Here is a 186676-nt window from a genome sequence, read left to right on the forward strand (position 1 = left end):
GCTCACCGGGCCGCCGCGCGCTCCTGCTCCGTGCCTCCCGGGTCCCTCAACCCGGGAGCCGTACCACCGGGTCCCTCGTCAGCCCCGGTCGTAGGTGTGGAAGCCGCGGCCGCTCTTGCGGCCCAGCAGACCGGCCTGGACCATGCGCCGGAGCAGCGGTGGCGGGGCGTGGAGCGGCTCCTTGAACTCGGCGTAGAGGGACTCCGCGATGGCCTCGACGGTGTCCAGGCCGATGAGGTCGGCGAGCTTCAGGGGTCCCATGGGGTGGGCGCAGCCCAGCTCCATGCCCGCGTCGACGTCCTCGGCGCTGGCGAAGCCCGATTCGGCCATCCGAATGGCCGAGAGCAGGTAGGGGACGAGGAGCGCGTTGACCACGAAACCGGCCCGGTCCTGCGAGCGGACCACCGTCTTGCCGAGCGCGTCGCGCGCGAACTCCTCCACCGTCCGCACGGTCTCGCGGGTGGTGTGCAGCGAGGAGACGATCTCCACGAGGGGCAGGACGGGCACCGGGTTGAAGAAGTGCAGGCCCACGACGCGGTCGGCGCGGCCGGTGGCCATGGCCAGTCGCATGACGGGAAGGGCGGAGGTGTTGGTGGCCAAGATGGCTTCCGGGTCCTCGACGATCTTGTCGAGGGCGGCGAAGGTCTCGGTCTTCACGGCCGCGTCCTCCACCACCGCCTCGATCACGAGCTGCCGGTCGGCGAGGTCGTCCGGGCTGCCGGAGAAGACGAGCCGGGCCAGGGCGTCCTCAGCACTGAGCCGGTCCAGTTTGCCACGCTGGACGGCGCGTTCGAGGGAGACGGCCACGCGTTCACGGGCGGCCAGGGCGGCTGCGGCGTCCGTCTCGCACACCACGGTGTCCAGGCCCGCGCGGGCGCAGACCTCGGCGATGCCCGCGCCCATCTGGCCGCCGCCGACGACGCCGACCCTGCGGATCGCGGCGCCCGCGCCGGTGGGGGTGGCGGTGGCGGTGGTGGCGGTGCCGGTGGTGCTCATGCGCGGGCCTCCGGGCGGCGGACGAGGTGGCGGGCGTAGGCGTCGGGGGTGAAGAAGGCCGGCAGGTCCCGCTGCAGCGCCGTCCGCTCCAGGACGGCGCGCGCCTCGGTGACCAGGGCGTCCGGATCCTCCCGCGCGAGCGCGGCGCACTGCGCGTCGAGGACCTCCCGCACGCCCGCGCGGTCGGCCGTGCCGTGGCGCAGCCACTGCCAGAGCTGGACCCGCGCGATCTCCGCGGTCGCCGCGTCCTCCATCAGCCCGCCCAGGGCGACGGCGCCGCTGCCGCGCAGCCACGCGTCGAAGTACCGCAGGGCGACGGCGACATTGGCCCGGATGCCTTCGGCCGTGGGCGGGCCCGCGACCCGCCGGACCGACAAGAGGTCGGCCGCGGTGACCCGGACGTCCTCGCGCGTACGGTCGAGCTGGTGCGGCCGGTCGGCGAGCACGCCGTCGAAGACCGTGCGGCAGACGGGCACCAGGGCGGGGTGGGCGACCCAGGAGCCGTCGAACCCGTCCTCGGCCTCGCGCTCCTTGTCGAGCCGGACCTTGGCGAGCGCCGCCTCGTTCGCGGCCGCGTCCTTCCCGGGGACGTGGGCGGACATGCCGCCGACGGCGTGGGCGCCGCGCCGGTGGCAGGTGCGGACGAGGAGTTCGGCGTAGGCCCGCATGAAGGGTGCGGTCATGGTGACCGCGGCCCGGTCGGGCAGTTGGAAGTCGGTGCGGTGGCCGAAGGTCTTGATGATGCTGAAGAGGTAGTCCCAGCGGCCCGCGTTGAGCCCGGAGCTGTGCTCGCGCAGTTCGTAGAGGATCTCCTCCATCTCGAACGCCGCGGTGACCGTCTCGATGAGCACGGTGGCGCGGACCGTGCCGCGGGGGATCCCGAGCAGTTCCTGGGCCAGCACGAACACGTCGTTCCACAGCCGCGCCTCGCCCCGGTTCTCCAGCTTGGGGAGGTAGAAGTACGGGCCGTGCCCGGCGTCGATCTGCCGCTGGGCGCAGTGGAAGAAGTACAGGCCGAAGTCGACCAGGGAGGCCGGGACGGACCGGCCGTCGATCGCCAGGTGCTCCTCGGTGAGGTGCCAGCCGCGGGGGCGCACCACGATGGTCGCCAGGTCCGTGCCGAGGCGGTACTCCTTGCCCTCCGGGGTGGTGAAGTCGATGCGGCGTTCGATGGCGTCGAGCAGGTTCAGCTGCCCGCCGATGACGTTGTCCCAGGTGGGCGAGGTGGCGTCCTCGAAGTCGGCCATCCACACCTGGGCGCCGGAGTTGAGGGCGTGCACCGTCATGCGCCGCTCGGGCGGGCCGGTGATCTCCACCCGCCGGTCGATCAGACCGGGCGCGGGGGGCGCGACCCGCCAGTCGGGGTCGGCGCGGACGGCCGCGCCGGCGCGGGAGAAGTCCAGGGGCGTGCCGGCGGCCAGGTTGGCCGAGCGGCGCTCGCGCTCCTTGAAGAGCCTGGGCCGCCGCTCCGCGAAGGCCTCGTCGAGCCGGGCGAGGAAGTCGAGCGCCTCGGGCGTCAGGATCTCGTCGTGGCGCTCGCCCGGAGCCGCGAGGACCTCGACGCGGCGCGTGATCGCGTGGACGGACATACGGGTCTCCTCTAGGGGGGAAGGGGAGCGGAGGAAGAGGTGAAGGGGAGGTCCCGGGGCTCCGGTACGGGGCCCCGGGGGCGGTGCGGTGCGGGTCCTAGTGGAACTGCTCTTCCTCGGTGGAGCCCGCGAGCGCGGTGGTCGAGGAGGCCGGGTTGACGGCGGTGGAGACCAGGTCGAAGTAGCCCGTGCCGACCTCGCGCTGGTGCTTGACGGCGGTGAAGCCCTGCGCCTGGGCGGCGAACTCGCGCTCCTGGAGGTCGACGTACGCGGTCATGCCGTGCTCGGCGTAGCCGCGGGCGAGGTCGAACATGCCGTGGTTGAGGGAGTGGAAGCCGGCCAGGGTGATGAACTGGAAGCGGTAGCCCATCGCGCCCAGTTCCCGCTGGAACTTCGCGATCTGGTCGTCGTCCAGCGCCGCCTTCCAGTTGAAGGACGGCGAGCAGTTGTAGGCCAGCATCTGGTCCGGGTACCGCGCGTGGATCGCCTCGGCGAACTCGCGGGCCTGCGCCAGGTCCGGGGTGCCCGTCTCCACCCAGATCAGGTCCGCGTACGGGGCGTAGGCGAGGCCGCGGGCGATGACCGGGGCCATGCCGCCCCGGACGCGGTAGAAGCCCTCGGCGGTGCGCTCGCCCGTGCAGAACTCGGCGTCGCGCTCGTCGACGTCGCTGGTCAGCAGGGTGGCCGCGAGGGCGTCGGTACGGGCGATGATCAGGGTCGGGGTGTCCGCGATGTCGGCGGCCAGGCGGGCCGCGTTCAGGGTGCGGACGTGCTGGGCGGTGGGGACGAGCACCTTGCCGCCGAGGTGGCCGCACTTCTTCTCGGAGGCCAGCTGGTCCTCGTAGTGGATGCCCGCCGCGCCCGCCGCGATCATGGCCTTGGTCAGCTCGAAGGCGTTGAGGGGGCCACCGAAACCGGCTTCCGCGTCCGCCACGATCGGGGCCAGCCAGTCGGTGGTGTCCGCGCCGCCCTCGGCGGTGGCGATCTGGTCGGCGCGCAGCAGGGCGTTGTTGATCCGACGGACCACCTGGGGCACCGAGTTGACCGGGTACAGGCTCTGGTCGGGGTAGGTGTGGCCGGCCTGGTTGGCATCGGCCGCGACCTGCCAGCCGGACAGGTAGATCGCCTGGAGTCCGGCCCGGACCTGCTGGACGGCCTGGCCGCCGGTGAGGGCGCCCAGGGCGTGGATGTAGTCCTGCTCGTGCAGCTGGCGCCACAGCCGCTCGGCGCCGCGCCGGGCCAGGGTGTGCTCCTCGCGGACGCTGCCGGAGAGTCGGACGACGTCCTCGGCGGAGTGGGTCCGCTCGATGCCCGCCCAGCGGGGGTCGTCGGCCCACCGCCGCGCCAGTTCCCGGGCCGCCGCCGTCGTCGTTCCCGCCTGAGCCCGAGCCTGATCCTGAGCCTGCTGCGCGGCCATGGCCGTCTCCCCTTGAGTTCACGTCAAAAAGTGGACATGTGAAAGGTGCGAATGAGACATCGACGCGTCACCGGGTGACACTCGGTGCACCCTGCACACCGTGCGGCGCGGTCCGCCTTCCCCGCCCATCGGGCGCATCGGCGGGCTTTCCTGGCCGCAGTCCGACTCTGACAGTGGCACCGAGTGCCATCAACCGTGGCCGCATGCCAGGTTCTGCGCATCTTCTCCGCCGCGATTGCCAAGGTTGCGAAGGGTGCGCGGTCCGCGGCGGCGCCTACACTCACCTTCCTACTCACTGGTAGGTGCGACGGGGGGCACGATGGGCAAGACCTACGCGGGGGCGCGGCTGCGGCGGCTGCGCGAGGAGCGGCGGCTCAGCCAGGCCGAGTTGGCGCGCCGACTGGAGATCTCCCCCAGCTACCTGAACCAGATGGAGCACGACTCCCGCCCGCTCACGGTGCCCGTGCTGCTCCGGCTCACGGAGGCCTTCGGCGTCGATCCGGGCTTCTTCGCGGAGCGGGACGGCGCGCGCACCCTCGCGGACCTGCGCGAGGCCCTGGCCGACGACATCACGGCCGCCCGGGTCTCGGCCTCCGAACTGGCCGAGCTGGTCCAGCGGTTGCCGGCCCTCGCCGGGGTCCTGCTCGACCTGGGGCGGCGCAACGTGGCCCTGACGGAGCGGCTCGCGGACGCCGCGGACGGCAGGGCCGGGGGGACCGTCGGCGGACCCCGGCCGCCGCACGAGGAGATCCGCGAGTTCTTCTACCGCCGCCAGAACTACCTCCACGACACCGATCTCGCGGCCGAGGCCCTGGCGAAGGCGATCGGCATCCGCCCCGGCGGCGTACTGCCCGCCCTCGCGGACCGGCTGGCCGAGCGGCACGGCGTACGCCTGGCCCCGGACGCCGACCGGCTGCACCGCTACGACCCCGCGCGGCGGACCCTGCACCTGTCGCCGCGCCTGCTCCCCGGGCAGCAGGCGTTCCGCATGGCCACCCAGCTCGCGCTCCTCGAACACGGGGCGGGTCTGTCCGCCCTCGCCTCGGAGGACTTCGAGGCGGGCTCGGCCGCTTGGTCGCTGGCCCGCATCGGCATCGCGAACTACTTCGCCGCGGCGCTGGTGCTCCCGTACCCGGCCTTCCACGCGGCGGCCGAGGAGGAGCGCTACGACATCGAGAAGCTCACCGTGCGCTTCGGCCTGGGTTACGAGACGGTCTGCCACCGCCTCAGCACCCTCCAGCGGCCGCGCCTGCGGGGCGTCCCGTTCTCCTTCGTCCGCGTCGACCGGGCCGGGAACATGTCCAAGCGGCAGTCCGCCACCGGCTTCCACTTCTCCCGGGCGGGCGGCACCTGCCCGCTGTGGAACGTCTACGAGGCCTTCGCCGCCCCCGGCCGCATCCACGTCCAGATCGCCGCCATGCCCGACGGCGCGCGCCACCTGTGGACCGCCCGGGCCGTCACCCGGCACCGCGGCGGTTGGGGCGAGCCCGGCAAGACCTTCGCGATCGGCCTCGGGTGCGAGATCCGGCACGCCTCCCGCCTGGTCTACTCCGACGGGCTCGACCTCGCCAACGCCTCGGCCGCCACGCCGATCGGCATGGGCTGCCGCCTCTGCGAACGCCTCGAATGCCCCCAGCGCGCCGCTCCCCCGCTCGGGCGAACGCTCGCGGTGGACGAGAACAGCAGCACCTTCGTGCCCTACCCGGTCGTCACCGAGGGCGATTGAGCGGGCCGGTCGCCCGCCCGGGCCGGTGGGCGTGGCGGGGGCGGCGGGGGTGGACTTACTAGGACGTCCAACTATATGTTCGTGGCACAAGGTCCGCGGTGCAGGGAAGCCGGTGTGAATCCGGCACGGTCCCGCCACTGTGACCGGGGAGTGTGCTGCCCTCCACACGCCACTGACGCTGTCACGTCGGCGAGGCGGACGGCACGCGGTGATCCGGGAGTCAGGTTACCGGCCGCGGAACGTTCCGTGTTGTCCACGAGGATGGAGCAGACACGCATGGCACCGGTCCGTACCCACGACCCTGGTGATCCGGCGGAGCGAGCGGCGACCCCCGCGCTCTAGCTCTCGGGCCGCCCCCGGCAGCCCTGTCCCACGGCACCCCACGCGACGGACCCGAACCGGGTCCGGTCGCCGGTGCGCCGTGCCGTCCCCGGATCCTCACCTGACGAGAGCAGGCTCCCATGGTCCGCGAACTCACCCATTTCATCGGCGGAAAGCACACCACCGGCACGTCCGGCCTCTTCGCCGACGTCCACGACCCCAACACCGGCGCCGTCCAGGCCCGGGTCCCGCTCGCCGGACGCGCCGACACCGAGGCCGCCATCGCCGACGCCGAGGCGGCGCAGCGCGAGTGGGGCGAGTGGAACCCGCAGCGCCGCGCCCGTGTACTGCTGCGCTTCCTGCAACTGATCGCGGGCGAAAGGGAGTCACTGGCCCGACTGCTGTCGGCCGAACACGGCAAGACCGTCGCCGACGCCCACGGCGACATCCAACGCGGCCTGGAGGTGGTCGAGTTCGCCGCGGGCATCCCCCACCTCCTCAAGGGCGAGTTCACCGACAACGCCGGGAGCGGCATCGACGTGCACTCCCTGCGCTCACCGCTCGGCGTCGTCGCGGGCATCACCCCCTTCAACTTCCCCGCGATGATCCCGCTGTGGAAGGCCGCCCCCGCGCTCGCCTGCGGCAACGCCTTCGTCCTCAAGCCCTCGGAGCGGGACCCCTCCGTACCCCTGCGCCTCGCCGAGCTGTTCCTCGAAGCGGGGCTGCCGCCCGGCGTGTTCAACGTGGTCAACGGCGGCAAGGAGGCGGTCGACACGCTGCTGACGGACCCCCGGGTGCAGGCGCTGGGCTTCGTCGGCTCCACGCCGATCGCCGCGCACATCTACGCCACCGCCGCCGCCCACGGCAAGCGCGCCCAGTGCTTCGGCGGCGCCAAGAACCACATGATCGTGATGCCGGACGCCGATCTCGACCAGGCCGTCGACGCCCTCATCGGGGCGGGCTACGGCTCGGCCGGTGAGCGCTGCATGGCGATCGCCGTCGCCGTCCCCGTCGGCGAGGAGACCGCCGACGCGCTGGTCGCCCGCCTGGGGGAGCGCATCGCCACCCTGCGGATCGGCCGCTCCGACGACGCCGACGCCGACTTCGGCCCGCTGGTCAGCCGGGACGCGCTGGACCGGGTCCGGCGCTACGTCGACATCGGGGTCAACGAGGGCGCCGAACTCGTCGTCGACGGGCGCGGGTTCACCCTGCCCGGGCACGAGAACGGCTTCTTCGCCGGGGCCTCCCTCTTCGACCGCGTCACCCCGCGGATGCGGATCTACCGCGAGGAGATCTTCGGCCCGGTGCTGTGCGTCGCCCGTGCGGCGGACTACGAGGAGGCACTGCGGCTGCCCACCGAGCACCCGTACGGCAACGGCGTCGCGATCTTCACCCGCGACGGGGACACCGCCCGCGACTTCACCCGCCGCGTCGGCGCCGGCATGGTCGGCGTCAACGTGCCCATCCCGGTCCCCGTCGCCTACCACACCTTCGGCGGCTGGAAGCGGTCCGGCTTCGGCGACCTGGGCCAGCACGGCCCCGACTCGATCCGCTTCTACACCCGTACCAAGACCGTCACCTCGCGCTGGCCCTCCGGGGCCAAGGAGGGCGCGAGCTTCACCATCCCGACGATGGGCTGAGCCGGTGACCACCACACTGACCCCCGATCAGCTCGCCCTCGCCGAGGTCACGCTCGACTTCGCGCAGGAGCAGCTCGGTCCGTACGCCGTCGGCTGGGACCAGGACAAGCACTTCCCGGTGGACGTGCTCCGCAAGGCGGCCGACCTCGGACTCGGCGGCGTCTACGTCCGCGAGGAGCACGGCGGTTCGGGCCTGAGCCGCGCCGACGGCGTCCTCGTCTTCGAGGCCCTCGCCACCGGGTGCCCCTCCATCGCCGGATACCTGTCCATCCACAACATGGTCGCCTGGATGATCGACCGCTACGGCGACCGCGTCCAGCGCGACCGGTGGCTCCCCGCCCTGTGCTCGGCCCGCTCGCTCGGCAGCTACTGCCTGACCGAACCGGGCGCCGGGTCGGACGCCGCCGCGCTGCGCACCCGGGCCGAACGGGTGGGCGACGACTACGTCCTGAGCGGGGTCAAGCAGTTCATCTCGGGTGCGGGCGCCGCCGAGGTGTACGTCGTCATGGCGCGCACCGGCGGTGAGGGTCCGGGCGGGATCTCCGCCTTCGTGGTCGAACGCGACGACCCCGGCGTCTCCTTCGGCCCCAACGAGCGCAAGATGGGCTGGAACGCCCAGCCCACCCGGCAGGTGGTCCTCGACGCCGTCCGCGTGCCCGCCGACCGACGGCTCGGCGCCGAGGGCGACGGTTTCCGCATCGCCATGAACGGCCTGAACGGCGGCCGTCTGGGCATCGCCGCCTGCTCGTTGGGCGGTGCGCAGAGCGCACTGGACCGCAGCCTGGCGTACCTGGCCGACCGGGAGGCCTTCGGGGCCCGGCTGTTGGACGCGCAGGCGCTGCAGTTCCGGCTCGCCGACATGGCCACCGAGCTGGCCGCGGCGCGCGCGCTGGTCCGCCAGGCGGCCGCCTCGCTGGACCAGGGTGATCCGTTGGCCCCCCAACTGTGCGCGATGGCCAAGCGGTTCGCCACCGACACCGGCTACTCCGTCGTGGACCGGGCCCTGCAACTGCACGGCGGGTACGGCTACCTCAGCGAGTACGGGATCGAGAAGATCCTCCGCGACCTGCGGGTGCACCAGATCCTGGAAGGAACGAACGAGGTCATGCGCATCATCGTCGCCCGCGGACTCACGGAGGCCCTGCGATGAGCCCCACCGCCGCCGAAGGCGCCGATCACGTCCTCCTGCACACCGAGGGGCGGGCCGGGTACGTGACCTTGAACCGTCCCCGGGCCCTGAACGCGCTCACCCACGCCATGGCCCTGCGCATCGACGCGGCGCTGACCGCGTGGGAGCACGATCCGGCCGTCGCGGCCGTCGTGCTGCGCGGCGCCGGCGAGCGCGGCCTGTGCGCGGGCGGCGACATCCGCTCCATCCACGAGGACGCCCGCAGCGGCTCCACCGCCTCGGCGGACTTCTGGCGCGACGAGTACCGGCTCAACGCCCGGATCGCCCGCTACCCCAAGCCGTACGTCGCCCTGATGGACGGCATCGTGATGGGCGGCGGCGTCGGGATCTCCGCCCACGGCAGCGTCCGCATCGTCACCGAACGCTCCCGCGTGGCCATGCCCGAGACCGGCATCGGCTTCGTCCCCGACGTCGGCGGCACCTACCTCCTGACGCTGGCGCCCGGCGAGCTGGGCACCCACCTCGCCCTCACCGGCACGCCGGTCGACGCGGCCGACGCGCTGCTGTGCGGGCTCGCCGACCACTTCGTCCCCGCGGCGCTGCTGCCGCAGCTGGCCACGGACCTCGCCCACACCGACGTGCACGAGGTGCTGGAGCGGTACGTCGTGCCCGCGCCCGGCGGAGTGCTCCGCGCCCGGCGGGAGTGGATCGACCACTGCTACGCGGCGGACACCGTGGAGGAGATCCTGGACCGGCTGCGCGCCAGCGGCGCACCGGAGGCGAAGGAAGCGGCCGACCTGCTCCTGACGAAGTCGCCCACGGCGTTGAAGGTGACCCTGGCCGCGCTGCGCCGCGCCCGGACGCTGGGCCCGCTGGAACGGGTCCTGGAACAGGAGTACCGGGTCTCCTGCGCGGCCCTGAGCAGCCCCGATCTGGTGGAGGGCATCCGCGCGCAGGTGATCGACAAGGACCGCGCGCCGCGCTGGAGCCCTGCCTCGCTCGCCGAGGTCGGTGCCGCCGACGTGGCCCGGTTCTTCGCCCCGCTCGGCGAGCGCGAACTGCGCCTCGCCGTGACCGACTCCCCTCAGGAGGTGCCGTGGTGAGCACGACCGTCGCATTCATCGGGCTCGGGCACATGGGCGGCCCGATGGCCGCCCAGCTGGTCGGGGCGGGACACCGGGTCATCGGATTCGACCTGGTGCCCGAGTCCCTGGCCGCCGCGGCGGCGGCGGGGGTGGAGGCCGCGCCCTCGGCGGTCCGGGCCGCGGCCGAGGCGGACGTCGTCATCACGATGCTCCCCGCGGGCCGCCACGTCCTCTCCCTCTACCGGGAGGAGGGCCTCCTCGCGGCGGCCCGGCCCGGCACCCTGTTCGTCGACTGCTCCACGATCGACGTCGCCGACGCCCGGGCCGCGCACGCGGCGGCCGTCGCGGCCGGTCACCGCGCGCTGGACGCACCGGTCTCCGGCGGGGTGACGGGCGCGCGGGCCGCGACCCTCACCTTCATGGCGGGCGGCGGCGACGAGGAGTTCGCCCGCGCCGAGCCGCTGCTGGCCGTCATGGGCAAGAAGACCGTGCACTGCGGCGCGCCGGGCGCCGGGCAGGCGGCGAAGATCTGCAACAACATGATCCTCGGCATCTCCATGATCGCCGTCAGCGAGGCGTTCGTCCTGGCCGAGCGGCTCGGCCTGGATCACCAGGCGCTGTACGACGTCGCCTCCACGGCGTCGGGTCAGTGCTGGGCGCTGACCGTCAACTGCCCCGTGCCCGGGCCCGTACCGGGCAGCCCCGCCAACCGGGACTACCGGCCCGGCTTCGCGGCTCCTCTGATGGCCAAGGACCTGGGACTGGCGGCGAACGCCCTGCGGGCCGGGAACGTGGACGCGCCCCTGGGCCTCAAGGCCGCCGAGCTGTACGCCGACTTCGCCGCGGGCGAGGGGCGCGAGCTGGACTTCTCGGCGATCGTACGGACGCTGCGTCCCGGGGCCGAAGCCGCGCTCGAAGCCGACACCCGCACCCGGACCCGCACCCACACCGAACAGAACGGAACGACCGCCCCGTGACGCAGACGTACGAGACCATCCTGGTCCAGCGCAAGGGCCGGGTCGCCCTGGTCACCCTGAACCGCCCCCGGGCCCTGAACGCCCTGAACCTCCAGGTCATGACCGAGGTGGTCGCGGCCACCGAGGCCCTGGACCGGGATCCGGAGGTCGGCTGCATCGTCCTGACGGGCTCGGCGAAGGCCTTCGCCGCCGGGGCGGACATCAAGGAGATGCGGCCGCGGAGCTACATGGACATGTACCTCTCCGACTGGTTCACGGCCTGGGACCGGCTCGGCCAGCTCCGCACCCCCACCGTCGCCGCCGTGTCCGGCTACGCCCTGGGCGGCGGCTGCGAACTCGCCATGCTCTGCGACGTCCTGCTCGCCGCCGACACCGCCGTCTTCGGCCAGCCGGAGATCAAGCTGGGCGTCATCCCGGGCATCGGCGGCTCCCAACGGCTCACCCGTGCCGTCGGCAAGGCCAAGGCCATGGAGCTGTGTCTGACCGGGCGCACGATGGACGCCGACGAGGCGGAGCGGGCCGGGCTGGTCTCCCGCGTCGTCCCCGCCGACGCGCTGCTCGCCGAGGCCCACGCGGTGGCGGAGACGATCGCGGGCATGTCCAAGCCCGTGGCGATGATGGCGAAGGAGGCCGTGAACCGCGCCTTCGAGACCACCCTCACCGAGGGCGTCCGCTTCGAACGCCGCCTCTTCCACGCGGTGTTCGCCACCGCCGACCAGAAGGAGGGCATGACGGCGTTCGTGGACAAGCGCCCGCCGGAGTTCGTCCACGGCTGACCGGTCCGGGACCGCCGACGCACGGACGGCGGTCCCGCTGTCGGCAAGATCACAGGGCGCGCGGCGGCTTCGGCGGGAGGGATCGGGCGCGGACGTCCACAATGGGCCCGGAAAGAGGGGGGATCCCCCGTGTCCACATAGGGGAGTTGACCGTGCCCACCACGAAACCGAGCCGTCGCGTCCTGGCCGTCGCGGCGCTCGCGTCCGCCGCGGCCGTTCTGACCGGCTGCAGCAGCGAGCCGCCGGCGCTGAAGTTCGAGTCAGCGAAGCCCTCCGGTGCGAAGCTGGAGGCGCGTCCCGCCGCCGGGGGTTCGCTGCCGCTGGCGCAGTGGCCCAACGCGTGCGAGGTCCTCGGCGACGAGGAGATCCGCGCGATCCTGCCGCAGGCCGAGGACTTCCGGCGGACGCCGATCAAGGTGACCGTCATCAACTTCAACCCGCTCGCCAAGTCCGATCCGGGTACCACGGGCGACGTACCGGCCGGGGGTTGCAAGACCGAGTTCGGGCTGCCGGCCAAGTACGAGGGCAAGCACAACAGCAGCGTCCGCATCGTCTTCAAGACCGTCGCCGATCCCGCACTCGTGGCGAGCGCCTACGCCGAGGACCGCGACAACGAGGCGAAGCGCGCCGGGACGGACCCCAAGAAGTTCCGTGACCTGGGGAACTCGCTCGGTACGGCGGGCTGTTACACCCGGGGCACGTCCGCCACGATGATCTGCCACCAGGGCCCGTACCAGTTCGAAGTGAGCGGTTCCTCGACCGCCGACGGCGTCGGGAAGTACCCCGAGACCGAGGAGAACTGGCGCGAGAAGGTCCTGACCCAGGTGGTGCGCACCTTGGGCGCCCGCATGGCGTGACACCGGCGGCCCGGCCCGCGGGACCGGCGCCCTACGGCCTCTCGCCGGGCACGGAGAGGTAGGCCTCGCGGAGCCGGTCCAGTACGGGGTGCTCGGCCAGCAGTGCGGTGTCGTCGATGGCGGCGATCGCCCGGACGCCGATGCTGGTGTTCGTCGCGAAGGCGGCCGCCATGCCCTTCGCCTCCTCGAGGGTCACGGGGGCGACCCGGTGTGCGGCGCGCTGCTGGAGCAGCGCCCTGGTGACCCCGGGCAGCACCGGAGCCTGCGGCCACACGACGCCGCCGTCGGCGTCGACGAATCCGACGTTCCAGGTGGGGCCCTCGCTGACGCGTCCGTCGCGTCCGACGAACAGGGCGTCGTCGAAACCGGCGAGCTGGGCGCCGCGCCGGGTGTGCAGGGCCCCGAAGAGGCCGACGTGCTTCACCTCGGGCAGCTCCCGCTCGTACGGCACGCTCCGTGCGCGCAGCGGAGCCGGCGCGCGCAATGCGCCGGCTCCGCGCACGGTGACCAGGACCTGCGGCTCCCCCGGCGCCGCGAGGTGCCCCATGTCGACCGCGGGGTCGTAGACGGTCACGCGGACGACGCAGGGCTGCGACCGCCCGTGCAGCGCCTCCCGGACGAACGCGCGCACGCGCCCGGTGTCCAGGTCGGCGCCCCACACGACCGCGCAGTCCTTCGCGAGCCGCGCCATGTGCAGCTCCAGCCCGCGCACGGCGCCCTCGTCGACGCGCATGGACGTGAAGTGCCCGACGTCGACCAGGGCCAGGGGCAGCAGGTCGTCGATGGAAACGGGCTTCCCGTTGAGTGTCGCCATACCTCACAGGATGTCAGGACATCCCTTGCCGACGATCAACGGGCGGTGGGTGGCGTCAGCGGTTCTGGAGGGATTTGACGTTGTCGCCGAAGCTCCAGCCCTTCGAGCCGTCCCAGTTGATCGACCAGGTCATGAGCCCCTTGAGCGAACCGCCGAAGGCGTTCCACGACTGGCCGACCAGGCTCGGCGCCATGTAGCCGCCGCCGGCGCCGGGCTGGGCGGGCAGGCCGGGCACCTGCTTGTCGTAGGGCACCTTGATGGTGGTGCCCTGGATGGTCAGGCCGTTGTTGAGGCAGGTGGTCTGCGCGGTGAAGCCCTGGACGGTGCCCGCCTGGTAGGAGTCGGCGGAGCAGCCGTACATGCTGCCGTTGTAGTACTGCATGTTCAGCCACCACAGGCGGCCGTTGTCGACGTACTTCTTGATGATCGGCAGGTACGAGCCCCAGATCGAGCCGTAGGTGACGCTGCCGCCGGTGACGTAGGCGGTCTCGGGGGCCATGGTGAGGCCGAAGCCGGCCGGCATCTGCGCGAGGACGCCGTCGATGATGCGGATCAGGTTGGACTGGGAGGCGGACAGCGTGTTGATGTTGCCGCTCCCGGACAGGCCGGTCTCGATGTCGATGTCTATGCCGTCGAAGTTGTACTTCTTCAGGATCGGGACGACGGTCGCCACGAACTTGTCGGCGACGGCGGCGGAGCTCAGGTCGATGCCGGCGGCGGCGCCGCCGATCGACATCAGGAGCGTCGCCCCGGCCGCCTTGGCCTGGCACATCTCGGCGGGGGTGGAGACCTTGACGCCCGCGTCCATGCCGTCCTGCCACAGCACGGTGCCGTCCGAGAGGATCACCGGGAAGGCGGCGTTGATGACGTTGTAGCCGTGCGCGGCGATCCGGCTGTCCGTGATGGGTACCCATCCCATGCCGGGGTGGACCCCGTTGGAGGCGCCGTCCCAGTTCTCCCAGTAGCCCTGCAGGACCTTGCCCGACGGCTTGGGCTTGGTGGGACAGGTGTCGCCCGGCGGCGTGGTCGGCGGGGCCGTGGTGGGGGGCGCGGTGCTCGGCGGCGGCGTGGTCGGCGGGGCGGTCGTGGGGGGCGCGGTGGTCGGCGGGACCGTGGTGGGCGCGGTGGCGGTCGGGGTGGGGTTGGTGCCGCCGGGACCGGCGAGGGCCACGTCGTCCGCGTAGTAGGCGGGCTGCCCGTACCAACCGTGCAGGTAGACGGTCACCGAGGTGGTGTTGGCGCCGGTGGCGAAGGTGACGCTGAGCTGGCCGTAGGACGGGCTGCTGGGCGTCCAGGTGGACGTGGTGCCGGTGATTCCGGTGCCGGTGGCGCCCAGGTAGACGTAGCTGCCCTGGACGAAGGCGCTCAGCGTGTACTGGGAGTTGGGCTGCACGCTGACGGTCTGGGTGCACTGGGCGTTGTCCGAGCCGGCGGGGGTCGCCTTGAGCGCGGAGGCACCGGAGTGGACCGGGCTCCCGACCGCCGCGCCGGAGCCGCCGGAACAGGTCCAGTCGGACAACCCGCTCTCGAAACCGGAGTTGGCGACGAGGTTGGGGGTGGCGGCCCCGGCCGAGACGGATCCGGCCGCGGCCAGCCCGGCGGCGACGACGGCGATCGCGCTGAGCCCGGCGAGGGTCCTCCTGGAGGCGGTGGTGCGGTGGCGGCCGGGGTCCGTCCGGTGGTGGGGGTCGGCGGACGGGCCTGCGGTGCGCGGCTTGCGACGGAACACGCGGTGCTCCCTTCCCGCCGGGCGACGTGGTCATGGACCGGCGCGTGGGGGCGTGACGCCCGGCTCTGGGTGACGTGGACATGTGGGGCTGTGCCGACCGGATCGTAAGAGGGCTGGAATCGACCGTCAATAGGTCTGGACCAATCCCCCTCGGATCCGCTTCGCCCGCACAGCGGTCCGTACCACCCACCGCGGCCGAGCCGGACCCCGCCGGGGCCCGAGCCCGGCCCGCCTACCGCTCGCTCGACCCGGGCACCCTCGTCCTCGACGACCTGCCGGACGCCTCCGGCGTGCTGCTCGTCCCCGATGCCGACCGGCCGCGCCTGCTGCGGCAGCTGCTGGACCGCACCGCCGTGGTCGGCCCGGCCCGGCCGTGGACGCGCGCGTCCGCCTCGTACGCACGGGCCGTCCGCGCGCGCTCGCTCTCCCCCGACATCCGCGACACCGAGGACCATCTGCCCGAGCTGGTGCTGAGCGCCGACGCGGACGCCTTCGCGGACCTGCGCGCCCGGGCCCTCGCACCGCTGCGGACCTTGTCCGCCGCGACCGCGCGGCGGCTGGAGGAGACGTTGCGGGCGTGGCTGCTGTACCAGGGCAGGCGGGACGAGGTGGCGGCGGCGCTGTTCGTCCACCCCCAGACGGTCCGCTACCGGATGTCACAGCTGCGGGAGCTGTTCCCCGACCTCGGGTCGCCGCACCGGGTCCTCGAACTGACGCTGGCGGTCGGAGTCCGGGCGGCCTGACCCCCTCATCGACACCGTCGCCGTCACCGTCACCGAGCCGGGATCGCCTGGGTGAGGTTCACCGCGTTGCCGTCGGGATCCTGGATGTGGGCGACGCGCTGGCCCCACGGCATGTCGTTGGGCCCGCCGTGGAGCGAGCCGCCCAGCGCCGTCACCCGGCCGAGCATCGCGTCGACGTCGTCGACGGCGATGCTGAGCAGGATCCGCGGCGCCGCCCCCGTCCCCGGGTCCGCCTTGGCCACCAGCCCGAGGTCGGTGTCGCCGATGCGCAGGCCGAGGTAGAAGGCCGGACCTTCCGCCGGCACCCGGAAGACCTCCTCGGCGCCGAACAGCTTCGTATAGAAGCCGACCAGAACCTCCTGGTGGGCGGTGATGATCACGGGCTGGATGGTGGACATGGCACTCCTGTCGAGAACGGCCGTATAGCCGGGTAGACCGTTCTCGGCGCCTGAACTCATCGGCCGACCACCGACGCACTCCCCCACCGCCCGCAGGCACGGTGGCGGGCCCGACGCTCCCCGGCCTCGGCGAGCACCGCGGTTCTGCCCTCCTCTCCGGCGTCGAACGCCGCCGGGGAGAAGCGGTCGGCGGCTCTGACGTGCCGTTCCCACTCGTCCTGCCAGAACTCCACGGTCCAGCCCGGCCACACATCCGGTACTCGGTACGCCCGCGGCACGGAGGAGAGGGACCACCAGCCCAGACGGCGGCGTTCCGGATCGAGGTGGATACCGGCGTTGACGTGCAGGCGGCAGCTTCCGTGCCCGGGGGCGTCTGCCAGGCGGTCGAGCAGGGCGGCGCCCTCGCGGACGGGGTGGTCGAAGGCGTCGGAGGCGACGTGACAGCGGCCGGCGCCGACCGTGATCACCACACCGCCCGGGTCGGGCCCGGCCAACTCCTCGTCATCGGGGGCGAGGAACGGTGCCGCGCAAGGGCCCGCGTCGCGGGAGCGGACGCATTCCGGGTCCAGCCCGACGTACTCGCGCAGTTCGGCCTGGCCATCGAAGAGCCAGCGGACCGTCCAGCCCGGCCACGCGGCGCGGATCAACTCGAACACGGCCGCGCGGTGGCGGAGCTCGGTGCTGGGCCCCTCCCAGGCGAAGAACAGGAGCACCTGACGACCGAGGTCGAGCAGTATCCCGCCCTGGGCCACCGTGTCGTCCAACCACCAGCCGTCCTGGCGAAGATCGGGAAGCATGGCGAGAACCGCCGTCGGCCCGTCCAGCAGATCCAGGTCGATCCCGACCGCCCAGCCGCTCCGGTACAGCTCGTGTGCGCCGTTCTCCCGGACCACGACGACGTTGGCTCTGTCTCCCATCGGGTCAGGATGGCCGGGCGGAAGGCCGTCGGCCATCCGTTTTCGGCGGCTCGAGATGGCCCTGGACCGGTCTCCGAACCCGGTGCGCATGGCCGTACGGCAGTACCTCCACGACATGCCCGTTCTGGAGCTCGGAGCGTTCACACCGTACGGGCCGGTCGGCATCGTCCGGGAAGCCGTCTACTTCGGCCGTATCTACGATGAGCTCGAGGAGTACCTGGACAGCGCCCCCGGTGCGCGGCGCTCTCGCGGTGGCGGAAGCCGCGAGCGGGGAAGGGCGCTGGGTCAGGATCCACACGCTTCTGCACGGTGATCGCGACGCGCCCATCCCGCTACGGGAAGCGGACGAGTAGGCGGCCCCGACACCGGCGGGGCCCGGTCCGGGTCCCGGCGGGCGCGCCTGCCGGGGCCTGGGCCGGGGCCGGGCCGGGCGGGCGGCCGTGGCTCGGTGCGGGAGGTCGGTGTCTCGTGCCTGTCGGGGCCGGGTCCGCGGGTGCCGGGTGTGACCAGGATTGCTACTTGGCATCAGGCAACGTTCCTGACCTGTACTGATGCCAAGTAGCGTCAGCAGTCGGAGGGACAGAATCAGAAAGTTAGTTGGCACTTTGGTACACCGCAGGTCACGAGGCGTGTCACCGCAACGAGTGTCGCATCCGACTGTAGATTCTCGGCGGTACGAGAACAGGCACGCGGGTGCCGGGGTGGCGGCCCTGTTCGACGCATGCATCTACATAGTCGGCGGAGTACGACGTCTGCAACCGCGTAGCCGTGACGGGCGGCAAAGGCGGTTCCCGGCGTGCTGCCGCTCAGACCCGCTCCCCTCATACTCAAGCATCCCGCTCCCAAACCTAAGGGCTGTCCCGCAAATGATCTACGAGTCGCCTCGGGCATGGTTGGCCGCAGTGTGACCCGCTGATCTATCCGGCGAGGGCAAGGTTGTGCATCCGTGCGATGCCGAGCATGGCGTGGTGGACGCCGTCGCCTTTGAGGCGGCAGTCGCGGAGGATGTTCCAGGTCTTCATGCGGGCGAAGGCGTGCTCAACGCGAGCCCGGACCTGCTTGTGGGACTTGTTGTGTTCCTCCTTCCAATCCGTGAGTTCACTCTGGCCGCGCTTGCGGCGGTGCGGGATGACCAGGCCGGTGCCCGGGTAGCCGCCGTCGGCGATTGTGGTCGTTCCGCTGACGGCGGCTTTGGCCCGGACTCCTCCCATGCCTTGGAGTCGTTGCGGTTCCCGGCGAGCGGCCGGCCGACCACGACGACCAGGCGGGTGTCGGCATCGATGACGACCTGGTGGTTGGTGGAGTACCGGTAGTTCTTCGACCGCTCGGCGACGGTGTGGTCCCGGGCGAGACCAAGGTGCCGTCCACGACGAGCACGGTGTCCTTCGTGAACCGCTTGCGGGGCTGGAGCGCGAGCATCGGCCCAAGGTTGTCGATGATCTGGTCCGCTGCCGACTTCGAGATCCCGAACAGCGGGGCGAGCTGCCGCATTGTCAGGTTGGTTCGCCAGTACGCGGTGATCAGCAGGGTACGGTCTTCCAGCGGAAGGCTCCACGGCCGGGCCTTGCGGGCCGTGTCCGCACCTGCGCGACGCAGCACTGTTACCAGCTTCCCGAAGGCGCGCGGGCTCAGCCCAGAGAACGGGGCTATCCAGGACGGCTCCGACGCCGTGATCGCACCAGTCACATCGAGATCATCTCGCCCATGCGAGCACTTCTGCTCAGGCCCGTGGTCGAGAATCCTGCCATGAGCGTAGGTGACCGCCACGAGGCATCCACACGTACATTCCTTGCATGCGCAGCCGAAGTGACTCGCCTGCTGGACCTTGAGGCTGCGGCCGACGTGCCTGAAGACCGACGTGCGCGGCACCTGGCCGGAGCTGCACGAAGGCCACTGTTGGAACGCGCCACCCTGTCTGAGGAGTTCTTCGATCCGCTGATGGCTGCTGCTGTCTACGACCCGGACCCGAGCTTCTGCCGCTGGTTCGTCGAGCCTGCGCTCTACGCATTCGGGCGCCGCAGGGTCATGACAGCGTTGCTCGGCTATCTCCGCACGGGCACGACCGCAGAGATAGCCGGTGCCCGGCGAGCCTGGTACTGCGCACATCTGTCACTACGCGTTGACCGGTCACCGGCCTACGCGCCCAGCGGAAGGCGCGATCCGGCCCTGGATGAAGTGGACGACGTGGTGGACCAGTGGCGGGAGTTGTCAAGCGCCCAGCAGTGGGATCGCAATGCCTCAGGGAGCCACAACCAAGCCTGAGACCCGCGTGGCCAGAGGCCCGTGGCGCAACTCCTCGGGGTTACGGGACAACCCTTAACTGCTCGCCTTTACCGTCGATCACTCACACGTGTGACTTTGACTTTCATATGGCCGGGACCCAGGGCGGGGGTGCCAGCCGTGCCGTCGCCAAGACGGTACGGATCAGACATCGTCTCCTGAATCGTGGCCCCTCTGCGGCGGCGCTCAACAGAAGCTGCGCCGTTTCAAGCGTGTCCTCATCGGCTGCGTCGTCCTATACGCCTGGCAACACCCATATGAGGGACGGTTGGAGAGAGGAGCATCCGACTCCAAGTTGATCGTCGTATCGTGATCGCGCTCTTACATTTCGGCCCGATGTGCATGGGGGTAAGCGGCGTGGACAACGTGTACCAGAGCAGGGCTTGGACAGACTCGGAGTCCCTGGATTCCGTGGGCATCCCGTGGTCCGATGCCTGCAGGCTGGAGGATCTGGCACGTTTGGACGACGGACACGCCCGCACTCACTTGGACCTTGGTGACCGCTGGCCGGCTAGGTGGACGACGAAGTGGAAGTACGGGCAGAAGGACTCCATGACCTGCCCTGTGCAGGAACTCAACACCGTGGATCTCTCCCGCACCCTCCCCGTACGACGCTTCACCTGGCGAACCGATCAGGAACACCGCCCGGGACTTGAGTACCTGACCACGACTAATCGACATCACGGATTCGAGAGCTTTGAAGAGGAGTGTCTCCTTGTAGTCGCTGACTTTGCGGCCGACCTGCTAGAAGCACTTTCCCAACCATTCCGGCTTCGCTTCTTCGCCGACGGCAACAAGGTCGACCACACGCCGGACTACCTCTTGCTGACACGCCAGGGGCCAGTCGTCGTGGACGTACGACCTGCTGGTCGCATCCGCCCCAGTGATCATCTGAAGTTCGCGGCGACGGCCGAGGTCGCGCTGTCGGCTGGCTGGCGCTTTATGGTCGTCACGGGGTGGCGCACGCACGTATGGGGCGCAGTGGACGCGATGTCCGCGGAGCGGCGTCCCCTGGACGAGATACTCGGAATTCAAAGCCAGCTGCGGCGCGCTGCCGCTCAAGGCCCTTTGCCGTACGGCGATCTTGTGGAGAGTTGTTCGATCCCCGCTGTGGCGAGGGCACATGCTTTGCACCTGCTGTGGCGGCGAGAGCTGGGCGTGGATCTGTCCGGCCCATACGGGGACGATCGTCTGATCCGGCTGACGCCGCAGAAGTTCTTTGAGGGTACGCGGTGACGACCGCGACGGCGACGACGTGGGATCTGTCGCCCGGAGTGGAACTGATTATTGACGGTGAGGAGTGGCGGGTCGAATCGTTCCTACCGCAGCTGGGCAGGGTGACGCTGATCGACGGCGAGGGTGCGCAGTGGAAGGTGGCGCTCAGTGAGCTGATCCACCGTCCAGACTGCCGTCCATCCACTCGGACCCGTACAGATCTGCCCGCCGCCAGCCGGGGACGGCAACCCAAAACGATGGAGGACCTCCAACCGGAGCAGCGCAGGAATGTCATGCGCCGACTGGACCATATCCGTGAGGTGGAGACGGGATTTCGCAGCGGGGATCCGTTGGCCGCGTTGCCCCACGAACCACTTCCACAGTATGACCCCGAGACGACCACACTCACTCAGCGCCGCGAAGCCAAGGTAGAAGAGCTCCGCGGGGCCGCCACCGAGGACCCCGACCTGGCAAGGGAGCGCTGTCTGCACCAAGTGAGCCTTCGCACGCTGGTGCGCTGGGACCAGGGCCGGCGAAAGTACGGGCCGGTCGGTCTCGCGGACGACCGGTGGCTGCGGGAGGCGTCGGGGCGCCGGATCTCGCCGGAGATCCGGGAGGCACTGTTCGCGGTGCGCCCCGAGACTCTGCGCCGATCAAAGCTGACGGCGAAGGACCACGAGTTCCTCATCCATCAGTACGTGCGGGAGACGTTCGGCAAGGACGTCAAGATTCCCTGCTACGACACCCTGAGGACGGTGTGGCGGGAGTGGTTTGGCTCCGGCGGAGGACGGCAGCGGTACGCACGTTCGGCTGCCAAGGCACAGCAGTTGACGACGGGGCGGCACGTGGTAGTGCACCGGCCAGGTCAGGTGGTGGCTCTGGATACCACTGTGCTCCCGGTGAAGGTGCTGGAAGAGGTGTTCGGCGACCCGGTCTCTGTTCACCTGACTGTCGCACTCGACGTCTACACCCACTCGATCGTCGCGTTCCGGCTCAGCCTGGTCTCCGATGCCTCGATCGACGTGGCGATGGTCCTACGGGACGTGATGATGCCGCTGCCTATGCGCCCGGACTGGGGCGAGGACATGGAATGGGCCTACCCAGGCGTACCTGGGACAGTGGTCGCCGACTTCGCCGGACACAAGGTCGCTGGGCTGCCATTCTTCGCCCCAGAGACGGTCACCACCGACCACGGCTCCGTCTACCGCAACCACCACCTGGTCGAAGTCCAGCGGGTCATCAAGGCGAACATTAAGCCGAGCCGGGTGCTCCGCCCCCAGGACAAACATGCTGTGGAGAGGGCCTTCGGCGCTATCCAATCATTGCTTTTCGCAAAACTGCTCGGCTACCAGGGCGTGGACACGGCTGACCGCGGAGAGAATCCGGAAGCGGACGCCTGCCTGACCGTGGCGGAGATGGAGCATCTCATCGCCACCTGGATCGTAAAGGTCTGGCAGAACCGCCGGTTCGACTCCTACGCCCCGAGCTGGGACCCAAGCGGCGATCACAGCCCCAACAGCCTCTTCGCCGCATCGATGCACCAAGGCGGCTTCGCACTGCGCATCCCGACCCCCGAGCTCTATTACCAGCTCCTGCCAACACACCGGGTCATGATCCATGGCAAGCGCGGCGTCAAGATCAAAAGTCTCTGGTACGACGGTCCGGCCCTGGATCCGTACCGCGGGGAACTGTCCCGACGCGGGGGCAAGGACAAGAACAAGTACGTCATCCACCGCGACCCACGCGATCCGTGCTTCGTGTTCTTCCAGGATGAGCGCACGCACGACTGGCACACCCTGCGCTGGGTGGGCCTCCCCGACAAGGGCGAAATGCCGGCCTTCAGCGACGCCCGGGTACGCGAAGCCATGCGCGAGCTGCGCAGGCGAGGCCGCGCCCCCAAGGCGGATACCGAACTACTGCCGGTGCTCTTGGAATTGATCGGGAGCCGCGTGCCGGTAGAACAGTGGCCGACGCAGCTATCCAAGAAGCAGCGCACGGAGCACGCCCGCGAAGTCACCCAGGCGGCCGCTGCGGCAGCCGACCGCCCCGCAGACGCCGCGGAGAAAAGGGGCGATGGGAAGCCCCCGGTAGCACCTGTCGTCGCCGTGCCGGCCGCGCGTGTCAGGTCCGCCGACAGCAAGGTCATTCCCCTGCACTGGAAAGAGCGCGCCCAACAGGGCGAGGACGCGGTATCCGGGGAACGCCGCCGCCGCAGAGAAGCCGCCGTCCCCGAACCGCCCGCCCCGCCCCCGGACCTTTCCTCACGGCTCCGCGCCACAAGCCTCATGGCCCTGCCCGACGACGACTTCGACGATGAAGAACCTGACACGACGGCTGCCGCGGCCGAGGAAGAGACCGTCCAGTGAGCCTTGAGAACAACACCCCGTCGTTTCTGCCAGGCCCACCGGTGGACCGCACCACCTGGGAGGGCTGGCAGCGCTGGTGCCAGACCCGCAAGGACTTCATCCCCGCCCCCGTGCTCTCTGCGGAGGAATTCGACCGCAAGTCGCGTCGACAGAAGCGCATCCACAACCTGTACCGGCTCGCCACTCACAGCAGCCTGCCGATCGAAGCCACCCCGATGAGCGAGCGGGTAGCCCACGCGGTGCTGGCCCGGGTCGAGGAGGGTGCCTTCAGCCACAAGGCGGGCACACGCGGCGGCATCATGGTCAATGGGGATGGCGCCCAGGGCAAGACGGAGACCGTTTGCGAGGCGATGGCGGTCTTCATGGAGGAGTGGCTGAACCTGCACAACTACATGAACCCGGACGCGATGGCCGGCACCCGCGACCTGGTCGCACCGGTCGCCTACGTGCGCTGCCCGGTCAAGGCCACCCCCATCTCCACCTGCCAGCGCATCCTCGACTTCTACGGCGAGGTGTACAAAGGCATGCGGCTCGAGGACCTGATCCGCACCGTCAAGACCGCAATCATCGAGCACGCCACGAAGGCGCTCGTGATCGATGACATCACGCGTCTCAAGCTCCACCGTGAGGCCGACCAAGACGTCCTCGACCTGATCCGCGAGATGATGAGCATGCCCGTCGCGCTCGTCCTCGTCGGCGTCGGTATCCCAGCCTCCGGTCTGCTGCGTGAAGGCAGGCGTGACCCGAGGACAGGCGAATGGATCTACCCGCCGATCAAAGACCGCAGCCGCAGCCCCAACGACCACGCCGCCAGCCAGCACGAACGACGCTTCCAAGTGGTCGACATGGACCCCTTTCGGTACAGCACTGCCGAGGAAATGGAAGCTTGGGTCACCCACCTGCGCGGACTGGAAGGCCACATGCGCCTCCTGACCGACACCAAGGGCATGCTCACCGGCGGCGACATGCCGGAGTACCTATTCCACCGCACCGGCGGCATCGTCGGCATCCTGGAGAAGCTCGTCCAGCGCGGCCTGCGTATCGCCATCGAAGACGGCAGCGAGCGGCTGACGAAAGAGCTCCTGGGCCACATCACCGTAACCCCTGGAGACATGCCCGACTTGGACGCCGAAGCCGGCGAGCAACCAAACATCCCGCCGCACAATCCTGCGCCAAAGAAGAAGCCCCGAGGGCGCAACACAGTGTTCGATGACGACGGCCCGCAGGCCGCAGGGTCGGCGGGGTGAACCGTCTGACACACCGGATGCTAGCCCGCAGTCTGGCCCCGCTGCCTGAAGAGTCGCTGCCCGGATTTCTACTCAGGCTCGCTTACCGCCTCAACCAGGCCCCCGCCCGCATCGGCTTCCTGTGCGGACTCAGCGGCATGCACCACCGACTGCCCGCCAAATACCTGCTCGCCCTGCCCCCTCTGCTCGCCGACGCACTCGCCCATGCCGCACGGCTCTCGGACTCCGAGGTCCGATCGCTGACGCTCACCGGGTCCGGGCTCGCCACCGCATACACGCCATTGACCACCACTCACCTAGACCGTGGCTCTAACCACGCCTCGGCGCACCGCCGTTGGGCCATCAACCCGTCCAGTCGATTCTGCCCCAGCTGCCTGGCCGGCGACGGCACTCCCGTACAAGTCTCGCTCGGCGGCGCCTGGAGGCTGCGCTGGCACCTCCCGGTCGTCTTTGCCTGCCTCCAGCACGCACGCCTGCTGTCCATCTCCTGTTCGCAGTGCGGCAATCCGCCGAACCGGCCGCCCGGAACCGAACGCGCTGGTCTACTCATACAGCGAGCCACAGTCGGCCTTCATCCCTCGCAGTGCCGTCAAACGGTGCTGGATACTCTGCCGTCTTCAGCTGGCACGAAGCACATCTGCGGAGCGCGCCTCGATCAGCCCTCCAAGAACTCCCCGCCGATGGCCTGCGGTGACCTCGACCACCTGCTCGAACTGCAACAACGCATCGACCAGCGCCTGCTACCCGATGCGTTAACGTCCGACACAGGAGGCACGGCCCCAGGGCACCACCTCTTCCCCGACCTCATCGCGACCGCGCAACTGATCAAGTTCAGCTGGCCCCGCGGAGCGGACTTGCTCCGCTCCGCGGCTTTGGCCTCGCACATCGACAAGCACGCTGCCACAATCACCCAACGGATCCAACAGTCGCTTGGCCCAGGTTCACACTCATTCAACCTGTGGTCCTCGCCTGAAGATCCCGCCGAGTGCGGAGCCCTCCTCCTGGCCGCAGACACGCTCCTCAGCCAACATTCCGGATCCGATGCCGAACTGAGGGACCGGATCCAGCCACTGGCCCGTGCTGCCTTCGCCGCCCTTCCCGCAAATACGGCTGCGGCCTTCCGGCGGATGGACTTCTCACCAGCCCTCGCCCGCGCCCTGGCCAGCAAGGTCAACGGCTTCTACCGGGCAGGCGGCCACCGGCAGCCCAAACTTCGGGCGCCGTCACGGATGTGCCACTTCACGGCCGCCCACGTTCCCGCCTTGCTGCCCTCGCCGTGGCTCGACATTCACTTCGCCAAGCTCCTGACTCACCTGGGACCCATCACCGACTGGAACAGACGCCACCTGCGCCGGGCAGCGTCACTCAAACTCGTCGAGATGGCTGCTGGGGGAACCTGGTCCGAATGCGCCGAAGCCCTCGGAACCCCTTGGAACACGGCGCAGCAGAGCCTAAAGATGCTCAAACGCATGCTGGCATCCGCTGCGTCCCGGGAAGCCTTTGAGTACGCCGTCGAGCAAGTCGCGCAATATCTGGACTCCGACCCTGTCCGCATCGACTACGCCCGGCGGCGCCGCGCCCTTGCAACCTGGCAGCTACCCGATCCCGACTGGGCCGAACTATGCGACGGGTTGCGCCAGTTCGCTGGAGGACGCACATCACCGAACCCTGATGCCGCCACCGCACTTGTCTGGGCTCAAGTGACGAATGGCGACTACCTCAACAGCCCCGCTATCAACACACTGCGCCAGCTCAGGCAGGACACCAAACACATCGTCGCCTCGGTGAACCAACTTCGCGCCTCCGCCGGCCGCAACGGCGGCAAAGCCCGACTGCTCCGCCGACTCGACTGCTATGCCGGCCGTCTCGGCCTCGCCTGCGATCGACTACAGCATCTCGCCGCCATTGCGCTCCTCGTCCCTCCAGCGCATAGCAGGGCCGGGCAGCATTCTGCTTGGCGCCTCACCCCCGACGAGTGAACAGAGCGGCGGCCTGTGACCGGGGAGAGTTCTCAACCGCCCCGATAGACGTCAGAGGGCAACAGTGGACATCGTCGGCAACCACCTCACCTGCTGCCTGTCCCCGGTGATCGACCACGATGTCGCCAAACCCTTTCTGTGAAGTGAGCCCAGCACGTGCGGGAATGAGGCCCCAGGAAGCGCGCAGCTTCGGGCCACTTGGTCGAGCTCCGCCTCCCCCTCCGTCGCGGTCGGCGGCGGCTCGTGAGCTGACAGGACGAGCAGGAGCAGTTCCTCCAGAGCAGTGCCGCCGTGCCGTCGCGCCGCAGTGGTCGTGCGCAAAGCCCAGTCAGCCGCACGCGCACGGTCGATGCGCCCCGGGCTCTGCATGAGCGCCACACTGTCCAGGACTTGTGCGTCCACGATGAAGGCACCGCTCACCGACTTCCCCGGACGCCAGGACAGCCACCCCTCAAATTCGAGCTCCCGGAATGGGCTGACCCTCCGATACATGCACAGGCTCCGTAGGAGACCTCCGGAAAGTCGGGCACTGCCTACTTTCGAAGCCCGCAATGCGCACTGGACGGCAAGCAGCCGGGCCTGCGCACCCACCGCAGGGTCGAGGCCCGAGGCCAGATAGTTGAGCAGGTACGCCACCCGGCGCCGCTGCGTGTGGCCGTGGCTATAGCCGGCCGGAACCGTCTCGGCCGTGCCAAGCATTCCCCGGCCCGCCGTTACGGTGGCAGGAATGACCGCAGCCTGCTCCGTCGCGCCCGCACACGCCAGACAGGCTTCGGCGAGTGTCCAGCGACGCCCTCCTTCGCTCCTGACCAGGACCCACTCGAGCCTCCCCTGACAACCGCGGCGGCTGCGGTGCCATCGGCAGCCCTGCTCGGAGCAGCGACAGACCCGTAGATGCGGCGGCAGAGTCTCGCGGCGAGCATGCTCCGCCAGATGCGCAAAGACTTTGGACCGCGCGTCCCGGCTCGCGCTCCCCACAAGGCCGCACGTCTGGCAGCTGAGGACCGACCCGTGGTCGCCAGGCTGGATGGCCACGGACCAGACCTGCTTCATTACGCATCTCCTCCTTCCCGTCCGACACCGGCGTCAGTGACGGCAGGCGGTCCGCAGCGACATCACGGCTGCGCGGATTCTGTCAAATAGGGCAGAGGTCTGCACTGACATAACCCGGGTCGGGACCGTGCGATAGCCGGGTGACGATCTTTCCGCCCGACCCGAATCTCGAGGCCCTCCGCGTGGAGCTGTCTCGCCTTCGGGCTGCGCGCGGGTGGTCGTACGACCAGCTGGCCGAGCGTAGCGGCCTGGCCCGTCGCACCCTGATCGAAATCGAGCAAGGACGGACCATCGGCAGCCTGAATACGTGGCATGCCATCGCACACGCCCTCGGTACGCCCGTTGGTGAAATCCTTGGCCTGATGTGCCGTGGGCACGAACCCCCTGCACCCCCGAAGCCTTGAGCGGTTCGGATCTCACATCCGTTGCCACCCTCTCGGGTGACGACATATGCACACGACTTCGCACACCGCATAAATTATCGAACGAAGTCGCCGGGACGGGTGCCCAGCGTTGAGCGTGCGGGCATGAGCGACTCGCCGGCTGCCAGGGTCGCGCCATGCACACGCACACCTCTGCACCCTCCCGACCGACGGCCCGACCGGCCTGGCACCTCTCCTCCACCGATGTCCGGTCAGTCGCCTGCCCCACGTGTGGGGCAACCCAGGGCCAGCCGTGCCTTAGCCTGCGCGACCGCCCCTTGACCGTGCTCCATCGTGGCCGCTCGCACCGGTATCTCAACCTGCGCTTCGGCCTCAGGGCAACAAAACCACGGCGCGGTGAGGTTGATCCGGCTCCGCGACTGGCAGGTCCGGGCCTGCGAGCCGTTCCTCTGCCGCACGCCGAACCGTGGCGCCTTCCGATGAGCGAAATCGCCGATCTCATCGACTTCAGCTTCATCGACCACGCCAAGGTGGTGGTCGCCGAAGCATGTGACATCGGGCGCGCCGGACTGACCGAGCTGCTCTACGACGGCGACCGACTGTCCGCCTCCATCGACGCACTGACCTACGCCTCGCACGACCTACAACTCCGCGGTGAAGAACGGTGTCTCGTGACCGGCTGGCGGGACGAGGAGGCGGAGCACCTCCACTGGCAGCACACCGCAGTCGCACAGCGGTTGGGCGAGGCCCGGAAGGAATTCCAGCGGCGACGCAGGGAGGAGCTCACCGCTGCCGGGATCCTGCCCGTTCCCCTCCCCACGGATGATCCACGCGAGCAAGCTCTGCTCTGGCTGGCCCAGTACCTCGAGCCTCAGTTCCGTCAACTGTTCAATGAGCAGTCGGAGACCGCAGGACTGTCACCCGAGGCATCAGCGGCCATCCGGACAAGGCATGCTGCCATCGAGCGTGCCGCGGCACGCGGTCTGCTTCAAGCTCCCCTCCACGGCAGGGCCTTGAGCATGCACATGATGAGCGAAGGCGAGTTCCGACTCCACGTCCTCGACGACGCCAGCCGCCAGTCCGACCGCGACGATGCTCTGTGCCACCCTCTCCTCTTGCATCGCTGGCAGCGCCACCTGAAGTCTCTCCAGGCCGAGGTAGCTTCCGGGGCGCTCAGCACCTCCACTCAGGGCCTCCTGCCGCTGGCCTGGGAGAAATTGAGGCTGCAGTCGCTTCGCGAGGTCAGAGAGCTGATGGGCCGACGCCGTTTGCTGGGGAACCTGTTCCAGAGGTACAGCGAGAACCGACGCCTGCGGTATGCCGTTCATGACGCGATCAGCATCGCGGAGCATAACCATCCCGAGAAAGCACTTCTCACCGCAGCCGCGCGTGATGCCCGTGAGGAACTCGGGCGTCGCCATCCCGATCTCTACCGACTCGTACGGAACCTCTTGGATCCACACCTGACCCGTTATGGCCGGCTGCGGTTGCGCACCGATCAGGACAGGAGGCAATTGCGCGGCAGGGTGATGGACGCGCTCACCGACTGGGCTCAGCAGACACTGTCCGCCCCCCATGTAGAACATGGCCAGCAGCGGCAGCCGATGCACACGCTGGAAGAGTGGCGCACCCGGGCAAACGGTGCACCGCCGCCCCCGTAACTCCAGGACAGAAACGTGTGTGACTACGCACGCCCTCGATTGGACTGCCGCCGTCTGCGGTCTCCGCGCTTGCTGGGCACCCCCACGCTGGCCGGGCGTCGTGGCGGGACAACATCGGCACGTCGCTAAAGGAGAGGCAGCAGGCAGGATGTTCAGAAGAGGGCGGCCACGAACCCAGTGGAAGGTGCTGGTCAGCGTCCCTACGCCAGTGGGTTCGTGGCCGCGGGGTCGGCCGGTGACGTGGGTAGGCCAGCGGCTAGGTCCCCTCCGGCTTGATTGTGGAGGGGTGTTCGCTGGCGGAGCCTTCCCGGGTGCGCCGGCGCCCCGGTGTCCGGCCGCCTGGTAGTCCGCTTCGTCTGGGTGGAGTCGTACGCGTGTCTGGCGCCAGGCCACGTCGAAGGACAGGTCCCCGCCGGAGGCCCGTACCGCGAGTCGGGCGTTCCAGCTTGTCCTGGGCGAGAGGAGCCAGCGCCATATCCTCTGGCTGACTGGCGCCGCCTTGCGTGGTCCGGTGAGAACGGTCCCCTCATGGACCACCTGCCGGTACCGGTTCAAAGCCATCCGCCAGTGCCTCGACCAGGTCTGCGTGGGCATCGCGGTACACAGCACGCATGCCTCCGGCCGGATGGCGTGGAGCATCCTTTTCTAAGACGCCTTGGGGAAGGTGCTGAGGAACTGGCGGACGACATCGACCAGTGCGTACTCCACGCCAAGGTGTTCGACGGGCCGGTACTGGGCGAGGCGCTGTGCGATCACTGCGGCCTTGCTGTCGTCGGGCGCTTTGGACCACTCGCTGTATTCCAGAGCCACCCCATGGTCACGACTCCGCAGGTCCGGCATCGGCGTCGCGCCACGGCCGGAGCTGGGAGGGGATCCGAAGCGCCTTGCGCAGCGAGACGACTGCCGCGTCGTAGGCGACTCCGGGCTCGCCGAACAACAGGTCGGAGATGGGCGAGCTGGCCAGGTGCCGTTGTGACCTGGTCGAGGATGTCCTTGACCGTCTCCAGCTCGACATGCCCGTCGTCATAGGCGTGTGCCCAGCTGTAGAGGACTCGGTGTCGACTCGGGCGTCCCCCAGGGCTGCACTCCACCTATTGACGAGTGCGTCCTTGACGTCGGGGTGCTGCTCGGCCGAGGACAGCATGACCTGCACGATCCAAGGGTCATCCTGTGGGTCGAGGAGCGCGAGGAAGGCCCGGTGGGCGGCCAGATGTCGGCCTTCCGCAGACCATTTGCCCGGTGCCGCCCAGAACCGGGCCAACTGGTTGGGGCCTCTGGCGGTGCTGCACAGGGCCGCTTCAGCGGCCAGGACAGCCTCGTCGCGGTCCTCGCGGCTCAGGACATGCTTGACTCGGACCAGGGCCTGACTGGGGTAGTGCTCGGCGAACTCCCCGTGACAAACCCAGGCCACGACCCAGGCCACGGATTCGGAGGCTTCCTGGGGCCAGTCGAGGAGTTTGGAGCGGACTTGAGGTCCCGGACCGGGAGCCTCGGCGGCCCGTGTCGGGACAGTGGCGATCAGGTCCAGGTGCTCGACCCGGCTGTCCTTCCCGATCCACTCCTTGATGGTGGTGATCGCCCTGAAGTCATTCTCGGCAATCGCGAGTTCGACCAGCAGATCGCTGATCTTCTTCAGCCGGCCCGGCCCGGTCTCGGCGGTGATGAGCTGATCGAGCCAGGCCAGCAGCGGCTGGTGGATGTCGGCACGCTGGTGCCACAGGATCACCAGAACCGCGCGGGCGTAGCCCGCCTTGTGCTCAAGGGAGATGTTACGGCCCATGACCTCGACCCCGACGTCGGACAGCCGGCTCGTCAGGTCAGGCCCGGTGAGGATCTCCCGGACACTCTCGGCTGTGTTGTCGGCGAGCAGGGCACGCGCCGCTTCCTGGACGGTCAGTGCGTCCTCACCGTCGAGGAACAGGGCGGCGATCAGCAGCGCCCGGTCGTCAGGGTTCTCCCGGGTCTTGTCGAACACGTTCTTGACGTCGGTGCGCCATTCCTGGAAGGCCGCCTTTGCACCCTCCAGTCCCTTCGGTGATTCCTCGACCTCTGCCAGCCTCGCGGCCAGCGCGCCGCGTCGGCGGGGGTAGAACTGGCCGTCAGAAGCATCGCCGCGGGACCGGGGGTTGCCCACGTTGGGCCGCTGCAACCAGTCGGCACATCCCGGCTTCTCGTACAGGTTCCTCAGGTGCGCGCCAGCGACTTCATAGGCGGACAGCCGGAGCTTGGCTGTGACCACGACGCGGCCGAGCGCACCGGACTGATCACCGGGCACCGACGACCAGCATGAGAACCCCAGGATCTGGTCACACCAGCCCTCTCACCTGCGACTTCAAGTTGGCGAAGGCTCGGTGGGGGTCACCGTCAACGTCCGGATGGTGACCGCCTCGCCGAGAGCCACTGGACCAGGACGTTAGGCCGGTCGGCGACGCCCATTGCGACCTCTACCGTCGGCCGTACCCCCACCAAGTTCGAAGCCCCACTAGAGCCTGTCTCCTTGATGAGTCGATCCACTGATCGGCGCCCCCTGAATGCTTGCGACATCGCGCATGGAAGCCTGTCCACATGGACACATTCGAGGACCGACTCGACGGCGGGTGGAAGTGGTGGGAAGCCGCCATCGAAGAAGCGCAGGAAGGGCGTTGGGTCCGCGACGCCGTGGAACGGCAGGTCATCAAGGACATCGCTGCCGCCACCAACCCTCTCCATGGTGGGCGGATGGCCCCGTTCACCGAGGACTCGTGGCACGTACGCATCGGGAGGATCGCGAACTGGGCCGGAGTGCTGCGGCTCGCGGCCCGGTCAGGCGGCTGGGTTCTCCAACCGGTCGCCGGACGCATCCCGTCAAACCCTGCCGGCATGGCCGAGCTGCTGTCTGGCATCTACGCGGTCGGCGAGCAGGGAGAAATCTGGATGCAGCGGCTACTGAAGGGCGAACTGCCAGCAGAAGACGAGATCGCGAAGGCTGAAGGCTTCCTCACCGGGCCGGGGTCGATCGAGGACCTTGAGCTCTTTTTTTACGACTGACAGGCCGACCCTTCATCGTCACCGCCGTGCCCAGATGAGGATGGCGGCGAGGTGGAGTGCGGCCTGGTAGGCGATGGCAAGCTTGTCCGTTCGCATGGCCAGGCCGCGCCACTGTTTCAGCCGGTTGATGCGTCGCTCGACCGCGTTGCGTTGCCTATATGTCTCGGCGTCGAAAGCCGGTGGGCGACCGCCGGCGCGGCCTCGCCTCAGACGGTGGCTGATCTGGTCGGACGGCTGGGGAATGACAGCGCGGATTCCGCGTCTGCGGAGGTGATTTCGGATCGCGCGGGATGAGTACGCGCGGTCCGCCAGCACGGCGTCGGGTCGGGTCCTCGGTCTTCCCGGGCCGCTTCGCAGAACCCGGATGCCGGCCATGACGGTCTCGAAGGCTGGGGCGTCGCCCGCCTGGCCTGCGGTGATGCGGAGGGCCAGGGGCCGCGCATGGCCGTCGCTGGCGAGGTGGACCTTCGTGCTCAGGCCGCCGCGGGAGCGGCCGAGCGCGTGATCGTCGGGTTCGGCCCGGCCTGGATCCCCTTTTTCCTGGCTCCGGCGGCGTGCTGGTGAGCCCGGCAGACGGTGGAGTCCACCGACACGGTCCAGCTGATGTCGTCAGCACCCTCGGCCGCTGCCAGGACCGCGAAAAGGATGCGTTCCCAGGTGCCGTCCACGGCCCACCTGATCAGCCGTTTGTGGGCGGTCTGAAATGAGCCGAGCTCGTCGGGCAAGTCCCGCCAGGGCGATCAGGTTCGGTACTTCCACGCGATGGCCTCCACGGTTCGGCGGTGATCGGCCCACCGCCGACCACGGACCGGATCGGCCGGCATCAGCGGCTCGATCCGGTCCCACATCGCATCAGTGATCACTAACCGGACGGACACATCCGATCAACTGACCAACCGACCAAAGAGACACGCTCTAGTCCTTACGGGCGCCACGAATAGATTTGAGCCTCACGGAAGATGGCGTCGACCTCGGCCGACTCCGAGGGGCTGAAACACAGATTTCTGCATGCCTTGACGTTCTCCCGGAGCTGATCGACTGACGACACTCCCACGACCGCAGAGGTGACACGCGAGTCTCTCAGCGCCCAAGAGATGGCGAGCTGAGCCAGCGTCTGCCCGCGCCTCGACGCGAGGCCGCTTAGCCGCCTTACTCGGCTTAGCAACTCCGGGGTGATCAAACGCCTTTTTGGGTGCTTCCCTTGAGCCGCGCGTGAATCAGCCGGCATGCCACTCAGGTAGCGATTCGACAACAACCCCTGAGCCATGGTGCCGAAGACAACACAGCCCATCCTTTCTTCTCCAACAAGATCGAGCAGGCCATCCTCCTCTATCCATCGATTCATCATCGAATAAGACGGTTGATGCAGCAGTACATTCACTCCTAGACTTCGCAGGATCTCAAGACTCCGGTAAGAGTCATTACGGCTATACGAAGAAATTCCCACATATCTGGCTTTCCCTGACTTGACGGCAAAAGCCAAAGCATCCATGGTTTCTTCGAGAGGAGTGTCGGCACAGTACCGATGCGAATAGAAGATGTCCACGTGATCCAGACCCATACGTGCGAGCGACTGATCCAAGGCCGCAACAATATGCTTACGTGATCCACCTTCACCATAGGGCCCTGGCCACATTGGGTAACCCGCCTTGGTAGAGATCACGATCTCATCTCTCCGCCTCGCCAAATCTGATCCCAGCACACGCCCAAAGAACATTTCCGCCTGGCCGTTTGGCGGACCATAATTGTTAGCCAGGTCGAAATGCGTCACTCCGATGTCCAGAGCAGAGAGGATCACTCTACGTCGGTCGGAATAGTCCCCATCTGATCCAAAGCCCTGCCAAAGTCCGCAAGACACTGCCGGCAGCACCAGCTCACTGTTGCCGACGCGCCGGTATATCATCCGTCCCCCTAGGGTGGCCATCAGTACAACCCGAGGCTGCTCTCTCGTCATTCCAGCGGGCAGCTTAAGGCACTCCTTCTACTTTTTGATCTTTCGGGTGTCCAGATGACCAACCGAAGCCGAATAGGGTGTCATTCCGATCAATTCCATCAGACGTCGCGCAGCGTCATGCGGCGACTGGCCCCGCCCATTGGAGATGATGGGCCAACGCTTCTCCTCAGCCACCACCCGCAATTCCTTCGCGATTCTGGAGGTGAATTTTCCGTAATCGCGTGCGTCATGACTGACCACACCGCTATCGTCGAATACTGGTTCGTAACGGTTAGCATCGGAATACCATCGGACCCTGTCACTCTCAGGGGTTTCCACGAGTACCGTCAGATCAGGCGTCGGGACATACGGAGACGGTGGGAAGATTGGGCGTTGCCACTCCCAGAACTCATGAAGTTGGGCATCATCGAGCTTGAGACACAACTGGGCTTCGATACCGAGTCTAATCCAGGTCTTGTCCCACCAGCTTTCGGCGATGACGATCTCCCCAGCCGCCAAGGAAGGAGACACCTGGCTGTGATAGATAGCCGCGTACTGCGTAGCGGAAGCCAGCGTCAGCAGATCGAAAGAAACTGCCGCCTCATCCCCGACTCGAAACAGATTTCGCACGGCCTCGACTAGGTTCGCATATTCCTCGCTATAGTGCTCTTCTGATTTCTCACGGTGAATTCGGCGAACTACACGACCCTCCTGGCGAAGGATTTCGATGATACTGTCTGTGAGCGTACTCTTACCTGAACCGTCAGCACCCTCCAGTACTACGAACACCCCACTCTGGGGAACCTCTACCGAAGACGTCATCAACACTCCATCGCTCTGTCGGGAATGGTTCAGCTGCTGGCTACATGGGAATTTCGAAGTTAGTGGGGGTCATGGTCGACGTCCGGATGGTCCCCCTTCGCCGGGGGCCACTCGACCATGGCGTTCGGTCGGTTGGCGATGCCCGTTGCGACCTCTACTGTCGGCCGTACCCCCACCACGTTCGAAGACTCGCGATAGGTCAATCCATGGATTAAGACACAAACGTCATCAATGCCGCATCCACGAGACGATCCAAGGAAGATGCTATTTCCGGCCTCGCTTGTCTCGGCCCACGTTCGACAAGGGAGTCAGCAATCGCCATCCCGACAGATGCAGCCACTCCTCTGTAACGGGCGACAGTGAACAGCGCGCTCGCCTCCATGTCAGCCGCGGCCAGACCGCATCGCTGATAAGCCACCACCTCGGCTTCTGTCTCACGGTAAGGCGCGTCAGTTGTCCAACTGGTAGCCCGTGTGAACGGGAGTCCGGTTGCCGTCATGGAATGTGCGTAGGCACTCGTCAGGTTGGGATCCGCATACGCGTAGAGAGTCGGTGGCGCGTAGTGATGCGACGTACCCTCGTCTCTCAAGGCTTGATCGCACAGAACGACGGAGCCGGCACCCAGTTCAGGCGTCAGTGCGGCAGCGGTGCCGACCGCGATGACGGCAGATGCTCCCAGCGAAGCCAACTGCTCCAGAACCAGAGCTGCGGCGGGAGCGCCCAGGCCAAACCGTCCGCAAAGTGCGACACGTACGCCTTCATGCTCCGTAAGCCACAGCTCCCCCCTGCACCAGCCTTCCCGCAGGGTCGGCTGGTATCGCGCCACAGCCCGCCGCAGCACCGAGTCCTGATACAGCAGAACCACTCCCTGACACGTTTCTAGTTCCGCGCCGGGGTGTCGGGACCGAACGTATTCTGCGTGCTCTGTCGGCGCGATCAGCGACGGAAGTTTGTGCTTCGCCCGCGTCCTGGGCACCTCGTAAGACGAGGCCGGCAGCGTCACCGGGCCGTGCCCTCACACACGTCGTCTTGCACGACCTCTCGCTCGTCCAGAGACTTGAGGAGTTCGCGCTCGTGCGCTGAGTCCACCACGTCGACGATGTCCCAGGGAAGGACGTCGTCATCCATCCGGCGCAAAAATTCTTCCTGCCGCAACCCCTGCCGCGCGAGCGCCTCATGAAGCTGCTCGGGAGAAATGGCGCTCAAATCCACACCGCTGTCGTGCAGGTCTTCCAGTACCGTACCGACCCGGCGGTCACCGCGGATGCATACGCTTTCCAGGTGCATGCGCGCGGATTCTCCCCACATGACACGGAAACTACGTGCGAAGCGGTCTGGACCGACCAACCCCCTCAGGCGTTCCTCGACTTCCGCCACCTTTTCATCCGTATAGATCGGATTGGCCATACTGGTGCGCTGGCTGACTGTACCTGGCTTCGGCATGTATTGGGTAAACTTCACTATCACCGTGCCATCCTCGCGAGCGAGGCGGTCAAACACATCGACAGCATAGTCAGCGATGGCGAGACGGTCTTCTTTACTCTCGCCGGGGGCGCCGACGATGAAGTAGAGCATCACGGTGTTGAACTCAGGATGCTTACCACACATCTCAATTGCACGGTTCACACGTTCTTTGGTGAGAGTCTTGTTGAAAATACGCACAAGCTCCGCGTTGGCGAACTCCGGAGCTACGGTAATCACCCCCCTGACCTCGTTCTCCAGGGCCAGCTCCGTCAGCATGTGCCCGAAGTCACCCAGGTCGTTCACCGCGTCCAGATAGCTGTTCGACACCTCATCAGCTCGCACGGAGCCAATGATCGTCGTCACCTTTCCGCCGACCCTCTGCGAGTAGTCACTCAACTTACCCAAGAGATCGAAGCGTTTTCCATACTGCGTAAAGGTTGGTGAGCTGATCACGAACTTACGAATGCCTAGCTCTTCACACTTGTCCAGGTATGCAGAGAGCAACGAGTATGGAGCCTGCCGGAATGGGGGCACACCCAGAGTGCAGAAGTGGCAGTCCCAGCGGCACCCCAGCGTCGGCACCATCATCGCGATCTCACCGTCCGAAATCGGAGCTGTGAAGTGCGTCGCGGGAAGCTCACTGAGCGAAAGGTATTGCGGTCGCACCTTCGCAGGAACGCGCGGGTTACACGGCTGTATCGACAGCACTCCGCCGCCGTCACGGTAGGTGACCTCATACAAATGCGGGACATACAGGCCGGGAATCTGAGCGATGCTTTCTAGCATTGCTTCGCGCCGGCCTGTCCCCCGCGCCTCGGAAAATTTCTGGACCAGCTCTCGCATGCTGACCTCGGCCTCGCCGAGCGCCACGACATCCACGTAGTCACCCAGGACCTCAGGATTCGCGAATCCAGCGCTGCCACCAACGATCAGAGGATGGCGCGCGGGGTCGCGGTCGCTTGCTCGGCGAGGGATTCCCGCTAAATCAAGCATCTTGAAAATGGTCGCAAGATTTCCTGCGTTCGTGATACTAAGAGCAAGGATATCCGCATCAGCGACCGAGGCTTGATTTTCTATCGTTCGGTAGACGTTTTCTCCCTCCGGGAGAAGAATTCGATTCCCTTCCTGCCTCAGTGAGTCGAAGACCAGAGCTCGCTCCGCCACTGCCCCCAGGCTTCGATCTCGGTTGATCATGTCGTAGAGCGACATGGTTCCCAGTGATAGGAGAGAGTATTCATGCCCATAGGGCATGAGGAACACAACTCGCAGAGAGTCATTCGGCTTATCCGACAACGGATAGGGGCCACCAAAATTGACCTCTCGTCGAGTGATCTCTTCAATTTCGCGACTAAGTGCAGACATGAGCAGGCCCCTAGTTATTTTCGTCGGCGACGGATCGCATCACATTAATGATCGCCGCACAGATGAAGTCATTCTCTGACGAACTCATCGACGGATGCAGTGGAGGACAGAAAAGCCTCGCGGCTGTTGATTCGGATACTGGGAACGAAGGCTTCCCCAGGTGTTCGCGAATTCCTGGATGAGTTAGATAGGTTGGCGGGTCGGCCACCACGCTTCCGATGCCATGCTCTTCCCGTAATCGCTGCCTCACTCGGTCACGCAGCTGCCCGGCCCAGTCCTCGGGGACGAGTAGGTTGTACCGGTAATAGACGTGGCGCCGCCCCGGCAACTCGGGAGGAACTGTCAGCTCGTGGACCGCCCGCAGGAGTTCAGACCTTCGACGAGCGAGCCGGATACGGGCATCGTTCATCGAGCCGAGTCGGCCAAGCTGCACGAGCCCTACCGCAGCCTGGAGTTTCGTCATCTTGTAGTTGGAACCCCAGTGCTGGTTCTTGCCGAACGATCGTAAGCGGCGAAGATTGGCGGCCAGTCCGGCATCCTGTGTGGTGACCATGCCACCTTCACCAAGCGTCGTCATCAGCTTCTTCGACTGAAACGAGAAAACTGAGGCCCAGCCGCGAGCTCCGACCGGGCCTGCACCGTCGTCGGCACCGCAAGCCCGCGCAGCATCCACAATCAGCTTGGCCGGCCCGTGCACCGGATTCAGATTGCGCGACACAATATCTTCCAGCACGTCCATGTCGGCCGGTAGGCCGTTCATGTGGGTAACCAATATGGCGCGGGTGCGGTCAGTGATACGACTTTCCACATCCGCCGGGTCAAGATTCAGCGTATTCGGATCGATCTCGCTCAGCACGAGTTTCCCGCCTTGCCCCGTCACTGCCAGGTGGGTTCCGACGAAGTTGAGAGCTCCGGAGATCACTTCATCCCCTGGTTGCAGGTTCAGACATCGAAGGACCATGTCGAGTGCAGTGCCGGCACCGTTGTAGGCGACCGCGAACCGAGCTTCACAGCTTGCCGCAAATGCATCTTCGAAAGCCATCTCGTGCTTTTTTGCCCGAAAACCCACGTGCGGATCGATCGACTCCTGCAATGCCTCGATGACGGCGTTGATTTCTTCTTGAGTGTAAGTCGCGCCGAGTGCTGGCTCGTCAGCCCATGCACGACCTTGCCCTCCATCCCGAGAAGACCTCATATCTCGCCCTTTCCGGCGGGCAACGTCATTCGGGTGCGCCAACGCGCGAAGTCTATCTCCGAATGTCTCGACCCCATCGATTCTTGATAGGCACTCACTTGTCCATCAAGGACATCGCTGACCAGAATGGTCGTTTGAGTCAGAGCGGATTCATAGAAGGCCAGAGAAGTCGCGAGGGTTCGCAAGGCGGAATCAGAATCTATTTCCACGTCAGACCCGTCACGGATAGCGATCAAGAATTCAGCGCACTCCACAGCAAAGCCATCTTGCAGCCCGAACGGGAAAAATCGTTCGCGCTGGTTAGTGGAGAGTCCGTCCATATAAGGATCGTGGAAGTCTCGCAGCGTCTGCTGCCGTCCATCGGACAAGAGCACGCGGGCACCGGGCAGCGGAGCATGGAACAGTTGACCTCCGTCGTCCACTATCGCTCCCTTCGTCCCTCTGATAGCGAAACAGAAGTCATCGGCACCGGGCAGGCTACTCACGCAGGAGAAGATCCCGGTCGTACCGTTCTCAAAGACCAACAGGGCCGTGAGGAAATCTTCCCTCTCGTCGAAGCCGATCTGATCGTCACTGTGAATCACCTCGGCATCTTGGATACGTTTCCCTGTGGCGGTGACACTTCTCACGGGGCCAAGGACGTAAGCGAGTGCGTCCAGCAGGTGGGCGCCGTTGTCGATGGCCCAACCGCCCCCGCCCGAGGCTCTTCTGGCTCTCCAACCTGCTCTGGGAGGCGCCGGTTGGTGTCGGACCCGCTGCGCCTGAACCATTTCCGGGCTCCCCAGTAGACCTACCTCCTGGACCAGCCACCGGAGTGTCCGGATGGTCGGCGTCCGGCGATGATTTTCAGCTAACGACAAGGTACGGCCGGCACTCAACGCGGATTGACGCATCCGCTCTCCCGCAGCAACGGTCGTCGCCAGCGGTTTCTCGACCATCACAGAAATGCCCGCCGCCAGGGCAGCGCAGACAATCTCCTCATGAAGGTGAGTGGGCAGGCACACATCCAGGCCGTCGAGATTCTCACCGAGCAAATCTTCGTATCGGGTGTGCACGGTGACGTTCGCCCGTTGCCAGCGAGCTATCTCCCTGGCAGCGCGTTCCGCCAGTTCTCGCTCTGAATCGCAGACCGCTATAACCTCGAAAGGCATGTCGGCCACCCGGGCCACCGCCTCCCACGCCCTTATGTGCTCTGCCCCGATCAGTCCGCAGCCGATCAGTGCTAGCTTGATCGTCCCAGTGCTCACGCCGTCTCCGATTGCCGAGGCGTCTGCATGTCAGTCAGTACGCGCATGCCGGCTCGATAAGCTTCTTCAGCCGCCGATTCAGGGGCCATGGCATGGAGGCTCGGATGTTTCAACTCGATCGACACCGGCCCCTGGTATCCGATGTCAGAGAGCGCGCCGAGGAACCCCAGAAGGTCGATGACGCCGGAACCCGGCAGTTCACGCATCGTGTCGTCGAGCCTGCGCGGGTCACCGGCAGGAGCATCATTGAGATGCACGAAGAGAGGGGTATCCCTTGAGATGAGTGCAATATCTCCTATTGCGCCATCCGAGGTATACCAGTGGTAACTGTCCAGGAGAACGCCCACATTCGAACGGCCAACAAGGCGCACGACCCGAAGTGCCCCTGCGAGCGTTCCATAAGCCATCGCTTTCGGCTGCGCTTCGCCGATCCCTATGTACTCCAGGACCAACGCCAACCCGTTCCGTCGTGCGACGTCCGCAGTCCGCCCAATGCGGTCCAGTAAATCCTCTTCACTGATTCCGTCGGGTGCACCGGAGAAGCTCTGAGGTAAAATCAGGGCACCGCTGCGACTGCCCCACTGAGCGGCAAAAGCCATCTCGCCCTCGGCCGCAGCCAGACCCTCCGTGAACCGCTTCCTCTCCCAATTCAGCCGCAGCGACCAGCCGCCATGGACGGGGAGGATCTCGCCACTCCGCAGGAGACTCCTCGCCTCTCTGTTCTCGGTGGCTTGCTTCAATCGGTGGGCCGACATCTCTATGTACCTGAAACCGGCCCCGTGCGCCGAACGCACCACACGCGCCGCGGAGGCCTGCGGGTTCAGGACTGCACGATTTAAACTTAATTCCACGAACTTGCCTTCCATCATCCAGGCACCGCAATAGCGACTAGTGCTGTCGCGACGACTATGCAGGAGCCTTACTGTCGGGAGCGGCCGGTTCCACGGTCACAATCGGCTCGCCTGGCCGAGTAAGAGCTGCGACAAACGCGAGGATGGCCTCGACGGCGCCTAAGGGCATGCCAAATTATGCGGGCAGGCGGGTTCGGTACAGCACCAGCGTGACTTACGCCAGTGGACGTTCACTGCGCGTACACCCCAAGGCAGGTGCCGCGGCCGGGTGGTGCGGTAGTCCCTCAGCCGAGTGGAGAAGACCCCGCAGCCGCGGCAGGCCCTGGCGGAGTCCTCGCTTGCCACCATGTTCACCAACGAGCCCCTCCCGTAGTCGTCGCCCTGCACCACACTCACCCCCTCCAGCCCCAGCAGTCGCGTCGCGGCAGTGTTGATCTCGGTATCGTAAGCACTCGAGCCCGTGGGGTTTCTTGATCGGTTGCCTAGAGACCAGCCGTGATCAAGAAGACCCGAGGGCTCCTTGTGTCCGGAGTGCCCCATACCCCTGATCTCTTACACACAGTGACCGACCGTCAGGTCATCACCCACGCACCCCCATCAAGTCCACAGACCTGGGTTAATGGGTCCTGGGGCAAGCACGGTAACGTCCTCGCCCATGTCCTGCGATACCGCATTGATCTTTGGGAGGCTAACAGGCTATGACGTGAGCTGGCTATGGGTTCATTGGGATCGTTCGGGACAAAGACAGTAACTGGGTGTCAAGTGGCCGTGGTGCTGGTCAGAGTATGTGCATGCACTGGCGAGGCTTCAACGGGCCGACGGGTCTGGTTTCTAACGGGGCGCCGGGATAATGCGGATCCGACATAGAACGGTTCTGGGCATCCACGATCCCCTACAGCCTGTGATGCCTTGCCGTATACCGCCCCTATCGAGGGCGCTGCGGCGACCGTGCTACGCAGCCGGTCAGTCGCTAGGGGCTGGAAAGTCTTATCCGCCTCGAATACTCGGCAGGGCTGGTCATGACGCGCACACCGAGCCCCAAGGCGAGGCTCTCCACCGGCTGGGCAAAGCCTGTCCCATCCAATCTGGCCGCGATGGCATGCCCAGTGTTGATGGCCTTGCCAGACTGATCCTCGGGCGCAGAACGGAGCGCCCGAGTCCCCTTCTTGCGGCGACCAGATCCGGTGATATCACCCAATCACCCTGGATCGGGAACTTCCGCTCTCCACACCACCGGAACCAGGCGAAACGGCCGCTTCAGCACAGAACTTGGCGATGATGTCCGCTGTTTGCTCAGGCTGTTCGAGCCAGAACAGATGACCGGCGTCCAGAATGGTCAACCGGGCATCACGGATGCCGCGAGCGACCGCGATCCCGTCCTCCGGGTGCACCATCCGGTCTGCTTCGCCGTGGATCACGAGAGTGGGGACTCTGAGCTCCTGCAGGCGGTCGGCTGTCGTGTGTCGCGCAAGCGCGCCGGTCTGTAGCACGGTAGCGCGAGGATCCACAGGGAGCGTCAGCACTGAGTCCTGGTACTCCAGCCATGCTTCCGGAGGGAGCGCGTCCTCGTCCTTGACCCCCAGGCGGAACATGTTGCGGGCCGTCGCAATGCGGTTGCCGCGCACGACTGCGGCAGCGACCTCAGCTTCGCACGCGGCACGCGTGGTCGATGCGGCGGCGCCACCGGCATGTGTGCAACCGAGCACGAGCCGGCGGACCCGGTCCGGATGACGAAGCGCGAGCTCCTGGGCGATGACGCCGCCCATGGATACACCGACGATGTCCGCCCTGGTCCAGCCGACTCGGTCGAGCACCCTTGCGGCGTCGTCAGCAAGCTCCTCGATGGTGAACGGGCCGCTCACAGGCGCCGAGTGTCCGACACCGCGGTGATCGTAGGCGACGACGTCGAACGCCCGTGCAAGCAGCGACAGTAGCCTCTGGCCCCAGTGCAGATGGCTGGCCGCGGCTCCTTGAATGAGCAGCAGTGGCGCCCCCACGCCCCTGCGGACGTAGTGAAGCGAGTCATGTCCGCTGAAGTCTAACGACGGCATACGCACCTACCCTACGTCCGCAGATCGCATGGAGAATTCGGATCCGACGGGATGCCCGAACTTCGCCACAGCGAGCCGCACTTCTTCGGCCAGCTTCGTCCAGGCGTCACCGCTGAACAGATGGTCGGCATCCTCGATACGGCGGCAGACAAGGCCGCCGGTGGTCTCGTCCGCCCACCTCACAAGGTCGTCTTCCGTGACGCCGTCGGCACCACCGATCGCGGTTATCGGAATGTCCAGGCGCTCGCCCGGCACATACTCATAGCGACGGATCATCTGCATGTCCGCTTCCATGACCGCGACCAGAAGGTCCATCAACTCCGGATCGACGCTCGCACCCTCGGGAATGTAACGACGTGGGTCGTCTTCCTCTGACAGCGAGTCCGCGAGCAGGCCCGGAGCCACTTGATTGACAACGACGAGACCGCCGAGTGCAGGTGCATCCATCATGCGCAGCGCTCGGGCGACTTCGAAGGCGATAATGGCGCCCGAGCAGTGGCCGACGAGATGCACCCGCTTCTCGCGCAGCTGCGCAATCGCCTGGGCGAGCTCGGCGGCGACTCCTGCGATGCTCGCTGGAGGGGGTTCGTTGAAACGCGCTTCGCGCCCTGAAAGCCTTGCGCCGTATAGGCGTGCAGTGCCGTCGATCGTCGACGCCCATGCCCGGAATGGGCGGGCACCGGCCCCCGCCCACGGGATGCACACCACCGCGTCGTCGTGCGGGGACGACTCGTTCCAGCAGATCAGGCTCTTCGCAGGTACGGCGGCCGCTTTCGGGGCGGCCGGCCCGTGTGCCTCGTTACGCGCGGAGATCTCCAGCCCGGTCAGCTCGCTCACCGTGCCGTCCTCGAATCGCAGCGAGAGAACGATCTCCGGCAGCAGGCGTTCGAGCGTCGCCAGCATGGCCTCGTGATCGTCGGCGACAGCCTGAAGGAGGTCGAGTTCCTGCGTCGCCACTCCTCGGCTGAGTTCCGTTCCGGCCGAGACGAGGAGCCGGTAGAAATCGACGTCGGCGAGGCCGCCCAAAGCACTCGCCGTCGGAGCGGCGACGAACTCGACCGCACCGGGCGGAGCCAACGTGCTGTGTTGGAACCGGACCCGATGCGGGCCCGAGGGCTGACTCTCGTCGAGCACCGTCGGAATCTGCGCACCGAGCGCTGCCTGCGCCGCGAGCGCCACCATGTCGACCGCGGCGCCAGCGTTCAGAAGCTCGGGGATGAACCCGCCGAGGCGGCCGTTGATCTCGATGATGTGAGGGCCGTCTTCGCAAACCTTGACCTCGACGTGCAGGGCGCCGACCGTGATGTCGAACGAGCGGACAGCCCGGAGGACGAAGTCGCATATCTCCGAGCGCTCGGATGCGGACAGGTGCGACGGCCAGAACTGACCGGGCTCGCGGAACGGCTGGATGAGCGGGAGCTTTCCCGTCACGGCGAGCACCACCGGCTCCCCGGCGGCCATCAGGACTTCGACGGAGACGTAGTCCCCGAACGGATGCATGTCACGGCCCTGCAGGAGCCGCTCGACGATGTACCCGCCCTGCTCGTCGGCCGTCACCATCGCGGCGGCGGCCTCCAGGTCCGCCGGCGTGGCGACCTTCCGAGTGTCCCGGCTGCCCGTCCCCCGGTCCGGTTTGACCACGACGGGCATGCCGAGGCGGCTGACCGCCGAGCGGACCTCGTCGGCCGTCGCGGCGGCGAGGAACGGCACATCATCGCATCCCGCGCCGGCCAGTCTCTCCCGCTGCGCCAGCTTCGACCTGAGCGCTTCGGCGGTCCGGCGCGGCATGCCGGGAAGCCCCCACCGCTCTGCGGTGTCTGCGGCTGCCACGACGCAGAGCTCGCTATAGGTGACGATGCCATCGATCGTGCCGAACTCCGCCCTGGCCGCCTCGGGGGTGTCGAAGACCGGTACGTCGAGCGTCTCGAAGATGTGTCTGCCCTGCTGCGCGTGCCGGTCATCCGAGCTGATCACGACGACCAGGTCGGCGATGGGCTCGACGGCCCGGACGATGTCCCACGGCCTGGCCGATCCGTAGGCGTAGAAGCAGAGCAGCCGCGGGGTCATTTCTGCCTCAAAATGACGGGGGAAACGAGGCCGCTGCCGAGGAATACGGCCCCGAGCACGACCCAGCCGGGCAGTCCGGCGACGACGACGGCCGAGGCCAGGAGCGGACCCAGGATCACGACGGACTGGCTCAGCAACCCAAAGCTGGCGAGGTACTTGCCCTGTTCGGCCGGGGGCGCAAGCCCGTAGGACAGGCCCCAGGAACCGGCCGAGCTGTAGAGCTCCCCTGCTGTCAGCAGGAGTGTGACCACGATCAGCACCACGATCGCGACGGCCGCCGGGAGATGTGGCACCAGCGGGAAGAGCAGACAGCAGACGAAGAGCGCGATGCCGGCGAGACGGTTGGCCTGGGCCGCGCCGCTCACCGTCTCGGATCCCCTGCTCACGCGCACCTGCAAAGTCACGGCCAACACCGTGTTAATCATCAACAGGACCGAAATGATCCAGCGCGGCGCCTGCGAGTGCAGGGCGACCTGGAGCGGCAGGGCGACATCGAGGATAGCGGCGCTGAGGTAGAGGGTGCCGCAGATGACGGAGGCCGCGGCGAATCGCGGCTGGCGCAGCGGATGCCGGGATTCTGCGACCTCTACCTCCGCATTCGCATCTGGTACCGACTCGGCCTCCGCTTCCGGGGCCGCCGCCTTGGCCAGAGGGGGCACGCGGACGCGGCTCAGGAGTGCGCCGGCACCCACCAACGATGCCGCGTTTCCCCAAAGCAGCATGTTGTAGGCGAGCTGGCTGTCGGCCGCCAGGGCCACAGCCGCGAGGAGCGCGCCGACACTCATGCCGACGTTGAGGATCATGCGGTTGTAGGCCGCTGCTGCGACAACGCGCGAGCGGCCCCCCGCAAGATCGGACAGCAGCACCCCACGGACCGGTATCGCGGCGTTTTGGGCCAGCGCAATGCCCACGATGACCGCGACGAATGCGACCTGGCCGCGGACGAGGGGGAACAGCGCGAAGAAGACCGCCTGCACGCCGAAGAGGAAGACCAGTGCCTGCTTTGCGGACCGGGACCGGCGGTCCACGAACCGCCCTGCAGGCAGGGAGGAGAGAAGGCCCACGGCTGCCGCGACCGTGAGGCTCGCGCCGACGAAACCCGCACTGAGATGTAGGGACCGAACAAAGAAGACAATCGCGCCGGTCGTGTAGAGACCGGTGCCGAGTGACGTCACGAGACTCGCGAGTGCGTACGTGCGCAGAGCGGGAGTGGGTGGGGTTAATGCTATCGCCAGGCGGGTGACTACGCCTTGAAATCCGGCGCTGAATACTTGCTGATCTGCACCGTCCGGGTCTCCGGCGCGCGCCGGCGGAACGCTGGGATCGACATCGCCAAGAGTGTCGGGACTGTCATGATTCGCGACGATTACGTCAGGGTCGCCCGACTTACTTAAATCTGCTTCGCCCATGCCCTTGTTCATTGGCATCACGGTTCCTCAATGGAGCGGAATCTTGCAAGTTTGCGGGATCATAGCGGATCATGTTCGGGGCTTTACAGGCATCGCACCTCGCATGCGGCGGCCTGGCCACCGGCTCGATGTGGCAGCACACCGGCGGAATCCGGCCGAAGACTTCGTCTTGGTCCCGCAGTTCGCCGAACCGCAATTGGGAGACGACACCGAGGTCATGAGGCATCGCGACGACGTTCTGCGCTCGTGGTTCGATCCCCAGCACCGGCTGGTCCGAACATTTCCGGTCGCCGAGACCGGCGCGCAGGCCGAAGTGGCTGGGAATGGCCTCCCAAAGGCCGACGTCGAAGGATACGAGCTCTCGGTGCTCGAAGGCTTGCGGGATGTGAGCGTTCAGCACGCCGTCATCGAGGTCGCCAGTAGGCGATCCTCTCCGCCCCCATCAGAGCGGCCCCGAGCCCCGGGGCCTCGAGGTGGTCGATTCCCGTTCGGGGAGTCGGCCTCTCCCCTGTCATTCCTGTTCGCACACGGCGAGTAGCACGATTGGATCCTGACGATGACTCAGAACCGCATACGCCACGAGTTACAGTCCATTTGGATCGCAGTCCTAGGCGTGCCGCAGGTCGGCGGCACGGACGACTTTTTCGACCTGGGCGGCGACTCGCTCGCCGCGGCCCGGATGACCTCGCTTGCACAGAGTGCGGACATCCCCCTGCGTGCCATGGACGTGCTGAAGAACCCGCGCTTCGCCGACCTGGTGACGGCGGTCGAGGGAAAGGTCGTGGATGCACCTCGGTAGCCCGGCGGCCACGCAGTCCGAGTCGGCCGAGACAGCGCGGCTCACGATTCTCTCCCGGACGGCCACGCTCACCGAAGCACTTGCAGAGTGGGCCCGGTTCACACCGACCGCGGTCGCGGTCACCCATGGCGACCACCGGTTGACATACGCCGAGTTATGGGCCGCCATCGAGCGGCTCGCGGGCACGCTCCGCTCGTCCGGTGCCGGCCCCGGGTCGGTCATCGCGCTCCGCCTGGCCCGCGGTTGGCGCCAGATCGTGGCGATCGGCGCGGTGCTCGAGGTCGGAGCAGCGTTCGTCCCAGTCGACCCCGCCTATCCCCCATCCCGCCAGGAGTATGTCCTCGGTGACTCGGCGGCAACGATGGTCATCGAAGACCAAGGCGACGATTTCGCCGTGCGCCACGTCGAGCTGACCGAGGCAGCCCCCGCCCCACCCGGAACGGCGTACATCCTTTACACCTCGGGCTCCACGGGGCAGCCGAAGGGCGTCGTCGTCGGGCAAGCCCACGTGCTCTCCCTTCTACGCTCCTGTTTTGCGCTCCTCGACATCGACCACCGCGACGTGTGGACGCTCTTCCACTCCTACAGTTTCGATTTCAGCGTCTGGGAGATGTGGGGCTGCCTCCTCAGTGGCGGTCGGCTCATCGTGGTGGACCTGGAGACAGCCATCGAGCCCGCGGCGTTCTCATCGCTGTTGACTGAGCAGGGCGTCACGATCCTCAACCTCGTGCCGAGCGTGTTCAGCGTGCTGGCCGAGTACGCGGTTTCAGGCGCCGTCGAGTTCCCGCGTCTGCGGTACGTCGTCTTCGGCGGAGAAGCGATCAAGGTGGAGGCGATCAACCGTTGGGCTGAGGCCGGTGTCGCGCCAGCCGCCTCGATGGTCAACATGTACGGGATCACCGAGACCACCGTCCACGTGACCTTTGCCCCTCTCACGGTCCCGGCCCGACGCCGCGATGGGTTCACCCCGATCGGCAAACCGCTGCCGCACCTCGACGTGGTGATCGCCGACGAGGATCTGCGCCGGGTGCCGCCACTCTGCGTGGGAGAGATCCTTGTCGCGGGCGAGTCGCTCGCATACGGGTACTGGCGTCGTCCCGAGTTGACGGCGGAGCGCTTCACGACCCGCGATGGCGTGCGGTACTACCGTTCCGGCGACAGCGCGTACGCTGACGAGGAGGGGTTCCTCTATTACGTGGGCCGCATCGACGAGCAAGTCAAGGTCCGTGGGCACCGGATCGAGCTCGCTGAGGTGGAGGCGGCGCTTCGCGAACCCGCCTACGTCACTGACGGAGCCTGCGTCGTCAAGCGCGGCCCGGCGGGACACGAGGTGCTCGTCGCGTACGTCGTCGCGCTATCACGCGGCGACGCGTCCGACTCAGAGCTGCGCACATCCCTCCGGTCGCATCTTCGCACCAGGCTCCCTGCGCATGAGGTGCCAGGAATGGTTAGGTTCTGCGACCGGCTTCCGCTGACACCGTCGGGCAAGGTCGATCGGGCACGGTTGGCGGCCGCAGAGTCGTGAACAGCGAAGCTCCCACGGACTCCGCGGGAGCTTCGCTGACGATCAGCGGACAATGTCTACGTCAGGCTGTCACACCGCAGGTTTGCCCTCGAGGAACTCCGCAAGGCTGTTCACTGTCGGATACAGGAAGAGATCGACGGACCTAAGACCCGGCCAGCGGACGCGGAGCCGCTCCACAACCTGAAGGACGTGCATCGACGAGCCGCCGAGGTCGAAGAAGCCGACTTCCCGGTCGACCGTGCCCTCCCCGAGCACTTCCGCCCAGACGGCGCCCACGACCTCGTTCGCCGGGCCGCTGAGGTCGATGTGCGCAGAGTGTGCAGAGTGTGCAGACTCAGTCATCGAAGCCCTTTCGCAGAGTCTCACCGACGCGTCGAACGTAGTCGACGTCTCCCGAGTCGAGGACAGTTACGATCACGCCATCCACACCGACGGACCGATAATTCGCCAGCTGTTCCAGCACGTCGGCTTCGGTTCCGCAGAGCGCGAAGCCGCGGGTGGCGCGAGGAGACAGGTGGTACAACCGCGCGAGTCGATCGACGGCGATCTGCAGCTCCTGCTCGTTGTCCGAGATGAGTACGTGCCCCAGCCAGGTCTTCGTGATCTCGTCCGGGTCGCGCCCCACCGACTCGCAGGCGCGAGTGAGCACCTCGATCTTGTGTCGCACGGTGGCCGGCGCGCCGAAGAAGTTACATGCGTCGCCGAACTTCGCGACCGTGGGGATCAGCACCCGTTCGCCGCCTCCCCCGATAAGGATGGGCGGACCCGATCTGCTGATCGGACTCGGGCTGTTCAGCGGCTGCGCTATCCGATGATGCCGACCCGCAAACTCCGGTGCGCACTCGGTAAACATTGCGCGGCAGATCTGAACCGCTTCGGCGAGCTGCTGCATACGGTCGCGCGTCGATGGGAAAGGCATGCCGTAGGCGTGGTACTCCTCCTCGTGCCATCCGCCTCCGATGCCGAGGATGGCGCGGCCACCGCTGATGACGTCGATCGAGGTGACCATCTTCGCGAGCAGCGCCGGATTACGGAACCCGCAAGCCGTGACGAGTACGCCGAGCTTCGCTGATCTCGTTACGGCGGCCAGCGCTGCCAGCGTCGTATACGCCTCCAGAATTGGCTCTTCACGATCCCCCACAGCGTCGATCTGCTGGAGGTGGTCCATCGTCCATAAGCTGTCGAAGCCGGAGTTCTCCGCCGCCACCGCCACCTCGGCGACTCGGGTGAAGATCCCGGCGTCGGGGACGCCGGGGAACGAGTAGCCGGCGAACTGCAGACCTAGACGCGTGACAGGCGCGCTCATCAGCGGACCTGCTCTCGGTCGCCAGCCGTCGCGCCCACGAGCGCTTCCTCCACGTACTGCGCTGAGCTCGCGACCGTGGGCGCGATGAATGGCAGGTCGAGCGGCAGGTCGAGCTGGAAGATCTCGGTGAGCCGGGCACCGATCTCCACGGCGTACATGGAATCGCCGGCGAGGTCGTGGATGAAGTGCGCGTCACGATCGACGGCATCCAGTCCCAGAACGCTTCGCCAGACCGTCTCGATGGCGCCGAACACGTCGTCGGCTCCGACCCCGGCAGCCGGGCCCACCGTCTCCTGCCTCGGTTCGGGCAGTTCGCGGACCACGCGCGGAAGCCAGTACCTACGGCGATTGAACGGATAGGTCGGGAGCGGGATCCGGCCGCGCGATTCCGCCGCGAAATACCGGCGCCAGTCGATCCGTGCCCCGTGCGCCCAGGCCCGACCGGCTGCTGCGGCTACTTCGAACTCCGGACCGATGAGAAGGCAGCCCGTGCCCTCACGGGCCACGCCCGTGTCGTGATGTGCCATACAGGCGTCCAGGGCCTGATTCAGGGTCCCGGGATCACCGCCACCGCTCAGCCAGTCCACCGCGGGGCCCATCCACTGCGGCGCGTCGATGCGGCCGAAGCTCATACCGAGCCGCTTGAGCAGCTGTGCTGCAGTCAACGCCGATACGGCTGCGGCCTGCAACACCGGCAGGTGGTCGAGCTCTGGCTCACCGATCAGCTCGGCGAGCGCCGTGCGGAACAGAGGCTCCTCCGCCAACAGGCGTCGGCCCATCTCGGCCTGCTGCTCATGAGTGCCGTGGATGCTCAACGACCAACGGAGAGCAGGCCGCGCGGGCTCGGCCGGAGCATTCAGCTCCGCGACGAGAGCCGTGGAGTCCGAGACACAGGTCGCCCACCGATATTCGAACTGTGGGCGCCCGACGGCCAGAGTGAATGCGGCGTCTGCCAGGTCGGCGGCGGTGAACGAAGGCTGCCCCTGAATCCGGGCCGCGAGAGCCGACCGCAGCTGCTGCAGCTCGGCCTCGGAGCGCGCCGACAGCCCGACCACCTGGCGCGGACGCTCCGACCCGCCGGTCGGCAGGGCAGCCGGCTCCTGGACTAAGACGTGGGCGTTGTTGCCTCCGAGGCCGAAGGCGCTGACGCCAGCAATCCGCGGCCCGCCGCCCGGCCAAGGCAGGGTCTCGGAGCTTAGGGCGAAGGGGGAGCCCGGCAGGTCGATCGCGGCGTTCGGCGCCCGGAAGTGCAGCGTCGCCGGGATTGTCCCTCGCTCGACGGCCAACACAGCCTTGATCAGGCCCGCGATGCCGGCTGCGGCGTCGGCGTGGCCGATGTTGGTCTTGACCGCGCCAAGCACACACGGCTGATGGGCCCGTTTGCCGGTCTCGAAGACCCGCCGCAATGCCTCGAGCTCCACCGGATCCCCGATCGGGGTCGCCGTGCCGTGGGTCTCGATGTACCCGACTTCGTCCGGAGAGATGCCGGCCCGCGTCAACGCGGCCTGGATGACAGCCTGCTGGCCCGACGCGCTCGGGGCGGTGAACCCCGCCCCCGAGCCACCGTCGTTGTTGACGGCCCACCCGCGAATGACGCCACGTCTCCGGTCGTGCGCCACCTTCGCGTCGTCATCGCGCCTGAGCACCACCAAAGCCGCGCCCGATCCCGGGACCGTTCCCGAGGCCTCAGCATCGAAGGAGCGGCAGCGGCCGTCGCGGGAGAAGATCCCGCCGGGCGCATACACGTAGCCGTCCATGTCCGGCATCAGCAAGCTGACACCGCCGGCCAGAGCGATGTCGCAATCGCCCGCTGCAAGGGCCGAACAGGCCAGGGCGACGGCGCTGAGACTCGTTGAGCACGCGGACTGGACCGTGATGCTCGGACCATCAAGTCCCAGTTTGAAGGCTATCCGCGAGGCGAGGAAGTCCTTCTCGTTCGCTGTCAGGACGCGAGTGTCGGTTCCGTTGGCTAACGTGCGCGGGTTATCGGGAGCCGGTACCGCATGCTGTTCGTGGGGTGTGACGAAGTCGCGGAGATAGTAGTTCTCGCCGCATCCGACGAAGACACCGACGACCGCGTCGTGCGCACCGTGGTAGCCAGCGTCCTGCATGGCGGCCACGGCCACTTCGAGCAAGACGCGATGCTGCGGGTCCATCAAGGCGGCCTCGGCCGGAGGTATACGAAAGTATTCCGCGTCGAAAAGTTCGACGTCGCCCACCTTTGCCACGGCTCGAACGAATCGTTCATGGCCGGACTGCAGATCGGGCCCCTCCACGGCTTCCGGGCCGCGATGGATGCTCTCGACAGCTTCGACTAAGTTCGTCCAATATTGTTCGACATCGTCTGCGCCGGGAAACCGGGCGGCCATACCGATTACGGCGATCGGTGGAACTGCTTTGGATATTGCCATGTGCTCATCCTGTCATGTCGCCGTGGTACTCAGGCTGAACTCGTAGAGCCTGTCGATGCGATCACCAGGGTCCGATGATCAGGCCGGTCTCGGCAAGGCGGCCATCGCGGAGGCGGGGCCGGTACTGGACCTTATTGCGCTTGCGCTGGCTGATCCAGATGAGGCCGTACAGGTCGGTGGCCACGAGACTGGCCACGCTGGAGCAGTGGCCCAGACGCCTCCAGCGGTGTTGGGCTCGGGAGCATAGGCAGGCATCTGGAACACCCGCAGTCACTCCTTGTGCTCGACGGTGAAGTCCCGTAACTCCTGCGCCAGATGAACGCTCCGGTCGCCCAGCACCACACCCGAGGGGCGTTCAGCTGCTGGCGAATGATGACGATGAGATCGCGGTACTCGTGCCAGGCGCAGGTCTTGGGCTCGCCCTTGCGGCCGTGGTAGATGTGCAGCCGGTACACCAAGTGCGCTCACCCTTCGGGTAGTGGTACGCCTCACCGGCACGGAGCCTGCCTGGACGGGCGTCTGCAGGGGCCGCGCCAGGAGCGGATGGCGGGTACGCCGCGGACCAGCGGCAACAGCGCCTGGCTGTCGTGGACGTTCCCGCCGGAGACACCGAGCGTGAGCGGTAACCCCTGCGCATCGGACGGGATGTGCAACTTGCTGCCCTGCTTGCCCCAGTCGACCGGATTGCCCCCGGTCAGCGATGCCTCCTTTTCGACGGATGGAGGCGGCGCCTACGAGCGCTGAGGGAGTGCAGCCGCCCGCCACAACCCGTACCTGGTCCATGCGGAGAACAGGCGGGTGCGCTGTCGTCGGCGAGACACCGAACGTCCTCGGCAGGTGTCGCCAGGTACACCCGCTGGTCAGCACGTACACCATGGCCGTGAACACCGCCCGCTCATCAACCAGGGCCGTACCTCCACCCGGCGGACGGGAAGCACGCAAAGGCAGCAACAACGCGACGAGCCACCAGAGTTCGTCAGGGACACAACCGCTGCGACAACCTAACACCCATGACACGGCATCATGCCGCATCAGCCTCAAACCATGCGAGACAAGCTCAAACTACAAACAACTACCTTGAAAGGGCCAGGCGCCATGAAAGGTGACATTGAGACTCCTGCATGGTCGCTGCGATCACCCAAATGATATTGTCGCGACCGATCTGCCGTTTCGCCGCGTGGTGAGGCTCGCACTCAGGGGGCGTTCACCACATTGCACTAGCACGAGAGGCAACGTCATGAGCCCCGTCGAGTTAGCAGTTCTTGTCCGTCGGATGGACGTCACAACCCGAGTGTCCGACCAGGTCGCCGACATGTCCGAGCATTCGGAGGGGGGCCTGCTCCTCGAAACTTTCATCGGACGCTATGTGCTGGACAGCGATGCGCGTGCTGTATGGCGCCTGATTGACGGAACCCGCACTGTCACGCAGATACACGAGGATTTGGCGGCGTCGTCCGGCCTCTCGGAAGAAGAAGTTCGGGCACCCGTCCTCGCCCTTTGCGAGAAACTGCTCGATCTCAGACTCGTCGAGTATCTCCGCTAGTGGCTCCGGTCAACAGGCGCAACAATCCAGGACGGATGAACATGTTCAACCCGACAATCGAAGTCATCGTCACCCAGCCCTCCACCCCGAATCCGCCCAATCTGGCGTTCGACGCGGTCCTCCAGCGCTTCCCTAGCCTCGCCGAAGCAGACGCGGTGTGCATGACAGGCTCGATCGCTGCGGGCTGGGGCAACAGCTACAGCGACATCGACCTCTTTGTCTTCTCCGACCGCGAGCTCGACCTTCCGGTGGACGAGACGATGGAGACCTGGCCCGGGGAGGACGCCACCAGCGGAATCCGCTGGGTCAACTGGATGGGTCAATACGAGGAATCCCTCGTCGACCTCCAGGTCTGGCCGACCGACACCCTCCCCAAGGTACTCAAGCCGTTCCTGGGCGACACCGAGCCGGAATTCGGAAATCCCGGTTTGTGGATCGAGGACCTCATCTATCGGATCTCCATCGCGACCCCGCTCAAGAACCCGGCCTTCATCGAAAACATGAAGCAGCTGATCGCGAACTCATCCTACAACCGGGCGCTCGCGCGCTATCTCAAGGCACGGATCGAGAGCAGGCTCACAGACGTGGCCGGCCAGCTCGAGGCGGGCGACATCCTCGGCGCCAGGATGGCCGCCCTCCTAGCCGCCGAGCAGGTCGTAGACCAGAGTCTCTTGCTCGCCGGCGACCTCTGCCGAGCGCGGAAGTGGATCCTTCGCCGACTGGAACAGACGCCGCAGTGCGGCATCACAGTGGACGAGTACAGGTCGGTGGTGCTGGACGGTAAGCGACCCGACGAGTCAGACCGCGAATGCGCAGTGCGCGTCGCACGTTGGGCCCAGTCTCAGCTGGTCCGCACGGAAGACGCGGCCTTGACGCGACGCTAAGAGGTGTGACTGGAGCGGACCCGAGGAGGGAAGCGGGGCCCGTCGCTGCGTCAATCGCGAGGTGTTCGGCCTCCAGTCGAGCAGGGCCGGGAGTTCCCTCACAGGTCAACCTACAGAGGGCCTTCGCCTACGCCGTCTCCGTCGCCGCGTCGCACCCGCATACGTGCTCCTTCCACCCACGCTGTACGGGGCCACCGCACCGCTGACGATAGGTCATGGCAGAGCACGCCGACCGCATCGCCTGGAGGCGGGCCGGCGGTTGCACGGAACCGGCCTGCATGTCAGACGGAAGCCTCGGCCACAGCCCGGAATGCTTCGGCGATTTCACGCAGCACCTCGACAATGCCATGCGGCACATGGCCTCCCACCGGCAGCGGCCCATCGTCGACAACCGCTCCCTCTCCGGGATCGCCCACCCGAACTCGCCAAAACCCTGACCGCCCTCATCGTTGAGCACCTCAACGCACAAGACCCCAGCCCATACAACCCACCTCGCTGCCCCCCCCCCAGCACGAAGGAACGCCATGCGCAAGCCCAGCGTGGACGTCGTCATCCTCACCATGAACGACCGCCCCGAGGAAGAATCCAAAGCCCTCGATTCCCTCATGGCTCAAAAGGGTGTAGACCTCACCATCGGCGTTGTCGGGAACGGCTGCATCCCGGACATCGTTCCCCAGGGGGCACTGCAGATCAGCCTTCCAGAAAATCTCGGTATCCCCGAGGGCCGAAACGTTGGAGCCAAGCTCTTCAAAGAGCCAGGACCGCCCGCAGAGTTCATTTTCTTCCTCGACAACGACGCGATCTTCCCCACCGACGACGTCCTGATCGGGCTCGTCGCCGAGGCCCGTGCACACCCGGAAGCTGCCTACATCCAGCCCCGCCTGACCGGCCCAGACGACGAAACGACACCCCGCCGCTGGGTGCCGCGCCTTCGCGCATCCGAACCGGCGAAGCCAGGGACCATCACGACCATGACGGAAGGTGTTGTCATGGTGCGCCGGAAGGAATTTGATGCAGTGGGAGGCTGGGCCGGTGAATTCTTCCTGTACCACGAAGGCATTGACCTGGCATGGAAACTCTGGTCACTTGGATGCAACGGATGGTATGCCGCTGGTATCCGAATGCATCATCCGATCACCAGTCCCGCTCGCCACGCTCGCTTCTACCACTTGGCAGCCAGGAATCGAGTGTGGGTCGCATACCGAAACCTGCCCCGCCCATTGATCCCCCTTTATCTTGGCCTCTGGATCGCCGTCACCGCCCTGCGCTCCCGGAGCGGCGGTGGCCGCGAATCACTCAAAGGTCTACGCGAGGGATGGGCCGGCCGACGCCGCCAGCAGCGTCGCCCTATGAGCTGGCGCACGGTGTTGCGCCTCACGAAGGCCGGCAGGCCCCCCATCATCTGAGCGTCTTCCTGTAGCGCGAGTCAGGCCTGTCAACCGGCGTAACGGCTTGAGCCTCCACCAAGTTGAAACCGCAGTTCGAAGGGCTGGTATGACCGGTTCTCTGGATGCTCACGATGGTGTCGGCGCCAGTCTACGTACTAGATTATCCGTCAAGCTATGTTTTCGGCGGCAATCAGACCCGGTGCTCACAGCGGCAGGTGGGCCTCGTCCGTCCGGCCGAAGATGTCTCCGCACGCGGGTGGACGGCACCGGCCCGCGGGCGGTGGGGACGGCCAGCATATGACGCACTTCCGTGCCCAGACGAAAGAGCTGGAGACTGGTCTGACCGCCCTTACAGGCGTACAAGCGGAAAACCTTAACTGCAACGTCGTCGCGGTCGTCGGCGAAGGTATCTGGGAGGCCAGCAAGTAGTTCGAAGTCTTACTTGCCGGTCGCCGCGTCGGCCACGGCGCTGAGGGACAGGGTCTCGAACTCTGAAGCGGACAAGGATGGCTTCAACACTCTGCGGCGGCCTCAGTGCTCCGGCTTCCGTCGGCTCCACCCAAAACGGGCTCACGTGGTTCCGGCTCGAGGCGGCTCCACCGCTCACCAGGGCCAACAGCCGCGTATGGAGCGACGCCAAGCCGAAATCGAACGGACTCTTCGGTCCAAGGGCCGGGTTGGTGGGGCCAAGTGCACCGTTAGGTCGTGTATCGAAAATGGATCTTGCGCGATGAATGATCGTGGTCATGGGGCGGGGAGATCTCACGGATGAGCAGTGGGCGTTGCTGGAGCCGTTGTTGCCGAAGGCCAAGGCAGGGCGACCGCCCGCCTGGCCTCGGCGTCAGCTGATCGACGGCATACGGTTCCGGGTCCGGACCGGTGTTCCATGGCGAGACGTGCCGGTCGAGTACGGACCGTGGAACCGGGTCTACGACCTGTTTCGCCGGTGGCAGCGCAACAGCACCTGGCACCGGCTCCTCACCCGACTCCAGTCACTGGCCGATGCGAGGGGTGCGATCACGTGGGAGCTGAGTGTCGACTCCACGGTCTGCCGCGCGCATCAGCACGCAGGCGGGGCGCGCAAGCAAGGCAACCTGCAGAAGGAACCACCTGGCGGCATCTTCACCGAACCCCCTGATCACGGACTGGGAAGGTCGCGTGGCGGGTTCACCACCAAGCTCCACCTGGCCGTCGAGCAGGGCCAAAAGCCCATGTCGATCGTGGTCACGGCAGGACAGCGCGGGGGCTCGCCGCAGTTCGAACCCGTGCTGGCAAAGGTCCGCGTGCCCCGCATCGGACCGGGCCGGCCGCGTGTCCGCCCTGATCGGGTGCGGGCTGACAAGGCGTACGCCTCCCGCAAGAACCGCGCCTACCTGCGCCGCCGCGGGATCCCCTGCACCATTCCCAACAAGGCCGACCAGGCACGCAACCGTCAGAAGCTCGGCTCCCAGGGTGGCCGGCCACCGCGCTTCGACCCGGTCGACTACCGAGAGCGCCACGCGGTCGAGTGCGGGATCAACCGTCTCAAGAGGCACCGTGCCGTCGCCACCAGGTACGACAAGCTCGCGGTCCGATACGAAGCGACGGTTTTGATTGCAGCGATCAACGAGTGGTTGTGACTTCCTGGTCTGGCCGTGGCGCGATGCGGGTGGGGAGCAGTCCTCGAAGGAGTTCCACGATGAGGTCAGGCTGCCCCACAAACGGGGAGTGGCCTGTCTGCCATTCGCGCATGTCGGTGCAGCGCGAGGCCATGGTTCGCTGGAGACCGGGGTCGATGGCCCGGTCCTGAGCGCACACGACGTAGGTGGAGGGCGTTTCCTTCCAGCTGTGGTGCTGGGGGACTCCTCGTCCGCAGCCCGGGGCTTGCGAACGCAGCAGGCCGACCGCCCGCGCGGCGAGGGGGCCAGGGCAGTCGCCGTAGAGGGTGCCGATGGCCAGCCCGGGGTGCAGGGTGGTCGAGCCGTCCGGCTCGGCGACGATGGCGTCCTTGAGCTGTTGGGACGCACCGCCCAGACTGGCCGCGCTCTCGTCGGCGTCGAGCACGAACGCTGCCAGGTAGACCAGGTGTGACGCTCCGCGGACCCCTGTGATCACCGATCCTCCGTAGGAATGGCCGAGGACGACCGGGGGCTCGGGCAACGCATCGATGACGCCCTGGACGGCGGCAGTGTCAGCAGCCAACGATCCGCGGTGGAGCTCGGGCACAGCAACCTCGGTTCCGTCGGTCCGCAACCGTTCCGCCAACACCGCAAAGTGCTCGGGAAGGTGATACAGGCCGTGAACGAGCACCACAGCAGCCAACTGGTCCGTCTCCTCAGATCGACACCAGACCGGTGAGCCTAGCCCCGAAGCACGGCCACCCCATCACCTTGATCCACTTTCGATACACGGCCTAAAGCCACGAGGAAGTGTCCATCGCGACAGCGTGAGCGGCCAAGGACGCGAAGACCTCCATGGGTCGTTCCCCAACCGCCACGTCAATGCCCCAAGAGAGCAGCCGCTCTCGGCGGCGATCCTGACGCCATAGCTCCTGGTCCAGCAGTGGCAGCAGGACGCGACCCAAGTGCGCGCAGCGACTCCACAGCATGTCGTGGTCCGAGGTCGTGATCGATCCTCTCTGCAGCAGTTGGAGGGCTTGCCGCCCGAGTGGCGCAGGTCCTCCAACCTCCCATTACACGCAGGCTGGGTACATGACAGGGCTGGACGTTGTCTCAGCGGTTGACTTCGAGGTTCGTCAGGACGAGCAGGGCGCGCAGGAAGTGGGTGGCGCGGGCGGGGTCAGGGCGGAGCTTGGTGAGGATCCGCCAGTTCTCGAGATGAGCGAAGCCGTGTTCGACGAGGGCGAGAACGCGGTTGGCGGTCTTCTCGCCGGGGGTGAGTTTGTGAGTGCGACTGGTGTGGAAGCCGGTGACGATCACGGGGTCGAGTACGCCGTTGTCCAGGCCGCGGAAGCCGAGGTCCGCCAGCGCCCCGAGGCCGGCGGCGCGCAGGTGGGCCAGGACGTGGTCGTGTCGGGCGGCGGTGTTATCCCCCGGCGCTCGCCGTCTTGTGCAGTTACCTGTCGAAGTTGAACGTGGCCGTACTCTGTCGGCTGCTTGCTGGCGACCGTGACAAGCAGGGTGTCCTCAGCAAGCGCCGCGTCTGGCTATTCCTGTTCAGGATTCCGCTGGGTCCATCCACGAGGAGGGCACGAGCGCTGAGTCGTTGCCGTAGCGCCAGCGCTCGACGACGTGCTGGCTGAAGGCGGGATCGTCCAGGTCGGCGTGCTCCATGACGATGATCTGCATTCTTCCGTCGAGCTGCTGCAGGGTCCGGTGAAGGGTCTCGAAGATGTTCAGCAGATGCGTGCGGTCGTTGGTCTGGAGGTCTTCCTCCCCTGTCGCCTCTGCGGGGAAGTAGACCTGCGAGGGCTGGTCGAGAAGCAGTACGCGGGGTACGGGGCTCTGGTGTCTGGTGAACCACTCGTGGAGGCTCAGGAGGGTGGAGACGTGGTAGCCCAGGTGGTTTTCGGCGCTGCCCATGTTCTTGAGCTGGACCGGGCCGTCGAGGGTGTCGGCGACCACCGTGAGCCGGATGGTGTCCAGGCGGATGGGCGAGTCGGCGAAGTCGAGGTCGAGGGCTTGAGCCTTCTCTTTGATCTCCTGGTTGATCAAGGACAGGAAGCTGGTGAGGCGCTCGTCTTGAGTGCTTCCGCTGAGCTGCCCCTCCAGCTGGGCGATCTGCTCACGCAGTTCCTCACGGCGGTCCAGGACTCGTGGCGCGGCTGTGTGCTGGGCGGCCGTGTCGAGGTAGAGGCTGATGCGTCCTTGGACGATGGCGGATCGGCGCAGGTCGTCGGGCTCTTGCTGGATGGTGCGCATCGCCGTGGTGAGTTCTTGGATCTGGTCCTGGTTGCGGGCGAGCTCGGAGCGCAGTTCTTGTAGCCGGCTTTCGTGGTGGACGAGCAGCCGCCGGATGGCGGGGGTGTCGCTTCCGATGGCCTGCAGATCGCTGTCGAGGTGGGCAAGGTCCCGTGTGAGGCCAGCGATGGTGTCGTTGGCAGAGGGGACGGTGCTGTCGCAGACCGGGCAGCGGTTGTGGCCGGAGGCGTCTTCGTCTCGGTTGAGGAGGCCGAGGGAGGTGAGGCGGGCGCGCTGCTCGATGGCCTGGTCGTTGAACTCGTTGTTCTCGGCCAGGGCCATCTTCAGGTCCGCGATCTGTGCGCGGCTCTGCGAGAAGAGCCGGCGCAGCTCGGTCCGGCGCGTGTTGAGGGCGGCAAGGGGGTCGGTGTCTGGCAGGTTGGGCCGCAGTTCGCCGTGCACCATGGCGTTGCGGAGGTGCCGGAGGATGAGATCTGCGGTCAGTTCGCCGGTCTGTGGGGGCAGGAGGCCGACTTCGACTGCTTCGCTCAGCAGTGCTTGGGCCTGGCCGCTGGCGGGGGTGAGGTCCGCGGAGACGGCGATCACGGCTTCGTTGTCGGCCAGGTCGCGGCGCAGGTTTCGAAGCTTGTTCTGGAGGAGGGCCTGCTCGCGGTCGACCGCTCCGAGGAAGTAGGGAAGGACTCCTCGGATGGTGTTCGGCCGCCAGTCTTCGCCTTGTGAGTGGAAGAGAACGTCCGGGTTGGCGACTTCGTTCTGGGCTTGGAAGCAGAAGAACAGGGCGTGGCGGATCGAGGGTGCTATGAGCGCGTTCTTGCCGACGGCCGGGACCCGGACGGTGCTGTCGATGCCGCAGAAGCTGCTGAGGAGATCCTTGGCAACGTCCCCGGGCGTGGTGAAGCGAAGGTCCTCAAGGGCTGGAGGCGGGGTACCTGGGGCCTGGGTGAGGACACACATCACGGTGCTGACGGCTTTGTCCTCAGGGGCGCGGCGTGCGACGAAGAGCTGCTGGCCGGGCTTGGTGAGGGTGACGGCATAGGTACTGACGTAGTCGCGTACCTTGCCTGCTTTGACTGGGTAGTCGGAGCTGGCGAGGCAGTAGTCGATGATCGTCAGCAGCGCGCTCTTCCCGCGCCGGGAGTCGCCTGTGACGATGTTGAGGGCCCCTGTTTTGAAGGGGACGGTGCGCATCTGTCCGGGCTGTTTGCCGTAGATGGTGACCGCTTGGATCTGGAACGTCACGGTTTGACTCCGAGGAGGGTCAGGACGGTGCTGAGGCTGCCCGTGCTGGGCAGCCAACGCCCGAGAAGCAGGGCTGCCTTCTGGGTCGCGAGGGTCTGTTCGGTGGCTGCCTTGACCGCGGCGGTGGCGGGGCCGACTGCCAGGGTGAGCCCCTCGTTCGTGGCCTGGAGCACGCCGGTCTGGAGGGCGAATAGGACGCCGGGGCGCACCACAGCGGACAGCGAAGCGGCGTTGCGGGTCATGAGGATGCGTACGTCCTCGTGTGCATCGAGCCACTTCATCAGGCCGGGCTTTGTCGTGCTGGGAAGTGCGGCCCTGATGGCGGGTTGCAGGGCCATGATCGCGGCGACGACGGCTACGGGCAGGGGGCAGGGGGCGCCGTACTGCTGCTCATGGCCTTGGACGGCGCGGGTGCACAGCAGTGCGGTGAAGGCCGGGTTGTACAGGGCGCGCTCTTCGCGGCTCAGGTTCATCCGTGAGCCTCGGCGGGCTCAAGGAGCTGCATCAGCCGGGCGGCGAAGTCCGGGTGCCATCCAACTCTGCGCTCGTCAGCAAGCATGTGGAACGAGCCCTTGGTGACGAACACTTCGTCACATCCACTGCGGATCTGGAAGCGGGCCTCCTTGTCGACCCACCCGTAGATCAGCCGGGCCTCGGCCTTCTTCTGCTCCTCGGTGGCCTCAGAGCCAAGCTCCTCCTCCATCTCCGCGAAGCGGGCCTCCCACTCCTCCACCAGTCGCCGCTCGTACTCACCGATCTCACCGGCGCGCAGCAGGTTCTCGTTCAGCCAGCGGGAGCGCTGCGCGAAGGCGCGGACGTAGTCCCGCACTGCGTAGCCGATCCGGGTGGAGCCGACTCCGATGATGCCCAGCTGCTGGACGAAGACCTTGTCGGCCTGGTCGCTGACGTCCCCAGACATGACGGTGATGTCGCGGTCGATCGGCAGGTTGTCGTACTGGAACTGCCGTTGCAGGCCCGTGAAGACCTCGTCGAACTCGACGCCTGTGACCGGGCTGCCGCCCGGGGTGCGCATCTGTTCGATCACACGGTCGTAGAACCAGCCCTCCAACCGGTTCAGGAAGGACTTGGCGGCGGTGTGGCCAGCGGCCACCGCGGCGATGCGAAGCATGGTGGCGCGGACATCAGCGATGTCCTGGGTACCGCCGATGACCTGGATCCGTGCGAGCAGTGATTTCTGCAGAGGCTTCGGCAGGCTCGTCAGCGCGGCGAACGATTTCAGCAGGTCCTTGCTCGTGGTCTTCGAGGCCGCGGCCGCAGCGCCAAGCAGTGTCAGGGCTTGCTCTTCATCGCGGTCCCCGGTGTCCCGGTGCTGGAGAAAAGAGCCGACGCTGCCCCTGGGGAGATCTGCCGTGGTGAGCAGGTACAGATTCGTCTCGTCCAGGTCAACGCGTCCCGCCGCAGCCGCCTCCGCCCAGATCCTCAGGGTCTTCCAGAGGTCCTTGGAGGTGTTGGTCAGATGCACACCCTCGGCGCGCTGCTTGAGCTGAAGGAGATCAGTCATGGAGCCCACGTGCTGCTCGATGTCATCAGCAGCCTCGACGGCAATACTCCAGTCCGGGCCGGCGCTCATCCACTGTTCCATACACATGTGGAGGGCCTTGGCGAACTGGAAGAGGTAGCCCAGGGCCGACGCCGATGCTTCGTACTGCTCACCCCCGTCTGCCATCACACCTCCCAAACCCAGACCGGTCCGGCGATCATTTCATGAGGTTGCCGACGCGCATAAGGGCAGGCGGCGAGCTCGAAGGTTCCGTACAAAGAAACGATGCACGCAGCAGGCCACCGGCGAGGCTTGAGTGCCGATAAGGGACACGGCACTCTTTGGGATGCGCCGCAGCCTCCAAAGAGACAGGGCCAGCGAGTGGGGACTGCGTCACTGCGGGGAGGACGGTTCAACTCCGACGGTCACACCGCCCTTCGGTTGCGGCTTGCGAGCCGCCCGTAGCGCGACGGCATCTGCGGACAGCCTCCTTAGCGTTCATCGGGGCCGCGGGTTGAATAGGCTCTCGATGTTCAGCTGGTGCGCTCGAGGAGGCGTGCCATGGAGAGGTAGTACGCCGTGCCATTCGCTCGTCCATCGATCTCACCACCACCTGGGGTTCCAGCTGGTGCTGCTTCCTCCAGTGAACGTCCAACGACCTCCTGCAGCCTGCCGGGCACGGCTTGGCGCATACCCGAGGGTGCGCCAGCTCGTAGAACCGCTCCCCGGCAGGCCCCCTCCTCGGCCGCGAGCACCCCTCCCGACGCCACACCAACCGTCCTGGGGGGTAACAGCCCGACCCTCTGTTCGCCATGAGACTTCTCAATGCCAGTGTCAAGCCGTTGCGGGTGCTGTCCGGACGGGGTTATGTCGCTGGTTCAACGCTCACCGCGACGGATCGTCTCCGAAGGTGAACCGCCAGAATCTCCATCTCGACGAGCGTGCCGATGAGACCGGTCTCGGCAAGTTGCGTGGCCAGCACTCGTGCTTCACCCAGGGACAGTTCTCGCGCCTTGCGGAGGGCCTGCAGCGCGGGAGCAAGGCTCAGCAACTCTCCAGACAGGCGAAGCCTTGCCGCCCCGTGCACTTGCAGCAGAGCTTGTCGAATGTTCTCGGGTGTGACGGGTCCGCTGTCTTCCTCGCACCACCCGTTCAGGCAGTCTGCACATCGTCCTTCGGTGCCCCAGCAGAGCATGCCGTTGTCGAAGAACTGTCCGACATCGCAGGTCGTGGTGCCTCCGCAGACACTGCACCGGCTTGTGACCCGTACTCCTTGCGTAATCACAGGGGCTCCTCAGCGTCATCGGTCCATGCTGATGGGATCCTGTCTGAGAGGTCGGCTCTCGTCGATCAGGTTTGCGATTGAGGAGAAGCCCTATGGGGCGGTTGCCGCCGGTGGCGTGAGTTCGTAGTGCCGCTGATCTCGGAGAAGTGCCCACAGCACGTTGACCCGTCGCCGGGCCAGCGCCAGGACTGCCTGGGAATGGCTCTTGCCCTCGGCCCGTTTGCGGTCGTAGTACCGACGGGATTCCGAGCAGCAGGTGATGCTGCTCATGGCCGCAAGAAAAAGGGCCCGTTGCAGACGTCGGTGGTATCGCTTCGGCCGGTGCCGGTTGCCGCTGACCTTGCCTGAGTCCCTGGGAGCCGGTGCCAGGCCGGCGTAGGTCGCCAGGCAATCAGGGTTGCCGAAGAGACCCATGTCGCCACCAATGGCGGCCAGTATCTCGGATCCGAGCAGGGTACCGATCCCGGGCATGCTGGCAATGATGGCGGCTTGCTCGTGGGCGCGGAAGGAAGCCTCGATCTGCCGGTCGATCTCACTGATCTTCTCGTTGAGCGCGATCACCTCCCGGGCAAGCGTGGCCACCATGGCTGCGACCGTCTTCTCCCCGGCGACGCTGGTGTGCTGCCGCTCGGCGGCCTCCATGGCGGTGCGGGCCAGAGCTCCGCACCAGCGGAGCTTCCGGTTCCGGAGCCACTGTTCGAGCCGGCTGGCGCCGAGCCGGCGGATGGCCGCTGGTGTCTGGTAGCCGGTGAGGAGGACCAGGGGCCCGTGGTTGCCCAGGTTAAGGGCGCGCTCAAACGCGGGGAAGATGCCGGTCAGGAGACCACGGAGGCGGTTGACGGCTCGGGTGCCGTCACAGACCAGGTCGGCGCGGCGGCCGGCGAGCAGACGCAGCTCGATGATGGCTTCGTCGCCGGGCCTGATCGGCTGCAGATCGCGGCGCATGCGGGCCTGATCTACGATGACGTGGGCGTAAGCGGGCATCGGTCTTGCCCTCGCCGCGGTAGCCGGCCGTGGCCCGGTTCACGGTCCGGCCGGGAATGTAGAGCACCTGCTGGTCATGGTTGAGCAGGAGCGCGATGACGAGAGCAGCCCCGCCGTCGGCGAGGTCGATGGCCCAGACCACCTCGTCGCCCAGGGCGAGAACATCGGTGATCAGCTGCAGGAGGTCGGGCTCGTCGTTGGCCACCCGCCTCGATAACAGCTTGGTGCCCTCTGCGTCGATGACGAAGCAGTGGTGGTGGCCCTTGCCGGCATCGATGCCGGCCCAGATGCGATTCATCTTTATCCCGAGTCAGTCGTACTGATCTTCTGCAGACGACCTCGCCGGCGTTGTCCTACTCAGCGATCTACTCGCACCTCTCAATGAGCGGCCCGGTCGTCGGTGGGGTCCCAGGCGGCCAAGTCTGTTCAGCCACGAGCGGCGACACCTCAGTAGCCCCTCCCAGAACCCCCAGGCGACAGGACCCTACGAATGGCCCGATCAACCCGCCTAGAAGGTAGGACACCTCAGCGCCCTGGCACAGGTCCGCGCCGGATGGTTCCGGGTAGCCTTCCTGCGCTACGAGGGCGTCTCCCCCTACCTCCGTCAGCTCCGTCCAGAACGGGTCCACGCGGAGTTGCGGGCCGCGGATCCCGCGCTGACCTCAGTGCGGGACGTCGCCTACCACTGGGCCCTTCTGCGCCGGTTCGCCCACTGCTACCGCCAGCGATGTGGCCACGCCAGCCAGCAATGCAGCCATTGGGGGCTCGACGTGACGCGGCTGCGCCGCTAGTTGGCTCGCCGCCCGTCGTGCACGCTTCTTCGCCAGTCGTACGGTTCGCATGTTCTGCGGAAGGCAGCGTCAACGTTCGCTGCCGGCTCCAGACGCATGGCGATCCCAATCGCTGATGTCACAACAGGCTTCGCGTGGCTTCGGCTTCACCCAAAGAATCTGCGAACTCGGTCAAGGTGTCCGCGAGGATACGACTCCGCCTCCCTGTAGGCCGCATGATCAGCCCGAGCATCGCTCGCTGGTCCCCGGTGAGAAGACGCTCGCCTTGGGTTTCCGGTGAGGTCACGGAAGGAGCTAGGCGCCACTCACTTCCTGTCAGGCGTGCCCAGATGTACGTGGATGCAATGTCGCGCATGGATTCGTCCAGTGAAATCCGAGATGCTCGGGCAGACTGAATTGAAGCTTCTCGCGTCAGCACCCGGTCGGTGATCAGATCCCAATCCGGCAATCCGAGAGTCCATTGTGTGTAGCGCAGGCGGCGAGAGCGGTAGTCTGTGCGCCCCGACGCCTGAGACAATGAGGATGCCAGACTGGCAAGTATTGCTCGCAGTTCTTGCGACGAATAGGCGTAGTACCAAGGGGTGAGCAACTTCCCCTTTCCGGTACTGACATCATGCCAGATTGAAGGAATGCCAAGATAGTTGGCAGATTCAGTCATATCCATGCCTGTCACGGCGTTGATAAGCACCACGGCTGCAGAGCGTCGAATGGAGTGCGCAAGAGCAGCTCGTCGTGGGCAACCTAGGGCGGAAGTCATCCACGCGTCTGGAAGCCGTTGCGGAACATCCTCCGGTGAATACTTTGCTCGGCGGGCTGACGGAGCAAGAAGTGAGACTCGATACAACGGGTGGCGCGTTGACCCGCCACTCTCTCGCGGCTCTCTAATGCCTGATTCCTTGATTATCGCGCGAAACTTTGGTGAACAATCGCGGCGGACCAGCTTCCACGAATTGCCCCATCCATGGCTTGAAGGTGCAGGCGCTCCACTCATGAGCAGCGACAACGCCTGACCTAAAGCAGCAGTCGGCAATTCCAGCATCCTAGAAGCGATGTCGAGTAGTGCTGCCGTGGCTGGCGCGCCTGGGGGAGGCCCCGCCCAGAGATAGCCTGACTCGGAAGGTGTACGCTCCCCCTTCGCCCTGTTTTGCTCCCACTCGATATGACGATTAAGCAACCTGGCTGGATCGCGTTCAGGCGTGACAGTTGCGGCAGCAGGCCACGTCGCGCGAACGATGGAAGCTGCAACATGCAGATCACTGAGAGTCTCTCGCGCAGAGATTGCAGGGTCTCCAGCGTCCAGGTACCGGATAATTTTATCTTGCAGTTCAAGCAACTGACTCGACGGGCGCCTCCCGCCAGCCGAAGTAAGCCTTAGCGGGCCGATGTCAAGGCGCTTTCCGCAAATCTGGCCACGCCTCCACATCACCTTGTTACGACATTGCATCGGCTGAAGCCCTCGCACGCTTGGGGCCACGATTAGGGAACGTGGATGGCCTGGATATCCGCTATGAACGGGTAAGCGACACGCCTGACAGAAATCAGACAGAAACACTTCATGCTGCAGACAGGCGAACACTGCCGCGAATCGCCACCGGATATCCCAGGCCCCGCCGAGCACATTTTGAATTTTACTGCCGTCGCCATGCAGGCAATACGGACAGTAGCGCGTTCGCGACCCTAGCACCCAAGGCGGAAATGGCCCCCTTGGGGTCCAATTACTAACACCCGCCCTGCTTACGCAATCCTTTAGTGGCGGATAGCGGTGCACGTACGGGAGGAATGTAAGCCTGTCCGCCGCCCCCATAGACAAGCCGGTGGCCCTTGCCAAGTTTTCACGGGATTCAGCATCGAGCATGATCAAGTGGCGTGCTGATACCGCGTTTGCCTTTCGGCAGAGCCCCACCCTCACGGCGACTTCTCCCGGGCTCTGGTCGAGACGGTGAGCCAGCCTAAGCAAGAAGCCCGACAGGCTCTCACTGGGCAGAGGAACGAGGCTGCGCGGTAGTGAACGCATGGCCGCACCACTCACTCCCTGTTCACGTGACCTTCTGGCATGGAGGAGACTGCGCTCTTCAGTCGTGCTTCAACCGATCTGTCCACGGGCCAGGACCGTGTTGGCTAGCGAAGTCGGCGAGTGCAGGCAGGGCCCAGGCGAGCTGAGTTGGCGACAGCCAGGGGGTCCCAGATAGGGGGCCGGTGGTCTCGTTCTGGATGGGCCTGAGAGCGATGGGCAGATGGCGGAGTTGGTTAGGCCGGGTCAACATCCTGCCCCCGGGGACGGGTGCGGCGGTGTTCCCGACGGACACCCACGGCGGTCTAGTCGAACTCGATGATCTCCAGAGTCTTGCGGTTGATGACCTCACTGCCGTTGATGATGGCCTCAAGAGCGGCGCCGCGGACGAGTTGGGAGAGGCGGCCGATCACGCCGTCGGTGCGTTCGTGGAGGTAGCTGTTGAGATCGGCCAGGGTCCCGGGCTTGTGCCGGTGGAGTCGCAGCGCGTCCTCGAATGAGGCAATCAGGCTCCGCCAGTTCTGCCGCTGCGCGGTTGTGACATAGGCGCACGGTTTCGTGCCGGTGACGGTGTACCGGAAGTGAGGCTGCTGGCCTCGGGCACCGCTGAACAAGCTGCCCGAGGCGACGTCGATGCCAGCTAGAACGAAGGTAGCGGGGATCCGCTCAGACAGGTACATGAGCTCGTCAGAGGCTCCGACCCCGACCTGGGTCGCGAGGTTGAGGTTGTGGACATCGTCGATGAGAGCGAGTTCGACGCGCATTTTGATCAGCAGGTCACAGACGGCATTGGTGATGGAGGTCTGGGGCTCCTCCCTGACGAACCTGAGGCCGAGGAACCGGGCAAACTCGATGAATAGCATCTTCGGGGTAGCACGGGGCGGCAATCTGACGTAGACAACAGGCAGCCGCCTCGCGGCGGCCCGGCCCAGTCGCTCGCGGACCAGGCGTTCATAGTTACGGCCGAGTTGCGCAATAGCAGTCGTCTTCCCGGTCCCCGCTTTGCCGGTGACGATCAGCCCACGACGGCCGGAGAGCCGGTGCCGGTTCAAGACAACCAGGCTCTGTCCGGTGGTGAACACGTCGTGGGCTGTCGGGGTGTCCACGATCACGAGCCGGGAGTGGTAGTCCAGCCGGGGCTCGTTGTAAGCGAGCCGCTTCTCCTCAGTCAGAGCCTTGAAGGCTCGCAGCGAGAGCATGGACGGGTAGAACGGGGCATCATCGACGAACTCTCGCCAACCGTCCTTGGTGGTAAGCGGATTGTTCCTGTCGTCATGAGCGCCAGGCAGAGTCGCCACAGCTGATTACCTTCATCTTGGGGATGGTTGAAAAAGCCGAACGGGGCGGCTGGGATCTCCACCGGCCCTCCGCTCTCACTGCCAGGCCCATGACTCACCGCCACGGCCATCACAGGACCGTCTCCCAGCGGCTCCGACAGGTCAAAGCACAGGTCACCGCACCAGAGCAGTTGGTCGGGCATAGACAGGATGGACACTGGGTTCTTGCTACCTCGGCACCCTCCAGGGCTGAGGGCTATCAAACGCGTCCGTGGGCCGCTTCGCGATGTCGCCAGCCCGGCTGCGTAGATGTCGCTAGCCAGCGGACATTGACCATCTCCGCCGGATCGGGCTCATGCACCAGCAGTACATCCTCTGACACGTCGCGTCGGTCACCGAGAACTTCACCTCGTCCTCCGACCACCTCTGCCCGATATTGACGACCAGACCCAAGCAGCCCTCCAGCCGTGCGAAGAGTCCGGAGCAAGACCCGATGCTTCTCCCCTTGCCATGGTCACCCGGAACGGCTGCGGTGCCAGCCCGACCACCCTCCGGTCGTGATCGAGGAGCGCGGCCCGGTCCTGCTCCAGTTGCGACTCGAACCCCACAGCGAGCCCGTCGTTGCCGCCCAATACCAGCCCGTGAGGCGCCGCTGCCCAGGTAGGACGTGAACCGCCGCACCGCAAACACCGACTCGAAGCGAACCCGGGATACCGGCTCCAGCAGGACTGTCGCAGTCCGCCGCCCTCACTGTCAGCCCACTCGACACCGACCAGACCCAGATCCATCGCCGCCTCCGGCTCCGCGTACCTGCCAAAACGACCGTGACAGGTGCCGCGTTAACCGGACCAGGGAACTGCGATCAAACCCCACGTACGGGTCAAACGCTGCCACTCAGCGCACAACGCAGTGAGAGTCCGACAGGCCCACCGCGACAGGACAGTGATGCACCGCCACCTCTGACAGGAGGTTGATCTTGGTGCCAACTAGAAATCTTAAGTGCCAACTAAAAATCCTTGTCACACGGGGGTCAGCGGCGGACGCGGGGCATGCCCAGGCCGATCCAGGAGATGATCTCGCGCTGGATCTCGTTGTTGCCGCCGCCGAAGGTGAAGATGACCGCGCTGCGGTAGCCGCGTTCCAGTTCGCCGTGCAGGACCGCGCCCGTCGAGCCGTCCTTGAGGGCGCCCGCCGCGCCGACGATCTCCATCAGCCAGGCGTACGCGTCCCGGCGCGCCTCGGAGCCGTAGACCTTGACTGCGGAGGCGTCCTGCGGGGTGAGGGTGCCGCTCTGGACCGCGTTGACCATCTGCCAGTTGAGCAGCTTCATGGCGTCGAGCCGGGCGTGCGTCCGGGCGAGGCGGCCCCGCACCCAGCCGAGGTCGATGACCCGGCGGCCGTCGGCGAGCTTGGTGTCGGCGGCCCAGCGCTGTACGTCGTGCAGGGCGCGGATGGCCATGGTGCCGTGCGCGGCGAGGGTGACGCGCTCGTGGTTGAGCTGGTTCGTGATCAGGCGCCAGCCCTTGTTCTCCTGGCCGACCCGGCGGTTCGCGGGGACCCGGATGTTCTCGTAGTAGCTCGCGGTGGTGTCGTGCGAGGCGAGGGTGTTGATGAGGGTGCAGGAGTACCCCGGGTCGGCGGTGGGGACCAGGAGCATGGTGATGCCCTTGTGGGCCGGGGCGTCCGGGTCGGTGCGCACGGCGAGCCAGACCCAGTCGGCGGTGTCGCCGTTGGTCGTCCAGATCTTCTGCCCGTTGACGACGTAGGTGCCGCTCTCCTCGTCGCCCTCGCGGACGGCCTTGCACTTGAGGGCCGCGAGGTCGGTGCCCGCGTCCGGTTCGCTGTAGCCGATGGCGAAGTCGATCTCCCCGGCGAGGATCTTGGGGAGGAAGTAGGCCTTCTGCTCGTCCGTGCCGAACTGCATGATGGTCGGCCCCACGGTGTTGAGGGCCATCAGCGGCAGCGGGACCACGGCCTGCGCGGCCTCGTCGAAGAAGATGAACTGGTCCATGGGCGACATCCCGCGCCCGCCGTACTCCTTCGGCCAGCCGACGCCGAGCCAGCCGTCGGCGCCGAGCCGGCGGATCGTCTCGCGGTAGAAGCGCTTCTGCGCGGCGGCGTCCTGGTAGCGCCCGTAGACGTCCTCCGGGACCAGCTCTGCGAAGTAGGCGCGCAGCTCGGTGCGCAACTGCTGCTGCTCAGGCGTGTATTCGAGGTGCACGGCCCCTCCGGGAGTCTCACGGTCCGTCCGTCGCTGGCGGGCGTAGAGTAGAACGTGTTCCAAGAATCCGGAAGGGGCCTGCGCCGTGCGGTCAGCGGGAGGCGTCCAGCGCCGTGATCATGGCCGTCGTGGTGGCCGTCATCGCCGTGCGGGCCGCCGTCAGGTACGGGCGTGGGTCGGCCTTGGTCAGGTGGGCGCGGATGGCCTCGGTCATCGCCACGTTCAGGGCGGTGCCGATGTTGACCTTGCGGATCCCGCCCAGTACCGCCGCCGCGAGTTCCGCGTCCGGCAGCCCGGAGGAGCCGTGCAGGACCAGCGGCACCTCGACCGTCTTGGCCAGCCGGGCGAGCAGCGCGTGGTCCAGGGAGGCGGTCCGCGAGGTCATCGCGTGGCTGCTGCCGATCGCCACGGCGAGCGCGTCCACGCCCGAGTCCGCGACGAAGCGCCGGGCCTCGTCCGGGTCCGTCCGCGCGCCCGGAGCGTGCGGGTCCAGCGGGGCGGCGCCGTTCTTCCCGCCGACCTCGCCCAACTCGGCCTCGATCCAGAGGCCGTTGGCGTGCGCCCAGTCGGCGGCCGAGCGGGTGGCCTCCAGGTTCTCCCCGTAGGGCAGGTGCGCGGCGTCGTACATGACCGAACCGAATCCGGCGTCGACCGCCTGCCGCAGCAGGTCCACGCTCTTGACGTGGTCCAGGTGCAGGCCGATCGGCACCCCGGCGGCCTCGGCGCAGGCCACAGCGGCCCGGGCGATGGGCAGCAACCGGCCGTCCCGGAAGCGGACCGCGTTCTCGCTGAGCTGGATGATGACCGGCGCGGCGGCGCGCTCGGCCCCGGCGACGACGGCCTCGGCGTGTTCGAGGGTGATGATGTTGAAGGCGGCCACGGCCCGACCGGTGGCGGCCGCCTCCCGGACGAGGTCGCCCGCCTGTACGAGGCTCATCGGACGGCCTCCTCTTCGCTGCTGAGGATCACCGAGCGGGTGAGGTTGCGCGGCCGGTCGGGGTCCAGCTCCTGGTGCGCGGCCACCGCGATCGCGAGGCGGTGCACCCGTACCAGCTCGGCCAGCGGGTCGTGCCGGGCCTCCACCCACTGCGCCCCGGTGTCGCGGACCTGGTCGGCCAGGCCGTCCGGGGCCTCGTCCAGGGCCCAGGTGACGGTGCCGGGACCGCTGATGCTGATCGGGCCGTGCCGGTACTCCATCGCCGGGTAGGACTCGGACCAGGAGAGCGCGGCCTCGCGCATCTTGAGGGCGGCCTCGTGGGCGAGCCCGACGCTCCAGCCCCGCCCCAGGAAGGTGAACTGGCCCCGGCCCGCGAGCTGTTCGGGCAGCGGTTCGGCGAGCGCGGCGCGCGCGTCGGCCACCACCGACGGGCTGTGCAGGCCGACGTGGGCGCGCAGCAGGGTGAGCGCCGTGGTCGCGAAGCGGGTCTGCACGACCGAGCGCTCGTCGGCGAAGTCCAGGACGACCAGGTCGTCGGCGAGGGTCATCACCGGCGTGTCGGGGTCGCCGATGACGGCGGTGGTGGCGATCCCCGCGTCGCGCAGCTGCGCGAGCAGGTCCAGGACCTCGGTGGTGGTGCCGGAGCGGGTCAGGGCCACGACCCGGTCGTAGCGCCGATGGCGCGGGAACTCCGAGGCGGGGAAGGCGTCGGTCTCCCCCGCGCCCGACTCCTCGCGCAGCGCGGCCGCGGCCTGCGCCATGTAGTACGAGGTCCCGCACCCGACGATCGCGGTGCGCTCCCCCGGTTGCGGGAGGACCGCCCGCTGCGCCGGGGCCATCTCGGCGGCCCGTTCCCAGCAGTCGGGTTGCGTCGTCAGCTCGTACGCGACATGGCTCATGTCGGCTCCCTGTGCAATGGAGTGCGTGTGATGCATTTTTCTGCAAGATAGCCGGTGGTTTCGCGCAACTTCAAGCATCGGCAGGGTGGTGGCCTGAGTTAATGTCGACGGATAGCCCGAACGCACAGACGTGAACACGAACGAACGAACACGAACGCACACAAGGGGGTACGCCGCCGTGGGGTCCATGTCCCGGGAGGTGCGCTGGCAAACGTTGCTGGATCTACTGGTGGAACGCGGCCGCCTGGAGGTCGAGCCGGCCGCCGAGGCCCTCGGCGTCTCCGCCGCCACCATCCGGCGCGACTTCGACGAGCTGGCCCAGCAGCAGTTGCTGGTGCGCACGCGCGGCGGGGCGGTGCTGCACGGCGTGTCCTACGAACTCCCCCTGCGCTACCGCACCACGCGGCGCGCGGCGGAGAAGCGCCGGATCAGCGAGGCGGTGGCCGCGCTGATCGCCCCGGGCGAGGTGGTCGGCCTGACGGGCGGCACGACGACCACCGAGGTCGCACGCGCCCTCGCGGGCCGGGCGGACCTGAGCGCGGGGACGGGCGGGGCGCCCGCGCTGACCGTGGTGACGAACGCCCTCAACATCGCGGGCGAGCTGGTGATCCGGCCGCAGTTCAAGACGGTGCTCACCGGGGGCGTGGCGCGGCCGCAGTCCTACGAGCTGACCGGCCCCCTGGCCCAGGGAGTCCTCGGCCAACTCACCGTGGACACGGCGGTCCTGGGCGTGGACGGCTTCGACCCGCTGGACGGGGCCGCCACCCGCCATGAGGACGAGGCCGCGGTCAACCGCCTGCTGTGCGACCGCTCCCGCCGCGTGGTGATCGCGGCGGACTCCAGCAAACTGGGCGTCCGCGCCTTCGCCCGCATCTGCCCGGCCTCGTCGGTGCACGTCCTGGTGACGGACACGGGCCTCTCCGACCCCGGCGCCCTGGCCTTCGAGGACGCGGGGGTGGAGGTCATCCGGGTGTGAGGGCGGGTGGCGCGCCGCTCAGGGGCGCCCCGCCACTCCGCCGCGTCCCGCCGCTCAGGGGCGCCCCCTGCGGATCTGGCTGACGATCGTCGGGTCGGTGATCTCGGTGTCCTTGGCCAGCATCAGCGCCTTGCTGAGCACGACCGCCAGGGTGCGGTCACCCTCGAAGGGCACGTAGCCGCTCTGGACGGCGGTTCCCGCCGACGCCTTGGGGACGATGCAGAGGTACTCGTCGTTGGGCGTCATCAGGATGTTGCCCGAGCCGAGGTGGATCTTGTACGTCCGCAGTTCGCCCTTGACGTGCAGGAACCGGCCCTCGATCGTGCACTGCCCGGCGATCGCGAGCCGTGGCACCAGGCGCTCCAGCAGGGCGCGGCGGGTCTCGGCGCTCTGGTTCAGTTCGCCGAAGCCGTACGACGTCCAGTACTCGCGGAAGCGGCCGTCGGGCCCGCCGTCCTGCCAGGTCGGATCGCCGCCCACGCTGGCCACGCCGACGAACAGGTCCACGTCCCGCAGGACTTCGGACAGGACGAGCGGCGGTATCCCGGCGAGCGGGAGCGGTTCGACCGGCTGCGCGCCGTCGCGCAGCCACATGGCGTACCCGCCGCCGTAGCAGTGCGCCGAGTTCTGCGGTGCGTCGATCGGATAGAAGCGCACCTGGTCGGTACGGAGCCTCAGGTAGCTGCCCGACTCGGTGGTGTCGACGCCGTACTCCTCGCCCTCGCCCTCGATCCAGTACTCGGCGCGCAGGCCCCACTGCGGGAGCTCACGGGTGGCGGGCGGCGCCGAGTCGTCGACGCAGAGCCGCAGCTTGTTGCGCCAGCCGCGGACCGCGGCGAGGGAGTGGAACTGGTGCTGGCGCAGGACGTGCGCCGCGAACCGGTTCGAATACGTGCCCGTCGCCCGCTCGGCGTCCGTCAGCAGGTACACCTCGCGGTGGGCCTGCTTGAAGGGCTGCGTGATCGCGTGCCGCTCCAGCCAGTCCCGCCAGGCGACCACCTCGGCGGGCTCGCGGCCGACGGGGTGCCAGAGGGCGACCTCCGTGCCGTGCGCGACCGGATCGTCGGTGAGGGTGCGCAGGGCGCCGTCGGCGAAGCCGACCGGGGTGCCGTCGACCGTCCACAGCAGGCGGCGGGCGAGGCTGCCGACGAGGGGGTGGTCGAGGTAGCGCTCGCGCCAGGCGTCGTGGGACCAGGTGCGACGGGCGAGGAACTGCCGGTCCAGGCGCTCCACTTGGGCGCCGAGCATCTTGTCGATGTCCTTGACGGCGGCCTTGAGCTCCTTCAGCTCCTCGGGGTGGTCGCGCCGGACCGCGGCGGGGACGGACTTGACCTCGGCGCCGGTGGCGGAGCGCCAGCGCAGGACGACCTTGGCGCCCTGGACCTCCAGCAGGGCGGTGCAGCCGCCGAACTCCGCCGCGCCGCGGCCGACCTCGGTCAGCCCGTAGGCGGGCACGGCCAGCTCCTCGATCTCCTCCCGGCTCAGGCCGAGGGCTTCCGCCCGCTGGTCGAGGGCGGTGCCCAGCAACTTGAGCGTGCCCTTGTAGGTGGTGCGGGTGGCGAGCCGGGCCAGCTCCGCGAGCGCCGCCCCGCCGTCGATCCGGGCGAGGGCCGTGACCCCGGCGTTGGCGACCTTCGGGTTCACGGGCCCGAGCCCGGGCACCTTCTTCAAGGCCGTCTCGACGAGCGCGCCGAGCGCGCGGGCGGTGTCCGGGTGCGCGGGCAGCAGCGCGAGGATCCAGGCCAGGCCGCGCAGGGCGTTGGCGTTGTACGAATCGAAGGTGAGGTTCGGGTCGGGCCCGTACCGCACGTCGGTGAAGGCGAAGGTGCGGGGGCGACCGACGAGGGCGAGCCAGCCGAGCACCGCCACCCGCACGGCGTCGCCGCCGAGGGGTTCGATCAGGGCGAGCGCGGCCTTGTCCCACTTGACCGTGGGCTTGGCCGAGGTCGCGGTCGCGGCGTGGGCGAGCAGGGCCCGCCAGGGCTCCTCGGCGCCCTCCGCCATGGCCTGCTCGGCCCACGCCTCCCCCACGTTCAGCACGGGTTCCGTCAGTGTCCTGGTCAAGGCCGCCATCTCCGCTCCGCCGTACGTGTCCAGGCCGCACCTGCGCAGGAACGCCACGACGGGCGCCGGCAGCGCTCGTCCGGCGGCCCGTTCGTGCTCGGCGACGAACTGCGCCCCGCCGCCGGACCAGACGGACGCCTGCGTGCCGAGCTTCGCCAACTCGGCGGTCCGCTCGGCCGCGAGCGGATCCCCGGGCAGGTCGGCGCCCACGACCTGCAGCAGCCGCAGCACCTTCATCTCCATCCGCTCCGGGGAGCTGAACTTCGGGTACAGCCGGCCCATCTCCCCCGCGACGGCCGCGCGCACCGTGGCGTCGAGGCCCTCCAGGAGCTCGACCGTCCGGGTCCACGCCTCCCAGGTGATGGCCGCACGGGCCGTCGCCACGCGCAGCGCCTCGTACGCCAGCGGGCCGGTCTCGCGCGCGGCCGCGTGCCGCCGCATCGTGTCCAGCTTGCTCACCATGTCCACGGTCAGCCACCCACCAGCGGCACGAGCTTGAGGAAGGTGACCTCGAGGCCGAGGGGCAGCTCCAACTCCTCGTCCGGGTCGGTGACCTGACGGTCCCCGACGAGCACCAGGAAGCCGTTCCCGGCGAACGCGGCCAGCGCGCGCTCCGTCTGGACCTCCGGGTCGATGCGGCGCGGGGTGCGCAGCGCGTATCCGTTCAACACGCGCTCGGTGTCCTGCGGTTGGACGAGGCCCTGGAAGACCTGCGACTGCTCCCGCGCGTTGAACTCCGCCACCTCCTGGAAGACCCGCCGCCGGATCAACTCGCGCGCCGTGAGGCGCTCCTCGGCGATCTCCAGCCCGAAGGCCGCGCCCCTGTCCCCTGATGTCGTCTCGTCGACGAAGGTCACCGTTCCCATGCCGAGGACGCTACGGGGCGCCACTGACAACGGGCCGGGGGGCTTGGGCCCGCTACCCGCCGACCAGTTCGCGGGCCCGGGTGTCGGAGACGAGGCCGGCCAGGGACGCGCGCGTCTCCGCGAGCGCGGCGATCCTGGCGTCCAGGCCGTCGAGGTGTTCCTGGAGGGTCTCCAGTTTGCATGCGGAGACCGTGCCGTCCTGGCGGATGCACGGCTGCAGGTCGCGGATGACCCGGGTCGGCAGGCCGGCGTCCAGCAGCGCGCGGATGCGCCGGACCACGGCGGGCGCGTCCTCGTCGTAGCGACGGTGCCCGGCGGCGACGCGGTGGGACTCCAGGAGGCCCTGCTCCTCGTAGTAGCGCAACAGCCGGACGGAGGTGCCCGTCGCGGCGCCGAGCTCGCCGATCTTCATGTGGCGCTCCTCACAACCCCTTGAACCTCACATCGATGTGAGATCTTAGCGTGGGGGCCATGACGAACACGGAACGCCCCCTGTCCCTCTACGGTTTCCTGCGCCCCCGACCGCAGCGCGCGGACGAGGTCCGGAGCATCCTCTCCTCCTTCGTGGAGCCCACCCGGCAGGAGCCCGGCAACCTCCAGTACCACCTGCACGAGCAGGAGGACGGCCGCTTCTTCCTGTACGAGGTCTGGCGCTCCCAGGAGGACCTGGACCGGCACAACGCGACGCCGCCGCTGCGCGCCTTCCTCGAGAACCTGTCGACCTACCTGGAGGAGGCTCCGGACGGCCACTTCGACACCATGCTCAGCCCGTACCCCGCCGCCGCCTGAACCGGCCCGCGGCGGACGCCGTTCGCGCAGCGGCCTCAGTGCGCCGGCAGGCGGCCCGCCTCGCGGGCCAGTCCGGCCAGGACCGGGGCGATGAGGGGGTGGGTCTCGGCGCCCCTGCGGGTGGCCGCGAAGACGCGGCGGGTGGCCGCCGGGCCCTCCACCGGGCGGACCTGGACCTCCTTGAGGTCGGTGCCGCGCAGCGCCGAGCGCGGCACCAGGGCGACGCCCGCGCCCGCGCCGACCAGGGCGATCACGGCCCGGAAGTCATCGGATGAGTGCCGCAACCGCGGCTGGAAGCCCGCCAGTTCGCAGGCCAGCAGGGTCACGTCGTGGCAGGGGTTGCCGGGGTACTGGCCCACCCAGTCGGTGTCGGAGAGCCCGGCCAGGGACACCTCGGGGAGCGCCGCGAGGGGATGCCCCGCGGGGAGCACCGCGTCGAAGGGTTCGGCGTAGAGCGGGAGGACCGACAGCCGGGTGTCGTCGGCGCCCGGGCCGCCGCGGTACTCCACGGCGAGCGCCACGTCGGCCTCGCCGTCGAGCAGGAGCGGCAGGCTCTGGTCGCCCTCCGCGTCCCGGACCCGCAACCGGATGCCGGGGTGGTCCAGGGCGAGCCGGGCGATGGCCGGGGCGAGCACTTCGGTGATGCCGGTGGCGAAGGCGGCCACCGTGACCTCGCCCGCGACGCCCCCCGCGTAGGCCGCGAGCTCCGCCTCGGCGCGCTCCAGCTGGGCCTGTACCTCGTGGGCGTGCCCGACGAGGATCTCCCCGGCGGCGGTGAGCCGTACGCCCCGCCCGCTGCGCGTGAGCAGTACGTGCCCGCTCTCCTGTTCCAGCGCCGCGAGCTGCTGGGACACGGCGGAGGGGGTCAGGTACAGGGCTGCGGCCGCGGCGGTCACCGTACGGTGGTCCGCCACGGCCCGCAGGATGCGCAGCCGGCGGGGGTCGATCACCCCTCCATGATGTCAGCCCTCGGAGGAGCCGAGCACCGCGCGGGCCTCGATGAAGGCGGCCACGGCGCGCTCCACGTCGGCCGTCGAGTGGGCGGCCGAGAGCTGGACGCGGATCCGGGCGGCGCCCATCGGAACGACGGGGTACGAGAAGCCGATCACGTACACGCCGCGCTCCAGCAGCAGCTCCGCCATGCGGGCCGCCTCCGCAGCGTCACCGATCATGACGGGCGCGATGGCGTGGTCGCCGGGCAGGATCTCGAAGCCCGCCTCGGTCATCTTCGTACGGAAGAGCGAGGTGTTGGCCGCGAGCTGCTCGCGCAGGTCGCCGGCCGATTCGAGCAGGTCGAGGACCTTGAGCGAGGCGGCGGCGATGACCGGGGCGAGGGAGTTGGAGAAGAGGTACGGGCGCGAGCGCTGGCGCAGCAGGGCGACGATCTCGGCGCGGGCGGCGACGTAACCGCCGGAGGCGCCGCCGAGGGCCTTGCCGAGGGTGCCGGTGATGATGTCGACGCGGTCCATGACGCCGTGCAGCTCGGGGGTGCCGCGGCCGCCGGGGCCGACGAAGCCGACGGCGTGCGAGTCGTCGACCATGACCATGGCGTCGTAGCGCTCGGCCAGGTCGCAGATCTCGGCGAGCGGGGCGACGTAGCCGTCCATGGAGAAGACGCCGTCGGTGACGATCAGGCGGCGGCGCGCGTCCTGGGACTCCTTGAGCCGGGTCTCCAGCTCCGCGAGGTCGCGGTTGGCGTAGCGGTAGCGGCGGGCCTTGGAGAGGCGGATGCCGTCGATGATCGAGGCGTGGTTGAGGGCGTCGGAGATCACCGCGTCCTCGGCGCCGAGCAGGGTCTCGAAGACGCCGCCGTTGGCGTCGAAGCAGGAGGAGTAGAGGATCGTGTCCTCCTGGCCGAGGAACGAGGAGAGCCGGGCCTCCAGTTCCTTGTGCACCTCCTGCGTGCCGCAGATGAAGCGGACGGAGGCCATGCCGTAGCCCCAGCGGTCCAGCGCGTCCTTCGCGGCGGCGACCACCTCGGGGTGGTCGGCCAGGCCGAGGTAGTTGTTCGCGCAGAAGTTCAGCACCTCGCCCGAGGCACCCGCCACGCCGCCTGAGGTGACGCCGACGGACGCGTTCTGCGGGGTGCCGATGACGCGCTCGGGCTTGTGCAGCCCGGCGGAGCGGATCTCGTCGAGGGTGGTGCGCAGGTCGTCACGTACGGAATCGAACATGGTGCTCTCTTTCCACTGGAGCGGCGGCGGACGGAGGGGGCCGGGCCCCGCGGAGGGGGGAGGGTGGTGCGGGGCCCGGCCGGAGGGAGATGGTTCGGGGCGGCGCGCGGGAGGGCGCGCCGGGGGGTGGTGCGGGATCGAGCGGACCGGACGGTTACGCCGTCCAGTCCAGGATGATCTTGCCACTGCGGGCGGTGGCGGCCTCGTCGAAGGCGGCGCCGAAGTCGCGGTGCGAGTAGCGGCCGGTGATCACCGGGGTCAGGTCGAGCCCGCCCTCCAGCAGCACCGTCATCGCGTACCAGGTCTCGAACATCTCGCGACCGTAGATGCCCTTGATGGTGATCATCGAGGTGACCACCTTCGCCCAGTCCACCGGGAACTCCTGCGCGGGCAGGCCCAGCATCGCGATCCGGCCGCCGTGGGTCATGTTGTCGATCATGTCGCGCATGGCCTCGGGACGGCCCGACATCTCCAGGCCGATGTCGAAGCCCTCGCGCAGGCCGAGCTGCGCCTGGGCGTCGGCGATCGTGGCGTCGCGGACGTCGAGCGCGAGCGTGGCGCCCGCCTTGCGGGCGATCTCCAGCCGCTCGGGGCTGACGTCGGTGATCGTCACGCTGCGCGCACCGGCGTGCCGTGCGACGGCCGCCGCCATGATGCCGATCGGGCCCGCACCGGTGATCAGCACGTCCTCGCCGACCAGCGGGAAGGACAGGGCCGTGTGGACGGCGTTGCCGAAGGGGTCGAAGATCGCCGCCACGTCCAGGTCGACCTCGGTGCGGTGCACCCACACGTTCTGCGCGGGCAGCACCACGTACTCGGCGAAGGCGCCGTCGCGCCCGACACCGAGACCGATCGTGCTGCGGCACAGGTGACGGCGGCCGGCGAGGCAGTTGCGGCACTTGCCGCACACCAGGTGGCCCTCGCCGCTGACCAGCGCGCCGACCTCGATGTCCTGGACGTCCGCGCCGACCGCGGCGACCTCGCCGACGAACTCGTGGCCGAGGATCAGCGGGGTCTTGACCGCGCCCTGGGCCCAGCCGTCCCACGAACGGATGTGCAGGTCGGTGCCGCAGATGCCGGTGCGCAGGACCTTGATCAACACGTCTCCGGGCCCGTGCTCGGGCTCGGGCACGTCCATGAGCCACAGCCCGGGCTCGGCCTTGTGCTTGACGAGTGCCTTCATGGGGTGGCTCCAGGCATGCGGAGGGGGCGCAGCGACCCCTGGGACGGGTGCGGCGCATCGACGGACACCAATCTGCCGACCCGGTAACGATCAGTCCATCGAGGATTTCTTAAGCGGGTCGACAGCCCAGCTTCACGCCTATGCTCCTCCCGTGACGGGGCCGGGGCACGACGGGGAACAGGGAGGTGGCGGCGGGTGCCGAGTCTGCGCAGTCGCGCGCTGTCGGCCGCGCTGATCGCGGCGGGGCGACGGAAGAGGTTCGCGAGTGCCGAGGCGGTGCGGGCGCGCGTGGCCGAGTCGGCCCGCAGGCCCGCGTCGCACCTGCCGCCGCGCTGGTTGGGCAAGGTCGCCGAGGTCTCGCGCACCTTCGTCGGGGCGTGGCCGGTGTACGAGGTCGCGCCGCGGGACGCGGAGCCCGCGGCCCGCGTGCTCTACGTGCACGGCGGCGGCTACGTGGGCGAGTTGGTCCGGCCGCACTGGGCGCTGGTGCGGACCCTGGTGAGCGAGGCCGGGGCGCGCTGCGTCGTACCGGCCTACATCCTGGCGCCGCGCGGGACCGCCGACCGGACGGTGCCGGTGGCCGCGGACCTGCTGAGCGGGCTGATCGCGAGCGGCGGGCCCGGTGGCACCGTGCTGATCGGGGACTCCGCGGGCGCGGGGCTCGCGCTCGCGGCCGCGCAGCGGTTGCGCGACCGGACCGGCGCGCAGCCCTCCCGGATCGTGCTGGTCTCCCCCTGGCTGGACGTGACGATGACCCATCCCGAGCAGGGTGCGCTGGAATCGGCCGATCCGATGCTCGCGCGGCCGGGGCTGGTGGAGGCGGGGCGGCTGTACGCGGGGACGCTGGCCACCGACGACCCCCGGGTGAGCCCGCTGCGCGGCTCCTTCGCCGGGTTGGCGCCGCTGACGGTGTTCACGGGCTCGCGGGACGTCCTGGTCACCGACAGCCGGGAGCTGGTGCGCCGGGCGCGCGCCGAGGGCGTCGAGGTGGACTACCACGAGCTGCCGGGGCTGCCGCACGTCTACCCGCTGCTCCCGGTCCCGGAGGGGCGCGCGGCGCGCGCCGAGATCGTCCGGCTGGTCCGCTCCGCGACCGACCCCGAACCGGGCCCTGACCCGGCCTCCGCGCCCGGCTGAGCGGTCGTACGGGAGCCGGTCAGGCCGCGCAGGTCATGAGGGAGCTGATCGGGCGGGCCCGGTACGCCGCCCAGAACGCCTCGTCGCGGTCCGCGTCCGGCGGCGGGGTGCGGGCGGGCTGCCAGGCGACGGTGGTGAAGCCCGCCTCGACGGCCGCCTCGGCGAAGTCGGCGTGGGCCCATTCGCGGAACTCGAAGGGCACGGGCGGATCGGTGAGGAACTGGGCGCGCAGCAGCGGCGCGTCCCCGGACGGGTCCCGGTCCAGGATCCTGACGCCGTACGGCGACCAGTCCTGGTGCGGGAAGGCGCCCGGGTTGGGCACGATGGCCAGCAGTCGCCCACCGGGGCGCAGGTTGGTCCGGATCGAGCGGAACATGGCGTGGAGGGCGCTGCGGTCGGGGGCGTAGTTGAACAGGTGGACGGCGGTCGCCAGGTCGAAGGGGCCGAGCTGGGGCATCGCGGCGGCGTCGCCGACCACGTACTCGATCCGTGCCCCGGTGGCCGCGGCCACCGGCTCGTGGGGCTCCTCCCGGGCGAGCGCGATCATCCGTTCGGAGATGTCGACGCCGACGGTCCGCCGGGCGCCGCCGCGGGCGAGCAGTCGGGTGTTGTAGCCGTATCCGCAGGCGAGGTCGAGGGCGTCGAGCCCGTGCACCCCGCCGAGCGCGTCGAGGGCGCCCAGCAGGGTGCAGGTGTCGGCGGCCGAGAAGGCGGCCGTGGTCTTGGACTCGGCGTAGCGCGCGCCGATGGTGTCGTACTGCTTCCGCATGATCCGTATCGTGCCCCGCGCGGGGCGGCGGGGCCGGTCGGGCCGGTGCCCCGTCCCCCGGACGAGGGAAGCGGTAGGCCTATCGGGGGCGTGCGGACCGCGCGGGGCGTACGGGGCGTACGGGGCTCAGCGCGACCAGCACCGGGCGCGCCGTGGCGCCCGTACGGCCGGACGCACCGCCCGGGTCGTCCGGGCACGTGGTGCAACCGCGGCTGGCGAAGAAGCACCCGGAGCAGTCCGGGGCGCCGATCTCCTCCCGCTTCAGCCGGCCCTTGCGGACCCAGTAGTCCGCCAGTCCCGCCGCCTCGGCCGTGCTGATGCCGAGCCGGGCGGCGATCCGCGCGAGCCCCTCCCCGGGAGCCGCCTCCTCGAACTCCCGCAGCAGTCGGCGCAGCATCGCGGGCCCGGCGGCGCCACCCGGGCCCCCGTCCGGCGCGCGGGTCACCACACCAGCCTCGCGAGCTGGAAGACCCCGGTGGCGAGCAGCCAGGCGGCGGCCAGTTGGAGGCCGAAGCCGATCAGGGTGAGCCGGGTGCCGATCTCGGCGCGCTGCGCCGCGAGGGTGGCCATGCAGGGGGTGTAGGCCAGGACGAAGACGAGGAAGGCGAGCGCGGCGGCTTCCGGATGGCCGCCGGAGGACTGCGTGAAGGTCGCGCGCAGGCTGTTCCTGAGCACGGGCCCGCCCTCCTCCTGCGCCGAGTAGGTCTGGGCGAGGGTGGAGATCACGCCCTCCTTGGCGATGAGCCCGGTGCCGAGGGCGGCCGTGGCGTGCCAGTCGCCGAAGCCGGCGGGGGCCACGACGGGGGCGACGGCCTCGGTGACCCTGCCGAAGACGCTCTGCTCGACGGCGACGTTCCCGAAGCCCCCGGCGCCGTCGGGGCCCGCGGCCGCGCCCGCCGGGATGGCCATCAGGAGCCACACGGCCGCGGCGGTGGCCACGATGATCCCGCCCGCGGTGCGCAGGAAGGCGGCGAGCTTCTGCCACACCTGGGCGCCGGTGACGCGCAGGGTGGGGAGCCGGTACGGGGGCAGTTCCAGGACGAGCGGCTCCTCGCGCATGTCCTTGAAGAGGAGCGGGCGCAGCAGCAGGCCCATGCCGACGACGAGCAGGACGGATCCGACGTACAGGCCGAAGACGACGGTGCCGGAGTTCGAGCCGAAGAAGATGCCCGCGATCATCACGTAGACGGCGAGCCGGGCGGTGCAGCTCATGTACGGGATGAGCATGCCGACCAGGAGCCGGTGCGAGCGACGGCTGAGGATCCGCGTGCTCGCGAAGGCGGGCACGTTGCAGCCGAAGCCGACGACGAGCGGGAGGAAGGCGCGGCCGGGCAGCCGCAGGGTGCGCATCAGGCGGTCGGCGACGAAGGCGGCCCGGGCGAAGTAGCCGGAGTCCTCCAGCAGCGCCAGCAGCGCGAACATGATGATCATCAGGGGTACGAAGGTGAGCAGTTGCCCGACGCCGTTGATCAGGCCGTCCACGAGCAGGCCGGTGAGCCAGTCGGGCGCCGAGGCGGCTTCCAGGAGCCGGGTCGCCCCGCTGCCGACCGGACCGGAGACGAAGTCGCCGAGGCCGTCCTGGAGGGGTTTGGCGAGGGTGGTGGTCGCTTCGAAGACGCCCCACATGACGGCGAGGAAGAAGGGGATGCCGAAGGAGCGGGACAACAGCAGCCGGTCGACCCGGTCGGTCAGCGTGGGTCGGGGCCGGGCGCCGGTGGGCGTGGCCCGGGCGATGACCCGGTGCGCCCAGGCGTAGCGGGCCTCGGCGATCAGCAACTCGGCGTCGGCGCCCGCATCGGCGGTGTCGTCGTCGGCTTCCTCGTCCGGGGCGGCCAGGCGGGCCGCGGCCGCGCGGGCCAGGGCGGTGAGCGGCTCGGGCGCGGCGGGGGGTTCCTCCGCGCAGAGCAGGCTCACGGCCAACCAGCGCGCGGGGTAGGGGTGGTGGACGGCTTCGGCGGCCCGGACGAGCGGGGCGAGTTCGGCCTCCACGGGCGAGCCGGTCGCCCAGCCGGGGTCGGTCGCCGCGGCCGTGGCGGGGGCGCGCAGGGCGTCGGTGACGGCGTCGGCGAGGAGGTCCAGTCCGGTTCCGGTGCGGCCCTCGACCACGACCACGGGCAGGGCCAGTTCGCGGGAGAGCGCCCGGGGGTCGGGCGCGCTCCCGCGCCGGGCGGCGACGTCGGTCATGGTGAGCGCGACGACGACGGGGATGCCGGTGTCCAGGACCTGGGAGAGGAGGTAGAGGTTGCGGGCCGGGTTGGCCGCGTCCAGGGCGAAGACGACGACGGCGGGCCGGGCTCCCGGGGGCGCGCTCAGGACGTCGCGGACGAGTTCCTCGTCCGGGGAGTCGGGGAGCAGGCTGTAGGAGCCGGGCAGGTCGGCGACGCGCAACCGGCGGCCGTCGGGGAGGACGCCCCGCCAGTCGCCCTGGGCCACCGCGACGGTCTTGCCGGGCCAGTTGCCGACCCTTTGGTGGGCGCCGGTGAGGGCGTTGAAGAGCGTGGACTTGCCGACGTTCGGGTTGCCCGCGAGGGCGACGAGCGGGGCGGCGGCGCCCTGCGGGCCGTCCGCGCCGTCGTCCGCGAGGGCGGCGCCCGCGCCGGTGTTGCTGCGTGCGCCGGGCGCGTGGCAGCTCATCGGGCCCACCGCAGCCGGTCGGCGGTGCGGGAGTCGAGCGCCACCCGGGTGGCGCCGAGGCCGACGAGCAGTCCGCCGGTCGCGCCGCGGGCGATCACGGTGACCTCGGCGCCCGGTACGAAGCCGAACTCCAGGAGCCGTCTGCGGCTGCCGCCGCGGTGGCCGGGGTCGATCCCGGTGATCCTCACGGTCGTCCCGGGACGGCTGTCGTTGAGCGACGGCACCAGTACACCTTCTTCGCTGATTCTTCGCTGATCGATTCCACTTAGGTAAGCCTAAGCAGCTCCGACCGGACCGGAAGGCGCGCAAAGTCCCTGATCGTTCGGGACTTTCAGCCCGTCACCGGTGGGGCGGGCTCGTCCTTTCGGTCGCTCAGCCCAGTTCCGCGAGCGTCTTGAGCACCGGGGCGGCGCCGTCCTCCCGGGCCAGTGCGGCCGAGAGGTCGCGGGCCCGCGCGCGCATGCCCGGGTCGGTGGTGGCCTCGCGGACGGCGGCGGCCAGCCGGTCGACGGTGAGCCGCTGGTAGCGCACCGGGCGTGCGGCCACGCCGAGGGCGTGCAGCCGGGCGGCCCAGAACGGCTGGTCGAGCTGGACGGGCACGGGGACGGCGGGTACCCCCGCGCGCAGCCCGGCCGCGGAGGTGCCCGCGCCCGCGTGGTGGATCACCGCGGCGGTCCGGGGGAAGAGCCAGTCGTGCGGGACCTCGGGAACGGCGATCAGGTCGTCCCCCTCGGCGCTCAGCCCGCTCCAGCCCGCCTGGACGATCCCGCGCACCTTCGCCTTGCGCAGGGCGGCGGCCAGCAGCGCGCCCAGGCGTTCCGCGTCCCCGGCGACCAGGCTGCCGAAACCGGCGAAGACGGGGGGCGGGCCCGCGTCGAGGAAGTCCAGGAGCCGCTGCTGCGGCTGCCAGCCGGCGGGCCGTTCGGGCCACCAGTACCCGCCGACGCGGTGTCCGGCGGGCCAGTCGGCGGGGCGCGGCAGGACGAGCGGACTGAATCCGTGGTGGATCAGCCGGTCCGGGTCCATGCCGAGGGGGCCGCTGAACCGGCGCGGCGGCAGGCCCAGTTCGCGGCGCAGCGCGCGCACCCCGGGGGCGAAGGCCCGGTCGCCGCAGGCCCAGATGGCCCGTCCGGTCAGCTTGTTGCCGTGGGGGCCCAGCGAGCGGCCCCCGGCGACGAGCGGCGGGATGGCCCGGCTGGGGGTGACGGGCAGCAGGTGGGCGCCGACGCAGGGCAGCCCGTACCCCTCGGCGAGGGTGGCGCACAGCGGTTCGGTGAGGGTCGAGGCGAGGACGACGTCGGCCCCGGCGCGCACCGCGGCGGCCACCCCGTCGGTCAGGGGCGGGATGAACTCGCGGGCCAGTCGCACGACCCGGGCCATGGCGACGGGGGTGCTGACCGCGCGGGTCAGCCGCTGGCCCACGGGCGAGGCGAGTTCCACCCGGGGATCGACCGGCAGCGGCCGAAATCCCAGGCCGAGCGCGGTGACGGCGCCCTCGAAGCGCACGTGGGTGGCGATGACCACCTCGTGGCCGGCGGCGCGCAGCCGCGTCCCGAGTCCGGTGTAGGGGGCGACGTCGCCCCAAGAACCCGCTGTCACCATCAGTACGCGCATGGTTTCACTGTGTCATCCCGCCCTCGGCCCGCGCGAGTTCGCAGCTCAGGAGGGCGCCACGGGCGGCCCGTCGGGGGCCCGGGTGAGCTCGCGGGCGCAGGAGCGCAGCCAGGCGTGGGCCGGGTCGGCGTCGTGCCGCGGGTGCCAGGCCATCCCGAAGGGCATCGTGGGCAGGTCGAGCGGGATCGGGAAGGTCTCCAGCCCCAGCGCGTCGGCGAGCGGACCGGCCTGGTGGGTGATCAGCCCGACGAGGTCGCTGCGGCGCAGCACGAACAGGGAGGCGGGGAAGGTCCCGACGCTGCCCACCACCTTGCGGGTCAGGCCCAGTTCGGCGAGCGCGGCGTCCACCGGCCCCTCCAGGCGGCCGCGCCGGGAGGCGATCAGGTGCTCGGCGGCGGCGAACCGCCGGGCGGTGACCCGGCCGCGCAGCAGCGGGTGCCCGGGGCGTACGACGCCCAACACGCGCTCGTCGGCGAGGTGTTCCACGTGCACCTCGGGCGAGCGGGTGTCCACGACGCCGAGCTCCAGGTCGGCGACGCCCTCGCGCAGGGCGGCCAGGTCCGCGTGGCTCTCCGGCAGGAACCTCAGGCGCACGCCGGGGGCCTCGCGGGCCACCCGGTCGAAGAGCGTGGCCGCGCAGGTGGCCACGTAGGCGTCGTTCGCGATGACGCTGAAGGTGCGCTGGAGCGTGGCCAGGTCGATCCGGCCGCCCGAGAGGAAGAGGGAGCGGGCCCGCTCGACGACGGCGCGCACCTCGCCGTGCACGGCGAGGGCGTGCGGGGTGGGCACCATGGACCGTCCGGCGCGGACAAGGACGGGGTCGCCGAGGGCCTTGCGGATCCGGCCGAGGGTGCGGCTCATGGCGGGTTCGGACAGGTGCAGCCGGGCGGCCGCGCGGGAGACGCTCGACTCCTCCAGCAGCACGTCGAGGGCCACGAGCAGGTTGAGGTCCAGGCCGGATTGCGTCACGCGCATTCATTCCTTGCATAACTTGCACTGGAAAGCAGGTCACGCCAACCCTACGGTGAGGGCATCCAGATCACCCCTTCCAGCTCCGAGGAGGAGCCGTGCTCCGCCCTGCCCAGAACCGCCCCGGGCCCGCCGCGCCCGCCCCGCCGACGGCCGCGGCCGCCCCGTCGGGTCCCCCGCGGGCCGTGGTGCTCGTCCTGTGCGCCTGCGTCCTCGTCGCCCAGGCGATGGTCGCGGCCGTCAACCTGCTGATCCCGCAGCTCGCCGCGTCGTCGCTGCGCCCCGCGCCCGGGGAACTCCTGTGGGCGGTCGACGCGTACGTCATCGTCTTCGCCGCGCTGCTGATCCCCGCCGGGGCCCTCGGCGACCGGTACGGCCGCAAGGGCGCCCTGCTCGCGGGGCTCGGCCTGTTCGCGGCGGGCGGCGCGCTCAGCGCGCTGGCCGACTCCCCCGCCGTGCTGATCGCGGGGCGCGGGCTGTGCGGGGTGGGAGCGGCGCTGATCATGCCCGCCACCATGTCCGTACTGGTCCACCTGAGCGCGCCGGAGCGGCGCGGCCAGGCCCTGGCCACCTGGACCCTGTCCGCGGGCCTCGGCGGGCTGGCGGGCAACGTGGGCGGCGGGCTGGTGGGCGAGTTCCTGACCTGGCGCGCCCTGTTCTGGGCGGTGGTGCCGCTCGGCGTCGTGCTCGCGCTCGTGGTGGCCCGTACGGTCCCGCGCACCCCGGCGCGGGCCGATGCGGCGGTGGACCCGCTGGGCGCGCTGCTGCTGGCGGGGGCCCTGTTCGCGGTGGTCTACGGGATCATCGAGGGTCCCGCCTTCGGCTGGGCGTCGGCGCCGGTGCTGTGCGCCTTCGGGGCGGGGCTCGCGCTGCTGGCGGTCTTCACCGGCTACGCGCTGCGCGTCGCGCGGCCGCTGCTGGACCCGCGGATCTTCGCCTCGCGGCGCCTGCGGGCCGGGGCCCTCGGGATCGGGGCGGCCTTCTTCGGGCTGTTCGCCCTCTTCTTCGTCAACGCGCAGTACCTCCAGTACGCGAAGGGCTTCTCCCCCGCCCTGACGGGCCTGGCGATCGTGCCGCTCACCGTGGGCATGGTGCTGGTGCCCCGGCTGGGCGCCCGGCTCCAGCAGCGGACCGGGCCGCGGCTGCCCGCCGGGGCGGGGCTGGCCCTGATCGGGGTGGGCCTGCTGCTGGTGTCGACGGTGGACGCGGGCACTCCGTACCCGGTGTACGCCTGCTACCTGCTGGTCCTCTCCGTCGGCACCGGGCTGTGCGCGCCCGCGCTGACCTTGACGGTGGTCGCCGAACTCCCGGTGCACCAGGCCGGGCTGGGGTCCGGGCTGAACACGGCGGCGCGGGAGATCGGCGCCGCGCTCGGGGTGGCGGTGGTGGGCACGGTGCTGGCCTCGCGCTTCCACGGGATCCCGCGGGACGCGGCGCAGGCCGCCGCCTTCACCGGCGCCATGGGGACGGCGCTGCGGACGGTGGCCGTGGCGCTGCTGGCGGTGACGGCGGTCGTGGTGGTGGGCTACCGGGGCGGTGTGCGCCCCGGCGCGCGCTCGGGCGCGTAGACGGGCGGACGCCCCCGGGATGCACCGGCCGCCGGTGCGGGCGCATCCTGTCTGTGTGACGGCCAGACCGGACAGCCGCGGGCCCGCCCCGGACGAGACGGGCCGGGCACTCGTGCGGGCCGCGGTGGAGGCGGCCGAGGCCCTCGGGGGCTTCTCGGGCGGGGTGTACCTGCGGTCCGGGACGGAGGACCTGTTGCGGCTCGCGGTGCTGTCGGGGCTGCCGGGGCCCTTGTTCCGTCCCTGGTGGCGGATGCAGGTGAACCGCCCGTACCCGGTGGCCGAGGCGTACCGCTCCGGGCACGCCGTGCACCTGCCCGACGCGGAATCCACGATGCGGCTGTTCCCGCAGCTCATGGCCGGGCTGCCGTTCGCCTGGGGCTCGCTCTACGAGCCGGTGACCGCCGGGCGCGAGCGGTACGGGGTGCTCATGGTGCTGCGCGCGGCGACCCCCGGCAAGCCCGTCGGCCCCGAGGACCGGGAGCGGCTGCGCGGGGCGGCCGCGGCGCTGGCCCGGGAGTTGGCGCGGCTGACCGCGCGGGGCGCGCCGGTGGTGTGGGACGGCGACCCGCTGTGCGTGGAGCCGCCCGAGCCGGCGGCCGATGCCGCGCAGGCGGTCGACCGGATGCCGCAGGCCCTCCTGTCCCTGGACCGGCACGGCCGGGTGGGTTTCGTCAGTGCGGGGGCGGACGCCCTGCTGGGCCCGGAAGCGGCCGGGCTGCCGGGGCGCGTGCTGTGGGAGGCGGTGTCCTGGTTGGGCCAGCCCGTGCACGAGGACCACTTCCGGTCCGCGTACATGTCCGGGGAGCCCGTGGGGTTCCTGGCCCACCGTCCCGGCGGGGAGTGGATCTCCGTGGACCTGTATCCGGGGCGGGGCGGGATCAGCGTGCTGCTCGCGGCCTCCGGACCACCCCCGTACGCACCCGGCTCGGTGACCCGGCCGGGCGCCGGCCTCGGTTCGCCCGCGGACCGGGCGACGGCCGTGTACCGGCCGGTGGCCATGGCCATCGCGCTGACGGAGGCGGTGACCGCCCGTCAGGTGTCGGCCGTGGTGACCGAGGAGCTGCTGCCGGCCTTCGGCGGCCGCCAGTTGGCGATCTACCTGCTCAACGAGCGCCATCTGCACCTCGCGTGGGAGACGGGCTTTCCCACCGGCTTCCTGAACCGGTTCGACGGGGTGGCGCTGGACGTGCGGTTGCCGGGGGTGGAGACCCTGACGTCGGGGCGGCCGATCTTCTTCGAGTCCATGCAGCACCTGGCCGCGGCCTACCCGGGGATCCCGATGGACACCGACGTCGGCGCCCGGGCCTTCCTGCCCCTGATCGCCTCCGGTCGGCCGGTGGGCTCGTGCATCCTGGGCTTCGACGCCCCCCGGGGCTTCAGCCCGGAGGAGCGCACCGTGCTGACCGCGCTGGCCGGTCTGATCGCGCAGGCCCTGGAGCGGGCGCAGCGCTACGACACCGAGGCCGCCCTCGCCCGCGGCCTCCAGTCGGCGCTGCTCCCGGCCCGGTTGCCGGTGCTGGACCAGGTGGACACGGTGGCCCGCTATCTGGCGGGCACCCAGGGCATGGACGTCGGCGGGGACTGGTACGACGTCATCGAGACGGGGCCCGGACTGCTGGCGCTGGTGATCGGGGACGTCCAGGGACACGGGGTGGCGGCCGCCGCCACCATGGGCCAACTGCGCAGCGCCGTACGGGCCTTCGCCCTGAGCGGGAGCAGCCCACAGGAGGTGGTGAGCGGCACCAACAGGCTGTTGATCGGCCTGGATCCGGGGCAGTTCGCCAGTTGCTGCTACGTCCTGCTCGAACCGGCGTCGGGCCGGGCCCGCGCCGTGCGGGCGGGGCATCCCCAGCCCCTGCTGCGCCACCCGGACGGTCGGGCCGAGGTGCTGGACCTGCCGGGCGGTGTGGTCCTGGGCATCGATCCGCGGGCCGCGTACCCGGTCGCCGAACTCGCCCTGGAGGTCGGCGCGGTGCTCGCCCTGTACACAGACGGGCTGGTGGAGGAGCCGGGTACGGACATCGACGTCGGGGTGGAGCGGCTGCGGGCGGCGCTGGCCGCCGCCGGGCCGGGCCCCCTGACCGAGACGGCGGACCTGCTGATCAGCGAGGCGGGGCAGGCCACCGACCGCCCGGACGACATCGCGCTGCTGCTGGCCGCCCGGACCCCGGGCGGCCGGCAGCGCGGGTGAGTCGCGCCCCGCCCCCGCTCAGCAGTGCTTGCCGGCGGTGGCGCGGGCGTACGCGTCCCCGGCGAGCAGCGCGTCCGCGACCATGTCGGGGGTGACCGCGAAGGGCATGTTGTGCGTGGTCTCGCCCTCGGCGGTGGCCGCGCGACCGATGGCGAGGAGTTCCTCGCGGTCCGGGTCGACCAGGCCCAGCTCGGCGAGCGTGGTCGGCAGGCCGACGCTGCGGCTGAACCGCAGGTAGGTGTCGAGCTCCTCGGTGGGCGCGCCCTCCAGGACGAGCTGGGCGAGGGTGCCGAGGTTGACCTTCTCGCCGTGCATCATGCCGTGGGTGCGGTGGGAGACGGTCAGGCCGTTGTGGATGCCGTGGGCGGCGGCGAGGCCGCAGGATTCGAAGCCGAGGCCGGAGAGCAGCGTGTTGGCCTCGGTGACCTTCTCCAGCGCCGGGGTGACCACGTGGGCCTCGGCGGCCAGACGGGCCTGGTGGCCGTATTCCATGAGGGTCTCCCAGCAGAGCCGGGCCAGGCTCAGGGAGGCGGCCGTGGCGAGGCCGCCCGCCATCGCGGTGCGCTCCGCGGCGACGCAGACGCGGGCCTCGTACCAGGTGGCGAGGGCGTCGCCCATGCCGGAGACGATGAAGCGGCTGGGCGCCTGCGCGACGAGCGCGGTGTCGACCAGGACCAGGTTGGGGTTGCGGCGGAAGAAGGAGTACCGCTCGAACGCGCCGTCCTCGGTGTAGATCACGGCGAGTGCGCTGGTCGGGGCGTCGGTGGAGGCCACCGTGGGGGCGCTGACGACGGCGATGTCGCCGAGGGCGTGGCCGACGGCCTTGGCGGTGTCGATGGCGGTGCCGCCGCCGATGCCGACGACCACGTCCGCGCCGGCGGCCCGGGCGGCCGCCGCGACCCGGTCGATCTCCCGCTGCGTGCAGAGTCCGCCGAAGACCTCCTTGGTCAGGTGGACCCCCGCGGCGGCGAGCGAGTCGGTGACGGCCCCGTCGACGAAGCCCCAGACCCCCTTGTCGGCGAGGACCACGGCCTGGCCGCCGAGGGGGGCGACGTGCTCGCCCAGGTCGTTCATCGCCCCCGCCCCCTGGACGTACTTGGGCGGGCTGATGAGCATGCGGGTACCGGCGGTCTTCACGGAAATCCTCCTGGAATTCAGACGACTCAATTGGCGTCTTATTCATTCCTATCACGCACCGAAGGGCCCGGCGCGGGCCCTTCCGCCGGTAAACAAAGGACCAAGTACCCCACCCCTGACGCCGGGCCCGCGACGTAGGGTTCCTAGTAATCGGCCTGGTCAAGGGCCGATGGAGCCATCTCCACATGAGTTGCATTTTCTTTCCGCATTAAACGCATTGAGGCGCAATGAAGCGCTCCGAAAGCCATCAGGAGAGACCCGCAGTGAAGAAGCTGATCAATTCCCCGGAAACCGTGGTCCAGGACGCCCTGCGGGGAATGGCCGCGGCCCACCCGGAGCTCGACGTCGACGCGGGCGCGGGCATCGTCACGCGGGTCGGCGGGACCGGTGGGGGGAAGGTCGCGGTGCTCTCCGGCGGCGGGAGCGGGCACGAGCCGCTGCACGCCGGGTTCGTGGGCCGCGGCATGCTCGCCGCGGCGGTCGCCGGGCCGGTCTTCACCTCGCCGGTGCCGGACGCGATCGCCCGCGCCACCGCCGTGGCCGACTCGGGCGCGGGCGTGCTGCACGTCGTGAAGAACTACACCGGGGACATCCTCAACTTCACGATGGCCGCCGAGGACTGCGAGGACGACGGCATCGAGGTCGCGCAGGTCGTCGTGGCCGACGACGTGGCCGTGGCCGCGGACGCGGCCGGTCCCGGCCGCCGGGGCACCGGCGCCACCCTGTTCGTGGAGAAGATCGCGGGCGCCCTCGCCGAAGAGGGCGCGCCGCTGGCCGAGGTGGCCGCGGTGGCCCGCAAGGTGGGCGAGCGCTCGCGCAGTTACGGGGTCGCCCTGTCCTCCTGCACCACCCCGGCCAAGGGCAGCCCCAACTTCTCCCTGGGCGAGGACGAGATCGAGCTGGGCATCGGCATCCACGGTGAACCGGGGCGCGAGCGGCGCTCGTCGATGAGCGCCGCCGACACCGCCGCGGCCATGCTCGACGCGATCCTCGACGACCTCCCGCAGTGCTCCGACGACCCGGTCATCCTGCTGGTCAACGGGCTCGGCGGGACCCCGCCGATCGAGCTGTACGTGATGCGCGCCGAGGTCGGGCGCGCCCTGGCCGAGCGGGGCGTCACCGTGGCCCGCTCCCTGGTGGGCAACTACGTCACCAGCCTGGACATGGCCGGGTGCACCCTCACCCTGTGCCGCGCCGACGCCGAGCTGCTGCGGCTGTGGGACGCGCCGGTGAACACCCCCTCCCTGCGCTGGGGTTGCTGAACCCCGACCGCACCGCGAGCACCGCCCCGCCCCACCGACTCCCCCACCTCCACCACCACCCTTCGCCGCCAGGAGTGACACGCATGACGACCATGCAGCCGGAAGCACCCGTTCTCGACGCCGCCTGCTTCCAGCGCTGGCTCGCCGAGACCACCCGTCTGGTACGCCGCGACGCCGAGCGGCTCACCGAGCTGGACGCGGTCATCGGCGACGGCGACCACGGCGCCAATCTGGTCCGCGGCTTCGGCGCGGTCACCGCCGCGGTGACCGAGACCCGTCCGCGCACCCCGGGCGCCCTGCTGACCCTGGCCGGGTCCACCCTGACCAACACGGTGGGCGGCGCCTCCGGTCCGCTCTTCGGCACCGCGCTGCGGCGCACCGGCAAGGTGCTGGGCGACACCGAGCGGCCGACCGCCGGGGAGCTGGGCGCCGCGCTCGGCGCCGGTCTGCGGTCGGTCCAGAAGCTCGGCGGCGCCGAGGTCGGCGACGCGACCATGGTGGACGCGCTGGCTCCGGCGGTCCTCGCCCTGGCCGACGCCGCCGAGGCGGGACGTCCGCTGCGCGAGGCCCTGGACGAGGCCTCGAAGGCGGCGCGCGCGGGGGCCGACGTCACGGCCGGGTTGCAGGCCCGCAAGGGGCGGGCCAGCTACCTGGGCGAGCGCAGTGTCGGACACCAGGACGCGGGCGCCAATTCGGTGGCGCTGCTGATGGAGGCGCTGCGGACGGCCGTCGACGGCGCCGCCGGTGATCTCGGGGCCGAGGGCGGGACGGACGCGGCGCGGGAGCCCGTGACCGAGGAGCCCGTCGTCGAAGAGCCCGTCGCCGGAGAGGGCGGCCGGGCCCGGGCCGGGGTCTCGACCGGCCGGGTCGGCGTCGTCCTGGTCTCCCACAGCAAGGCGGTCGCCGAGTCGGTGGCCGAGCTGACCCGGGCCCTGCTCGGTTCGGCCGAGCCCGGCCCGCTCGCCTTGGCGGGCGGCACCGCGGACGGCGGGATCGGCACCAGCGCGGCGCTGATCCGCGAGGCCGTCCGCACCGTGGACGAGGGTCGGGGCGTGGCCGTGCTGTGCGACATGGGCAGCGCGGTGCTCACCGTGAACTCCCTGATCGGCGACGAGGAGGCGGGGCTGCCCGCCGGTACCCGGATCGTGGACGCGCCGTTCCTGGAGGGTGCGGTGGCCATCACCTTGACCTCCGCGGTCGGCGGGGACCTGGACGCGGTGGTGGCCGCCGCGGCGGACGCGCGGGACTACCGCAAGCGCTGACCGGTCGCCGAGGACAGCGACGGCGGGGCCAGCGGAGCCTCCAGCGGGTCGCTCTGCGGGGGCGCGAACGGGAGCGGCGCGGGTACGCCCGCACCGCACAGGGCCCGGGTCTGGAGCCGGTCGAGCGCCGCGTCCACGGGGTGCGGGACCGGCCGGCCCTCGGCGTCGTTCAGCTGGTACTTGCCCAGGTTGAAGCCGAGGGCGAACTGGCGGCCGCCGTCGGCGCTGGACAGCGCGGTGGTGCCCGCGCCCCATACCGAACCGTCGTGGCCCCAGGCCGGTCCGCACGGGGTGTCGACGGTGTAGATGCCGAGGCCGTACCGGGCGATGACCCGGCCGGTGTCGTCCGTGACCGGATGGGTCGTGCGCATCTCGCGGAGCTGGGCGGCGGGCAGCAGGCCGCCCCGGAGCAGGCTCCGGTAGAAGGTGTTGAGGTCCTGCGGGGTGGAGATCAGCGCCCCGGCCGTGCCGGCCATGGTCATGTCGTACTCGCTGTAGTCGCGGGGCGGGTCGATCAGCCCGTGGAAGCTCTCGTACAGCTTGGCGTGCGGGCCCGCGATGAGCGGGTCCGTCCCCGGGAAGTAGGTGTGGCGCAGCCCGGCCCGGCGGATCACGTCCCGGGTGATGACCTCTTCGGGATCACGGCCGGTGACCTCGCGCAGCAGCTCGCCGAGCAGGACGTAGTTGGTGTTGGAGTACGACCAGTCGGTGCCGGGCGCGAAGACCTGGGGCGCGTCGAGGCCCCAGCCGATCAGCGTGGCCGGAGCCAGCGTGCGGTGGCGGAACTCGTCCAGGCTCGCGGCGGAGCCGCGGGCCAGGGAGGGGAAGGCCCGCGGGACGTAGTCCGCGATGCCGCTGGTGTGGTTCAGCAGCATGCGGACGGTGATCCGCCGGCCGCGCTCGCCCGGGACCAGGTCGGGGAGGTAGTCGCCGATCGGCGCGTCCAGCCGGATCCGGCCCGCCGCGCTCTGCTGGAGGACGGCGACCGCGGTGAAGGACTTGGTGACGCTGCCGACGCGGTGTTCCATGCCGGGACGGGTGGGGCGGCCGGTGTCGCGGTCGGCCACCCCGGTGGCGCCGTCCCATCCGGCGGCTCCGTCGCGGACGGAGGCGTACGCCCCGTACATGCCCGCGTCGCGCACGGCGTCGAGGTCCCGGGCGAGGGCGGCGCGGTCCAGGCCCTGCGGGAGCGCGGTCACCGGGACCGCGCTCACCGGGGCCGCGGCCCTGGCCATCACCACGGGCGCGGCGCCGGCCAGGGAGGCCAGGCACAGGGCCACCGCCGTCGCCGGGCTCCGCAGCCGCGCCAGTCGCGCGCGGCGCACCGCTGCCCCCACCGTGCCTCCCCCCGCCGCGCCGTCCCCGGCCCGGCCCGTCCCGCGTGCTGGTCCTCGCGCCCCGAGTATCGGCCACGCGTCCTCACGGGCCGTCATCCGCCCGACGTTTCAACCCCCTTCGAGTGGTCAGACGCGTTGACGACCCGAACGGACCCGCGAGAGGGGAACTGTCATGTCCGACGTGTCACTGCTGCCGGGACAAACGCAATGCGACTGGGAGTGGCAGGACGACGCGGCCTGCCGCGATCTGGGCCCGAACCGCTTCTTCCATCCCGCCGGTGAGCGCGGCGAGGAACGGGACGACCGGGACGAGGCCGCGAAGCGGGTGTGCGCGGTGTGTCCGGTGCGGCGCGCGTGCCTAGAGCACGCCCTGCGCACCCACGAGACCTTCGGGGTGTGGGGCGGACTGACCGAGGACGAGCGGCGCGAGCTGCGTTCCGCGCGGCTCTGAGCCCGGCCCGGACGCAGGGCGACGGCCCGGGAGGGGCCCGATCGGCAAAGCCGGGCGAAATATTCTGCGGGGCGAGCTGCGGTTCCCGCATCCCCCGGAGAGCAGTATTCACGCGGTCTTAACGCCGAAACGGGCACCATCGGCGCGTCGGAACGATGGATTCCGCAGGTAAACAGCTATTGACCAGCGGATCTCGCGGAGATTGCATAGCGGCCCGGGAGCACACGGAACCACTTGATCACCAGCCGCCTCGGAGGCGATACCGCTCCCGCACTCATCACCCCGCATCTGCCGATCGGAACCCGCACTGATGTCCGACACGATCAGCGCTCCCCAGGCGCTCGCCCCCGCGACCGGCCCCGTCCCCCAGAAGCTGAAGCGCTCCATCGGCGTGGTGGGCGGGACCCTGCTCACCCTCTCGTGCGTGACGCCGGCTTCGACCCTCTTCGTGGTCGTGCCCGACCTGTTCTCGAGCCTCGGCACCTACGCCGCCCTCACCATCGCCATCGGCTCGCTGCTGTGCATCGGCGTCGCGTTCTGCTACTCGGAGCTGGGCACGCTGATCCCGAGCGCGGGCGGCGAGTACGCCATCGTGTCGACGCTCGCGGGTCGGCTCGCGGGATGGTTGGTCTTCGTCCTGTCCCTGCTGGTCGTGATGATCGTGCCACCCGTGATCGCCATGGGTACGGCCGACTACCTGGCGCCCATCGTCCACATCCCGGCCCCGGTCGCGGGCGGCGCGGTCATGCTGCTCGCCACCCTCGCCGGCCTGCTGGACCTGCGCGCCAACGCCTGGATCACCGGCATCTTCCTGGTGCTGGAGGTCGTGGCCGCCGCCCTGGTGGCCGTCCTCGGCTTCGCCCACAGCGAGCGCGGCGCCTCCGCCCTGGTCCACGGCTCGGTGGCCGGTGAGAGCGGTGCCTCCACCTCCACGGTGACCGCGATGATGGTGGTCTCCGGCCTCGCCATCGCCCTCTTCATCACCCAGGGGTTCTCCACCGCCGTCTACCTGTCGGAGGAGTTGGAGAACCCGCGGCGCAACGTCGCCCGCACCGTGCTGGCCACCCTGGCCATCTCCACCGCCGTCATCCTCGTCCCGGTCATCGCCATCACCGTCGGCGCCCCCGACCTCGCGGCCCTGACCAGCGGAGACATCGGCGCGATGGTCACCGCCTGGTCCAACTCGGCCGTCGGCACCTTCGTCAGCCTCTGCGTCGCCCTCGCCATCGTCAACGCGGGCATCGTCATGGTCATCCAGAACTCGCGGGTCCTCTTCGCCTCCGCCCGCGACAAGGCGTGGCCCGAGCCCGTCAACAACGCCCTGTCCCGGCTGGGCCGCACCGGCTCCCCCTGGGTCGCCACCCTGCTCGTCGGCGTCCCCGGCGCGGCCCTGTGCTTCGTGAACCTGGACACCCTCTACGGCGTGACCGGCGTCTCGGTGACGGGCATGTACCTGCTGGTGGCGGTGGCCGCGCTGTTCAGCCGCCGCGGCGCGCACCGCACGGTGGCCGCCTGGCGGATGCCGCTGTGGCCCGCGGTGCCGGTGGCGCTGATCCTCGTACTCGCCTACATCCTGACCCAGCAGGAGACCCAGTACCTCCTCTGGACGGGCGGCATCACCGGGGTCGCCACCCTCTACTGGGCGCTCTACCTGCGCCCGCGCCAGGACTCCCGCTGGCTGGTCACCGTCCCGGAGACGGAGGACGCCCCCGCGTCCTGACCCCGCTCCCGCTCCCCCTCCCCGCGCCACCCGTCCGAGTCATCGGCCGGGTGGCGCACCCGTGCGGTCGGCGCCGACACCTTTCGCCGCCGGGGAGGGTTGTACAGCGCGCTTTGTCCTTCCGGCGCCTCTTGGAGCGATCAATGACTTTCATGCCGAGTTCCGCAACGGTCCAGGGCCAGGGATCGTTCACGCACCGGGACCCGGCCGTCCCCCTGCCCGTCCCCGCCCAGGGCGGCGGCCCGGACTCCGTCGCCGCCGCGGTGGAGGAGCGGGAGCTGGTCTTCGACGGGCTGACCTACGTCTGCCGGATCGCCCGGGCGGGCGGCACGGGCACGCCGATCCTCATCCTCGGCGGCTCCGAGCAGAACCGGACCTCCTGGACCCGGCACGAGAAGCGGCTCGTCCAGGACGCTCCCGTGGTCACCGTCGACCTGCCCGGCTACGGCGGCGCCGACTTCCTCCCGGCCCGCTACGGGGTCGACCACCTCGCCGCCGCCACCCGGCACATGGTGGACGCGCTGGGGCTGGAGCGGATCGGCCTGTTCGGCACCTGCTTCGGCGGAGCGATCGCGCTGCGCTTCGCCCAGCACTACCCGGCGTACGTCGAGCGGCTGCTGCTCAGCGGGATGACGACGGCCGTCACCGACGAGTACACGGCGGCGATGGAACGCTGGGACCGCATGATCGCGCGCGGCGACACCCTGGACATCGCCCGCGAGCTCACCGACCGCTTCATGTCGCCCCCCGGCACCGGCACCGTGCGCAAGCACGCGGCGGTCGCCCGGCTCGTCTACCAGCAGATCGCCGGGCAGAGCCCCGACTCCCTGCGCAAGTCGGCCGAGCACAACCGGCGCCTGCTCCGGCACGAGTGGTACCGCCCCGAGCCCTGCCCGGCGGTGCCCGCGCTGGTCGTCACCGGCGAGCACGACACCCTCACCACGCCCGACATGGGCCGCCGCGTGGCGTCCGTCCTGCCCGACGCGCAGTTCCTGACCGTGCTGGAGACCGACCACCTGGCGCCGCTGGAGCGCAGCACCGACTTCGCCGACCTGATGGCCCGCTTCCTCGGCGGCCGACCGGTGACCGGGCTGCCGTACGCCACGGCCCCGGAGTCCTTCGTCGGCGCTCCGGCCGGGTCCCCGGTGGGGGTCGGCGCGGGATGGAGCGGGCACGACGAGTGGTGACGACCACCATGGCGGGCGGCCGCAGTGTGGCGGTGGACGCCATGTCGGCCGTCGTCGGCGGTGCCTACTGTTGCGCGCCATGACGACCTTTCCTCCTCCCCCGGCGACCCGGCCCGCGACCCCCGCGGCCGCCGTGGCCCCCTGCGACGGAGCCACCCTGACCGGGCGGGTCGCCCTGGTGACGGGCGCGGGCAGCGGCATCGGCCGGGCCTGCGCCATCGCCCTGGCCGCCGCCGGTGCCACGGTGCACGCGGTGGACATCGACGGGGAGTCGGCTGCGGCCACGGCCGCGGCGGTGGGCGGGCACGCGCACACCGCGGACCTGGCCGACCCCGCCGCCATCGCGTCGCTGCCCGCCGCCGTGGACGTCCTGGTCAACAACGCCGGGCTCCAGCACGTGGCGCCGCTCACCGAGTTCCCGCCCGAGCGCTTCACCCTGATCCAACAGGTCATGGTGACCGCGCCGTTCCTGCTGCTGCGCCGCACCCTGCCGCACATGTACGCGCGCGGCTGGGGCCGGGTGGTCAACGTCTCCAGCGTCCACGGACTGCGGGCCAGCGCCTACAAGTGCGCCTACGTCGCCGCCAAGCACGGCCTGGAGGGGTTGAACAAGGTCACCGCCCTCGAGGCCGCGCCGTACGGCGTGACCAGCAACTGCGTCAATCCGGGGTACGTGCGCACCCCGCTGGTCGAGGACCAGATCCGGGCCCAGGCCACCGCGCACGGGATCAGTCCCGCGGACGTGGTGTCGGACGTGCTGCTGACCCGCTCGGCCATCAAACGCCTGATCGAGCCGGAGGAGGTCGCGGCGGCCGTGCTCTGGCTGTGCGGACCCCACACCGGGTACCTCACCGGCGCCTCCCTCCCCCTGGACGGCGGCTGGGGCGCGCACTGAACGCCCCGCCCGCGCCCTGACCGGGGGCTCTGGCACCCTGGGGACATGGACGCACCCACCCGCGGCGCGTGGTTGCGCGCCGGCATCAGCCGCGACGGCGGCCCGCTGCTGGAGACCGAACACGTCGTGTGGCTCCAGACCGGCGCCCTGTACGCCGACAGCCGCGGCTTCGCCGGGCACACCTCCTACGACGGGGAACGGGTCACCTTCCACCACGAGGTCGGCGAGCCCGGCGTCGACGTCGGCGCCCTGCGCGCCGACGGCCCCGGCATGGTCGAGACCGGCACCAACCCCGACGGTTCGACCTTCCTGGAGGTGTGGACCCCGCTCCCCGGAGCCGACGGCCCCGAAGGCTGCTGGACCACCGACGGGACGATGACGGTCCGGGTGGGCCCCCACGTGGTCCACGTCGACGCGTCGGGCCGCGGCGCCCACACCGTCCTCCCCGCGCACCCCGTTCCCTCCGACGCGGGCCAGGGCGTCTCTTCGCCCGGTGGCGGCCGACGCCATGGTTCCCCCTGAGACGCCCCGGCGTCGGCCGCTCCACCAGTGTCGGGGGACCCGCCGACCGGGCCCAAGCCCTTTCGACGCACCCCGAATCCGGACATCGGCCCGGCCCGCGCACCGGATACCGGCCAGATCGCGCGGCGGATCGACGGCCCCGGCCGTCGCCCGCGCACGGGCCGACTACCGTGCTGCGCACGCCCCGAGGCCCCTGGAGGAACGACGGTGCTGCGGATCCACTTCACCGCCGACGACCTGGCTCGCGTGCGCACGGCCCGCTCCCCCGACCCGCTCGCCGAAACGGTCCTCAGCCTGCCCGTGCTCCAGGACCCGGGGTCCGCCGGGGTCGCCCTGGCCGGATGGCGCGAGCGCACGCGCCGGGGCCTGCGGCCGTCCATGCGGCTCCTGTTCGAACTCGCCCCGGCGCACGCGGGGGAATACGTCCCCGAGGTGTTCACGCACGCGCGGGCGCACACGCTCGCCGAGGGCCTCGACCACACCTGGTCACTGCCGCGCGGCCAGTGGGCCGCGGACCTCCGGGCCACCGCCCTGCTCCGGCCGGACGCACCGGGCTGGATCCACGCCCTGCACCAGGGGTCGCCGGAGTGGGGCGACCTCGTCCGGCGGGCGCTGGAGGACTACCACGCGGTGGCGGTGGCGCCGTACTGGGCCCAACTCCTGGCCGCCGCACACGACGACCGCACCCGCCGGGCGCTGATCACGGCCGACTGCGGGCTGGACGGACTGCTCGGCACGCTGCACCCGGAGATCCGCTGGACCTCGCCCGTGCTCCAGGTCCCGTGCGCGAGCGACGCCGACCTGCGGCTCGACGGGCGCGGCCTGCTCCTCGTACCCACCTTCTTCTGGCCCGGCCCCCTCGTGCTGCTCGACAACGCCGATCCGGGTCGGCCGCTCGTGCTGCGGTACCCGGTCGCCCGTGACCTCGCCGACTACCGGGCCGTGTGGGCGGCGGGCGACGTCGGCGCCGAGCCGGGCGGCGCGCTCGCCGCGCTGCTGGGCGCCACCCGGGCGCGCACCCTGCGGGCCGCGTCGACGCCCGCCGGCACGAGCGAACTAGCCCGCCGCGTCCGGACCTCCCCCGCGACGGCCAGCCACCACGCGGGCGTGCTGCGCGCCGCGGGCCTGCTGACGACGGAGCGTGCCGGATCCGCCGTCCGGCACGCACTGACGCCCCTCGGCCGCGCGCTCCTGGGGGACGCCGTCTAGCGACGGTCGTCAGTCGCTGGAGAGGGCGCCCAGCAGGGCGCCGACCTCCGGGTGGGGCAGGGCGCGGGCGATGTCGGCCTGGGCGACCATGCCCACGAGGCGGTGGCCGTCGAGGACGGGGAGCCGGCGGACCTTGTGGGCGGCCATCGTCCGCAGGATCTTCTCGGCGTCGTCGTCGGGGCCGACCGTCACCGCGCCCCCGGCGAGTTCACCCGCGGGGGTCGTGGCGGGGTCCTTGCCGGGCACGAGCACGCGGACGACGATGTCGCGGTCGGTGATCATGCCGATGATGCGGTCGCCGCCGTCCCGGATCGGCAGGGCGCCCACCCCCAGCTCGGCCATCTGGTGGGCCGCCCGGAGCACCGGCTCGTCGTGACCGACGCAGTGCGCGCCCGGTGTCATCAGGTCGCGGGCGGTCTTGACGCCCGGTTTGGGCAGGTGGGTGGCGTTGGGGCTCATCCCCGGCCTCCCGCGCGTTCCGTGCGTTCCCTGCGTGCCGTGTCGTTCATGGGGTGCGCCCCTCTCCGTACGGAAATCCGCTGTCGCGCCGGCCGCCCGAGCGGACTGCCGGCACCCATCGGTTCCCCGTACGGAGGGCTCCTACTGCACGGTTGGGCCGTTCGGACCCGACCGTCCCCGAACGGGGGCGGGGCCGCCCGTGGCCAGCCGGGAGCCTTCGATCTCGGCCCAGACGACCTTGCCGCTCGCGTGCGCGTCGGCGCCCCAGCGGTCGGAGAGCCGTTGGACGATGGCGAGCCCGTGGCCTCCGGGGGTGCCGCGCGGTGTGACGCGCGGCGCGGGCAGCTCCGTCTCGCCGTCGAGCACCTCGATGCGCAGGGCCGTGCCGTAGGTCAGGACGAGTTCGTCGCACCCGCCCGCGTGAAGGCTCGCGTTGGTCAGCAGCTCCGACACGACGAGCAGGGCGTCCTCGCTGGTCTGGCTGGACGGCCAGCCCCAGTCCCGGATGGCTTCGCGCGTGAAGTCGCGCCCCTTCGCCACGTGTCCGCGGACACCGCGCAGGGCCAGGCGGCGACGCTGACCCATGACCGGCGCTCGCTCGCGCAGTGGATCGCCGGCGTCCGATCCGATGGCCGTCACTGTGACCTCACCTGCCCCCCGTTGGCACTGATCCTCGATGGTTGATCCCCAATGATGACAAACCGCTGCCTTCTTGGACCGGCCGAGCCACGACTTGGTTGTACACGGTCGTCAAGCTCATCCGATCACCATGTGCAGCCGCAGGGTGAGCCCCGTGTCCAAGGCCCTGATCTCCACCAGGTCGCAGAGCTGGTGGATCATCCACAGTCCCCGGCCGCCGTCACCGGAGGCCACGGGCGGGCGGCGACGCCCTGCCAGCGGATCCGTGAGCCGGCCGCCGTCGCGCACCTCCGCCACCACCGCGCCGGTCCCCGAGGCCCACAGCCGCAGGGTGCCGCTGCCACCGCCGTGGGCGAGGGAATTGGCGGCCGCCTCGCTGACGGCCAGGACGAGGTCGTCCCGGCGGGCGGGGTCGAGGGCGCTGGCGCGCACCCAGGCCTGGGCGTGTTCCCGTACCCGGGCCAGCTCGCCCGCGGCGTACTCCAGCACCGGGGCCGCGGTGGCGGGCTCGGGCAGCGGGGTGTCGCAGTCGGCGCAGACCGCCGCGGCGTCCGCGTAGGCGGGGCTGTCCGCCGGGAGTCCGGCTTCGATCAGCGTGGGGTGCGTGCGCCGGGCGTCGGCGACGACCGCCGCCGGGAGTCCGGTCGTGTCGTACGGGCAGAGGATAGAGGCGGCGCGCCCCGCGAAGGCGGTGTTGATGAGCGCCTCGTGCCGGGTCGCCTCGCGGACCTCGGCCGGGGATCGCCCGGGCCAGATCGGCTCGCCGACGATCCGGGCGCGGCGGCCCGGATGCCGGTCGGCGAACTCCTGCAGGGCGGCCAGGATGCGGCCGGGGTTGCGGCCCAGCCGCGTCATGTCCACGAACTCGATGCCCTCCGCCGCCCCGGCCCCGTCCACCGCGAGAGCGCGGTGGAGCGCCGCCAGGTGCGGGCCGGGAACGGCGACGAGGACCGGCTCGGCGGCGCGCAGCGCGTCCCGCACGAAGCCGCGCACTCCCGTCACGTACTCCTGCGGGTTCCGGTAGAAGAGGGCCGGATGGGCGAAGGCTCCGGTCCGCGCGCGCGCAGCGGTGGTGCGGTGGCTCATGCTGCACCCTCCTGCGCGGCGCGCTTCCAGGACGGCCGTGGCCCTGATCGGCCCGTCGGCTCGTCCGCTCGTTCACTCGTCGCAGTGAGTATGACGGGCGCGGCGGCGCACGGCCCGGACCCGGCTGCGCGCCGACCCTACGCCGTGAGCATGCCGGTCCGCAGCCGCGCCAGCGTGCGGCTCAGCAGTCGGGACACCTGCATCTGGGAAATGCCCAGCTCGGCGCCGATCTCGGCCTGTGTCAGCTCCTGTCCGAAACGCATCTGGAGGATGCGGCGGTCCCGCTCGGAGAGCTCCTCCAGCAGGGGCGCGAGGGTGTGGAAGTCCTCGAACAGCTCCATGGCCGCGTCCGCCTCGCCGACGCTCTCGGCCAGCGGGCGCGTTCTGCGGCCCGCGGGGGCCTGCTCGTCGGAGTCCGCGGTGGTGTCCAGGGAGCCGCTGGTGTAGCCGTTGGCGGCCACTAGTCCCTCGATGACCTCTTCCTCGGAGAGGTCGAGGTGCTCGGCGAGCTCGCGGACCGTGGGCGCCCGGCCGAGGAGGTTGTTGAGGGCCTCCTGGCTCTGGGCGAGCTCGGTCCGCAGTTCCTGCAGGCGGCGCGGGACGTGCACCGCCCAGGTGGTGTCCCGGAAGTACCGCTTGATCTCGCCGGTGATGTAGGGGAGGGCGAGGGTGGAGAACTCCACCTCGCGCGCCGGGTCGTACCGGTCGATGGCCTTGATCAGGCCGATCGTCCCCACCTGGAGGATGTCCTCCATGTCCACGCCGCCGGCGCCCGCGGCGCGCGAGCGGAAGCGCCGGGCGGCGAAGTGCACGAGTGAGACGTTCATCTCGATCAGCGTGTTGCGGACGTACTGGTACTCGCGCGTTCCCTCCTCCAGGGAGCGCAGCCGGACCAGGAACACCCGTGACATCTCGCGCGCGTCGGCGGGCGCCACCTCGCGGGCGTTGTCCACCTGCGGCAGTTCGGCGACGGACTCCCCCGCAAGCGGCCCTGCGTCCGTGCTCGTTGCTCCCGTCTCAAGATCGCGGCTGACAAGTGTTTCCATCCGGGACATGTGGCCGTTCCTCCCTGTGGCGAATGGCTGCGCAAGCGCTCGTGCCCACATTCCGATCCCTTACACACATGCGGCCCAAGAAATTCCGGATGGGTGTCGACCAGCACCCGGGGCGTCGCTCTCACCGCCGGGAGCAGGCATACTCGCACTCTCGGAAACCACGCACACGACCACGGGGAGGCGGAACGGTGCGGGATACGGAAGCACACGACGCGGGAGTGGTCGCCAAGAGCTACCCCGCCGGGCCCGGCTGGGTGGTCGAGGCGCGCGGCGAGTTGGACCAGGACACGCTCGCGCCCCTGGAGGAAGCCCTGACCCGGGCGGCCGGGGACCATCCGGTGGTGGTCCTGGACGCGGGGGCCATCACCTTCGGGGACTCGTCGTTCCTCAACATGCTGCTGCGCCTGCACCGGACCACCACGCTGCGCGTGGCCGCTCCCGGCGACCAGCTGACCCGGTTGTTCCGGCTGACCGGCGCGGACACGGTCCTCTCCCTCCACCCGGACGTCCGGGAGGCGCTCGCCGCGCCCGCCTGAGCGGGGCGGCGCCCGGCGGGGCCTCATGGATCCGGTCGACTTCGTGGCCGGAAACCTCACCTCACGGGCACGCGGCCCCGCCCCGGCGGCGAGCGCCGCGGCCCGCGCGGCGCGGGGCCCTTCGGACCTCGCGGGCCTTCAGACCTCGCGCCAGCGGGCCATGGCCCAGGAGAACACCCCGAACAGCATCAGGCCGACGGCGACCGCCACGAGCAGCCAGGGACCGGCCGGGGTGGTGGTGAAGGAGCGCAGGGTGTCGTCGACCCCCTTGGCGCGGCCGGGATCGTAGCGCAGGGCGGCGTGGCAGACGAAGCCGCCCGCGACGGCGAAGACCGCGCCGCGGCAGATCCCGCCGCTCACCCCGAGGAACTCGACCGTGCGCCGCGTGCCCGCCGACGCGCCGCCCATGCGCAGGTGGTCGCGGAAGCGGCGCCTGGCCGCCCGCACGGCGATGCCGACGCCCGCGGCGGCGATCCCGATCCCGGCCGCGCCCACCAGCCATTGCCCGGCGGGCAGTTGGAGCGCCCGTGCGGTCACGTCGCGCGACTGCTCGTCGCCGGAGCCGCCGCCACCGGACCCGGCGGCGAAGGACAGCACGGAGAAGGCGGCGCCCGCGTAGAAGACGGCGCGGGCCGCCGAGGCCAGTCGCTTCCCGGTCCGGTCGCCGCGCGGCCCGGCCGCGCCGAACGCCGCCTCCGAGGCGCGCCACAGCACCATGCCCACGAGCCCGATCCCGACCGCCCACACCAGGGCGCCGCCGAACGGCTGCCCGGCCAGGGTCTCCAGGGCGCCCTGCCGGTCCGCCTCGCCGACGGGCTCGCCGAAGGCGACCCGTACGGCCAGCAGTCCGGTCAGTACGTACAGCACTCCCCGCGCCGCCAGTCCGCAGCGCGCGGTGACCGCCCGGCCCGTACCGCCCCTGGACGCGGTCCGGACCCCCTCCTTCGCGACGTCCGCGCTCACCGCGCTCACACCTCGCCGCGCCAGCCGCCGGTCTCCACCCCGCGCGCCTCGATGAAGAGCTTGAACCGTTTGAGGTCACCGCCGACCTGGCGTTTGACGAAGCCGAGCTTGTCCGCGGCGGTCTCGGCGAGGCCGTCGGGGGCCCAGTTCAGATGGAGTTCTATCCGGGTGGTGGTGGCGTCGACCGGCTGGAAGGTGACCAGCCCGGCCTGCCGGGCCTCGCCGCTCACGCTCATCCACGCGACGCGCCGGTCCGGGAGCTGCTCGGTGATCCGGGCGTCGAACTCGCGCTCCACGCCGTTGACGTTCGTCACCCAGTGCGTGAGGGTGTCGCCGCGCTGTTCCACCCGCTCGACCCCCTCCATGAAGGCGGGGAACTCCTCGAACTGGGTCCACTGGTTGTAGGCCGTCCGCAGCGGGACGTTCACCTCGACGTGTTCTTCGACGTGCGACATCACGGGGTCCTTCCCTCGGCGCTGAACAGTGTGAGGACCCTTGTGCCCCGGACTGCGCGGTCCATGTGCCCGGGGTCCGGGCCCGCCTGGCGGCCGCCCCGCGCGCATTCCACAATGGAACGGTGAACCGGTACGAGCTGGTGTTCAGGAACGCCGGGTCCGCGGAGTCCGACGAGGACGCCGTCGTGGTCGCGCGCACCGCGCAGAAGGGCCCCGGAGGTCACCCCGTGTACGCGGACGAGTCCGGCATCCTGCGCGCGGAGATCAGCGACCAGGGCGAGGTGCGAATCCTCGCCACGGGCGGGCACCAGGACACCACGTCGCCGGTGCGGGCCCGTCCCCTGGAGTGATCCGTCCCCTGGAGTGATCCGTCCCCTGGAGTGATCCGGCGCCCGGAGTGATCCGGCGCCCGGAGTGATCGGCCCCCGTACGAGGGCCCCCGTTCCCCCGCGCCTTCGGGCCGTCAGCGCACCCGCAGCCGGACCCGGACGCTCTTGCCGCCCGTCGCCAGGGGGGCCACCGACACCTGGTCGGCGAGGAGCCGGACCAGCGGCCATCCGAAGCCCCCCTCGGTCGCGCCGCCGTTGGGCGCGCCGGGCCGGATCGGGCGCCCGGCAGCGCTGTGCGGGACCTCGCAGCTGCGGTCGGTGACGGTGATCTCCAGTGCCTCGCGGTCGAGCGCGGCTTCGAAGCCGGCGAGTCCGCCTCCGTGGCGGACGGCGTTGGTGACCAGCTCGGACGTCACGAGCAGGGCGTCGGCGCGGGCCGCCCCGCTCACCGCCGGTCCCGTGTCGGGTCCGCCGTCCAGCAGGGCGGCCACGCGGGCGCGGGCCTCGGCCGCATCCGACGGGGTCACCGGCCCGGTCGTACGCACCACACGCTCGCTCACAGCGATCACAGCCTTCGCACCCGTCCCTCTTCGCTCGTGCTCTCCCGTGCCGTCTGCCCTCCCGCGGCGCGGGTACACCCGCCTGCGGTCCGACGTCTCGCGGCGCCCACCCGTACGCGCCGAACGTCCCGCCGAATAAACATGAGGATTGTTCACTTTCCATTGACAGGCCGGGCCCCGGGACCCGAGAGTTCCGTCATCGAGCGCGCCCCGCGCAGCCCCGCACCCGAGCGAAGCGAGTCCGCATGACTGCGTCCGTACCCGATTTCCCGGCCGGATTCCTCTGGGGCGTCTCCGCCTCCGCCTTCCAGATCGAGGGCTCGCCCACGGCCGACGGCCGGGGCCCCTCCTCCTGGGACGCCTTCACCCGGGAGGCGGGCCGCATCAAGGACGGTTCGCACGCGGACGTGGCCACCGACCACTACCGGCGCTACCGCGAGGACGTGGCGCTGATGTCCGGGCTCGGCGTCGGCGCCTACCGGTTCTCGGTGTCCTGGTCGCGCGTCCTGCCCGCGGGCGGGGGCGAGGTCAACCGCAAGGGGCTGGACTTCTACGACCGGCTCGTCGACGAGCTGTGCGCCGCGGGGATCACCCCGGCGCCGACCCTCTTCCACTGGGACACCCCGCTCGCCCTGGAGGAGCGGGGCGGCTGGCTCGACCGGGACACCGCCGAGCGGTTCGCCGAGTACGCCGCGGTGGTGGCCGGGCGGCTCGCCGACCGCGTCCCGATGTGGATCACCATCAACGAGCCCGCCGAGGTCACGCTCCTCGGCTACGGACTCGGCGAGCACGCCCCCGGCAAGCAGCTCGTCTTCGACGCACTGCCCGTGGCCCACCACCAACTGCTGGCCCACGGCCTCGGCGTACAGGCCCTGCGCGCCGCGGGCGCCCGCGGGATCGGCATCGCCGCCTCGCACAGCCCGATCTGGACGGCCGGTGACGACGAGGCCGACCGCGCCGCGGCCGAGCTGTACGACACCCTCACCAACCGGCTCTTCGCGGACCCGATCCTGACCGGCGCCTACCCGGACGGCCTGGCCGACCTGCTGCCCGGGCCGGTCGCGCAGGACCTGAAGACGATCTCGGCGCCGCTGGACTGGTACGGGATCAACTACTACAACCCGATGCTCGTCGGCGCTCCCCGCAGCGCTCCGGAGGCGGGGGACTTCGGCGGCATCGAGATCCCGTCGGACCTGCCCTTCGCCATCCACCCCATCGAGGGGCGCGAGCGGACCGACTTCGGCTGGCCCGTGGTCCCGGAGGGGCTGCACGAACTCCTGGGCGTCATGCGCGAGCGCTACGGCGACCGGCTGCCGCCGCTGTACGTCACCGAGAACGGCTGCTCGTACGGCGACGGGCCCGACCCCGTGACGGGCCGGATCGAGGACGCGCGCCGGATCGCCTACCACGACGGGCACCTGCGGGCCCTGCACCGGGCGATGTCCGAAGGGGCCGACGTGCGCGGCTACTTCATCTGGTCGATCCTCGACAACTTCGAGTGGGCCGAGGGGTACCGGCAGCGGTTCGGGCTCGTCCACGTCGACTACGGGACCCTGCGGCGCACGCCCAAGGAGTCCTACGCCTGGTACCGCGACCTGATCAGGCGCGGCCGGTGAGCGTCGGGCGGCCCGCCACGGAGGAAGGAGCCGCGAAGGCCCCGGCGGACGGCCGGTGGGTAGGGGCCCTCTCCCTCGCCAACCTCGGTGTCTGGGTGGGCTGGTTCGGCCCGCTGCAGCTGCTGCTGGCGCGGCAGGCGGAGCAGCTCGCGCCCGACCACAAGGCCGCCACACTCGCCCTGGTGACGGGGCTGGGCGCGGCCGTTTCGATGGTGGCCAACCCGGTCTTCGGGGCGCTGTCCGACCGGACCACGGCGCGCGTGGGGCGGCGCATCCCGTGGGTGGTCGCCGGCACGGCGGGCGGCGCCGCCGGGCTGGCCGCCTTGGCCCTCGCACGGAGCGTGCCCGCCGTCATCGCGGGCTGGTGCCTGGTGCAGCTCGCCCTCAACGCCTCGTTCGCCGCGCTCACCGCGGCCGTGCCCGACCAGGTGCCGCGGCAGCGGCGCGGGCTGGTCGGCGGCTGGCTCGGCGTCGCCCAGGTCGTCGGCATCCTGGTCGGCACGGCGCTGGCCACCGTCGCGGGCGGCACCGGCGCCGGATACCTGGCCTGCGCCGTGTTCTCGGTGGTCGCGGCCCTGCCGTACGTACTCATGCGGCGCGACACCGCGCTCGCGCCCGCCGCCCGGCCCGCGTTCCACTGGCGGGCCTTCCTCACCGGCTTCTGGATCGACCCGCGCCGCCATCCGGACTTCGCGTGGGCCTGGCTCACCCGGTTCCTGATGAACCTGTCGTACTCGATCAGCACGATGTACCTGCTGTACTACCTCACCGACGCCGTGCACTACGCCGACGACGCGGACACCGGGGTGCTGGTCCTCACGGCGCTCAACGCGCTCACCATGCTCGCGACGGTGGTGATCAGCGGTGTCCGGTCGGACCGCAGCGGGCGCCGCAAGCCGTACGTGATCCGGTCGGGGCTGGTCATCGCGGCGGCCACCCTGCTGCTCGCCGTGTGGCAGACCTGGACGGGCGCGATCGTCGCCTCGCTGGTCCTCGGCATCGGCTTCGGCGTGTACACCTCGGTGGACTTCGCCCTGCTCACGGACGTGCTGCCGACGGCCCGGGACCGGGGCCGCGACCTGGGCGTCATCAACATCGCCAACGCGATGCCGCAGGTCCTGGCCCCGGTGATCGCGGCACCGGTGGTCACCCACCTCGGCGGGTACACGGCCCTGTACGCCCTCGCGGGCGCGCTGGCCCTGGTGGGATCGGTACTGGTGCGCCGGATCCGCTCGGTGGCGTAGCCGGAGCCGTGAGCGCACCGGCGCCCTACGGCGTGCGCTCCGGCTCCGGGGAACGGGGTGGCGCCGTCGACGGGGGGTGCTCCGCGCCGGGCGACGGCTGTTCCGGGGCCTCGTCCGGGCGGGGCTCCGGGGCGGGGAGGGCGAAGACGCGCAGGAAGAGCTGGGAGAGCGGGCCGATGGCCAGCGCGTAGGCGACGGTGCCGATGCCGACGGTGCCGCCGAGCAGGAACCCGCCCGCCAGGACGGCGACCTCGATCGCGGTCCGCACCAGCCGCACCGACCTGCCGGTGCGGCGGTGCAGGCCGGTCATCAGGCCGTCGCGGGGCCCCGGACCGAACCGGGCGGCGATGTAGAGGCCGGTGGCGACACCGTTGAGGACGATGCCCGCCACCAGCAGCGCGACCTGTGCCACGGCGCCGCGCACGTCCGGGAGCACCGCCAGCACGGCGTCCATGGACAGGCCGACCGCGAAGACGTTGGACACCGTGCCCAGCCCCGGGCGCTGGCGCAGCGGCACCCACAGCAGCAGGACGAGCGCGCCGACGACCACGGACACCGTGCCGATGGTCCACCCCGTGCGCTGCGCTATGCCCTGGTGGAAGACGTCCCAGGGATCCAGTCCGAGGCCCGCCCGGACCAGGAACGCCGAGCTCGCGCCGTAGAGGGCGAGCCCGACGTAGAGCTGGAGCAGCCGACGGGGGAGGCGGCCCGGGGACCGGGGTGCTGCGCTGGACACTGTGGAACCTTTCCGAGGGCCAAAGAACGTATCGTGCCATCATGTGGCACCTCTCCGGGCGCCACACAGGTCCAATTCGACCCGAGTGGCCTTGCTCACGCCCCCGCGGTCAGGGCGACGGACGGATCCGTCCATCATCGTGAGAATCTGCACACTTTGCCCCATTTGCCAGAAATTGGCTCAGGCTGGGGCTGTACCGACACGTTCAGAGCACTGGGAGAGAGATGCGACGCGCACACGGCCGGACGGACTCCAGGCGGATCGCCCTGATCACCACGGGCGCGGCCGCCGCGCTCGCCCTGAGCACCCTCCTCCCCGGCTCCGCCACGGCGGCGGAGCGCCCCGCGGGTCCGGACGCCGGGACCGCCGCGGCCCCCGCCCAGGCCATGCGCCAGCTCTCCTCCTTCACCGTCGACTTCCCCAGCGCGCCCTACCGCACCCACAACATCGCGCGGGCCGTGGCCCTGATCGACGGGGCCGTCGTCCGCCCCGGCGATACGTGGAGCTTCAACGCAGCGGTCGGCGAGCGGACCGAGCAGAACGGCTTCGTCGACGGAATCATGATCAACGACGGCCGCTACGTGAAGGCGCCCGGCGGCGGCGTCTCGGCCGTCGCGACCACGATGTACAACGCCATGTTCTTCGCGGGCCTGGCGCCGGTCGAGCACGGGGCCCACTCGTTCTACATCGAGCGCTACCCGGAGGGCCGCGAGGCCACCGTCGCGTGGGGCACCCTCGACCTGCGCTGGAGAAACGATTCCGGCCACCCGGTCCGGATCCGCGCCACCTCCACCGACACCTCGGTGACCATCACCCTCCGCGGCACTCCGCGCTACGACGAGATACGCGCGACGCAGGGCCCGCGCACCCACGTCACAGCCCCGGCGAAGCGCACGGCCACCGGCCCGGACTGCGAGGCGCAGACCCCGGCCGAGGGCTTCGACGTGGCGGTCGACCGCGTCTTCGTGCGCGGTGGCCAGGAGGTCAAGCGCGAGACGTACCGGACCCATTACACTCCGCGCGACGAGGTCACCTGCCTCCCGGACCCCTCGGCCACCCCCACGTCACCCACGACCGGCACGACTCCCGGCGCCGCACCGACGCCCACGACCACACCGCCGGCCACGCCCCCGGCCGCCCCCGCGCCCAGCGCGACGCCCACCCCCCGGGCCTGACCGCGGGACGTCGATCTTCGGCCACCGGACGGCTCCCCCACGACCGTCCCTGGTCGAGCACGTGCGCGACACCGCGCGTGCTGTGTGCATATTCGCGGTGATTATGCTTTCGACAACCGCGAAATGAATTCCAGGTACCCCCTCGTCCCACATTGACAGTGCGCTCCGCCCTGAGAGTTAATTACTCTTTGGGTGGCCGGATGTGGTCGCACATGGCGGGATCAGGTCAGTCCATGACCGGTCCCCACCCTGCTGGTTGCAGTGAGCTGTCGTCACTGGCGGCGCAGGAGTAGGGGGGTGTGCAGCGTCGTGACCGCAATCGTGATCGTACATTGAGCGGGTATTGGCGAATCCGACTTTCCGTGGGGGATCAATGACCCAGCTCGACTCATTCTCCGTTCCCGACTTTCACCTTCCGTTCGGGAACTCCAAGCATCCGCAGGCCGCCCGGGCGAATGCCGAGGCCACGGCCTGGGCCGTGCAGCACGAGTTGGTCAGCAACGCGGTGGAGCAGTTCGCGGGCATCGGCTTCGGCCACCTCGCGGGACGGGTCAGCGGTGAGGTCCCGTACGAGCGGGTCGTCCTGCTCGCCGAGTGGATGGCGTGGTCCTTCGTCCTCGACGACCAGCACGACCACCTCATCAGGACGGGTGAACTGGCGGCCTGGCGGCCCGTCACCGAGGCCATCACCGAGCACCTGGAGACCGGGCGCAGCGACCGGGCGGCGGCCCTCGGCAATCCGTTGGTGAACGGCTTCATCGATCTGTGCGACCGCATCATGGCCGGGATGGGCGAGGGGAACGCGGCGCGCTACCGCTCCCATGTCCCGCTCATGCTGCACTCGTTGGACCAGGAGGCCGGAAACCGCCGCACCGGCGGCCACCCCTCGGTCCAGGACTACATCCTGATGCGCCGTCACAGTTCGCAGATCCTCCCGATGATGGACATGGTCGAGGCCGGACTGGGCATCGACCTGCCCCAACACGTCCACGATCTGCCCGAGTTCCAGGACCTCACCGCCAGCGCCCTGGACGTCATCTCCTGGGGCAACGACGTCTTCTCCCTGCCCAAGGAACACGCCTGCGGGGACAACAACAACCTCGTCTCCCTCATCGCGGCCCGCGAGGGCTGCACGCTCATGGCCGCCGTCCAGCTGGTGGAGGCCCGCATCCAGGCCCGCATCGAGGAGTACCTGGTCGCGGAGCGACGGCTGTTCCAGGTCGTGGACGCCGACGGCGCCGCCGATCCGTCCGTGCGCGCCGCGCTCGACCGGTACGTGCGCAGCTACGAGGACTGGATGATCGGCGCGGATCTGTGGCAGCGTTACGAATGCACGCGGTACAGCGACGAACGGTTCGCGGCCGGGATGGAGTCTGCGTACACCCGCCCGGACCTGGTTTCCGTGGCATGACAGGGAGTGGGCCCATGACCCAGATCGAACACAACGGCCCCGCATCCCAAGCACCCGTGGTTCCGGGGAGGTTGCCGCTCCTCGGCCACGCGCTCCAGCTGTGGCGGGAGCCGATCGCCTTCTTCGAGTCCTTACGGAACCACGGCGACATCGTCCGGATCGACATCGGCACCTGGCCCGTCCACGTGTTGACCGACCCCGATCACGTCCATGCCGTACTGGTCCAGCAGGCCCAGCAGTTCGGGCGCGGCCGGATCTTCGACCGGCTCCGCCCGATGTTCGGCAACGGCATCGTGACGACCGACGGGGAGTTCCACCGCAAACAGCGCCGGATGATGCAGCCCGCCTTCCACCGCAACCACATCGCCGACTACGCACAGGTGATGTGCCGTCAGGCCGAGGAGATGGCCACGTCGTGGACCGCGGGCCGGGAGGTCTCGATGGTCACCGAGGCCCGCCGCTACGCCCTCTCCTCCGTCGCGGAAATGATCTTCTCGGGGGAGATGAGCCGCCCCGCCGTCGCGGAGGTGCACCGCTCGCTGCCCATCGTCCTGGAGGGCATGCTCGTGCGCGCGGTCATGCCCAAGTTCCTCGACGGGCTGCCCATTCCGTACAACCGCAGGTTCGACGGCGCGGCCGCGCGCCTGCGCCGCATCATCGACGAGGTCATCGCGCGCTACGGCGACGAGCGGGGCGACCGGGAGGACCTGCTGTCCCTGCTGCTCTCCAGCGTGGACACGGAGACCGGCGAGGGGATGAGCGCCGAGCAGGTGCGGGACGAGGTGATCGCCATCATGTTCGCGGGCACGGAGACCTCGGCGACCACCCTGTCCTGGATCTTCCACGAACTCGGCCGCCACCCCGAGGTGGAGAAGCGCCTGCACGCCGAGGTCGACGCGGTCGTGGGCCACCGCCCGGTCCGCCCCGAGGACCTCCCCAAACTGACCTACGCGCACAGCGTCTTCCAGGAGACGCTGCGCCTGCATTCGCCCCTGCTCTTCACCCGGCGTGCGCTCGTCCCGCTGACCCTGGGCGGCATCGCCATCCCCGAGGGGGCCGAACTGGCCTACAGCCCGCACGCGTTGCACCGGGACCCCGCGCTGTTCCGCGACGCCGCGCGCTTCGACCCGGACCGCTGGCACGAGGACACCGGCGAACGTCCGCGCGCCCACCGGTACCTCCCCTTCGGGGCGGGCCAGCACAAGTGCATCGGCGACTCGTTCGCGGTGGCGGAGATCCTGACGGCGGTGGCGAGCGTGGCGTCCCGGTGGCGCCTGGTCCCCGCGCCGGGGGTCACCGTGCGCGAGGTCCCCGCGGGGATCCCGCAGCCCAGCGAACTGCCCATGATCCCCGCGGCGCGACGCTGACGCCGCGGCCCGTGCGGCAGCGGGCCCGGCGACAGCGGAGGGTACACGGTTGTTCTCGTACGGGTGGCGAGATACCGCAAGAATGTGCTTAAGCAGGAACAACTCACCCCTTGGCCCGTACACTCGGGCGCACGCGCTGGAGGGGGCACGAGTGTCACATGTCACGGAACCACGAGGAGGGGCGGCCAAGCCCCTGCTCGAACGGGAATCCGAAGTCCTTGCGATCCACCGCGCGGTGGACGAGTTGTGCGGATCCTCGGGTCAGGGGCTGGGCCCGGCCGCCCGTCGCGGAGGCGTCCTGACCTTCGCCGGGTCGGCCGGCATAGGGAAGACCACCCTGCTGGCGGAGGCCCGGCGGCTGGCGTCCGAGCGCTCCTGCACGGTGCTCTTCGCACGCGGCGGCGAGCAGGAGCGGCAGGTGCCGTTCCACGTGATGCGCCAGCTCATCCAGCCGACGTTCGCCGCCATGAGCGAGGACGAACGGCGCGAGGCGCTCGGCAACTGGTACAGCATCGTCGCCCCGGCCCTCGGGCTCACCGCCGCGCCGAAGGGGCCGACGGCGCCCGACCCGCAGGGCGTGCGCGACGGCCTGGACTGGGTGGTCACGCATTTAGCGGTGCGCAGCGCCCCCGTCGTGCTGATCGTCGACGACGCGCACTGGGCGGACGCCGAGTCACTGGCCTGGCTGACCGCCTTCACGGCCCGGGCGGAAGAACTGGCCATGCTGATCATGGTGGCCTGCCGACCCGACGAGATCCCCGCCGACGCCGCGGCTTTACGCGCCCTGATGGGGCGCCAGGGATCGCGTCCGCACGAGCTGGCGCCCCTCACCACGAGCGCGGTGGCCCGCATCGTCCGCGACGCCCTCGGTGAGGACGCGGACGACGTGTTCTGCCGCGAATGCTGGGCGATCACGGGCGGAAACCCCTTCGAGGTCGTCGAGTTGGCCATGAAGGGCCGCGACCGCGGGCTCAAGCCGCACCAGGACAGCATCTCGCAGCTGCGGGACCTGGCCTCCGCCGTCAAGGGCAGCGGCCTCATCGAACGCCTGGAACAGCTCGGTCCGTCCACCGTGCGGCTCGCCTGGGCGGCCGCCGTCCTGGGCACCGCCGTTCCGACCGACATCGTGGGCGGCGTCGCCGCGCTCGGCGAGGCGCAGGCCGCGGAGGCCATCGCCCAGCTGCGCGACGCACGCATCCTGACGGTGCTGACGAGCGTGCGGCGCAAGCAGGTGGTGGAGTTCTTCCACCCGCTCATCGCCACCGCCGTCTACCGCTCGATCCCGCCCGGTGTCCGCGTCGCCATGCACGGCATGGCCGCGACGGCCCTGGTCGACGACGGCCACGGCGCCGCTGCCGCCGCCCGGCACCTGCTGGAGATGCACCCCGAGGGCGACCCCTGGGTGGTGCAGCAGCTGCGGCAGGCCGCGCGCGACAGCTTCTCCGCGGGCGCTCCCGACGCCGCACGCCGTTACCTGGCCCGGGCGCTGCGCGAACCTCCGGAGGTGGAGGACCGGGCCGAGGTGCTCTTCGAACTCGGCTCCGCGAACCTGCTGCACGATCCCGGCACCACGATCAACCAGCTCAGAGCCGCGCTGGAGGAGCCCAGGACCGAGCAGGGCCTGCGCGAGGCGATCACCTACCGGCTCGCCCAGGCGCTCGGCCACACCGGTCAGCTGGCCGAGGCGGCCGCGCTCCTCGCGGACGAGGCCCGGCGGGCCACCAGCTCGCGCACCCGGTTGCGCATGCAGGCGGAGCAGTTCAAGTGGAACTCGGTCCGGGTCGACGAGGAGAACTCGCCCGCCCGTTCGCGGCTCCTCTCCCAGTTCGCCAAGCGACTCACCGGCCGCGGGCTGCCCGAGCGGCACATCCTGGGACTTCGGGCGTGGGACGCCGTCCTGCGCGGCGAGCCGGCCGCCATCGCCCTGACGTACGCCGAGCAGGCCCTCGACGGCGGTCTGAGCTGGACCGACCAGGACTTCGGTTTCGAGGTACCGGCCGTCGTGGCGCTCACCTTGATGTACTGCGACCAGCCCGGCCGCGCCGAGGAGCTCTTCAATACCGGCATCGTCGAGTTCGAGGCGAAGGGCTGGCGCGGGGCGCACCTGTCGTTCGTGTACACGCTGCTCGGCTACGTCCACTACCGGCGCGGGCGGCTCGCCGAGGCCGAGGACTTCGTGCGCAACGGCCTGCAGATCGCCGATCGCGTCGGCCAGGGCATCCCGGCTCAGTGGTACGCCATCGGCACCCTGATCGAAACCCTGCTGGCCCGGGGGAACACCGCCGAGGCCCAGCGGGTCGCCGACGCCTACAAGCTGGCGGACGGCTGGCCTCCCGCGGTCGTCTATCCGGACCCGCAGGCCGTGTGGGGCAAGCTCCTGCTGGCCAGGGGCAGGATCGAGGAGGGCGAGCACCACCTCGTCTCGGCGGGCCGACGGCTCGACCTGCGCGGAGCGCGCAATCCCTCGTGGAGTCCCTGGCAGCTCGATCTGGCCCTGGGACAGATCGCCCGCAAGCCCGAGCAGGCGCGGGCGACCGCGTCCGAGGCGCTCTCGCGCGCACGCGCCTTCGGGACCTCCAGCATGATCGGCCACGCGCTGCGCGTGGCCGCGGCGACCACCGTCGATCCCGCCCGGGCGGCCACGCTGCTCCAGGACTCGGTGGACCACCTCGAACAGTCCCCCGCGGCCTGCGAACTCGCGTACGCGCTGGTCGACCACGGCACCGCCCTGCACACGATCGGCAGCCGCCACCACGCGGCCCAGCAGCTCTACCGGGGCATGGAGACCGCCGTGGCGTGCGGGGCCGACGGGCTCGCGGCCCGGGCCCGCACGCAGCTCGCGTCGGCCGGTCTGCGGCCGCGCCGGCTGCACACCGCCGAACAGGAGAACCTGACCGTCGCGGAGAACGCCGCCGCCCGGCACGCCGCGCGGGGACTGGACAACACGGCGATCGCCGCGGAGCTCAAGACGGACGCGCAGTCCGTCTCCGAACTGCTCTGCGCGGCCTTCACCAAACTGGGCACCGACCGGGCCGGCCTGCGCCGCGCGCTGGGGGACTGAACCGGTCCACGCCCCCGGAAGGTGTCGGATGGACGTCCGCCCGGGACGCACCCCAGAGGGTGCGTCCCGGGCGGACCCGTCAGATCGGCCGGTCGGGCTGGGTCCGCCAAAAAGCGCACTGGTGCTCCGCCGCGAAGCCCGGGTCCGGCCGCGCCCCGGCGGGACCGAGGGTCAGCACCGGGCCGGTGGGGCCGGCCGCCGGCCACGGCGTCAGGCCCGCCACCACGGGGGTCCCGTAGCGCGCGAAGGCGCCCCAGTACCGCTTCATCCGGGTCGCCAGCGCGTTCTGGACCTCGGTCAGCGGCCGGTCCCCCATGGTGAAGTCGTACAGGTAGGCCAACTCGGCGCTGTGCGCGTTCGACTCGTCCAGTCCCGGCACCTGGGCGCCCGCCAGGGTCGGGGAGTCCGGGTCGTCGAACTCGTAGGCGTAGGTGGGCACCTGACGGGCGAACAGGGCCGTGGTCCGGGCCGTCTGGCACGCGAAGGTCGAGTCCGTCATCAGCGCCGACAGCGCCAGGTACGGGGATCCGTGGGCCGCCACCGGATAGCGGGCCAGCACCTCCGGTCCCGCCGCGCCGTAGGTGTCCAGCACCTCCCGCGCGTACTCCTGCTCCGTGAGCCGGGGCCGCGTCAGCGCCACGAAGAACCGGGCCTCCGAGCGGGTGCTGCCGATCAGCACCGGGACCTTGTTCCAGGCCCCGGCGGCGATCGCGGCGGCCGGGTCCCGCGGGAGCAGCCCGTCGCCCGATGCCGGGCCCGAGGTGGGCAGCGTACGGGCCGCGTCCACCAGCGCCGGGCCGGCGGCGGAGCGCAGGCAGGCGACGACCGCCCCGGGGTCGGCGCAGCCCGCCCGTGCGGCGAAGGCCCGCGCCTCGGAGGCGGCGCGCGCCGCGTCCGGCGTGCGGAGCAGCGTGCACGGCCCGCTCTGCAACGCGGCCCGGTGGAACAGCCCGGCCGCGGCGGGGGCGGCCAGCAGTGCGCACACCGAACCGCTGCCCGCCGACTGGCCCGAGACCGTCACGTTGCCCGGATTCCCGCCGAACGCGGCGGCGTTCCGGCGGATCCAGTGCAGCGCCTCGATCTGGTCCATCAGGCCGAAGGATCCGGAGCGCCCCGGTTCCTCCCCGACCAGCTCGGGCAGGCCCAGATAACCGAGCTGTCCCAGGCGGTAGTTGATGCTGATGACCACGCTGTTCGTGAGCGCGGCCATCGTGCGGCCGCCGAACTGCGTCCCGGTGCCCTGGCTGTACGCGCCCCCGTGCATCCAGAGGATCACCGGCAGCCGCTCCCCCGCCCGGGCACCCCGCGGCCGGTACACGTCGAGGTAGAGGCAGTCCTCGCTCACGGCCAGCGGATCCCGCAGGCCGAACGGCGAGAACTGGAGGCAGGCGGGTGCCTGTCGGTCGGCTTCGCGCACCCCGCGCCAGGGGCGCGGCTGCGCCGGAGCGCGCAACCGCAGGTCGCCGACCGGCGCTCCGGCGTAGGGCACGCCGAGGAACTCCTGCGCGCCGTCGTGCACCCGGCCGCGCAGTGCGCCCTGGGCCACGGCGACCACGGGGCGGTGCGGATCGCGCGGTGCGGCGGCGGCCGGGACCGCGGGGGCGAGCAGCGCGGCGAGGGCCACGAGGGCGCTCAGCATCCGTGCCGTGCGGGGCAAGGGTCTCGGGGCGCCGGACCGGCTGGTCCGGACGGTCCGGGTCGCGGGGCGTGGCATCGGTGCTCCTGGGTTCGAGGCCGTCCGGTGGGGCGCGGGTCGCTCCCCACCGGACGGGTGGTGGGAGGACCTACGGGCGCAGTCCGGCGAGCAGGGCCCGGGCGACGGCGAGGTCGAGGGGACCGGTGTTCCAGTCGGCGTTGATCGGGCTGATGGCGATCTTCCCGGCGCCCACGGCTTCGACGTCGCCGCCGCGGGCCGGGGTGCGCAGGTCCACCTTCACGCCGACCTTCCAGGTCCCGTCGCCCGCATCGGTGAAGTCGGACTTCAACACCGGCTGCGGGTCCTGGAAGGTGGTCGCCACCCCGGCGGGCACGCCCTTGCCGTCGGCGCCGATGACGGGGAAGTTGACGTTGAGGCCGACACCCTCCGGCAGCAGTCGGCCGGAACCGGCCCGCGTGCGCAGCCGGTCGATCAGCTTGACCGCGAAGTCGAGGGTCGGGCCCATCGCGTTGATCGTGGTCACGGGGTCGGGGGCCGCGACGCCACCGGTGCTGAGGGCGATGGCGGGTATGCCGGCCTCCAACCCGGCGACGGCGCCGCCGACCGTACCGGAGTGGGTGGCGAGGGCCGCCACGTTCGGGCCGTAGTTGGTGCCGGACACGACGAGGTCGGGGGCCTTGCCCTCGAAGACCTCGGAGAGGCCGAAGGTCACCGAGTCCCCCGGGGATCCGTCGACGGCCCACACCTTCGGCTCGGGGTGGCGCACCGCGATGGTCGGGGCGTTGGAGCCCTTCGTACCGGCGCCGCTCTGGTTGGTGAGCGGCGCGACGATGGTGACGTCGTGTCCGGCGGCGGTCAGCCACGCGAACGCCAGCCGGATGCCCGGGGCGTTGTAGCCGTCGTCGTTGGTGAGCAGGATCCGCAGCGGCCGGGCGGGCCCGGATGCCGGTACGGCCTGTGACGCGGCGGCGGCGGGCACCGTACCGGCGAGGGCGGGTGCGCAGAGCAGCAGGGCGGCCAACGGCAGAACACGCTTGCGTTGCACGGAACGCTCCTTGGAAGAGGTGGAGATGAGGGGATGGGTGGGTGGGTGGAGGACGGGAGGTGAGGGGTGGGGTGGGGTGGGCTCGGCTGGGCGCCGGGGTCAGCGCACGCTGCGGATCGGGAGGATCGCGAGGGCGCCGATCAGCGAGAGGGCGCCGCCGACCAGGAACAGCGGGGTGTACCCGCCGAGTGCGGTGACGACGGCCGAGGCGACGAACGGGGCGATGATCTGCGGCCCGGCGTTCGCGATGTTCAGGACGCCCATGTCCCGGGCGGCGTCCTCGGCCCGCGGCAGGACCAGGGTGACGAGCGCGGTGTCGACGGCCATGAAGCAACCGAAGGCCAGCCCGTTGAGCGCGCTGAAGACGAGCATGCCGGTCCAGGTGGGGCTGATGACGGGGACGACCATCACCAGCCCGGCGAGGGCCGCCGACACCCCGACGAACACCTTGCGGCGGTTCCAGCGGTCGGAGAGCATCCCCCCGACCACCGTGGAAACGGCCATGGCGACCATGGAGACGGGGGTGAGCACGGCCATCGCGTCGGGCGGGGTCAACCCGTCGGGCAGCGCGATGTGATCGTCCAGGATGTACAGCTGGTAGCCGACGACCGAGAAATAGCCGAGGACCATCAGGGCCCGGCCGATGAAGGCCCAGCGGAAGTCGTGGTGGCCGAGCGCGGAGAGGAACGCCTTGACCTGCGCCCCCTTGGGCGCGGGCGGGGCGTCGGCCGCGGGCGCGGCCGGGCCCGCGGTGCGCGGCAGGTCCCGGCAGAAGGCGGTGAGCAGCATCGCGGCCGCGGCGATCACCCCGCCGAAGACGAGGTACCCGGTGCGCAGGTGGTCCGCCGCCTGGGAGGCGATCAGTACGCCGACCGTGCCGCCGATGGGCAGGCCCAGCCCCACCACCGCGGAGGCCGTGCCGCGCCGGGCGACCGCGATCCGGTCGGGGACGATCGCGGTGACGGCGGCCTGGTAGACGTTCATGGTCGCCTGGATCAGGCACCAGCCGATGCCCACGAGCAGCGCGGTGGTGACGCTGCCGAGGAAGGCCAGGCCCGCGAGCGAGCCGAGGGCGCCGCCCAGGATCCAGGGGCTGCGGCGGCCGCTGCGGTCGGAGAGGGCGCCGGCGATGGGGTTGAAGGCGGTCGCGAAGATCGCGCTGACGCCGCCGACGAGGCCCAGGACGGCGACCTTGTCATCGCCGGCGATCGCGGCGATCTGGGTGGGGAGCAGGATGGAGCCGACGCCCATGTACACCGCCATCATCGCGGAGTTGGCGACCAGCAGGAGCATCAGGAGTCCCCGTCTGTGGGGCGGTTCGTGATCCGCCGGTACGGGCGGATCGATCAGCTCGTTCGTGACCATGACGACTCCTCGGGGGACGGAGCGGGGAGGTGGCGTGGGGCGTGCGGGGCGCGCTCGGGGAGCACGCGGCGGGTGGCGCGAAGTGCCGCCGGGGTGCGCGGGTTGACGAGGTGCGCGGGGTGCGGAGGTGCGCGGGGTGGCGAGGTGCGCCGGTTACGGAGGTGCGGGCTCCGCGAGCGCGGGGGTGGAGCCGTGGGGCGACGCGGCGCGCTCGACGTGGTCGACGTGGTCGATGTGTTCGATGTGTTCGACGTGGTGGTTCACATGCCGTGGTGCGACGCGCTCGGGGTGCTCGACGCGAGAGGGGTAACACGATGTTGTTACACGTGTTACTTCCGGCGTCTGGACACTGTGTAGCACCACATTCGGGCCCCCGCCAAGACCTGATGCGGGGCGATGCACAGATCGTGACCCACGACCGAACGGCACCTCGGACACGTGTAACTGGCCGGTCACGGCCCCTGACCAGGCCGGTCGCGGCCTAAAACCCTCTTGCCCTTGTGGTGGCGGTCACGCATCCGCAATACTCCGTGCCGCAGCGCGACGCCCCGGCCCGGGCCGGACCCGGACCGGCCTCTTCCGCTCCCCCGCCGTCGCCGCCGCCTCCACCCCCCGCTCGCCCGCCGCACGTTTCCGGACGCCCCGGGCCCCGCCCCACGCGGCTCTTCCGCGAGCCTTCCGCGGTCCGCCGCGACCGGCCCGCGCCCGATGCCGCGCGTCCGCCCACCCGCTCACCGAGCGCCCCCGCCCCACCCCCCGCCATCCGCGAGTCGACCCCGAAAGGCCCGCCATGCTGCGCCCCGCCGTCCCCGCGTCGCCGCCGCCCTCCCACGCCCCCGTCCCGACCCGGCCGCCCCGTCACCATCTGCCCGCGGAGCCGCCCCGGCGCGCCCTCGTCGCGGGCGCGTCGCTCCTCCTCGTCCCCCTGCTGGCCGGATGGCTCCTGCGGGTGGACGAACGACCCTTCTTCCAGGGCCTCGACGACACCTGGGCCCGCTCCGCCGGGGGCTCGTCCACGGGCGCCGCCACGGAGTTCGCCCTCGCCCTCGACCGGCTCGGCGGGCCGCTGGGGCTGATCCTGCCGCTGATGTTGACCGGCTGCCTCTGCGTGTACGGGCGTTGGCGCTCGGCGCTCTTCGTCCTCGCCACGAACGTCCTGGCCAACATCCTCGTCGTGCTGCCCCTCAAGGACCTCGCCGACCGCCCCCGCCCCCCGCACACCTGGGTCCTGGTGAACGACGGCTCGTACCCCTCCGGCCAGGTCTTCAGCGCGGTCGCCCTGGTCTTCGCGGTCGCGGTGGTGGTGGTCCCGCCGCGCGCGCGGCGCTGGTGGTGGCTGTTCGGCGCCGGGTACGCGGCGGCGATGATGTGGAGCCGCACCTGGCTGCACGCCCAGTGGGCCAGTGACACCCTCGCCGGCGCCCTCGTGGGGGCGGGGTCGTGCCTGCTCCTGTGGTGGGCGTTCGCCCGACCGCTGGCCACGGAGGCGGAGCGGACGGCGGCCAACACCCTCTGGACGTGAGCGCCGCGCAGCGCGCCGCCCGGAGCGCCGCCCGACGCGCAGCACGATATCGCGCATGATTGACGATCGTTGATTTTCCGCCATACTCTCGACGGGTCGGCGCGCGCCCGGCGCGCGACCCAGGAAGGATCGGCTCATGGCTCACACCCCAGGCCCGGACGAGACGATGGTGGACCTGCCCGCCGGGAGGCTGCGCGGCGCGGTCGAGGACGGGCTCACCGTCTTCCGGGCCGTGCCCTACGCGGCCTCCCCGGTCGGCGAACTGCGCTGGCGGCCCGCGCGGCCGCACCCCGGGTGGAGCGGCACCCGGGACGCCACCGCGGACGGCCCCAGCGCTCCGCAGATGTACCGCGAGGGAGGCGACCCGGTCCTCGGCGGACACGGCGAACCCCCCTTCGACGAGGACTGCCTCACCCTCAACGTCTGGACGCCCGCGGTCGACGACGCGCGCAGGCCGGTGCTCGTCTGGATCCACGGGGGCGGTTTCGTCTCCGGCTCCGGGTCGCTGCCCGCCTACTCCGGCGCCACCTTCGCCCGCGACGGGGACCTCGTCGTGGTCGGCATCAACTACCGCATCGGACCACTGGGTTACCTGCACCCCACCCCTGAGGACGGGTACGGCGAAGCGGACGGGGACGGCGCCGCGCGACCGGCCGGGGGCAACCACTGGCTCGGCGATCAGCTCGCCGCCCTGCGCTGGGTGCACGAGAACATCGCCTCCTTCGGCGGCGACCCGGACTCCATCACCGTCGCGGGCCAGTCGGGCGGCGCGGTGTCCACCGCCGCACTCGCCGGAGCGCCCGGGGCCACGGGCCTGATCCGGCGGGTCATCCTGATGAGCCCGCCCTTCGGGCTCGACTTCCCCTCGCCCGAGGGTTCCCTGGAACGCACCGCCGCCTACCTGGAACTCGCCGGGGCCGAGAGCCTCGCCGAGCTGCGCGCGCAGGACTGGCCGGCCCTGATCGCCGCGGCGGGCGGGCTCTTCGCCCGGACCTCGCACTGGGGGTACTGGCCCACGCCGTTCCTGCCCGTGATCGACGGGGTCACCCTCCACCGCCACCCGGCCGAGGCGCTGCTGCACGGGGCCGCGGCCGGGATCGAGGTACTGATCGGCTGGACGCGCGAGGAGGCCAACTTCGGGTTCGCCCTCGACCCGGGCCACGCGGACGCCGACCGCGAGCGGGTGACCGCCAGGATCGCGGAGACCTTCGGCGCCGGAGCCGCCCCCGACGTGTACGCGGCGTACGAGCGCACCCGGCCCGGGGCCCGTCCCGTCGACGTCCTGATGGACCTCATCACCGACGAGCTGTTCCGGATGCCCGCAGTGCGGCTCGCCGAGGCGCGCGCCGCGGCGCAACGACCGGTGTGGGCCTACCAGTTCAACCTCCCCTCCGTCGCCTACGAGGGCCGGCTCGGCGCCGCGCACTGCCTCGAGCTGCCCTTCGCCTTCGACAACTTCGAGCAGTGGGCGGGCGCCCCCTTCGTGGCCGGGCTGGCTCCCGCCGTGCGCGACGGCCTCGCGCACACGATGCACCGGGCGTGGATCGCCTTCGTCCGCACCGGCGACCCGAACCACCCCGACATGCCGCACTGGAGCCCGTACGGGTCGGATACCCGCACGACGATGCGCTTCGACTCGGTCGTCACCGCCCTCGACGACCTCGCCGGGGACTCCCGGCGGCTGCACGAGGGCGCACTGCGCAGGCTCACGTCGTAACGGGGGCGCGGGGGCCCACCCGGGCGTTGCACGTCCGGGCGGGCCCCCGCTCCGTTGATCTAACTCGTGTAACCTTCGAAGGGAGAGCATCGGATCGAGCAAAAGGAGCGTCGAGGGACGCCATGGCCAAAGACCTTCCCGCCCCGGCCTCCCTGACCAGTGCCGACGTGGCCCGGCTCGCCGGGGTCTCGCGCGCCACCGTCTCCTTCGTGCTCAACGACACCCAGGGCCACCGCGTGAGCGCGGCGACCCGGGAACGCGTCCTCGACGCCGCCCGGCAGCTCGGCTACGTACCGCACGCCGCGGCCCGCTCGCTGCGCGCCGGGCGCAGCAACCTCGTGCTGATGCCCGCGTCGATCTCGGCCGTCGGCCGACTGGTCAGCGACTGGGTGGACGACCTGCACAGCGAGCTCGACCGGCACGGCTACACCGCCGTCCTGCACGCGGGGCGCTTCGCCGATCCCCTCGACGCCGCCCGCGCCTGGGCCGAGCTGCGCCCGGCCGCCGTCATCGCCATCGACGGAGACCGGCTGACCGCGCAGGCCGCCGACCTGCTGCACCGCGCGGGCGTGCGCGGGACGCTCGCCTTCGCCTCCCACCCCGTGCCCGGCGTACACACCATCGGCTTCGACCACGCCCTCATCGGCGCCACCGCCGCCGAGCACCTGATCGCCCGCGGTCGGACCCGCATCGGCGTGGTCATGCCGCAGGAGCGGGGCCTCGCCACGTTCGCCGCACCTCGGTTGGCGGGCGCCGAGTCCGTCGCGGCCCGGCACATGGCCACCGTGACACCGGTCGAGCTGTCCTACACCCGCGGGTCCGCGACCGCCCTCGCCCGGCGCTGGGCCGACCTCGCGCTGGACGCGGTGTTCGCCTACAACGACGAGTACGCCGCGCTGCTGCTGCACGCGCTGCGGGCCGAGGGGATCGTCGTACCGGACGACGTGGCGGTCGTGGGCGCCGACGACCTGGTCCTGTCCTCGCTCCAGCAGCCCGCTCTGACGTCGATCCGGCTGGACCTCGCCTCGCCGGCGCGGGTCGCGGACGCCGTGCACGAGCTGATCACGACGGGGACGACCGCCCCGATACCGCGGACGAAGGCGGTACTGGTGCACCGCCAGACCTCGTAACGGCCCCTGCGGGTCAGCGGGTCAACGGCTTACCGGGACGGGCTCGGGCAGCGGGTCGGGCGCGCCCGTGGCCGCCCCCCGGCGGTCCCGGACGCGGGCGGCCTCGCGCCCCAGCGCGGGTGCGCACAGCCACCAGGCCAGCAGCCCGGCCCCCGCCCCGGCGGCCGCGCCCGCGAAGGTGTCGCTGATCCAGTGGGCGTGCAGCCACGTACGGCTCCACATCATGGTCAGCGTGAAGAGCGCCCCGCCGATCCACCAGCCCCGGCGCCGCGCGGCGGGCACCAGCAGCGCGCCGACGAGGACCACCAGCAGTGCGGCCCCCGCGGCGTGTCCGGACGGGAAGGAGCCGTGGTCGACGCGGACCAGGGGATCGGCCGGTCGCGGCCGGTCCACCAGGTACTTGAGTCCCTGGACGACGACCATGTTGCCGAAGAGGTAGGCGCCGAACAGGAAACCCGCCGACACCCACCGCGCGCGCACGAGCAGGAGGACGAGGAGGGCGAGCGGCACGACGACGCCGGCCGGGCCGCCGAACCAGTTCAGGACCGCCGCGACCCAGGCGTACGGGCCCTCGTGCGGGCCGCCCATCCAGGACAGCCAGCGGTCGTCCGCGCCCTGGAAGGGCGGGGCCGCCGGATCCCGCCGGACGACGAGGCCGAGCCCCACGGGCAGGCCCAGCAGCAGGAGTCCCGCGATCAGGACGCCGGGGCGGCGCCGGACGGGTCTCCGCGGGGGTTCGGAGTCGGGAGCGGTGGCGGGGGCGGTGGGGGCGGGGGCGGTGCGGGACTGGCGGGTGACCGGGTTATTGGACATGGCTGCCTTGTTCGTCGTTCGCTGTGCGTTGCTCGTTTTGCGTTGCTCGTGCTCGTTGCTCGTTTTGCTCGTCGCTCGCCGTTCGTCGCTCGGCCGAGGTGAGCCCGCGCGGGGGCGCGGCCCGTGCGGGCCGCGCCCCCTCCTGGCGGGCGTCGGGTGGTGACGACCGCTCAGGCGCCCGCGCCCAGGTGGCGGGCCAGGAACGCGACGCTGTCCGCGACGATCTGCGGGACGTCCGGCGAGCCCAGGAAGATGTGGTCGGCGTCCTCGACGGGCTCCAGGACGACCTCGCCCCCCACCTGTGACAGGGCCTCGGCGAGCAACTCGCTCTGGCTGTAGGGGACCAGCCCGTCCTGCCGACCGTGGACGAGCAGGAACGGCGGCGGGTTCGAGCCCGCGGTGACGTGCGTGACGGGGCTGGCGGCCCGCGCCAGGTCCGGGCGCTCGGCGACGGGCGCACCGAGCAGGGCGACGTACGGGTCGGGGAATTCGACCCCGGGCGCCGCCGGCAGCTCCGGCATCGGGTGGTCCGACAGGGCGACCAGGTCGGAGATGCCGTACCAGTCGACGACCGCGCGGACCGCGGTGTCCCCGGCGCCCACGCCGTGCGCGCCCTCCAGGGACTCGCCGTCCGCGCTGTCCGGGCCCACGAGGCCCGCGAGCGCGGCCAGGTGGCCGCCTGCGGACTCGCCCCAGACGCCGATCCGGTCGGGATCGATGCCGAGGACTCCGGCGAACTTGCGGACGTAGCGGATCGCGGCCTTCACGTCGTGCAGTTGGGCCGGGAAGGGGGCCTCCAGGCTGTGCCGGTAGTCGATGGAGACCAGCGCGAGTCCGGCTCCCAGCACCGATCCGTGCAGCAGTGCGGCCGGCACGGTCGGCGGCGGGTAGCGACGGTCGCCGTCCATCCAGCCGCCGCCGTGGATCCAGACGACCGCCGGGAAGGGGCCCTCGCCCGGCGGCACCTGGACGTCGAGCAGCCGGGGGCGGTAGCCGGGCGTGGTGGCGTAGGTGATGCCGTCGTGGCGGCGGACCCCGTGCTCGTCCGTGACGGACGGGACGGGCGCCTGGTAGGGCGGGGGCGGCCAGGTCATGTCGGGCATGTCGGCTGCGGGGGGAGCTTGCGTCATTGCGGCCCTTCCAATTCTGCGCGGCCTCGGCACGGGCAAGACTTCGTAACGTATGTCCGAATTGCTTGCGCAGGGTACCCGGGAGGCTTAACGTGTTACACGTGTAATCACGACTCTAGCGACGCGTTTCCGCTGACCACAAGCCCCCGGGTCGAGTGACTTCCTCACCCGTTACACGAGCCGCACGGCGGGCGGCGTCGCCTTCCCCTCCAGGGAGCACGCCATGCTCGCCGCCACCTCTCCCTCCCCGACCGCCCCGCCCTCCCCCGCGAGCGCGACCCACCACGTGCGCGCCTTCGCCCGCTGGGCCGCCGACCCGACCGCGGCGGTGGTCCCGCTGATCCGGTCGCGCGTGCGGGCCGTGCTCGGAGGCTGGCCGATCGCCGCCGAGATCGCGGACGTCCTCCTGCTGGCGGTCAGCGAGCTCACCGGCAACGTCGTCCTGCACGCCGCCGCCACGCGCCGCATGCGGGTCGGGGTGACCCTGCGCGCGGGCTGGCTCCACCTGGAGGTCACCGACGGGGCTCCCGTGCGACCCCGACCGCCACTGCCGCGCACCGAGGCGGATCCGGACGCGGAGACGGGGCGGGGCCTGCTGATCATCCAGCTCATGGCCGCCGAGGTGGGCGGCGAACTCACCTTTGCCGCAGGCGAGTTCGGCCATCGCGTCAAGGTCCGCGTACCGGCCCGCACACCTGCCGCCTGAGACCGGGCGGGGGCCGCGGCGGCGGTCGCGGCAAGGGGGCGCGGCGCGGGGTCGCGTCGAGGGGTCCACGACATCGAGATATCGCGAACAATTGACGATCGCCAAAATATCGAGATACTTGCCCCATCTCCCCCGCTGCTCCCTGATTGAGGTGCCGCCCCATGGAGCTCTCCCCCTCGGCACATGCCGATTCCTTCTGTCGCGACCGGCTGCCACCCGCCGCCCTCTGGCCCCGACTCCACTTCGATCTACCGGAGTTGAGCTATCCGGACCGGCTCAACTGCGCCCACGCCCTGCTCGACGAAGCCGTCGAGCGCTGGGGCCCCGACCGCCCCTGCCTGCTGACCCCGACCGAGCGTTGGACCTACGGCGACCTGCTGCGCCGCGCCAACCAGGTCGCCCAGGTGCTCACCGAGGACCTGGGCCTCCTGCCCGGCAACCGGGTCCTGCTCCGCGGACCCAACAATCCGTGGCTCGTCGCCGCCTGGTTCGGCGTCCTGAAGGCGGGCGGGGTGGCCGTCACCACCGTGCCGCTGCTGCGCGCCGCCGAACTCACCGGGCTGTGCGCGATCAGCCGCCCCGCGATCGCCCTCTGCGACCACCGCCACCTGGAAGAACTCCGAGCGGCCGCCGATCCCGCAGCCCTCCGGGTGATCGCGTACGGCGGCTCCGGCGACGACGACCTCACGGCCCGGTGCGCCAGCAAGGACGCCGTCTTCGACTCCGTGGCGACGGCCGCGGACGACGTCGCGCTGATCGCCTTCACCTCCGGTACGACCGGGCGGCCCAAGGCCACCCTGCACTTCCACCGCGACGTCCTCGCCAACGCGGACACGTTCTCCCGGCACGTCCTGCGCCCCGAGCCCGAGGACGTGTTCACCGGCACGCCGCCCCTGGCGTTCACCTTCGGCCTCGGCGGGCTGGTGGTCTTCCCGATGCGGGTCGGGGCCTCGACCCTGCTGATCGAGCGGGCGACGCCCGGGCAGCTGGCCGACCTCGTCGCCGAGCACGGGGTCAGCGTCCTGTTCACCGCGCCGACCGCCTACCGCGCGATCCTCGCCGACGGCGCGGTCGACCGCCTGGCGGGGCTGCGCCGCTGCGTGTCCGCCGGTGAGCCGCTGCCCGCCGCCGTGTGGGAGGAGTTCCGCGCCGCCACCGGGCTGCGCATCATCGACGGCATCGGCGCCACCGAGATGCTGCACGTGTTCATCTCGGCCGCCGACGAGGACATCCGGCCCGGATCGACGGGCCGGCCCGTCCCCGGCTACCGCGCGGCCGTGGTCGACGAGAACGGCGACCCCGTCCCCGACGGGCAGCCCGGCCTGCTCGCCGTGACCGGCCCCACCGGCTGCCGCTACCTCGACGACCCGCGCCAGTCCACCTACGTACGCGGCGGCTGGAACATCACCGGTGACACCTACACGCGCGACGCCGACGGCTACTTCTGGTACGTCGCCCGCAGCGACGACATGATCGTCTCCTCCGGCTACAACATCGCCGGGCCCGAGGTCGAGAAGGCCCTCGCCGACCATCCCTACGTCGCCGACTGCGGTGTGGTCGGGGTCCCCGACGAGCGGCGCGGCATGCTCGTCAAGGCGTACGTGGTGCTGCGCGCCGGGGTCGGGGCCGACGACGCCACCGTCCGGGAACTCCAGGACCACGTCAAGGCGACCATCGCCCCCTTCAAGTACCCGCGCGCCGTGGAGTTCGTCGACGAGCTCCCGCGCACCGAGACCGGCAAGCTCCGGCGCGGCCAACTCAGGCTCCTGGCACGGGAGTCGGCCGATCCCGCGCCGCCGACCCTGCCCAGCGTCGTGATCGAGCGGCGGGTCGAGTGGCCCGACACCGACGCGGCCGGTCACTACCACCACTCCACCGTCGTGCGGTGGGTCGAGGCGGCCGAGGCGGTGCTGCTGCGGCGGCTGGGCCTGTCCCACCTGTTCGGGAGCACCCCCCGCGTCCACTTCGAGGCCGACTACCGGGCCCGGCTCTGGTTCGGCGAGGCCGTGCGGACCGAGCTGCGCGTCACCGAGGTGGGCGACAGCTCCCTGCACTACGCCTTCACCGTCCACGGGGAGGAGGGCGCGCGGGCCGCGAGCGGCCGCATGGTGATCGCCCACTCCGCCGCCCGGGCCACCGGGTCCACCCCCTGGCCCGCCGAGGTCCGCGCGGTCCTCACCACGGCGGGCCCGCAGGCCCCCGAACTGTTCGAGAACACCCGAGGAGGCGCCCCGTGCGCGTAGCAGTCATCGGAGGCGGGCCCGGCGGCCTGTACTTCGCCGCCCTGGCCAAGCAGTTGTCCCCGCAGTGGGAGATCACCGTCTGGGAGCGCAACTCCCCCGACGACACCTTCGGTTTCGGGGTCGTCTTCTCCGACGAGACCCTCGACGGCATCGCGCAGGCCGACCCGGTCGTGCACGCCGCGATGTCCGCCGAGTTCGCCCGCTGGAGCGACATCGACGTCCGCCGCCGGGGCACGACCCTCACCTCCGGCGGGCACGGCTTCGCCGCCCTGGGCCGCCGTCGGCTGCTGGGCATCCTCCAGGACCGGTGCGCCGCCCTGGGCGTCGACGTCCGCTACCGCACGCAGGCGCCGGCGCCCGAGCAGTTGGCCGCCGCATACGACCTGGTGGTCGCCTGTGACGGCGTACGGTCGGCCACGCGCGCCGCCTACGCCGACACCTTCGCCCCCGACCTCGACGAGCGCTCCGGCCGCTACATGTGGCTCGGCAGCGACAAGGTCTTCGAGGCCTTCACCTTCATCGTCGAGGAGCGGGACTTCGGCACCCTCCAGGTGCACGCCTACCCGTACGACGACACCCGCTCCACCTTCATCGTGGAGATGGACGAGGCGACGTGGCGGCGCGGCGGTTTCGACCGCTCCGAGGGCCTGGACCTGCCGCCGGGCGCGAGCGACGAGGAGGGCATCCGCCGGTGCGAGGAGATCTTCGCCGCCCACCTGGACGGGCACCGGCTGCTGCCCAACAACTCCAAGTGGCTGCGCTTCACCACCGTGCGCAACCGCACCTGGCGGCACGGCAACACGGTGCTGCTCGGGGACGCCGCGCACACCGCGCACTTCTCGATCGGCTCGGGCACCAAGCTGGCCATGGAGGACGCGCTCGCCCTGGCCGCCTGTCTGCACGAACACCCGGACGTGCCGGGCGCGTTGGCGGCGTACGAGGAGGAGCGCAGGCCCGTCGTGGAGTCCACCCAGCGGGCGGCCCAGGCCAGCCTCGAATGGTTCGAGCACCTCGACCGGTACACCGACCAGGACCCGCACCAGTTCGCCTTCAACCTGCTGACCCGCAGCCGTCGCGTCACCTACGACGGCCTGCGCGCGCGGGACGAGGAGTTCACCACCGCCGTCAACGCCTCCGCCCCGGTGCCGCCGATGTTCCGGCCCTTCGCGCTGGGCGGTCTGCGGTTGCGCAACCGGGTCGTGGCGGCGCCCGTCGCCCTGTCCACGGCCCGCGACGGGGTGCCGGGCGACTTCGACCTGGTCCACCTCGCCACGCAGGCCCTCGGCGGACCGGCCCTGGTGCTGGCCGGGATGACCGCGGTGAGTTCCGCGGGCCGCACCGACGCGGGGTGCCCCGGGCTGTGGACGGACGAGCAGGAGGCCGCCTGGCGGCGGATCACCGGCTTCGTCCACGGCCAGTCGGACGCCTGCCTGGGGATCCAGCTCACCCACGCCGGTCGCCGCGCCGCCGACGGCTCACCGCTGGCGGCGTCCGCGCTGGCCTGGGACGAGCACGGCCCGGTGCCGCGGGAGGCGACCCGGGCGGACATGGACCTGATCGTGCGGGACTTCGTACGGGCGGCGGAGCGGGCCGACCGGGCCGGTTTCGACGCGCTGGAACTCCAGTACGGCCACGGCCACTTGATGTCCGGGTTCCTGTCGCCGCTGACCAACCGGCGCACCGACGAGTACGGCGCGGATCCGGCCGGGCGGCTGCGCTTCCCGCTCGAAGTGCTGGGCGCGGTACGGGCGGTGTGGCCCGCCGGGAAGGCGCTGCTGGTGCGGATCTCGGCGACCGACTGGGCGGCGGGCGGCCTCGACGAGGCCGGGGCGGTGGAGATCGCCCGGGCCCTGGGGGCGGCGGGAGCCGACGGGATCGACGTCTCGACCGGTGAGGTCGTGGCCCACGAGCGACCCCGCTACGGCCGCAGCTACCAGACGCCGTACGCCGATCTGATCCGCAACGCCACCGGGCTGGCGACCATCGCCGTCGGCGCGATCTCCTCGTACGACGACGTGAACTCGCTGGTCCTGGCCGGCCGGGCCGACCTGTGCGCCCTCGGCCGGGCCCAGCTCCACGACCCGCTGTGGACCCTGCACGCCGCCGCGGCCCAGGGCTACCGCGGGTCCGCGGCGCCGTGGGCGCGGTCCTGGGCCGCCGGCAGCGGCCGGCCGCCCGCGGCCCGTACCGATCGGGTGCCGCCCCGGCTCGAACTGCTGCGGCGGGCCGCCGCGCCGGTGCACCAGCGCTGGCGCCCCCTCGTCCCCGCACCCGCCTGCTGACCGCCGACCGCCGACCGCCAGGAGATCCCGTGGAGACCCCACCCCCGTACGGCCCGCCCCCGTACGACCTGCCCCCTTTCACGGCGGCCGCCGTCCAGGCGTCCCCGGTCTACCTCGACCCCGGCGCCACCGTGGACAAGGCGGTCGCCCTGATCGCCGAGGCCGCCGGGAACGGGGCCACGCTCGTCGTCTTCCCCGAGGTGTTCGTACCCGGATACCCGTACTGGAACTGGACCATGAACCCGGTGCAGGGCTCGCCCTGGTTCGAGCGCCTGCACCGGGCCTCCGTGGACGTCCCCGGCCCCCACGTCGACACCCTGCGCGCGGCCGCCCGCCAGTACGGCGTCGTCCTGGTCATCGGGGTCAACGAGCGCGGCCCGAACAGCCTCGGCGTCCTGTACAACACCTTGCTGACCATCGGGCCCGACGGTGAAATCCTGGGGATCCACCGCAAGTTGGTGCCGACCTGGGCCGAGAAGCTCACCTGGACCGGGGGCGACGGCAGCTCGCTGCGCGTCCACCGGACCCCGGTGGGCCCGCTCGGCGCCCTCGCCTGCGGCGAGAACACCAACACCCTGGCCCGGTTCGCCCTCCTCGCCCAGGGCGAGCTCGTGCACGCCTCCTGCTACATCGCCCTGCCCGTGGCGCCCGCCGACTACGACATGGCCGAGGCCATCGCCGTGCGGACGGCCGCCCACAGCTTCGAGGGCAAGGTCTTCTCCGTCGTGGCCTGTTCCACCGTCTCCCCGGAGATCATCGATCTCCTCGCGGGGGACGACGAGGAGCTGCGGGCCCTCTTCGGCCGCCCGCGCAGCGCGCTGTCCGGCATCTTCGGCCCCGACGGCCGACCGGTCACGCCGCCGCTGGTGGACGACGAGGGCATCGTCTACGCGGAGATCGACCTGGGCCGGTGCATCCAGCCCAGGCAGATGCACGACATCACCGGTCACTACAACCGCTTCGACGTCTTCCACCTCGAAGTCGACAACCGGCCCCGCCGACCCGTGACCTTCACCGCCCCCTTTTCCGCTCCCGCGACGACCGCCCTTCCCGAGGAGGACGCATGACCCCCGAACAGGACGACACCGCGCTCGGCCGCGCACGGGTCCTCGACACCCCCGAACTCACCGCCTATTACGCCGAACTCGCGGCGCGCGAGGCGGGCGCGCTGTGGACCGTCGCCAACGACATCGAACCCTGGTACCCGCAGCCCCGGTCCGTTCCCGTGCTCTGGCGTTACGAGGAGCTGCGCCCGCTCGTCCACAAGGCGCTCGCCCTGGTCGAGGCGGACGATGCGGGCCGCCGCGTGGTGATGCTGGTCAACCCCGGTCGCAAGGACGTCAGCGCGGCGGCCGGGCTGCTCTACACGGGCCTGCAGATCATGGGCCCCGGCGAGGCCATGACGGCCCACCGCCACCAGGCCGCCGCGCTGCGCTTCGTCCACGAGGGCACGGGCGCGTGGACGATCGTCGACGGGCAGAAGCTGAAGGTCGGGCCGCGCGACTTCGCGATCACCCCGAACGGCACCTGGCACGAACACGGCAACGACGCGGACGACGCCCCGGTCATCTGGCAGGACGGGCTGGACATCCCGCTGGTCAACGCCCTGGACGCCGGTTTCTACGAGGTCCACCCCGAGCTGTACCAAAAGCCCGGGAAGGTGATCAACTCCTCCGTCCTGACGTACGCGGCGAACCTGCTCCCGCACGGCGTCGAGCGCTGGACCCGGCCCTACTCCCCGCTGCTCGCCTACCCGTGGGAGGCGACGTACGAGGCGCTGCTCGGCCTGGCCCGGGCCACCGAGGGGTCCCCCTACGACGGGATCATCGCGGAGTACACCAACCCGGTCACCGGCGGGTCGGTGATGCCCACCATGGGCGCGCACATGCAGCTGCTGCGGCCGGGGCAGGCCACGCTGGCCCACCGCCACACCGGATCGGTGATCTACACGGTGGCCAAGGGACGCGGCGTCTCGGTGATCGCCGGACGGCGCTTCGCGTGGCAGGAGGGCGACATCTTCTGCGTGCCGTCCTGGGCCTGGCACGAGCACCACAACCTCGACCCGGCCGAGGACGCGTGCCTCTTCTCCTTCGACGACTTCCCGGTCATGCGCTCGCTCGGCTTCCACCGCGAAGAGGCCTACGCCGACAACGGCGGCCACCAACCGACCTCCTGACCGCCCGCGCCACCCCCTCCCCCGACTTCGGAGACACCCATGCGACTGCTGACCTTCACCACGGGGTCCCCCGTCGACCCCGCGCCGCGCCTGGGCGCGGAGCGCGCCGGCCTCGTGCACGACCTCGCCGCCCTGGCGGACCACGCGGGCGTCCGGATCCCGCCGGACCTGCTCTCGCTCGTCCAGGCCGGGCCCGCCGCCCTGGACGCCGCCCGCGCCCTCCTGGACGGCGCGCTGCCCGGGCACGCCGTCCACCGGCTCGAAGACGTCCGGCTGTGCGCCCCGCACCGACCCGGAAAGATCATCGGGGTCGGGCTCAACTACGTGGAACACGTGGCGGAGTCCAGCCGCAGCCTGGACACGGACAAGGAACTCCCGTCGCGGCCGGTCCTGTTCAGCAAGCCCGCCACCGCCGTCACCGGGCCCGGGGCGCCGATCCTGCACAACGGGGACCTGACCGCGCAGCTGGACTGGGAGTGCGAACTCGCCGTGGTCATCGGCCGCACCGCCTTCCGGGTGTCCGAAGACGAAGCGTACGAGCACGTCTTCGGGTACGGCATCGTGAACGACATCAGCGCCCGCGACCAGCGCCGCTCGGGCCAGTGGTTCTTCTCCAAGGGCCAGGACTCCTACGCCCCCTTCGGGCCCGTCGTGGTCACGGCCGACGAGATCCCCGACCCGATGGCGCTGGACCTCGACCTGCGCGTCAACGGCGTCACCAAGCAGAAGTCCAACACCCGCCACATGCTCTTCCCGATCGCCCGCCTGATCGCCGACATCAGCTCCGGCGTGACCCTGGAGCCGGGCGACGTGATCGCCACCGGCTCCCCCTCGGGCGTCGGGGCCGGCATGGTCCCGCCCGAGTTCCTGGTGCCGGGCGACACCGTCGAAGCCACGGTCGAGCGCATCGGCACCCTCACCAATCCCGTAGTGGACGCCCGTTGACCACCCCACCGAACCGAGGAGCCCGCATGCCGCACCCGCCCACCTACCGCATCGGCCAGATCGTGCCGAGTTCGAACGTCACGATGGAGACGGAGGTGCCGGCCATCCTGCGCGCCCGCCAGCGCGTCGCTCCGGAGCGCTTCACCTTCCACTCCAGCCGCATGCGGATGACGCACGTGACGCCGGAGCAGCTCAGGGCCATGGACGCCGACTCCGACCGCTGCGCCGTCGAGCTGTCCGACGCGCACGTCGACGTACTCGGCTACGCCTGCCTGGTCGCCATCATGAGCATGGGCCTGGGATACCACCGCGAGGCGGAGCAGCGGCTGCACGCGCGCACCGTGCAGAACGGGGCCCCCGCGCCGGTGGTGACCAGCGCCGGGGCCCTGGTGCAGGGCCTGCACACCATGGGCGCGCGGAAGGTGGCGCTGCTCGCCCCGTACATGCGCCCCCTCACCCGGACCGTCGTCGACTACCTCACCCACGAGGGCATCGAGGTCCTGGACTACCGGGCGCTGGAGATACCGAACAACCTGGACGTGGCCGCGCACGACCCGGCCCGGCTGCCCGAGCTGGCCCGCGCCCTCGACCACGGCGACGCGGACGCCGTGGTCCTCTCCGCCTGCGTGCAGATGCCCTCGCTCGGGGCCATCGAGGAGGCGGAGCAGATCCTGGGCAAGCCGGTCGTCTCCGCGGCCGTCTGCACCGCCCACCAGCTGCTGCGGGCCCTCGACCTGCCCGCCGTCGCGCCCGGGGCCGGGCACCTGCTGTCCGGTGCGTACGCCGAGGCGCCGCTGGTCCGGGGGGCCGCCTCGGGAGGTTGAGCCGGCAGGGACCTGCGCCGGGTGCCGGATCGGGGCGCTCGGTAGGATCGCCACCGCATCCAACGGAAGGCGATCATGTCGGACAGCCCCCTCAGGCCCAGCTCGTTGATCAACACGGTCTACGGGGCGTTTCTGCGCGGCATCGGCGGCTGGATCTCCATCGCCGACCTGATCACCCTCATGTCGGAGCTGGACGTGGAGAGCCCGGCCGTCCGCTCGGCGATCTCGCGGCTCAAGAAGAAGGGCGTCCTGGAACCGGAGCGGCGCGGCGCCACCGGGTACCGGCTCAGCCCGGCCGTGCACCCGGTCTTCGACGCGGGCGACCGCCGCATCTTCGCCAGCCTGGAGCCGGCGGACCTGGCGGACGGCTGGGCCCTCGCGGTGTTCTCCGTACCGGAGTCCGAGCGCTCCCACCGCTACCAGCTGCGCACCCGGCTGACCTGGCTCGGCTTCGGCAACGTCGCCTCCGGCGTGTGGCTGGCGCCGGGCCGGGTGCTGGAGGACGCGCGGGCCGTACTGGTCCGGCTCGGGCTGAGCGAGTACGTCCACCTCTTCGCGGCGGCCGACTACGCGGCCTTCAGCGACCTGCCCGGCGCCGTCAGTTCCTGGTGGGACTTCCCCGCGATCCAGGGGCAGTACGCGGAGTTCACCAAAACCTACGCGCCGGTCGCCGAGCGGCTGGCCGGACAGCGCGAGATCGACCCGGCCGAGGCGTTCCGCCACTACGTGCCGATGCTCACGGCCTGGCGCCGCCTGCCCTACCTCGACCCCGGGCTGCCCGCCGAGCTGCTGCCCGCCGACTGGAACGCCGTCGGGGCCCGTCAGGTCTTCCAACAACTCCACGAGGTACTGGCCGGCCCGAGCCTGCACCACGTACAGAACACCCTCACCACACCCCCGTAAACCACCGCCGGGGCCGGGGCCGGGGACGGGCGGGAGTGTCCCCGCAGGCCGAGCGGTCCCCACCGCGCCCCCTCTCCGACACCCCGAGCCCGCGAGCCGAGGAGACACTCGCGCCCGTCCCCGGCCCCGGCCCCACCCCCGACCCCGGCCTCACCCCCGATCCCGCCCACGCCCACACCCACGCCCACACCCACGCCCACGCCCACGCCCACGCCCGCGCGCCCGCGAAGGGCCCGCGAAGCGCCACCGCCTCACCAGGCGAGCCCGTCGGGCGGCCGCAGCAGCGGCCCGTCCTGGGCCCGGACGGGTGCGTGCAGGGCGGTGCGCCCGGTCAGGTAGCGGTCGGCCGCCGCCGCCGCGGAGCGCCCCTCCGCGATAGCCCACACCACCAGGGACTGCCCGCGCCCGGCGTCGCCCGCCACGAACACCCCCTCCGGGGGCCGACCCGGCGGGCCGAGCGCCGCGAAGTCCGCGGACCGCGCGAAGTTGCCCCGCTCGTCGCGGACGAGGCCGAGCTGCTCGCCCAGGGGGCAGGCCCGCTCGGGCCCCGTGAACCCCAGCGCCAACAGCACCAGCCCGGCTTCGATCACCCGCTCGGTGCCGGGCAGGGCGCGGCGCTCCGCCGCTTCCACCGCGGTCAGGCACAGGCCGCGCACCCGCCCCCCGGCATCGCCCTCGAAGCGCACGGTCGCGCTGGCGAAGGCCCGCGGGTCGACGCCCTCGCGGTGGCGCGCCTCCTCGTGGGCGTGGGAGATCCGGTAGACCTTCGGGTACAGCGGCCAGGGCTGGGCGGCGGAGCGGGTGGGGCCCGGTTCCGGGTTGATGTCGAGCTGGAGCACCGAGCGGGCCCGTTGGCGCAGCGCGGTGCCCAGGCAGTCGGAGCCCGTGTCACCGCCCCCGACGATCACCACGTGGTGCCCCTCGGCACTCACCCCGGGCGCCTCGACGTCACCCTGCGCGACCCGGTTGGCCTCGGTCAGGTAGTCCATCGCCTGGTGGATGCCCCGTAGCCCGCGGCCGGGCACCGGCAGTTCCCGGCGCTCCGTCGCGCCGACCGCGACGATCACCGCGTCGTGGGTGGCCCGGAGCCCGGCCGCGTCGATCCGGCCGCCGACGTCCGCGTCCGTACGGAAGACGGTCCCCTCGTCCCGCAGCTGCCGCACCCGCCGGTCCAGGTGGGCCTTCTCCATCTTGAAGGCCGGTATGCCGTAGCGGAGCAGCCCGCCGATCCGGTCGGCCCGTTCGAAGACCACGACGTCGTGCCCGGCGCGCCGGAGCTGCTGGGCGGCGGCGAGACCGGCGGGACCGGAGCCGATGACGGCGACCGCCTTGCCGCTGGGACGGGCGGGCGGCGCGGGGGCGGTGTACCCGTGCGCCCAGGCCTGGTCGGCGATGGCCTGTTCGACGTTCTTGATGGTCACCGGTTCGGCGTTGATCGCCAGGACGCAGGCGTCCTCGCAGGGCGCCGGGCAGAGCCGGCCGGTGAACTCGGGGAAGTTGTTCGTCGCGTGCAGCCGGTCCGAGGCGGCCCGCCAGTCGCCGTGGGCGGCGTAGGCGTTCCACTCGGGGACGAGGTTCCCCAGCGGGCAGCCCGCGTGGCAGAAGGGGATGCCGCAGTCCATGCAGCGGTTCGCCTGCTCGGACACCAGCGGCAGCGAGGTCCGCCCCGCGTGGACCTCGCACCAGTCGCCGAGCCGCTCGTCGGCGGGGCGCGCCGGTACGGAGCGTCGCGGAGTTCTGAGGAAGCCGAACGGGTCGGTCATGCGCCGCCTCCATGACTCCCGCGCGGATACGGCGGTCCGACCAGGTTACGCCCGGTTCGTCCGCCGTTCCCGGTGGCGGGAACACCGTCCGGGCCGATCACCGGCGACGTGACACCGGTCACTTCCCGTGACGTAGGGGACATGAGTGACGAAAGCCGGGGCACGCGAGCCGCACCGCACCGACACCGCGGGCAGGCCGCGGTGCGACATCCGGAGGTACAGCGCGTCGTGTCCGAGCAGCAGAGCATCCACACCGCCGGAAGGTGGCGGCCGTCCTCGACGGGCGCCACGCGGGAGGTCATCGATCCCGCCGACGGCAGTGTCCTCGCGGTCGTCGCCGAGGGCACCGTCGCGGACGCGGACGACGCCGTCGGCGCGGCGCGCGCCGCCTTCGACCGCGGCCCGTGGCCACGGACCCCGGTGGCCGAGCGCGCGGCGCTGCTCAGGCGCACGGCCGACCTGCTCCAGCGCGAGCGGGAGCGGATCGCGCTGCTGGAGAGCCTGGACGCGGGCAAGACCCTCGCCGAGGGCCGCACGGACGTGGACTGCGTCACCGACGCCTTCCGGTACTTCGCCGATCTCGTCCTCGGCGAGGGCGGCGGGCGGGTCGTGGACGCCGGATCGCCGGACGTCCACAGCGTGGTCGTGCACGAGCCGGTGGGCGTGTGCGCCCTGATCACTCCCTGGAACTACCCGCTGCTGCAAGCGAGTTGGAAAGTGGCCCCGGCGCTCGCCGCGGGCAACACCTTCGTGATCAAGCCGAGCGAGCTGACCCCGCTGAGCACGGTCGTCCTGATCGAGCTGCTGGTGGAGGCCGGGCTGCCGCACGGCGTCGCCAATCTGGTGACCGGCGCCGGCGACCCCGTGGGCGCCCGGCTCGCCGCCCACCCCGACGTCGACCTCGTCTCCTTCACCGGCGGTCTCGGCAGCGGCACCAAGGTCGCGCACGCGGCGGTCGACACGGTGAAGAAGCTCGCCCTCGAACTGGGCGGCAAGAACCCCAACGTCGTCTTCGCCGACGCGTGCGCGACGGCGGCCGGCTTCGACACGGCCGTCGACCAGGCCCTCAACGCCGCCTTCATGCACAGCGGCCAGGTCTGTTCGGCCGGTTCCCGGCTGATCGTCGAGGCGTCGGTGCGCGACCGGTTCGTGGCCGAACTCTCCCGCCGCGCCGAGCGGATCCGGCTCGGCCGGGGCACCGACCCCGGCGTCGAGTGCGGCCCGCTCGTGTCGGCCGCCCAGCGCGAGCGCACCGAGTCGTACGTCGCCTCCGCGCTCGCCGCGGGCGCCGTGCTGCGCGCGGGCGGCGAACGCCCCCCGGGCCCGGGCTACTTCTACCGCCCGACCGTCCTGGACCGCTGCGACCGCCGGATGCGCGTCGTGCGCGAGGAGGTCTTCGGACCGGTGCTGACGGTGGAGACCTTCGTCACCGAGGACGAGGCGGTGACCCTCGCCAACGACACCGAGTACGGGCTGGCGGGCGCGGTGTGGACCGCCGACCAGGGCCGCGCCCGCCGCGTGGCGGGCCGGTTGCGCCACGGCACGGTCTGGATCAACGACTTCCACCCCTATCTGCCGCAGGCCGAGTGGGGCGGCTTCGGCAAGTCCGGGATCGGGCGCGAGCTCGGCCCCTCGGGCCTGGCCGAGTACCGCGAGACCAAGCACGTCTACCAGAACCTCGCACCCCGCCCCGTCCGCTGGTTCGCGGGCCGAGAGGAGACCTCCGCATGACGGCCAGGAACCACCCGGGGACCACCCCCGCGACACCCGCCACCCCCGTACCGCCCTCCCCCGGCACCACCCGGGAGTTCGACTACGTCATCGTCGGCGGCGGCACCGCCGGTTCCGTGATCGCCTCCCGGCTGACCGAGGACCCCGACGTCACGGTCGCCGTGATCGAGGGCGGCCCGAGCGACGTCGACCGCCCCGACGTGCTGACCCTGCGGCGCTGGATGGGGCTGCTCGGCGGCGAACTCGACTACGACTACCCCACCACCGAGCAGCCGCGCGGCAACTCGCACATCCGGCACAGCCGGGCCCGGGTGCTCGGCGGGTGCTCCTCGCACAACACGCTGATCGCCTTCAAGCCGCTGCCGTCGGACTGGGACGAATGGTCGGAGGCGGGGGCCGAGGGCTGGCACGCCGCCGCCATGGACCCCTACTTCGACAGACTGCTGAACAACGTCGTCCCGGTCGGCGAGGCCGACCGCAACGCCGTCGCGCGCGACTTCGTGGCGGCGGCCGAGCAGGCGCTGGGCGTGCCCCGGATCGAGGGGTTCAACGCCAAGCCCTTCCACGAGGGCGTCGGCTTCTTCGACCTCGCCTACCACCCGGAGAACAACAAGCGTTCCTCCGCGTCGGTGGCCTACCTGCACCCGGTCATGGCCGAGCGGCCGCACCTCACCCTGCTGCTGGAGACCTGGGCGCACCGGCTGGAGCTGGAGGGGACGCGGGCGCGCGGGGTGCGCGTACGGTCCGCGGACGGCGCCGAGTCGCTGATCCTCGCCCGCCGCGAGGTGGTCGTGTGCGCGGGCGCGGTCGACACCCCGAGACTTCTGCTGCACTCCGGGATCGGCCCGCGCGAGCAGCTGTCGGCGCTCGGCATCCCGCCCGTGCACGACCTGCCGGGAGTCGGCGAGAACCTCCTCGACCACCCCGAGTCGGTGATCGTGTGGGAGACGGACGGCCCGATACCGGAGAACTCCGCGATGGACAGCGACGCCGGACTGTTCGTGCGCCGCGACCCCGCGTCCCCGGGTCCGGACCTGATGTTCCACTTCTACCAGATCCCCTTCACCGACAACCCTGAGCGGATCGGCTACGAACGCCCCGCGCACGGAGTGTCGTTGACCCCGAACATCCCCAAGCCGCGCAGCCGCGGCCGGCTGTACCTCACCAGCGCGGACCCCGAGGTCAAACCCGCCCTCGACTTCCGGTACTTCACGGACGAGGACGACTACGACGCCCGTACCCTCGTCGACGGCATCAAGATCGCCCGCGAGATCGCGGCGACGCAGCCCCTGGCGGGCTGGCTGACGCGCGAGGTGTGTCCCGGTCCGCAGGTCACGGGCGACGAGGAGCTGAGCGCGTACGCCCGTTCCGTCGCGCACACCGTCTACCACCCGGCGGGCACCTGCCGGATGGGGGCGGTGGACGATCCCGGGGCCGTGGTCGGGCCGGACCTGCGGGTGCGGGGGCTGGACGGCATCCGGATCGCCGACGCCTCGGTGTTCCCGACGATGCCCGCGGTCAACCCGATGATCGGCGTGCTGATGGTCGGCGAGAAGGCGGCCGAGCTGCTGGCGGGGGGTGCGCGATGAACGCCGAAGCGCCCGTCTTCGCCGTGCGGGACCTCTGGAAGGTGTTCGGCCCCCGGGCCGCGGCCGCCCGGGTGCCCGGCTCGGAGCACGCCGAGCTGTCCGCGTCCCGGTTGCGCGAGCGCACCGGCTGCACCGCGGCCGTCCGGGACGTCACCTTCGACGTCCACAAGGGCGAGTCCTTCGTCGTGATGGGCCTGTCCGGTTCCGGCAAGTCCACGCTGGTGCGCTGCCTGACCCGGCTGATCGAGCCCACCGCGGGCTCCCTGGCCATCGACGGCGAGGACGTCCTCGCGATGGACCGGACCCGGCTGCGGGACCTGCGCCGCCACCGCGCCGCCATGGTCTTCCAGCACTTCGGCCTGCTGCCGCACCGCACCGTGCTGGACAACATCGCCTACGGCCTGGAGATCCAGGGGGTGGGCCGCGCCGAACGGCGGTCCAGGGCGGCCGAGATGACCGCCAAGGTGGGCCTCGAAGGGCTGGAGGAGCGCCGACCCGACGAGCTCTCCGGAGGCCAGCAACAGCGCGTCGGCCTCGCCCGCGCACTGGCCGCCGATCCCGAAGTCCTGCTGTTCGACGAGCCGTTCAGCGCGCTCGACCCGCTGATCCGGCGCGAGATGCAGGAGGAGGTGGGCCGCCTGCACCACGACGAGGGCCGCACCATGGTCTTCATCACCCACGACCTGTCCGAGGCGCTGCGCCTCGGTGACCGCATCGCCCTGATGCGCGACGGGCGGATCGTGCAGCTGGGCACCCCGGAGGAGATCGTCGGCTCCCCCGCCGACGACTACGTGCGGGACTTCGTCCGCGACGTACCGCGCGAGCAGGTGCTCACCGTGCGCAGCGCCATGCGCCCCGCCACGGGAGACGAGGCCGAGCGGGGCGTGTCCCTCTCCCCCGCCACCACCGTCGCCCTGGCCATCGAGGCGGTGGTCCGCAGCGGTGGGCCCGCCAGGGTCGTCGACGGGGGCCGCTGCCTGGGTGTCGTCGACGACGCGGGCCTGCTCGCCGTCGTCGCCGGGCTACCCGGCCCGGTGACCGGGGAGGTGGCGGCATGAGGCGCCGCACCACCGCGCGCCCCGGTGGCCGCGCCGTGCCGCTCCCGGCCGGGACGCGGGGGTGGCGCCGATGACCGCCCCGTCCACACCCGTGCGCGAAGGGCCGCGCGCGGACTCGTCCGGTCCGCGCCCCCGGGGCGCCCGTACCGACCCCGACACCCGCTCCACCTCGGCTCCGGCCGCCGGTGCGGGCGGGCGCGGGACCGGCTCCACCGCCCGCTTCCGCGTCGGCCGCAAGGTCCTGCCCCTCGCCGTCGCCGCGGCCGTCCTGGCCACCCTCGGCGTGCTGTACCCGGGCGGCGGCAGCTGGCCCGGTTCCCTGGCCGTCGATCTGTCGGCGCCGCTGGGGCGGGCCGGTGACTGGATCATCGACCACCGTGACAGCCATCCGCTGTTCCTCTACTTCTTCGGGCACGTGAGCAATGCCGTCGTGGTGTCCGTGCGCGCCGTCTACGTGGTGCTGCTGGCCGCCGGATGGCCCGGGGTGACCGCGCTGGCCGGCCTGGTCGCCTGGCGGCTCGCGGGGGTCCGGCTCGCGCTGACCTCGATGGCCGCCTTCGCGGCGTGCGGGCTGCTGGGCATGTGGGTGCCGACGATGCAGACGCTGGCCCTGATGACCGTGGCGGTCGGCGCGGCCGTCGTCGTCGGCGCCCTGCTCGGCCTCGCCGCCGGGCTGTCGCCGCGCACGGAGCGCGTCCTGCGGCCCGTCCTGGACACCATGCAGGTGCTGCCGGCCTTCGCCTACCTGCTGCCGATGGTGCTCGTCTTCGGCATCGGGGTGCCCGCCGCGGTGCTCGCCACCGTGGTGTACGCCGCCCCGCCCATGGCCCGCCTCACCGCGCTCGGGCTGCGCGGGGCCGACGCGGGGGTGCTGGAGGCCGCCGCCTCGCTCGGCGCCACGGGGCGCCAGCGGCTGCTGACCGCCCGGCTCCCGCTGGCCCGGCAGCAGATCCTGCTGGGCGTCAACCAGGCCGTCATGACGGGCCTGTCCATGGCCGTCATCGCGTCGGTGATCGGCGCGGGCGGCCTCGGCGACCGGGTCTACCAGGCCCTGGCCTCCGTCGACGTCGGCGCGGCCCTGGCCGCGGGCATCCCGATCGTGCTGCTCGCCGTCGTACTGGACCGCACGGCCGCCGCGGCGGGCTCCCGGCTCGGCTCGGCCCGACCGGCAGCCGAACTCCACTTCCTGCGCCGGGTGTTCGCCGGTTGGTACGGGGGGCTGCTGTGCGTGCTCGCGGCCGTCGCCGTGGCGGTGGCGGGCCGGATGCTGGGCGCCGCGCAGTGGCCCGGTACCTGGACGGTCCCGCTCGCGGATCCGGTCAACCGGGCCGTCGCCTGGATGACCGGCCACCTCTACTCGGGGGTCCCCGTCGTCGGCGGCACCGCCGACTGGGCGGCCGGCTTCACCGGGATGCTCCTCGATCCGCTGCGCAGCGGGCTCCAGTCGACCCCGTGGTGGCTGCTCCTGCTGGCCGTGGCCGCCGTGGGCCTGCTGGTCGGCACCTGGCGCAGCGCCCTGAGCGCCGTGCTCGCCCTGGCCGCCATCGGGGTGCTCGGCGTGTGGGACCCGGCGCTGGACACCCTCTCGCAGGTGCTCGCCGCCGTCGCGGTGACGCTCGTGCTCGGCTTCGCGGTCGCCATCGGCGCCGCCCGCAGCGCCCGCGCCGAGCGGCTGCTGCGGCCCGTGCTGGACGTCTGCCAGACGATGCCCCAGTTCGTGTACCTAATCCCGGTCGTCGCCCTGTTCGGGGTCGGCCGGGCCCCCGCGGCGGCCGCGGCCGTCGTCTACGCGCTGCCCGCCGTCGTCCGCATCACCACGCAGGGCCTGCGCGAGGTGGACCCCGCGGTACTGGAGTCGGCCCGCTCCCTCGGCGCCACCGGCGCCCAGCAGCTGCGCCAGGTCCAACTGCCGCTCGCGCGGCCCGCCCTGCTGCTGGCCGTCAACCAGGCCGTGGTCCTGGTGCTGGCCGTCGTGATCATCGGCGGTCTGGTCGGCGGCGGCGCCCTCGGCTACGACGTGGTCCTCGGCCTCGCCCAGGGCGACCTGGCCACCGGGCTCGTGGCGGGCGCGGCGATCGTCTGCCTCGGCGTCCTGCTCGACCGCCTCACCCAGCCCGCGCCCACGAAGGAGGCCGGGAATGCCTGAGCCGACGAAGATCCGCCGCAGGAGCGCGGTCGCGCTCGCCGCCGCGACCGCCCTGGCCGTGCTCACGGGCTGCGGAGCGGCCGACATGACCCGCCAGACCTCCCCGTACGCCGCCGCCCGCGGCGCGAAGACCGTCACGCTGTCGGTCCAGTCCTGGGTGGGCGCACAGGCCAACACCGCGGTGGCGGCCTACCTGTTGGAGCACGAACTCGGCTACCGCGTGGACACCGTCCAGGTGGACGAGGTACCGGCCTGGGACGCCCTGAGCCAGGGCCGCGTCGACGCGATCCTGGAGGACTGGGGCCACCCCGAACAGCTGGCGCGCTACGTGGAGCGGAAGAAGACCGTCGTCGACGGCGGCGGACTCGGGGTCACCGGCCACATCGGCTGGTTCGTGCCGACGTACTTCGCCCAGGAACACCCGGACGTCACCGACTGGAAGAACCTCGACAAGTACGCCGACCAGTTCCGCACCGCCGAGAGCCGGGGCAAGGGCCAGCTGCTGGACGGCTCCCCCTCGTACGTGACGAACGACAAGGCGCTGGTGCGCAACCTCGGACTCGACCTGGAGGTGGTCTTCGCGGGCTCCGAGGCGGCCCAGATCACCCAGATCAAGCAGTTCGCGAAGGAGCGCAAGCCCTTCCTGACGTACTGGTACCAGCCCCAGTGGCTCTTCGACCGGGTCCCGATGACGGAGGTCGAGCTGCCCGCCTACGCGCAGGGTTGCGACGCGGACGCCGAGAAGGTGGCCTGCGCCTACCCGCACACGCCGCTGCGCAAGTACCTCAACGCCCGCTTCGCGGACGAGGGCGGGCCGGCCGCCGACTTCCTGAAGAGGTTCCACTGGGGCGTCGCGGACCAGAACGAGGTGGCCCTGATGATCGCCGAGGAGAAGCTGTCGCCGCGGCAGGCGGCGCAGAAGTGGGTGGAGCGCCACGAGGACGTCTGGCGGCCCTGGCTCGGCTGACCCGCCGGGGTCGGCCGTCCGGTCCGGCTACCAGCCGAAGCGGCGGTCGGCCTCGCGCTCGAACTCCTCGTAGGTCAGCACGTCGTCGCCGTCCAGGTTGGCCCGGTCGAAGAGGGCGGAGGAGTCGTCCACGTCGCTCACGCCCCAGAAGGGCAGCACACCGGCGGCGGCGAGGGTCGGGCCCTTCGTCCGCAGGGCGGATATCACCTCGACGCGGGTGAGGACGCCGTCGCTGTTCAGATCGAGCGCGTCGAAGAGCTTGCGGGCCTTGTCGCTCATCACGTGGTCCTTTCGGCAGGCGGGACGGCGGGGCAGGGGTCCGCCGGACCGACAGCCTATGACCCGCCCCGCACCGCCCGGCCTCCGGCATGGCAAGCTCGTGCCGCATGATCGATGAATTCGCGAAGGCCACCCTGCACGGACGACTGCGGCGGGACCGCACGGCGCTGCTCTGGAAGCTCGACGGCCTGTCCGAGTACGACGCCCGGCGACCTCTGACGGCGACCGGGACCAACCTCCTCGGCCTGGTCAAGCACGTGTCCGGCGTCGAGGCCCGGTACTTCGGCGAGGTCTTCGGCCGCCCTTCCCCGCAGCAGCTGCCCCGCTGGCAGGACCACGACGGCAGCGATCTGTGGGCGGCCGAGGACGAGACGCGCGACCAGATCGTCGCGTCCTACCAGCGCACCTGGGAGCACTCGGACGCGACGATCGACGCGCTCGCCCTCGACGCCCCCGGCCACGTGCCGTGGTGGCCGGGGCCCCACGCCGACACGAACCTGTTCGCCGTCCTGGTCCACGTCCTGGGCGAGACCAACCGGCACGCCGGGCACGCCGACATCCTGCGCGAAGGCGTCGACGGCCGCACCGGGATGCGGCCCGAGCACGAGACCGGGATCGACGAGGAGGCCCGCGCCGCATACCGCGCGAAGATCGAGCGGGCCGCCGCGTCCGCCACGTCGACCACGGCATGACGAGGGGGCCGTGAGCGCAGGCGCCGCCCCCTCGCATCGACCCCAACTCACCACCGCTGCAAGCCCGGTGAGCCAAGTGACGCGTGCGTACTGCACGTCGCATCGGTGACAGCCGTGACTGTTGCGGCACCCGGCCCGGGTGACACGGTGATGCAGCCGGCCACCGACCGAGGGAGTACGGGTGAACAAGGGGTACGCCGCCTTCTGCGACGCAGACCGCTGGTTCTACGACGCGCCCCACCGGCGCGCCGAGGAGAGCTACCCGGCCGCGCTCGCCCCCGTACCCGAGGGGTGGCGCTCCCACCGCAGCGGCGACTGGTACGCCCTGCGTCCGATCGGATCCGAACTGCCCGCACAGGGCTGGAAGATCCACGTGTCGGCCACGTTGGACAACGCCGAGTCGGTCCTGGAGCGGGTCCGCTCCTACTGCCTGGCCCGGCACATCGCCTTCAAGTTCGTGCCGAGCCGCTACCTGCTGCACCTGCGCAACGCCAAGTACGCCGACCGCGCGGCCAGCGGCAAGTTCCTCACCGTCTACCCCGCCGACGAGGACCAGTGCCGCCGCATCGCCGAGGACCTCGACGGGCTGCTGGCCGGGGAGTCCGGGCCGTACGTGCTCAGCGACCTGCGCTGGGGCGCGGGCCCCGTCCACCTGCGCTACGGCAGCTTCACCCTGCGGCACTGCTACGACGCGAACGGTGAGCTGGTCCCGGCGATCGAGGACCCGAGCGGACGCCTGGTCCCCGACACCCGCGGACCGGCGTTCCAACCGCCGGAGTGGGTCGAGCTGCCCCCCTTCCTCAAGCCGCACCTCGACGCGCGTTCCTCGGTCACCCTCGCCGACCTCCCGTACACCGTGGAGCGGGCCCTGCACTTCTCCAACGGCGGCGGGGTCTACGCCGCCCGGGACACGCGCACCGGTGAGGCCGTCGTGCTCAAGGAGGCCCGGCCGCACGCGGGCCTCGCCGCCGACGGCGCGGACGCGGTGACCCGGCTGCACCGGGAGCGAGCGGCGCTGGAGCGGCTCGCCGGGCTGGACTGCGTCCCGTCCGTCCTCGACTCCTTCACGATCGGCGACCACCACTTCCTGGTGCTCCAGTACCTGGAGGGCAAGCCGCTCAACACCTACTTCGCCCGCCGACACCCCCTGATCGAGGCCGACCCCGCACCGGCCGAGCTCGCCGCCTACACCACGTGGGCGCTGGCGATCCACGAGCAGGTGAGCGCGGCGGTCGCCGCGGTGCACGCCCGCGGAGTGGTCTTCAACGACCTGCACCTCTTCAACATCATGGTCACCGAGGACGCCGCGGGCCGACCGTCCGTCGCCCTGCTGGACTTCGAGGCCGCCGCGCACGTCGACGAGGGGTTGCGGCAGACCGTCGCCAACCCCGCCTTCGTCGCTCCGGCCGGCCGCCGCGGGTTCGCGGTGGACCGCTACGCCCTCGCCTGTCTTCGCCTCGCCCTGTTCCTGCCGCTGACGAGCCTGCTCGCCCTGGACCGGGCGAAGGCGGCGCACCTGGCGGCCATCGCCGCGGAGCAGTTCCCCGTGCCGCGCCGGTTCCTGGACGAAGCCGTCCAGGAGATCCTGTCCGGACCGGACGGGGACGGCGCCGCGGGGCCCGGCTCGGGCCGGATACCGGCTCCGGCGGGACCGTACCTGCCCGTCGCGCCCGGGAACTGGCCCGCCGCCCGGGACTCGATGGTCGCGGCCCTGCGCGCCTCGGCCACGCCCGGTCGGGAGGACCGCCTCTTCCCCGGGGACATCGCCCAGTTCGCCGCCGAGGGCGGTGGCACGGGCTTCGGCTACGGAGCGGCCGGGGTCCTCTACGCCCTGGCCGAGACCGGCGCCGAGCCGTGGCCCGAGGCCGAGGAGTGGCTGCTGGCCCGGACCGCGGAGCCCGGCTCCGGCACACCGCTCGGCTTCTACGACGGCCTCGCGGGCACCGCCTGGACCCTGGACCGCCTCGGCCACCGGGAGCGGGCGCTGTCCCTCGCCGGGCTGCTGCTGGAGCAGCCGTGGCAGGAGATCGGGCCCGACCTGCACAGCGGGCTCGCGGGCGTGGGCCTGGCCCTGGACGCGCTGGGCACGACGACGGGCGAGGGCGAGCTGCACGCGGCGGCCCTGCGCTGCGCCGAGCTGCTCTGCCGGGACGGCGCCGCGCCACGGCGCGCCGGCCTGCTGCACGGCGGCGCCGGACCGGCCCTGCTCTTCCTGCGCCTGTACGAACGCACCGGCGAGCAGGAGTACTTGCTGCGCGCGGGCGCCGCCCTGCACCACGATCTCGACCGGTGCGTGACGAGCGCCTTCGGCACCCTCCAGGTGGACGAGGGGTGGCGCACGATGCCCTACCTCGGCGCGGGCAGCGTGGGCATCGGCATGGTGCTGGACGACTGGCTGCGGCACGGCTCCGAGCAGCGCTTCGAGCAGGCCCGGCTGGAGATCGTACGGGCCGCCCAGGCCACCTTCTACGCGCAGCCCGGGTTGTTCCGCGGCGCTGCCGGGATGGTGCTGTACCTGGCGCGGACCAGCACCCCGGGGCCGGGCACCCGCGCGGACGACCTCGCGCGCCAGATCGACGCCCTGGCCCGGCACGCGGTGCCCTACCAAGGCCATCTGGCTTTCCCCGGCGAGCAGTTGATGCGGCTGTCCATGGACCTGTCCACGGGTACCGCCGGCGCACTGCTCGCCCTCGGCAGCGCCGCGCCCGGCGGGCGCGCGCAGCTGCCGTTCCTCCCACCGCTGCGGCGCGCCGCGGCGGTCCCAGAGCCGGTCCCGCACCGCGGGGCCGTGACCCATCAGGAAGACCCAGCGAAGAAGAGGATTGCGACATGACGCTTCTCGACCTGCAGTCGATGGAAACCATCACGGAAGAGGCCACCGAGGCCACCTACGGCGGCGGCGGCGGTGGCGGCAGCCGGGCCAGCCTGCTGCTCTGCGGGGACAGCAGCCTGAGCATCACGACCTGTCACTGACCAGGTCCCCTTTTGGGCCCGGGCGGTTCGCCGCCCGGGCCCGCGCCCCGTTTCCGGAGCCCCTGGGGGCCGCGATGCCGCCCGGGGGCGCCGACGCCGCCCGTGGAGGCCGTGGAGCCTTGCCGATGACCTCGCCCGATCCGTCCGACGGGGCGGCGCTCGCCCGCACCGGCGACCGCGCCCTGATGGCGGCGGCCCGCGACAGCGCGGGGCGCACCGCGGCCGTGGGCGCGTGCTCGCTCGGCGCCGCCGCCGCGGCCCTCGCCGAACCGGCCGTCCTCGGCCACACCCTCGACCTGTTGCTGCGCGGCGACCCGGGCGGCCCCGCCTGGACCGCGTGGTGTGCGCTCGTCATCGCCGCCGAAGTACTGCTGGACGCCGCCGTGACGCGGCTGACCGGCCGGGTGAACGGCCGCTCGACCGCCTGGCTGCGCCGCCTCGGCCTGACCCGGCTCCTGGGCACCGCCCCGCACCACGCGGCCCGGCACCCGCCCGGCGACGTCGCCGCGCGGCTGACCGCGCACGCCACCGAGGCCGGAACCGCGCCCGCCGCCGCCGCGGGCGCCGTCGCCTCCTTGCTGCCGCCGCTGGGCGGTCTGATCGCGCTCTTCGTCATCGACGTGTGGACCGCCCTCGCCTTCGTGGCCGGACTGCCCCTGCTGGCTGTGCTGTTGCGGTCCTTCGCGCGTGATTCGGCGGCCAGCGTGAGCCGGTACCAGCAGGTCCAGCTGTCGATCGCGGGGCTGCTGACCGAGGCCCTCGCCGGCGCCCGCACCATCGCCGCGGCCGGCACCCTCTCCCGCGAACGGGAGCGCGTCCTGCGGGAGTTGCCCGCCCTGGGCGTCGAGGGTCGGCGGATGTGGCGGGTGTACGGCGGGACCACCGCCCGCACCTCGGCGCTGATGCCGCTGCTGCTGTACGTGGTGCTCGGGGTGGGCGGGATGCGGCTCGCGGCGGGTGCGCTGGGCGTGGGCGCCCTCCTCGCCGCCGTCCGGTACGCCGGGCTCGCGGCCGGAGTGGGCGCCGTGACCGGGCGGCTGGCGGCCGTGGTGCGCGGCCGGGCCGCGGCGCGGCGCACCGCCGCCCTCCTCGCCCTGCCCGCGATGACGTACGGAACGCGGGAGTTGCCCCCGGACGGGCCGGGCACGCTGGAGCTGCGCGGGGTCCGGGTGGAGCGCGGGGGCCGCGCGGCGCTGGACGGCGTCGATCTCGTCGTGCCCGGCGGTACGACGGTCGCCGTGGTGGGGCGCTCCGGATCGGGCAAGACGCTCCTCGCCGCGGTGGCGGGGCGCCTGACCGACCCGGACGCCGGTCGGGTGCTCCTCGACGGGGTGCCGCTGGAGGAGCTGTCCGCCGGGGCGTTGCGGCGCGACGTCGGGCACGCCTTCGACCGGCCCGCGCTGCCGGGGCGCAGCGTCGCCGGGGCGATCGGCTTCGGCGCCGGTCCGCCGCCCGGGCGGGCGCGGGTGCGGGCCGCGGCGCGGGCGGCCGGGGCCGATCCGTTCGTACGGCGCCTGCCCGACGGGTACGACACGCTGCTCGCGGACGCGCCGATGTCCGGGGGCGAGGTCCAACGCCTGGGGCTGGCGCGGGCGTTCCTGCGCGCGGGGCGCCTGCTCGTGCTCGACGACGCCACCTCCAGCCTGGACACGCTCACCGCGCGCGAGGTCGAACGGTCCCTGGCCGAGCGGGTGCGCCCGGGCACCCGGCTCGTCGTGGCCCACCGCATCTCCGCGGCGGCCCGCGCCGACCGGGTCGTCTGGTTGGAGGACGGCCGGGTCCGGGCCACCGGCCCGCACGCGACCCTGTGGCAGGACCCGGACTACCGCGCGGTCTTCGCCGCGCCGCCGCAGGGAGACCGGCCGACCGGCGAGCCGTCGGCCGGGGCGGCCCCGGTCGCCCCGGCCCCCGTGGTCGCGGACGCGGACGCGGGGGACACGGCGGCCTGGGACACCGCGTCCGACGACACGACGGTGGCCGGGGCGGCGGCGTCGGACCGTACGACGACCCGCCCGGCCCCCGCTTCCGGACCGGTGCTCCCTGGACCCGTACCGAAGACCGCGCCCGGTGCCGAGGCCGCAGCCGGTGCCGGTGCCGGTGCCGGTGCCGGGACCTGGCGGCGGGTCGGCGGGGAGGGGCGGCGGTTCCTGCGGGGCCGGGTCCGGCCGCTGGGCGCGCTGGCGCTGTGGTCGCTGCTGGAATCGGTCCACACCTTCCTCGGCGGGTACGGCGTGGCCCGCGCCCTGGACGACGGGTTCCTGGCCGGACGGGTCGACACGGGCGTCCTGTGGCTGACGGCGGCCGGGGCCGGAGCGCTCCTGGGCGGCGTCGCCCTGCGCGGGGTGTTCCGCGCCCTCGCGGAGCTCGTCGAGCCCCTGCGGGACGGGCTCGTCCGCCGGGCCGTGCGGCACGCGCTGGGCGCCGCGGTCGCGGATCCCGCGCGCGCCGCCGGCACGGGCGCGGTGTCCCGGCTGACCCAGCAGAGCGAGATGGCCCGGGACTCCTTCGCCGGACTGGTCCTGACCGCCCGTTCGTTCCTCTTCACCGCCGTCGGCGCGCTGCTCGGGATGGCCGCGCTGGCGCCCGTACTGCTCGTCGTCGTGGTGCCCCCGCTGCTCCTGGGCCTGGCCGTCTTCCTGGCCACGCTGCGCCCCATGGCGGCCGTGCAGCGCGAGGCCCTGGACACGGACGAGGCCCTCGCCGCGCGGGTGGGCGAGGTGGCGGCCGGGCTGCGCGACATCGTGGCGTGCGGGGGCGGCGGGGCCGCGGCCGCCTCCGTGGAGCCGCTGGTCGCGGCGCAGGAACGGCTGACCGGGCGGCTCGCGCTCTGGGGCGCCGTTCGGACGCTGGCCCTCGGGGTGGCCGGCCGGGCACCGGTCCTCGCCCTGCTCGCGGCCACGCCCTGGCTGCTCGGCGGCGGGCTCACGGCGGGCGCGCTGGCCGGCGCGCTGACGTACCTGACGCAGTCGCTGCTGCCCGCGCTCGACACCCTGATGGCCGCGCTCGGTTCCGCGGGGACCCGGTTGCTGGTGGTGCTGGACCGCTTCTGCGGCCCGGAACCGACCGCCCCCGGGAGCCCGGCCGCCGCGACCTCGCGGACCCCGGCGGCCTCGGCGGCCCCGCAGCGGCCGGTGGCGGCCGTGGAGCTCCGCGGCGTCGGCTTCGCCTACGGGCCCCGCGCGCACCCCGTGCTGGACGGGCTCGACCTGACGGTCCGACCCGGCGAGCACCTCGCGGTCGTGGGGCCCAGCGGGATCGGGAAGTCCACGCTGACCGCCCTGTTGGCGGGGCTGCTGCCGCCCGGCGCGGGCACGGCCCTGGTCGCCGGGGCGCCCGCCCGGCCGGCGGGGTCCGCGCACGGCCCGGACCCGCGGCGCACCCTCCTGCCCCAACAGGCCTACGTGTTCACCGGCACCGTGCGCGAGAACCTGACCCATCTGTGCCCGCGCCCGGCGGACGTGCCCGCGGAGCGGGTGGAGGCCGTCGTGGCCGCGCTGGGCCTGGCGCCGCTCCTGGGGCGGCTCGGCGGCCCGGACGCGGTCCTCGACCCGGCCCGTCTCTCCCAGGGGGAGCGGCAGTTGCTGGCGCTCGCCGCCGCGTACCTCTCCCCCGCGCCGCTGCTCCTGCTGGACGAGGCCACGTGCCACCTCGACGCGGAGACCGAGGAGCGCGCCGAGCGGGCCCTCGCGGCCCGGCCCGGCACCCTGGTGGTGGTGGCCCACCGGATCTCCTCGGCCGCGCGCGCCGACCGCGTGCTGGTCCTGGACGGGACCCGGGCGGTCTGCGGGACGCACGCGGAACTACCGGCACGCTCGGCCCTCTACCGGGACCTCGTGGGGATGTGGAGCGCGGGCGGCGCGGTCTCCTCGACGCGCTGAGCCGCCCGGTCCGACGGCCCGCTACACCCAACCGGCGCTGCGGGAGATGCGTATCGCGTCTATGCGGTTGCGCGCGCCGGTCTTGCGCGTGACGGCGGCCATGTAGTTGCGGACGGTGCCGCTGGCCAGGTGCAGGGCCCGGGCTATCTCGGCGATCGAGTCGCCTTCCGCGGCGCGGGCCAGCACGCTCAACTCGCGCGGGCTGAGCGGCACCGGGTCGGCCTCCAGGAAGGCCGAGGCGAGCGAGGCGTCGATGAAGCGCTCGCCCGCGGCGACCTTGCGCACGGCCCGGACGAGCTGTCCGGGCGAGCCGTCCTTGTCGACGTACCCGCGGGCCTTCGCCTGGAAGGCCCGGCCGAGCGAGCCGGGCGTACCGGCCGTGGCCAGGACGAGCAGCGGGGTCGGCGGCTCCAACAGTTGGTGATCGGTGTGCCCCTCGCCGGCGAGGACGGCCGTGGCACCCGGACAGTCGACGTCGACGACCGTCACGTCTGGTCGTAAGGTCAGCGCCCGGCGGGCCGCCGTCCTCCATCCCACGGACGTGACGTCGAACTGTCCCTCGGATCTCAACAGGGCGGCCAATGCGGATCCGACGAGGCTGACGCTGTGCAATACGAGGACCTTCGTCATGCGGAACTCTCCAGGGACGATGCGAGCGGTTGCGGCAAAGACCAATCAGCACCTTGCGGCTGCCCCGGGACCGGCCTGCCGGAACGTCACCTCTGGGGGCGCGTAGGGGCGCGTGGCCATAAACGGGCGCCTCCCGAGTGCTCCCTCACGCCGCTGTGCTGACCGCTTACCTCGGACCGCCTCTCGGCACCTCCCGGATACGGCCGGATACCGCCCCTCCCGGCGGCGCCGGGAGGGGCCCTTCGATACCGACGGACGTTCGAGTCACGGAGCGGTGGACGGATCCGCGGGGGTCACCGCCGTCAGCCGGACCGTGCTGAGGATGCGCATCACCAACTCGTCGCCGATCGCGCCCGGGACGCCGGTCCTCCCGTAGAAGTCCCAAGCGACGAAGTCTCCCTTGGCGTTCTTGAAGCCGAAGACGATCGACCGGCCGTCGCCCGAACACTTGTTGGTCTTCTTGGCGCCCTCGGAATGCGAGGTGAGGTAGGTGCCCTTGACCCCCGACTTGGTGGTGTATTCCACCGGTTGGTCGGTCTTCACCGCGTTCTTGTCCGGCTGCGTGTAGGCGGCGTAGACCCATAGGGGGGCCATCTTCTCGGCGACCTCACGGGTGTCCTTCGCCCCGGCGGCGCCCTTGGTTCCGGTGGCGGCCAGCTTGTAGTCGTCGATCCGACCGTCGCCGTCCCCGTCGATGCTGCACCACTTCGACTTGTAGAAGGCGGGAGCCGTGTGCCCGATGAGGATCTTCTCCCCGTCCGCGTCGTCGGAGTACCCGCTGAACACGGTGGGCGATACGACCTCCCAGTCGGCCGGGACGTCGAAGGCCGTGCCGTGTTCGGGGTTGACGACCGCCTTCCAGCCCTTGATCGTCGGCGGCACGGCGCTCGACGACGACGCCGAAGCCGAGGACGAGGCCGAAGTCGACGGCCCGGCGGGGGAAGGACCCGACGGCGAGACGTCCTTGCCGTCGATCGCCCGGTCGCCGCCCCGGTCGCTGTCGCCGCGCAGCAGGACCACACCCGTGACGGTGGCCGCGGCCACCACCACGGCGGCCGCCGCGCAGACGGCGATGACGACGGTCCTGGAGCGCTTGGCCGGGCCCGGCGGCCGGTACGGCGGCGGGTAGGGCTGCCCCTGCGTCCGCGGCATGCCGTACGGGCCCCCCACCGGGTAGCCGGAGGGCGGCGCGGTGGGCGGCGCGGTCGGCGGGGGCGTGGCGGCCGGGCCCGGGGGGAGCGGCGCGCCCGGCGGCTGCCGGTACGGGTTGTGGAACTCCTCGGGCGGGTCCTGCTCGCCCCCGGGCGTCTGCTGTCCTGGCCACATGCCGGGTAACGATAGGCGCGCGGGGACGCACCGGCCACAGCGGGTCCGGCGCCGGGGCCCGCCCGCAGGACTACTTGCCGAAGGAGAGGATCGAGTGGTCCACCTTCTCGGGTTCGGGGCCCTGCACCCGGCCGTTCAGCAGGAAGAGGCGGCCGCCCAGCCAGGCCGGGTGCACCCCGTGCGGGTAGAAGACGGATTCGGGGCCGCGCGCGGCCGCCGGGCTCTGGAGGAACACCTGCGGGGCGCCGCCGGTCGGCTCCAGCGTCGCCATCGCGCCCGAACGCCCCCCGCCCGCCGCGATGTACACGATGACCTTGCCGCCCTCGACGGCCAGCGGCCACATGGAGCGCCCCTTGTCCGGGGCGACCGCGTGCCACTTCTCCTGGCCGGTGGCCAGGTCCACGGCGATGACCTCGTTCGTCTCGTCGAGGCCGAGGGTGGGTCCGGCCTTGCCCCCGGCGACGTAGAGCGTGTCGGCGTCGACCACGGCGCCCGGGCAGTCCTGCAGCCCTTCGGCGTACCCGAAGCCGTTGCAGCGGCCGCTCACACCGAACTTCGCTTCGCCCTGCGACCGGACCTTGCCGTCCGCGGTGAACGCCGTGATGTTCCAGCCCTTCTTGTCGGAGTTGTGGGCGGCGACGACCAGCGGGTCCGCGGACAGGACGCGGCCGATCGTCCAGCCCGGCTCGTAGGTGTGGCTCCACTTGGCCTCGCCGGTCGCGGGGTCGACGTCCTCGATCACGGCGGCGGGCTTCGGGTCGAAGCAGTTGCGCAGTCGGATCAGCCGAGCGCCCCCGGCGAACCCCGAAGGGGAACAGCCCGTCTTCGGCGTGCCGAAGAGCTTCCTGCCGTCGGTGACCGAGAACCCGCTCGCGACGGCCGACCGGGCGACCGCGACGGTGTCGCCGCTGATCGCCATCTCGAAGCCGGAGGAGGTGTCGAAGCCGTTCTCCTGCGGCACCGCCACCTTCCAGCCGAGCTTGCCGGTGACCAGGTCGACCTGCTGGAGCTGCGTGCAGTTGGCCTTCGCCTCGTTACTCTCCAGGACGCCGACGACCAGCTTCCCGGCCGCCGTCGGGGCCTGCGGCACCCCGCACAGCGGGGTCTCCAGCGCGATCTTCCACACGTCCTTGCCGTCACCCGCGGCGTATCCGGTGATCTCCTTGTGCATGGCCTTGACCACGACGTCGCCGACCCGCCAGGGGCCGAACTGCTCGGCTCCCGAGCCCGCCAGCTGCGTCTGGTTCTCGCGCAGCCAGACCTTCCCCTCCCCGGGCTGGATGCCGGCGTTGGGGTCGTAGGGCTCCGGGCCGCCGCCGGGACCCTTCCCGTCCCCCTTGTCGACCGTGGGGGTGCCCGTCGGGGCCTTCGAAGTGGCCTCGTCGGCGACGGGCCCCGGGGTGGATCCGTGGCCCCTGCCGGCCACCGCGTACACCGCCCCGCCGATCACCAACAGGCCCGCCACCAGCGCCGCGACCAGCGCGAGGGGCCTGCGGGCCACGGCTTCGCGCACGGAGGGACCGCGGCGCCCCGCGCCGGGCCCGGGCGGCGGCGGGCCGCCGAACCGCCCCGGCCCGGGCTGGGGCGGGGGCTGGGCGTACGGGTTCGCCGGATCGGGCCCGTAAGGGGGTGGGGTGGGACCGCCGGGCTCGTGACTGCTCATGGGAAGAGTGTGACCCGTGCGGATTTCGCGGACCAGAGGCCCCCCGGTACCGCCGCGACCGTACGCCGTGGGCGCAGGTCAGCGCGCCAACGGCCGTTCGTTCAGCGGCTCATGGCGTCGAGGTGCCGGTGCAGGAGCCGGTGGCCCTCGGCGTCGGGGTGCAGACCGTCGACGAGCAGATCGCCCCTCCCGCGCAGCGGCTCCCACAGGTCGATGTGGTCGACGTGGTGTTCCCCGCACCACTCCCGCACCGTCGCGCGCAGCGCCAGCGCCCGCTCCCGGGTGAAGCGCAACCCCTCGTAGTCGCCGGTGCGTTCCTCATCGAGCCAGGTGGGCCCGACGACGACGAGGCGCGCGCCATGCCCGAGGGCGGTGGCGGCCAGCGAGTCGAGGTGCTCCCCGATGCGCTCCAGCGGATCCCCGTGTTCCGGCGCGCGGCCCTGCGGCGCGTCGAGCGGCAGGGCGCTGTCGTTGATCCCGGCGGCGACGACCAGGGTGTCGGGCCTGCGGGCCGCCAGGAGGGCGGGGGTCTGCTCGCCGACGTCGGCCAGGGTGCTGCCCGGAACCGCGAGGTTGAAGACCCGGTGTGCGGCCTCGTCGCCCTCGATGTGCGCGCCCGCCAGGCGGGCCGCCCATCCGCCCCGCGGGTCGCAGCGCCCGTAGGCGATGCTGTCGCCCACGATGACGATGCGCTCCGCCGCGCGCAGCGGCTTCGCGTCCAGGTAGGCCCAGGCGCTCTCCCCGCCGGACAGGAGCACCCGGCGACGGGCGTAGTCGTCGACCTCGTAGGCGTCGGCCGCGGCCAGTTCGGCGTCGGTCAGGCGCATGACGACGCCCTCGACCACGGCCCCGATCGCGCGCGCCAGTGTGAGGTGCACGGCGAGGCCGCTGGCCGCGATGACGGATTCGTCCGTGATCGCCAGCGGCCGGGTCGTGTGCCCCGCCAGCGACGCCGCGGAGGTGGGTACGGCGTGGCCGAAGAGGGCGGTCTGCACCCGCTCGTCCTGCAGCGTGCCGAAGGAGAACAGCGTGTGGGGACGTGGTGCGGTCACTGTGAGCCGGGGGCCTTCCGTGCGGGGATGATCACCTCACCCTAACGGGGACGGCCGGGTCAGCCCTCCCCGAGGTAGCGCTTCGTCGCCGGTCGCCCGCACAGTGTGATGACGATCACCGAGAGCAGGAAGGTGGCGCCGAATCCGCCCAGTTGGCCGAAGGCCGCGTCGTCGTTCCAGTCCGCCGACGCGGCCATGGCGCCCATGGCGATCCCGGACAGGGACGCGGGTACCAGCGCCAACTGGCTGAGCCGGTCGCCCGCGTAGGCCACCCCGGCCAGCACCCCGGCACCGGCCCGCAGGATGCCCGCGCCGAAGGCGAGGACGGGCAGGCCGAAGAGCCCGAAGCCGTTCCCGTCCCGGAGGAGCAGCAGTACGTACACCGCGCCGCACACCGCGGCGAGGCCGAAGGCGATGCCCATGACGCCGGCGCCGGTGGCCGACCCCGGCCGTGTGGATACCTCGTTCATGTCCGGAACTCCCTTGTCGTGTAGGGGTACATGTCGTCCCGCGCGTCGCCGCGCCCGGCGTCCGGTGGTCCGCCGCCGTCCGCGGGTCTCGACCTGACCGCCCGGGGCGGTGCCCGGGTGCTTGCGGGCGTAGTGCTCGATCTGCCGGGCCGGACCCTCCGTCCCGTCGAGCCAGGGGGTCTTGAAGCCGCACTCCGCGCACCAGTAGCGCTCGGCCACGTCGCCTCCTCGCCTTCCGTCGGTGTGGGGCGTCGACACCGATGCTGGCCTCGACGCATCACGCCGGACAGGACAGGCACCCGGCCATCGGTGACCGGCGGCCACGGGTAGGCTCACGGCCGTTCGTACGGGCGGTCTTGGGGGATGCGGGATGACAGAGGACCTCGGCGCGCTGTTGCGCGGGCTGCGGGACGCGGCGAACCTGACGCAGGAGCAGGTGGCCGAACGGTCCGGGGTCAGCGAGCGCACCATCCGCCGACTGGAGAGCGGCCGGTCCACGAACCACCGGGTGGGCACGGTGAACCTGCTCGCGGACGCGCTCGGCCTGGGAGAGGCCGACCGCCTGCGCCTGGCGACCGCCCTCGCGGGTCCGCCCGTCCCGCCCGCCGCCGGAGCGGGAGGCGAAGCGGCGGCCGAACCCGAGCCCGCGCCCGCCCGGTCCGCCGGGCCGGGCGTGCCCGACGCGCTCGCGGACGCCGCGCGGGAGTTGGCGCGGGAGGTCCGGCGCCGCTGGCGCCACGAGGAGGCGCAGCGCGGAGTCCACGATCCCTTCCCCCTGCCCGTCCGCTGGAAGGCGGCGCCGACCGCCCTGGTCGACAGCGCGGCGAACGTCCAACGCCTCGGCCCGGGCGGGACCCCGCGCGCGATGGACCTGGACGGCGACCTGCGCGGCACGGCGGAGCTCTACCGCACGATCCCCTCCGGCCGACTGCTGGTCCTCGGTCGGGCCGGCTCCGGCAAGTCCGTCCTGACGATCAGGCTCGTCCTGGACCTGTTGGACCTGCTGGACCGGCCGGGCACCACCGCCCCGCGGCCGCGCGTACCGGTCGTCTTCAGCATCGGCTCCTGGGACCCGTCGACCACCGCGCTGCGGGACTGGATGATCGGCCGGCTGCTGCGCGACCACCCCCACCTGGCCCGCCGCGGCTACGGAGGGGCGCCCCTGGCCGCGGCGCTGGTCGACGCCGACCTCGTCCTCCCGGTCCTCGACGGCTTCGACGAGATAGCCGAAGGACTGCGCCGGGACGCCCTGGACGCGCTCAACGCGACGGCCGCGCCGCTCGTCCTCACCAGTCGGCGCGACGAGTACGCCGAAGCCGTCCGCGCGGCGAACAAGCCGCTCGTCTGGGCCGCGGGCATCGAGCTCACCGACCTCACCCTCGACGACCTCGCCGACTACCTGCCGCGCACCACCCGCACCACGGGTGCCGTCGCATCCGGGGCCGCGCCCGGTACGAGCCCCGGCACGGGGGCGACGGGCTCGCCCTGGGACGCCGTGCTGAGCGCGCTGCGCACGCGCCGGGATCCCCCGCACGTCCGTCTCGCCGAGGTCCTGACCACCCCGCTCATGGTCATCCTCGCCCGCACCCTGTACAGCGAGAAGCCCGATCGGGACCCCGCCGAGCTGCTGGACGCCACCCGCTTCCCCTCCGTGAAGAGCCTGGACGAGCACCTGCTGGCGGGATTCGTGCCCACGGTCTACCGGCGCCGCGCGCCGGAACGCGACGCGGCCGGCGAGCAGCCCAGTACGGCGTACGCCGACCCCGAGCGCGCGGCGGGCTGGCTCGGCCACCTCGCCCACCACCTGGTCCGGCTCGACCGCGAGCGGCAGGACCTCGCCTGGTGGCAGCTCGGCGACTCCCTCTCGCGCACGACCCGGACCCTGGCCTTCGTCCTGGCCACGGCGCTGAGCATCACCGTGACCGACTGGCTGGTCGGCTTCCTGCTCACCTCGCTCTCCGTCGGCGAACTGCTGCTCCAGGGCGGTCTCATGGGACCGGCCGCGGGCATCGGGTTCGGAGCCGTCTACGCGATGGCGGACCGCTCCGGCGGCGGGGCGGCCTTCGAACCGTCCCGGGTCCGGCTGACCCTGCGCGCCGCGCGGCCCCATCTCGGCCGCAGCCCCCTGCGCACCTTCGCCGCCCGCTTCGCCCACGGCCTGATCGGCGGCACCGTCATGGGCGTCGGGTGCGCCTGCGCCCTCACCGTCCAGCGCGCGCTGATCGCGGGGACGCCGCTCACCGACCCGGACGTCCTGGGCGGCACCCTGATCAACACGCTGGTCCTCGCCATCGTCTTCGGTTCGTCGGCCGGCCTCGCCTTCGGGCTGACGGCCGTCTTCGAAGCACCCGTGGACGTCACCGCGGCGGCGACCCCCATCGGGCTGCTGTCCTCGAACCGCTCGACGACCTGCCGGCAGTTCCTCGTCCTCGCACCGGCCTTCACCCTCGCCATCGCCCTCGGCGGCCATCTGATCGTCGATCTGCTCCGGAACGTGATGGGCCCGCTCAACTGGGGCGTGCAGGACAGCCTGTTCATCGGCACGGTCGGGGGCGTGGGCGGCGCGGCCTCCTACGTGCTCGCCTTCACCGCCTGGGGGCAGTGGCTCGTGCTCGCGCGCGGCTGGCTCCCCCTGACCGGGCGGCTCCCGTGGAACCCGGCCGCGTTCCTGGACGACGCCTACCGCCGAGGCGTCCTGCGCCAGGCCGGTGCCGTGTACCAGTTCCGCCACCTGCGGCTGCAACACCATCTCGGCCGCGCCTACCGGGAGCGGCACCGCCGCTTCGCCCCGGCCACGTTCGTGCCCCCCGCGGCCGACGGCCCGTAACGACCGGACGTCAGCACCGGACGTCACGACCGGCCCGCGGCGACCGGTCACCGATGGCCGGTCGCATGGCCTGTCGTCCGGCCGGTGCGGGGACCAGCATCGCAGGGGCCGGCCGCGGGAGCGGCGGCACGTGAACGACGCGAGGGGAAACCGAACGATGGACGAGCAGGACACCTACGAACAGCCGACCGCCGCGGCCGACGCGCTGGCGGCCGAACGGCGCCTCGGGCCGTGGGCGCGGACCTTCCGGAGCAAGCGGAGCCGCCTGGTCACCAAGCACAACGCGTCGCGGCTCTACCTGTACGCGAGGGGCGCGGTGGTGACGGGGCCCGACGGCTTCCGCTCCGCCTACGACTGGGACACGGTGCGGGTGCTGCGGTACACGAGCACCCGCAACGGCGTGCCCTGGGACGCCCGGTACACCCTGCTGGACCCGCACGGCGCGGCCGTGAACGTCGGCCCGGGCCTGCGCGTGTTCCTCAAGGAGGACAAGCGGTCACTGGGCATCACCTCGGTGGAACAGGGCGCGCTCTTCCTGTGGCCGAACGTGTGGGGCGAGCACATCATGCAAGCCGTCACCCAGGCCCAGCTGCCCCGGGCCCTGGCCACCATCGAGAGCGGCGGGACCGTCGACTTCGGTGCCTACAAGGTCGACCGGCACCGCCTGTCCGGGCGCAAGCACTCGGCTCCCTGGTCGGAGATCACCGACATCACCTCCTACAGCGGCACCCTGATCTTCAACGGATCCCTCAGGCGCACCACCGTGGACAGCGCGGACTTCCAGAACATCGCCAACCCGGACCTGTTCCTCCACCTGTGCCAGCTCTTCAAGGCCTGACCCGTCGGCGAGCCGGTTGTTGCGGTCGATCTCCGCCATGTGCGTCTCGGCCCAGACCCGCAGGGCGCTGAGCGGCCCTTCGAGGGACAGGCCCAGCTCGGTGAGCCGGTAGTGGACGGCCGGGGGCACGGTGGGTTCCACCCGGCGCGCGACCAGGCCGTCGCGGACGAGGCCGCGCAGGGTGACGGACAGCATCTTCTGTGAGATGCCCGGGACGCGGCGCCGCAGTTCCGCGAAACGCAGCTCGTCGGGCCGCTCCGCGGCCAGCACCTTGACCACCATCGACGTCCACTTGGTGCCGATGCGGTCGAGCAGCCGCCGGGTCGGGCAGAGCGGATCCAGCACGTCGCCCCGCTCACCGGGCCTCGATGTGGTCACTCGGGGCTCACCACCTGAAGGGAAAGTGCCGTCTTGGAGGGACCAGGGTAGTTCCCTAGCGTGAGGTGGTCACCATTCCTCACCCCACCTGGAGCCCCTCCATGCCCGAGCTGCGGCGCGTCCCCGTCAACGGCGTCGAACTGAACGTCGCCCTCGCCGGATCGGGCCCGGCCGTCCTGCTGCTGCACGGTTTCCCGCACACCTGGGAGCTGTGGACGGACGTCATGGCCGGTTTGTCCGACCGGTACCGCGTCATCGCGCCGGACCTGCGCGGGTTCGGCGCGAGCGGCGCGGCGGACTCCGGGTACGACGCGGAAACCCTGGCCGAGGACGCCGCGTCGCTCCTCACCGCGCTCGGCGCGTCCCCCGCCGCGGTGGTGGGCATCGACGCGGGGACCGCACCTGCCTTCCTCCTCGCCCTGCGCCGCCCCGATCTGGTCCGGCGCCTGGTCGTCATGGAGTCCGTGTTGGGCGGGCTGCCCGGCGCCGAGGAGTTCCTCGCCGACGGGCCGCCGTGGTGGTTCGGCTTCCATCGCGCCGGGCCCGGCCTCGCCGAGACCGTACTGGAGGGCCACGAGGCCGCGTACGTCGACTGGTTCCTGCGTACCGGCACGCTGGGCGACGGGGTGCGCCCCGCCCTCCGGGACGCCTTCGTCCGCGCGTACACCGGCCGCCGGGCGTTGGGCCGCGCGTTCTCGTACTACCGGGCGCTGCCCGAGAGCGCGGCGCAGATCGAGCGGGCGGTCGCCGCCGCCCGCCTGACGGTGCCGACGATGGCCTTGGGGGCCCGGCCCGTCGGCGCCGCACTGGCACGCCAGCTCCGCCCGATCACCGACGACCTCACCGCACACGTCATCGAGGACTGCGGCCACATCATCCCGCTGCACCGACCGCGCGCCCTGCTCACCCTGCTGCGCCCCTTCCTTGCCGGTGGGGACACGGGAGCGAGGCCCTAGAGCACCTCCCGCACGGTCGGGAAGTGGCAGGAGGCGACGTGGTCGGCGGCGTGGGAGGTCGGTTGCGGGTCCTGCGTGGCGCACCGTTCGCGCTGCGGCGGGGCCAGGCGCGCGTACACGGGGCAGCGCCCGAGGAAGCGGCACCCCTCGTAGCGCCGGGTGGGGCTCGGCGGGTCGCCCGCCAGCAGGATCCGGTCGCGCCTGCGCGCCCGTTCCCGCTCGGGGTCGGGCAGCGGCACCGCGGACAGCAGCGCCTGGGTGTAGGGGTGGCGCGGACGCTCGAAGACCTCCCGTACGGCCCCGGCCTCGACCGTCCGCCCGAGGTAGACGACGCTGACCCGGTCGGCGATGTGCCGTACGACGGACAGGTCGTGCGAGACGAAGAGGTAGGCCAGCCCGAGCTCCGACTTGAGCCGGCGGAGCAGGTTCAGCACCCCCGCCTGGACGGACACGTCGAGCGCGGAGACGGGCTCGTCGAGCACGAGCAGCTTCGGCCGCACCGAGAGCGCCCTGGCGATCCCGATGCGCTGGCGCTGCCCGCCGGAGAACTCGTGCGGGAACCGCTCGGCGGCGGCCCGGTCCAGGCCGACCTGGTCGAGCAGTTCGGGGATCCGCCGGGCCGCGGCCGCCCGGTCGACCCCCTGGGCGCGCAGCGGTTCGGCGATGATGTCGCCGACCGGCATGCGGGGGTCGAGGCTGGCCATCGGATCCTGGAAGACGATCTGGACCTGGCCGCGCAGGGCGCGCCGTTCGGCCCTGCTCAAGGCGGCCGGGGACTTCCCGAACAGCTCGATGTCGCCGCCCTCGGGCCGTGCGAGGTGCAGGAGTTCGAAGAGGGTGGTGGACTTGCCCGACCCCGACTCCCCCACCAGCGCGAGCGTTTCGCCGCCGCGGACGGTGAGGTCGACCCCGTCGACGGCGTACACGCTCCCGATCCGCCTCTTGAAGGCGGCCCCCTTGAGTACGGGGAAGGTCTTGACGAGCCCGGTGACCTTCAACACCGTGTCCCCGACGGCCCGTTCGGTGCGGGCGTCCGCCACCTCGGGCACCGGGTAGACGTCGAGCACCCCGAGCCCCTTCGCGGCGATCTCCTCGGCACGGACGCAGGCGGCCAGGTGTCCCCCGCCGTCCGGCGCCGAGAGCGGCGGGACGTCCCGCGCACAGGCTTCCCGCGCCATCGGGCAGCGCGGCGCGAAGGCGCATCCCGGGCCCACCAGCGCCGCCGCGGGCGGCGCCCCGGGGATGGGGACGAGGGCGCCCCCGGCCCCGTCGAGCCGGGGCACCGCTCCGATCAGCCCCATGGTGTAGGGCATCGAGGGGCGGGCGAACACCTCGGCGGCCGTCCCCGTCTCGACGATGCGCCCCGCGTACATCACGGCCACCCGGTCGGCCGTGCCGGCGATCACGCCGAGGTCGTGGCTGACCAGGACGAGCGCGGCCCCGGTCTCGCGCTGGGCCGTGCGCAGGACGTCGAGGACCTGGGCCTGGATGGTGACGTCGAGGGCCGTCGTCGGCTCGTCGGCGAGCAGCACGTCCGGGTCGTTGGCCATGGCCATCGCGATCATGGCGCGTTGGCGCATCCCGCCCGAGAACTCGTGCGGGAACGCCTGGGCGCGCAGGGCGGGTTCGGGGATCCCGACGAGGTCGAGGAGTTCGACGGCCCGGGCCCGGGCCCGTTCGCGCGAGAGGTCCTGGTGGGCGCGGACCGCCTCGGCGATCTGGTCCCCGATCCGGTACACCGGTGTGAAGGCGGACAGCGGGTCCTGGAAGACCATCCCGATCCGGCGCCCGCGTACGGCCGTGAGCGCGGCGTCGGGGGCGCCGACCAGCTCGGTGGAGTCCAGCCGTACCGAGCCCCGGACGACGGCGTTGCCCGGGAGCAGACCGAGCATCGCGAGGGCGGTGGCGGACTTGCCGGAGCCCGACTCCCCCACCAGGCCGAGGACTTCACCGCGCGCGAGGGAGAAGCTGACGCCGCGCACGGCGGGGACGCCGTCGAAGTCGACCTCCAGGTCGGTGACGGACAGCACGGCGCGTGCGGCGGAGCTCATCGGGCCCCCTTCTTGGATCCGGTGCGGGGCGCGCGGCGCGCGGAGCGCGTGGTGGTGGGGTCGAGCGCGTCCCGCAGCCCGTCTCCCACCAGGTTCACGGCGAGGACGAACACGATCAGCAGGCCGGCGGCGAAGAAGAACATCCAGGGGTAGGTGACGGCGGCCCCGGTGGTGCCGGCGATCAAGGTGCCGAGGGAGACGTCGGGTGCCTGCACGCCGAAGCCGAAGTAGGAGAGCGCGGTCTCGCTCATCACGGCCCCGCCGACGGCGATCGTGGCGTCGATGATGAGGAACGAGGCGATGTTGGGCAGGACGTGCCGCCAGATGATCCGCAGCGGCCCGACGCCCATGTACACGGCCGCCTTGACGAACTCCCGCTCTTTCAGGGACAGCGTCATCGACCGGACCACCCGCGCCGTGATCATCCAACCGAACACGGCGAGCAGCGCGACGAAGGCGATCCAGCCGCCGCCGCGCAGCCGGGGCGAGATGATCGCGATGATCAGGAACGAGGGGAAGACGAGCAGCAGGTCGACGAGGAACATCAGCAGCCGGTCCGTCCAGCCGCCGAAGTACCCGGCGCACGCACCGACCAGGGAGGCGAGCACCGTCGAGAACAGCGCCACCATGAGCCCGATGACGAGGGACTTCTGGAGTCCGCGCACGGTCTGCGCGAAGACGTCCTGGCCGATCCGGTTGGTGCCCCACCAGTGGTCGGGGCCGGGCCCGGAGCGCAGGGCGGTGTAGTCGATGTGGCTGTAGTCCCACGGGCTGACGAGCGGCCCGGCGAAGGCGAGCAGGAAGAGCAGCAGCAGGGCCGCGGCGCCGGCCAGCGCGCTGCGGTTGCGCAGGAACCGGCGCAGTACGACGGTGGTCCGCCCGACGGGGCGGGTGGCGGGCTGCGCGCCCGGGGCGCTGCTCTCGATGACGGCGGTCATGGTCGGCGTTCTCCTGGGTCCTGGTTCAGGCGGTGCGGATGCGCGGGTCGAGCGCGGCGTGCAGCACGTCCGCGAGGAAGCCGGACAGGAGGACCGTCACGGCGGCGAACACGTTGACGGCGACGACGGAGTTGACGTCGTTCTTGCCGATGGAGGAGATGAACCATTCGCCCATCCCGTGCCAGCCGAAGATCGTCTCGGTGAAGGTGGCTCCGGTGAAGAGGGCCAGGAAGCCGTAGCTGAAGTAGGTGGACATCGGGATCAGGGCCGTGCGCAGGCCGTGTTTGAGCAGCACGGTGCGGCGGCCGAGGCCCTTGGCCGCGGCGGTGCGCAGGTAGTCCGAGCCGAGCACGTCCAGCATGGTGGAGCGCTGGTAGCGGCTGTATCCGGCGATCGTGGCGAGCCCGATCGAGAGCGTGGGCAGCAGCAGGTGGACGCCGCGGTCCCGCAGGACCGTCCAGAAGCCGGAGTCGACGCCGGGGGTCTTCTCGCCGGTGAACCGGATGACTTCGGTGCCGGTCTTCGTGTTGAACCAGATCGCGCCGATCTTGAGCAGAACGGCCAGGAGGAAGACGGGCGTCGACAGCAGCACGAAGGACGCGAGGGTCATCGCGCGGTCGGACGGGCGGTACTGGCGCACGGCCGTCCAGGCTCCGGCGAGCACGCCGAGCACCGTTCCGACGACGGTGCCGAAGAGCAGCAGGCGCAGGCTGACCCCGATCCGCCGGCCGAACTCGGCGCCCACCGAGGTCCCGTCGATGGTCCGGCCGAGGTCTCCGCGCACCGCGTGTCCGGCCCAGGTGGCGAAGCGCGGGACGAGCGGGGTGTGGTCGTTGACGCCGAGGGCCGTGAGGTGGTGGTCCACCGACGCGGGCGAGAGCGGTGGCTGTCGGCCCTCGTAGTACGCCCGCGGGTCGAGGGCGTAGGAGGCCAGCAGGTACGAGAGGCAGACGGCGGCGAGCAGGAGCACGGCGTAGTAGCCGAGCCGCTTGGCCAGGTAGGCGGCCACGGGTGGGGAACCTCCGCAGGTGGTCGGGATCCACGAGGGATCGCCAGGAGAACGCGAGTCCCGGGGATCACCCGGGGATCACGGCCGCGGCAGGTCAACCTGGCTAATTCGTCGGCTTGTTGACACAGCTTGACCGGTGTTTGTTGCGGACATGCTAAGAAAACATATCGGGATTCCAGCAGGCCTCCCCCCGGAGCGCAAGATCTCCTACGGTCGGCCCGTCCTGCGGTCCCGAACCGACCGCCCACGATCCGGAGGAAGTGTCCCGATGCGCAGAACCACGGTCATCGCCATAGCCGCAGCAGTTTCGGCCACGCTGGTGGTGTCCGCCTGCGACTCCTCCGGCTCGGGCGACGGCGCATCGGCCAAGAAGGAGGCGGCGCCCGCGGTCGACGGGCAGAACATCAACGCCCAGCCGGTGAGCGCCCTCAAGCAGGGCGGCTCGCTGAAGATCGCCATCGACCAGTGGATCACGCAGTACAACGTCAACCAGGTGGACGGGCAGCAGGGCGACGCGGCCGAGATCGACCGGGCGGTGCTGCCACACCTCTTCTACGCGGACGCCAAGGGCGTCGGCCAGCCCAACCCGGCCTTCCTGACCTCGGCGAAGGTCGTCTCGACCACCCCGCAGGTGGTGGAGTACCAGCTCAACCCGAAGGCGCGGTGGTCCGACGGGAAGCCGCTGAGCTGGAAGGACTTCGAGGCGCTGTGGAAGGCGCTGAACGGCACCGACAAGGCGTACGAGGCCGCCGACACCTCCGGCTACGACCAGATCTCCAAGGTCGAGCAGGGCGCCGACGAACACGGGGTGAAGGTCACCTTCGCCACGCCGTACGCGGACTGGCCGCGGCTCTTCGACCCGCTCTATCCGGCCGAACAGATCGACACCCCCGAGAAGTTCAACAAGGGCTGGACGGAGAAGGCACCGGTCACCTCGGGCGCCTTCAAGATCGGCACCTACGACAAGACCGCGCAGACGGTCACCCTGGTGCCCGACCCGCAGTGGTGGGGCGACAAGCCCAAGTTGGATTCGATCGTCTTCCGCGTCCTGGACCGCTCGGCGCGCACCGAGGCCTTCCTCAACAAGGAGCTGGACGAGACGACCGCGCTCCAGCCCGAGGACTACCAGCGGCTGGCCAAGGACCCGACCGCGGACATCCGCCGGGGTGCGCGCTGGGACGAGGTGCACATCACGCTCAACGCCGGGCGCGGCCCGCTCCAGGACGTCAAGGTGCGCAACGCCCTCCAGGCGGCCATCGACCGCAAGGGCATCAACGCCAGCTTCGCCAAGGACCTCTCCTTCGAACTGAAGCCGCTGAACAACCACTTCTTCATGCCGAACCAGGCGGGGTACCAGGACAACTCGAGCGAGTTCGACGCCTACGACCCGGCGAAGGCGACCAAGCTCCTCGAGGAGGCCGGTTGGAAGGACGCGGGCCAGGGCAAGCCGCGCACCAAGGACGGCAAGGAGCTGGCGCTGGAGTACACGCTCAGCGCGGGCGGCTCCTCCTCGCAGGAGGACCAGGCGCAGTTGGTGCAGCAGCAGTTGGGCGCCGTCGGCGTGAAGGTCGAGATCAAGAAGGTCCCGGCGAACGACTACTTCAGCAAGTTCGTCAACACCGGGAACTTCGACCTCGTCAGCTTCCGCAACGTCGACGAGGCGTACACCTCGAAGCTGATCCCGGTCTTCCAGCAGCCCCAGGGCAACAACCTCTTCCAGAACTTCGGTTCGGTCGGCAGCCCCCGCATCGACGAGCTGCTGAAGAAGGCGGGGCAGAGCACCGACCGGGCCGCGGCGCTCAAGCTCTACAACGAGGCCGACGTCGAGATCTACAAGCTCGGCCACTCCATCGAGCTGTACCAGCGCCCCGCCATCCTGGCGGACCGCAAGGGCCTCGCCAACTTCGGCGCGACCGGCCTCGCGGACGTCGACTACACGAAGGTGGGATGGCAGAACTGACGGCCCGGGCGGCGGCGGTTCAGCCCGCCACCGGCGCCGCCCCCGCCGGGCTCCCCGTCGGCCGTACGAGCGCACGGGCCGCGGCGAACTCCGCGCGGGCCGCCTCCTCGGCCGCCTCCAGATAGGCGTAGGCGTCCTCGCCGACGGGGACGCGCAAGGGGGTGGGCAGGTCCGAGGCGACGAGCGCGAGCAGCGTGTCGGCGAAGTCCTCGGGCCTGCCGTACTCCTCGTTGTCCTCCATCCCCCGGAAGCCGTCGAGCATCTCGCCGGTGGCCTGCGCGTAGACCGGCAGGCGGTGCGCGGCCTCCGCGAGCGACGATCCGTAGCGGGTGGCGAAGACCCCGGGCTCGGCGACCGTGACGCGCACCCCGAACGGGGCGACCTCGGCGGCCAACGCCTGGCTCATGCCCTCCAGCGCGTACTTCCCGGCGACGTAGGAGGCCAGGCCCGGGAAGGCCATGCGGCCGCCGAGCGAGGAGACGTTGACGATGTGGCCGTGTCCCTGCGCCCGCATCAGCGGCAGCACCTGGCGCGCGAGCCGCCAGGGACCGACGAGCAGGGTCTCCAGCTGATCGCGCAGCTCCGCGTCGCAGACCTCCTCGACCGTGCCGAAGAGACCGCTGCCGGCGTTGTTGACCAGGACGTCGATGCCGCCCATGTGGTCCGCGGCCGTGCGCACGGCCGCCTCGCACTGGTCCGCGTCCCGCAGCTCCAGGGCGATCGGCGTGATCCGGTCCGGCCAGGCCCCCGCCAGGTCCTCCAGGGACGCGGTCGTCCGGGCGGTCACCGCCACCTGGTCCCCGGCCCGTGCCGCGGCCGTGGCCACCGCCCGTCCGAGCCCCGAAGAACACCCCGTCACCAGCCAACGACGTCCCATCCGTCCCCCTTCGAAGTCCGCGCCGGCCGTCATGGTCGCGGCGCCGCCCCCGCGCGCCCAGCCCCTCCGAGGCGGCGCGCGGGAGCACGTGGGGGCGCGAACGAGGGCGCGTTCGGCCGTCAGGACGTGATCGAGGGCGCCTCCAGCAGTTCGGGGACGCGGGACAGCAGGGCGACGAAGTCGTCCACGTGGGCCGCCAGTCGCTCCGGCGCGTACAGCTCCGCGTTCCCGTCGAGAGCCACGTCCAGGCCCTGGCCGTCCATCCGGTCGTAGACGTTGACGGTCAGGTCGTCCACGGGGCCCGAGCACAGGGTGCGCACCGTGGACGGGTGTCCCGCGTACCGCGGCCGGTGGTTGAAGGACATGATGTTGATGTCGGGCCCGAACCGGCCGGTGGCGCCTCGCCCCGGCTCCGACAGCTCGCGCACCAGGCGTTCCTGGGGGTAGCGCTGGTGTTCCACCGCCTCCTCCAGCCGCTGCGCGGCCTGGGCGACGACCGCGGCGAACGGGGTGTCCGGCCCCAGCTCGAAGCGGAGCGGGACCACGTTGGTCAGCATGGCCGGGACGCGCCGCGAGAGCGGCTCCGTGCGCCCGGTCACGGGGAGGCCGACGACGAGGTCCCCGGTCCCGGTCGCCCGGTGCAGCCACACCGCGGCGATGGCGATGACGATCTCCGGCCAGGTGACCTCCAGGCGCCGCGCCACGGAACGCAGGGGCTCCAGGGCGGAGGCCGCCAGTCGTCCGGCCGCACGGTGGGAGGCGCGGGTACGGGCGGGCCGCCAGTCCGTCAGGCTCACGGGCGCGCCCCGCCCCGCCATCCGCTCGTGCCAGAACGCGCGGTCCCGCTCGAACGCCGCACCGCCCCGGTAGGCGACGTCGGCCTCGACGACCTGTTCCAGGGTGCCCGGCGGGCGGGGGCGGCGGGGGGCGCCGGTGGCGAGCGCGGTGTAGACGTCCGCGACGTGGGAGGCCACGAGCGAGAAGGCGAAGCCGTCGACGGCGACGTGGTGCGCGGCTCGGTACCAGAACGAGCGCTCGGGCCCGAGGGTGAACAGCGCCCAGGTGAAGAGCGGCCCCCGGGCCAGGTCGTACGCCTCGGCGAGGTGCTCGGCCATCCAGCGTTCGGCGGCCTCCCGCGGGTCCGGCTCGTCACTGACGTCGACGGTGTGCAGGACGACCTCGACGTCCTCGTCGACGTACTGGCACAGGCCCTCCTCGCCGATGCCGAAGCGGGCCCGCAGGGCGGGGGTGGCGGCCACGACCTCGCGCAGGGCCGCTCCCAGCAGCTCCGGGTCGACGGGCCCCGCGATGTCGCAGTACTCGGCGATGTTGAAGGACCGGTCGTCGGGGTCGAGCTGCTGCGCGACCCACACCCCGGTCTGCGCCGAGGAGAGGGGCAGCCGCGCCGTCATCGGGCGGACCTCATTTCCGTCACGAAGGCGCAGATGGCGTCGACGGTCCGGAATTTCTCCCCGAGGGAGGTGTCCCCCAGGATGACCACACCGAATTCCTTCTCCAGGCGGCCACCGAGGCGGGCCACGGAAAGCGAGTCGAGAATTCCCCATTCGATCAGCGGCGTATCACCCTCCACCTCCCCCTGCCCTTTCAGTACTTCGTCCTCTATGAACCGCGTGACGAACTCCTTGGTGAATTCGATCGTATCGGCCGTTTCCCGCTGCGACATTCGCTTCTCCTCGTACCTGACATGAATGAGTACCACTGCTTGACTTTCCCCGGAAGGGCCCAACAAGCTACGGCCGCCGACCAAGGATGGAATGGAACCAAGGGGAGAACGCATTCTCATGCTGCTACACGAACTCGTCCGGGACGCGGCCCGGCGGACCCCCGACGCCCTGGCGGTGTCGGCTCCGGACGGTGACGCGAGCTACGCCCGCCTCGACGCCTTGGCCGACGACCTCGCCCGCGCGCTCCTGGACCGGGGCGTGCGCGCCGGTGACCGCGTCGGGATCTGGCTCGACAAGTCGGTGGCCGCGATCGCCGCCATGCAGGCCGTGCTGCGGATCGGCGCCGCCTACGTCCCCCTCGACCCGCAGGCCCCGGCCCTGCGGATAGCGAAGCTGACGGCCGACTTCGCGCCGTCCGCCCTGGTCACGACCCCGGAGCGGAGCGCGTCCGTGGCCGCAGCGACCGGCGCCGCGGCCCCTGCCGTGCTCACGGCATGGCCCGACGGCACGCCGTGGTCCGCGTTGCCGCCCGCACGGGAACCGGCCCGGGAGGACTTCTCGGCGCCGGGCCCGGCGCCGGACGGGGACGACCTCGCCTTCATCCTCTACACCTCCGGTTCCACCGGTGAGCCCAAGGGCGTCTGCCACAGCCACAACACGGCGTGGGCCTTCATCTCCTGGGTGGCCGAGGCCCAGGGGGCGCGGCCCGGGGACCGGTACGCGAACCACGCCCCGTTCCATTTCGACCTCTCGGTGAACGACGTCTACGCCCCCTTCACCGTCGGCGCCTCCGTGCACCTGGTCCCGCAGGAAACCGCCTACTCCGCGAAGGGGCTGGTCCGCTTCCTCGTGGACCACGCCGTCACCGTCTGGTATTCGGTGCCCGCCGCACTGCTGCTGATGATGCGGCACGGCGGACTCCTCGAAACCGACGCACCGGCGCTGCGCAGCGTGATGTTCGCGGGCGAACCCTTCCCCATCGGCCCGCTCCGGGAACTGCGCGAACACCTTCCGCACATTCGGTTCACGAACCTGTACGGGCCCGCGGAGACCATCATTTCCACCGCCCACGACGTCGTCGACATCCCCCTCGACCGGGTGCGTCCGGTCGGCATCGGCAGCGGCGTCTGCGGCAACACCGTGGTCGCGGTGCGCGAGGACGGACGGCGCGCCCTGCCGGGTGAGGAGGGCGAGCTGGTGGTCAGCGGTCCGGGGGTGATGCTGGGCTACTGGGGCCGGCCTCCGGTGGTCGACCGGACGTACGCGACCGGTGACATCGCACTCGTGCTGGAGGACGGCGGCTTCGACTTCGTCGGGCGGCGCGACGTCATGGTCAAGGTACGCGGCAACCGCATCGAACTCGGGGAGGTCGAGGCCGTCCTGCAGGGTCACGACGGGGTCGCGGAAGCTGCCGCCCTGGTGGCGGGCAGCGGGATCGACGCCCACATCGTGGCGTTCGTCGTGGCCCGCGACGGTCATGAACCCTCCCTCATCGATCTCAAGCGGCACTGCGCGCAGCACCTCCCCCGGCACTCGATCATCGACACCGTCCACCGGTTGTCGGCCCTGCCCCGCAATCCCAACGGCAAGGTCGACCGGCGCCGACTGGCCGCCCGGGTCTCCGTACCGGAGCCGACCGGGGCGCGCTGAGCGCAGCGCGGTACCTGCCCGTCGGGCGGGGGTGCCCCGGCCCGCCACGGGCGGTCAGCGCACCCCCGCCCCCTCGCCCGCGTGGACGGCGTCGCCGTACACGTCGCGCACCCACGACTCCTGGTACACCGTGTCCAGGTAGCGTTCGCCGAGGTCCGGCGAGATCGCCACGGCCGTGACCGGGGTGTCCGCACGGTAGGTGGCCAGCCAGCGCCGGGCCCCCGCGATCACCGTGCCGGTCGATCCTCCGAAGAGGTACCCGGACCGGGCCAACCGGCGGCAGGTCCGGATCGTCTCGGCCTCCGAGGCGATCACCACGTCGTCGAGGTAGGAGCGGTCCAGCAACTGCGGGCGGACGCCCGCGCCGAGGCCGGGAACCCTGCGGGTGCCCGCGGGGCCGCCGAAGGTCACCGATCCCTGCACGTCGACGGCCACGATGGTGACGGGCCGCCCGGACTCCCGGAAGTACCGGGCGCACCCCATCAGGGTGCCGGTGGTCCCCGCCCCGACGAACAGCACGTCCAGGTCGGGGAAGCGGTCCGCGATGGCGGGCGCCGTACTGCGGTAGTGGGCCGCCCAGTTGTCGGGGTTCGCGTACTGGTTGAGCCAGACGTAGCGGGGGTCCGAGGCGCACAGTCGCCGGACGTATTCCAGCCGCGCTCCCAGGTAACCGCCCTCGGCGGCCGGTCGGGTGACGGTGCGGACCTCGGCGCCCATGGTCTCCATCAGGCGGCGGGTGCTGAGGTTGCACCGGGTGTCGGTCACGCAGACGAACCGGTAGCCCTTGTTCGCGGCGATCATCGCCAGCGCGACCCCGAGGTTGCCCGAGGAGGACTCGACCAGTACGGCCCCCTCGTGCAGCAGCCCGGACCGTTCGGCCTGTTCCACCATCGCCGCGGCCGCCTTCAGCTTGATGGAGCCCGCGAAGTTGAACCCCTCGCACTTCAGGAAGAGCCCGGTCCCGAGGACGGGCCGCAGGTCGACGTAGAGGTCCTCCGTGTTGAACTCCTGGGGAGAGGTGATTATCGGCAACGCGGCCACCCCGTCTCACTCATCGTCGCTCCGTGCGGCCTCGGCCCCGTAGCGGGTGGTCTCGTGGAAGAAGCCGCCGACGACGGACAGCTCGTCCCGGGCGCGGAGCGTGTCGTAGACGTGCTTGCCGACCGCCAGGTCGAGGACGCCCAGCCCGAACGGCGAGAAGACGACGGGCCTGTCGGCGGGCGGGGTGACCTTGCCCGTCATGACGTCGTACAGGGTGCCGTCGATGAAGTCCCGGTGTCCGACCAGCTGTTCGGCCAGGTGCGGGGAGGTGTCGGCCTTGAGGCAGTGCTCGATGTCGTCGACGACGTTGGTCGACGACAGCACGATCTCGGGCGCCAGGTCCCGCAGCGACACGTGCAGCACCAGCGGATTGTGTGCGAACCAGGCGGGGTCGGTGACGTGCGGGGCTCCCGCGACGGTGGCGAAGACCAGCAGGTCGCTGGAGCGGATCAGCTCCTCGGCGCTCTCGTGCACCGTGATCCGAGCGCCGTCGGCCCCGCCCGTGGACGTGCCGGTGGCGGCGCGCTCCAGGTAGGCGCGGAAGCTGTGGGCGTGTTCGACGTCGAGGTCGTGCACACCGAGTTCGTCGAAGGACCAGCCGGAGCCGGCCAGGTACGTGTGGACGTAGCGCGCGATGAAGCCCGTTCCGAAGAACCCGATCCGGCGGGGCCGGCCGTCGGCGCGGCCGCGGGTGAGCCAGTCGGCGGCGAGGGCCGCCGACGCGGCGGTGCGCGCCGCGCTGATGATGGAGCTCTCCATGCAGGCGATCGGATAGCCGGTGTCGCGGTCGTTGAGGACGGCGACCGCGGAGGCGCGCGGGATCCCCGAGTGGATGTTCTCCGGGAAGCTGGAGATCCATTTGATTCCGTCGACCCGGGTGTTGCCGCCGATCGACGCGGGGAGCGCGATGATCCGCGAGGTGGGCCGGTCGGGGAAGCGCAGGAAGTAGGACGGCGGGTTGACCGTGTCCCCCTCGCCGTGCACCCGGTAGGCCTCCTCGATCAGCTCGATGACCTGCTGTTCCCGGCCCGCGAGCACGTCGTGGACCTGGGAGCCGGTGACCACGGCGAAGGGCGGAATGGATGCGTTCATAGGGTGGGGTGCTCCGTGTCGAGAGAGGTGTGGTGTGCGTCCGGCCGGGGGGCGTCAGGGACGCGCGCCGGGCCGGTGCGTCGGGGAACAGTCCGCGAGGCGGACGGGGGCGCCGAGGGCCATGCCGATCTCGCGCCGCCCCTGGTAGGGCTCCCGACTGTGCGCCATGCGGATGTTGTCGACGAGCAGGACGTCGCCCGCCTGCCAGGGCTCCCGCAGGGTGGCCGCTTCGTAGACCTCGTTCAGGGTCCGGACGGTGTCCGCGTCGATGGGTGCGCCGTCGCCGTACCGGGTGTTGAAGGGCAGGCCGTCGGGACCGAACTGGGCCACCAGGAACTCCCTGATCGACGGCTCCATCGTCCATTCGTTGAGGAAGGCGACCTGGTTGAACCAGAGGCGTTCACCCGTCAGCGGGTGGTGGATGACGGCGGAGCGTCGCTGGCTGGTGCGCAGGCCACCGTCACTCTGCCAGGCCAGGTCGATGCCGTTGGCCCCGCAGTACTGCTCCGCGCTGGCCTCGTCGGCGACGCCGAGCGCCTCCCGCCAGGCCACGCCGACCAGGTCGTTGTAGGACCGGACCAGCGTCCAGCCCACCTCCGAGAACCGTTCGACGAGCGGCCGCGGCAACGCTTCGAGCACGGCCCGACCGTCGGCGAGTCCGGTGACGCCGCCCCGAGCGGGCGGGGTGAAGCAGCCGATGGTCAGCAGCCTCGGGAACTCCAGGGCGTAGCTCAGCTCGTGGTGCATGCACATGGGCTGGTCGGGCGGCCACTCCAGGGAGGAGACCACCGGTCCGCCCAGCGGCCGACGGCGGGCGAAGGGCTCCGTCTCGCGGGCGAACGTTCCCCCCGACATCCGGTCCGCCACCAGTGCCAGCGCGGCCGCGTCGGGCACACCGAGGCCACGGACCAGCACGGCGCCGTGGACGAGGAGCGCCGCTTCCAGGGCGTCCCGGTGCTGCCGTGTCCAGTCCCCGAGGTCGCCGGGGGCGATCGGTTCGACGTGCAGCACCGGGGGCTTGCCCGGGGCCAGTTCGAGGTCGAGGTCGATGTGCTGCGGAACCGGCCGGGCCGGGTCCGCCCGCTCGACGTCACTCATGCGTTCTCCTCCTTCTGCTGCGGGCGGTCGCCCGTCCCGGCCCCTTCGACGTGGGCGTCGATGGCGGAGGCGAGCCCGGCCAGGTCGGGCCGGCCGATGATGTCCTCCAGGCGGGCGTCGCCGCCGAGGGCGGCCCCGACCCGGACCGCGGAGAGCGAGGTGCCCCCGGACTCGTAGAAGTTCAGCTCCCGGGTGACGTCCGCGAGGGGGATGCCGAGCACCCGCGCCCAGACCTCGGCGAGCCGCAGCTCGGTCGGGCTCCAGCCGCTCCGGTCGTGCGCCGCCCCTTCGGGTGCGCGCTCCACCGCCGCCGGGAGGGCCGCCTCGCGCCGCAGCGCCTTCTTGTCGGTCTTGCCGTTGTCGGTCAGCGGCAGCGCCGCGCGGTGGTGGAACACCTGCGGAACCATGTACGCCGGCAGGGACCCGGCCAGCGACCGGCGCAGCCGGTCCGCGTCGAGGGCCTCGTCCGCCGCATAGAAGGCGACGAGGTAGTCCTCCTGGTCCGCGCTGCGGGCGACGACCACCGCGCCGTCGCGGACACCCTCCGCACGCACCAAGTGGTTCTCGATCTCACCGATCTCGATCCGGAAGCCCCGGATCTTGACCTGGGCGTCGCGGCGGCCGAGGAACTCCAGCGTCCCTTCGGGAAGCCAGCGGCCGAAGTCGCCCGAGCGGTAGAGGCGTTCCCCCGGCCGGTGCGGGTCCGTGCCGAAGGCCGCGGAGGTGCGTGCCGGATCGTTCATGTAGCCGCGGCCCACGCAGACCCCGGAGAAGACGATCTCCCCCGGTGCTCCGAGCGGCACGGGGTGCAGCCGCTCGTCGACGACGTAGACCCGCACGTTGCGGACGGCCCGGCCGAGCGGGATCCGCTCGTGGACCGGCACCCGGTCCATCACCTCGTGGTTGGTGTCGTCGGACGTCTCGGTCAGACCGTAGGCGTTGACCAGCTTGATCTCGGGGAAGGCCGCGAACCAGCGCTCGGCCAGCTCCTTCTTGAGCGCCTCCCCGGTCGTGGAGACGCTGCGCAGCCGACCCAGCGGACGCGGTTCCTCCGCGAGGTGGCTGAGTACGACCTCCAGGTAGGACGGAACGACCTGGACCACCTCGACCCCGCCCTCGACGAGGGTGTCGACGTAGGCCCGCACGTCCAGGACCTCCCGCTGACCGACGATCAGCGTCCGGGCGCCGACGAGCAGGGCGCCGATCAGCTGCCACAGCGATATGTCGAAGCACTGGGGCGCGGTCTGGGCGACGACCTGCTCCGGGCGGATGTCCAGGTCCTCGATCTTGGCGAGCAGGTGGTTGAGCATCCCCGCGTGTTCGCACATCGCCCCCTTCGGCTCTCCGGTGGAGCCGGAGGTGAAGTACACGTAGGCGAGCTGTCCCGGTCCGACCGGGACGGCGGGGTCGGTGTCCTGCGGCGTCTCGGCGACCGCGTCGGCGATGGTGAGCAGGCTCGCGGGCTCGTACGAGCGCAGCGCTTCGTCGAGCGTGCTGGTGCTACCGGTCTCCGTGAGGACGAAACGGCAGGCGCTGCGGGTGAACATGGCGTTGATCCGGGCCGCGGGGAAGTGCGGTTCGACGGGCAGGTAGACGCCACCGGCCTTGAAGACCGCGAGCGTCGCCGCCAGCCAGTCGAGGTTCCGCTCGGTGACCACGGCGACCACGTCTTCGCCGCGCAGCCCACGGCTCAGCAGGGAGCGCGCGATGCGGTTGGCACGGCGGTTGAGCTCGGCGTACGTCCACCGGGTACCGGCGTGCTCGGCCGCGATCCGGTCGGGGTGGAGGCGTGCGCGCTCCTCGATCAGCTCGTGCGCACGCCGGTCCGGCAGGTCCCGGGCGGGCCCCGCCAGGCCGTCGATCTGGTGGGCGAGCTCCTCGGCCGACAGGAGGCTCCGGGTGTGGTGCTCCGCGGCGCTGTCCGTGGCCGACCGCTCCAGCGCGGTCAGGAGGTATCCGGCGATGCGCCGCGCGTACGGCAGGTCCAGGACCCGGGGGTCGCCGGACACACGCAGGCGCGGTCCGCCCGGCGCCCCCGCGAAGGCGACGGTCAGGACCACGGGACCGGCGGGCTGCACGGGGGGTGCGGTGGGCCCGGCATCGAGCGCCGACAGGTCGAGCACCACCTCGTACGGGGAGCCCTCCGCACGGGCGGCCCCTCGCACGGCCCGTTGCGCGGTCCGCACGAGCGCCTCCCAGGCCCCTTCCGCCACCGTCAGCGCCACGGGGGCCGGGCCGGACGCGCCGACCCCGCCGGTCGGGGGCCCGGGGGCGACGTACCCCGTCACCACGTCCTGCTCGCCGGAGAGGGAGGCCAGTACCTTCGCGTGCGCGGCGAGCAGCACGCAGGCGAGCGGGACCCCCAGCCGGTCCGCGAGGGCCGCGAGCCCGCCCGCCACGGCGGCCGGCACGTCGCACGCGTACTCGGTCGTCGGCGCATCGGCTCGCAGCGGCTCTTGGCGCCACCGCGGGATGGCGGTCACGATCGCCGGCCCCTGGTGCGGGGCGAGGTCTGTCGGTGTACCCATGCTATTCAGTGCCTTTGCCAGAGGGTGGTGACCAGGGGCGCCCTCCCTTCGAAGGGCGCCCCTGACGCGTGCTGTCCGGACGAGGTGCGGGCGGCCGGCCTCAGGAGGCCGTGTCGGCCATGGCCTTGACGAGGCTCGCGGGACGCATGTCCGTCCAGTTCTCCTCGATGTAGGCGAGGGCGTCCTCCCGGGTACCGCCCGGCTTCACCACGGTCCAGCCCGCCGGGACCTCGACGGTCTCCGGCCACACGGAGTGCTGGCGCTCGTCGTTGATCAGGACCAGGTACGTGCCGTTCGGGTTCTCGAAGGGGTTCGTCATGATCTTCTTCCTCACATGTGTCAACTGATGGATTGTCATGAAACGCACGCACGCAGCCAGTTGTGTGCCGCCGCGTGTGCTCGGGTTGCCCCGGGGAACGGGTCAGGACGAGCCGGTGGGCCGCGCCATGCGGCGCAGAGCGGGCCGACGGGCCGCCTGCTGCGGCGCCGCGGTGACCCGCGGGACCAGACCGGCCACGGTGGGGGCTTCGAAGAGCGTGGCAATGGGGACTTCCACGCCCAGGACGGTGCGGATGCGGCTGACCAGCCGGGTCGCGAGCAGGGAGTGCCCGCCGAGGTCGAAGAAGCTGTCGTCGATCCCGACCCGGTCGACGCCGAGGATCTCGGCGAAGAGCCCGGCGAGCGTCTCTTCCTGCGGGGTACGGGCGGTGCGACCGCCTGCGGTGGCCGCGTAGTCCGGCTTCGGCAGCGCCCGCCGGTCGAGCTTCCCGTTCGGGTTCAGCGGCAGGTGGTCCAGGACCATCACCGCCGACGGCACCATGTAGTCCGGCAGGCCTTCGGCCAGCCAGGCACGGGCGGCCTTGACCACCGCGCCGATCCCACGGGCCGCAGCGGGCGTGTTCACCCAGCTTCCGGACCCCGTGGACGGCGCGTACACACCGGTCAGGACCACGTCCGCCGGAGTGCCGGCGGGCAGGACCACGGCGTCGAAGTACGCCACCGACCGGGCCGACCAGGTGGGGACCACCAGCAGGCCCAGGGCCGCGCCCTGCGCGATCAGGGTCTCGGGGTCCACGGCCGGACCGAAGTCCTCCGCGTCGTGCCCGTCGATGACCTGCTCGGCCGCCACCTCCCCGACCAGCCGGGCGTTGGGGATACCGACCACCCGCACCGGGGCGTCCGACGAAGCGAGGTTGTCGATCTCCAGGCCCGGCTCCCAGACCACCTCACGGAGGGTGGATACGTCAAGGGCCTCTACCGGAGTCTTGTGGAAGACCACCTCGTAGCGGTGTCGGGTCAGCTCGTTGTGGTAGTCACCACGCTTGAGCCGCACATCGACACCGCCGATCCGCTCATCACGCGTGGCGAGGCCCGTGAAGAACTCCGGCGCAGCCACCAGCTCCTTCTCCAGCAACACCGCACGGTCGACGACCGCGCGCGCCACCGCACCGCGCCCCGCATTCACGGCGGCGTGCAGGACACGCAGGGATCCCGCGTTGCGCACGTCCCCCACGATCAGGCGGCCGCCCGGGGCGAGCAGGCCCATGGCCTGGTCGATCACCCGCGCCAAATACTCACCATCAGGGAAGTACTGCACCACGGAGTTGATCACGACGGTGTCGAAGAACTCCTCCGGCAGCCCCTCCACGACATCGGCGGCTTGCGCCCGAAGGCGGGCCCGGTCCTCGAGCCCGGCTTCCTTGACCTGCCCTTCCAGACGCGCGATGACCGCAGCCGAGAGATCGGTGCCCCAGTACTCCTCGACGCCCTCGGCCAGGTGTGCCATCAGCAGACCGGAACCGACACCGATCTCGAGCACGCGTCGCGCGCCGAAGCCGCGTACCCGCTCGACCGCCGCGTCCCGCCAGGCACGCATCTCGCCCAAAGCGATCGGCTCGCCCGAATACGAGCTGTCCCAACCGGAGAAGTCCTCGCCGAATCCCGCCACACCCGTTTCGGAATAGACGGAGTCGTAGATCTCCCGCCATTCCTCCACCTGGGCCAGGGCCCGCACGTCCGCCCCCTCGACAGCAGCGGACTCCTGCGCAGCGGCCACTTCCAGGTCCGCCACCACATACGCCACCAAACGCTGATCACCCGGAGTGTCCTCACGCGCGATCACCGCCGCCTGACGCACTCCCTCGTACCCCACCAACAACGACTCGATCTCACCCGGCTCGATACGGAACCCCCGCACCTTCACCTGCTGATCCGCACGCCCCAAATAGTCCAACTGGCCATCCCCACGCCACCGCACCACATCCCCCGTCCGATACATCCGCTCACCCACCCCGAACGGAGACGCCACGAACCGCTCACCCGTCAACCCAGCCCGACCCACATACCCCCGAGCCACACCAGCACCCACCACATACAACTCACCCGGCACGCCCACCGGCACCGGACGCAAACCCTCATCCAGAACGAACACCCGCGAATTCACCACAGGCCGCCCGATCGGCACCTCACCCACCACCAACGGACCAGCCATCGTCACGATCACCGTCGACTCCGTCGGACCATACGCATTCATCACCCGACGACCCGGAGCCCACCGCGCCACCAACTCCGGCGGCACCGCCTCCGCACCCACCACCAAACACACCAGATCCGACAACACCACCGGAGCATCCCCCGGCAACGTCGCCACCACCGACGGCGGAATCAACGCATGCGACACCCGCCCCCGCTCCAGAACCCGCAACAACTCCTCCCCCACCAAACGCCCACGCTCAGGCACCACCAACGAAGCACCCGAAGAAAACGCCACCAACATGTCCCAGAACGCCGTATCAAAACTCGGCGAAGCGAACTGCAACACCCGACAACCCGGACCCAACTCCAACAACTCCACCTGAGCCGCAGCCAAACTCGCCAC

The 186676-nt window shown here is 71.0% G+C and carries 147 protein-coding genes, 11 pseudogenes and 1 riboswitch; of the genes and pseudogenes, 70 read left to right on the forward strand and 88 right to left on the reverse strand.

What is annotated here, in order from left to right:
* Positions 1 to 78 precede the first annotated feature (78 nt).
* The 3 genes from ACFWAR_RS05240 to aceA form a co-directional block, all read right to left on the reverse strand.
* Positions 79 to 996 carry a 3-hydroxybutyryl-CoA dehydrogenase gene (locus tag ACFWAR_RS05240; protein WP_385773260.1) on the reverse strand — a complete coding sequence of 306 codons (918 nt, stop codon included), beginning with the start codon at positions 994 to 996 and terminating at the stop codon, positions 79 to 81.
* On the reverse strand, positions 993 to 2585 hold the full coding sequence (gene aceB / locus ACFWAR_RS05245; RefSeq protein ID WP_385773262.1) for a malate synthase A: 1593 nt from the start codon (positions 2583 to 2585) through the stop codon (positions 993 to 995). Before aceB ends, ACFWAR_RS05240 begins: the two co-directional genes overlap by 4 nt.
* Positions 2586 to 2682: 97 nt before the next feature.
* On the reverse strand, positions 2683 to 4002 hold the full coding sequence (aceA, locus tag ACFWAR_RS05250; protein ID WP_385773264.1) for an isocitrate lyase: 1320 nt from the start codon (positions 4000 to 4002) through the stop codon (positions 2683 to 2685).
* Positions 4003 to 4321: 319 nt separating this feature from the next.
* On the opposite strand from aceA, the gene ACFWAR_RS05255 reads away from it, so the two are divergent.
* The 7 genes from ACFWAR_RS05255 (at position 4322) to ACFWAR_RS05285 (ending at position 12513) form a co-directional block, all read left to right on the forward strand.
* Entirely contained in the window at positions 4322 to 5728 is a 1407-nt protein-coding gene (locus ACFWAR_RS05255; protein ID WP_385773266.1) for a short-chain fatty acyl-CoA regulator family protein, read from the forward strand.
* Positions 5729 to 5793: 65 nt separating this feature from the next.
* Positions 5794 to 5980: riboswitch (cobalamin riboswitch) on the forward strand.
* 209 nt (positions 5981 to 6189) lie between these two features.
* On the forward strand, positions 6190 to 7689 hold the full coding sequence (locus tag ACFWAR_RS05260) for a CoA-acylating methylmalonate-semialdehyde dehydrogenase (RefSeq protein ID WP_385773268.1): 1500 nt from the start codon (positions 6190 to 6192) through the stop codon (positions 7687 to 7689).
* Positions 7690 to 7693: 4 nt separating this feature from the next.
* Positions 7694 to 8839 carry an acyl-CoA dehydrogenase family protein gene (locus ACFWAR_RS05265; RefSeq protein WP_385773270.1) on the forward strand — a complete coding sequence of 382 codons (1146 nt, stop codon included), beginning with the start codon at positions 7694 to 7696 and terminating at the stop codon, positions 8837 to 8839.
* Entirely contained in the window at positions 8836 to 9921 is a 1086-nt protein-coding gene (locus tag ACFWAR_RS05270) for an enoyl-CoA hydratase/isomerase family protein (RefSeq protein WP_385773272.1), read from the forward strand. The genes ACFWAR_RS05265 and ACFWAR_RS05270 overlap by 4 nt, the downstream gene beginning before the upstream one ends.
* Entirely contained in the window at positions 9918 to 10880 is a 963-nt protein-coding gene (mmsB, locus tag ACFWAR_RS05275) for a 3-hydroxyisobutyrate dehydrogenase (RefSeq protein WP_385773274.1), read from the forward strand. The genes ACFWAR_RS05270 and mmsB overlap by 4 nt, the downstream gene beginning before the upstream one ends.
* Positions 10877 to 11656: an enoyl-CoA hydratase gene (locus tag ACFWAR_RS05280; RefSeq protein ID WP_385773276.1), complete on the forward strand. Its 780-nt coding sequence runs from the start codon at positions 10877 to 10879 to the stop codon at positions 11654 to 11656. The genes mmsB and ACFWAR_RS05280 overlap by 4 nt, the downstream gene beginning before the upstream one ends.
* 152 nt (positions 11657 to 11808) lie before the next feature.
* Complete coding sequence (locus ACFWAR_RS05285; protein WP_385773278.1) at positions 11809 to 12513, forward strand: hypothetical protein; 705 nt, start codon at positions 11809 to 11811, stop codon at positions 12511 to 12513.
* A 31-nt stretch (positions 12514 to 12544) separates the two neighbouring features.
* Here ACFWAR_RS05285 and ACFWAR_RS05290 read toward each other — a convergent pair whose 3' ends face one another.
* The 3 genes and pseudogenes from ACFWAR_RS05290 to ACFWAR_RS05300 all read right to left on the reverse strand — a co-directional run.
* On the reverse strand, positions 12545 to 13327 hold the full coding sequence (locus tag ACFWAR_RS05290; protein WP_385773280.1) for an aminotransferase class IV family protein: 783 nt from the start codon (positions 13325 to 13327) through the stop codon (positions 12545 to 12547).
* A 55-nt stretch (positions 13328 to 13382) separates the two neighbouring features.
* Positions 13383 to 14342, reverse strand: a pseudogene (locus ACFWAR_RS05295) (chitinase); the annotation flags it as partial.
* A gap of 198 nt (positions 14343 to 14540) precedes the next feature.
* Positions 14541 to 15056, reverse strand: a pseudogene (locus ACFWAR_RS05300) (carbohydrate binding domain-containing protein); the annotation flags it as partial.
* 215 nt (positions 15057 to 15271) lie between these two features.
* Here ACFWAR_RS05300 and ACFWAR_RS05305 point away from each other — a divergent pair.
* Positions 15272 to 15799, forward strand: a pseudogene (locus ACFWAR_RS05305) (helix-turn-helix domain-containing protein); the annotation flags it as partial.
* A 29-nt stretch (positions 15800 to 15828) separates the two neighbouring features.
* On the opposite strand, the gene ACFWAR_RS05310 reads toward ACFWAR_RS05305, so the two are convergent.
* The 3 genes and pseudogenes from ACFWAR_RS05310 to ACFWAR_RS05320 all read right to left on the reverse strand — a co-directional run bounded on the left by ACFWAR_RS05310 (position 15829) and on the right by ACFWAR_RS05320 (position 18800).
* Complete coding sequence (locus tag ACFWAR_RS05310; protein WP_385773282.1) at positions 15829 to 16197, reverse strand: VOC family protein; 369 nt, start codon at positions 16195 to 16197, stop codon at positions 15829 to 15831.
* A 56-nt stretch (positions 16198 to 16253) separates the two neighbouring features.
* Complete coding sequence (locus ACFWAR_RS05315; RefSeq protein ID WP_385773284.1) at positions 16254 to 17114, reverse strand: hypothetical protein; 861 nt, start codon at positions 17112 to 17114, stop codon at positions 16254 to 16256.
* Between the two features lie 917 nt (positions 17115 to 18031).
* Positions 18032 to 18800: pseudogene (locus tag ACFWAR_RS05320) on the reverse strand (transposase).
* 60 nt (positions 18801 to 18860) lie between these two features.
* Here ACFWAR_RS05320 and ACFWAR_RS05325 point away from each other — a divergent pair.
* The 7 genes from ACFWAR_RS05325 to ACFWAR_RS05355 all read left to right on the forward strand — a co-directional run bounded on the left by ACFWAR_RS05325 (position 18861) and on the right by ACFWAR_RS05355 (position 29298).
* Positions 18861 to 19376: a hypothetical protein gene (locus ACFWAR_RS05325; protein ID WP_385773285.1), complete on the forward strand. Its 516-nt coding sequence runs from the start codon at positions 18861 to 18863 to the stop codon at positions 19374 to 19376.
* A gap of 327 nt (positions 19377 to 19703) precedes the next feature.
* Entirely contained in the window at positions 19704 to 20630 is a 927-nt protein-coding gene (locus ACFWAR_RS05330) for a TnsA-like heteromeric transposase endonuclease subunit (protein WP_385773287.1), read from the forward strand.
* Positions 20627 to 22975, forward strand: a complete 2349-nt coding sequence (locus ACFWAR_RS05335; RefSeq protein WP_385773289.1) for a transposase — start codon at positions 20627 to 20629, stop codon at positions 22973 to 22975. The genes ACFWAR_RS05330 and ACFWAR_RS05335 overlap by 4 nt, the downstream gene beginning before the upstream one ends.
* The gene (locus tag ACFWAR_RS05340; protein WP_385773291.1) at positions 22972 to 24222 is read left to right on the forward strand and encodes an AAA family ATPase; all 1251 of its coding nucleotides are present in this window, start codon (positions 22972 to 22974) and stop codon (positions 24220 to 24222) included. Before ACFWAR_RS05335 ends, ACFWAR_RS05340 begins: the two co-directional genes overlap by 4 nt.
* Positions 24219 to 26201: a TniQ family protein gene (locus ACFWAR_RS05345; protein ID WP_385773293.1), complete on the forward strand. Its 1983-nt coding sequence runs from the start codon at positions 24219 to 24221 to the stop codon at positions 26199 to 26201. The genes ACFWAR_RS05340 and ACFWAR_RS05345 overlap by 4 nt, the downstream gene beginning before the upstream one ends.
* A 1193-nt stretch (positions 26202 to 27394) precedes the next feature.
* Positions 27395 to 27658 carry a helix-turn-helix transcriptional regulator gene (locus tag ACFWAR_RS05350; protein ID WP_385773295.1) on the forward strand — a complete coding sequence of 88 codons (264 nt, stop codon included), beginning with the start codon at positions 27395 to 27397 and terminating at the stop codon, positions 27656 to 27658.
* A gap of 458 nt (positions 27659 to 28116) precedes the next feature.
* Positions 28117 to 29298, forward strand: a complete 1182-nt coding sequence (locus ACFWAR_RS05355) for a hypothetical protein (protein WP_385773297.1) — start codon at positions 28117 to 28119, stop codon at positions 29296 to 29298.
* 817 nt (positions 29299 to 30115) lie between these two features.
* On the opposite strand, the gene ACFWAR_RS05360 is transcribed toward ACFWAR_RS05355, so the two are convergent.
* Entirely contained in the window at positions 30116 to 31573 is a 1458-nt protein-coding gene (locus ACFWAR_RS05360; RefSeq protein WP_385773299.1) for a hypothetical protein, read from the reverse strand.
* Positions 31574 to 31863: 290 nt separating this feature from the next.
* On the opposite strand from ACFWAR_RS05360, the gene ACFWAR_RS05365 reads away from it, so the two are divergent.
* A complete protein-coding gene (locus ACFWAR_RS05365; RefSeq protein WP_385773301.1) occupies positions 31864 to 32325 on the forward strand; it encodes a hypothetical protein in 462 nt (153 codons plus the stop codon).
* Positions 32326 to 32343: 18 nt separating this feature from the next.
* Here the strand turns inward: ACFWAR_RS05365 and ACFWAR_RS05370 are convergent.
* From ACFWAR_RS05370 to ACFWAR_RS05430, 13 genes and pseudogenes are all read right to left on the reverse strand, one after another.
* A pseudogene (locus tag ACFWAR_RS05370) lies at positions 32344 to 33173 on the reverse strand (IS5 family transposase).
* 74 nt (positions 33174 to 33247) lie between these two features.
* Positions 33248 to 34249, reverse strand: coding sequence for an aldo/keto reductase (locus tag ACFWAR_RS05375; RefSeq protein WP_385773537.1), 1002 nt, complete (start codon positions 34247 to 34249; stop codon positions 33248 to 33250).
* A 57-nt stretch (positions 34250 to 34306) separates the two neighbouring features.
* On the reverse strand, positions 34307 to 35047 hold the full coding sequence (locus ACFWAR_RS05380) for a dTMP kinase (RefSeq protein ID WP_385773303.1): 741 nt from the start codon (positions 35045 to 35047) through the stop codon (positions 34307 to 34309).
* Between the two features lie 244 nt (positions 35048 to 35291).
* Positions 35292 to 36083: a nucleoside phosphorylase gene (locus tag ACFWAR_RS05385; RefSeq protein ID WP_385773305.1), complete on the reverse strand. Its 792-nt coding sequence runs from the start codon at positions 36081 to 36083 to the stop codon at positions 35292 to 35294.
* Positions 36080 to 37753: a B12-binding domain-containing radical SAM protein gene (locus ACFWAR_RS05390; protein WP_385773307.1), complete on the reverse strand. Its 1674-nt coding sequence runs from the start codon at positions 37751 to 37753 to the stop codon at positions 36080 to 36082. The genes ACFWAR_RS05385 and ACFWAR_RS05390 overlap by 4 nt, the downstream gene beginning before the upstream one ends.
* A gap of 163 nt (positions 37754 to 37916) precedes the next feature.
* On the reverse strand, positions 37917 to 39101 hold the full coding sequence (locus tag ACFWAR_RS05395) for a DegT/DnrJ/EryC1/StrS family aminotransferase (protein ID WP_385773309.1): 1185 nt from the start codon (positions 39099 to 39101) through the stop codon (positions 37917 to 37919).
* On the reverse strand, positions 39098 to 40348 hold the full coding sequence (locus tag ACFWAR_RS05400) for a Gfo/Idh/MocA family protein (protein WP_385773311.1): 1251 nt from the start codon (positions 40346 to 40348) through the stop codon (positions 39098 to 39100). The genes ACFWAR_RS05395 and ACFWAR_RS05400 overlap by 4 nt, the downstream gene beginning before the upstream one ends.
* Positions 40345 to 41217 (reverse strand): sugar phosphate isomerase/epimerase family protein, encoded by an 873-nt coding sequence (locus tag ACFWAR_RS05405; protein WP_385773313.1) that lies wholly within the window; start codon positions 41215 to 41217, stop codon positions 40345 to 40347. Before ACFWAR_RS05405 ends, ACFWAR_RS05400 begins: the two co-directional genes overlap by 4 nt.
* 141 nt (positions 41218 to 41358) lie before the next feature.
* Complete coding sequence (locus ACFWAR_RS05410) at positions 41359 to 41739, reverse strand: transposase family protein (protein WP_385773315.1); 381 nt, start codon at positions 41737 to 41739, stop codon at positions 41359 to 41361.
* A gap of 650 nt (positions 41740 to 42389) precedes the next feature.
* Positions 42390 to 43250 carry an alpha/beta fold hydrolase gene (locus ACFWAR_RS05415; RefSeq protein ID WP_385773317.1) on the reverse strand — a complete coding sequence of 287 codons (861 nt, stop codon included), beginning with the start codon at positions 43248 to 43250 and terminating at the stop codon, positions 42390 to 42392.
* A 6-nt stretch (positions 43251 to 43256) separates the two neighbouring features.
* A complete protein-coding gene (locus tag ACFWAR_RS05420; RefSeq protein WP_385773319.1) occupies positions 43257 to 45317 on the reverse strand; it encodes an alpha/beta fold hydrolase in 2061 nt (686 codons plus the stop codon).
* Entirely contained in the window at positions 45314 to 46744 is a 1431-nt protein-coding gene (locus tag ACFWAR_RS05425) for an MFS transporter (RefSeq protein WP_385773321.1), read from the reverse strand. Before ACFWAR_RS05425 ends, ACFWAR_RS05420 begins: the two co-directional genes overlap by 4 nt.
* The gene (locus ACFWAR_RS05430; RefSeq protein ID WP_385773323.1) at positions 46704 to 47126 is read right to left on the reverse strand and encodes a hypothetical protein; all 423 of its coding nucleotides are present in this window, start codon (positions 47124 to 47126) and stop codon (positions 46704 to 46706) included. Before ACFWAR_RS05430 ends, ACFWAR_RS05425 begins: the two co-directional genes overlap by 41 nt.
* Before the next feature lie 156 nt (positions 47127 to 47282).
* Between ACFWAR_RS05430 and ACFWAR_RS05435 the strand changes: the two genes are divergently transcribed.
* Complete coding sequence (locus ACFWAR_RS05435; RefSeq protein ID WP_385773325.1) at positions 47283 to 47525, forward strand: phosphopantetheine-binding protein; 243 nt, start codon at positions 47283 to 47285, stop codon at positions 47523 to 47525.
* Positions 47512 to 49050 carry an amino acid adenylation domain-containing protein gene (locus ACFWAR_RS05440; protein ID WP_385773327.1) on the forward strand — a complete coding sequence of 513 codons (1539 nt, stop codon included), beginning with the start codon at positions 47512 to 47514 and terminating at the stop codon, positions 49048 to 49050. The genes ACFWAR_RS05435 and ACFWAR_RS05440 overlap by 14 nt, the downstream gene beginning before the upstream one ends.
* Positions 49051 to 49119: 69 nt before the next feature.
* On the opposite strand, the gene ACFWAR_RS05445 is transcribed toward ACFWAR_RS05440, so the two are convergent.
* The 6 genes and pseudogenes from ACFWAR_RS05445 to ACFWAR_RS05470 all read right to left on the reverse strand — a co-directional run.
* The gene (locus ACFWAR_RS05445) at positions 49120 to 49392 is read right to left on the reverse strand and encodes a phosphopantetheine-binding protein (protein ID WP_385773329.1); all 273 of its coding nucleotides are present in this window, start codon (positions 49390 to 49392) and stop codon (positions 49120 to 49122) included.
* Positions 49385 to 50356: a TIGR03560 family F420-dependent LLM class oxidoreductase gene (locus ACFWAR_RS05450; RefSeq protein ID WP_385773331.1), complete on the reverse strand. Its 972-nt coding sequence runs from the start codon at positions 50354 to 50356 to the stop codon at positions 49385 to 49387. Before ACFWAR_RS05450 ends, ACFWAR_RS05445 begins: the two co-directional genes overlap by 8 nt.
* The gene (locus ACFWAR_RS05455) at positions 50356 to 52767 is read right to left on the reverse strand and encodes a beta-ketoacyl synthase N-terminal-like domain-containing protein (RefSeq protein ID WP_385773333.1); all 2412 of its coding nucleotides are present in this window, start codon (positions 52765 to 52767) and stop codon (positions 50356 to 50358) included. The genes ACFWAR_RS05450 and ACFWAR_RS05455 overlap by 1 nt, the downstream gene beginning before the upstream one ends.
* Before the next feature lie 61 nt (positions 52768 to 52828).
* Positions 52829 to 52951: a hypothetical protein gene (locus ACFWAR_RS05460; RefSeq protein ID WP_385773335.1), complete on the reverse strand. Its 123-nt coding sequence runs from the start codon at positions 52949 to 52951 to the stop codon at positions 52829 to 52831.
* Positions 52952 to 53255: 304 nt separating this feature from the next.
* Complete coding sequence (locus ACFWAR_RS05465) at positions 53256 to 53465, reverse strand: transposase (protein WP_385773540.1); 210 nt, start codon at positions 53463 to 53465, stop codon at positions 53256 to 53258.
* A gap of 112 nt (positions 53466 to 53577) precedes the next feature.
* Positions 53578 to 53799: pseudogene (locus ACFWAR_RS05470) on the reverse strand (transposase); the annotation flags it as partial.
* Between the two features lie 259 nt (positions 53800 to 54058).
* Between ACFWAR_RS05470 and ACFWAR_RS05475 the strand changes: the two are divergent.
* The 5 genes from ACFWAR_RS05475 to ACFWAR_RS05495 all read left to right on the forward strand — a co-directional run bounded on the left by ACFWAR_RS05475 (position 54059) and on the right by ACFWAR_RS05495 (position 58201).
* Positions 54059 to 54310, forward strand: a complete 252-nt coding sequence (locus tag ACFWAR_RS05475) for a PqqD family protein (RefSeq protein ID WP_385773337.1) — start codon at positions 54059 to 54061, stop codon at positions 54308 to 54310.
* Between the two features lie 35 nt (positions 54311 to 54345).
* Positions 54346 to 55194: a nucleotidyltransferase domain-containing protein gene (locus ACFWAR_RS05480; protein WP_385773339.1), complete on the forward strand. Its 849-nt coding sequence runs from the start codon at positions 54346 to 54348 to the stop codon at positions 55192 to 55194.
* 215 nt (positions 55195 to 55409) lie between these two features.
* Positions 55410 to 55631 carry a hypothetical protein gene (locus tag ACFWAR_RS05485; RefSeq protein WP_385773341.1) on the forward strand — a complete coding sequence of 74 codons (222 nt, stop codon included), beginning with the start codon at positions 55410 to 55412 and terminating at the stop codon, positions 55629 to 55631.
* 87 nt (positions 55632 to 55718) lie between these two features.
* On the forward strand, positions 55719 to 56600 hold the full coding sequence (locus tag ACFWAR_RS05490) for a glycosyltransferase family 2 protein (RefSeq protein WP_385773343.1): 882 nt from the start codon (positions 55719 to 55721) through the stop codon (positions 56598 to 56600).
* Positions 56601 to 57328: 728 nt separating this feature from the next.
* Positions 57329 to 58201, forward strand: a complete 873-nt coding sequence (locus ACFWAR_RS05495) for an IS5 family transposase (protein WP_385773542.1) — start codon at positions 57329 to 57331, stop codon at positions 58199 to 58201.
* On the opposite strand, the gene ACFWAR_RS05500 is transcribed toward ACFWAR_RS05495, so the two are convergent.
* From ACFWAR_RS05500 to ACFWAR_RS05555, 12 genes and pseudogenes are all read right to left on the reverse strand, one after another.
* Entirely contained in the window at positions 58185 to 58883 is a 699-nt protein-coding gene (locus ACFWAR_RS05500; RefSeq protein ID WP_385773345.1) for an alpha/beta hydrolase, read from the reverse strand. The two genes, ACFWAR_RS05495 and ACFWAR_RS05500, sit on opposite strands and share 17 nt — an antisense overlap.
* A gap of 410 nt (positions 58884 to 59293) precedes the next feature.
* Positions 59294 to 59581: a transposase family protein gene (locus ACFWAR_RS05505; RefSeq protein ID WP_385773544.1), complete on the reverse strand. Its 288-nt coding sequence runs from the start codon at positions 59579 to 59581 to the stop codon at positions 59294 to 59296.
* 156 nt (positions 59582 to 59737) lie between these two features.
* A complete protein-coding gene (locus tag ACFWAR_RS05510) occupies positions 59738 to 61681 on the reverse strand; it encodes a DUF3732 domain-containing protein (protein ID WP_385773347.1) in 1944 nt (647 codons plus the stop codon).
* On the reverse strand, positions 61678 to 62154 hold the full coding sequence (locus ACFWAR_RS05515; RefSeq protein ID WP_385773349.1) for a three component ABC system middle component: 477 nt from the start codon (positions 62152 to 62154) through the stop codon (positions 61678 to 61680). Before ACFWAR_RS05515 ends, ACFWAR_RS05510 begins: the two co-directional genes overlap by 4 nt.
* Positions 62151 to 63368: an ABC-three component system protein gene (locus ACFWAR_RS05520; RefSeq protein WP_385773351.1), complete on the reverse strand. Its 1218-nt coding sequence runs from the start codon at positions 63366 to 63368 to the stop codon at positions 62151 to 62153. The genes ACFWAR_RS05515 and ACFWAR_RS05520 overlap by 4 nt, the downstream gene beginning before the upstream one ends.
* A gap of 1189 nt (positions 63369 to 64557) precedes the next feature.
* Positions 64558 to 65749: pseudogene (locus ACFWAR_RS05525) on the reverse strand (IS110 family transposase).
* A 611-nt stretch (positions 65750 to 66360) separates the two neighbouring features.
* A complete protein-coding gene (locus ACFWAR_RS05530) occupies positions 66361 to 66933 on the reverse strand; it encodes a hypothetical protein (RefSeq protein WP_385773554.1) in 573 nt (190 codons plus the stop codon).
* A gap of 864 nt (positions 66934 to 67797) precedes the next feature.
* Positions 67798 to 68256: pseudogene (locus ACFWAR_RS05535) on the reverse strand (TniQ family protein); the annotation flags it as partial.
* Positions 68257 to 68558: 302 nt separating this feature from the next.
* Complete coding sequence (locus tag ACFWAR_RS05540; protein WP_385773353.1) at positions 68559 to 69551, reverse strand: AAA family ATPase; 993 nt, start codon at positions 69549 to 69551, stop codon at positions 68559 to 68561.
* Positions 69552 to 70560: 1009 nt separating this feature from the next.
* On the reverse strand, positions 70561 to 71751 hold the full coding sequence (locus ACFWAR_RS05545) for an acyl-CoA dehydrogenase family protein (RefSeq protein ID WP_385773355.1): 1191 nt from the start codon (positions 71749 to 71751) through the stop codon (positions 70561 to 70563).
* A 91-nt stretch (positions 71752 to 71842) separates the two neighbouring features.
* Entirely contained in the window at positions 71843 to 72688 is an 846-nt protein-coding gene (locus tag ACFWAR_RS05550) for a class II fructose-bisphosphate aldolase (RefSeq protein WP_385773357.1), read from the reverse strand.
* A complete protein-coding gene (locus tag ACFWAR_RS05555) occupies positions 72685 to 73587 on the reverse strand; it encodes an SIS domain-containing protein (protein WP_385773359.1) in 903 nt (300 codons plus the stop codon). Before ACFWAR_RS05555 ends, ACFWAR_RS05550 begins: the two co-directional genes overlap by 4 nt.
* Positions 73588 to 73774: 187 nt before the next feature.
* Here ACFWAR_RS05555 and ACFWAR_RS05560 point away from each other — a divergent pair, with 187 nt between their 5' ends.
* Entirely contained in the window at positions 73775 to 74563 is a 789-nt protein-coding gene (locus ACFWAR_RS05560; RefSeq protein ID WP_385773546.1) for a DeoR/GlpR family DNA-binding transcription regulator, read from the forward strand.
* Between the two features lie 54 nt (positions 74564 to 74617).
* Here the strand turns inward: ACFWAR_RS05560 and ACFWAR_RS05565 are convergent, their stop codons facing one another.
* From ACFWAR_RS05565 to ACFWAR_RS05575, 3 genes are read right to left on the reverse strand one after another with little or no spacing between them, the layout of a single operon-like run.
* The gene (locus ACFWAR_RS05565) at positions 74618 to 77089 is read right to left on the reverse strand and encodes a DUF4132 domain-containing protein (RefSeq protein ID WP_385773548.1); all 2472 of its coding nucleotides are present in this window, start codon (positions 77087 to 77089) and stop codon (positions 74618 to 74620) included.
* 8 nt (positions 77090 to 77097) lie between these two features.
* Positions 77098 to 77493, reverse strand: coding sequence for a hypothetical protein (locus tag ACFWAR_RS05570; RefSeq protein ID WP_385773361.1), 396 nt, complete (start codon positions 77491 to 77493; stop codon positions 77098 to 77100).
* Between the two features lie 52 nt (positions 77494 to 77545).
* Positions 77546 to 77905 (reverse strand): MerR family transcriptional regulator, encoded by a 360-nt coding sequence (locus ACFWAR_RS05575; protein WP_385773363.1) that lies wholly within the window; start codon positions 77903 to 77905, stop codon positions 77546 to 77548.
* 59 nt (positions 77906 to 77964) lie between these two features.
* On the opposite strand from ACFWAR_RS05575, the gene ACFWAR_RS05580 reads away from it, so the two are divergent.
* Entirely contained in the window at positions 77965 to 78282 is a 318-nt protein-coding gene (locus ACFWAR_RS05580) for a putative quinol monooxygenase (protein WP_385773365.1), read from the forward strand.
* 35 nt (positions 78283 to 78317) lie between these two features.
* On the opposite strand, the gene ACFWAR_RS05585 is transcribed toward ACFWAR_RS05580, so the two are convergent.
* The 3 genes from ACFWAR_RS05585 to tdh all read right to left on the reverse strand — a co-directional run bounded on the left by ACFWAR_RS05585 (position 78318) and on the right by tdh (position 81639).
* Entirely contained in the window at positions 78318 to 79232 is a 915-nt protein-coding gene (locus tag ACFWAR_RS05585) for a LysR family transcriptional regulator (protein WP_385773367.1), read from the reverse strand.
* 12 nt (positions 79233 to 79244) lie between these two features.
* Entirely contained in the window at positions 79245 to 80456 is a 1212-nt protein-coding gene (locus ACFWAR_RS05590) for a glycine C-acetyltransferase (protein ID WP_385773369.1), read from the reverse strand.
* Between the two features lie 154 nt (positions 80457 to 80610).
* On the reverse strand, positions 80611 to 81639 hold the full coding sequence (gene tdh, locus ACFWAR_RS05595) for an L-threonine 3-dehydrogenase (protein WP_385773371.1): 1029 nt from the start codon (positions 81637 to 81639) through the stop codon (positions 80611 to 80613).
* A gap of 195 nt (positions 81640 to 81834) precedes the next feature.
* Between tdh and ACFWAR_RS05600 the strand changes: the two genes are divergently transcribed.
* Entirely contained in the window at positions 81835 to 82776 is a 942-nt protein-coding gene (locus ACFWAR_RS05600; protein WP_385773373.1) for an alpha/beta hydrolase fold domain-containing protein, read from the forward strand.
* Positions 82777 to 82795: 19 nt separating this feature from the next.
* On the opposite strand, the gene ACFWAR_RS05605 is transcribed toward ACFWAR_RS05600, so the two are convergent.
* The 6 genes from ACFWAR_RS05605 to ACFWAR_RS05630 form a co-directional block, all read right to left on the reverse strand.
* Positions 82796 to 83545: a class I SAM-dependent methyltransferase gene (locus ACFWAR_RS05605; RefSeq protein WP_385773375.1), complete on the reverse strand. Its 750-nt coding sequence runs from the start codon at positions 83543 to 83545 to the stop codon at positions 82796 to 82798.
* 79 nt (positions 83546 to 83624) lie between these two features.
* Positions 83625 to 83990: a FeoC-like transcriptional regulator gene (locus ACFWAR_RS05610; protein WP_385773377.1), complete on the reverse strand. Its 366-nt coding sequence runs from the start codon at positions 83988 to 83990 to the stop codon at positions 83625 to 83627.
* Positions 83987 to 86179, reverse strand: a complete 2193-nt coding sequence (gene feoB, locus ACFWAR_RS05615; RefSeq protein WP_385773379.1) for a ferrous iron transport protein B — start codon at positions 86177 to 86179, stop codon at positions 83987 to 83989. The genes ACFWAR_RS05610 and feoB overlap by 4 nt, the downstream gene beginning before the upstream one ends.
* The gene (locus tag ACFWAR_RS05620) at positions 86176 to 86403 is read right to left on the reverse strand and encodes a FeoA family protein (protein WP_354381035.1); all 228 of its coding nucleotides are present in this window, start codon (positions 86401 to 86403) and stop codon (positions 86176 to 86178) included. The genes feoB and ACFWAR_RS05620 overlap by 4 nt, the downstream gene beginning before the upstream one ends.
* 148 nt (positions 86404 to 86551) lie before the next feature.
* Positions 86552 to 87793, reverse strand: coding sequence for a glycosyltransferase (locus ACFWAR_RS05625; protein WP_385773382.1), 1242 nt, complete (start codon positions 87791 to 87793; stop codon positions 86552 to 86554).
* Positions 87794 to 87838: 45 nt separating this feature from the next.
* Entirely contained in the window at positions 87839 to 88768 is a 930-nt protein-coding gene (locus tag ACFWAR_RS05630; protein WP_385773384.1) for a LysR family transcriptional regulator, read from the reverse strand.
* 92 nt (positions 88769 to 88860) lie between these two features.
* On the opposite strand from ACFWAR_RS05630, the gene ACFWAR_RS05635 reads away from it, so the two are divergent.
* On the forward strand, positions 88861 to 90330 hold the full coding sequence (locus ACFWAR_RS05635) for an MFS transporter (protein WP_385773386.1): 1470 nt from the start codon (positions 88861 to 88863) through the stop codon (positions 90328 to 90330).
* 19 nt (positions 90331 to 90349) lie between these two features.
* On the forward strand, positions 90350 to 92521 hold the full coding sequence (locus tag ACFWAR_RS05640; protein ID WP_385773388.1) for a SpoIIE family protein phosphatase: 2172 nt from the start codon (positions 90350 to 90352) through the stop codon (positions 92519 to 92521).
* A gap of 18 nt (positions 92522 to 92539) precedes the next feature.
* Here ACFWAR_RS05640 and ACFWAR_RS05645 read toward each other — a convergent pair whose 3' ends face one another.
* On the reverse strand, positions 92540 to 93658 hold the full coding sequence (locus tag ACFWAR_RS05645) for a glycerol dehydrogenase (protein WP_385773390.1): 1119 nt from the start codon (positions 93656 to 93658) through the stop codon (positions 92540 to 92542).
* A gap of 263 nt (positions 93659 to 93921) precedes the next feature.
* On the opposite strand from ACFWAR_RS05645, the gene dhaK reads away from it, so the two are divergent.
* Together dhaK and dhaL are read left to right on the forward strand one after the other, a co-directional pair.
* On the forward strand, positions 93922 to 94920 hold the full coding sequence (gene dhaK / locus ACFWAR_RS05650; RefSeq protein ID WP_385773392.1) for a dihydroxyacetone kinase subunit DhaK: 999 nt from the start codon (positions 93922 to 93924) through the stop codon (positions 94918 to 94920).
* A gap of 83 nt (positions 94921 to 95003) precedes the next feature.
* The gene (gene dhaL, locus ACFWAR_RS05655; protein ID WP_385773394.1) at positions 95004 to 96182 is read left to right on the forward strand and encodes a dihydroxyacetone kinase subunit DhaL; all 1179 of its coding nucleotides are present in this window, start codon (positions 95004 to 95006) and stop codon (positions 96180 to 96182) included.
* Here the strand turns inward: dhaL and ACFWAR_RS05660 are convergent.
* A complete protein-coding gene (locus ACFWAR_RS05660; protein WP_385773396.1) occupies positions 96167 to 97519 on the reverse strand; it encodes a serine hydrolase domain-containing protein in 1353 nt (450 codons plus the stop codon). The genes dhaL and ACFWAR_RS05660 overlap by 16 nt on opposite strands.
* A gap of 172 nt (positions 97520 to 97691) precedes the next feature.
* On the opposite strand from ACFWAR_RS05660, the gene ACFWAR_RS05665 reads away from it, so the two are divergent.
* The 6 genes from ACFWAR_RS05665 to ACFWAR_RS05690 all read left to right on the forward strand — a co-directional run bounded on the left by ACFWAR_RS05665 (position 97692) and on the right by ACFWAR_RS05690 (position 103503).
* Positions 97692 to 97970 (forward strand): WhiB family transcriptional regulator, encoded by a 279-nt coding sequence (locus tag ACFWAR_RS05665; RefSeq protein ID WP_385773398.1) that lies wholly within the window; start codon positions 97692 to 97694, stop codon positions 97968 to 97970.
* 310 nt (positions 97971 to 98280) lie between these two features.
* Positions 98281 to 99690, forward strand: coding sequence for an APC family permease (locus tag ACFWAR_RS05670; protein ID WP_385773400.1), 1410 nt, complete (start codon positions 98281 to 98283; stop codon positions 99688 to 99690).
* A 152-nt stretch (positions 99691 to 99842) separates the two neighbouring features.
* Positions 99843 to 100877, forward strand: a complete 1035-nt coding sequence (locus tag ACFWAR_RS05675; RefSeq protein ID WP_385773402.1) for an alpha/beta fold hydrolase — start codon at positions 99843 to 99845, stop codon at positions 100875 to 100877.
* A gap of 79 nt (positions 100878 to 100956) precedes the next feature.
* Positions 100957 to 101772, forward strand: coding sequence for a 3-hydroxybutyrate dehydrogenase (locus ACFWAR_RS05680; RefSeq protein WP_385773404.1), 816 nt, complete (start codon positions 100957 to 100959; stop codon positions 101770 to 101772).
* A 45-nt stretch (positions 101773 to 101817) separates the two neighbouring features.
* Positions 101818 to 102294, forward strand: coding sequence for a hypothetical protein (locus ACFWAR_RS05685; protein WP_385773406.1), 477 nt, complete (start codon positions 101818 to 101820; stop codon positions 102292 to 102294).
* Positions 102295 to 102501: 207 nt separating this feature from the next.
* On the forward strand, positions 102502 to 103503 hold the full coding sequence (locus ACFWAR_RS05690; protein ID WP_385773408.1) for a winged helix-turn-helix domain-containing protein: 1002 nt from the start codon (positions 102502 to 102504) through the stop codon (positions 103501 to 103503).
* Positions 103504 to 103512: 9 nt separating this feature from the next.
* Here ACFWAR_RS05690 and ACFWAR_RS05695 read toward each other — a convergent pair whose 3' ends face one another.
* The 4 genes from ACFWAR_RS05695 to ACFWAR_RS05710 form a co-directional block, all read right to left on the reverse strand.
* Positions 103513 to 103962, reverse strand: coding sequence for a CBS domain-containing protein (locus ACFWAR_RS05695; protein ID WP_385773410.1), 450 nt, complete (start codon positions 103960 to 103962; stop codon positions 103513 to 103515).
* 141 nt (positions 103963 to 104103) lie between these two features.
* Positions 104104 to 104547 carry an ATP-binding protein gene (locus ACFWAR_RS05700; RefSeq protein ID WP_385773412.1) on the reverse strand — a complete coding sequence of 148 codons (444 nt, stop codon included), beginning with the start codon at positions 104545 to 104547 and terminating at the stop codon, positions 104104 to 104106.
* A gap of 171 nt (positions 104548 to 104718) precedes the next feature.
* The gene (locus ACFWAR_RS05705; RefSeq protein WP_385773414.1) at positions 104719 to 105687 is read right to left on the reverse strand and encodes an anti-sigma factor RsbA family regulatory protein; all 969 of its coding nucleotides are present in this window, start codon (positions 105685 to 105687) and stop codon (positions 104719 to 104721) included.
* A 137-nt stretch (positions 105688 to 105824) separates the two neighbouring features.
* Complete coding sequence (locus tag ACFWAR_RS05710) at positions 105825 to 106733, reverse strand: SigB/SigF/SigG family RNA polymerase sigma factor (protein WP_385773550.1); 909 nt, start codon at positions 106731 to 106733, stop codon at positions 105825 to 105827.
* A gap of 197 nt (positions 106734 to 106930) precedes the next feature.
* On the opposite strand from ACFWAR_RS05710, the gene ACFWAR_RS05715 reads away from it, so the two are divergent.
* A complete protein-coding gene (locus ACFWAR_RS05715; RefSeq protein WP_385773416.1) occupies positions 106931 to 107278 on the forward strand; it encodes an STAS domain-containing protein in 348 nt (115 codons plus the stop codon).
* A 138-nt stretch (positions 107279 to 107416) separates the two neighbouring features.
* Here ACFWAR_RS05715 and ACFWAR_RS05720 read toward each other — a convergent pair whose 3' ends face one another.
* Both ACFWAR_RS05720 and ACFWAR_RS05725 read right to left on the reverse strand, forming a co-directional pair.
* Positions 107417 to 108241: a DUF1206 domain-containing protein gene (locus ACFWAR_RS05720; RefSeq protein WP_385773418.1), complete on the reverse strand. Its 825-nt coding sequence runs from the start codon at positions 108239 to 108241 to the stop codon at positions 107417 to 107419.
* Between the two features lie 5 nt (positions 108242 to 108246).
* Complete coding sequence (locus tag ACFWAR_RS05725; protein WP_385773420.1) at positions 108247 to 108696, reverse strand: SRPBCC family protein; 450 nt, start codon at positions 108694 to 108696, stop codon at positions 108247 to 108249.
* 122 nt (positions 108697 to 108818) lie between these two features.
* Between ACFWAR_RS05725 and ACFWAR_RS05730 the strand changes: the two genes are divergently transcribed.
* Complete coding sequence (locus tag ACFWAR_RS05730) at positions 108819 to 109046, forward strand: DUF6296 family protein (RefSeq protein WP_385773422.1); 228 nt, start codon at positions 108819 to 108821, stop codon at positions 109044 to 109046.
* 113 nt (positions 109047 to 109159) lie between these two features.
* Here ACFWAR_RS05730 and ACFWAR_RS05735 read toward each other — a convergent pair whose 3' ends face one another.
* Positions 109160 to 109552, reverse strand: coding sequence for an ATP-binding protein (locus ACFWAR_RS05735; protein WP_385773424.1), 393 nt, complete (start codon positions 109550 to 109552; stop codon positions 109160 to 109162).
* A gap of 278 nt (positions 109553 to 109830) precedes the next feature.
* Between ACFWAR_RS05735 and ACFWAR_RS05740 the strand changes: the two genes are divergently transcribed.
* Positions 109831 to 111201: a GH1 family beta-glucosidase gene (locus tag ACFWAR_RS05740; protein ID WP_385773426.1), complete on the forward strand. Its 1371-nt coding sequence runs from the start codon at positions 109831 to 109833 to the stop codon at positions 111199 to 111201.
* Positions 111198 to 112445 (forward strand): MFS transporter, encoded by a 1248-nt coding sequence (locus ACFWAR_RS05745; protein ID WP_385773428.1) that lies wholly within the window; start codon positions 111198 to 111200, stop codon positions 112443 to 112445. Before ACFWAR_RS05740 ends, ACFWAR_RS05745 begins: the two co-directional genes overlap by 4 nt.
* Before the next feature lie 25 nt (positions 112446 to 112470).
* Here ACFWAR_RS05745 and ACFWAR_RS05750 read toward each other — a convergent pair whose 3' ends face one another.
* Entirely contained in the window at positions 112471 to 113181 is a 711-nt protein-coding gene (locus ACFWAR_RS05750) for a YitT family protein (protein WP_385773429.1), read from the reverse strand.
* Positions 113182 to 113405: 224 nt separating this feature from the next.
* Between ACFWAR_RS05750 and ACFWAR_RS05755 the strand changes: the two genes are divergently transcribed.
* The 4 genes from ACFWAR_RS05755 to ACFWAR_RS05770 all read left to right on the forward strand — a co-directional run bounded on the left by ACFWAR_RS05755 (position 113406) and on the right by ACFWAR_RS05770 (position 120195).
* Positions 113406 to 114356, forward strand: a complete 951-nt coding sequence (locus ACFWAR_RS05755; protein WP_385773430.1) for a VanW family protein — start codon at positions 113406 to 113408, stop codon at positions 114354 to 114356.
* A gap of 373 nt (positions 114357 to 114729) precedes the next feature.
* Positions 114730 to 115767: a terpene synthase family protein gene (locus tag ACFWAR_RS05760; RefSeq protein ID WP_385773431.1), complete on the forward strand. Its 1038-nt coding sequence runs from the start codon at positions 114730 to 114732 to the stop codon at positions 115765 to 115767.
* Between the two features lie 14 nt (positions 115768 to 115781).
* Positions 115782 to 117134 carry a cytochrome P450 gene (locus ACFWAR_RS05765; RefSeq protein ID WP_385773432.1) on the forward strand — a complete coding sequence of 451 codons (1353 nt, stop codon included), beginning with the start codon at positions 115782 to 115784 and terminating at the stop codon, positions 117132 to 117134.
* A gap of 151 nt (positions 117135 to 117285) precedes the next feature.
* Positions 117286 to 120195 carry an ATP-binding protein gene (locus tag ACFWAR_RS05770; protein ID WP_385773434.1) on the forward strand — a complete coding sequence of 970 codons (2910 nt, stop codon included), beginning with the start codon at positions 117286 to 117288 and terminating at the stop codon, positions 120193 to 120195.
* Positions 120196 to 120274: 79 nt separating this feature from the next.
* Here ACFWAR_RS05770 and ACFWAR_RS05775 read toward each other — a convergent pair whose 3' ends face one another.
* The 3 genes from ACFWAR_RS05775 to ACFWAR_RS05785 all read right to left on the reverse strand — a co-directional run bounded on the left by ACFWAR_RS05775 (position 120275) and on the right by ACFWAR_RS05785 (position 124262).
* Positions 120275 to 121909: a carboxylesterase/lipase family protein gene (locus ACFWAR_RS05775; protein WP_385773436.1), complete on the reverse strand. Its 1635-nt coding sequence runs from the start codon at positions 121907 to 121909 to the stop codon at positions 120275 to 120277.
* 70 nt (positions 121910 to 121979) lie between these two features.
* The gene (gene surE / locus ACFWAR_RS05780) at positions 121980 to 122897 is read right to left on the reverse strand and encodes a 5'/3'-nucleotidase SurE (RefSeq protein ID WP_385773438.1); all 918 of its coding nucleotides are present in this window, start codon (positions 122895 to 122897) and stop codon (positions 121980 to 121982) included.
* A 99-nt stretch (positions 122898 to 122996) separates the two neighbouring features.
* On the reverse strand, positions 122997 to 124262 hold the full coding sequence (locus ACFWAR_RS05785; protein ID WP_385773440.1) for an MFS transporter: 1266 nt from the start codon (positions 124260 to 124262) through the stop codon (positions 122997 to 122999).
* 790 nt (positions 124263 to 125052) lie between these two features.
* Here ACFWAR_RS05785 and ACFWAR_RS05790 point away from each other — a divergent pair.
* From ACFWAR_RS05790 to ACFWAR_RS05800, 3 genes are all read left to right on the forward strand, one after another.
* A complete protein-coding gene (locus tag ACFWAR_RS05790; RefSeq protein WP_385773442.1) occupies positions 125053 to 125784 on the forward strand; it encodes a phosphatase PAP2 family protein in 732 nt (243 codons plus the stop codon).
* A 136-nt stretch (positions 125785 to 125920) separates the two neighbouring features.
* Positions 125921 to 127501 carry a carboxylesterase/lipase family protein gene (locus ACFWAR_RS05795; RefSeq protein WP_385773444.1) on the forward strand — a complete coding sequence of 527 codons (1581 nt, stop codon included), beginning with the start codon at positions 125921 to 125923 and terminating at the stop codon, positions 127499 to 127501.
* Between the two features lie 122 nt (positions 127502 to 127623).
* Positions 127624 to 128631 carry a LacI family DNA-binding transcriptional regulator gene (locus tag ACFWAR_RS05800; RefSeq protein WP_385773446.1) on the forward strand — a complete coding sequence of 336 codons (1008 nt, stop codon included), beginning with the start codon at positions 127624 to 127626 and terminating at the stop codon, positions 128629 to 128631.
* A 21-nt stretch (positions 128632 to 128652) separates the two neighbouring features.
* On the opposite strand, the gene ACFWAR_RS05805 is transcribed toward ACFWAR_RS05800, so the two are convergent.
* Both ACFWAR_RS05805 and ACFWAR_RS05810 read right to left on the reverse strand, forming a co-directional pair.
* Positions 128653 to 129444: a phosphatase PAP2 family protein gene (locus tag ACFWAR_RS05805; RefSeq protein WP_385773449.1), complete on the reverse strand. Its 792-nt coding sequence runs from the start codon at positions 129442 to 129444 to the stop codon at positions 128653 to 128655.
* A 170-nt stretch (positions 129445 to 129614) separates the two neighbouring features.
* Positions 129615 to 130574 carry an alpha/beta hydrolase fold domain-containing protein gene (locus ACFWAR_RS05810; RefSeq protein WP_385773451.1) on the reverse strand — a complete coding sequence of 320 codons (960 nt, stop codon included), beginning with the start codon at positions 130572 to 130574 and terminating at the stop codon, positions 129615 to 129617.
* A gap of 223 nt (positions 130575 to 130797) precedes the next feature.
* On the opposite strand from ACFWAR_RS05810, the gene ACFWAR_RS05815 reads away from it, so the two are divergent.
* From ACFWAR_RS05815 to ACFWAR_RS05855, 9 genes and pseudogenes are all read left to right on the forward strand, one after another.
* Entirely contained in the window at positions 130798 to 131280 is a 483-nt protein-coding gene (locus ACFWAR_RS05815; protein WP_385773453.1) for an ATP-binding protein, read from the forward strand.
* 161 nt (positions 131281 to 131441) lie between these two features.
* Positions 131442 to 133076, forward strand: a pseudogene (locus tag ACFWAR_RS05820) (AMP-binding protein); the annotation flags it as partial.
* 72 nt (positions 133077 to 133148) lie between these two features.
* Positions 133149 to 133523 (forward strand): annotated as a pseudogene (locus ACFWAR_RS05825) (acyl-CoA thioesterase); the annotation flags it as partial.
* Positions 133514 to 135805: an FAD-dependent monooxygenase gene (locus ACFWAR_RS05830; RefSeq protein WP_385773455.1), complete on the forward strand. Its 2292-nt coding sequence runs from the start codon at positions 133514 to 133516 to the stop codon at positions 135803 to 135805. The pseudogene ACFWAR_RS05825 and the gene ACFWAR_RS05830, both read left to right, overlap by 10 nt.
* A gap of 29 nt (positions 135806 to 135834) precedes the next feature.
* Positions 135835 to 136872: a carbon-nitrogen hydrolase family protein gene (locus ACFWAR_RS05835; RefSeq protein ID WP_385773457.1), complete on the forward strand. Its 1038-nt coding sequence runs from the start codon at positions 135835 to 135837 to the stop codon at positions 136870 to 136872.
* Complete coding sequence (locus tag ACFWAR_RS05840) at positions 136869 to 137981, forward strand: cupin domain-containing protein (RefSeq protein ID WP_385773459.1); 1113 nt, start codon at positions 136869 to 136871, stop codon at positions 137979 to 137981. Before ACFWAR_RS05835 ends, ACFWAR_RS05840 begins: the two co-directional genes overlap by 4 nt.
* 39 nt (positions 137982 to 138020) lie before the next feature.
* Positions 138021 to 138926 (forward strand): fumarylacetoacetate hydrolase family protein, encoded by a 906-nt coding sequence (locus ACFWAR_RS05845; RefSeq protein ID WP_385773461.1) that lies wholly within the window; start codon positions 138021 to 138023, stop codon positions 138924 to 138926.
* A 26-nt stretch (positions 138927 to 138952) separates the two neighbouring features.
* On the forward strand, positions 138953 to 139750 hold the full coding sequence (locus ACFWAR_RS05850; protein WP_385773463.1) for an Asp/Glu racemase: 798 nt from the start codon (positions 138953 to 138955) through the stop codon (positions 139748 to 139750).
* A 75-nt stretch (positions 139751 to 139825) separates the two neighbouring features.
* Positions 139826 to 140653, forward strand: a complete 828-nt coding sequence (locus ACFWAR_RS05855; RefSeq protein WP_385773465.1) for a PaaX family transcriptional regulator C-terminal domain-containing protein — start codon at positions 139826 to 139828, stop codon at positions 140651 to 140653.
* A 251-nt stretch (positions 140654 to 140904) separates the two neighbouring features.
* On the opposite strand, the gene ACFWAR_RS05860 is transcribed toward ACFWAR_RS05855, so the two are convergent.
* A complete protein-coding gene (locus ACFWAR_RS05860) occupies positions 140905 to 142416 on the reverse strand; it encodes a glutamate synthase subunit beta (RefSeq protein ID WP_385773467.1) in 1512 nt (503 codons plus the stop codon).
* Between the two features lie 228 nt (positions 142417 to 142644).
* Between ACFWAR_RS05860 and ACFWAR_RS05865 the strand changes: the two genes are divergently transcribed.
* From ACFWAR_RS05865 to ACFWAR_RS05885, 5 genes are all read left to right on the forward strand, one after another.
* The gene (locus ACFWAR_RS05865) at positions 142645 to 144147 is read left to right on the forward strand and encodes an aldehyde dehydrogenase family protein (RefSeq protein WP_385773470.1); all 1503 of its coding nucleotides are present in this window, start codon (positions 142645 to 142647) and stop codon (positions 144145 to 144147) included.
* Entirely contained in the window at positions 144144 to 145736 is a 1593-nt protein-coding gene (locus ACFWAR_RS05870; RefSeq protein WP_385773472.1) for a GMC family oxidoreductase, read from the forward strand. The genes ACFWAR_RS05865 and ACFWAR_RS05870 overlap by 4 nt, the downstream gene beginning before the upstream one ends.
* Positions 145733 to 146794, forward strand: coding sequence for a glycine betaine/L-proline ABC transporter ATP-binding protein (locus ACFWAR_RS05875; protein WP_385773474.1), 1062 nt, complete (start codon positions 145733 to 145735; stop codon positions 146792 to 146794). Before ACFWAR_RS05870 ends, ACFWAR_RS05875 begins: the two co-directional genes overlap by 4 nt.
* A 70-nt stretch (positions 146795 to 146864) precedes the next feature.
* Positions 146865 to 148940: an ABC transporter permease subunit gene (locus ACFWAR_RS05880; RefSeq protein WP_385773476.1), complete on the forward strand. Its 2076-nt coding sequence runs from the start codon at positions 146865 to 146867 to the stop codon at positions 148938 to 148940.
* Positions 148933 to 149907, forward strand: coding sequence for an ABC transporter substrate-binding protein (locus tag ACFWAR_RS05885; protein ID WP_385773478.1), 975 nt, complete (start codon positions 148933 to 148935; stop codon positions 149905 to 149907). Before ACFWAR_RS05880 ends, ACFWAR_RS05885 begins: the two co-directional genes overlap by 8 nt.
* Positions 149908 to 149934: 27 nt before the next feature.
* Here ACFWAR_RS05885 and ACFWAR_RS05890 read toward each other — a convergent pair whose 3' ends face one another.
* A complete protein-coding gene (locus tag ACFWAR_RS05890; protein ID WP_385773480.1) occupies positions 149935 to 150186 on the reverse strand; it encodes an EF-hand domain-containing protein in 252 nt (83 codons plus the stop codon).
* A gap of 107 nt (positions 150187 to 150293) precedes the next feature.
* On the opposite strand from ACFWAR_RS05890, the gene ACFWAR_RS05895 reads away from it, so the two are divergent.
* The 4 genes from ACFWAR_RS05895 to ACFWAR_RS05910 all read left to right on the forward strand — a co-directional run bounded on the left by ACFWAR_RS05895 (position 150294) and on the right by ACFWAR_RS05910 (position 157729).
* Positions 150294 to 150878, forward strand: a complete 585-nt coding sequence (locus ACFWAR_RS05895) for a DinB family protein (protein WP_385773482.1) — start codon at positions 150294 to 150296, stop codon at positions 150876 to 150878.
* Between the two features lie 181 nt (positions 150879 to 151059).
* Positions 151060 to 153711 carry a class III lanthionine synthetase LanKC gene (gene lanKC, locus ACFWAR_RS05900; protein WP_385773485.1) on the forward strand — a complete coding sequence of 884 codons (2652 nt, stop codon included), beginning with the start codon at positions 151060 to 151062 and terminating at the stop codon, positions 153709 to 153711.
* Complete coding sequence (locus ACFWAR_RS05905; RefSeq protein WP_385773487.1) at positions 153708 to 153851, forward strand: SapB/AmfS family lanthipeptide; 144 nt, start codon at positions 153708 to 153710, stop codon at positions 153849 to 153851. Before lanKC ends, ACFWAR_RS05905 begins: the two co-directional genes overlap by 4 nt.
* Before the next feature lie 125 nt (positions 153852 to 153976).
* Positions 153977 to 157729, forward strand: coding sequence for an ATP-binding cassette domain-containing protein (locus ACFWAR_RS05910; RefSeq protein ID WP_385773490.1), 3753 nt, complete (start codon positions 153977 to 153979; stop codon positions 157727 to 157729).
* Between the two features lie 21 nt (positions 157730 to 157750).
* Here ACFWAR_RS05910 and ACFWAR_RS05915 read toward each other — a convergent pair whose 3' ends face one another.
* The 5 genes from ACFWAR_RS05915 to ACFWAR_RS05935 all read right to left on the reverse strand — a co-directional run bounded on the left by ACFWAR_RS05915 (position 157751) and on the right by ACFWAR_RS05935 (position 163089).
* On the reverse strand, positions 157751 to 158359 hold the full coding sequence (locus tag ACFWAR_RS05915) for a DNA-binding response regulator (protein ID WP_385773492.1): 609 nt from the start codon (positions 158357 to 158359) through the stop codon (positions 157751 to 157753).
* Positions 158360 to 158623: 264 nt separating this feature from the next.
* Entirely contained in the window at positions 158624 to 159685 is a 1062-nt protein-coding gene (locus tag ACFWAR_RS05920; protein WP_385773494.1) for a hypothetical protein, read from the reverse strand.
* Positions 159686 to 159755: 70 nt separating this feature from the next.
* Positions 159756 to 161348, reverse strand: a complete 1593-nt coding sequence (locus tag ACFWAR_RS05925) for a PQQ-binding-like beta-propeller repeat protein (RefSeq protein ID WP_385773496.1) — start codon at positions 161346 to 161348, stop codon at positions 159756 to 159758.
* 101 nt (positions 161349 to 161449) lie between these two features.
* Entirely contained in the window at positions 161450 to 162400 is a 951-nt protein-coding gene (locus tag ACFWAR_RS05930; RefSeq protein WP_385773498.1) for a GDSL-type esterase/lipase family protein, read from the reverse strand.
* Between the two features lie 59 nt (positions 162401 to 162459).
* A complete protein-coding gene (locus ACFWAR_RS05935; RefSeq protein ID WP_385773500.1) occupies positions 162460 to 163089 on the reverse strand; it encodes a hypothetical protein in 630 nt (209 codons plus the stop codon).
* 151 nt (positions 163090 to 163240) lie between these two features.
* Between ACFWAR_RS05935 and ACFWAR_RS05940 the strand changes: the two genes are divergently transcribed.
* The gene (locus tag ACFWAR_RS05940; protein ID WP_385773502.1) at positions 163241 to 165697 is read left to right on the forward strand and encodes a helix-turn-helix transcriptional regulator; all 2457 of its coding nucleotides are present in this window, start codon (positions 163241 to 163243) and stop codon (positions 165695 to 165697) included.
* A gap of 565 nt (positions 165698 to 166262) precedes the next feature.
* A complete protein-coding gene (locus ACFWAR_RS05945) occupies positions 166263 to 166535 on the forward strand; it encodes a DUF6585 family protein (RefSeq protein ID WP_385773552.1) in 273 nt (90 codons plus the stop codon).
* Here ACFWAR_RS05945 and ACFWAR_RS05950 read toward each other — a convergent pair.
* Positions 166533 to 166913: pseudogene (locus ACFWAR_RS05950) on the reverse strand (winged helix-turn-helix transcriptional regulator); the annotation flags it as partial. The gene ACFWAR_RS05945 and the pseudogene ACFWAR_RS05950 overlap by 3 nt on opposite strands.
* A gap of 101 nt (positions 166914 to 167014) precedes the next feature.
* Here ACFWAR_RS05950 and ACFWAR_RS05955 point away from each other — a divergent pair.
* The gene (locus tag ACFWAR_RS05955) at positions 167015 to 167869 is read left to right on the forward strand and encodes an alpha/beta fold hydrolase (protein ID WP_385773504.1); all 855 of its coding nucleotides are present in this window, start codon (positions 167015 to 167017) and stop codon (positions 167867 to 167869) included.
* Here the strand turns inward: ACFWAR_RS05955 and ACFWAR_RS05960 are convergent.
* From ACFWAR_RS05960 to ACFWAR_RS05970, 3 genes are read right to left on the reverse strand one after another with little or no spacing between them, the layout of a single operon-like run.
* Entirely contained in the window at positions 167866 to 169920 is a 2055-nt protein-coding gene (locus ACFWAR_RS05960) for a dipeptide ABC transporter ATP-binding protein (RefSeq protein WP_385773506.1), read from the reverse strand. The genes ACFWAR_RS05955 and ACFWAR_RS05960 overlap by 4 nt on opposite strands.
* On the reverse strand, positions 169917 to 170858 hold the full coding sequence (locus ACFWAR_RS05965) for an ABC transporter permease (RefSeq protein ID WP_385773508.1): 942 nt from the start codon (positions 170856 to 170858) through the stop codon (positions 169917 to 169919). Before ACFWAR_RS05965 ends, ACFWAR_RS05960 begins: the two co-directional genes overlap by 4 nt.
* Before the next feature lie 25 nt (positions 170859 to 170883).
* The gene (locus ACFWAR_RS05970; protein ID WP_385773510.1) at positions 170884 to 171867 is read right to left on the reverse strand and encodes an ABC transporter permease; all 984 of its coding nucleotides are present in this window, start codon (positions 171865 to 171867) and stop codon (positions 170884 to 170886) included.
* Between the two features lie 268 nt (positions 171868 to 172135).
* Between ACFWAR_RS05970 and ACFWAR_RS05975 the strand changes: the two genes are divergently transcribed.
* A complete protein-coding gene (locus ACFWAR_RS05975; RefSeq protein ID WP_385773512.1) occupies positions 172136 to 173827 on the forward strand; it encodes an ABC transporter family substrate-binding protein in 1692 nt (563 codons plus the stop codon).
* A 19-nt stretch (positions 173828 to 173846) separates the two neighbouring features.
* Here the strand turns inward: ACFWAR_RS05975 and ACFWAR_RS05980 are convergent, their stop codons facing one another.
* The 3 genes from ACFWAR_RS05980 to ACFWAR_RS05990 all read right to left on the reverse strand — a co-directional run bounded on the left by ACFWAR_RS05980 (position 173847) and on the right by ACFWAR_RS05990 (position 176388).
* Positions 173847 to 174704 (reverse strand): SDR family oxidoreductase, encoded by an 858-nt coding sequence (locus ACFWAR_RS05980; RefSeq protein WP_385773514.1) that lies wholly within the window; start codon positions 174702 to 174704, stop codon positions 173847 to 173849.
* 119 nt (positions 174705 to 174823) lie between these two features.
* On the reverse strand, positions 174824 to 176116 hold the full coding sequence (locus tag ACFWAR_RS05985; protein WP_385773517.1) for a condensation domain-containing protein: 1293 nt from the start codon (positions 176114 to 176116) through the stop codon (positions 174824 to 174826).
* Positions 176113 to 176388, reverse strand: a complete 276-nt coding sequence (locus ACFWAR_RS05990) for an acyl carrier protein (protein ID WP_385773519.1) — start codon at positions 176386 to 176388, stop codon at positions 176113 to 176115. The genes ACFWAR_RS05985 and ACFWAR_RS05990 overlap by 4 nt, the downstream gene beginning before the upstream one ends.
* Positions 176389 to 176506: 118 nt before the next feature.
* On the opposite strand from ACFWAR_RS05990, the gene ACFWAR_RS05995 reads away from it, so the two are divergent.
* Positions 176507 to 178039, forward strand: coding sequence for an amino acid adenylation domain-containing protein (locus ACFWAR_RS05995; protein ID WP_385773522.1), 1533 nt, complete (start codon positions 176507 to 176509; stop codon positions 178037 to 178039).
* 54 nt (positions 178040 to 178093) lie between these two features.
* Here ACFWAR_RS05995 and sbnA read toward each other — a convergent pair whose 3' ends face one another.
* From sbnA to ACFWAR_RS06025, 6 genes are all read right to left on the reverse strand, one after another.
* Positions 178094 to 179071: a 2,3-diaminopropionate biosynthesis protein SbnA gene (gene sbnA / locus ACFWAR_RS06000; RefSeq protein ID WP_385773524.1), complete on the reverse strand. Its 978-nt coding sequence runs from the start codon at positions 179069 to 179071 to the stop codon at positions 178094 to 178096.
* A gap of 15 nt (positions 179072 to 179086) precedes the next feature.
* On the reverse strand, positions 179087 to 180172 hold the full coding sequence (gene sbnB, locus ACFWAR_RS06005; protein WP_385773526.1) for a 2,3-diaminopropionate biosynthesis protein SbnB: 1086 nt from the start codon (positions 180170 to 180172) through the stop codon (positions 179087 to 179089).
* A gap of 54 nt (positions 180173 to 180226) precedes the next feature.
* Positions 180227 to 181270, reverse strand: a complete 1044-nt coding sequence (locus ACFWAR_RS06010) for a TauD/TfdA family dioxygenase (RefSeq protein ID WP_385773528.1) — start codon at positions 181268 to 181270, stop codon at positions 180227 to 180229.
* Positions 181267 to 183798 (reverse strand): amino acid adenylation domain-containing protein, encoded by a 2532-nt coding sequence (locus ACFWAR_RS06015; protein ID WP_385773530.1) that lies wholly within the window; start codon positions 183796 to 183798, stop codon positions 181267 to 181269. The genes ACFWAR_RS06010 and ACFWAR_RS06015 overlap by 4 nt, the downstream gene beginning before the upstream one ends.
* A gap of 100 nt (positions 183799 to 183898) precedes the next feature.
* Positions 183899 to 184117 carry an MbtH family protein gene (locus tag ACFWAR_RS06020; protein ID WP_385773532.1) on the reverse strand — a complete coding sequence of 73 codons (219 nt, stop codon included), beginning with the start codon at positions 184115 to 184117 and terminating at the stop codon, positions 183899 to 183901.
* A gap of 102 nt (positions 184118 to 184219) precedes the next feature.
* A partial coding sequence (locus ACFWAR_RS06025; RefSeq protein ID WP_385773534.1) for an AMP-binding protein occupies positions 184220 to 186676 on the reverse strand: 2457 nt, incomplete at its 5' end.

It is taken from the genome of Streptomyces sp. NPDC059917, assembly GCF_042730635.1.
Taxonomy (GTDB): domain Bacteria; phylum Actinomycetota; class Actinomycetes; order Streptomycetales; family Streptomycetaceae; genus Streptomyces.

What these genes read in the sequence shown, in the direction of transcription:
- ACFWAR_RS05450 (WP_385773331.1), bottom strand. Translation starts at nt 50,356, where the DNA reads ATGAGCGCGCCTGTCACGCGTCTAGGTCTGCAGTTCGCCGGCTACTCG.
- ACFWAR_RS05255 (WP_385773266.1), top strand. Translation starts at nt 4,322, where the DNA reads ATGGGCAAGACCTACGCGGGGGCGCGGCTGCGGCGGCTGCGCGAGGAG.
- ACFWAR_RS05440 (WP_385773327.1), top strand. Translation starts at nt 47,512, where the DNA reads ATGCACCTCGGTAGCCCGGCGGCCACGCAGTCCGAGTCGGCCGAGACA.
- ACFWAR_RS05960 (WP_385773506.1), bottom strand. Translation starts at nt 169,920, where the DNA reads ATGAGCTCCGCCGCACGCGCCGTGCTGTCCGTCACCGACCTGGAGGTC.
- ACFWAR_RS05965 (WP_385773508.1), bottom strand. Translation starts at nt 170,858, where the DNA reads ATGACCGCCGTCATCGAGAGCAGCGCCCCGGGCGCGCAGCCCGCCACC.
- ACFWAR_RS05415 (WP_385773317.1), bottom strand. Translation starts at nt 43,250, where the DNA reads ATGCCGTCGTTAGACTTCAGCGGACATGACTCGCTTCACTACGTCCGC.
- ACFWAR_RS05740 (WP_385773426.1), top strand. Translation starts at nt 109,831, where the DNA reads ATGACTGCGTCCGTACCCGATTTCCCGGCCGGATTCCTCTGGGGCGTC.
- ACFWAR_RS05495 (WP_385773542.1), top strand. Translation starts at nt 57,329, where the DNA reads ATGGGGCGGGGAGATCTCACGGATGAGCAGTGGGCGTTGCTGGAGCCG.
- ACFWAR_RS05975 (WP_385773512.1), top strand. Translation starts at nt 172,136, where the DNA reads ATGCGCAGAACCACGGTCATCGCCATAGCCGCAGCAGTTTCGGCCACG.
- ACFWAR_RS05940 (WP_385773502.1), top strand. Translation starts at nt 163,241, where the DNA reads ATGACAGAGGACCTCGGCGCGCTGTTGCGCGGGCTGCGGGACGCGGCG.
- ACFWAR_RS05550 (WP_385773357.1), bottom strand. Translation starts at nt 72,688, where the DNA reads ATGAGCCTCGTACAGGCGGGCGACCTCGTCCGGGAGGCGGCCGCCACC.
- ACFWAR_RS05555 (WP_385773359.1), bottom strand. Translation starts at nt 73,587, where the DNA reads ATGAGCCATGTCGCGTACGAGCTGACGACGCAACCCGACTGCTGGGAA.
- ACFWAR_RS05725 (WP_385773420.1), bottom strand. Translation starts at nt 108,696, where the DNA reads ATGTCGCACGTCGAAGAACACGTCGAGGTGAACGTCCCGCTGCGGACG.
- ACFWAR_RS05705 (WP_385773414.1), bottom strand. Translation starts at nt 105,687, where the DNA reads ATGAGCCACCGCACCACCGCTGCGCGCGCGCGGACCGGAGCCTTCGCC.
- ACFWAR_RS05565 (WP_385773548.1), bottom strand. Translation starts at nt 77,089, where the DNA reads ATGGTGAGCAAGCTGGACACGATGCGGCGGCACGCGGCCGCGCGCGAG.
- ACFWAR_RS05410 (WP_385773315.1), bottom strand. Translation starts at nt 41,739, where the DNA reads ATGGGGCACTCCGGACACAAGGAGCCCTCGGGTCTTCTTGATCACGGC.
- tdh (WP_385773371.1), bottom strand. Translation starts at nt 81,639, where the DNA reads ATGAAGGCACTCGTCAAGCACAAGGCCGAGCCCGGGCTGTGGCTCATG.
- ACFWAR_RS05520 (WP_385773351.1), bottom strand. Translation starts at nt 63,368, where the DNA reads ATGGCAGACGGGGGTGAGCAGTACGAAGCATCGGCGTCGGCCCTGGGC.
- ACFWAR_RS05435 (WP_385773325.1), top strand. Translation starts at nt 47,283, where the DNA reads ATGACTCAGAACCGCATACGCCACGAGTTACAGTCCATTTGGATCGCA.
- ACFWAR_RS05630 (WP_385773384.1), bottom strand. Translation starts at nt 88,768, where the DNA reads ATGCGCGTGACGCAATCCGGCCTGGACCTCAACCTGCTCGTGGCCCTC.
- ACFWAR_RS06010 (WP_385773528.1), bottom strand. Translation starts at nt 181,270, where the DNA reads ATGAGTGACGTCGAGCGGGCGGACCCGGCCCGGCCGGTTCCGCAGCAC.
- ACFWAR_RS05785 (WP_385773440.1), bottom strand. Translation starts at nt 124,262, where the DNA reads ATGGTCACGAACGAGCTGATCGATCCGCCCGTACCGGCGGATCACGAA.
- ACFWAR_RS05485 (WP_385773341.1), top strand. Translation starts at nt 55,410, where the DNA reads ATGGCAGAGCACGCCGACCGCATCGCCTGGAGGCGGGCCGGCGGTTGC.
- ACFWAR_RS05815 (WP_385773453.1), top strand. Translation starts at nt 130,798, where the DNA reads ATGCTCGCCGCCACCTCTCCCTCCCCGACCGCCCCGCCCTCCCCCGCG.
- ACFWAR_RS05420 (WP_385773319.1), bottom strand. Translation starts at nt 45,317, where the DNA reads ATGACCCCGCGGCTGCTCTGCTTCTACGCCTACGGATCGGCCAGGCCG.
- ACFWAR_RS05990 (WP_385773519.1), bottom strand. Translation starts at nt 176,388, where the DNA reads ATGTCGCAGCGGGAAACGGCCGATACGATCGAATTCACCAAGGAGTTC.
- ACFWAR_RS05580 (WP_385773365.1), top strand. Translation starts at nt 77,965, where the DNA reads ATGACGAACACGGAACGCCCCCTGTCCCTCTACGGTTTCCTGCGCCCC.
- ACFWAR_RS05575 (WP_385773363.1), bottom strand. Translation starts at nt 77,905, where the DNA reads ATGAAGATCGGCGAGCTCGGCGCCGCGACGGGCACCTCCGTCCGGCTG.
- ACFWAR_RS05885 (WP_385773478.1), top strand. Translation starts at nt 148,933, where the DNA reads ATGCCTGAGCCGACGAAGATCCGCCGCAGGAGCGCGGTCGCGCTCGCC.
- sbnB (WP_385773526.1), bottom strand. Translation starts at nt 180,172, where the DNA reads ATGAACGCATCCATTCCGCCCTTCGCCGTGGTCACCGGCTCCCAGGTC.
- ACFWAR_RS05685 (WP_385773406.1), top strand. Translation starts at nt 101,818, where the DNA reads ATGGACGCACCCACCCGCGGCGCGTGGTTGCGCGCCGGCATCAGCCGC.
- ACFWAR_RS05760 (WP_385773431.1), top strand. Translation starts at nt 114,730, where the DNA reads ATGACCCAGCTCGACTCATTCTCCGTTCCCGACTTTCACCTTCCGTTC.
- ACFWAR_RS05995 (WP_385773522.1), top strand. Translation starts at nt 176,507, where the DNA reads ATGCTGCTACACGAACTCGTCCGGGACGCGGCCCGGCGGACCCCCGAC.
- ACFWAR_RS05945 (WP_385773552.1), top strand. Translation starts at nt 166,263, where the DNA reads ATGCAAGCCGTCACCCAGGCCCAGCTGCCCCGGGCCCTGGCCACCATC.
- ACFWAR_RS05490 (WP_385773343.1), top strand. Translation starts at nt 55,719, where the DNA reads ATGCGCAAGCCCAGCGTGGACGTCGTCATCCTCACCATGAACGACCGC.
- ACFWAR_RS05920 (WP_385773494.1), bottom strand. Translation starts at nt 159,685, where the DNA reads ATGTGGCCAGGACAGCAGACGCCCGGGGGCGAGCAGGACCCGCCCGAG.
- ACFWAR_RS05790 (WP_385773442.1), top strand. Translation starts at nt 125,053, where the DNA reads ATGCTGCGCCCCGCCGTCCCCGCGTCGCCGCCGCCCTCCCACGCCCCC.
- aceB (WP_385773262.1), bottom strand. Translation starts at nt 2,585, where the DNA reads ATGTCCGTCCACGCGATCACGCGCCGCGTCGAGGTCCTCGCGGCTCCG.
- ACFWAR_RS05670 (WP_385773400.1), top strand. Translation starts at nt 98,281, where the DNA reads ATGTCCGACACGATCAGCGCTCCCCAGGCGCTCGCCCCCGCGACCGGC.
- ACFWAR_RS05390 (WP_385773307.1), bottom strand. Translation starts at nt 37,753, where the DNA reads ATGTCGCTCTACGACATGATCAACCGAGATCGAAGCCTGGGGGCAGTG.
- ACFWAR_RS05805 (WP_385773449.1), bottom strand. Translation starts at nt 129,444, where the DNA reads ATGTCCAATAACCCGGTCACCCGCCAGTCCCGCACCGCCCCCGCCCCC.
- ACFWAR_RS05560 (WP_385773546.1), top strand. Translation starts at nt 73,775, where the DNA reads ATGTCCCGGGAGGTGCGCTGGCAAACGTTGCTGGATCTACTGGTGGAA.
- ACFWAR_RS05665 (WP_385773398.1), top strand. Translation starts at nt 97,692, where the DNA reads ATGTCCGACGTGTCACTGCTGCCGGGACAAACGCAATGCGACTGGGAG.
- ACFWAR_RS05795 (WP_385773444.1), top strand. Translation starts at nt 125,921, where the DNA reads ATGGCTCACACCCCAGGCCCGGACGAGACGATGGTGGACCTGCCCGCC.
- ACFWAR_RS05695 (WP_385773410.1), bottom strand. Translation starts at nt 103,962, where the DNA reads ATGAGCCCCAACGCCACCCACCTGCCCAAACCGGGCGTCAAGACCGCC.
- ACFWAR_RS05675 (WP_385773402.1), top strand. Translation starts at nt 99,843, where the DNA reads ATGCCGAGTTCCGCAACGGTCCAGGGCCAGGGATCGTTCACGCACCGG.
- ACFWAR_RS05890 (WP_385773480.1), bottom strand. Translation starts at nt 150,186, where the DNA reads ATGAGCGACAAGGCCCGCAAGCTCTTCGACGCGCTCGATCTGAACAGC.
- ACFWAR_RS06020 (WP_385773532.1), bottom strand. Translation starts at nt 184,117, where the DNA reads ATGACGAACCCCTTCGAGAACCCGAACGGCACGTACCTGGTCCTGATC.
- ACFWAR_RS05310 (WP_385773282.1), bottom strand. Translation starts at nt 16,197, where the DNA reads ATGTCCACCATCCAGCCCGTGATCATCACCGCCCACCAGGAGGTTCTG.
- ACFWAR_RS05860 (WP_385773467.1), bottom strand. Translation starts at nt 142,416, where the DNA reads ATGACCGACCCGTTCGGCTTCCTCAGAACTCCGCGACGCTCCGTACCG.
- ACFWAR_RS05870 (WP_385773472.1), top strand. Translation starts at nt 144,144, where the DNA reads ATGACGGCCAGGAACCACCCGGGGACCACCCCCGCGACACCCGCCACC.
- ACFWAR_RS05765 (WP_385773432.1), top strand. Translation starts at nt 115,782, where the DNA reads ATGACCCAGATCGAACACAACGGCCCCGCATCCCAAGCACCCGTGGTT.
- ACFWAR_RS05405 (WP_385773313.1), bottom strand. Translation starts at nt 41,217, where the DNA reads ATGATGGAAGGCAAGTTCGTGGAATTAAGTTTAAATCGTGCAGTCCTG.
- ACFWAR_RS05680 (WP_385773404.1), top strand. Translation starts at nt 100,957, where the DNA reads ATGACGACCTTTCCTCCTCCCCCGGCGACCCGGCCCGCGACCCCCGCG.
- ACFWAR_RS05455 (WP_385773333.1), bottom strand. Translation starts at nt 52,767, where the DNA reads ATGGCAATATCCAAAGCAGTTCCACCGATCGCCGTAATCGGTATGGCC.
- ACFWAR_RS05875 (WP_385773474.1), top strand. Translation starts at nt 145,733, where the DNA reads ATGAACGCCGAAGCGCCCGTCTTCGCCGTGCGGGACCTCTGGAAGGTG.
- ACFWAR_RS05315 (WP_385773284.1), bottom strand. Translation starts at nt 17,114, where the DNA reads ATGGGAGACAGAGCCAACGTCGTCGTGGTCCGGGAGAACGGCGCACAC.
- ACFWAR_RS05270 (WP_385773272.1), top strand. Translation starts at nt 8,836, where the DNA reads ATGAGCCCCACCGCCGCCGAAGGCGCCGATCACGTCCTCCTGCACACC.
- ACFWAR_RS05480 (WP_385773339.1), top strand. Translation starts at nt 54,346, where the DNA reads ATGAACATGTTCAACCCGACAATCGAAGTCATCGTCACCCAGCCCTCC.
- ACFWAR_RS05240 (WP_385773260.1), bottom strand. Translation starts at nt 996, where the DNA reads ATGAGCACCACCGGCACCGCCACCACCGCCACCGCCACCCCCACCGGC.
- ACFWAR_RS05355 (WP_385773297.1), top strand. Translation starts at nt 28,117, where the DNA reads ATGAGCGAAATCGCCGATCTCATCGACTTCAGCTTCATCGACCACGCC.
- ACFWAR_RS05325 (WP_385773285.1), top strand. Translation starts at nt 18,861, where the DNA reads ATGAGCGTAGGTGACCGCCACGAGGCATCCACACGTACATTCCTTGCA.
- ACFWAR_RS05700 (WP_385773412.1), bottom strand. Translation starts at nt 104,547, where the DNA reads ATGGGTCAGCGTCGCCGCCTGGCCCTGCGCGGTGTCCGCGGACACGTG.
- ACFWAR_RS05855 (WP_385773465.1), top strand. Translation starts at nt 139,826, where the DNA reads ATGTCGGACAGCCCCCTCAGGCCCAGCTCGTTGATCAACACGGTCTAC.
- ACFWAR_RS05395 (WP_385773309.1), bottom strand. Translation starts at nt 39,101, where the DNA reads ATGAGGTCTTCTCGGGATGGAGGGCAAGGTCGTGCATGGGCTGACGAG.
- ACFWAR_RS05880 (WP_385773476.1), top strand. Translation starts at nt 146,865, where the DNA reads ATGACCGCCCCGTCCACACCCGTGCGCGAAGGGCCGCGCGCGGACTCG.
- dhaL (WP_385773394.1), top strand. Translation starts at nt 95,004, where the DNA reads ATGACGACCATGCAGCCGGAAGCACCCGTTCTCGACGCCGCCTGCTTC.
- ACFWAR_RS05915 (WP_385773492.1), bottom strand. Translation starts at nt 158,359, where the DNA reads ATGACGAAGGTCCTCGTATTGCACAGCGTCAGCCTCGTCGGATCCGCA.
- ACFWAR_RS05445 (WP_385773329.1), bottom strand. Translation starts at nt 49,392, where the DNA reads ATGACTGAGTCTGCACACTCTGCACACTCTGCGCACATCGACCTCAGC.
- ACFWAR_RS05710 (WP_385773550.1), bottom strand. Translation starts at nt 106,733, where the DNA reads ATGGAAACACTTGTCAGCCGCGATCTTGAGACGGGAGCAACGAGCACG.
- ACFWAR_RS05985 (WP_385773517.1), bottom strand. Translation starts at nt 176,116, where the DNA reads ATGACGGCGCGGCTGCCCCTCTCCTCGGCGCAGACCGGGGTGTGGGTC.
- ACFWAR_RS05925 (WP_385773496.1), bottom strand. Translation starts at nt 161,348, where the DNA reads ATGAGCAGTCACGAGCCCGGCGGTCCCACCCCACCCCCTTACGGGCCC.
- ACFWAR_RS05570 (WP_385773361.1), bottom strand. Translation starts at nt 77,493, where the DNA reads ATGGGAACGGTGACCTTCGTCGACGAGACGACATCAGGGGACAGGGGC.
- ACFWAR_RS05810 (WP_385773451.1), bottom strand. Translation starts at nt 130,574, where the DNA reads ATGACGCAAGCTCCCCCCGCAGCCGACATGCCCGACATGACCTGGCCG.
- ACFWAR_RS05850 (WP_385773463.1), top strand. Translation starts at nt 138,953, where the DNA reads ATGCCGCACCCGCCCACCTACCGCATCGGCCAGATCGTGCCGAGTTCG.
- ACFWAR_RS05775 (WP_385773436.1), bottom strand. Translation starts at nt 121,909, where the DNA reads ATGCCACGCCCCGCGACCCGGACCGTCCGGACCAGCCGGTCCGGCGCC.
- ACFWAR_RS05290 (WP_385773280.1), bottom strand. Translation starts at nt 13,327, where the DNA reads ATGGCGACACTCAACGGGAAGCCCGTTTCCATCGACGACCTGCTGCCC.
- feoB (WP_385773379.1), bottom strand. Translation starts at nt 86,179, where the DNA reads ATGAGCTGCCACGCGCCCGGCGCACGCAGCAACACCGGCGCGGGCGCC.
- ACFWAR_RS05910 (WP_385773490.1), top strand. Translation starts at nt 153,977, where the DNA reads ATGACCTCGCCCGATCCGTCCGACGGGGCGGCGCTCGCCCGCACCGGC.
- ACFWAR_RS05800 (WP_385773446.1), top strand. Translation starts at nt 127,624, where the DNA reads ATGGCCAAAGACCTTCCCGCCCCGGCCTCCCTGACCAGTGCCGACGTG.
- ACFWAR_RS05260 (WP_385773268.1), top strand. Translation starts at nt 6,190, where the DNA reads ATGGTCCGCGAACTCACCCATTTCATCGGCGGAAAGCACACCACCGGC.
- ACFWAR_RS05640 (WP_385773388.1), top strand. Translation starts at nt 90,350, where the DNA reads ATGCACCGGCCGCCGGTGCGGGCGCATCCTGTCTGTGTGACGGCCAGA.
- ACFWAR_RS05840 (WP_385773459.1), top strand. Translation starts at nt 136,869, where the DNA reads ATGACCCCCGAACAGGACGACACCGCGCTCGGCCGCGCACGGGTCCTC.
- ACFWAR_RS05895 (WP_385773482.1), top strand. Translation starts at nt 150,294, where the DNA reads ATGATCGATGAATTCGCGAAGGCCACCCTGCACGGACGACTGCGGCGG.
- ACFWAR_RS05515 (WP_385773349.1), bottom strand. Translation starts at nt 62,154, where the DNA reads ATGAACCTGAGCCGCGAAGAGCGCGCCCTGTACAACCCGGCCTTCACC.
- ACFWAR_RS05980 (WP_385773514.1), bottom strand. Translation starts at nt 174,704, where the DNA reads ATGGGACGTCGTTGGCTGGTGACGGGGTGTTCTTCGGGGCTCGGACGG.
- ACFWAR_RS05590 (WP_385773369.1), bottom strand. Translation starts at nt 80,456, where the DNA reads ATGTTCGATTCCGTACGTGACGACCTGCGCACCACCCTCGACGAGATC.
- aceA (WP_385773264.1), bottom strand. Translation starts at nt 4,002, where the DNA reads ATGGCCGCGCAGCAGGCTCAGGATCAGGCTCGGGCTCAGGCGGGAACG.
- ACFWAR_RS05755 (WP_385773430.1), top strand. Translation starts at nt 113,406, where the DNA reads ATGCGACGCGCACACGGCCGGACGGACTCCAGGCGGATCGCCCTGATC.
- ACFWAR_RS05955 (WP_385773504.1), top strand. Translation starts at nt 167,015, where the DNA reads ATGCCCGAGCTGCGGCGCGTCCCCGTCAACGGCGTCGAACTGAACGTC.
- ACFWAR_RS05425 (WP_385773321.1), bottom strand. Translation starts at nt 46,744, where the DNA reads ATGCCAATGAACAAGGGCATGGGCGAAGCAGATTTAAGTAAGTCGGGC.
- ACFWAR_RS05605 (WP_385773375.1), bottom strand. Translation starts at nt 83,545, where the DNA reads ATGCGGAAGCAGTACGACACCATCGGCGCGCGCTACGCCGAGTCCAAG.
- ACFWAR_RS05375 (WP_385773537.1), bottom strand. Translation starts at nt 34,249, where the DNA reads ATGGCCACCCTAGGGGGACGGATGATATACCGGCGCGTCGGCAACAGT.
- ACFWAR_RS05625 (WP_385773382.1), bottom strand. Translation starts at nt 87,793, where the DNA reads ATGCGCGTACTGATGGTGACAGCGGGTTCTTGGGGCGACGTCGCCCCC.
- ACFWAR_RS05845 (WP_385773461.1), top strand. Translation starts at nt 138,021, where the DNA reads ATGCGACTGCTGACCTTCACCACGGGGTCCCCCGTCGACCCCGCGCCG.
- ACFWAR_RS05905 (WP_385773487.1), top strand. Translation starts at nt 153,708, where the DNA reads ATGACGCTTCTCGACCTGCAGTCGATGGAAACCATCACGGAAGAGGCC.
- ACFWAR_RS05365 (WP_385773301.1), top strand. Translation starts at nt 31,864, where the DNA reads ATGGACACATTCGAGGACCGACTCGACGGCGGGTGGAAGTGGTGGGAA.
- ACFWAR_RS06015 (WP_385773530.1), bottom strand. Translation starts at nt 183,798, where the DNA reads ATGGGTACACCGACAGACCTCGCCCCGCACCAGGGGCCGGCGATCGTG.